Source organism: Leptotrichia massiliensis (assembly GCF_900104625.1).
Taxonomy (GTDB): Bacteria; Fusobacteriota; Fusobacteriia; order Fusobacteriales; family Leptotrichiaceae; genus Leptotrichia; species Leptotrichia massiliensis.
The window spans coordinates 230687-461372 of sequence record NZ_FNVZ01000005.1 but is presented as its reverse complement, the minus strand read 5'-3'; the positions used below and the strand labels follow the sequence as shown (position 1 = coordinate 461372).

196 protein-coding genes, 2 pseudogenes and 1 riboswitch (2 of these 199 cut by a window edge) are annotated in these 230686 nt (G+C 29.3%); of the genes and pseudogenes, 33 read left to right on the top strand and 165 right to left on the bottom strand.

Translation table 11 applies throughout. The features are described from left to right. Window positions 1-315: the end of a heavy metal translocating P-type ATPase gene (locus BQ5344_RS06070; protein WP_071124576.1), read on the top strand. 1902 nt of this gene lie to the left of the window's left edge; only the last 315 of its 2217 coding nucleotides appear in the window; its start codon lies off the left edge, out of view; its stop codon occupies window positions 313-315. Between the two features lie 320 nt (window positions 316-635). Here the strand turns inward: BQ5344_RS06070 and purD are convergent, their stop codons facing one another. From purD to BQ5344_RS05975, 20 genes are all read right to left on the bottom strand, one after another. Further along, window positions 636-1901: a phosphoribosylamine--glycine ligase gene (purD, locus tag BQ5344_RS06065; protein WP_071124575.1), complete on the bottom strand. Its 1266-nt coding sequence runs from the start codon at window positions 1899-1901 to the stop codon at window positions 636-638. 21 nt (window positions 1902-1922) lie between these two features. Then, a complete protein-coding gene (locus BQ5344_RS06060) occupies window positions 1923-2330 on the bottom strand; it encodes a hypothetical protein (protein WP_021769146.1) in 408 nt (135 codons plus the stop codon). A gap of 144 nt (window positions 2331-2474) precedes the next feature. Continuing rightward, window positions 2475-2990 carry an adenylate kinase gene (locus tag BQ5344_RS06055; RefSeq protein ID WP_071124574.1) on the bottom strand — a complete coding sequence of 172 codons (516 nt, stop codon included), beginning with the start codon at window positions 2988-2990 and terminating at the stop codon, window positions 2475-2477. Between the two features lie 8 nt (window positions 2991-2998). After that, a complete protein-coding gene (locus BQ5344_RS06050; protein ID WP_071124573.1) occupies window positions 2999-4117 on the bottom strand; it encodes a tetratricopeptide repeat protein in 1119 nt (372 codons plus the stop codon). A gap of 8 nt (window positions 4118-4125) precedes the next feature. Beyond that, window positions 4126-5235, bottom strand: coding sequence for a tetratricopeptide repeat protein (locus BQ5344_RS06045; RefSeq protein WP_071124572.1), 1110 nt, complete (start codon window positions 5233-5235; stop codon window positions 4126-4128). Window positions 5236-5257: 22 nt separating this feature from the next. Beyond that, the gene (locus BQ5344_RS06040; RefSeq protein WP_083378210.1) at window positions 5258-6418 is read right to left on the bottom strand and encodes a tetratricopeptide repeat protein; all 1161 of its coding nucleotides are present in this window, start codon (window positions 6416-6418) and stop codon (window positions 5258-5260) included. 96 nt (window positions 6419-6514) lie between these two features. Continuing rightward, the gene (locus BQ5344_RS06035; protein WP_071124570.1) at window positions 6515-6901 is read right to left on the bottom strand and encodes a hypothetical protein; all 387 of its coding nucleotides are present in this window, start codon (window positions 6899-6901) and stop codon (window positions 6515-6517) included. Between the two features lie 118 nt (window positions 6902-7019). Next, entirely contained in the window at window positions 7020-8195 is a 1176-nt protein-coding gene (locus tag BQ5344_RS06030) for a YARHG domain-containing protein (protein WP_071124569.1), read from the bottom strand. A gap of 249 nt (window positions 8196-8444) precedes the next feature. Continuing rightward, window positions 8445-9818, bottom strand: coding sequence for a cation:dicarboxylate symporter family transporter (locus tag BQ5344_RS06025; protein WP_071124568.1), 1374 nt, complete (start codon window positions 9816-9818; stop codon window positions 8445-8447). Window positions 9819-9970: 152 nt separating this feature from the next. Continuing rightward, entirely contained in the window at window positions 9971-11341 is a 1371-nt protein-coding gene (locus tag BQ5344_RS06020; protein WP_071124567.1) for a DKNYY domain-containing protein, read from the bottom strand. A 37-nt stretch (window positions 11342-11378) separates the two neighbouring features. Next, window positions 11379-12395 (bottom strand): DKNYY domain-containing protein, encoded by a 1017-nt coding sequence (locus tag BQ5344_RS06015; protein WP_071124566.1) that lies wholly within the window; start codon window positions 12393-12395, stop codon window positions 11379-11381. A gap of 328 nt (window positions 12396-12723) precedes the next feature. Further along, window positions 12724-13386, bottom strand: coding sequence for an HAD family hydrolase (locus tag BQ5344_RS06010; protein WP_071124565.1), 663 nt, complete (start codon window positions 13384-13386; stop codon window positions 12724-12726). Between the two features lie 113 nt (window positions 13387-13499). Then, entirely contained in the window at window positions 13500-13721 is a 222-nt protein-coding gene (locus tag BQ5344_RS06005) for a DUF896 domain-containing protein (RefSeq protein WP_071124564.1), read from the bottom strand. A 344-nt stretch (window positions 13722-14065) separates the two neighbouring features. Next, window positions 14066-14572, bottom strand: coding sequence for a hypothetical protein (locus tag BQ5344_RS06000; RefSeq protein ID WP_071124563.1), 507 nt, complete (start codon window positions 14570-14572; stop codon window positions 14066-14068). Window positions 14573-14649: 77 nt separating this feature from the next. Beyond that, the gene (locus tag BQ5344_RS05995; protein WP_071124562.1) at window positions 14650-16023 is read right to left on the bottom strand and encodes an FAD-dependent oxidoreductase; all 1374 of its coding nucleotides are present in this window, start codon (window positions 16021-16023) and stop codon (window positions 14650-14652) included. Between the two features lie 89 nt (window positions 16024-16112). Further along, window positions 16113-16247: a hypothetical protein gene (locus BQ5344_RS12510; RefSeq protein ID WP_268872969.1), complete on the bottom strand. Its 135-nt coding sequence runs from the start codon at window positions 16245-16247 to the stop codon at window positions 16113-16115. 22 nt (window positions 16248-16269) lie between these two features. Further along, on the bottom strand, window positions 16270-16698 hold the full coding sequence (locus BQ5344_RS12435; RefSeq protein ID WP_235846122.1) for a hypothetical protein: 429 nt from the start codon (window positions 16696-16698) through the stop codon (window positions 16270-16272). Further along, the gene (locus BQ5344_RS05985) at window positions 16652-17149 is read right to left on the bottom strand and encodes a hypothetical protein (protein ID WP_071124561.1); all 498 of its coding nucleotides are present in this window, start codon (window positions 17147-17149) and stop codon (window positions 16652-16654) included. The genes BQ5344_RS12435 and BQ5344_RS05985 overlap by 47 nt, the downstream gene beginning before the upstream one ends. Then, complete coding sequence (locus BQ5344_RS05980; protein WP_021769101.1) at window positions 17146-18159, bottom strand: tetratricopeptide repeat protein; 1014 nt, start codon at window positions 18157-18159, stop codon at window positions 17146-17148. The genes BQ5344_RS05985 and BQ5344_RS05980 overlap by 4 nt, the downstream gene beginning before the upstream one ends. A gap of 314 nt (window positions 18160-18473) precedes the next feature. Then, window positions 18474-19268, bottom strand: coding sequence for a TraX family protein (locus tag BQ5344_RS05975; protein ID WP_071124560.1), 795 nt, complete (start codon window positions 19266-19268; stop codon window positions 18474-18476). A gap of 147 nt (window positions 19269-19415) precedes the next feature. Between BQ5344_RS05975 and BQ5344_RS12430 the strand changes: the two genes are divergently transcribed. Together BQ5344_RS12430 and BQ5344_RS12425 are read left to right on the top strand one after the other, a co-directional pair. Then, entirely contained in the window at window positions 19416-20273 is an 858-nt protein-coding gene (locus BQ5344_RS12430) for an MATE family efflux transporter (protein WP_235846121.1), read from the top strand. A gap of 3 nt (window positions 20274-20276) precedes the next feature. After that, window positions 20277-20795: an MATE family efflux transporter gene (locus BQ5344_RS12425; RefSeq protein ID WP_328586188.1), complete on the top strand. Its 519-nt coding sequence runs from the start codon at window positions 20277-20279 to the stop codon at window positions 20793-20795. Between the two features lie 70 nt (window positions 20796-20865). On the opposite strand, the gene BQ5344_RS05965 is transcribed toward BQ5344_RS12425, so the two are convergent. The 11 genes from BQ5344_RS05965 to BQ5344_RS05915 form a co-directional block, all read right to left on the bottom strand. After that, the gene (locus tag BQ5344_RS05965) at window positions 20866-21384 is read right to left on the bottom strand and encodes a PTS sugar transporter subunit IIA (RefSeq protein WP_071124559.1); all 519 of its coding nucleotides are present in this window, start codon (window positions 21382-21384) and stop codon (window positions 20866-20868) included. A gap of 147 nt (window positions 21385-21531) precedes the next feature. Beyond that, a complete protein-coding gene (locus BQ5344_RS05960) occupies window positions 21532-22131 on the bottom strand; it encodes a tetratricopeptide repeat protein (protein ID WP_036070705.1) in 600 nt (199 codons plus the stop codon). A gap of 129 nt (window positions 22132-22260) precedes the next feature. After that, window positions 22261-22956: a ribonuclease PH gene (gene rph, locus BQ5344_RS05955; protein WP_036070702.1), complete on the bottom strand. Its 696-nt coding sequence runs from the start codon at window positions 22954-22956 to the stop codon at window positions 22261-22263. Between the two features lie 25 nt (window positions 22957-22981). Continuing rightward, the gene (glyA, locus tag BQ5344_RS05950; RefSeq protein ID WP_071124558.1) at window positions 22982-24226 is read right to left on the bottom strand and encodes a serine hydroxymethyltransferase; all 1245 of its coding nucleotides are present in this window, start codon (window positions 24224-24226) and stop codon (window positions 22982-22984) included. A 59-nt stretch (window positions 24227-24285) separates the two neighbouring features. Next, on the bottom strand, window positions 24286-25266 hold the full coding sequence (locus BQ5344_RS05945) for an MlaA family lipoprotein (protein WP_071124557.1): 981 nt from the start codon (window positions 25264-25266) through the stop codon (window positions 24286-24288). 2 nt (window positions 25267-25268) lie between these two features. Next, window positions 25269-26570, bottom strand: a complete 1302-nt coding sequence (locus BQ5344_RS05940) for an alpha/beta hydrolase (protein WP_071124556.1) — start codon at window positions 26568-26570, stop codon at window positions 25269-25271. 203 nt (window positions 26571-26773) lie between these two features. Then, window positions 26774-30403, bottom strand: coding sequence for a chromosome segregation protein SMC (gene smc, locus BQ5344_RS05935; protein WP_071124555.1), 3630 nt, complete (start codon window positions 30401-30403; stop codon window positions 26774-26776). 151 nt (window positions 30404-30554) lie between these two features. Further along, a complete protein-coding gene (locus tag BQ5344_RS05930; protein ID WP_071124554.1) occupies window positions 30555-31202 on the bottom strand; it encodes a hypothetical protein in 648 nt (215 codons plus the stop codon). A gap of 52 nt (window positions 31203-31254) precedes the next feature. Next, window positions 31255-32538, bottom strand: coding sequence for an exopolysaccharide biosynthesis polyprenyl glycosylphosphotransferase (locus tag BQ5344_RS05925; RefSeq protein WP_071124553.1), 1284 nt, complete (start codon window positions 32536-32538; stop codon window positions 31255-31257). A 135-nt stretch (window positions 32539-32673) separates the two neighbouring features. Continuing rightward, window positions 32674-34329: an AAA family ATPase gene (locus BQ5344_RS05920; protein ID WP_071124552.1), complete on the bottom strand. Its 1656-nt coding sequence runs from the start codon at window positions 34327-34329 to the stop codon at window positions 32674-32676. Continuing rightward, window positions 34310-35437: an acyltransferase gene (locus tag BQ5344_RS05915; RefSeq protein ID WP_071124551.1), complete on the bottom strand. Its 1128-nt coding sequence runs from the start codon at window positions 35435-35437 to the stop codon at window positions 34310-34312. Before BQ5344_RS05915 ends, BQ5344_RS05920 begins: the two co-directional genes overlap by 20 nt. Before the next feature lie 262 nt (window positions 35438-35699). Between BQ5344_RS05915 and BQ5344_RS05910 the strand changes: the two genes are divergently transcribed. From BQ5344_RS05910 to BQ5344_RS05900, 3 genes are all read left to right on the top strand, one after another. Beyond that, complete coding sequence (locus BQ5344_RS05910; protein ID WP_071124550.1) at window positions 35700-36494, top strand: class I SAM-dependent methyltransferase; 795 nt, start codon at window positions 35700-35702, stop codon at window positions 36492-36494. 71 nt (window positions 36495-36565) lie between these two features. Beyond that, entirely contained in the window at window positions 36566-38302 is a 1737-nt protein-coding gene (locus tag BQ5344_RS05905; protein WP_071124549.1) for an ABC transporter ATP-binding protein, read from the top strand. Between the two features lie 12 nt (window positions 38303-38314). Further along, entirely contained in the window at window positions 38315-40054 is a 1740-nt protein-coding gene (locus BQ5344_RS05900) for an ABC transporter ATP-binding protein (RefSeq protein WP_071124548.1), read from the top strand. Window positions 40055-40148: 94 nt separating this feature from the next. On the opposite strand, the gene BQ5344_RS05895 is transcribed toward BQ5344_RS05900, so the two are convergent. The 18 genes from BQ5344_RS05895 to clpB all read right to left on the bottom strand — a co-directional run bounded on the left by BQ5344_RS05895 (window position 40149) and on the right by clpB (window position 64907). Beyond that, entirely contained in the window at window positions 40149-40919 is a 771-nt protein-coding gene (locus BQ5344_RS05895; protein ID WP_021769084.1) for a competence/damage-inducible protein A, read from the bottom strand. Between the two features lie 108 nt (window positions 40920-41027). After that, window positions 41028-42722 carry an alpha,alpha-phosphotrehalase gene (gene treC, locus BQ5344_RS05890; RefSeq protein ID WP_071125492.1) on the bottom strand — a complete coding sequence of 565 codons (1695 nt, stop codon included), beginning with the start codon at window positions 42720-42722 and terminating at the stop codon, window positions 41028-41030. A 140-nt stretch (window positions 42723-42862) separates the two neighbouring features. Continuing rightward, window positions 42863-43690 carry a tRNA lysidine(34) synthetase gene (locus BQ5344_RS05885; protein ID WP_106394730.1) on the bottom strand — a complete coding sequence of 276 codons (828 nt, stop codon included), beginning with the start codon at window positions 43688-43690 and terminating at the stop codon, window positions 42863-42865. Window positions 43691-43786: 96 nt separating this feature from the next. Then, on the bottom strand, window positions 43787-44401 hold the full coding sequence (locus BQ5344_RS05880; protein WP_071124547.1) for a tetratricopeptide repeat protein: 615 nt from the start codon (window positions 44399-44401) through the stop codon (window positions 43787-43789). 415 nt (window positions 44402-44816) lie between these two features. Next, entirely contained in the window at window positions 44817-45548 is a 732-nt protein-coding gene (locus BQ5344_RS05875) for a tetratricopeptide repeat protein (RefSeq protein WP_071124546.1), read from the bottom strand. Between the two features lie 373 nt (window positions 45549-45921). After that, window positions 45922-46473, bottom strand: a complete 552-nt coding sequence (locus BQ5344_RS05870) for a chromate transporter (RefSeq protein WP_071124545.1) — start codon at window positions 46471-46473, stop codon at window positions 45922-45924. After that, window positions 46470-47009 (bottom strand): chromate transporter, encoded by a 540-nt coding sequence (locus BQ5344_RS05865; RefSeq protein ID WP_071124544.1) that lies wholly within the window; start codon window positions 47007-47009, stop codon window positions 46470-46472. The genes BQ5344_RS05870 and BQ5344_RS05865 overlap by 4 nt, the downstream gene beginning before the upstream one ends. 123 nt (window positions 47010-47132) lie before the next feature. Further along, a complete protein-coding gene (locus BQ5344_RS05860; protein WP_071124543.1) occupies window positions 47133-48485 on the bottom strand; it encodes a M18 family aminopeptidase in 1353 nt (450 codons plus the stop codon). A 350-nt stretch (window positions 48486-48835) separates the two neighbouring features. Beyond that, on the bottom strand, window positions 48836-50320 hold the full coding sequence (locus BQ5344_RS05855) for a mCpol domain-containing protein (RefSeq protein WP_071124542.1): 1485 nt from the start codon (window positions 50318-50320) through the stop codon (window positions 48836-48838). A gap of 29 nt (window positions 50321-50349) precedes the next feature. Continuing rightward, window positions 50350-51234, bottom strand: a complete 885-nt coding sequence (gene dapA, locus BQ5344_RS05850) for a 4-hydroxy-tetrahydrodipicolinate synthase (protein WP_006804399.1) — start codon at window positions 51232-51234, stop codon at window positions 50350-50352. A 203-nt stretch (window positions 51235-51437) separates the two neighbouring features. Further along, window positions 51438-52289: a diaminopimelate epimerase gene (gene dapF / locus BQ5344_RS05845; RefSeq protein WP_071124541.1), complete on the bottom strand. Its 852-nt coding sequence runs from the start codon at window positions 52287-52289 to the stop codon at window positions 51438-51440. Window positions 52290-52344: 55 nt separating this feature from the next. Continuing rightward, the gene (locus BQ5344_RS05840; RefSeq protein WP_071124540.1) at window positions 52345-53157 is read right to left on the bottom strand and encodes an SDR family NAD(P)-dependent oxidoreductase; all 813 of its coding nucleotides are present in this window, start codon (window positions 53155-53157) and stop codon (window positions 52345-52347) included. A 128-nt stretch (window positions 53158-53285) separates the two neighbouring features. After that, window positions 53286-54503 (bottom strand): aspartate kinase, encoded by a 1218-nt coding sequence (locus BQ5344_RS05835; protein ID WP_083378209.1) that lies wholly within the window; start codon window positions 54501-54503, stop codon window positions 53286-53288. Between the two features lie 25 nt (window positions 54504-54528). Next, window positions 54529-55839 carry a diaminopimelate decarboxylase gene (gene lysA, locus BQ5344_RS05830; RefSeq protein ID WP_071124538.1) on the bottom strand — a complete coding sequence of 437 codons (1311 nt, stop codon included), beginning with the start codon at window positions 55837-55839 and terminating at the stop codon, window positions 54529-54531. A 168-nt stretch (window positions 55840-56007) separates the two neighbouring features. Next, a riboswitch (Lysine riboswitch) is annotated at window positions 56008-56183 on the bottom strand. Window positions 56184-56490: 307 nt separating this feature from the next. Further along, on the bottom strand, window positions 56491-59637 hold the full coding sequence (locus BQ5344_RS05825; RefSeq protein WP_071124537.1) for a beta-galactosidase: 3147 nt from the start codon (window positions 59635-59637) through the stop codon (window positions 56491-56493). 76 nt (window positions 59638-59713) lie between these two features. Next, window positions 59714-61450, bottom strand: a complete 1737-nt coding sequence (locus tag BQ5344_RS05820) for a hypothetical protein (RefSeq protein ID WP_071124536.1) — start codon at window positions 61448-61450, stop codon at window positions 59714-59716. Between the two features lie 538 nt (window positions 61451-61988). After that, entirely contained in the window at window positions 61989-62156 is a 168-nt protein-coding gene (locus tag BQ5344_RS12085; RefSeq protein WP_021770140.1) for a hypothetical protein, read from the bottom strand. Between the two features lie 180 nt (window positions 62157-62336). Then, window positions 62337-64907 carry an ATP-dependent chaperone ClpB gene (gene clpB, locus BQ5344_RS05815; RefSeq protein WP_071124535.1) on the bottom strand — a complete coding sequence of 857 codons (2571 nt, stop codon included), beginning with the start codon at window positions 64905-64907 and terminating at the stop codon, window positions 62337-62339. 344 nt (window positions 64908-65251) lie between these two features. Here clpB and BQ5344_RS05810 point away from each other — a divergent pair, with 344 nt between their 5' ends. Next, window positions 65252-65488 carry a type II toxin-antitoxin system RelB/DinJ family antitoxin gene (locus BQ5344_RS05810; protein ID WP_071124534.1) on the top strand — a complete coding sequence of 79 codons (237 nt, stop codon included), beginning with the start codon at window positions 65252-65254 and terminating at the stop codon, window positions 65486-65488. After that, a pseudogene (locus BQ5344_RS05805) lies at window positions 65488-65595 on the top strand (type II toxin-antitoxin system YoeB family toxin); the annotation flags it as partial. The gene BQ5344_RS05810 and the pseudogene BQ5344_RS05805, both read left to right, overlap by 1 nt. 75 nt (window positions 65596-65670) lie before the next feature. Here the strand turns inward: BQ5344_RS05805 and BQ5344_RS05800 are convergent. The 29 genes from BQ5344_RS05800 to BQ5344_RS05660 form a co-directional block, all read right to left on the bottom strand. Continuing rightward, window positions 65671-66363 carry a hypothetical protein gene (locus BQ5344_RS05800; RefSeq protein WP_071124532.1) on the bottom strand — a complete coding sequence of 231 codons (693 nt, stop codon included), beginning with the start codon at window positions 66361-66363 and terminating at the stop codon, window positions 65671-65673. A 361-nt stretch (window positions 66364-66724) separates the two neighbouring features. Next, window positions 66725-73021, bottom strand: a complete 6297-nt coding sequence (locus BQ5344_RS05795; RefSeq protein ID WP_071124531.1) for an autotransporter-associated N-terminal domain-containing protein — start codon at window positions 73019-73021, stop codon at window positions 66725-66727. 968 nt (window positions 73022-73989) lie between these two features. After that, on the bottom strand, window positions 73990-80691 hold the full coding sequence (locus tag BQ5344_RS05790) for an autotransporter-associated N-terminal domain-containing protein (RefSeq protein WP_071124530.1): 6702 nt from the start codon (window positions 80689-80691) through the stop codon (window positions 73990-73992). Between the two features lie 610 nt (window positions 80692-81301). Then, window positions 81302-82087, bottom strand: a complete 786-nt coding sequence (locus tag BQ5344_RS05785; protein ID WP_006803559.1) for an ABC transporter ATP-binding protein — start codon at window positions 82085-82087, stop codon at window positions 81302-81304. Next, the gene (locus BQ5344_RS05780) at window positions 82087-83232 is read right to left on the bottom strand and encodes an ABC transporter permease (RefSeq protein WP_071124529.1); all 1146 of its coding nucleotides are present in this window, start codon (window positions 83230-83232) and stop codon (window positions 82087-82089) included. The genes BQ5344_RS05785 and BQ5344_RS05780 overlap by 1 nt, the downstream gene beginning before the upstream one ends. A gap of 50 nt (window positions 83233-83282) precedes the next feature. Continuing rightward, entirely contained in the window at window positions 83283-84260 is a 978-nt protein-coding gene (locus BQ5344_RS05775; RefSeq protein WP_071124528.1) for an ABC transporter substrate-binding protein, read from the bottom strand. Between the two features lie 45 nt (window positions 84261-84305). After that, entirely contained in the window at window positions 84306-85274 is a 969-nt protein-coding gene (locus tag BQ5344_RS05770; RefSeq protein ID WP_071124527.1) for an ABC transporter substrate-binding protein, read from the bottom strand. Window positions 85275-85886: 612 nt separating this feature from the next. Then, window positions 85887-86168: an HU family DNA-binding protein gene (locus BQ5344_RS05765; protein WP_021768153.1), complete on the bottom strand. Its 282-nt coding sequence runs from the start codon at window positions 86166-86168 to the stop codon at window positions 85887-85889. Between the two features lie 104 nt (window positions 86169-86272). Continuing rightward, window positions 86273-88969, bottom strand: coding sequence for a cation-translocating P-type ATPase (locus tag BQ5344_RS05760; RefSeq protein ID WP_071124526.1), 2697 nt, complete (start codon window positions 88967-88969; stop codon window positions 86273-86275). 295 nt (window positions 88970-89264) lie between these two features. Then, window positions 89265-89789, bottom strand: a complete 525-nt coding sequence (locus BQ5344_RS05755) for an OmpA family protein (RefSeq protein ID WP_071124525.1) — start codon at window positions 89787-89789, stop codon at window positions 89265-89267. After that, window positions 89762-89959 carry a hypothetical protein gene (locus tag BQ5344_RS05750; RefSeq protein ID WP_026748477.1) on the bottom strand — a complete coding sequence of 66 codons (198 nt, stop codon included), beginning with the start codon at window positions 89957-89959 and terminating at the stop codon, window positions 89762-89764. The genes BQ5344_RS05755 and BQ5344_RS05750 overlap by 28 nt, the downstream gene beginning before the upstream one ends. Before the next feature lie 61 nt (window positions 89960-90020). Next, window positions 90021-90482, bottom strand: a complete 462-nt coding sequence (locus tag BQ5344_RS05745; protein ID WP_232218392.1) for a hypothetical protein — start codon at window positions 90480-90482, stop codon at window positions 90021-90023. A gap of 108 nt (window positions 90483-90590) precedes the next feature. Further along, the gene (locus tag BQ5344_RS05740) at window positions 90591-90977 is read right to left on the bottom strand and encodes a hypothetical protein (RefSeq protein WP_021768158.1); all 387 of its coding nucleotides are present in this window, start codon (window positions 90975-90977) and stop codon (window positions 90591-90593) included. A 23-nt stretch (window positions 90978-91000) separates the two neighbouring features. Then, on the bottom strand, window positions 91001-91387 hold the full coding sequence (locus BQ5344_RS05735) for an adhesion protein FadA (RefSeq protein ID WP_021768159.1): 387 nt from the start codon (window positions 91385-91387) through the stop codon (window positions 91001-91003). Window positions 91388-91596: 209 nt separating this feature from the next. Beyond that, complete coding sequence (locus tag BQ5344_RS05730) at window positions 91597-92052, bottom strand: PTS sugar transporter subunit IIA (RefSeq protein ID WP_071125490.1); 456 nt, start codon at window positions 92050-92052, stop codon at window positions 91597-91599. A gap of 34 nt (window positions 92053-92086) precedes the next feature. Continuing rightward, a complete protein-coding gene (miaA, locus tag BQ5344_RS05725) occupies window positions 92087-93004 on the bottom strand; it encodes a tRNA (adenosine(37)-N6)-dimethylallyltransferase MiaA (RefSeq protein WP_071124524.1) in 918 nt (305 codons plus the stop codon). Window positions 93005-93083: 79 nt separating this feature from the next. Next, window positions 93084-94367, bottom strand: coding sequence for a GTPase ObgE (obgE, locus tag BQ5344_RS05720; protein ID WP_071124523.1), 1284 nt, complete (start codon window positions 94365-94367; stop codon window positions 93084-93086). 61 nt (window positions 94368-94428) lie between these two features. Then, window positions 94429-95115: a thermonuclease family protein gene (locus BQ5344_RS05715; RefSeq protein WP_071124522.1), complete on the bottom strand. Its 687-nt coding sequence runs from the start codon at window positions 95113-95115 to the stop codon at window positions 94429-94431. Window positions 95116-95134: 19 nt separating this feature from the next. Further along, on the bottom strand, window positions 95135-96286 hold the full coding sequence (locus BQ5344_RS05710) for a trans-sulfuration enzyme family protein (RefSeq protein ID WP_235846119.1): 1152 nt from the start codon (window positions 96284-96286) through the stop codon (window positions 95135-95137). Window positions 96287-96573: 287 nt separating this feature from the next. Further along, a complete protein-coding gene (locus BQ5344_RS05705) occupies window positions 96574-97143 on the bottom strand; it encodes a GNAT family N-acetyltransferase (RefSeq protein ID WP_071124521.1) in 570 nt (189 codons plus the stop codon). Window positions 97144-97285: 142 nt separating this feature from the next. Next, entirely contained in the window at window positions 97286-97957 is a 672-nt protein-coding gene (locus tag BQ5344_RS05700) for a uracil-DNA glycosylase (RefSeq protein WP_071124520.1), read from the bottom strand. A 55-nt stretch (window positions 97958-98012) separates the two neighbouring features. Next, window positions 98013-98849 carry an energy-coupling factor transporter transmembrane component T family protein gene (locus BQ5344_RS05695; RefSeq protein ID WP_071124519.1) on the bottom strand — a complete coding sequence of 279 codons (837 nt, stop codon included), beginning with the start codon at window positions 98847-98849 and terminating at the stop codon, window positions 98013-98015. Then, on the bottom strand, window positions 98850-100562 hold the full coding sequence (locus BQ5344_RS05690) for an ABC transporter ATP-binding protein (RefSeq protein WP_071124518.1): 1713 nt from the start codon (window positions 100560-100562) through the stop codon (window positions 98850-98852). It lies immediately after the preceding gene. A gap of 153 nt (window positions 100563-100715) precedes the next feature. Continuing rightward, on the bottom strand, window positions 100716-101258 hold the full coding sequence (locus BQ5344_RS05685; protein ID WP_071124517.1) for an ECF-type riboflavin transporter substrate-binding protein: 543 nt from the start codon (window positions 101256-101258) through the stop codon (window positions 100716-100718). A 110-nt stretch (window positions 101259-101368) separates the two neighbouring features. Then, on the bottom strand, window positions 101369-101854 hold the full coding sequence (locus BQ5344_RS05680; RefSeq protein ID WP_071124516.1) for a deoxycytidylate deaminase: 486 nt from the start codon (window positions 101852-101854) through the stop codon (window positions 101369-101371). Between the two features lie 3 nt (window positions 101855-101857). Continuing rightward, entirely contained in the window at window positions 101858-102370 is a 513-nt protein-coding gene (locus BQ5344_RS05675; RefSeq protein ID WP_071124515.1) for a hypothetical protein, read from the bottom strand. Window positions 102371-102379: 9 nt separating this feature from the next. After that, entirely contained in the window at window positions 102380-103684 is a 1305-nt protein-coding gene (locus BQ5344_RS05670) for an ATP-binding protein (protein ID WP_071124514.1), read from the bottom strand. Between the two features lie 95 nt (window positions 103685-103779). Further along, entirely contained in the window at window positions 103780-105120 is a 1341-nt protein-coding gene (gene xseA / locus BQ5344_RS05665) for an exodeoxyribonuclease VII large subunit (protein ID WP_071124513.1), read from the bottom strand. 256 nt (window positions 105121-105376) lie between these two features. Next, window positions 105377-106096 carry a helix-turn-helix transcriptional regulator gene (locus BQ5344_RS05660; protein ID WP_071124512.1) on the bottom strand — a complete coding sequence of 240 codons (720 nt, stop codon included), beginning with the start codon at window positions 106094-106096 and terminating at the stop codon, window positions 105377-105379. An 86-nt stretch (window positions 106097-106182) separates the two neighbouring features. Here BQ5344_RS05660 and BQ5344_RS05655 point away from each other — a divergent pair, with 86 nt between their 5' ends. After that, a complete protein-coding gene (locus BQ5344_RS05655; protein WP_021743981.1) occupies window positions 106183-106605 on the top strand; it encodes a pyridoxamine 5'-phosphate oxidase family protein in 423 nt (140 codons plus the stop codon). Window positions 106606-106731: 126 nt separating this feature from the next. On the opposite strand, the gene BQ5344_RS05650 is transcribed toward BQ5344_RS05655, so the two are convergent. The 24 genes from BQ5344_RS05650 to BQ5344_RS05525 form a co-directional block, all read right to left on the bottom strand. Continuing rightward, the gene (locus tag BQ5344_RS05650; protein ID WP_071124511.1) at window positions 106732-107241 is read right to left on the bottom strand and encodes a PD-(D/E)XK nuclease domain-containing protein; all 510 of its coding nucleotides are present in this window, start codon (window positions 107239-107241) and stop codon (window positions 106732-106734) included. A gap of 367 nt (window positions 107242-107608) precedes the next feature. Beyond that, entirely contained in the window at window positions 107609-108517 is a 909-nt protein-coding gene (locus BQ5344_RS05640) for a DUF1385 domain-containing protein (RefSeq protein WP_021768294.1), read from the bottom strand. A 60-nt stretch (window positions 108518-108577) separates the two neighbouring features. Then, window positions 108578-109651 (bottom strand): DNA integrity scanning diadenylate cyclase DisA, encoded by a 1074-nt coding sequence (disA, locus tag BQ5344_RS05635; RefSeq protein WP_021768293.1) that lies wholly within the window; start codon window positions 109649-109651, stop codon window positions 108578-108580. Window positions 109652-109685: 34 nt separating this feature from the next. Beyond that, window positions 109686-111050 carry a DNA repair protein RadA gene (radA, locus tag BQ5344_RS05630; protein ID WP_071124509.1) on the bottom strand — a complete coding sequence of 455 codons (1365 nt, stop codon included), beginning with the start codon at window positions 111048-111050 and terminating at the stop codon, window positions 109686-109688. Between the two features lie 118 nt (window positions 111051-111168). Continuing rightward, entirely contained in the window at window positions 111169-111672 is a 504-nt protein-coding gene (gene coaD / locus BQ5344_RS05625; RefSeq protein ID WP_071124508.1) for a pantetheine-phosphate adenylyltransferase, read from the bottom strand. A 15-nt stretch (window positions 111673-111687) separates the two neighbouring features. Continuing rightward, the gene (rnc, locus tag BQ5344_RS05620) at window positions 111688-112401 is read right to left on the bottom strand and encodes a ribonuclease III (RefSeq protein WP_071124507.1); all 714 of its coding nucleotides are present in this window, start codon (window positions 112399-112401) and stop codon (window positions 111688-111690) included. 97 nt (window positions 112402-112498) lie between these two features. After that, entirely contained in the window at window positions 112499-113731 is a 1233-nt protein-coding gene (gene fabF / locus BQ5344_RS05615; RefSeq protein ID WP_071124506.1) for a beta-ketoacyl-ACP synthase II, read from the bottom strand. Between the two features lie 633 nt (window positions 113732-114364). Beyond that, window positions 114365-114586: an acyl carrier protein gene (locus BQ5344_RS05610; protein ID WP_026748316.1), complete on the bottom strand. Its 222-nt coding sequence runs from the start codon at window positions 114584-114586 to the stop codon at window positions 114365-114367. A 95-nt stretch (window positions 114587-114681) separates the two neighbouring features. Then, a complete protein-coding gene (locus BQ5344_RS05605) occupies window positions 114682-118209 on the bottom strand; it encodes an SNF2-related protein (protein WP_071124505.1) in 3528 nt (1175 codons plus the stop codon). A 30-nt stretch (window positions 118210-118239) separates the two neighbouring features. Next, entirely contained in the window at window positions 118240-118794 is a 555-nt protein-coding gene (locus BQ5344_RS05600) for a GNAT family N-acetyltransferase (RefSeq protein WP_071124504.1), read from the bottom strand. An 81-nt stretch (window positions 118795-118875) separates the two neighbouring features. Beyond that, window positions 118876-120558: a signal peptidase I gene (gene lepB / locus BQ5344_RS05595; protein WP_071124503.1), complete on the bottom strand. Its 1683-nt coding sequence runs from the start codon at window positions 120556-120558 to the stop codon at window positions 118876-118878. A gap of 252 nt (window positions 120559-120810) precedes the next feature. Beyond that, complete coding sequence (gene rplS / locus BQ5344_RS05590; RefSeq protein ID WP_021768283.1) at window positions 120811-121161, bottom strand: 50S ribosomal protein L19; 351 nt, start codon at window positions 121159-121161, stop codon at window positions 120811-120813. A gap of 333 nt (window positions 121162-121494) precedes the next feature. Continuing rightward, window positions 121495-121848: an arsenate reductase family protein gene (locus BQ5344_RS05585; RefSeq protein WP_071124502.1), complete on the bottom strand. Its 354-nt coding sequence runs from the start codon at window positions 121846-121848 to the stop codon at window positions 121495-121497. A 75-nt stretch (window positions 121849-121923) separates the two neighbouring features. Continuing rightward, on the bottom strand, window positions 121924-123135 hold the full coding sequence (locus BQ5344_RS05580) for a Fic family protein (RefSeq protein WP_071124501.1): 1212 nt from the start codon (window positions 123133-123135) through the stop codon (window positions 121924-121926). A gap of 388 nt (window positions 123136-123523) precedes the next feature. Further along, on the bottom strand, window positions 123524-125170 hold the full coding sequence (gene sppA, locus BQ5344_RS05575) for a signal peptide peptidase SppA (protein WP_071124500.1): 1647 nt from the start codon (window positions 125168-125170) through the stop codon (window positions 123524-123526). Between the two features lie 700 nt (window positions 125171-125870). Further along, window positions 125871-127844, bottom strand: coding sequence for an excinuclease ABC subunit UvrB (gene uvrB, locus BQ5344_RS05565; RefSeq protein WP_071124498.1), 1974 nt, complete (start codon window positions 127842-127844; stop codon window positions 125871-125873). Between the two features lie 327 nt (window positions 127845-128171). Then, window positions 128172-129053 (bottom strand): GTPase Era, encoded by an 882-nt coding sequence (gene era / locus BQ5344_RS05560; protein WP_021768394.1) that lies wholly within the window; start codon window positions 129051-129053, stop codon window positions 128172-128174. Window positions 129054-129713: 660 nt separating this feature from the next. After that, window positions 129714-130049 carry a zinc ribbon domain-containing protein YjdM gene (locus tag BQ5344_RS05555; RefSeq protein WP_071124497.1) on the bottom strand — a complete coding sequence of 112 codons (336 nt, stop codon included), beginning with the start codon at window positions 130047-130049 and terminating at the stop codon, window positions 129714-129716. Window positions 130050-130189: 140 nt separating this feature from the next. Next, on the bottom strand, window positions 130190-131797 hold the full coding sequence (locus tag BQ5344_RS05550; protein ID WP_071124496.1) for a ComEC/Rec2 family competence protein: 1608 nt from the start codon (window positions 131795-131797) through the stop codon (window positions 130190-130192). Then, complete coding sequence (locus BQ5344_RS05545) at window positions 131798-132343, bottom strand: type II secretion system protein (protein WP_021768397.1); 546 nt, start codon at window positions 132341-132343, stop codon at window positions 131798-131800. Between the two features lie 153 nt (window positions 132344-132496). Continuing rightward, complete coding sequence (locus BQ5344_RS05540) at window positions 132497-132988, bottom strand: hypothetical protein (RefSeq protein ID WP_071124495.1); 492 nt, start codon at window positions 132986-132988, stop codon at window positions 132497-132499. A gap of 183 nt (window positions 132989-133171) precedes the next feature. Next, complete coding sequence (locus BQ5344_RS05535; protein WP_071124494.1) at window positions 133172-133795, bottom strand: DUF4125 family protein; 624 nt, start codon at window positions 133793-133795, stop codon at window positions 133172-133174. 67 nt (window positions 133796-133862) lie between these two features. Beyond that, window positions 133863-134816, bottom strand: a complete 954-nt coding sequence (locus BQ5344_RS05530) for a DUF4037 domain-containing protein (protein ID WP_071125488.1) — start codon at window positions 134814-134816, stop codon at window positions 133863-133865. 18 nt (window positions 134817-134834) lie between these two features. Further along, window positions 134835-135665, bottom strand: coding sequence for a tetratricopeptide repeat protein (locus tag BQ5344_RS05525; RefSeq protein ID WP_071124493.1), 831 nt, complete (start codon window positions 135663-135665; stop codon window positions 134835-134837). A gap of 261 nt (window positions 135666-135926) precedes the next feature. Between BQ5344_RS05525 and BQ5344_RS05520 the strand changes: the two genes are divergently transcribed. Further along, a complete protein-coding gene (locus BQ5344_RS05520) occupies window positions 135927-136847 on the top strand; it encodes a cation diffusion facilitator family transporter (protein ID WP_071124492.1) in 921 nt (306 codons plus the stop codon). Between the two features lie 109 nt (window positions 136848-136956). Here BQ5344_RS05520 and BQ5344_RS05515 read toward each other — a convergent pair whose 3' ends face one another. The 4 genes from BQ5344_RS05515 to BQ5344_RS05500 form a co-directional block, all read right to left on the bottom strand. After that, window positions 136957-137292, bottom strand: a complete 336-nt coding sequence (locus BQ5344_RS05515; RefSeq protein ID WP_036070413.1) for an MliC family protein — start codon at window positions 137290-137292, stop codon at window positions 136957-136959. 164 nt (window positions 137293-137456) lie between these two features. Then, entirely contained in the window at window positions 137457-138812 is a 1356-nt protein-coding gene (locus BQ5344_RS05510; protein WP_071124491.1) for an MATE family efflux transporter, read from the bottom strand. A 35-nt stretch (window positions 138813-138847) separates the two neighbouring features. Then, the gene (gene gmhA, locus BQ5344_RS05505) at window positions 138848-139432 is read right to left on the bottom strand and encodes a D-sedoheptulose 7-phosphate isomerase (RefSeq protein WP_071124490.1); all 585 of its coding nucleotides are present in this window, start codon (window positions 139430-139432) and stop codon (window positions 138848-138850) included. Between the two features lie 44 nt (window positions 139433-139476). Beyond that, window positions 139477-140370, bottom strand: coding sequence for a LysR family transcriptional regulator (locus tag BQ5344_RS05500; RefSeq protein WP_006804637.1), 894 nt, complete (start codon window positions 140368-140370; stop codon window positions 139477-139479). A gap of 365 nt (window positions 140371-140735) precedes the next feature. On the opposite strand from BQ5344_RS05500, the gene BQ5344_RS05495 reads away from it, so the two are divergent. The 3 genes from BQ5344_RS05495 to asnA all read left to right on the top strand — a co-directional run bounded on the left by BQ5344_RS05495 (window position 140736) and on the right by asnA (window position 143919). After that, window positions 140736-141518 carry a DUF4037 domain-containing protein gene (locus tag BQ5344_RS05495; protein WP_071124489.1) on the top strand — a complete coding sequence of 261 codons (783 nt, stop codon included), beginning with the start codon at window positions 140736-140738 and terminating at the stop codon, window positions 141516-141518. Between the two features lie 424 nt (window positions 141519-141942). Then, the gene (locus tag BQ5344_RS05490; protein WP_071124488.1) at window positions 141943-142692 is read left to right on the top strand and encodes a class I SAM-dependent methyltransferase; all 750 of its coding nucleotides are present in this window, start codon (window positions 141943-141945) and stop codon (window positions 142690-142692) included. 210 nt (window positions 142693-142902) lie between these two features. Then, a complete protein-coding gene (gene asnA / locus BQ5344_RS05485) occupies window positions 142903-143919 on the top strand; it encodes an aspartate--ammonia ligase (RefSeq protein WP_071124487.1) in 1017 nt (338 codons plus the stop codon). A gap of 139 nt (window positions 143920-144058) precedes the next feature. Here the strand turns inward: asnA and BQ5344_RS05480 are convergent, their stop codons facing one another. The 6 genes from BQ5344_RS05480 to BQ5344_RS05455 form a co-directional block, all read right to left on the bottom strand. Then, on the bottom strand, window positions 144059-144250 hold the full coding sequence (locus BQ5344_RS05480) for a lipoprotein (RefSeq protein WP_021768848.1): 192 nt from the start codon (window positions 144248-144250) through the stop codon (window positions 144059-144061). 130 nt (window positions 144251-144380) lie between these two features. After that, window positions 144381-145109 (bottom strand): gamma-glutamyl-gamma-aminobutyrate hydrolase family protein, encoded by a 729-nt coding sequence (locus BQ5344_RS05475; RefSeq protein WP_071124486.1) that lies wholly within the window; start codon window positions 145107-145109, stop codon window positions 144381-144383. A gap of 40 nt (window positions 145110-145149) precedes the next feature. After that, window positions 145150-146133, bottom strand: a complete 984-nt coding sequence (locus tag BQ5344_RS05470) for a dipeptidase (RefSeq protein WP_071124485.1) — start codon at window positions 146131-146133, stop codon at window positions 145150-145152. Window positions 146134-146184: 51 nt separating this feature from the next. After that, on the bottom strand, window positions 146185-147147 hold the full coding sequence (locus BQ5344_RS05465) for a S66 peptidase family protein (protein WP_071124484.1): 963 nt from the start codon (window positions 147145-147147) through the stop codon (window positions 146185-146187). A 56-nt stretch (window positions 147148-147203) separates the two neighbouring features. Next, complete coding sequence (locus tag BQ5344_RS05460) at window positions 147204-147704, bottom strand: NanQ anomerase/TabA/YiaL family protein (protein WP_071124483.1); 501 nt, start codon at window positions 147702-147704, stop codon at window positions 147204-147206. 99 nt (window positions 147705-147803) lie between these two features. Continuing rightward, complete coding sequence (locus tag BQ5344_RS05455; protein WP_071124482.1) at window positions 147804-148781, bottom strand: tRNA dihydrouridine synthase; 978 nt, start codon at window positions 148779-148781, stop codon at window positions 147804-147806. Window positions 148782-149123: 342 nt separating this feature from the next. Here BQ5344_RS05455 and BQ5344_RS12160 point away from each other — a divergent pair, with 342 nt between their 5' ends. The 9 genes from BQ5344_RS12160 (at window position 149124) to BQ5344_RS05415 (ending at window position 159371) form a co-directional block, all read left to right on the top strand. Continuing rightward, a complete protein-coding gene (locus tag BQ5344_RS12160) occupies window positions 149124-149264 on the top strand; it encodes a hypothetical protein (RefSeq protein ID WP_021768842.1) in 141 nt (46 codons plus the stop codon). A gap of 49 nt (window positions 149265-149313) precedes the next feature. After that, entirely contained in the window at window positions 149314-149562 is a 249-nt protein-coding gene (locus tag BQ5344_RS05450; protein WP_071124481.1) for a hypothetical protein, read from the top strand. A gap of 312 nt (window positions 149563-149874) precedes the next feature. Then, window positions 149875-150717 (top strand): DUF4431 domain-containing protein, encoded by an 843-nt coding sequence (locus BQ5344_RS05445; RefSeq protein WP_071124480.1) that lies wholly within the window; start codon window positions 149875-149877, stop codon window positions 150715-150717. Window positions 150718-150958: 241 nt separating this feature from the next. Next, complete coding sequence (locus BQ5344_RS05440; RefSeq protein WP_071124479.1) at window positions 150959-154186, top strand: autotransporter outer membrane beta-barrel domain-containing protein; 3228 nt, start codon at window positions 150959-150961, stop codon at window positions 154184-154186. 273 nt (window positions 154187-154459) lie between these two features. Then, on the top strand, window positions 154460-155959 hold the full coding sequence (locus BQ5344_RS05435; RefSeq protein ID WP_071124478.1) for a dynamin family protein: 1500 nt from the start codon (window positions 154460-154462) through the stop codon (window positions 155957-155959). Window positions 155960-155971: 12 nt separating this feature from the next. After that, window positions 155972-156724: a hypothetical protein gene (locus tag BQ5344_RS05430; RefSeq protein WP_071124477.1), complete on the top strand. Its 753-nt coding sequence runs from the start codon at window positions 155972-155974 to the stop codon at window positions 156722-156724. Between the two features lies 1 nt (window position 156725). After that, the gene (locus BQ5344_RS05425; protein WP_071124476.1) at window positions 156726-157004 is read left to right on the top strand and encodes a hypothetical protein; all 279 of its coding nucleotides are present in this window, start codon (window positions 156726-156728) and stop codon (window positions 157002-157004) included. 714 nt (window positions 157005-157718) lie between these two features. Continuing rightward, a complete protein-coding gene (locus BQ5344_RS05420) occupies window positions 157719-158366 on the top strand; it encodes a YiaD family glycine zipper/OmpA-like lipoprotein (protein ID WP_021768839.1) in 648 nt (215 codons plus the stop codon). Window positions 158367-158552: 186 nt separating this feature from the next. Next, the gene (locus BQ5344_RS05415) at window positions 158553-159371 is read left to right on the top strand and encodes an oligoendopeptidase (RefSeq protein WP_071124475.1); all 819 of its coding nucleotides are present in this window, start codon (window positions 158553-158555) and stop codon (window positions 159369-159371) included. A gap of 66 nt (window positions 159372-159437) precedes the next feature. Here BQ5344_RS05415 and proC read toward each other — a convergent pair whose 3' ends face one another. The 52 genes from proC to BQ5344_RS05160 form a co-directional block, all read right to left on the bottom strand. Next, the gene (proC, locus tag BQ5344_RS05410) at window positions 159438-160241 is read right to left on the bottom strand and encodes a pyrroline-5-carboxylate reductase (RefSeq protein WP_071124474.1); all 804 of its coding nucleotides are present in this window, start codon (window positions 160239-160241) and stop codon (window positions 159438-159440) included. Between the two features lie 71 nt (window positions 160242-160312). Beyond that, window positions 160313-160900, bottom strand: a complete 588-nt coding sequence (locus BQ5344_RS05405) for a cob(I)yrinic acid a,c-diamide adenosyltransferase (RefSeq protein ID WP_071124473.1) — start codon at window positions 160898-160900, stop codon at window positions 160313-160315. Between the two features lie 243 nt (window positions 160901-161143). Next, window positions 161144-161413, bottom strand: coding sequence for a hypothetical protein (locus BQ5344_RS05400; RefSeq protein WP_071124472.1), 270 nt, complete (start codon window positions 161411-161413; stop codon window positions 161144-161146). Between the two features lie 30 nt (window positions 161414-161443). Then, the gene (locus tag BQ5344_RS05395; protein ID WP_071124471.1) at window positions 161444-162721 is read right to left on the bottom strand and encodes a hypothetical protein; all 1278 of its coding nucleotides are present in this window, start codon (window positions 162719-162721) and stop codon (window positions 161444-161446) included. Window positions 162722-163054: 333 nt separating this feature from the next. Then, window positions 163055-163855 carry a M23 family metallopeptidase gene (locus tag BQ5344_RS05390; RefSeq protein WP_021769554.1) on the bottom strand — a complete coding sequence of 267 codons (801 nt, stop codon included), beginning with the start codon at window positions 163853-163855 and terminating at the stop codon, window positions 163055-163057. Then, window positions 163842-165029, bottom strand: a complete 1188-nt coding sequence (locus tag BQ5344_RS05385) for an efflux RND transporter periplasmic adaptor subunit (protein WP_235846118.1) — start codon at window positions 165027-165029, stop codon at window positions 163842-163844. Before BQ5344_RS05385 ends, BQ5344_RS05390 begins: the two co-directional genes overlap by 14 nt. Window positions 165030-165134: 105 nt before the next feature. After that, on the bottom strand, window positions 165135-167768 hold the full coding sequence (locus BQ5344_RS05380; RefSeq protein ID WP_071124470.1) for an acetate and sugar kinases/Hsc70/actin family protein: 2634 nt from the start codon (window positions 167766-167768) through the stop codon (window positions 165135-165137). A gap of 155 nt (window positions 167769-167923) precedes the next feature. Beyond that, window positions 167924-169252, bottom strand: coding sequence for a hypothetical protein (locus tag BQ5344_RS05375; protein ID WP_071124469.1), 1329 nt, complete (start codon window positions 169250-169252; stop codon window positions 167924-167926). A 22-nt stretch (window positions 169253-169274) separates the two neighbouring features. Continuing rightward, on the bottom strand, window positions 169275-170453 hold the full coding sequence (locus BQ5344_RS05370; protein ID WP_071124468.1) for a tetratricopeptide repeat protein: 1179 nt from the start codon (window positions 170451-170453) through the stop codon (window positions 169275-169277). Between the two features lie 89 nt (window positions 170454-170542). Then, a complete protein-coding gene (locus BQ5344_RS05365; RefSeq protein WP_071124467.1) occupies window positions 170543-171727 on the bottom strand; it encodes an SEL1-like repeat protein in 1185 nt (394 codons plus the stop codon). Window positions 171728-171746: 19 nt separating this feature from the next. Then, window positions 171747-173054, bottom strand: a complete 1308-nt coding sequence (locus tag BQ5344_RS05360; RefSeq protein ID WP_071124466.1) for a hypothetical protein — start codon at window positions 173052-173054, stop codon at window positions 171747-171749. 32 nt (window positions 173055-173086) lie between these two features. Next, window positions 173087-174181, bottom strand: a complete 1095-nt coding sequence (locus BQ5344_RS05355) for a tetratricopeptide repeat protein (protein WP_158663004.1) — start codon at window positions 174179-174181, stop codon at window positions 173087-173089. A gap of 107 nt (window positions 174182-174288) precedes the next feature. After that, the gene (locus tag BQ5344_RS05350) at window positions 174289-175482 is read right to left on the bottom strand and encodes a PAAR-like protein (protein ID WP_071124464.1); all 1194 of its coding nucleotides are present in this window, start codon (window positions 175480-175482) and stop codon (window positions 174289-174291) included. Between the two features lie 23 nt (window positions 175483-175505). Beyond that, on the bottom strand, window positions 175506-176345 hold the full coding sequence (locus tag BQ5344_RS05345; protein WP_071124463.1) for a hypothetical protein: 840 nt from the start codon (window positions 176343-176345) through the stop codon (window positions 175506-175508). A 21-nt stretch (window positions 176346-176366) separates the two neighbouring features. Next, window positions 176367-177263, bottom strand: a complete 897-nt coding sequence (locus BQ5344_RS12420; protein WP_235846117.1) for a phage baseplate assembly protein V — start codon at window positions 177261-177263, stop codon at window positions 176367-176369. A gap of 138 nt (window positions 177264-177401) precedes the next feature. Next, window positions 177402-178037 carry a hypothetical protein gene (locus BQ5344_RS12415; protein WP_235846116.1) on the bottom strand — a complete coding sequence of 212 codons (636 nt, stop codon included), beginning with the start codon at window positions 178035-178037 and terminating at the stop codon, window positions 177402-177404. A gap of 45 nt (window positions 178038-178082) precedes the next feature. Continuing rightward, window positions 178083-178946, bottom strand: coding sequence for a protein kinase domain-containing protein (locus BQ5344_RS05335; protein ID WP_071124462.1), 864 nt, complete (start codon window positions 178944-178946; stop codon window positions 178083-178085). 105 nt (window positions 178947-179051) lie between these two features. Then, the gene (locus tag BQ5344_RS05330) at window positions 179052-180236 is read right to left on the bottom strand and encodes a hypothetical protein (RefSeq protein ID WP_071124461.1); all 1185 of its coding nucleotides are present in this window, start codon (window positions 180234-180236) and stop codon (window positions 179052-179054) included. Between the two features lie 45 nt (window positions 180237-180281). Further along, window positions 180282-180992 carry a hypothetical protein gene (locus tag BQ5344_RS05325; protein ID WP_071124460.1) on the bottom strand — a complete coding sequence of 237 codons (711 nt, stop codon included), beginning with the start codon at window positions 180990-180992 and terminating at the stop codon, window positions 180282-180284. A 136-nt stretch (window positions 180993-181128) separates the two neighbouring features. Then, a complete protein-coding gene (locus BQ5344_RS05320) occupies window positions 181129-182391 on the bottom strand; it encodes a toxin-antitoxin system YwqK family antitoxin (RefSeq protein WP_071124459.1) in 1263 nt (420 codons plus the stop codon). A gap of 15 nt (window positions 182392-182406) precedes the next feature. Beyond that, complete coding sequence (locus BQ5344_RS05315; protein WP_021769566.1) at window positions 182407-182826, bottom strand: hypothetical protein; 420 nt, start codon at window positions 182824-182826, stop codon at window positions 182407-182409. A gap of 2 nt (window positions 182827-182828) precedes the next feature. After that, on the bottom strand, window positions 182829-183773 hold the full coding sequence (locus BQ5344_RS05310; RefSeq protein ID WP_021769567.1) for a hypothetical protein: 945 nt from the start codon (window positions 183771-183773) through the stop codon (window positions 182829-182831). A gap of 28 nt (window positions 183774-183801) precedes the next feature. After that, a complete protein-coding gene (locus BQ5344_RS05305) occupies window positions 183802-184800 on the bottom strand; it encodes a hypothetical protein (RefSeq protein ID WP_071124457.1) in 999 nt (332 codons plus the stop codon). 20 nt (window positions 184801-184820) lie between these two features. Then, window positions 184821-185009 carry a DUF4926 domain-containing protein gene (locus tag BQ5344_RS05300; RefSeq protein ID WP_021770036.1) on the bottom strand — a complete coding sequence of 63 codons (189 nt, stop codon included), beginning with the start codon at window positions 185007-185009 and terminating at the stop codon, window positions 184821-184823. A 188-nt stretch (window positions 185010-185197) separates the two neighbouring features. After that, entirely contained in the window at window positions 185198-185638 is a 441-nt protein-coding gene (locus BQ5344_RS05295; RefSeq protein WP_158663003.1) for a DUF5376 family protein, read from the bottom strand. Between the two features lie 417 nt (window positions 185639-186055). Further along, window positions 186056-187078, bottom strand: coding sequence for a hypothetical protein (locus BQ5344_RS05290; RefSeq protein WP_071124455.1), 1023 nt, complete (start codon window positions 187076-187078; stop codon window positions 186056-186058). A 1-nt stretch (window position 187079) separates the two neighbouring features. Further along, window positions 187080-189299 (bottom strand): polymorphic toxin-type HINT domain-containing protein, encoded by a 2220-nt coding sequence (locus BQ5344_RS05285; protein WP_021768959.1) that lies wholly within the window; start codon window positions 189297-189299, stop codon window positions 187080-187082. Window positions 189300-189316: 17 nt separating this feature from the next. After that, window positions 189317-189919 carry a toxin-antitoxin system YwqK family antitoxin gene (locus BQ5344_RS05280; protein WP_021768960.1) on the bottom strand — a complete coding sequence of 201 codons (603 nt, stop codon included), beginning with the start codon at window positions 189917-189919 and terminating at the stop codon, window positions 189317-189319. Between the two features lie 29 nt (window positions 189920-189948). Beyond that, window positions 189949-191679, bottom strand: a complete 1731-nt coding sequence (locus BQ5344_RS05275) for a phage baseplate assembly protein V (RefSeq protein ID WP_071124454.1) — start codon at window positions 191677-191679, stop codon at window positions 189949-189951. Between the two features lie 49 nt (window positions 191680-191728). Then, the gene (locus tag BQ5344_RS05270) at window positions 191729-192991 is read right to left on the bottom strand and encodes a hypothetical protein (protein WP_071124453.1); all 1263 of its coding nucleotides are present in this window, start codon (window positions 192989-192991) and stop codon (window positions 191729-191731) included. Window positions 192992-193000: 9 nt separating this feature from the next. Continuing rightward, window positions 193001-194245, bottom strand: coding sequence for a hypothetical protein (locus tag BQ5344_RS05265; RefSeq protein WP_071124452.1), 1245 nt, complete (start codon window positions 194243-194245; stop codon window positions 193001-193003). Window positions 194246-194319: 74 nt separating this feature from the next. Then, on the bottom strand, window positions 194320-194487 hold the full coding sequence (locus tag BQ5344_RS12155; RefSeq protein WP_158663002.1) for a hypothetical protein: 168 nt from the start codon (window positions 194485-194487) through the stop codon (window positions 194320-194322). Window positions 194488-194522: 35 nt separating this feature from the next. Further along, a complete protein-coding gene (locus tag BQ5344_RS05260; RefSeq protein ID WP_071124451.1) occupies window positions 194523-196907 on the bottom strand; it encodes a protein phosphatase 2C domain-containing protein in 2385 nt (794 codons plus the stop codon). Between the two features lie 150 nt (window positions 196908-197057). Next, window positions 197058-197594 (bottom strand): FHA domain-containing protein, encoded by a 537-nt coding sequence (locus BQ5344_RS05255; protein WP_071124450.1) that lies wholly within the window; start codon window positions 197592-197594, stop codon window positions 197058-197060. A gap of 19 nt (window positions 197595-197613) precedes the next feature. Further along, window positions 197614-198429, bottom strand: coding sequence for a hypothetical protein (locus BQ5344_RS05250; protein ID WP_071124449.1), 816 nt, complete (start codon window positions 198427-198429; stop codon window positions 197614-197616). A 14-nt stretch (window positions 198430-198443) separates the two neighbouring features. After that, window positions 198444-199583 (bottom strand): toxin-antitoxin system YwqK family antitoxin, encoded by a 1140-nt coding sequence (locus BQ5344_RS05245; protein WP_071124448.1) that lies wholly within the window; start codon window positions 199581-199583, stop codon window positions 198444-198446. A gap of 9 nt (window positions 199584-199592) precedes the next feature. Continuing rightward, a complete protein-coding gene (locus BQ5344_RS05240) occupies window positions 199593-200669 on the bottom strand; it encodes an SMI1/KNR4 family protein (protein ID WP_071124447.1) in 1077 nt (358 codons plus the stop codon). Window positions 200670-200689: 20 nt separating this feature from the next. After that, complete coding sequence (locus tag BQ5344_RS05235; protein ID WP_071124446.1) at window positions 200690-202636, bottom strand: polymorphic toxin-type HINT domain-containing protein; 1947 nt, start codon at window positions 202634-202636, stop codon at window positions 200690-200692. 8 nt (window positions 202637-202644) lie between these two features. Continuing rightward, the gene (locus tag BQ5344_RS05230; protein WP_158663001.1) at window positions 202645-204483 is read right to left on the bottom strand and encodes a hypothetical protein; all 1839 of its coding nucleotides are present in this window, start codon (window positions 204481-204483) and stop codon (window positions 202645-202647) included. A gap of 366 nt (window positions 204484-204849) precedes the next feature. After that, entirely contained in the window at window positions 204850-205971 is a 1122-nt protein-coding gene (locus tag BQ5344_RS05225) for a hypothetical protein (RefSeq protein WP_071124445.1), read from the bottom strand. 21 nt (window positions 205972-205992) lie between these two features. Further along, a complete protein-coding gene (locus BQ5344_RS05220) occupies window positions 205993-206949 on the bottom strand; it encodes a tetratricopeptide repeat protein (protein WP_071124444.1) in 957 nt (318 codons plus the stop codon). A gap of 13 nt (window positions 206950-206962) precedes the next feature. Next, a complete protein-coding gene (locus tag BQ5344_RS05215) occupies window positions 206963-208270 on the bottom strand; it encodes a PAAR-like protein (RefSeq protein ID WP_071124443.1) in 1308 nt (435 codons plus the stop codon). Between the two features lie 19 nt (window positions 208271-208289). Beyond that, window positions 208290-209954: a contractile injection system protein, VgrG/Pvc8 family gene (locus tag BQ5344_RS05210; RefSeq protein WP_071124442.1), complete on the bottom strand. Its 1665-nt coding sequence runs from the start codon at window positions 209952-209954 to the stop codon at window positions 208290-208292. A 27-nt stretch (window positions 209955-209981) separates the two neighbouring features. After that, entirely contained in the window at window positions 209982-210797 is an 816-nt protein-coding gene (locus BQ5344_RS05205; RefSeq protein WP_071124441.1) for an FHA domain-containing protein, read from the bottom strand. Between the two features lie 95 nt (window positions 210798-210892). Beyond that, on the bottom strand, window positions 210893-211357 hold the full coding sequence (locus BQ5344_RS05200) for a DnaJ domain-containing protein (protein ID WP_071124440.1): 465 nt from the start codon (window positions 211355-211357) through the stop codon (window positions 210893-210895). A 29-nt stretch (window positions 211358-211386) separates the two neighbouring features. After that, window positions 211387-211845 (bottom strand): hypothetical protein, encoded by a 459-nt coding sequence (locus BQ5344_RS12150; protein ID WP_158663000.1) that lies wholly within the window; start codon window positions 211843-211845, stop codon window positions 211387-211389. Between the two features lie 418 nt (window positions 211846-212263). Then, on the bottom strand, window positions 212264-212593 hold the full coding sequence (locus BQ5344_RS05190; protein ID WP_235846115.1) for a hypothetical protein: 330 nt from the start codon (window positions 212591-212593) through the stop codon (window positions 212264-212266). Window positions 212594-213021: 428 nt separating this feature from the next. Beyond that, a complete protein-coding gene (locus BQ5344_RS05185) occupies window positions 213022-213840 on the bottom strand; it encodes a hypothetical protein (protein ID WP_021769113.1) in 819 nt (272 codons plus the stop codon). Window positions 213841-214463: 623 nt separating this feature from the next. Continuing rightward, entirely contained in the window at window positions 214464-215357 is an 894-nt protein-coding gene (locus BQ5344_RS05175; RefSeq protein ID WP_071124437.1) for a hypothetical protein, read from the bottom strand. 38 nt (window positions 215358-215395) lie between these two features. Continuing rightward, window positions 215396-216178 carry a hypothetical protein gene (locus BQ5344_RS05170; RefSeq protein ID WP_071124436.1) on the bottom strand — a complete coding sequence of 261 codons (783 nt, stop codon included), beginning with the start codon at window positions 216176-216178 and terminating at the stop codon, window positions 215396-215398. Window positions 216179-216245: 67 nt separating this feature from the next. Then, window positions 216246-216683 carry a hypothetical protein gene (locus BQ5344_RS05165; protein ID WP_021768434.1) on the bottom strand — a complete coding sequence of 146 codons (438 nt, stop codon included), beginning with the start codon at window positions 216681-216683 and terminating at the stop codon, window positions 216246-216248. A 41-nt stretch (window positions 216684-216724) separates the two neighbouring features. Beyond that, the gene (locus BQ5344_RS05160) at window positions 216725-218890 is read right to left on the bottom strand and encodes a hypothetical protein (RefSeq protein WP_021768433.1); all 2166 of its coding nucleotides are present in this window, start codon (window positions 218888-218890) and stop codon (window positions 216725-216727) included. A gap of 373 nt (window positions 218891-219263) precedes the next feature. On the opposite strand from BQ5344_RS05160, the gene BQ5344_RS12410 reads away from it, so the two are divergent. The 11 genes and pseudogenes from BQ5344_RS12410 (at window position 219264) to BQ5344_RS05110 (ending at window position 230169) form a co-directional block, all read left to right on the top strand. Beyond that, window positions 219264-219569 carry a hypothetical protein gene (locus BQ5344_RS12410; RefSeq protein ID WP_235846114.1) on the top strand — a complete coding sequence of 102 codons (306 nt, stop codon included), beginning with the start codon at window positions 219264-219266 and terminating at the stop codon, window positions 219567-219569. 113 nt (window positions 219570-219682) lie between these two features. Continuing rightward, complete coding sequence (locus BQ5344_RS12405; RefSeq protein ID WP_328586187.1) at window positions 219683-220186, top strand: IS30 family transposase; 504 nt, start codon at window positions 219683-219685, stop codon at window positions 220184-220186. Window positions 220187-220320: 134 nt separating this feature from the next. Continuing rightward, window positions 220321-220530 carry a helix-turn-helix domain-containing protein gene (locus BQ5344_RS05150; RefSeq protein WP_021767556.1) on the top strand — a complete coding sequence of 70 codons (210 nt, stop codon included), beginning with the start codon at window positions 220321-220323 and terminating at the stop codon, window positions 220528-220530. 55 nt (window positions 220531-220585) lie between these two features. After that, the gene (locus tag BQ5344_RS05145; RefSeq protein WP_071124435.1) at window positions 220586-223135 is read left to right on the top strand and encodes a type I restriction-modification system subunit M; all 2550 of its coding nucleotides are present in this window, start codon (window positions 220586-220588) and stop codon (window positions 223133-223135) included. After that, on the top strand, window positions 223065-224282 hold the full coding sequence (locus BQ5344_RS05140) for a restriction endonuclease subunit S (RefSeq protein ID WP_083378205.1): 1218 nt from the start codon (window positions 223065-223067) through the stop codon (window positions 224280-224282). The genes BQ5344_RS05145 and BQ5344_RS05140 overlap by 71 nt, the downstream gene beginning before the upstream one ends. Window positions 224283-224296: 14 nt before the next feature. Beyond that, entirely contained in the window at window positions 224297-224950 is a 654-nt protein-coding gene (locus BQ5344_RS05135; RefSeq protein WP_071124433.1) for a DUF3990 domain-containing protein, read from the top strand. A 5-nt stretch (window positions 224951-224955) separates the two neighbouring features. Continuing rightward, window positions 224956-225375: a hypothetical protein gene (locus tag BQ5344_RS05130; protein ID WP_205407995.1), complete on the top strand. Its 420-nt coding sequence runs from the start codon at window positions 224956-224958 to the stop codon at window positions 225373-225375. Next, entirely contained in the window at window positions 225372-225845 is a 474-nt protein-coding gene (locus BQ5344_RS05125) for an NADAR family protein (protein WP_071124431.1), read from the top strand. Before BQ5344_RS05130 ends, BQ5344_RS05125 begins: the two co-directional genes overlap by 4 nt. A 21-nt stretch (window positions 225846-225866) precedes the next feature. Next, window positions 225867-226367, top strand: a pseudogene (locus tag BQ5344_RS05120) (restriction endonuclease subunit S); the annotation flags it as partial. A gap of 81 nt (window positions 226368-226448) precedes the next feature. Further along, on the top strand, window positions 226449-229595 hold the full coding sequence (locus tag BQ5344_RS05115; RefSeq protein WP_071124429.1) for a type I restriction endonuclease subunit R: 3147 nt from the start codon (window positions 226449-226451) through the stop codon (window positions 229593-229595). After that, the gene (locus BQ5344_RS05110) at window positions 229585-230169 is read left to right on the top strand and encodes a restriction endonuclease subunit S (RefSeq protein WP_071124428.1); all 585 of its coding nucleotides are present in this window, start codon (window positions 229585-229587) and stop codon (window positions 230167-230169) included. Before BQ5344_RS05115 ends, BQ5344_RS05110 begins: the two co-directional genes overlap by 11 nt. A 202-nt stretch (window positions 230170-230371) precedes the next feature. Here the strand turns inward: BQ5344_RS05110 and BQ5344_RS12030 are convergent, their stop codons facing one another. Further along, window positions 230372-230686, bottom strand: partial view of an IS91 family transposase gene (locus tag BQ5344_RS12030; protein WP_456319370.1) — the 3' portion only. It continues 750 nt past the right edge of the window; the window shows 315 of its 1065 coding nt (coding positions 751-1065); the start codon falls outside the window, past its right edge — the gene reads right to left on this strand; the stop codon is at window positions 230372-230374.

The following is a 230686-nucleotide window of genomic DNA, read 5'->3' as shown; positions in this document are numbered from 1 at the left end:
GTACTTGCCAGAGCTGACATTGGAATCGCAATGGGAGGTGTCGGAAGTGATGCCGCCATCGAAGCTGCAGATGTTGTAATAATGAACGATGAACCTTCAAAAATAGTAACCGCTATGAAAATAGCCAAAAAAACTAAAACAATTGTTTGGCAAAACATTACTTTAGCATTTGCTGTAAAATTAATTGTCCTAATTCTAGGGCTTTTTGGAGATGCAACAATGTGGGAAGCTGTATTTGCAGATGTTGGTGTTGCCTTGCTTGCTGTATTGAATGCAACTAGAGTTTTGAAATATAAAGTTGATGAAAATTATTAATTGTAAATATTTTTGAAAATAAATAATTTTTAAACAAAAAAGTACACTTTGAGGATAAATAAATAAATATCTTTAAGTGTACTTTTTATTTTATACTATTCCCATTTAAATAGCAAAGTCTAATAAATTTTGAATTACATATTTTAGCAAGGAATTAAAACTTCTAATTTCTAATGGAGTTTAATATTTAGATTATTTTGTTTAAAAAAAATATTGTTCAAAATAACCCAAAATATAAACTTAAGAGAATAATTTAATAAAGAACATAATTTTAATCTCTTATTTATAAGTATTAATTATAAATTTTTTTTTCATTTTTATTAAAATCTTCCACCAATATCTTTTCTAAAATACATTCCTTCAAAATTTATAGTTTTCAAAAGTTCATACGCCTTTTTTTGTGCTTCTTCCAATGTATTCCCAAGAGCCACAGCATTTAATACTCTTCCACCATTTGTCAACAGTTTTCCATTTTCAACTTTTGCTCCACAAATAAACACTTTGTTATCATCAGTTTCTTTAAAGTCAAGAACTCCTGTAATTTCATCGCCTTTTCTATAACTTTCTGGATAACCTCCAGCAGCGGCTACTACACAGCACGAATGTAACGGCTTCCAGTTAACTTTTATTTCCGATAATTTTTTTTCAAAAGATTTTTCTATTAATTCAAGTAAGTCATTTTCTAGAAGTGGCAATACCGCTTGAGTTTCCGGATCTCCCATTCTCATATTGTATTCAAGCAGGTAAACGCCTTTTTTCGTAATCATAAGTCCAAAGAAAATCACACCCGCAAAATCCATTTCTTCAGCCTGTATTCCCTTCAAAGTCGGCTGCATTATATCTGACTTAAATTTTTCAAAAATTTCATCCGTAACAAAAGGATTTGGACTGATAACTCCCATTCCTCCTGTATTTAATCCAGTTTCATCTTCCCAAATCTTTTTATGATCCTTTGCTGACAACAGCGGTACAATCACTTTACTGTCTGTAAATGATAAAATCGAAGCTTCTACTCCATCCAAAAATTCTTCAATTACAACTTGACTTCCAGCATTTCCAAATTTCTCATCAACCATTATATCTTCTACAGCCTTAATAGCTTCATTTAGATTTTGAGCAATAATAACACCTTTTCCAGCTGCAAGCCCACTAGCCTTTATAACCACAGGAAAATCTTTCCAGTTATTCAAAAATTCCTTAGCTTTTTCAGAATTATCGAAAATTTCATAAACTGCTGTCTTTATTCCATATTTTTTCATAAAATCCTTAGAATATGCCTTACTTCCCTCAAGAATCGCGGCCTTTTTATCAGGCCCAAATATTTTCAGTCCATTTTTGTGAAATTCATCCACAATTCCCTGAACAAGCAATTCCTCACTTCCCACAACTGTCAATTCAACATTATTATCTTTGGCAAACGAGATATACTCATCAATTGATCCTAAATTCACACTTTCAGCATTTGGTAACATTTCTACACAGGCATTTCCTGGAGCTATAAAAATCTTCTCCACCTTTTCATTTTGAGAAAGTTTCCAAGCAATCGCATGTTCTCTTCCACCAGCACCCACAATTAATATTTTCATCATTTCCTCCTGTATACTTATTTATATATATTTTTCTATATACTCTAAAAGTTCACTAGCAACTCTCAGTGGACCTTGAGGTGCAGTTTTTAATCCGTTATCTTTAAGATTTTCTAAAGATAAATTTTCATTATCTACATATTTTAATAATTTTAATCTTATAAATTCTTTTTTCATATTTTTATTTTTATCAAATTCACTTTTATTAAGCCAATATTTACTATCATCTACTTCAATATTAGAAGAAATAAAGATTTTCTCTATAATCGCTTTATACATTATTTTTTGTTGAGGTCTTGTACAATATAGATATACAGTATCACCTTCTTCATATTTTGATTTTTTTGTCCAATCTATAAATCCCTTATCGTTAAAAGCAGCAAAATAATCATACTTTGTAGAGTTTGCTGGTATTATCCAATATCTCATTTTCCCTCCTAAATATATTTTATCACATTTTCCTGTAATATTAAATGCAAAAAATTGAAAATTATTTTTAATAATCTATTTTTCTCCAATTATAAAGTTGTTGTTTATTTTTTATCAATTTTACTATAAATACATCTAAAATTTTTACAATTCAATATCAAATTGATACTCATCATCAATAAGCGTATAATCAATATTATGAATTTTACATAATTTTAACACTCTTTCATTATCTCTCAAAACACTTTCCAAGGTGCAATAGCTATCATCTATTCTACTTTCAACAACATTTGCATATTTTTTTATATCACCAAAATGTTTATTAATGTAATTTTTACTCATAACCAGACAAATACATTTTATATTCTCTAAATATTCTTTTTTAAAATCTTTTTTCCAGTCAAATGAAATATAACATCCCTCGACAATAAGATTCTGTTTATTTTCAATAGCCGTTTTTATCATTTCCAAAATAATTGGCCATAACAAATCTGTTAATTCATCATCACTGCTCATAGCCGTCAATTTAGTATATCCACTTCGGATAAGTCCCATTTTTAAATGATCAATAGACAAATACGGATACTTATATTTTTCAAGTAATTTTTGTGCCAGTTTTGTTTTTCCGGTATGAGAAGCTCCCATTATTAAAATTATCATTTTCCCTCCTAATCTAACTTCTGATGTCGTGGACAATCTATCAAAAAACAGTCATACAAAAATTTAGGATAAATTTTTACTTCTGGTTTATAATCTGTTTTCAATATTTTTTCATATTCTGCCTTCAAATTCTTTATTTGTCTTTTTATCTCCCTAATTTCTTCTTTTTTCTCAGATTTCGTATATTCTGTTAAAAATTCTCCATTTTTAATGCTCTCTATTTCTTCATCTTTAATCTTCAAAACTATTTTAAAATTTTCTTGCAATTTTTCTATTTCGTTTAACTGTTTTAAAGAATAAAAATAGAATCTCAGCCACCAAGCTGGAAATTGATAATCTTGAATTTTAAACTTTGAATAAATTTTTTCACTTTTCTCATAACTTCGTGCTAAATAATATAGCTCTGCAAACTCTTCCTCAAAAAAATCATCTTTATTAACCGTTTCTAACATTAATTCATCAATCTGAGCCTCAATATTTTCAAATTCCTTCAACTGAACTTTATTCGCAATGTAAATATATTTTACCTTAATAAAATCCTCTTTTCCAAATTCAAAATCTTTTTTTATTAATTCTTCCAAAATTATTTTCGCCTCTTCGTTTTTTCCATTAACCATCAGCAAATTCGCATATTCAAACTTATAAATCGGATTATTTTCTAATTCACAAGCTTTTTTATACATTTCTTCTGACTTATCGTATTTCCCAGCACCATAATAATCCGCCCCAAGTCCATAATAAGCCTTAGAATTATTTGAATTAAACACCACAGCCTTTCTCAAAGTTCTAATTGCTCTCTTACTACCATCTCTCTGATCATCATAATAATACCCTAAATTAGTATAAATCCGTGATTTTTCCTCATCAGTCAATCCATTTTCATATTTTTTTATAAATTCATTCAATAATTTATAAATATCCTCCCATTGATAAGTTAATTCATTATAAACTGCCGCTAATTGACAAACAACTTCCACATTTTTGGGATTTTCTTTCAATTTATTTTCCAAAAATGTTTTATACCCTTCATAAACAGAATCGTAATCACTATTATTTCTAATTTTTTCTTGAATATATTTTATCCATTCTTTTACCGTTTTTCTTTCTAAGTTTTTTTGTTTTTCCAATTTTCCTCCTAATCTAACTTCTGATGTCGTGGACAATCTATCAAAAAACAGTCATATAAAAATTTAGGATAAATTTTTACTTCTGGTTTATAATCTGTTTTCAATATTTTTTCATATTCTGCCTTCAAATTCTTTATTTGCCTTTTTATCTCCCTAATTTCTTCTTTTTTCTCAGATTTTGTCCATTCTCTTTTAAATTCTCCATTTTTAACATCTTCTATTTCTTCATTTTTAAATCTCAATGCTTTCTCAAAAGATTTTTCTAATTTATCAAATTTATCTAATCGCTTTAATGAATAAAAATAAATTGGTAGTTCCTCATATGGTACTTGGCAATCCTCTTGAGTGTCTATTTTTAAATAAATTCCTACAAGTTTTTTATAATTCTCAGATAAATAATACAGACTTTCTAAATCACTACCAAAAAAATAATCATTATCAATATTTTCTAACATTAATTCATCAATTTGAGCCTCAATATTTACAAATTCCTTCAACTGAACCTTATTCGCAATATAACCATATTTTATCTTAGCAAAATCCTCTTTTCCAAACTCAAAATCTTTTTTTATTAATTCTTCCAAAATTATTTTCGCCTCTTCGTATTTTCCATTAACCATCAACAAATTCGCATATTCAAACTTATAAATCGGATTATTTTCCAGCTCACAAGCTCTTTTATACATTTCTTCTGATTTATCATATTTCCCAGCACCATAATAATCCGCCCCAAGTCCATAATAAGCCTTAGAATTATTTGGATTAAACGCCACAGCCTTTCTCAAAGTTCTAATCGCTCTCTTACTGCCATCTCTCTGATCATCATAATAATACCCTAAATTAGTATAAATCCGTGATTTTTCCTCATCAGTCAATTCATTTTCATATTTTTTAATAAATTCATTCAATAATTTATAAATATCCTCCCATTGATAAGTTAATTCATTGTAAACTGCCGCTAATTGACACACTTTTTCTACATCTCTCGGATTTTCCAAAAGACATTTCTCTAAATAATCCATATATTCAATAAATGCATGCCTATAATTATCGTAACTATCATTTTTTTTGATTTCATCTTGAATATATCTTGCCCATTCTTTTTGTGTTTGTTTCATAATTTTATTCCTTTCATATTTTTCAATTCTCATCAATTATCAGATGCTGTGGACAATCCAGTAACCAACATTCATATTTCAAGTACATAAATATTTCCATCTTAGGCTTAAAATCTGTATTCAATATTTTTTCCAGCACTAAATTAATGTTTTTCAATTTCTGTTTTTCATCTTCTATCATTTCCAAAAGTTCTTCTTCCGTTGTATCTTTCCGATATTCTTCATCAGTCTTGATTTCTTTAATATTTTGAAAAATTTCTTTTTCAGCTTCTTTCAATATTTTGTCTATTTTCTCAAATTTATTCAATTGTTTCAAAGAATAAAGATACGGTGCCATATAATTTGCTTCTAAATTAAAATTAACATTCTCTGCATATTTACAATATTTTTCATAATTACCACATAAATAATATAAATCTTTTATTACATCTTCATCAAACGTGTGAAAACCTTCATACGTCAACCAATTCAAATATTTTTCATAATCTGTTTTCTCCAGCATTTCAAACTCTTTTATTTTTTTCAAAAGTTTTTCTATATTTTCAGTATCTTTATTTCCTAAATAAATTTCACAAAGAACTCTGTAAAAATGATATTTAATGCTGTTTGAGTCTTCCATTAATAAATCATCTAAAATTTTTTCAGCTTTTTTATATTCTTTATTTTGAATTAAAATCAGTGCATATCCATAACTATATTTCGCTTCATCACTCATTTTGCAGGCGATTTCTATATTTTCAAGAGATTTTTGATACATTTTAGCATGAAAACAAATAGCTGAAAGTCTGTAATAAATGTTTGCATTATTTGAATTAATTTTTATTGCTTTTTCAAGATAATCAATAGCCTCTTCTTCCATACATCCCATATCTTCACACAAATAAGCCAAATCAACATATATTCTAAACTTTTCATCTTCAGTTAAAATATCAAAATTCCTTTTCAAAAATGTTTCTAAAATTTCTATATCGTCGCATCTTCTACTCAAATAACAAACTCCCGCCAACTGACAAACGACCGAAACATCTTCAGGATTTTTCGTGGTTTCCTTTAACAAGTATTCCCTATAATTCTCAAGTGCAACATCATATTCTGTTCTGTCCTCATTTTCTAATTTTTCCCAAATTTCATAAATATATTTTTTCATACCTTCATTCAATTTAACTTCAATATCCAATTTCATCTCCCGATTTTTATTTTAAACTTATTATAACACTTTTTTAAAAAACAAAAAAGGTTACAATTTTACTTGTAACCTTATAACTTATTTTGATTTTAATTATTTATTAAAACATCCTTTTTCATATACTTGTGTATCTGCTTCTCTATGTGTTTCACTTCTATAACTTCTAACATTTTCAGCATCAATATATAAAGTACCGCTATTATCATCAGCAACTTGAATGCTAATTCCACATTTAAAAACTAAAACTCCATCTTTTTCTTGAAATTTTTTATATCTTTCATAAGGTAAATTTTTTATGACTAAAGTTGAACTACTCCAGTCACCATTTCCAATCCATCCGCTTCCATATATTATTGCATTACCATTTCTATAATCTAATGTTTCTATATAAAAGTCATCTCCTGGTTCCAATTTTTCAGAATAGGCTAAACTTATAGTATTTATTAACAATAGTAATGCAACAAATAAAATTTTTTTCATTTCCTATAATCTTCCTTTCATATTTCTTATTTTTTAAAAAATTTCTATTAAATTATATCAGAAAAAATAAATAAATCAAGTGTTATTACTTATTTTTTTAATTAAAATTTTTATAAAATTATCTTCTCCGACTATCCATAATCTTATCCACATTATTAATAACTTCATAGTCATCTTCTCTCAATTCCACATTTTTTCCAATTGGAATATACCACAGGAATTTTGAGAAATAATCTTTTAATTTTTTATCAGAAAAATCATATCCTGCTACTGCATAAGGATAATTTCTCATTATTTTCAAATCTTCATTGGTAAGTTCTTTTAATTCATCTGCTGTTAAATATCCCGCACTGTAAGCGGCTTTTGTTAAATCATCTCTGTATTTATAGCCTTTTTCCGTTTTTTCAGAGAAATAGTAATTACCATTTAGATAGGCTATTTCTGATAGACTAAATTCATCTTCAGGGCTAAAATTCTTTGTTTTAAAATGTAAATATCCTTTTTTCAATTTTGCATAAAGAACTTTATATTGCCCGTCTCTATCGTAATAATTTCTATATCCGTAATCAATATTCCCTTCTCCAGCTAATTTCCAGTCTACATATTTTCCATTCTTCATCTTTATTTCAGGTATTGCAATCAAAGCGCTTCCAGGCTCAACAATTACTTCAAAGTCATCCACTTTTTGATTTTTCCATTTTGAAATAGTAGACCAGACATAATTAAAGTCGTTATATCCGACACCGCCACTTCCATCGTAACGATAGCTATGCTCAATTACATTTTCTCCCTTCTTCAAGTTTGCTTTAAAATAATAAACATAGCTTCTTTTATAATAGTCGGCTTCCTCTTTTGCCTTTTCTTCGTCATATTCCTTAAAATATTTTTTCACTTCTTCAAGTTTTTTCACGTCCTTTGGAACAAAATCGGTTAGTCTGTAAGAAACTGTATTTACACTCTTCCCATTTACAACAGTTCTAAAATTTTTAAAATGATTAACTTCATCCCATTCCTCATTTCCACCTTCAGGCGTAATAAATCCAATGTATTTCTCCCCAGCCTCAGGACTGTCAAACACAAATTTTACAGTTACCGCCATTTCATTTACTGGTCCATACTCCCCCTTAACTTTTTCCAGCTTAAAATGAAGTTTCTCACTTTTTATCGCAATATTAGACACATTCATTGGAACAATATGCCCACCTTCCGAACCAAATTCCCAATCATTTGCCAGTAAATTTGTACAAAAAATAAACATTAAGCAAAATAATAAAAGTACTCTAATTTTTTTCATAGCAACCACTCCTATTTTCTATTTTTTTGTTTTTCATTATAAATTATACCTTGTATTAAATTTTAGTCAATATCTTTAATTTTTATTTTTAGAAAAATTAAAAGGATTAACTCCTGTTTTACACAGAAATGAATCCTTGTTAATCTATTAAATTACTTATCTAATTACAGATTTATTAATAACATAGACAAAGCAAAAATTTTAGGAGCAACTATAAATTTACTGCTTTAAAAATTTTTAAAAAATTTATTATGCTTCACTTATTCTTTCCCCTTTAAAAACTTCTTCATTAAAAGTTCCCATTTCTTTGTCTACAACAGTCGAAACTACCATTGCACCGTTTACATTTATTGCTGTACGTCCCATATCTATTATTGAGTCAATTGGCAGTACTAAAGCTACTGGAGCAAAAGGTAATCCCATTCCACCTAGTACGACTGTTGCTGCGATGTAGGCTGTTCCTGGTACTCCTGCCATACCGAACGACCCTAATGCAATCACTGTTATAAGGCTTATTAGAAATACTGGAGTAATTGCAATGCCGTTCATATTGGCAATCATTATTGCTATTACTGCTGGAAATACTCCTGCACAACCATTCATTCCTATTGTTGTCCCTAGTGTTGCCGTAAAGTTTGCTGTTGGTGAACTTACTCCTACTTCTTTTTCCAATGTTTCAATTGTTACAGGTAAAGTTCCCATGCTTGAAGTTGTTGTAAATGATAGAACTAACGGTGCTGTTACTTTCTTGTAATATCTTAGTGGATTTACACCGTGTATTGCAAGATTTAAAGATTGCATTACTACAACCAGTCCTAATGAAATAAACATTACAATCAGATATGTAACAAGATTTTTAAATACTTCAAGCCCATAAGAAGCTGTCAAATCAAACATCAATGCCGCAACTCCATACGGAATTATTTTTATTATTGTAATCGTAACGCTTGTCATTACTGAAAATAATGCTTCTGTTACGTCCTTCAAAGGTTTTATTTTTTCAGGATTTTTTAATCCAACTCGGTTTGTTGCAAATCCTAAAAACGCTGTAAATATCACTACTCCAATAACACTTGTTTCTGTCATAGCCTTAAAAATATTTGACGGTATAAACGAGACTACAACATCAACAAGACCTTTATATTCCCCTTTTCCAGCCCATGCTTCCATTCCTTCAGGCAATTTCATTCCAACTCCGAGCTTAAATGTCATTGCAATTACAATTCCAATAATCGCCGAAATAGCCACAGTCGCTGTATAATAAACTACTGATTTTATGGTCAGTTTTCTCAAATTCTCATTATTTTTAGAATTAATTATTGAATTGTAAACAGATAGCCCAACTAACGGAATAACTATCATTTTTAAAAGGCTCGTAAATCCTCTCCCTACTAACGAAGCTGCATTTGTTACATTCTTTATAACAACTTCATGCTCAGCCGCTCCCACTAATCCCAAAGTTGATTGAAATACAATTCCCACAACAAATCCTAATACTGTAGAAATTATTATCCTTGTAGAAAACTTAAATTTTTTCTTTAAATTCACATTTATATGAATCAATAAAAAGAACAGTAAAATCAAAATCACTACCCATATACTTGAAAACACTATCGCTGACATTTTTCCTCCTAATTTTATTTAAAATTTATTCTTAAAATTTTCATATACAAATATTATCATTAATTTATTTTTATGTCAAGATATTTTTGTAATTAAATCATTTTTATAACAAATTTTATAAATTAAAAGTTTAATTTTAAAAAAATTGAAGTTTATTTCACAATTCTACAATATTCATATTTATGATTTTTATCCTGTGCTGTAATTGAACTCTTTTTAGTTTCGTTGCTTTTTTCTAGTGAACTAAAAGCGTCAAAAATATTTTCCAAAGTATCTATAAATTCATCCATTGCTTCATCCTTGTCATTTCCTACCAGTTCAAAAGTTTTTACATCAGCACCTTTTAGCACTTTGTCATTACAATAAACATTATTTCTATCTTTATAATAATTTTTACTAAGTATTTTTACACTATCCTTATCTACGTTCAATTTTACAACCTTATTTTTCGTCAAATCAAAAGGATCTTCAATTAACAGCTTAAATACTCCATCCTTATTTTTAAAAAATATTGCATACGCAACATTAGCATTTTTACTCATATACAGTGTCTGAAATTCAATTGGGCTTATATTTTTTAATTTATATTCTTTATAAAAAACATTGCTTTTATCTTTTTCAAAGAAATTATCCACTATTTGAAAAGTTTTTGCTTCTGCTCCTTCAATTTTATTTTTTTCAAAATAAACATTATTTTTATCCTTTGAAAAACCATTACCTATTAATTGAAAAGTTTTTACATCTATATTCTTAAATTTTTCATTATTGTAGTAAATGTTATTTTTGTCTTTTGAATATCCCTCTCCAATATTCTCAAAGCTCTCTTTATCAACATTTTCCAACTTTGAAATATTATAGGAATCATCACTATCATAAAAAATTACTTCTGCATCTCTATAAATGCCATTCTTATCCTTTATATATCCATCACCAATATTTTCAAAACTTTCCCTGTCTATATTTCTCAATTTCATTTTTCCAGAATAAATCCAGTTTTTATCTCTTCCAAAGCCTCCACCTAAATCTTCAAAAGTCCTTTTATCCACGTTATCAACTTTTTCTGCATATATTCCTTCCATAACATAGATGTCATTTTTATTTCTAAAATAATACATTTTACCCTTAGAATTCTCATAAAAAGTAACTTTTTTCATATCTACCGGTTCGCCACTATTTTCATACCGTACAGTCTCCCCATATAAATAAATATAATTTTTGTCTTTTCCAGTATCTTCATCCAATATTTCAAAACTATTTATATCTGCCTCCAAAATATCATATTCCTTATAATAAATAGTATCCTTGTCTTTCGCAAAATTCTCATTCAGAATTTTAAAACTCTTTAAATCGGGACTTTTTGTTAAATATTTTTCACTTTTTTCATCATCTATCCGCTTTACAACCAAAGTTTTATGATAATCCTCATTATAATAAATTTTACCATTTTCAATAATGTATTCAGAAAATCCCGCATTTCCTATTAAAATTAACAAACCTAATATTCTTAAAACAGTGCTTCTCATAAAAATCCTCCTTTTTTCAAATCCATTATTCCTTTAATTATCTCACAGAATAACAATCATAATACCCGTGCTTGCTATCTTTCGCTGTTTCTACATCTGAATCATAAAATACTTTAAAACTCTTGACATCAGCTCCTTCCAAAATTTTTCCATCGCAAAAAATATTATTTTTATCTTTTGAATATAAATCGTTTATTAATGCAAAAGTCTTTGAATCCGCCTTTTCTATAACACTTAATTCGGATATTTCATTCAAAAAATACACCTTTTCGCTATCTTTCAGATAATAACTCACATCATAAACATTTCCCACAACTTCAAATCCATTAGATAAAATCTTTTCCAGCTTAATTCCCCTATAGTACACCCTATTCTTATCCGCAGAAAAGACAAAATCAATGATTTTAAAACTATTTTTATCCAGTCCCTTCAATTCATCCGCCTTCCCATTTGCAACATAATAAATTCCTGTTTTGTCTTTTACATATCTAAAATATTTTTTATTAATCACTTCAAATGTATTATAGTCAATATTTCTTAGTAAAATTAATTTCCCGTCAAATTCAGGAAAATTAATATTTCTTTCTAAAAAGTAAACATTTTTCCCATCTTTAATATAATATTCAGCTCCGTCTTCCTTATTCGCAATTATTTCCATCTTACTGTTTTTCAAATTATCGATTTTCCAATAAAAATAATAAAGGGCATTTCCTGACTTTACCAAATAATTATTTATTCTCTCAATCGGCTTGTCTTCTAATTTTCCAACTTTCTCCCCTTCAAAATAGACATTATTCTCATCTTTTCCGTACCAAGTCCCCTCAATCCATCCAAATGTTGTAATATCCGCACCTTTCACTATTTCGCCATTAAAATAAACTTTCCCCTTCTCCACTAAATATGGATTTTTAGGTTTTTCAATAACATTCTCACTTTCATTTTGCTTTTCAATATTATTTTCTATTCTTTTATTTTTATCACTATTTTCACCACAAGTCATTACAGTTATCAACAACAACATCAACAATATCACTCTTTTTAAAATTTTTTTCATAAATAAAAATCCTTTTCCAAATTTTTTTTATAACAATTCATAAAATAAAAAAATCAATTAATCTAAAAAATTATAGATATTATATTCAAATCCCTATATTATATTAAATTTTTTATGACCTATAGATTTCAAATTATGCATTGCTTAATAAATGTTTTTCATAATTTCATGAATTTTTTGATTTCAACTATTTATACTAATTCTATTATTTTAATGGGGAATAGTATTAATAAATTATACCACATTTTTTATTTTAAAAGACATCAAAATATAAATAAAAAAAACGTCTTAATACAAAATACTAAAACGATTTTTTCCTAAAAACTTTCTATTTACCTTTTATTCTTTCAATAATTTCCTGAACGCTAGACACCTTTACATCTTCATCAATTCCATCCTCACCTTTTACTTCACCAAATCCCCATTTACAGTAAACAATATCAATTCCAGCATTTTTAGCTGTATTTACATCCACAAGCATATCTCCAACAAATAATATTTTTTCTTTTGAAATATTTAAGTTTTGTGCCATTTTGTGAACATTATACGGATTCGGTTTATTTGGATATTCCTTTTCATTTGAACCAAATATTCCATCAAATTTCCATTTAGATAATTTTTTATCAACTGCAGATAAAGCTGTTTCATGATCCTTGTTTGTTACAATACCTTTTTTCACACCATTCTGTTCCAGAAAATCAAGCAATTCAGGTATTCCTTCATAAGGCTCAACACCATAGTCAAAGTAAATATCATAATATTTTCTTATAACTTTTTCCATTTTCTCATTCGTTACATCCTCATATTTCTCTTTTCCCAAAATATTCCGTGCAAGCCCTGAAACTCCACCACCAACAAATTTTACACATTCATTAGCAGAATATTGCTTTTTCCCAAGTTCTTCCATCGCTGAATTTACAGTCTTTGTAATAGATTTCGACGTATCCATAAGCGTCCCGTCCAAATCAAATATAACTAAATCGTATTTCATAAATTTCCACTCATTCCCTTCCTAATCCACTTTAAACAATTACCAAAATCTTATCAATCCAACTTTCAAGATTTTAAAAGATTAATCTCTAAATGCTATTATTACTGTTTTATTTAAGCTTCAGGCTCAATAATATTTCCGTCATCATCAATTGGATTCCCATCGTCATCCACTCTAACAACCTTAATGCTATCCAAATGTCCCCTCACACTTTCCTTAAATTTTTCAATATACATTTTTCTATATTTTTCACGCTCTTTCTTCTCTTCTTCCGTCAATTCCCTCTCACGTGCTAACCTCGAAAATTCATTTACTTTTTTAATAATATCTTCCATTTTTAAATTTTCCTTTCTAAAAATATTACTTTAATTTCTAATTTCCATCTTGATTTTATCTAAAATATGGCATAACATATTAAAGTAAAATTCGATTATGTTTAAGCCCTTAATGTTGGGGTTATTTTTTTTATCTTTTTTCTATTGCAGAAATTTCGTAATCCAAAAAGTATGTAACAATATTATTATACTGTATTGACTATAATTTATCAACACTTTTCAAAAAATATTTCTCCCCAATTTATATATTCTATAAATTCCTAAAACAAAAAATCACAGTTAATCTTAATAACCGTGATTTTCATTTAAAGAAATTTTTTATTTATTATTCTATCTATTATTTTTTAAAATGCCGAAGCAACATATCCTATAAATGCAATATATGATATAAAAATATTTGCAATATCTAATAAAGATAGTGTTAAATATCCACAATCTCGTAATTTATCTCTATCTTTTCTTAAAATTACAATTATAAAAATATACACAATTACCGTAATGAACGTAATAAGATATAATTTTAGCATATTTAGAAGAAATAATACAATTATTATATCAATTGTTATTATCGAAAATAAAATATAATTATGAATTTTTTTGTTTCTTTTATTTATCAAAAATATTAAAATAGCAACATAGTAAAAAACTGAATGAAATATTTGGCTAGGTACTAAAATAATTGCATTTCTCATCAAATTTATCCATCCTAAAAAATAAATTATTTCAGAAATTAAATCCATTTTCAAAAACCTTTTTACTTTTTTCTTTAAAAAAATTACTCTTATAATATTAAAAATAATCTTAAATAGATTATAAAATACTACTAATCCCATAATTATTAACTCGCCCATTTATTCTCCATTCTTTGTAGTATTTTTAATACTTCATAAAAATTCATAAATTTTAACTAAAATATTTTTTATTTTCTTTATTTCACACTTCCAAACAAATCATTCAAAGCCTCACTCATTGTAGGGTGAGTAAATATCATATCTTTTAGGAATGTATATTTTTGTTCAGCTTTCATGGCTGCTGCAACAATGTTTATCATTTCGTGGGAAGTGTTGCATAATAAAGTACATCCCAGTATTTTATCTGTTTTTGCATCTATAACTGCCTTAAGTAGTCCATCTGTTACACCTTCTATTTTTGCTTTTGGAATTGCCATTGCTTCAAGTCTTCCTGTTTTTACTTCGTATCCTTTGGCAATTGCTTCGCTTTCAGTCATTCCAACTCTTGATAAAGGTGGATTTATGAATACGCTGTATGGAATTACATTTCTGTCGTTTACCGTTCTGTTTCCTCCATTGTAAAGATTATCTCTTATTATTCTAAAGTCGTCAAGAGAAATATATGTAAATTGAAGTCCGCCTTTCACATCTCCCATTGCCCAAATGTTATCAGCTGTTGTTTTCAATGTTTCGTCAACTACAACCGCACCTTTTTCATCAGTTTTTACTCCTGCCGCTTCTAGATTAAGACTTTCTGTATTAGGTTTTCTTCCGATTGCCACAAGAATTGCATCTGATTCAATTTCGCTCTTGCTTGACCCTTGTGAAATTTGCACATACCCTTTTCCATTTTTATCAACAATTTTCTCAATTTTTGATTCTAGTAAAAATTTAATTCCTTTTGCCTCAAATATAGCCTTTGCCCTATCAGCAATTTCTTCATCTTCTCTAGGCATAAGTCTTTGTGCCAAATCAATCACTGTAACTTCTGATCCAAAATCAGCATACATCGAAGCAAATTCCAGCCCAATGTACCCTGCTCCCAAAATAGTCAATTTTTTAGGAAGTTCCTTCAGTTCCATAATTGAAGTGCTTGTATACACATGGTTACTTTCTTTAAGCCCTTTTATACCAGGAATTATTGTAGTCGAACCTGTATTTATAAATATTTTTTCTCCTTCAATCTGAACATTTTCCCCATTACTTTCAATATTAACAACATTTTTTGAAGCAAAACTTCCAAACCCATCATAAATATCAATATTTTCCTTTGTAGCCAGCATTTCATAATTTTTTCCACGTAATGCACCAATCAATGTATTTTTATTATTTATGCTTTCTTCATAAAATTTTTCCTTTTCCTCAATACTGCTTAATCCTTTATTTTTAAGAACTTTTGTACTGTCAACAAGTTTTTTTGTAGGAATACACCCAATATTTATACAAGTCCCTCCATACATCTTGTCCGATTTCTCAATCAAAGCCACATTTTGACCTTTCCCAGCTAAAAATCCTGCCAAAGTTTTTCCACCTTTTCCAAATCCAATTATTATTGCATCATATTTTTTCATTTTCTTCGTCCTTTCCATTCTATACAATTAGTTACATAATTGTATTCATTATAAAATTAGATTTCCTTGTCTTAAGAATACCACATTTTTTATAAAAAAACAAGAGTATTTGTGTTTACAAATTTTATTATTTTTTCAATCCCCTTAATAACTAAAATATCTAAAGTCTTCTCATCTTCCATAAACCCCACCATATAATCATTTGGAAATTCAGGAAATATCATCACAACTGTTCCAATTGAATTTTTAAAACTTTATCAGATAATTTCTTTTTACTTTTACTACATCGTATTCATCATCAAAAAATAGCAAATATCCCTCCCAAACTTCAACTTCTAAAAAAATTTTCTTCCTTTCCTTTAAATAAACTGTTTTTCCATCAGCCCAATATTTTTCCAGCTTATCCTCAATTTCTATTTCCACATACTCGTACAATCCATATTCATAATCCAAAATAACCGAATTCCCCTTAAATTTTAATACCGCTTCCCGTTCAATTTTTTTTTCAATTTTTTCATTTTCACTAACTATTTCTATTTTTTTCAGTTCTCCTGTTTCATAAGACAAATATATTTTTATCTCTCCGTTATTAAAAGAAAAAATCATATCTCGCTCGCTTACCACATTCTCACTTTTTCCAGTAAAATCTATCATTTTCAATTTCAAATTTTCCATAAATCAAAATTCCTTCTGCATAATTATTCCTATTTATTAAGATTACTATATTTTCACAAATTTTTACTCCAAAATAAATATTAAGCCTGTTATCAGTAAAATAACATCTGATAATATTTTTGGAAATATCAATCTCCAAAAAATCTAATTCTTTAACTTTTATACCATCTTCATTGTATTCTTCCCTTTTAAAATAAATCTCGCCTTCTATTATATTTTCAGGAACTTCTATTTTATGTGTAAATTTAGCCATTTTCAATATATTGAGAATTTCCAGCGAATTTATTCTCCCGTCTTCTCCTATTAATAAATAAAAACTGTATAATTTTTTTTCATACGAAACGCTTGAAAGTTCCGTTACCTTCCTATTTAAATTAATCTCTACATATTCATCAGAATTATTTTCAAATTTATCAATATTTTTTACAAATTCCAGTTTCTCTATTCTCATAAAACTCTCCATTTTTTATTTCTTTTATGATTTAATTTTTTCTGTTTTTCTATTTTTTCCAATTCTTCTAATTCTTCATTTATTTTCAAAGCTTGATTATATTTCCCTTGCTTTTCATATAATTTGGCTAAACTCGTTAATGCAAGTTCCTTATGTGCAAGTTCTTTTGCTTTTAAAAGACTATTTTCAGCCTTGCCGTAATCTCCTTTCATTTCATAAACTTCTGCTAACAGACGCAATAATCTTGCTCTTTTTTCTTCAATCCGTTTCACATTGTCTTCTGAATGTGAAAATAATTTTTCCGATTCTTTTAATAACCATTCTTCAGCTTTGTCATAATCTTTTTTCCACATATAAAGTTCCCCTAAAAGTCTTTCTGCATTCGGATATTTTTCATTAACAAGCTCCTTGTAGAGTTTTTCAGCTTCATCAAAGTAATCGTGCCTCTGATAATAAAAAGCCAAAGCATTTTTTACCTCAATATTTTTATTTAAATTTCTTTTAAATGCTTCCACCACTTCGCTATTAATTTCTTTCCTTTCTCCATATACCCACACTCTAAACAATGTATCTTCACTATAATCTCCCTGATCCATTGCCTTTATATAATATTTTCTTGCATTCATTTCATCTCTCTGATTAGCATAAATCTGTCCTGCAAATGCACTTGCTTCCTTCACTCCTCTGTCCGAGCCTTTTCTTGCCCATTTGAGTGCCTTTTCTTTTTCCCCTCTCGCACTATAGTTTCTTGCTAGATAATAATCTGCTATTGGAATATCCTTTTCCACACTTTTAAAATACACTACCCCAATTCGTAAATATTTTTTCTGAACTTCTAGTCCCTTTTGCAAAATTCTTTCCTTTTCTGCCATTGTCGGTTTTTTCTTCATTTCAGCAATTTCCGTTTTTGCCTTTTTTAAAGCTCCTTTTTCCTCCTCCGAGAAGGGGATATCCCCACTACAGCTCACTAAAAATAATACACTTATCAAAATTAAAATTATCTTTTTCATAACTTGCCCTTTCTATATTTTTTCAGTATTAACAAAATTTATATTTTAAATTTTATACAATAATATTATACCTCATTTTTGTTTATATTCCATTTTATACTATTTCCCATTTAAAGAGCAGAAATCAAAAAATTTATAAAATTAAAGTTATTTTTTTATAGGGTTATGCCTTTCACCATACAAAAAAGACTGAAAAAAATTCCAGCCTTTAATTAAATATTTCTATACCAATCTTTCGCCCTATTTTACTATTAGGAATTTCTATAAATTTATAATTAAATCCGTTTTTTGTTACAATACTTATATCATTTAGTTCAATAAATGATGTATTTCTTAAAAAAAATATAAATCATTACAATTAACAAAAGATGTAATGGATAAAAACTGTAAAACATATATTTTGTAATTTTATTATGAATACCTTGCTTTCCATTGTAGAGCCATATAAAAACTAATGAAAATATTGCAAATGATTGTGATGATACATTTATTTCATTTCCAAAACAGTTTAAAGTAACATTATATCCCCATATAAGAAAAATATTTATCCATGCTAATAAGATGACTTGAGCTATAAAATTCCACCATTTTTTACTTCTGAAAAAATAAAATACTAAAACCATCATAATTCCATATTCTCGGTAATCACTAACTATAAGGCGTGTAATAAACATAGCTAAAATACTTATAATAATTTTTCCAAAAATTTTTACTGTTACAGGTAAGTTATCTTTATTTTTAATTTTTTCAAACAAAACTAGCATATATAAAGCAATCCCAAAAGTCCACAAAACATTATTATATGGAAAAAATATCGATGGACTCCCAAATACAGAAGTACTTACCAAAAGATTAAAAGGTATTTCTGAAATAACAGCAAAAATAAAAATACGCTTTAAATATTTACTCCTATTCTTCGTTTTATAAAACCCCTCTACAAGCATAAAGGCAAAAATAGGAAAGGCAAGCCTGCCTAAAAGATTCATCCATATCTGATTCTGATTAACAAAAAATACATTCCACGAATGATCTAATATCATAAACGAAATAGCTAAAATATGTAGCGTAAAAGAATCTAATCCTTCTAAAAATATGTTTTTTTGTTTCATTTTAACTCCTTAGATAGTATAATTAAAATAATATCTAAATTTATTTTTTTAATTTCTAGACTCCTTTTATTTTAACATACAATTAATTTTCCCACAAGTAAAAATTATTTATAAAAAAATCATACTGATAAGAAAATTTACATTAAAATGTCTAGAAAATTTAAAATAGCGAAAAAACAAGCAAAAATAAATAATTATCCAAGAAAACTTTTTAATGGAAGAGTTATTAATACTTTACTTTTTTTGTCTATTCCAACATTGCTGGTCGGAATTATTCAAGCACTTATCCCACTCTCAGACAGTTTATTTCTAAACAGACTCACAAGTGTAGAAATTGCCAGTTCAGTTACATTTAGTCAGCCTGTACTAAATATTATGATTGCATTTTCGCAGGGGCTTGGCGTGGCTACACTTGTTATGATAGGTAGACTTTACGGTAAAGGAAGAATGTTAGCGGTAAAGGAAACGATGCTACAAATTTTTGTATTCAGTTTTTTTATTGGGCTTTTACTAATTCCTATATGTATGTTTACAGCTCTTTTAATTTCAAATAACACAACCTCTGAAATTCGTAACAATGTCTATATCTATATTTCCCTTTATTCACTGGTAATGCCTTTTGTATTTTTGGCTGCCATTTACAATTCTTCAAAAAATGCGATTGGACGTCCTGAGGTTACATTTGTTAGAATTTTTCTTTTATTAATTTTAAAAATTATTTTTAATTCAATTTTTTTATATGTTTTAAAAATGGGAATTGTGGGTGCAGTAATGGCATCACTTTTTTCTTACATAGTTGTTACAATCTGGATGTTTTACGATTTATTTTTAAAAAGTGGAGATATAAAACTTAATTTACGAAGTTACACAATAAAATTGCCAATTATAAAACGATTATTAAAAATCGGATTTCCTTCAATGTTAAATTACGCCTTCTTGTATCTTGGATTTTTTCTTATAAATAAGGAAATGGAAAAATTTGGAGCTGTTGCCTTAAATGCTTAGGGAATTGCTTCCAATATCAATGCAATCTGCTTTATTTTACCATCCTCAATAGGAACCACCGTTTCCTCAATGATTAGTATAAATATGGGAATTGGAAATGTAAAAAAATCTAAGGATGTGTTCAAGGTGGGCTGGATAACTGGCGTTACTATTTCAATTTTGACTATTGCCTTAATCCTGCCTATTTCATTACCACTCGTATTAACTTTTACAAAAGTTCCAAAAGTAATAGAAATTGCTGATAAAGCTCTCCATATTTATACTTATTCAGTAATTGGATTTAGTATTTTTATGATAGCACAAGGAGTTTTTATAGCACTTGGAAGAACAACAATTCCATTAGTTATGTCTGTTTTAAGAATTTGGCTATTAAGATATATTTTTATTTTATTAACACAAAAATATTTTGGACTTTATTCAATATTCTGGGGAAATTTATTTTCAAATACACTGGCTGGAATAATATTCTTTATTTTAGTAAAAGCTATCGATTGGAAAAAAGTAATAAAAATTGTAAAATAAAAAATCTCTAAAAAAGCAGAAATACTCTTGCTTAAATAGAGATTTTTTGAATAGAATTTATTTTATTAAATTATTTTTGAACATTTAGTACAACTGTTTCTCCAGCTGTTGCAGTTCCAGATTCAACTGGGTTTAATGAAGCATAATCTTCATAGTTTGAAATAATTACTGGTGTGATAATTGATTTTGCATTTGCTTTTAAGAAATCATAATCATATTTAATTAATGGATCTCCTACTTTTACTACTGCTCCTTCTTCAGCGATTCTTTCAAATCCTTTTCCTTCCAATTGAACTGTATCCATTCCGAAGTGAACAAAAATTTCGATTCCAGAAGGTGTTACAATACTGAAAGCATGATTAGTATCAAAGATTTTTTCTACTCTTCCAGAAGCTGGTGCTAACATTACTCCTGACGCAGTTGGTTCGATAGCAATTCCATCTCCTACCATTTTTTGTGCGAAAACTTCATCAGGTACTTCTGATAAAGGTAATAGGTTCCCTGAAATAGGTGCTTTTACTTTTCCGTCAAATTCCTGTTTAACATCATCTTCTTTTTTACCTTTTTTGAATAAATCAAATAATCCCATTCTAATTCCTCCAATTTATTTATTTTATATTTAATTATCTTATTTTTATGTTACCATATATAATGAAATTAGTCAAATCTTAATTTGACAATCCAATCAAAATTTTATTTTTTTATTTTACTAAATACTTTTTATATGCATTTATTTTTAATTAGACTTTTTCAAACTACTTCTTAGCACTTTTAAATTGCTTTTCGCATGCTCATCCCCAAGTGCCGCAGCCTTCAAAAACCATTTCTCAGATTCCTTAAAATTTCCTTCATTTCCAAAAATCATCCCTAAACGGTTCATTGCATTAACATCATCTTTCCAAGCCATTTGTAAATAAATATCTTTCAATTTTTCAGTTTGATTTGTTGTATTATAAAATATAAGTAAATTTTCCTTAGCTCCTTCACAATTTTTTTCAATTGCTTTTAGGTAATATTTCTCAGCTTCTTCATTTTTACCATTTTGTTCATATAAAATTGCTAAATTATTTAATGCATCATAATCTTCATTTTCAATTGCAATCAAATAATACTTTTCAGCATTCTCAAAATCATGTTGGCTAGCGTAAAGATACCCTAAGTTATTCGCACATTCATAATCTCCAGCTTCAATAGCCTTCAAAAACCACTTTTTCGCATTTTCATTATCATAATTATTTTGAAAAATAAGACCAATTTCATTTATAGCCTTCGTATCTCCAGCCTGTATTTTTTTCATATACTCGTCAAATAATTTTTCCATTCCACTTTTCTTCATATATTCTTTCACCATCCTTTCTAAATTTTATATTTTTTATTCAGATTTCTAAAATTTTTTAACATGTACTTTATTTAGGTTGATTACTATAATTAGTCTTTGTTTAAATATTTCAAATTTAATCTTAATTTATAAACTAAATAACTTATGAAAGGCATTTTTTGATAATTCAATAAACTTCAATAATTCCGCATGAGTAAAAGTTGCTTCTTCTCCTGTACCTTGTAGTTCAATAAATTCGCCTTTGTCGTTCATTACAATGTTCATATCTACATCAGCTCTTGAGTCTTCTTCATATTCTAAATCAAGTAAAAGTTCATTTCGAACTTTCCCAACACTTATTGCTGCAACTTTTGATTTTATTGGAATTTCTTTTAGTTTTCCTTCATCTATCAATTTTTCAATTGCCAGTTCCAAAGCGAGATAGGCTCCTGTAATTGAAGCTGTTCTTGTACCGCCGTCTGCCTGAATTACATCGCAGTCTATCATTATTGTTCTTTCTCCTAATTTTTCCAAGTCTATTGCAGCTCTTAGTGCTCTTCCAATTAAACGTTGGATTTCCATCGTTCTTCCAGAAAGTTTTCCTTTTGTTGATTCCCTTTGGACACGTGCATTTGTTGCTCTTGGAAGCATGCTGTATTCTGCCGTTATCCATCCTGATCCTGTTCCTTTAAGCCACCTTGGTATTTTTTCTTCAACTGTTGCATTACAAATAACTTTTGTGTTCCCAAATTCGATTAAAACTGAACCTTCTGGATGAATAATGTAATTTTTTGTTACTTTTACTTCTCTCATTTCATCATTTTTTCTATTATTTTTTCTCACATTTTCTCCTAATTTATTTTCCATTTTATTTATTTTTATAAAGTGGAAATTTTTCTGTTAACTTTAAAACTTGCTCTTTTACTTGAGTAATTTTTTCACTGTCATTTATATTTTCTAAAACAGTCAATATAAATTGTGCTACCTGTTTTGTTTCCTCTTCCTTAAATCCACGAGCTGTAATTGCAGGTGTTCCCAGTCTTATTCCACTTGTAACAAATGGTTTTTCAGGATCATTTGGAATAGCATTTTTATTACAAGTTATTCCAGCCTCTTCTAATTTTGCTTCGGCTAATTTTCCTGTAACTCCCATTGGACGTAAATCAACAAGCATTAAATGGTTGTCAGTACCGCCACTTACAATTCTAAGTCCACCTTTTACTAATTCTTCTGACAGAATTTTTGCATTTTTTGCCACTTGTTCCTGATATTTTTTGTATTCTGGGCTAAGTGCCTCTTTAAATGCAACTGCTTTTGCAGCAATTATATGAACCAATGGTCCTCCTTGTATTCCAGGGAATATTGTTTTATCAATTTTTTTTGCAATTTCTTCGTTATTTGTCAAAATTATTCCACCACGAGGTCCTCTTAAAGTTTTATGAGTTGTTGAAGTTACTACATCTGCATATTCTATTGGATTTGGATGAAGTCCAGCAGCTACGAGTCCAGCGATATGAGCCATATCTACCATCAAATACGCACCAATTTCATCAGCAATTTCTCTAAATTTTTTAAAATCAATTATTCTTGAATAAGCACTTGCTCCTGCAACTATCATTTTAGGTTTTTCTCTTAATGCAATTTCTCTGACTGCTTCATAATCAATCAGTTCTGTTTCAGGATTTAGACCATATTCCAATCCAATGTAATTTTTTCCTGAAAAATTGATTTTATAACCATGTGTCAAATGTCCACCTGCACTAAGGCTCATTCCCAAAATTTTATCTCCAGCTTCAAGCAGTGCAACATAAACTCCCATATTTGCTTGAGATCCCGAATGTGGCTGCACGTTTGCATATTTTGCCCCAAATATTTTTTTCAATCTTTCAATTGCAAGGCTTTCTACAACATCAGCATTTGCACATCCACCGTAATATCTCTTTTCAGGGTAACCTTCTGCATATTTATTTGTAAATACAGAACCTGCGGCCTCCATCACAGCCTTTGAAACAAAATTTTCAGAAGCAATCAGCTCAATTCCTTCCTCCTGTCTTTTTTCCTCTTCCACAATTGCATTGTACACTTCTAAATCCACATCTTTTATGTGACTCATATCAATTTCCTCCTATATTTTCACGAAAATAATTTTTTAGTAGAACAATTTTAAACTTTTTATTTCACAACTTGTATTTTTCTGTAATTATGATAAAGAGCTCTCACTAAATCATATTCAAACGGAGAATTCAAATCCCCATATCTCATACTAAGCATAGAACGTGCATTCAGTCCTGTTACAACTGGTCTTGTAAATCCATAAACTGTTTTATCAAAAACTCCCGTATCAAAAAACAGTTTTTCTTCAGCTACACCTCTTACTGCACCTTCTGTTACCGTGTCTATTCCTGTTCCAATTGCATCTCTTATATTACTTGGTCCAAACATTGGCAATACTAGATAAGAACCTGTTCCAACCCCATAATGTCCTAATGTGTCTCCCATTGTTTCAGGATCTCTTTTCATTCCCATATTTTTAGCAACATCCGCTACCCCTAGTATTCCTACTGTTGAATTTACAACAAATCTTCCAAGTGCATTTACTGCTTTTCCAGGTTTTAGCTGTAACAGTGAATTTACAAATGTTGGTATTTCACTAAAATTGTTATAGAAATTTGAAATTCCCTTTCTTATTGGTTTTGGAACAACTGCTGCATAAACACGTGAAGCTGGATAAAGTACTTTTCTATCAAGCTGTGTATTAAAAGCGTACATTCTCCGATTAAATGGCTCTAATGAGTCATTTATACCTGTTAACTGGAATACTTGACTTGAAGCAATGTAATCTTCATCCAATTCTTCCAAATTTGCCGCCAATATTCCATAACCATCTTGCTCAAAAGCAATGTATTTATTTTTATCAACTTTATTTTTTTTCGTTTTTATATTCGTTTGTGAAACCAAATCAATATTTTTATCAGGCGTTTCTGCTATTTTTCCATCAACGAATTCTACAAAAAGGTCATCATTTACTTCCTTTTCATTTTCTTCGATAAACATTATTGTATTTTCATTCTTAATTTCCAACATTTTAGAATGTCCAATTGTTGCAACAATCAAAATTGTTCCAAACATTAATAATTTATTTTTTTGTGCCATTTCTAATTTTCCTCCAATTTATCTACCATTAAATTTGCCACATCTTTATGCCATAAAACACCTGTATGTCCACCAAACGGTATCAGAACTTTATTTGAAAATGTATTTTCTATATAATCTAAATCCTGACTCGAATACAGTACATCATTTGTAGATGTTATAAATATAATATTTTTATTATTTCTATTTATAAAATCTTGACTATGTTTTAAATCAAATTCTTCTACAAATTCATTAAAATCAAGATTAGGATTTCTATTTTTCTTCAAATATGGATACAAAATTTCTTTTGCATATTCATCAAATGCAACAGACAAACCTTCTCTAAATTCTTTTGAAACAGAATCAAAACGTTTGTAAGATTTTTTATCTGAAAGTCTACCAGTTGCGTTTCTACCGCTGAACACTTCTCCAGCAAAAGTCATATTAGCTGAATAAAATCGAAATAATAGCCCTGTCAATACTTCAAAATCTTTTTCTCCAAGTCCTAATTTTCCTAATGAAGTAGTTAAGTTTGAAAATTCTATATCTTTTATTTTTATTGTGTCATCATACATAAGTCTGCTAAATATTGTATCCATATATTTTTCCAAACTTCTAGCATCGTAAATTCCATTTTTCACCAAAAAATTGTCTAAATTCTGTGTTGCAGTTAAAATACTAATTGGTGAATTTAATAATAATGATTTGTTAATTCCAATTCTTCTATTATTTTTTTCATCAAGTTCATGAAGTAAAAGTGACTGAAAACCACCTAAACTGTAACCGCCGATATAAGTTTTATCAATTTTCATTCCATCGCCTTTTTCTTTTGAAATAGCCTGACTTATCAAAGAATACATTTGTGTCGTTTCATCTTTTATATACCCTGCATATGTATTTTTACTTTGACTTACAATATAAGGCATTGTTGTTGGTGAGCTAAATGCAATTACATTGTATCCCTTGTCATAAAAAACATTTGCTAAATAAAGTGACATTCCACTGTTATAAAGTGAACCTGTTCCTGAAATTATAATCATAAGTGGTGCTTTTTTACCTTTTTGAGTCCATACACCATACTCATAATCCTTCCATTGTCTTAATATTTCAGGAATCTTTTTGGTTGTCGTAAATTTTCTAACTTTTGGACCCTTTGGGTTTTTAAATTTGTACTGCTGATCAGCAGGTGTTCCAAGAACTGTTGCCGCTATTGCACTATCTTTATATGGATAATCACTCGCTATCTGTGAAATATCTACATCAGCAAAACCTATAACTGATAACAAAAATATTGCTACTAAACCTAATAATTTTTTTAACATTTTCTCAATTATGTGAAAATCTTTTTACACATATCTCCTTTCAAGTTTTAATCGTACTTTATATAACTAAATTTCTTTAATATAAAAAAAATTAAATGTTTTTTAATTTGAAATTCAGCTTTAAAGTAATTTTTATATATTATAAATTTTACCTATATTCTATCAAAAATATCAAAAAATTTCCAGTAAAAAAGTTTATTAAATTACACGTCCACCGAAACAATTTTAGTTTCCCCAATTTCCTTATTCATCGTAACCCCATAAAGTCTATGAGAACCCTTCATTGTTTCCTTATTATGAGTAATTAATATAAACTGCGATTTGTCAATAAACTGATGCAGAAGCTCTACAATTTTTTTTGTATTTTTTTCATCCAGTGCCGCCTCAATTTCATCAAAGAAAGTAAATGGACTCGGCTTAAACATAAAGATTGCCATTATAAAGGATACTGCAAGCATTGATTTTTCCCCACCTGAAAGTAAAAGTAAAGTCTGTTCCGGCTTATTTTTATATTTTACACTAAGTTCCAAGCCAGTTGTAAGCAAGTTTTCAGGATCTGTCATTTTAATCAGCCCTTTTGCTCCATTTAAAATAGTTTCACACATATACTGAAAATTTTTATTTATTTGTTCATAAGCTATAAAAAATTTACTTGTAACTTCCTCTTCAATTTCCTGAATAAACCCAAGCAATGCTTCTCGGCTTTCGAGTAAATCTTTTTTCTGTGCGGCAATATTCTGATACCGCTCATTTTCATGCTCAAATTCTTCAATTGAGCCAAGATTCACTACTCCAATGTCAGTTCTGCTTCTCTCATTTACTGCCAGTTTTTTCTTTGTCGCCATCAGCTCATTCTCATCAGCAATTTCAAAATATTCCTCGTTTTCAAGAATTTCTTCATTTTCCAGTTCCTTAAATTCAGCCAGCTGAAACTCGAGCTCACTTTCGTTTCGTGTTATTTTTTCAATGATTTTTTCATAGTCATTTTTATGTTTTAACATATTTACTTCAATATCTTTGATTTCACTAATAAATTTTCGCTCTTTTTCTTCAATTTCATGAATATATTTTTCAATTTTTTGAATTTCGCCTAAAATATTCTTATTTAATTTCTCATTTTCAGAAATTTCATCTTTTTTATGAGAAATTTTTACAGATAATTCCTTTCCTAACATTTCCCTTTTCTTTTCAAATTCAGCCAGTTCTGCTTTCTCATTCAAAAGCTTCTTATAATCAGACTCAATTTCTGCAAAACGATTTTTATTATTATCTGTTCTAACTTTCAAAATTTCATAATCTCTGTCGGCAGCATTCAGTTTCTGAATAAATTCATCAATATTTTCAAAATTTTTCAAATCTTGATTCAAATTTTCAATTTTAAGATTATTTTCTTCAATATTTTTTTCGATTTTTTGAATTAACTCAAGATTTTCCTTTATTTTAGTTTCTTTTTCCAAAATAAATTTCTCATTTTCAGAAATTTCATAGTTCAAAGTATTAATTTCCCGCTGTTTTCGACTAAATTTAATATTAAAATCATCGTAGTTTTCATTAAACACCTGATATTCATTTTTAAAATTCTCAAATAATTTTTCTATTTCTGTCCTTTCTGACTCAACTTTTTCAGCTTCCAAAACAATTTTAGACAGTTTATTCTCAAGTTCACCAAAATTATTTCGATTTTTCTCAAGTTCACTTTCCAGATGTTTCAATTCCTTTTTTCTCTCGAAAATTTCATCCTTACCCCTAAACGAATGCCCTCCCGTCATTCTCCCGCGAGAAGTGATAATATCCCCTTCAAGCGTAACAATTCTGTCATTAAATCCTTTTTTCAAAAGCTGTGTTCCAACTTCCAGATTTTCCACAACAACTGAATTTCCATACACAAACTGAATAACTTTTTCTATATTTTTATTTACAAATTTTTTATCAATTTTCACAATATTCCTTGCAAAATCAATAATTCCATTTTTTCCTTTTGTGCTTGAAATTATATTTTGAATTTCCTCTTCTGACATTTTATTTTTAAAGTCGCTTTGCCACGAAACATCATCAATTGTAGGCAGGAAATCATTCATTTTAGAAACACGAATATTTTCAATCGGCAAAAATGAAGCTCTTCCCAGCTTTCTTTCCTTCAAGATTCCAATACACTTTTTCCCAATTTCACTGTCTTTTACGACAATATCCTGAAACATTCCACCAGATAAAGTTTGTACCGCTTCCTCAAATCCCACTGGAACATCAATCAAATTAACAAAAGCACCAATTACTCCATCAATTTTTTCATTCAGAATATGCTTTATGCTTCGATTAAAAGTTTCATTTTTCTCAATAGCATCTGAAATCGCCTTTTGTTTAACCTCAAAATTCTGAAGTTTGTAACTAATCTCATTTTTCTGTTTATTAATTCCAGAATATTCCTTTCTAAGTTCCTCTGTTTTTTCATTGAGTTTCTGAATTTTCAGCTCTTTTTCAAGTTTCTGCTTCTCATTTTCTGATTTTTGTATTTCAAAAGTCTGTTTTTCTTCATTTATTTTGTTAAACTCGGATTCTACAATATTTTTCTCAGCGATATGCCTTTTATTTTCAGTTTTCGCAGCCAAAACTCTTTTTTCCAAATCCTCATTTTCTCCAGCGACTTTTATTTTATCCACTTCAAAATTAGAGTTCTTTTGTGCCCGTTCTCTCAGTTCAAGTGTTATTTTATCACTTTTCTGCTTCAATTCTCCAACTTTTGCTTCCCACTCAGCCTTTTCCTTTTCTTTTTCAATCAAATCCTTTGTTATAAGCTCAAGCTCATTTCTAGACTTATTTAAAATCTCTTCTTTTTCAGCAATATCCTTTTCCAAAATATCTTTTCTCTTAGCTTTTTCATTGGCTTCCGTTTCCAAATTGGAATTTTGATTCACTAGCTTTGAATGCTCATCTTTTAAAGTTTCCAAATTTTTAAAGTTTTCGCTATTTTCATTTTTTTGACTTTCCAGATTTTTGTACAATTCTTCCCGAATTTCATTAGTTCTTTGGAGTTCCGCCTGTTTTTCTGAAAAATTCTTTTCACTTTTTTCTAATTCTTTCTGTATTTCCTGACTTTTTTCCTCATACTCATATTTTAGCGAACTTTTTTCATTGACATTGTATTCCAGTACCATAAACCTTTGAACATCAATCTTTTTTGTATATTCCTTAAACAGCCTGGCCTTAGCCTGTTCATCCTTCAAATAGTCAACTCGTAGCTTTAATTCCTTTTCTACATAATCAATTTTTTCAATTTCATTTTTCAAATCCTGCAACTTTTTCTCAGAATCTTCTTTTTCAGTTTTAGCCCTTTTGACTCCAGCCGCCTCTTCAATAATCTCCTTTAACTCCTTTGGAGAAGAGCCAATAATTCTCTCTACACGCCCTTGCCCAATTATCGAGTAAGCCTGCTTTCCAATCCCAGTATCCATAAATAGATTATGAATGTCTTTAAGCCTAGATTTCTTGTTATTTATTAGATACTCGTTTTCTCCAGTCTTAAAAATCCTTCGAGTAATCTTAACTTCTGAAAAATCTACATCCAGATATCTATCCCCGTTATCAATAATAAGACTGACTTCCGCCATAGACTTTGGCTTCTTATTCTTCCCGCCAGAAAAAATAATATCCGAACTCTCTTTCGCCCGTATGTTCTTATAACTCTGCTCTCCCAAAACCCACAAAATAGCATCCAGAATATTACTCTTTCCACTCCCGTTAGGCCCAACAATGGAAGTAATCCCATTATCAAACTCCACAACAGTCCTATTCGCAAATGATTTAAACCCTGTCAGCTCCAATGCTTTTAAGTACATCTTTTCTCTCCTAATTTTTTTAACAACTCTTTTTTATAATATAACTTTACTATGCTTTACTATCCCAATTTGTATTCTTCCCTAAAACTTTTTTCAAATCCTTCTACAATGATTTTTTACTCCAATATTCATATCGTTTCCTTTTAAAATTTTATTTTATATATCTGCAACTTTCCTTCAAACGTAATTTTTCATTTTCAGTTTCAATTATCATTTGGTAATAAAAAGGTTCGATACTTTGATAATTTACATCCATTTTCAAATCCCCTTCTAAATTCCAGTCTGAATCTTTAAAAAATTCCTTAAATAATTTTTTATTTAAATATTTTCCACGAAAATATCCTTCATTTGGACTATGATCTGATATAATTCCTGTACTCACTTCTTCTGTTGTTTTTAATTCCTCATATTTTATCACACTAGTCTGAAAATAAGGTTTAAAGTCTGTTATTTCTTTTCCTGTCTTGGAATCATAATACTTTTCATTTTTATATATAACTTCTTTTGTAATCTCATCTTTATTATTAATTGATTTAGAATATTGACCAGTCCATATATTTTCTCCTGTTTTTCTTAAATTCATTGATTCATAATATTCATCCTTCCCTTTGCTATACGCTTTGGAAAATTCATAATAATCACTACAAAAAGTATTTATCGTTTTATTTTTATCACTATACTGAGACACTATAAATTTTTTTGTTTTTTCAGAAGTTTTATAATCACGAAATAGTATCACATATAATAATACAAATAAAACCACTAAAATTGATAAAATTATTAAAATAAATTTTTTCATTTCTGTCCTCCATTAATAAATTTCATTACCTTCTCTCAAAAATCCAAAATTATTATCTCCCTTTTCCAAAAATTACAATCGTAACTGTCTTTAACAATATCTTCACATCAAACAAAATATCGTGATTTTTTATATAATACAAGTCATACTGCAATTTTCTGTAAGCATCTTCAATACTCGCTCCATACGGATACATAACTTGTGCCCAGCCAGTAAGCCCTGGTTTTACAGTATGTCTTAAATTGTAGTACATAATTTCCTTTTCCAGCTGTTTTATAAAAAATTCTCTTTCTGGACGTGGTCCTACAAAGCTCATTTCTCCACGCAGCACATTCCATAGTTGTGGCAATTCGTCAATTCTTGTAAGACGCATAAATTTTCCAAATTTTGTGACACGGTTGTCGTTTTTTGTAGCCCATTTTGGTCCATCTTTTTCAGCATCAGTTGTCATTGAACGAAATTTTACTATTTTAAATGGCTTATTTCCTTCCCCAATTCTTTCCTGTATAAAGAATATCGGTCCTTTTGATTCCAGTTTTATTATTATTGCAGCAACAATCATAATTGGAATTACACAAACTCCGATTAAAAGTGCGAAAATTATATCAAGAATACGTTTTGCCTTCAAATTAAAACTGTTGTAGTAAATTTCAAATCCTGTATTTTCCAAAAACCATTTTGGACTCAAGTTTGAAACTGGCAATTTATTTTCGTATATTTCATAAAATTCCAGATAGTTATAATACTGTATTCCTCCAAGTTTATACTGCAAAAGTTTATCTACAAGCTTTGTATCATATAAAAGATTGCTTGTAAAATCGACAATTATATCAACTTTTTTATTTTCACATAAATTCAATAATTTTTCTGTTAAAGTATCCATAGTCTTTTCTTCTTTTAAAAAGTCTGATAATTTATACTGACGATCTTTCTTTATGCTTTCGAGTAAATCCTGTGTATATCCATTTTGTCCAACAAAAACGATTTTTTGCTTTTCGGCTAGCCCAATCATTATAATATAACGATAAATAATTTGAAACATCGTAATCAGCCCAAACAGAATTATCGCCTCATTCAGAATGAAAATACGTAAAAATGTCGTAATCATAACAAGAATAAAGTTAATTCCAATAATAATCACAATATCCCGTAATTTATATCTTCCTGCCATATTGTAAATATTCGCCACATAATAAATTATCATTGAAAAAACAATCACAATAACATTTGTAAATCCAAGTCCCCGATTTACAAGTAATAGTCCTATAAAATACATTAAAATAGTCAATATCCCAAACAAATAGGAATAATTTTTTTTCATCCCGCTTACTGCCATTCTAAATTACACTTCCTTTTTTATTTTTCTTCTTTAAAATTAAATGTTCATAACTTATAATTCCATTTTTACAATATACATTCAGCAACTTAACACTATTGTTTTATTCTTGCTGAATAATAGTTAATTATAATTTTACTTCATTATTTCATATTTCATTTTAATTTTTTTTCTATAAAACGCGAGCCCAACGCAGACAATTCTGCCTGTTCCTCTATTTCTTAATTCCACATCGTACTCTTTCTCTTTTATCTGTTCAAACCCAGCTTTTGCATAATTTTCCAGCTCATCTTCATTATTTACAGCTTTAAATTCAAATATATACGCTGGATTTATTTTATTTTTAGGCTCTAAAACCAAATCTTCCCTTCCATAGCCACTTTCTCTTTCCGACAACCTAATGTAATCGTTTTCCAATATTATAAATATCCCAATTAAAAATATTTTGTAATACTTTTCATCTTTTTCCGTGTCAAAATAACTAAGTGAGGAAAGTATCTCGTCTTGAAGCCCTTTTGCAAACTCTTCTATTTTTCCATTTTTTAAATTCTCTACAATATTTGAAAACTGTGTATAATTTCCAACAAATCTATCTATAAAAATTTTTCTAAAAAAAGTCTGTATTTCTTTATTTGGAAGCCTTAATGGATAGAGTTCCCCCTTTTTCTCACCATCAGTTGTCAAATATCCGCTGTACAAAAACAATTCCCATATATCACTTGCATTAAATGCATATTCCATATATTCATTTATTGCCTTATAAACTATTTTCCCAACAAAAAGTTTTTCCAGGTCTTCTATTACTTTTTTATCTGCTTTTCCTAACAAATCATATATTGTCTTGTTTCCTGAAACGCCTATCCAATAGGGATGTAATTTTTTTTCATCCAAAAAGTTAATAATCGACCAAGGATTATAAATTTCAGTTTCTCCAAACTGATAACCGTCATACCACTCCCTTACATCTTCCATCTCATATTCCAGCCCATAATATTTCACAGCCTCAATAACTTCATTTTCGGTAAGTCCATAATACTCTGAATATTTTTCACTAAAGATATTATTTACTTTCAAATTATTTAATCCTGAAAAAATTCCTTCTTTTGCAATTCTCAATATTCCAGTCATAATTCCAAACTGTAAATATTCATTATCTTTCATTGCATCTCCATAAAACTTCTTAAAAAAAGAAATTGCCTGTTTATAGTATCCCTCCTGATAAGCCTGAATTATCGGCGTATCATATTCATCTATCAGCACAACAGCTTTTTTCCCATAATATTCATACAAATATTTTGTCAACGCTTTCAATGAGCCTTTCCAATTTGAATTTTCATTATTAAAACAAATATCGTTAAAATCCATCAAATCAAATTCATCCAATTTTTTTCTTATATACTTAAATTCTATATAAATATTTCTTATTAAATCTCTTATCTGACTCAGACATTTTTCCCAGCTAACTTCTTCCATATTCCTAAAACTTATATATATAACAGGATATTGCCCCTGCTCCTGCATCTGTTCACTTTCAGAAATATTTAATCCGTTAAATAATTTTCGGTTTTCTTCTTTATTTTCTATATCAAAAAAATATTTAATCATTGACATATTAAGGGTTTTTCCAAATCTTCTTGGACGTGTGAATAAGTTTACTTTTGCCCTGTAATGTAAAATATCCTCTATTAACTTTGTTTTATCAATATAATAATAATTATTTTCTACAATTTCCTTAAAATCAGACACCCCTATTGGCAATGGCTTTCTATTTCTAGTCTTTTTTTCTGCCATATTTCTCCCTCCTTTTATTTATTCCAGCTAAAAAATTATATACTCTATTTAATATTTTGCTTGTAAAAAACGATAGCAAAAATACTATTAAAAACGTAATAGTTATATATAAAAAATAATTCATTCTGGACTTTAATATTCTTTCGCAAAAAAATAAAAAAATCGGATGAATTAAATAAATATCATAAGTTTTCGTTGATACAGACTTTATAATTCCTTTTACTTTGCCTAAAACTTTTTCTCCATCAAAAATATTTACAATGAAATCATAAAGAAAAACTGTGGCTGTAAATACACTAACTGAGTGATAATCGTAAAAATAGTCAAAAAATTTTCCACTTGATTTTGTAAATATGTATGTTAAAAAGACCGTTAGTGACACTGCTATTAAAAAACCTGTATATTTTTTCCATTTTTTCATATTCAAAGGCTTTTCTGTAAGTAAATAGCCAATTAAGAAGTAACCGACATATTGCCCAGCTGGAGAATATATTTTTATATTTTTCTTAAAAATAACATTTAGAAATGGTACTAAAATCATAAATATTATCCACACAAAAACTAAATAATTAATACTTTTTCTATCAATTTTTTCTACAACTTTTCGTAAAAACGGGGTTATCAAATAAAGCGACAATATCATATAAATATACCACAAATGATAGTAAATTTTCCCTTGAAAAAAGTTTGAAAAAAAATTATTATAACTTTCTTTCTGGAAAAAAATCGAAATTATAGTCTTATAAGTTGATTTTCTAAAAAAAACTGAAAATAATTCATTATCTTTAACATCTTTAAAAATTATTGTAAATATAAAAAAAATAACAGAATATACAAAAAACTTAGGAAGAATTTTTGCAAATCTTTTTTTAAAAAATATTTTCACATCCTCATCTTTTCTCAACAGAAAAAAACCACTAACCATAACAAATATCGGCACACACATTCTGCTAAATGAATCTGTAATATTTGCCATCATCCATCTGTTTCCAGATATTTTACCATAATTATATAGCTCGCTTGCAACAATATGAATAAATAAAACCATACTAATCGCAATACATTTTAAAATATCAAAATTAAAGAATCTGTCTTTACTTTTAACCATTTATAAATCTCCAAATTTATCAATTTCCCTCAATAAAAATATAACTAATTTTACCATAATTCAGGCTATTTTTCAATCAATTTTCCTTTATATAAATAGGCTTACGATTATAATTATTGGTCTCAAATACCAAATTTATATGATTTTAACAGTTTAATAACTATTTTTATTTTTTAAATAAAACTTGCATTTTGAATAAATGCGGGTATAATTCTATTAGATAGTTTGATAATCAAAATTTTATAATAAGGAGGGGCGTGTTATGGGAATAAAACTTGACAATGTCTCTGAAACTATGCTTATTACTTTGTATATGCGGGCAACTGATGCTAAAAGCGAAAAACCTATCTTGAATGATAAAAAATCTGAAGAAATAATTTCACAGATAAACTATGATTTTTCAAAATTTAAACATGCATGGGCTTCGTATTATGGTGTGCTTTCACGTGCAAAAATGATGGATAATGAAGTGAAAAAATTTATGAAAAAATATCCAGATTGTGTAATTGTGTCGATTGGATGTGGACTAGATACAAGATTTTTACGAATAGATAATGGAAAAATAAGATGGTACAATCTTGACTTGCCAGAAGTTATTGAAAAACGAAAATTATTTTTTGAACCTAATGAACGAGTTACAGATATTGCAAAATCTGCATTTGATTCAACATGGACAAAAGATATTAAGCTGGAAGGGAAGAAATTACTTATTATTTCCGAAGGTGTATTAATGTATTTTGAAGAACAGAAGATTAAACAGTTTTTGGAGATACTAACTGATAATTTTGATTCTTTTGAAGCTCAGTTTGACTTGCTTTATAAAGGAACAGTTAAAATGAACCAAAAACATGATACCATAAAAAATATGAACGCAGATTTCAAATGGGGAGTAAAAGATGGAAGTGAAATTGTAAAATTGAATCCAAAATTAAAGCAAACTGGACTTATTAATTTCACAGATGAAATGAAACATCATCTTCCTGGCTGGAAAAAATTATTTGTTCCTCTGTTCTATATTGCTAATAATCGACTTGGAATTTATATTTATGAAAAATAAATTGATTCAATAATCTATTATTTTTTTGTTTAATAACGTATTTTCTTTGACAAGTGAATGGAGAGATTATTATGAAAGAATTGAAATATTTATTAAGTTTATCTGGTAAACATAAGATGAAGCTGATTTTTTCAGCAATATTCAGTATAATTGGTACAACATTGTCTGCTGTGCCTTATCTTCTTGTGTATCAGATTGTTCTTGAACTTTTTAAAACAAATATTGATTATTTGAAAATAAAGTTCTGTGTATTTATTGCGATATTTTTTATAATTGTAAAAATAATTATGCAAATTTTATCAGGTGTTTTTTCACATATTGCAGCTTTTTCGATTTTGTACAAAATTCGAATTGATTTGATTGAGCATTTGTCAAAGCTGAATATGGGGTTTTTTAAGAAAAATATGACTGGAAAACTGAAAAAGATTATTAATGAGGATATTGAAAAATTGGAACTCTTTATTGCACATCAGATTCCAGATTTATCATCGGCACTTGTAACTCCGATAATATTTTTAGGGATTATGATTTACTTTAACTGGAAATTGACACTTGTTTTATTTATTCCAATTATTTTGAGCATAATGGCACAGGGAAAAATGTTTCAAAGTTATGGAAGTAGTGTTGAACATTATTACACTCTTCTTGCAAACTTAAACGCTACTATTATGGAATACATAAATGCAATGAACGTTATGAAAGCATTTAATCTTACTGCTAAATCATTCAAGGATTATCGGGATATTACTCAGGAATATGCAGATTACTGGATTGAGCTTACAGAACTAAGTGTGCCGTTTTACTCGATTTTTCTCTGTCTAACTGATTCGGGCCTGCTTTTCATTATTCCAGTTGGTGGACTTATGCTGTTTCATAATCAAATTTCAGTATCTGTGTATATTTTATTTATTTTGATGAGTACAATTTTTTTAAGCTCATTAAAGGCATTATTTGACTTGGCACACCATCTTTCAGCATTAACTAAAGGGCTAGGGAAGATTATGGAAATTAATAGGGAACAGGAGCAAAAATCTGGAAGTGTAAATTTTCCTTCTAATTTTTCAGGTTTTATAAAATATGAAAATGTAAATTTTGCATATAAAAATAAAAATGTTATAAATGATTTTTCTTTGGAAATAAAGGCTGGAACTTCAACTGCACTTGTAGGGCCTTCTGGTTCAGGAAAAACAACGATAGGACTTCTGCTTGGAAGATTCTGGGATATAAATAGCGGGAAAATAACGATTGATGGAACTGATATTAAGGATTTTGCTTACACAGGATTGGCTGACAATGTTTCGTTTGTTTTTCAGGATACATTTATGCTTCACGATACTATTTTTGAGAATATAAGAATGGGAAAGGATTATTCGCTGGAAGAAGTGGAAAATGCTGCAAAAAAGGCACAAATTCACGATTTTATAATATCCTTACCTCAAAAATATGAAACTGTGATTGGAGAAGATGGGATTAAATTAAGTGGAGGAGAAAAACAGAGAATTTCGATAGCTCGTGCCATTTTAAAAAATGCCCCAATTATTGTGCTCGACGAAGTTACTTCTTACTCCGACATTGAAAATGAAGCCAAAATTCAGGAGGCTTTACGTACTTTACTAAAAGGGAAAACTGCCATTATCATTGCTCACAGGCTTTACACAATAAAAAATGCCGATAATATCGTTGTAATGAATAAAGAACGTATTATCGAGCAAGGTACTCACAAGGAGCTTCTGCAAAACAAGTCAGAATACTGGCATTTATGGAATTTATATAGCGATAATGATTTGATGGAAAACAAGGAAATTTAGGGGGTGCAGATAATGATTAACGATATTAGAAATATAAAAACTCTTGCTGGAAATAAATATAAAAATCTTAAAAATCCAATATTTTTTCTAACAATAGATGCCTTATTTTATATGATGAACTATGCAATGTTTTATTTTACAATTATTGATTTGATGAATAATAATTTTACGTTGAAAAAATTCATAATCTATACTTTTATTATGATTTTTGCAATTATTTGCAGATTTGTATTAAATCGTATCGGATATACCGGGATTCAAAGTGAGGGGGCTAAAATTATTCAGGATTTGAGAATCAGTATGGGTGATCATTTGAGAAATTTGAATCTAGGATACTTTAACAGTCACAACATTGGGAATATTATTAATATTATGACAAATGATTTACAAGATTTTGAGCAGGTTATAACTCACAGCACATCAGAAATTATAAAGTTATCTATACTAACAATTTATCTTCTGTTAATTATATTTGCAATTTCTCCCGTGCTTGCCATACTGCAACTAATAATTTCGCTGGCTGGATTAGTATTTGTCATTCTGGGAACGAAAAAAGGTGCAAAAATAGCTTTGAAAAAGAAGCATACTATGGATAATGTTGTTTCACGGATGGTGGAATATATTGCTGGAATGGAACTTTTTAAAGCATATAATCTGACTGGGGAACGATTTAAGAGGTTAAAGGGCAGCTTTAATGATTTGAAAAGGGAAAGTATAAATACTGAAATTGCTCTTGCCCCTTATGTTATGATTTTTCAACTTATTACGGATATTTCCTTTGCCTTACTTCTGCTTGTGTCTACACAACTTTTTATGGCTTCTTCCATTAATAAAGTAGAATTTTTTTCATACATAATTATTGGACTTTCACTTTCAAATGTGCTAAAAGCCTTTTCTACACAATATACTTTTATCCAATACTTGAAACTTGCCACAGATAAACTGATAAATGTGCATAATGAAAAGGAAATTTCCTATGAACTTGAAAAAGTTACTTTACCAAATTATGATATAAAATTCCAGAATGTAAATTTTTCTTATGAAAAAGACACTCCTGTTCTAAAAAACATTACTTTTGAAGCAAAACAGGGTACAAAAACTGCCCTAGTTGGCTCGTCAGGCTCTGGAAAAACAACTGTTACTAGTCTTATTGCAAGATTCTGGGACTGCCAGTCTGGCGAAATTACCATTGGTGGAATAAATATCCAAAAAATATATCCTGAAGAGCTGCTTACAAATATAAGCATGATTTTTCAAGATGTCTACTTGGTAAATGACACTTTTGAAAATAATATAAGGCTTGGAAAACCAAAGGCTACAAGGGAAGAAGTAATAAATGCGGCTAAAAATGCCAATTGCCACGATTTTATAATGGAAAGCGAAAATGGATACGACACTATAATTGGAGAAGGGGGCTCTACTTTATCTGGTGGAGAAAAACAGAGAATTTCAATCGCAAGAGCTTTATTAAAAGATACCCCAATTATCCTAGTCGATGAAGCCACAGCCTCACTTGATGTCGACAACGAACACGAAATAAGAAAATCACTAAGTATTCTTACAAAACACAAGACTGTAATTACAATCGCTCATAAACTCAACACAATAAAGGATTATGACAAAATTATAGTTATGTCCAACGGAATAATCGAAGAAATTGGAAATCATGAGCAGCTTATGGAAAATAAAAGGCGATATTACAAAATGTATACTGAAATGGAAAAGGCACAATCAGAATTTGAATTAATTTAATTAAAATTTCAATTCACTATATAAATTTAATTTAATATAAAAAACATACCCAGTCTCGAATTTTTTCAATCTAAAATCTGGGTATATTTTTATTTTATTCTTCCTTTATTTCCTCCGCCTGCGGATAAATCTTGATAATTTCATTCACAATCTTGTCAATTTCAGCAATCAAGTAATCAGTACTCCCTCTATCGCCTTTCATTGCAATTCTTACATGAACACAGCCTTCCTTTGCATAAGGTGCAACAGTCGGATTTGACATTTCAAAATAATCTTTTAGCCTATCGTCAATTTTTCCTTCCGGAACTCCTTTTATTTCAAGGGTTTTCATTAAAAGAATATCATTTGAATATTTCTTTAAAAGTGGCAAAACTTGATTATCTACCATCCAAGTCATTTCTCTTGGAGGTCCTGGTAATACTATTATTTTTTTATTATCTTTTTCATAAAAAAATCCTGGTGCAAGCCCAACTTCATTATCAAGCAATTCTGAGTTCTTTAAAATCGAAGCCTCTTTTCTCCCGCCAGAAGCCACTTCTCCAAAGCCCCTCTCATTATATTTTTTTACAATCAAGTCATAATATCGCTCTATCACTTCCAGCTCTTCCCCAAAATAATCAGCCACCACTTCTTTCGTAATATCATCAACCGTAGGCCCAAGTCCCCCAGTAGTAATTACCAAATCAACCCTTTTAAAAGCATTTTCCAGACACTCCATAAGTCGTCCGTAATTATCCCCAACCGTAGTTTGATAATACAAATCAATCCCAATATTTGTAAGTTTTGCTGAAATATACTGTGCATTTGTATTCACTATATCTCCAACTAATAATTCTGTTCCAACGCATATAATTTCTGTCTTCATTTTGATTTCCTTCTTTATTTTTTATTTAAAATACCGCCAAATAAGTTTAAAAAACGATAACCCTATTCAACGGTAAATTTTATTTTTTTTTATTGCTTTTGATTTTTATTATTTTTTAAAGATAATTGATTCATAAGGTTTTAGAATAATTTTCCCGTCTTTAATTTCAGGTTCTGCTTCGTAGTTTGACAATAGAACTTGAGCATTTTCCAGTCCTGTAACTCCGTTTCCTTTCAGTTCAAATTCTACTTCAGGTTCATAGAAATTACTGATTACAACTAATTCTCCATTTTCTCCAACACGTTTGTAGGCATAAACACTTTTATTTTCCAAATCAATGTCTTCATATCTTCCTGTTATCATTAATTCTTCATTTCTTCTTAAATCAATTAATTTTTTGTAATGATAGAATACTGAATTTTTATCTTTTAAAGCCACTTCAGCATTAACTGTCCTATAATTTTCAGGTACTCCGATCCACGGAGTTCCGGTTGTAAATCCTGCATTGTCAGAATCATTCCATTGAACAGGCGTTCTGGAATTATCTCTTGATTTCTGCATTAAAATTTCAATAGCTTCTTCTTCAGAACATCCTTTATTGAGTAAAATTTTGTAATTATTGGTTGATTCAACATCACGATATTTACTAATATCATCAAAATATGGATTTGTCATTCCAAATTCTTCTCCCTGATAAATATAAGGCGTCCCTTGCAGTCCATGAAGAACTGTGGCAAGCATTTTAGCCGACTCCCTATGATATTCCTTATCATTTCCAAATCTTGACAATGCCCTTGGCTGATCGTGGTTATTCCAGAAAGTCGCATTCCAGCCATTTCCTTCATACATTCCAATTTGCCATTTAGAGAATATCCTTTTTAACTCCACAAAATCAAATGGTGCTTTTGCCCATTTTTCTCCATTTGGATAATCTACTTTCAAATGATGAAATGAAAATGTCATTGATAATTCCTTTTCATCAGGATTTGAATATCTGATACAGTTATCAAGGCTTGTAGAAGACATTTCTCCAACCGTAATAAGTTCTCCTCCACCAAATGCCTCTCTATTCATCTCCTTCAAAAATTCATGAATTCTAGGCCCATCTGTATAAAATCTTCTTCCATCAGGTACGAATCTTGTATCACTTCCATCATCATTCGGAAATCTCTGATCCTTTGATATAAGGTTTATAACATCCAGTCTAAATCCATCTACACCTTTATTCAGCCAAAATTTTATCATTTCATACACTTTTTTTCTTACATTTTCATTTTCCCAGTTTAAATCAGCTTGCGTAACATCAAACAGATGTAAATAATATTGCCCTCTCTTTTTTGAATATTGCCAGGCATTTCCTCCAAATTTTGATTGCCAGTTTGTAGGCTCTTTTCCGTCAACTGCATCTTTCCATATGTAAAAATCCTTATATTCAGAGTCCCCTGCTTCAGACTTTTTAAACCATTCATTTTCAGTAGAAGAGTGATTTACAACAATATCCATAACTATTTTTAAATCTCTTTTATGTGCTTCTGTCAGCATTTCCTCAAAATCTGCCATTGTCCCGTAATTAGGATCAATGTCATAATAATCACTTATATCATATCCATTATCATTCTGTGGAGATTTATACATTGGAGTAATCCAGATTACTTCCACTCCAAGTTCCTTCAGATAATCAAGTTTCTCGATAATTCCCCTTATATCCCCTTCTCTGTTTCCAGTCGTATCATTAAAACTTTTTGGATAAATTTGATAAACTACTGATTTATGCCACCACTTTTGATTGAAATTTTTTTTCATAAAATTCACTCCTAAATTTTTATTTATTTTACAATTTCTTTTTAAATTATACTCCATTATTTCCATATATACAATCAAATTTTTAACTTTTCCTAAAAAAACTCATATATAAAAAGAGCAGTGAATAACTGCTCCTATTTTTATTCAACTTCCTTACCGCCTGTATATCCAAACACATAATCTAAATTTATATTTTTCATCGAATTAAACACACTTTGCTTAATTCCAGGATTTTTTTCCTCAAGTGCAGCAAGCAAGTCTTTTACTTCTTTACGTTTGCTCGAAGTCTTTCCAGCTTCGATTGTACATCCGCAATTCATCGCACGTATCCCATTTGTTTTCGTATAATCAATTATATCGGCTTCTTTTACGTAAATTAGCGGACGAATTAATTCCAGCTTCCCAGAAGTTGAAGGAACTTTTGGGGTCATTGTTTTCATTGTACCAGCATAAAACATATTTATCAAAGTAGTTTCAATAACATCATCAAAATGATGCCCAAGCGTCAATTTATTAAATCCAAGTTCTTCGACTTGCGTGTACAAAATTCCACGTCGCATTTTAGCACATAAAAAGCACGGATAGTCCTTTGCCTTTTCATTTGCAATTTCCCAAATATTCGTATTAATAATCTCACAGTCAATATTTAACTTATCCAAATTATTTTTAAAATTATCCAAATCAGAATTTCTGAAACCAGGATTTAAGCTAACTGCCTTAAATTCAAAATTTTTCCGTTTATCTTTCTTCAATTCCTGAAACAGTTTTACTAAAAGCAAACTATCCTTTCCGCCAGAAACTCCAATGGCTATTTTATCCCCATCCTGTATCATATCAAAATCATTAATTGCTTTCAAAAATTTTGCCCATATGCTCTTTTTATAGGTTGTCATTATACTTTTTTCAATTTCTTCCACATCCTTCATCGGACAATCTGGAAGAATAGCCTCACATACTAAATTTACCACTTTTTCTCTCCTTTAACATCATTTAAAAAATAATAGAAAGTTATCATACGACAACTTTCTAAAACTATATTTTATTTAAAAATATTCAGTTTAATTTTAAACAATTCCTAAATTTACTCCTGAAAAATTTACTTTTTTATCTTCATCTTCTGAATTTTTACATTTATTTTCGATGTAGTTTATTTTTTCAATAAGCCCTTCATCCCTTGAATCAATTCTAAAGGCCGCCCTGTATTCTTCAAGCGCCTTTTGGTGCCGTCCCATATGTTCATATTTTCTAGCAAAATCAATATGTGCAATATACATATCAAAATCAAAGAATATAGCAAGTTCATAACAGTCAACTGCTTCTGAGATTTTACCTTTTCTTGAATAAATATTTCCCAAAAGGAACAATATAAACGGTTCGTCTTCTGTGCTTACATCAAGTGCCTTATTAAAGTTTTCTTCAGCTTTGTCAAGTTCTTCATTTTCATAGTACAAATAACCTAAAAATGCTCTTGTTTCTATTTCTTCAGGCTTTAATTTTACCAATTTTTCATAAATATCAATTGCTTTATCATTTTCTTTTAGTGCGTGATAGATGGAAGCTAATGTTTTTAATACTTCCACATCATCAGGATTCTCTTTTATTTTTTCCAAATTTTCTTTAAGAAGCCGCTCGTTATTTTCATTGTATCTTATTTCTCTAAAAATTAATGTTTCTAACATTATTTCCTCCTGCTACTGTATTTACTTTATATTAAAATATCTGTAATATTCTTTTAATTAAAAGCATGCTTTAAAAGTAGCATCTCCTTTCTTATTACATTATTTCCCATTTTTATATAGAATTTACTGAATTTATAATTGTAAATATATTCTTTACTCAATATTCCTGTATTTTTATATTTAAACTAAGATTATAAAACTTAAAAAAATTAAATTAAATATAAAAATATATAAATTTCTTCAATATTAATTTCTTATATTCATTTTATCATAAATAACAATTTTAGTAAATAAGATTATTTATAAATTTTCTCTAATTTTAAGAAAAAGTCAATTCAAATATTAATAAAACTTGTATTTTTAGAGATAATAACTAGATTTTATTAAAATATAGCTGGTTATACGATAATTTATTTTATTTCAAGTTATTTAATTTCTTACTAGCTTCCTGACTTCCTGATTTTACAGCTTTTTCGTACCATTCCCTAGCTTCTTTTGTACTTTTTTCCACACCTTTTCCAGCGGCATATAAATCTCCTAGAGCTTCATACATTGGAGCTGTAACATGATCCATCCTGTTGTCTGTTTTTTTATAAAGTTCTACTGCTCTTGCGTAATCTCCTGCCTTTTCATGAATTTTTCCTAAGTTGTATCGTGACGTCAAGTCTCCGCTGCTATCCCCAATTTCATAGTAAAATGCGGCATCATCAAGGCTTTTTTTCACTCCAAGCCCTTTCTCAGACATTATTCCCAAGTATCTTGGTGCCTTCATATCTCCCCCATCTGTTGCCTTTGAAAATGAATCAAAAGCCTTTTTATAGTCTTTTTCTACACCAAGTCCATCCAAATAAAGAATTCCAATGTTAGTCATTGCACGGTAGCTTCCTTTTTCAGATGCTTTTTTGCTCCATTCTATAGATTTTTTATAATCCGCTTTTACTCCATTTCCGTGAAGATACATTTCTCCAAGTTCAGTTTGTGCCAATATATCTCCCTTTTCGGCTTTTTTTATCAATTCCTTGAGCTTATCATCCTGTCTATTTTCAATATTTGGCTTACTTTGAGAATTTTGTGATTTTTTATCTTTTTTACCACAGCTAAATATTAAAATTAATATTAATACTGCGATAGTATATTTTTTTTTCATAATTTTTCCTCTTTTCTTTTTATATTCTCGTATCCTATGATAAATTATTTTCTACAATTTCTTTGTTTAAATAGCAAAAGTCATAAAATTTATGAAATTAAATTCATTTTCTATTTATTTAGCAGCTATTAAAATATCCTTTAATTAAATTTAATTATATAATCTATCATTTTAAAAATTTTTATAATTTTATTTATAAATATTTATGACTATTAATAGTTTTTCTATTTTTTTATAAAACTTATTCTCAAATAACTTTTTCATACTATATCTCAATAACTATACAGTATTTACGTAGTTTTTATTTATTAGAAAATTTTATACCAAAATTTCTCAACTTGTTCATTCAAACTTTCTAAGAAAACAAATATATCTAATAAATCATTATTCCTGCAATTGCCGCAATTACTGTAAGCAATATTGGATTCATTTTCCATTTTAACACAAGTGCCACAGAAATAATGAATATTGCTACACTTTTCCAGTCTATAAAGTTCTTTTTATCAATCAGCATTATAGCTGCCGCCAGAATTAATCCGACAACAACGATTTTTAATCCTGCAAAAGCATTGTCCATATATTTATTGTATTGAAATTTTAAATAAAATTTACTAAAAATTGTCATTATAATAACTGAGGGAAGAATTAATCCCAATGTTGCGACTGTCCCCATTATAAATGCATCCCAAAATCCAGTCTTGTTTCCAATCAGATAACCGACATAAGTTGCGGCATTTAATGAAATTGGTCCTGGTGTTACCTGTGAAATTGCCACAATGTCCGTAAACTGCTGTACATTTACCCATTTATGCAAATCTACAACATCCGCCTGAATAAGTGGTAAAATTGCATATCCGCCACCAAAACTGAACAGCCCTATTTTAAAAAACACAAAAAATAACACTAATAGTATTGCCAAACTCATCTTTTTCCCCTCCAATTCATCCAGACATTTCCTAAAAAAGCACCTAAAATAATCATAACAATAGGTGGAAATTTAAGAAATGCGACCATTACTGCAACCAAAATCACAATCCATAACGTTTTTTTATTAATTTTAGCCGATTTTCCAATTGTATAGACACTCGCAGCAATCAATGCGACTACCATTGGTCTTATAGCCTTAAAAGCCTTTATAACATATATGTTATCCTGTATATTGCTAAATAATGAAGCTATTACAAGAATAATTATAAATGATGGCAATGTTGCTCCCAGAACTGTAGTTACAATCCCCAAAGTTCTTTTCATCTTGTATCCCACAAAAACTGAAACATTCACAGCCAATGCACCTGGTGAAGACTGGGCAAGTGCCAGAAGTTTTACAAACTCCTCTTCCTCAATCCACTTTTTCTTATTCACAATTTCATTCTGTATAAGCGGAACCATAGCATATCCACCACCAAGAGTAAATGTACCTATCTTAAAAAAAATCCAGAATAATTCCAAATACACTTTCATTTTACTACCTTTCTACTATTTCGTATTATTTTTCATTTTATCATAGATACTCTAAAAAAACAACAAACTTGCCATTAAAAAAAGATAGCCGATATACTGCTATCTCTTTAAAAATAATATTTTTTATCCTTTTGAAAAAAATTCCTTTGCTAATTCCTTCAAATAAAATACATCAAAAATTCCACATAATTCACGTACCGAATGCATCGCAAACATCGGAACTCCCAAATCTACTCCGTCTATATCAAGATGTGTTGAAGAAAGCGGACCGATTGTACTTCCTCCAAGTTCATTTGATTCATTTACAAAAGGCTGAATCCGTATATCCGTTCCTTTTATAAGCTGTCTAATTACAGCAATCGAATATCCATCGGATGTATATTTCTGTTTTGCGCTAATTTTTATTGAAATTCCTTCATTTATTTTTCCACGATTTGTAGGATCCGTTTTTTCCAAATGTGCAGGGTGTGCCGCATGTGCAGCATCAGCCGACAAAATAAACGAATTTTCAAGCATCTGCAAAAAATTACTTCGGTCAAGCCCTAACGATAAAGCAATTCTTTCCAGCGTATTCAAAAGATAATTGGAATCTGCTCCCTGTTTTGTAGCACTTCCTATCTCTTCGTTGTCAAATGCTACAAAAATGTTAATCTGGTCCTGACTAGCCTTCTCTTCCACAAGCCCAAGAAGACCTGTATAAACAGAAGCAAGGTTGTCAAGTTTTGGAGATGACATAAATTCTTCATTTGGACCTAAAAGACATCCTTTTTCTGTTGCATATAAATACAAATCAAAATCAATTATATTTTCTTTTTTTATCCCTGTCTTTTCCAAAATAATTCTTTCAAGATAGCCTTCCTTCTCAAAATTTTGATTAATAAGTGAAATTACAGGCAAAACATCATTCTGTTTATCAATTTTTACTCCATTATTTACTTCTCTATTCTGATGAATTGCAAGATTTGGTATTGTTAAAAGCGGTTCATCTATCTTAATTTTTACAGTTTTTGGAAAAAATGGATCTTCTCCTTTCACAATAACACGTCCAGCAATGGAAAGAGGTCTATCAAACCATGTACTCAAAATAGGTGCTCCATAAACTTCTGTATTTAATCTCACCATATTTTCTGTAACCATTTCAGGATTAGGTTTTATCCTAAAACAAGGAGAATCGGTATGTGCTCCAAAAATCTTAAACCCTTTTCTCACATCAAAATTTTCACCAATTGTAATTGCAATTATAGTAGAGCTGGATTTTTTCAAAAAATATTTTCCACCTTTTTTTAGTTCCCATTTTTCACGAGGCATAACCCTCTCAAAACCATTTTCTTCTAAAATATCTGAACAATTTTTCACAACATGATAAGCACTGGGACTTTCATCAATAAATTCAATAACTTCCCTTGCAAAACTTTTTACTTCCATTTCGATAAAATTTTTCTGTATCTCTTCTAACTCTTTTGTTGTGTGTATCATCTTTATTCATTCCTCTCAATTTCTAATTTCCATTATTAAAAAACATTTCCCTATTAACAATATTGTACCCCATAATTTCAGATAATCAAAAAAATTTTTATATTTTTTTAAACTTTTTGAAAAAAATAACCGCTGTCTTTTACAACAACGATTATTTAAAATCTAACTTTTATTAAAATCATTATTTTTCAAATTTCTACAAAATTTTTCAATACTAATATTTTTCCAATATCTTTTAAATTTTTTTTCCAAGCTATTTGTCTACAACTATCTAGCTATTCTGTAACATTTTATATCATATCAACATTTCTCACAAACATAACTCTGTCTTTATACTTCATATAAGTATGCTATTCTTTTCTAATTCTATATCCTTTAATTGAATTTTTTTCTAATTTTGCAATTTTCATTGAAAACAATGTTTCTTTTAAAGTGTCTCCATACCCTATTGAACATGTCATTCCAGTACCATCTCTATATAGTGAAAGCATCTTTTGTAAATCTTCTACTTTAAATTCTCCTTTAAATAAAATATCATCACCCTCAGCAAAAATAACTTTTCCATTATTCTTTTTAATATATGAAACAATATTTTCTTTTGCTTTTTTTATACTATTACTAAATTTTTTTATTTCATTTTCATTAACATTTCTATCAAATAATCTTTCTAATGCACTCCCAGTATTATCTCCATCTAAACCATAATATCTTATCTTAGAATCCTTAAATTCATCCAAAGTAACTATATCTTTTTCTTTTTCAGTTATATTTTTATTTATATTTTTAAGTTCAGTATAAATAATTTTAGAATAATATTCAACGAATACAAATAACATATGTAATGATAAAGAAGTCTTAAATTTTTCACTATTAGATATATTTAAAGCTTTATGAGTTGTACTATTTCGTAAATACAGCATAAATTCATTGAATTTCTCAAAAAAGTTATAATCAAATTCTTTTGAGCATTTCCCATGTATTGCTTTTTCTAAAAAGTGAATCTTCTGCCCTAATGTAAACGAATTTTTTAAATCATTAATTTTATAGCTTATTAAAAACCGATCAATTATATCTTCTAAACTTGATGCCATTGCTGTAGATGAGATTCGATACATAGAGTTATAATATGTTTCTTCTTTATCAATACCTTTTTGATCACCTTTTATTTTTAATCTAATTGCATTTAAAAGATTATTTTTAAAAAAAGACGGATTGCTAACTTCTTCAATTTCAAAATTTGAATATATGCCTGTTAATTTTTCAATTTGATCTTCATATCTTACAACTTCAGTTAAGTTCATATAGGCTATTTCATCAATTTTACGTCCAGGAATAATTTCTTTATAGCATTTCCTTAATATTTCTATTCCTAGAATTTTTCTTTTTTCTTTCATATCTAACTGCAATTTAGAAATATCTATGTGAAATGTCCTAGGCTGTCCCACAATATAGGCAGCTATTGCTAAAGTTGTTTTAAACTCAGACATTCCATTTGTTAAATCAATAATCAGTTTATCTAATTGAGAAAATTCAAAAATTTTTTTTATATATTTAAAAAAAGTTTCCATTGAAGTATCCTTATTTAAAATCTTATGAATAAAAAAATCTTCTTTTATTCCATGTCTTTCTATTTCATCAATCCATTCTCGTGTATTTCCATTTTCTTTATCATTATTTTTAACAAAAAGTTCATTAAAAGATTCAGGTGAATGAATTACATATATTTCACTAATACTTTCTCCATCAAATATTTCTTTCGATTTTTCATTAGCACCTAAAATAGAATTGCAAAATGTATACACATTAGTATTACCTAATATTAATAATTTACTCACAATACATTTCCTCCAAAAATAACAAAAAATTAAAAAATCCCTTTTTCTTTAAACACTTTTGTCAATTTCCCATAAGTATCAGCTTCAGCTGCCGTCAATGGCAATCTTACTATGTCATTGTCAAGTTTTCCAAGTATTTTCATAGCAGCCTTCACAGTTACAGGGTTTCCTTCCACGAACATGTTTCTGCTTACATCGTATAATTTTGTGTGCAGTTCAAACGCTTTGTCAAAGTTCTTGTTTAAGAATGAACTGATTAGATCGCTCATTTCTTGGGGCATTATGTTGGCAACTACAGAAACGACTCCTTTTGCGCCGATTGACAGCATTGGCAGGATTAGGTGATCTTCTCCTGAAAGAATTTCAATTTTATCTCCGCATAAATCCTGAATTCTTATCATTTGTTCAAGACTTCCTGTCGCTTCCTTTACAGCTACAATTTCAGGCAGTTCAGCCAGTTTTGCGATTGTTTCTGCTTCGATATTTGTTCCTGTTCTTCCAGGCACATTGTAAAGCATTATAGGAAATTTTGCTTCCTGTGCAATTGTTTTGTAGTGTTCATAAAGTCCTCTTTGACTTGGTTTATTGTAGTATGGGCAAGTGCTTAACGCTGCATCCGCTCCCAGTTCCTTTGCGTATTTTGTAAGTTCTATCGCTCTTGTTGTGTTATTCGATCCTGCTCCAGCGACTACTTGTATTCTTCCTTTCACTTCTTCCACAACTATTTTTATTACTTTTTCATGTTCTGCAAATGTCAGAGTTGGAGCTTCTCCAGTCGTTCCGCAAGGTACTATTCCAGATGTTCCATTTTCAATGTGATAATTTACCAATTCTCTTAATTTATCTTCATCCAATTCCGTTCCATTATTTTTAAATGGCGTAATTAAAGCCACGTATGAACCTTCAAATTTCATTTTATTCCTTCTTTCCTTAATTTAGTTTCCTAATTTTTTATTTTATTCCTATTTAAAATTTTAAATATAACTAAACTCTATCTAAAAAGTACAAATTATATTTTTTTAATAAATAAAAAGGCTTAATTTCATTGCTGAATAGTATTTACTTTTAAATTTATAATTAACTTAATTATTACACTGAAAATAATACAATATTCAAGTTATCTTTGATATTTATACAATCCTTCAGCTATTTTTTCACTAGGTCCTGTCATAAAAGCATCGTTTTCTCCACCTTCATACTCAATAACAAGCTGACCGCCTGGAACTTTTACATTCACTTTTTCATCAACAAATCCAAAAGTCTTTGCCAATACTGCTGAAGCAGTTACGCCTGTTCCACAAGCTAATGTCCGTCCTGCCCCACGTTCCCAAGTGATTACTTCCATATGTTTTCTATCATGCACTTTCACAAAGTTTACATTAACTTTTTTTGGAAACAAATCAGTATAATTTTCAATTTTTTTACCAAATTCATCAATATTGTAATCATTAAAATCATTTACAAATATTACAGAATGGTCAGTTCCCATAAAAATATATGAAATTTCAATTTCTGTTCCATCGATATTGATTTTTTCTCTTAAAAACTGCTCTTTTTCAGTATTTATCAATTCTTTTACATTAAAAACAGGTTTACCCATATTCACTCTTGCTGAAAAATCATCTTTTTCCTCATCATAATTTACTCTTATCATTAAGTCGCCAGGAACTGTTTTTACAACAAATTCATCCCCTTCAACTAAATGATTATTCGCAAGATAATGTGAAAAACATCTTATTCCATTTCCACACATTGGTGCTTGACTTCCATCTCCATTAAAGAAAAACATAAATGGCATGCTTGCCACATATTTTAAAATAATCAGACCATCTGCACCTATTCCGAAATGCCTGTCACAAACCTGACTAGCAAATTCCCCATATTCAGGTATCCCCTTTTCAATTAGTTCCCTTTCAGTAACAATAATAAAATCATTCCCCGCACCTTGATACTTTTCAAATTTTAACATTTCAAAACCTCCTTTAATTTTTAAAATATTCTCAACTTATACTAAAATTTTTTTATTAAGAATCTTTCTTTTTTTCCTGAATTTTTCTAGCTATTCTTACAACAAACTTTCTTGAAAAAAATCTAGTTCCAAAAACTGCAATTCTATTAAAAATTCCAGGAATTATAATTATTTTCCCCTTCTGAAATTTCTTATAGCCAATTTCAGCCACTTTTTTAGCTGACATAACTTTCATTCGTTCAAAAAGTGAACTTTCTTCCAAATTACTGCTTTTTTCAAATTCAGTAGCTGTTGGACCAGGACAAAGAGCACATATTTTTATATTTTTCGTACGAATATCATTTTTCATTTCTTCCCTAACCGCTTCAGTAAACGACTGCACAAAGGCCTTGCTCGCATAATACGTACTCATCAGAGGTCCTGGCATAAAAGCTGCGACTGAAGAAACATTTAATATCTCGCCTCTTCCATCTTTTATCATGTCAGCCAAAAACAGCCTTGTCAATTCTACAACTGCCTTTATATTCAAATTTATCATTGCATCATTTCTTTTCATCGTTTCTTCATCAAATTCAGAAAACCTTCCATAAATACCCGCTCCAGCATTATTCACAAGCGTATCAATTTTAAGATTGCTAGATTTTATCTGATTATAAAGCCTTTCAGCAGCATTTTCCTGTGACAAGTCATTTTCAATCACAGTTACTTTAATATTTTTAGAAATTTCCTCAAAAATTTCTTTTTGCAGCATTCCCAATTTATCCCTGTTTCGTGCCACAATAACCAAGTCATGTCCATTTTCTGCATAAATTTTAGCAAGTTCATATCCAATTCCACTGCTTGCACCTGTTATCAAAACTCTTTTCATAAAATTTCCTTTAAAAATACTTTATCTAGTTCACATTATAAAATTTATTTTTTTTAATAATCTTTGAATTGCTTAAAAAGATACTTTGATATAGTTTCATTACTATTCTTTTAACTCAGACTCTCCTTTTACAAATCAAATTCCTTAGCAAATAATTCAGCTACTCTTTTTCCCATAACTTCGTCTACAACTAACGAAATACTGATTTCAGAAGTAGAAACCTGATGGAAACTTATGTCGTTTTCTGAAAGGATTCTAAACATTTTGGCAGCAACTCCAATGTTGCTTATCAGTCCTATTCCTACTACAGAAACTTTTGTAATGTAAGGATTTATTATGAACGATGTTCTTGGAAATTCTGCTTCTATTTCTGCTCCAATTTTTTCAAGTGCCGCAATATCTGTTTTTGGACAAGTGAAGGCAAAGCTTCCGTGATGGCTTGTTACATCATTTTGACTTATTATATCAATGTTTATTCCGTTTGCTTCGGCTCTTTTGAAGATTTCATACACGTTTTGTGCATTTGTTGGAATTTCCTCCACGTTTACCATTACCATATTTTCATTGATTGATACCCCTGTTATTACTTTTTGCTCCATTTCCTTATTCTCCTTTGTTTTTTCTCTTGATGTTATAATCGTTCCGTTTTTTTCTCCAAGCGATTTTCCAACGTAAATTTCTACACCATATTTGCTTCCAAGCTCAACTGCTCTTGGCTCCATTACTCCAGCTCCTAAAAAAGCCAGCTCCATCATTTCATCATAAGAAACAACTGGCAATTTTTTGGCATCTTTATAAACTCTTGGATCAATTGAATAAATTCCGTCCACATCTGTGTAAATTTCACATTTCCCTCCAAGTGCAGCCGCTAGAGCAACAGCCGAAGTATCAGATCCTCCACGTCCCAAAGTTGTCACATCTCCAGCTTCATTTACTCCCTGAAATCCAGCCACAACTACAATTTTCCCTTTTGATAAATGTTCTTTTATCTCTTTTCCGTTAATGTCTTCGATTCTGTTTTTTGTATAATGTCCGCTTGTTTTTATTCCTGCCTGAGCCCCTGTAAGCGAGATAGCCTCGTATCCAAGCGTCTGTAAAGCGATGCTAAGCAATGCGATTGTCTGCTGCTCTCCAGTTGACATCAGCCTGTCCATTTCCCTCAAATCAGGTTTATCGGTAATTTCGTGAGCCAATTTTATTAAGGCATCTGTAGTTTTTCCCATCGCTGAAACCACGACAACCACATCGTTTCCAGAATCCTTCACACTTCCCAAATATTTTGCGATATTCATTATTTTCTCCGTTGTAGCAACCGAAGTTCCACCATATTTATGTACAATAATCACAATAAATTCACCTCTTTCTTATTTTTTATAAATCAAAAATTTCATCATTTCTAATTAAATCATCCAATGTTTCTCTCTTTACCGCAACTTTAGCTTTTCCATTCTTTACGAATACAACTGCTGGTCGCATCATTCTGTTATAGTTGCTTGACATTGTGTAACAATATGCCCCTGTTGTCGTTACTGCCACAATATCTCCAATTTCTGTTGCTTTTGGCAATTTTCCTTTTTCAATGATAATATCCCCTGATTCACACAGTTTTCCTGCCAAAGTTATTTCTCTTACATCTGTATCATTTAGCTTGCTTACAACTCCAGCTTCATATTCTGCCTGATATAATGCCGTTCTTATATTATCCGACATTCCTCCATCTATAAATACATACGTTTTTCCGCCGACTGTTTCCTTAATTCCTCCAACTTCGTACAAAGTAGTTCCAGCATTTCCGACAATACTTCTTCCTGGCTCAATGCAAAGTTCCTTAAATCCAATCTGATATTTAATTTCCATTGCTTCCGTGTATGTTATTATTTCACTAAGTACTTCCTCTATCGGTTTCGGATCATCTCCTTCCTTATAGTAAACTCCAAATCCTCCACCCATATTTACTGTGTGAACTACTATTCCCAATTCCTTTTTCAATTTATCTAAATATTTAAAAATCTCATCTAGAGCAAATATAAAGAACGCCGATTGGAAAATTTGTGAACCGATATGCGTATGAAATCCTTTAAATTCTATCCATTCGCTATCATTCAGCCTTTTAATTATATCAAATAAATTATCCTGAAACAATGAAATTCCAAATTTTGAAGTAAGCCCAGAAGTCTTTATATAATGATGCGTATGTGCCTCTATTCCTGGATCGATTCTCACAAGCACAGCCTGTTTCTTCCCTTTTTCACGGCAAATTCTCTCAATTTTATCAATTTCATCTTCATTATCAACAACAATCGTATCAATCCCAAATTCAACAGCCATTTTAATTTCACTTACTAATTTATTGTTTCCATGCAAATGAACTTTATTCATCGGAAATCCCGCTTTATGAGCAGTATAAAGTTCTCCGCCCGAAACAACATCCAAATCCAGTCCTTTTGATTCAACCAGTTTAATCATCCCCGTTGACAAAAACGCTTTCCCAGCATAAGCAATTCTTGTATTAAATCTCGTAGACTTAAATGCCTCTTTCATTTTATCTATCGTTGTTTCAATAAGCTCCTGATCCATAACATAAAGTGGCGTTTTAAATTCTTTTACGAGTTCAACGGTATCCACTCCTCCTATTGATAAATTGCCTTTTTCATTAACTTTCGACGTTCCAAATAATTTCATATTTCCACAGAAACTTTTTAAAAATAAAAAATTTCCTTCTCCTTTCAGTATTTTTGTTTTTCGGATAATAAAAAATGCCGATAACAAGCATCAGCATATAAAACATATATCTAAAAATTTTTATTATTTTTATTTAAAACTAAAAAACTTAAAAAATTTATATGAATTATATCTGACAGCTCCCCATTATCCTTTGATAATGACAGTCCTATGGATATTCTCCATAGCCCCAGCAATAAAGATAGTCAATCCTTACACTTCGGCAATTATTCCTTTCAACTTATTTCACAGAATCGACTTTTCTCCATAAATTTACTTTTAATAATTGCACCTCTATCACATAATATTTATTATTATAACTAATTTTTTCACATTTGTAAAGTTTTTTTCAAAATTTTGTATATGAATATATTGACAATTCAAATTTTATAAGGTCTGGTTATTATAGACAAGAGATAGAAGAAAAATAAAAAGCTATGACTATTTTACCCAAACACTAAATTTGTATAATTTTAGTAGTTCCATTTTAAATTGTTTCAAGTATATATAACAAAAGAAAACTGCTTCATAAAATCATTCTTATGAAACAGTTTATCTTTTTTTAAACAAATTTAAAATTATCTTTCTTTAGCTCGTATATCTGATATAAAATCAATTTTTACGATACAAACGTACGTAGTCAATCTCTGTAGTTTGAACTGGGAACGGAGAATGTTCAGAAGGTGGATTCAAACCTGGTTCCCATTCCACATAATCATTAAAAATGAAATGCCATTTATCGTTCTCAAATCCTTGTTTAATTAAGGCAGAAGGAATATTTAGCTTGCTAAAGTCTTCATCTGGCATAGTAGAAAGATAGTTACCGTATTGATCATATCTAGTATTGTCAACTACACTGATACGTTGAGCATCCTTAATACGATAATGAACTACTGGAATCAACCTTCCATCCATATAATAACGTACTTTTGTTCCATCAAACTCAATTGCCCAAACGTGCCATTCATGTGTTAGTGATGTAGTGTGTCCACCAACAATATTTTCCAGTCGATGTGTAAATCCACGCGGTGTCCACTCGTGATTAACTTGGCTGTAATAACAGCTAATATTAGTTGCAGGCCATGCATAACTAGGAGTGCTTGCAAACCATTCTAAAATTAATAGTGAACCGTAAGGGGCACTTCCACCTGGATTTTTACAAATAGGCGTATCTACATCATTGTGCTGTTTCTGCATCCAAAGAGCTGTACGCATTCCTTGCAGACGATTCCAGTTCATTCTGGCACGTACTTCTGCACGGAACGGCTTAGAAGCATCCACAAGCTTATTAGATTCTAGCCTACCACTCGAATATTGGGTAACCTTACCTGCAGGACAAACTCCTGTAGTCGCATTTGCATCAGTTAACGGGTCTCCTCTTCTATTAACACAATGACGACGTGTAGTAATTCTAACATGATCACCGTTTACAAGACTGATATTATTGTGTAAATAAGACAAGTGACTATTTAGATGATTAATAGCCTTTTTACTTTGCCAATCAGAAGGGAGATTTCTATCTTTAAATTCCCAACATTTTACACTCTTCCATTGTCCTGAAGCATCTGTGGCACTATCACATCCATTTGTTAATGGATTTGATCCAGGTAACGGCTGATTATTAATAAATCTTCGAATCACATCTACTGCCTTCTTTTCAGTACCATCTGACTTCCAAATCCCAAAATAATTTGCAGGGTCTGCAGCATCCAGTATATCAGGCCGTCCATTATTATCTGCGTCAATATTTGCATCAGGAATACCATCGCCATTTGTATCAATATTTACATCAAGCCACCCATCGCCATTACTATCTCTATCAACTACTCCTGAAGTAATATAAGGCTTTCTGTCTTTTGCTTGATATAGAATAAGAGGCCCAAATATATTTGATTTTTGATACCATCCTAAAATTTGGCTTATTACATTGGCTTGTTTTGTTTCATCGACTCCAGGATAAGCGGCATCTAGTCCTACTTCTGACGGCCATATTTTTTTATTTCCATCACCATTCTCTAACATTATCTGATATAATGTTTTTTCTCCGCCTCCAGGTTTTACAACATCACCTATCATATTTGCCCATCCATTATCCCGAAAAGCTCTAGCATAAATTCCATAAGGATGATGTGATACACCGTCAAAATATTCTTTTGCTCCAGCTCTGTACATTCTCTCTAAAAATTCCATAGGTCCAATATACCCTGTTGAATTATTACTCCCTCCTACTGTCATTCCACCAGCCATAACATTTACATCATTATGTGCATTATGTGCTGCTGTATAGGCTATTTTCAATAAATGAGTATAATGTTCAGGATTAGGTTTAGGATTTTGAATCGTGTCATGCCAAAATTCTGGATTTCCTGGTTCATTCCAAAATTCATAGTCAATTACTCCTTGCCGAGCATATCTATTTACTAATGCACTTACAAAATTTGAAAAATCATTATCATACTGCGGAAGCGGAGCAAATGATGCTACCCAAATTTTTCTTGCATTTAACGCATTTTTTTCAGCAGCTGAAAGTTTGTCTACTCCTGTTGCCCATTCGGGAGCACTACTTATTTGCATCAAAACTTTTAAGTTATATTTTTTTGCAAGAGCAATAGCATCATCTATGTCCTGCCAGTCATACCCTCCGTTTTTTGAAGATTGAATTCTATGCCACGAAGCTGTAATTCTTACCCACTGAAATCCTACCCTTGCTATTTTTGAATAAGAGTCTTCCGCTTCTTGAAGATTACTTCTCCAAAAAGGATTAACTGGCTGAATTCCAATTCCTTTTACATTATGTATTTTTGAATCATCTTTTTTGGGTTTTCCAATATCATTTTTTCCACTATTATTTGAACCATTGTTACCACCATTTTGAGCTTTCGGAGAGTCATCTTTTCCTTTACCACCATGATGTCCAATTCCTCCGACAATCGCTCCAACAGCAGGAATTCCTACTGCTCCCCCAATAATAGGTCCAATAGGAACTTTTCCACCTATATTACTTCCTAACGACCCAATATTCCCTTTTGGTTGTCCTATATTACCAATAATATTGTTGTTATTTTCTGTTTTCTCTGTACAGTTTAATATTACTGCATCATAATTTTCTAAATTATCCGAAAAGACTTTATTTCCATCAATAACTTTAACTACATTTGAACATTTTAATGTTATTTCAGTTGTAGTTACTCTTTCACTATTTATCGTTGTTTCGTTTTTCAAAAGATTTTCAGATGTACTTGAACATTTTAAAACTATATCTTTTGAACTGTTGCTTTCAGATAGTGGGTTTTCAGCTGTATTTACATTTTTTACTGGATTTGAACATTTTAACTGTATTCCTTTGACATCCCCAATTTTATCTGTTTGAAGTAATTCACTCGCATTAATTATTTTAACTATATTTGAACATTTTAATATTTTTTCATTAGAATTTCCAACTTTCTCTGTTTCACCTGCTGTTTTTTCACTCGGATTTAAACATTCCAATAATATATCTTTGGAATTAATTTTATTTGTTGTAACTATACTTTCATTTATATTTTCAGAATTCATACATTTTAAAAATATATTATTCCCATTATTTTCATTTATTCCAGTTACTTGTGTACTTTCTCCCGCCATATTTGAACATTTTAATAATATATCGTTATTCGATTTTATTTCGCTTACTGAAGAAGATACATTACCTATATTTTCAGCCATTATCAAAAAACTCATAAAAATTAAGATCAGTACAGCAATTATAAATCTTTTCATTTTCTATCACCTTTCCCAAATTAATGTTTCAACTTCATGTTGTAGTCAAATTTTTTCTTTTTAGAAAACCTATAATTTATAATCTGTTAAAACTTAAATTATTGATTATATCTATGGAATCTTCTTCAGATACAGTTTTAGTGTTTTCTTTTTTCATCTCATCTTCAAAGTATTTTTCCCTTTTTACAGTACCTTTTTTTAAAGTTGAATCAGTATTACTTTTTTCTTTCAAATTACCAGCTATATCTATCCTATCTTCTTCTGGTATATCGTTATAATTATTATGGTCTGCCACTCTAACTTCCTTTATTTCATTTTCCAAAGATTTCAGTTTTTTTGCAGAACTTCTTTTAAAAGTTAAAACTTCATTACTTTTGTTTTTCAAATTGCCGGCTATATTTATCCTGTCTTCTTCTGGTATATTATAGGTATATGCTGCTGTTTTAACTTCTTTTATTTTCGGTTTATTTTTTATACTTCCTATTCTATATCCTACTCTTATACCAAATGTATCAATTTTAACTTTAGTTTTTATAGGACTGACTGTATCTTTTGGCTGATATTTAAAATTTGACCTTTCGTAAAGGGCTTCTATAGAAACTGGTCCTAATTCTGTACCTAATCCTCCAGCGTAGTAAAGACCGCCACGAAGATCTTTCTTGTTAAAGTTTTCTTCCTTTATTTCACCATGTACATATCCTATTCGTCCAACAGCGTAAATAAGATTATCTCCTTTATTATTTACTAAGTTAATTTTTGTTGTAGCATAAGCGGGATATGTTCTTAAAACATGTTTTTGATTTTTATCATTAAAAAAAGCAGTAATATCATAAAATTTTTGTTCAACGCCTAGACCTAATTCAACAACTCCTTGATTATCAAATAAATATTCCAAGCCAACAACAGGCATTTTTTTTATATCAAAATCAGATTTTGCAGACTGCCATTTATTATTTTTCATTCCTGTTCCTAAAAATTGCTCTGGCTGAACATTATATCTGTTCTTAAAATTATATCCTGCATTTAATCTAAGTTCTCCGCCATTCCATTTTTTTTTCTGAATTTTATCCGTAGTATATTGCATATCTCCTGTTTTAGCAAAAATATCAGTTCTAAAAGGATCAAAAGGTACAGTTTCATTTTTTTTCTTTGGTAAATTTTTTGTATTTCCGATACTATATCCTATTCTTATACCAACAGTATTTATATTGTCTTTCGTCTTTTTAAAATTATTTAGAGTACTTATATTATTTCTATTTATATTACCTAAATTTACTTTGTCATATCGTAAATTTGATCTTTCATACAATGCTTCAATTGAAATGGGACCAACTTGAGTACCTAGACCACCAGCATAATAAAGACCACCACGAAAATTTTTATCGTTCAAATCTTCTTTGTTGTCTCTTCCAGCTTTAGCCTGAGCATACCCTGCTCTTCCGATAAGATACATCAGATCATTTCCTTTTTTAGAAGTTATTAAATTATATTTACTTGTTAAGTACATCGGTGTTATTTCATACATTTTCATTTCATTTTTATCTTTTAAAGATGAAGATTTTACAGAAAACTTATGTTCTGCACCAATTCCTAATTCAAACCTTCCCTGATTGTCAAACAGCCACTCTATTCCTGCAACGGGACCATTTTTAAATTTATAGTCATAAATAGTATTCGACAAACCTTTCTGATGTTTAGTTAAATCATTTTTATATGCCCTGTCAAAGTCCCAGCCCCCATTTATCTTTATTTCCTGAGCCATTGCAGTTGCTGCTGACAGCATCATTGTACTTAAAATATGTAATTTTTTCATAATTCTGTTCTCCCTTAATTTTGCAAATCTCTTTTTTATAATTTAATATCCGAACATTTAGAAAAAATTATAAAAAAATAAAAATTATTATGTTTTGACTAAAATATACCTTTCTTACTAAGTACATTTTACTAAATTTCTTAGAATTTTTCAATAAAAAAAATATCATTTTTAAGTTTTTTATATATTAACACTGTCGATTTTATTGATATTTGAACTTTTATAAGGTATTGTTATTACAGATAGTCCGTGAAAGAAAGAGGAAGGCGATTTATACTATGATTCCAGAAAATATTAAAAAAATTACCTTTTAAGGCTTTAAAGAAGAAAATTGAAAGAAATAGAAAAAATTAAAAATTATTAGAATAAAAAAGTGATACTGATAGATTTTATAAAAAAAATTTACAATATCACTTTTTATTTTTAAAATTATTATAATCTATAGTAAAATTTCTTTAAAACCGAACTAAAAAACTATAACTATTTTACTCAATCCCTAAATTTATATAATTAATTTTAAATAGGTTTGAATGTATAGCTAAATTCCAATAAAAATTTCCACTATATTTCTTATTTTCTGTAATACAGTCTGTTTTTTTGCCTCTCTTGCTCCCTTTCTACGTGAAGTTGGTGGCAGTATGCTGTCTAATTCTGCTCCGGCATTGGAGTGTCCCCAAAACTTTAGACTATTTTTTATTTCACTCATTTATCCACTTAAAATAATATTATTTTTGTAAATACATTATATTTATTTTATAAAAAATTGTCAAACAATATGTTTGTTTTTACATCTTTTCTGAAAAAAAAGAAGTACCATTTCTGATACTTCTCTATTTCCTAAAAACTCACTTCAAAAAATATTTTAAAGTTTTATTCAATTCCTAATTTATTTCTTCACATCGTAAATCAATTTTTCCCCATCGCTATCCAGCACAACTGTACTATTTTCAGGTACTTCGTTGCTCAAAATCATTTTTGATAAGTTAGTTTCTATATCTTTTTGAACAAAACGTTTTAGAGGTCTTGCTCCATAAGCTGGGTCATAAGCCTCATTTACAATATAATCTAGAGCTTTGTCTGTAAATTCAATTTTTATATATTGTTCTTTTAATTTATCATTTATTTCATCAAGGATAAGCGAGATAATATTTTTCACACTTTCTTTTCCTAATGCTTTAAATACGATAATATCGTCAATTCTGTTCAAGAATTCTGGCTTGAATCTATGTTTCATTTCATTTAATACAGCTTCTTTTGTTGGCTCGGAAACTTGCGGATCTTCCAATATAATTTCACTTCCGATATTTGAAGTCATAATGATAATTGTATTCTTAAAGTCTACAACTTTCCCTTTACCATCTGTAAGCCTTCCATCGTCAAGTAGCTGCAACAGAATATTAAATACATCTGGATGAGCCTTTTCAATTTCGTCAAACAGGATTACTGAATAAGGTTTTCTTCTCACAGCTTCTGTCAACTGACCACCTTCTTCATATCCTACATACCCTGGAGGCGCTCCGATTAATCTTGTGGTGCTAAATTTATCCATGTATTCACTCATGTCAATTCTAATAATATTGCTTTCATCGTCAAACAGGTTAAATGCAAGAGTTTTTGTCAAATAAGTCTTACCTACCCCTGTTGGTCCTAAGAAAATAAATGAACCAATTGGACGGTTTGGATCTTTTAATCCAGCACGTGAACGAATTATTGTGTCACTTATTGTTGTGATTGCTTCATCTTGTCCGATTACTCTTTTCATCATTTGTTCTGCAAGGTGTAAGATTTTTTCACGCTCTCCCTGTAACAATTTTGAAACTGGTATCCCAGTCCATTTTCCAACAATTTCTGCTATTTCTTCACTGTCAATTTCCTGTTTTAATAATTTATTTGTATCTGGATTTTGATTTTTGGCTTTTTCTTCTTCATCTGCCCTTTGTTTTTCCAGTGCTGGCAATTTACCGTATTGCAGTTCTGCCAGTTTGTTGTAGTCATTTTTTCTTTGCGCATCGGCAATTTGAAGTTTAACTTTTTCAATTTCTGTATTAATATTTTGTATTTTTTCAACTTCCTGCTTTTCACTTTCCCATTGTGCCTTAAACGCAGCCTTTTTCTCATTAAGTTCTGCCAATTCTTTTTCCAATGTAACAAGTCTATCCTTAGAAGCCTGATCTTTTTCCTTCTCAAGTGCCACTTTTTCAATTTCAAGCTGCATAACACGTCTTGTCACTTCGTCAAGCTCTGTCGGCATTGAATTAATTTCAGTCTTTACTTTTGCAGCTGCCTCATCAATCAAGTCTATCGCTTTATCTGGTAAAAATCTGTCATTTATATATCTGTCACTCATTGTAGCCGCAGTAACTATAGCATTATCCGTAATTCTGATTCCATGGAAAATTTCAAATTTTTCTTTCAATCCACGTAAAATTGAAATAGTATCTTCCACAGTCGGCTCATCTACCATTACAGGCTGAAATCTACGCTCAAGTGCCGCATCCTTTTCGATATATTTTCTATATTCATCAATCGTAGTAGCTCCAATAACCTTTATTTCCCCACGTGCAAGCATTGGCTTCAAAAGGTTTCCAGCATCCATAGATCCTTCTGTTTTTCCTGCTCCTACAATATTATGTACTTCATCAATGAAAAGTATTATTCTTCCTTCACTTTTTTCAATTTCTTCCAATACCGCTTTTAATCTTTCCTCAAATTCCCCACGATATTTCGCCCCTGCAATCAAGGCACCCATATCAAGTGAGAAAATTGTTTTATCCTTCAAGTTTTCAGGCACATCGCCCTTCAATATTCTTTGTGCAATCCCTTCTGCAATGGCTGTTTTCCCAACTCCAGGCTCTCCAATCAGAATCGGATTGTTTTTATTTCTTCTTGATAAAATCTGTATAGCCCGTCGTATTTCATTATCTCTTCCAATAATTGGATCAAGTTTACCTTTTCGAGCCAGTTCAACGAGATCTTTTCCAAATTTATCTAATGCTTCGTATGTACTTTCTGGATTATCTGTCATAATTTTTCTACCTCCTCTTACATTTTCAAGTACAGTTTCAAACTGTTTCTTGTTTATTCCGTAATCTTTCAAAAAACTGTTATTATCATAACTTGCCAAAAACAAATGTTCTGTACTAATATAGCTGTCTCCCATTTTCTTTGCAGTATCTCTTGCTCCAACGAGAACTCTATTTAATTCACTATTCGCTCTTGGCTCGCTATTTCCACCTTCAATCTTAGGAAAACTTTCTAGTTTGCTCTCAATCTTCCTAATCATATCAGTCGTATCAATTCCCATTTTCTTAAGCACGCTAGGAATCAATCCATCCATCTGCCCCACAAGTGCAAGCATTAAATGTTCCACCTTTATATCAGAATGTCTGTATCTAATCGCAAAGTTATTAGCCTCTGAAATAGCCTCAAAACTTTTTTGCGTAAAGTTCTGTTCCATATCCATCACCTTTTTCTTTTTAAATTTTTCTAATTAAAATTATTTTTATTTTATTAGCACTCTTCTTCTATGATTGCTAACAAATATAATATATCACTATTTAATATTTTTGTCAACATTTTTTTAAATTTTTTTTACATTTTACTCAAAAATTTAGTTATATATTCAGCAAAGGCTTTAATTAAAGTATTTGGAGCCTAAAAAATATTTTTAAAATTTATAATAATAAAAAATTATAGCTAAATTATTAGCTATCTGAACTTTTTCGTATAGCAAATTATATAAATTTGCTTTATAATTGTTACATAGTATACTATATTTGAAAAAGACGGTTTTATGCACAAATTAATTTACAAATTGATGATACCATCAAGAAAAATGCTGAACAGGCATACTCTGACATGGGATTTTCTTTATCAGCCACTATAAAAAAATTAGGTTCTGAAAGACGTATACCATTTGAAATAAGCGCAGATTCATTTTATAGCAAACAAAATATGGAACATCTAAATCAATCAATCCAAAATGTAAAAGAGGGAAAAACTACATTAAAAGAACACGAATTAATTGAGGTGGAATAGTGAAAAAAGTATGGTCTGATGAAGCATGGGAAGAATATCTCTATTGGCAAACTCAGGACCAAAAAATTATAAGAAAAATAAATAATTTAATTAAAGATATAGACAGGAAAATACTCCATATTTACGTAAAAAATTACAAATTTTGAATATGATTGCCACTTATTTACATTATTCTGATAAAATTATTTTGTATTCTTTTTATTTTTTGTTAAATATAATATTTGCAATATTAAACAAAGAATTAAACTCAATACCCAAAAAATTCTTTTCTTTTTTATTCTTTTTTCGATATTCTTTGCGTATTTTATATCTTTTTCACTCTTCAGCTTACCCTGTGTAAGTTCACATGCGTCTCTATACCAATTTGACAATTCTCTATCCGTCCCAAACTTATCTACAAAAAATCTAGGATTTTTTAAACTTAATTTTTTTAAATTAAATTTTCTCATTATTTCTTCTTTTGTCAAATGATATTTGGTCTCATTTGAAGTTACATAAAAATATCCTGAATGTTTATTTACATATTCTTCCACTACCAATCCATCTCCATTTGGTGGATTGCTAGCATAAGCTGGACTTTCTTTTATAATTTCATCAAAAGAGTAAACATATCCTATCCACACATCTCCTTTTTTCATCAATCCTTTCACATACGCTCTTCCTACATCATCCTGCTCTTCCCCGCCAAAATTAATATTAAATAATAAGTCATTTTTATCTTTAACAAGCGAATCAATTGTATTAAATATCAGCCTTCTATAAATTTTTTTATTGTGCAAAGACAAACTCATATTTTCAGTTATTGGAAATCTATAAAAATGCCAAATCGTAATCCACAATAAAATTATATTTATTCCTAAAAATACTTTTTTCATAATATCTTCTCCTAAAAAATATGTAATAATTTCTATTTATACTATTCCCCATTTAGATAGCAAATGTTTAATAAATATTTTTTATAATCCTATGTTTTTTCTTTTTATATAAGCAAGGAAAATCACGATATTCTATATTAAATTATAAGGATTATTATACAAAAAGGGCATGACGTCTGATCCCCTTACGTTAAAAAAAATATATAAATAAAATAAGAAAAAACATTTATTAATCATTTCAATAATTTATTCATAAATCTCTAAAAATCATAAAAACAAAATATACTTATTTTCTAAAAAAGAACAGCAAAACCTAAGTTCCGCTGCCCTCTCTTTCTTTATTCTGTCTTCTGTCTTTGTTCTAGTAAATAGCTCTAAATCCTATTCCTGCCCTTACGTTATTTCCTTTAGTGTCATATCCTCCATTTACTGTAACTCCGAATCTTGTGTTATCCACTCCAATATTTAAGTCAAACTTACCATTCCCTCGTCTATCCTCTTTTTCTCCTCTGATTCCAAACCAGTCTGCTGTCGTATATCTTACTCTTCCCTTATTGTTCACATCTCCAACTTTTCCTAGCTCATTTTCATACGCAGCTGTTACTCCTACTGTTAAGTTTGTTCTTACTGCAAGTGGCTGTACATATCTGAATTCCATTCCAACTTCAGGTTTAACTGAGAAATAGTCGTTTCCTTTTACTTCCAGTCTCATTTCCCCTCTATCTTCTTTGATGTCATTGAATTTACCATATTCCATCTTCAACGCTCCATATGGACGTAAATGTGTTCTTTCACTCATTCTAATGTCATATCCTAAATCTGTTTTAAGTGCTGCACCATAAGAATGATAGTCTGATTTAGCCTGGAACACTTCATCTACAACCAAGTATCTACGTTTCATTGCATTAATACCTACAAATGCATCTCCACCAATTGTCCATTGCAATGCTCCATTATGGTCTCCTTTTGGTGACATAGTTTTAAATACTCCTGCTTTAAGTATTGTCTGATCTTCTCTTGAGCTTCCAATATCCTTGAACTTAAATCTATTTGTTACTGCTCCTGCATACCATCCGCTTGAGTTACCCATCTTAATCTTTTCATCTTCATGAACATAAGCTACACCATAGGCATTGCTTGTATAGTTGATGATTCCTGCTGTATCAGTGTTGTATTCATCTCTCATACCAAACACTTTAATCTTGTTGTTTTGTTTAGATGGATTTCTCCAGTTGTGTTTTAAGTATTTAAACTCTTTGTCAAGTAAGTTTCCTGTAGCATTGATTCTTTGCTGTAAGTTTCCATACTGATGTCCCATCATTTCATCAAATGCTTGATACAACAATACTTCTTCGTTGTTTCCAATTCCATTCAGTTTTGTAAATATTAATCTTTCCCTAGTTCCTAAATCTTTTACTCCATATCTTTGCTCCAATCCATCTGCAAAGTTATATGTGTCTAAACTGTTTATTGGTGTTGCTTTTCTTCCAGCCCATTCTGTGTACGGCACTTTTGCCATGTATAGGCTTGTTATTGAACCATCATTTGGATCCAGTGTTGGAGTTGCAATCCATCCTATTGATCCTGAATACACATTCCATTTAATGTTTGGATTACTTAGCATTGCTGTTTTATACGGATTTATTATATTAGGGTCATTTACTAATATATATTTACTGTTTGTTGATTCAGCTGCCTCATTACCAATGATTAAATCTGCTTCACTTGTCAAGTTTTGCAGTCCATCTATTGATCTTGTGTAGTTAACTCCTGATGTATTTACATATAGACCAATACTTGAAGCTGATACTGATATTGGATTTCTTCCTGTCGTATTTACAACTGTCGGTATTTGTGGTACTCCATTTACAGTAATTGTCGCAGTAGGTGCTCCTGCAGGTGCATCAATTGCTACTCCTCCTATTCCTTTTCCTGTGTCAGGAACTGTAAATTCATATATCAGTTTACCATCTATCTCACTGTTATTTGTTTTAGAAACACCATTTACTGTTATAGTTCCGTAGTTTTCTACTATTCCTCCTTTTAAGTAGACTCCTACACCGTTCTTGGCATTTATATTAATTGATGCTCCAGGATTATTTATCAGTTTAGAATCTTTTCCTAGATATACTCCAACCGTATTCGTATAAGTTCCTGAACCTGTTGTAATATTTTTGTTATTTATTGCTGTCGCTCCATTGTCAGCATAAATACCTGTTGTGTTACTTTCGTTCAAGAAAATATCCCCATTATTTGTCGCAGTACTTCCTGCTCCACTTGCATACATTCCTATACTGTATTTACCATTTACATTAATTGTTCCCTTGTTCACAATGTTTCCTGTATCAATCGTATCATATCCTGCTCCCATACCTATTGAGTAAAGGCTGCTTGTAACATCAGATGGTCCTACAGTGATTGTTGCATTATTTGTTGCAGTTCCTCCTTTAATACTGTAAATTGCCACACTTCCTTTTCCACTCGACAAGTCAATATTTCCATTATTTGTTACTGTACCTGCTGAATAGATTCCATAGTTCTGTTCTCCAGTAGAAGTTATGTTTGTAAAGTTTGTTACTGTACCTGCTTTATCATTTGAATACATGTACACATTATTGTCTCCAAGTCCTACATTTGAAATACTTGAAGTTATTGTATTTCCAGTTCCAACGTTTACAAATCCAAATGAATTATTTCCAATGTTAAATGATGTACCACTATTTGTAACTGTTTGTCCACTTCCTACTGTATAAACTCCAACTGCCTCATCAGTTCCAGTTGTAATTGTTCCTCCTGTCAGATTAACATTTCCACTTTGAGAATAAATTCCAATTGCTGCATTTCCTATCTTCAAGTCACCTGAATTTTCTACAGCATGTCCATATATTCCAATTGTGTTGTTTCCAGACTCTATTTTACCTGTATTTTGTAATATTACAGTGTTATGATCCGTATAAAGTCCAACGTTAGGACTCGTAATTGATGCTGAATCTCCCAATGTAATTGTTCCACTGTTCTTAGCCGTGTATCCAGGCGTACCTGTTGCATACATTGCTGTATTTCTGTCACCTGTCATTGTGATTTTACCTGTATTTTCAAGAACTGTTCCTGGAGTAAGTGCTGCATCTGGTTTGTAAGATATTGCAACCGAATCATTTCCTGCTGATTCTATCTCTCCTGTATTTTTTATTGTTTGCGTATTAGATCCTTCAGAGTACAGTCCAGTTGAATTTGAACCTATCGTAATTTTACCTGCATTTTCAATTAGTGAGTCTTGAATTCCATAAATGGCAGTTGATTTGTCACCCATTGTCATAACACCTGTTGCTTTGTTATACAATTCTCCGTATTTAGCGTAAATTCCTGTAGATCCTGTACCACTTAAGTTAATTGTTCCTTCATTTGACAATGTAACTTTGTTTCTCGCATACAGTGTACTATCATTTTCTTGAGCCATTGCAACCTGATCAGCTTTTGTTCCTGTGATAGTCTTAGTATTCGCATTTGTTATTGATGAATTTGAAATTTCAAGCTGATTGTATGCATCGTTAGCATTATCTAGGTTTACATCCTGATTAATTGTCAATTTACTCAAATATAGCATAAATGTCTTATAGTCAGTTCCATTTATATTTGCTCCTGTAGCCTTTGAAACAGCATCTCCTGTTGTATCAGATAAATCCATTCCAACATTTTGAGCAATAAATAGTCTTGAACCTTTATTCATATTCAATGTTAAATTTCCTAAAGTTGTCTTTGTCCCATCTCCAAAGTTATTCTTTGCCCATCCTTGAATTTGAGATTTTCCAAAGTCTCCACCATTTCCTACATAGAAGAAGGCATTACCTCTTTCATTAGGAGTTGTCCCACCTTCAATAGTTGCTGTCATAGTTCCATCTATAGAAACCTTTCCAGACCCATCTTGCCCTAGATAGAACAGCAATGATTTCTGTCCTGTAGTTGCAGTTCCTGTACCTTTTAAAGTAATTTTACCTTTGTCAGCATCATAGTTTACTGCACCTTCAGATGCTTTTACATTATGATCTCCAACTTCAAGTTCAGCTCCTTCTCCAGAGTACAGCCCTATTGATTCTGCACCTTTTACATCAGCAACTACATTTACATTGTTGCTTCCGCTACTTACAAGTTTTGAATTCTTACCTACAACAATACCGTATGAACCTTGTTTTTTCTTATCTGTACCATCTAAGTATTCATAAACTCCAGCAGCAGCTGAACTTCCATTATTCACTGTTATAGTTCCAGTCGATGTAGCTGTTACAACAGCAGTATGTGTAGTTGTATTGTTCCCTATAACTAATCCTGAAACTCCGTCACCTTGAACAGTTGTAGCACCACCATAGTTCAAAGTTCCATCTTTAACCAATACACCTGTTGATTTGTTTCCTGTTGCAGTAACATTACTTGTTGAAGCAAGTGTTCCTGATGGATTATTTCCGCTATTTGTATTTTTTTCAAGATAAATTCCAACATTATTTGAAGCATCTGTAGTAGTACCTTTCAAGCTAACTGTTCCTTTATTGTCAAGGTTTCCACCACTAGTTGCTATCCCAATACCGTTAATAATTGTCTTGCTCGCAGTAGTTCCAATTGTTTTACTAGCATTATTTACAACATTCGCATCTGTTCCAATCATCCCTATTGATGAATCACCGTCTAAATTAATTGTTCCATTATTTATTGCTTCAGGTGTACCAGGCGAATCTGTTGCAAACGAACCTTTGTCCACTCTCATTGCAATATTTTGTGTATTTTTTGCACTGCTAACTGTAATCGTTCCATTTGCATCATTTGTTATATCATCAGCAGCACTTACAATTAAAACCATACCTGTGTTACCTTTACCACCAGATACATTTATTGCTCCATTATTCTTAACTTTTCCTGTATATGCTCTTATCGATCTTCCAGCAGTAAAATTTCGATTTTCTATAACTGCAATTCCTGATGATAACGAGTTTACTGGTTGATTTTTAGAATCTACTACATTTCCACTTACATTGATTGTCCCTTTATTTTCCATTGTACTGCTATTTGATACACGAGTAGACCATTTCATACCGTAACTTTCTTTTCCACCCATAGTTATAGTTCCACCTGTATCATTAAGAACCACAACATTAGGAGAATAAGTAGTACCATTATCGTAAGGAGCAAATATCTGAATTCCTATTGAATTTTCACCTTGAAAGTTTATTGTTCCAGTACCAGAATTGATTAAATTATAAATATCATATTGTTGTTCATCTTCACGAGTTAATATTAACCCTATTTTATATCCAGTATAACCATTAGAATCTCTTGTTACTGTTATTCCATTATTTCCTGTAAGAGTCTCACTCTTATTTATTGCAAGAACACCATTTAAAGCTGTTGAAGTTGTTTCGCCTGCATCTGTTATAGTTCCTGCATTTGTTAATCCTCTATTATCAGCAGTATTGTTATTACCACTTCCAAGATTATCTGTCTGTGCTTCAAATCCTACTGTTAACGGACCTTCCAGATTTATTGTTGCAGCATTTGTAAGAGTTGAGCCTGCTGATGCGTTATCCAATGTTGCTATTCTTGAACCTCCTACTAAGAAAATTTGCCTGTTATCACTAGATAATGAAGTATCACTTGTTACCGGATTTATAGAAGACATAGTTAAATTAGTATTTAATGTATAACTACTATCACTATCAAAATATGATTTTAATAAAATAGATGGATTCATAGTTCCTCTACGTGAATCACTCCAAGAATATCTTAGTGAAGGTTGTCCATCAACAAGTGCACTTGATATAGTTCCACCACTTACTGATCTAGCATAACCTTGATATGTGGCATTGTATGGTCCTCCATTTGTACCTATACTACCGCAACCTACCATATTATTACAATAAGCCCCTAACTGTATATTAAAAGTTGGTGGTGGCGGTAATTCTGGTAATGTTGGCACACTTATCACAGGTGTAGGCGGTGTAAAGCTAATTGCCTCTGGCAAAGTAGGAATAACAGCTGTTTTATCAGCTATTGTAATTGCTGATTTATTTATACTTCTTGGACGTATCCCAGCATTTACTTCAAATGGTATAATTGGCTCTCTTACTGGTTTGAAACTTGCTATACCGTATCCATCAGCTGAACCTGAAGCAAAGTTTGGTCTTCTATTTCTACTTAACAATCCATAATTTTCACTATCTGGTGAGATTGTTCTTTCATAAATATTTGAACTTCTTTCAAATACTCCTTCATATGGATATTTTAGTTTCTTATCTCCACGTCCTTTATATGTTCCATTCCAATTATTATTAAAATAGTTTATTCCATACTGCCAGCTACTCCAAGGTGCTTTGACTACGTGATCTCCTTGTTCCATTAATTGAATCAGTTCAAGATTTGTATTTTTTAATAATTTGTCATTTTCTTTTCGTGTCGCTTTAACTTGCTGATATAAATTTTTTATTGACGTAGAAATTGTTTGTCTTTGATTCTCAATATTTGCGTCTTTTGGAGCTGAGAATAGATTATTTGTTGCGAAAAGCATTCCTGTTATTAGGAATGTTATTAATAAACTTTCAGTATAATGTACATCCTTACATCTTTTTGCATAGGAACGTAAATCCTGCTTTATTTTTCTGATGTTATTTGTCATTTTAACACATCTCCTTGTAAGAAAATTTTTTGTGATAATTAAATTTTTACTCACAAATTATAAAATCTATTATTATATGAAATGGTATAAAACAAAAAAATATTTTAAAAATGAATAAAATTGTTTTAAGCTATAATGATTTTAAGATATATTCAAAAAATATTTATAACTTTGTAAAACAATTTTTGATATAAGTGATTTTTTAGTGATTATAAGTGATTTCTCTCTTAAAATATTTTATTTTGATTTAGACATTCTATTATTAAATTTATATTTTTAAAATTACCTAAATTGAACTTTTAAAAAATATACTGGACAATCAAACTAATTTAGAATCTAATATAAAATATTTTGTATACTTTTTATTTAATAAATAACATATTATTTATTATTAATATTTTTAAGTAAAATTGAACTTTAAAAATATGATTTTATAAATAATGAAATAAAAATTTTCAAAATAAATTTATCACACTCCCATTTTACCATAGAAATCAAAAAAGTCAATTACTTTTTCTCTAGCTTAACCTGTTTTTATTTTTTAATTTTATTGCTTTTTATTATATAGTTAAAATTTGATTTAATAAAAAACGAAAAATATCCTTTTAAAAATTTAAACTTTTTTATTACTAAGTATTTTATTAAATTTTTTTATATTAAAATCTATATTTTTGTGTATTTCATAATAATTTTCTTATATTAAATTTTTCAAAAATTTATGTTTTTTTTATTTGTATCAATACTTAAATTATAACTACTCTAAACTAAAAAAGATTTAAGTTTTAATACTATAATAAAAGAACTTCTATTACAAATAAAATTTTTTACAAAAAAGAACAGTGAAACTTAAAATCTCACTGCTCTTTATTTTTTATATTTTTACAAGGAATATTGTCCTACTAATTTTCATTTCTATAGATTTTTAAATAAAATCATTGACTTACAATAACTTTTATTAACAATTAAAATTAGTAAATAGCTCTGAATCCTATTCCTGCCCTTACATTATTTCCTTTAGTATCATATCCAGCATTTACAGTAACTCCAAATCTTGTGTTATCCACTCCGATATTTAAGTCAAACTTACCATTTCCACGTCTATCTTCTTTTTCTTTCTCTAAGTTATACCATCCAGCTGTTGTATATCCTACTCTTGCTTGATTTCTTTCTTGAAGTTTTCCGATTTCGTTTTCGTAAGCTGCTGTCAATCCTACTGATAAATTAGTTTTTACTGCTAATGGTTGAACAAATTTAAATTCCATTCCAACTTCAGGTTTTACTGAGAAATAGTCATTTCCTTTAACTTGCAATCTCATTTGTCCTGTTTTTTCTTTTATGTCATTAAATTTACCATATTCCATTTTTAATGCTCCATATGGACGTAAATGTGTTTTTTCACTCATTCTTATATCATAACCTAGCTCATTTTTAATAGCTGCTCCATAAGAATGGTAAGTTGATTTAGCCTCAAAAGTATCGTCAACTACCCAAAATCTACGTTTCATATTATTAACTCCTGCAAACACATCTCCTGAAACTGTCCATTGCAATGCACCATTATGATCTCCTTTTGGTGACATTGTCTTGAATACTCCAAGTTTAAGCATTGTTTGATCTTCTCTTGAATGTCCAATATCTTTAAATCTAAATCTATTTGTTACAGCTCCAGCATACCATCCACTTGAGTTACCCATTCGTATTTTTTCATCTTCATGAACATAAGCTACACCATAAGCGTTACTTTTATAATTAATAATTCCTGCTGTGTCAGTACTATATTCATCTCTTGCACCAAATACTTTAATTTTATTATTTTGTTTAGATGGGTTTCTCCACTCATCTCTCAAATATTTAAATTCTTTATCCAAAGTATTTCCAGTTGCATTAATTCTTTGTTGAAGATTTGCATATTGATGCCCTTTCATTTCATCCACAGCTTGTGTAAAGATATGAGTTTCACCTTTACCAATTCCATTAAGTTTATCAAAGATTAATCTTTCTCTTGATCCTAGTGGTTCAACACCGTATCTTTGTTCCAATCCATCAAGGAAATTATATGAATTTTCATCTTTTGCACTTGTGAAGAATGTATAAGGTATTTTTACCATATACAATGTTTCAATAGGTTTTGTTGCACCTTGTACAGGTTGTGCAAGCCAAGTTAATCCTGCTGAATTAATATTCAATGTTGTTCCTGTTGTAGTCAATGAAGATATAGCATCATTATATGGACTCAAGATATTTTGACCAATTTCAATTGCTTTTGCATTAGTATATTTAGCCGCTTCTGTACCAATAATAAGATTAATATTTTCAAGTCCAATTAAGTTATTTAATCCTTGAATAGGATTTGTATAGTTTACTCCTGAAGTATCAACATACATTCCAATTTCGGTTACTTGTGCATTTGAAGTTGTATTTGCATACAATGGCAGTGATAAATCAAGTGTTGTTGAACCTGCTGTTACATATGCAGGCGTTGGGTTTGCTATATTTGTATCCACTCCTGTAAGTGATACTTCTTTTCCATTAATTGTCAATCTTGGTGCTTTTGGAGGATTTTGGATAAGTAAACTTCCTTTTGGCGTTACTATATATTTCTGATCAGTTGAAGTTGCAGAATATACAGCCGCTTTTGTTCCATTTACTGTTCCTGTTTGATTAGCTAATGTCAATGGGTTAACTCCTGAAGCTGTTGGCTCATTTTTATTAGCTATTGCTGACATTGCATCTTGATATATTCCTATTCCTCCTGGTGAAGTAATTGAAATAGTTCCATAGTTCTTAATATATCCACCGTTTACTGTTGCAACTCCTTTAATTCCAGAAGCTGTTCCAGTAGATTTAATAGTTCCATAGTTTACCCCTTCTGCTCCTTGGTCAATATACATACCAGTTGCATTTTTACCAGAAATATCAATTGTACCATGATTGATAGCTTTTGAACCTGCTCCTACAGCGTACATACCTATTGAATTATCTTTACCTACATTAATTGTTCCTCTATTTTCAATAAGCCCTTCATTTGAAATCGCTCCAGTTGTTTCATTGTAGTATCCTGTTGCCATACCAATACCGTATTCTTTAGCAACTAAGTCAGTTCCACCAACTGTTATTGTTCCGTAGTTAATTGCACCTAATCCAGCCGAACTTCTTCCTGTTGAATAAATACCAACATTTCCATTTCCACCAGTTAAATCAATATTTCCATAATTTTCAGTTCTTCCAGCAGTATACAATCCATATGATTTTCCACCAGTAGTTGTAATATCAGTATTACTGTAAACATATCCGTTTTTATCATTTGAATAAGCATAAACTGAATCTGGTCCAAGTGAAGCTGTTAATTTATTTGTTGCTGTACCAAGCAATAAATCAGTTCCTGTTGTAGAATCTACAACATAACCAAATGCATTTGTTCCAACAGTCATATTAGTTCCTGTATTTGTAACTGTTGTTTTCAAAGGATTTGTAGCATCATCTGCAATAAATACTCCTACTGCTTGATTATCTCCTACATTAATTGTTCCACCTTGTAATACTACGTCTGAACTTGATGTTAATTTTTTATCAGATGAACCTGTTGCAAAGATACCTACTCCGTCTTCTCCAACATTGATTGTTCCGCCTGACATAGTTACACTATTTGAAACTCCATAAATACCGTAAGATTTCTTACCAATATTTAATGTTCCTGAAGTTTCTATTTCTGTATCAGCATCATTTGTAAACATACCTATTATTGGTGTAGCTCCTGTTGTATCAGCAAGTTCTAGTGTTCCTTTATTTACAAGAGCTGCACTTAATCTATCAGTTGTTAATCCTTGTGCTGCCACAATAGCAGGATCAATTGAACCATAAGTTCCATACATTGCAACTCCCTCTTGTCCACTTATTGTAATCTTACCTGCTGTATCATTTGTAAGTACTCCACCTTCAGTAATCATACCAATAGCATTCTTACCTGACATTGTAATTTCGCCTTTATTAGTAGCTTGAGTATAAGCATTTCCTATTTTAGCGTAATCCATATTCGTTCCAGTAGCATTTAAGCTATTATTCTTAGCATAAATTCCTAAAGAATTATCTCCATCAAGAGTAATTTTACCACTACTTGTAATATCTACAGTTCCTAATTTATTTACAGGTGAAGATGGACCAGTCGTTCCGAATTTTTCATACACAACATTACCTTTACTGTCTATTCTATACGAAAGTCCAAGAATACCAATACTATCTTTACCACCAACTTCAATAGTTCCGTTAGTTTTATTATCCACTTGTGTTCCATTTGTAGCATAAAGTCCTACTGCAAAATCATTTGGTGTTGTCTTTTCAACTTCAATTTTTCCGTCATTAGAGATAGTTCCGTAGTTTACATACGCACCTACTCCACCATTTCCACTATCTGTTCTGTCTACAGTAATTGTAGCACCATTTGCAACATTTACTCCAGTTGTAGCTCTACTTGTAGAGTTTCCGCTGGCACTTACATCAAATCCTACAGGTACTGTTAAACTTGTATTAATTGAAGATAATTCTGTAGTGTCAAGGTGAGCCTTTAATTGATGTCCAGAATCCACATTAATTATAGAGTTTTGTACTTGCAATCTTCTTGTAAATACTTCACTATCTGAACCTGTTGTTGTATCAGCTTTATCAATATCTCCTTTAATATTTATAGTAGCTCCATCAACTAAAGCATATTTATATTTTGTAATACCACTTGCAGCAGTTACAGTTACACCTGAACCAAGAACTTGATCTTTCAAACTTGGCGTACTATTAGTCGCATTTAATACCATTCCAGAACCTGAAGTATCTTTCAAATCAGCTATTATAACATCATCTGATAATACATTTACTGTTGCATTTGTTAAAGTTACCCAATTATTAAGCCCTGAAACATCTTTTACAAAACCAATAGATTTTCCACCTAATTCTAAAGTTCCATTTGTTAAATCAATTGTTCCTGTATTTCCTGATATATCTGGATTTCCTGTATAAAGAGCATAACCTTCTCCAGTATAAGATACTTTACCGTCTTCTAAATTTACATCAGCTCCTTTTATTGAAGCTACTGCTGTAGATCCATTTGTAACTTTAATAGTGTTATTTTTCGCTTTTATTTTAGTATTTGCATCTGATGCAAATAAACCAAATCCAGTATAATTTTTTGTTGGTTTGTATGTAGCAGTTGCTGAATCATATTCAGTTACATTTGCTCCAGTTATATCTACATTAGCTCCACTTCCAAAAGTATTTGCTGAACTACGACTAATATCAACTTCTGCCCCATTTACAGCATAAACAGCTCCTGTTGTTTGTCCAGTTTTTTCTGGATTTGAAGCATCGTATGCTACAATTGGATTTATAGTACTAATTTGACTTTTTACTTTCAATCCACCTTTATCTTCATGAGTTTTTACTTTAGTTCCATCAGCATAAATATATATTGCATCTGTTGTTGGAGTACTTCCAGTTTCTATACTTTTTGCTGACACAACATTTGATGATGTCCCTTGTGCGAATATAGCAGTATTTCCTACCCCTCCATTTAAAAGCATTTCACTTTCAGAATACACACTACCATTACCCTTAACAGCTATACCAGTATTTCTGATACCTTCATCCATTCGAACTCTACCAAGTCCTAAATTTACTATCGCATTACTATTAGTCGGATAAACTCCAACATTATTTGAACCATTTTCTAAGAATATATAATGCCCTTGCAAATCCATAGATGAAGCTGTATATATACCTGCTGATCCAGATTTTATTAATTTCTTTGTAGTCGGATCTTCTCCTTCATTTCCTGTATTAGTTAATTTTGCCGCAAAAACACCATTAAAGAAACTGTTTGTTACTGGAACATATAATCCCGCACTTTTATCTCCACTAATTTCTATTGGTTTTGCATGAGATTCCGCAGTTGCTCCATCTGTAATTACACCAGTTAATTTATTGTAAGTTTTTCCAGTATTCCCTGTTACATAAGTCATCGTACGTGTCGCAGTTCCTGGAAGAGCAGCACCTACTGTTTCTTGTTTTCCATCTGAAGTATCATCAGAGAAATTCAAATGAACTGCCGTTCCGTTATCAACTTTTAAATATATTCCTACTGATTCAGGTTTAGTTATTTTTATTGTTCCTTTATTTGTAAAACCTATGTATCTTTTTGCCATACTATTATTTATAAATAAAATTGCTGTTTTTTCAGTATTTGAAGTTATATTCCCAGTGCTCCCGTTATAATAATACTGATGTCCTTTCGTTGAATAAACATGGGGTGATACTACAAAAATTCCATGACCATCAGCATCAGTAGAATTTAATTCTATTTTACCTCTATTAATAATTACTCCGTTACTATTGTCTTCATGAATATAACTATTAGAAAAAGAAGCAGACGGACCTGTCATAGTAACTGTACCACTATTACCAAACACATTATATTCATCTAGTGTAGTTCCCTTACTATCAAAAATGTTTGTAGCAACAATATCATTAAAATCTGCAGTAAAGTCTGTCAATGTAGAAGTTGTTATTGCTGTTCTAACAGCAGCAGCATTTATTCCATGATGCACATCCTGATGAACTAATTCTTCCGTTTGAGTTGACGGAGTTTGACTAATATAATTAACAGTTGCATTATTTAGTATAAATGAGCTAGGAGCATTTCCATTTCCAGATGTTTGAAAAAAACCATTTTTGCTAGTTTCAGAACCAGTAATTTGATTTGTTACTGTTGTAGTTGTTCCTGGACCTTTACCACTTAACTCTGGTACTGAAGAAGCAATATTCATAGCAGAGGTATTCACTACTTTAAGACCATCTATTGTATAACTCCAAGTTGAATAATTAGTTTGAGTTCTAACTGCTCTAATTGTCCCATCTAAAACTGTCACACCTTCAAAGACACCATTATTATTCCCACCACTTCCATTGTTTACAGCTAATGTTTGTGCTCCACTTCCCTTTGATTCAGCATTAAGCACTAAATTTATAGTAATACTTGGATCTGGCGGTAGTACTGTTGGTGCTGTTGGTGCTTCTACAACTCTTGGCTCAAACGACGGTAAACTTGCAATCGCCACATTCTTTTGGATATTTGGATTAGTTTTTGTTATTGATTTTGGTGTGATTGAAGCACTTATAGGAATTGCTGCATTTGGCTCGTAGGCAAATCCTAATGTTGTTGTGTTGTTTGCACTTCCTTCACTTATTGGTTTTGCGATATATCTATTTAAAGTTTGATCTCTTTTATAAATGACATTACCAACTTTATTTCCTTTTCCTTTAAAACTTCCATGCCAGTCATTATAAAAATAATTCATACCATATTGCCAGCTGCTCCAAGGTGATTTTGTTACATGATCTCCTTGTTCCATTAACTGAGTCAATTCCAATGTTGTATCTTTGATTAATTTGTTATTTTCTTTTCTTGCTCTTTTAAAATCAGTTCGTATTTGATTTATAGACGTGTTTATTTGATTAACTTGATTTTTAATGTCTGTATTCTCATTTTCTGCAAATATATTATTTGATGCAAAAAGCATCCCTGTCATTAAAAATGTAATTAATGCAGAGTTTGTATATTTAAAATCTTTTGTTCTTTTTGCAAATGCACGTAGTTCTTGTGAAATTTTTCTAAGATTATTTTTCATTAACTCTTTTTCTCCTTTTCTTTATTAAAAAATATTTTATAATTTGTATTGTAAAAACATATTCAAAATTACTATTCATAAGAAATCATGAAAAGTTTTGATATTTATAATATTTAAGCATATATATTGAAAAAAATTTAAAAAAAGTGTGATTTTAGTGATTTTAAGTGAATTTCAGCTTTTAAAATATACTTTATTACAATTTTCCATTTTACTTAAATACTATATTTTAAGTTTTCAATACAAAAATTTGAAATATATTATTTCAAAAAAATAATTTATTGTAATATTTTAACAGATTTTCAAAAATTGTCAATACTTTTTTTATTAATTATTTTTAATTTTTTCGAATTTTTTTATTTTTTGTATTATTATGTTTTTTTCTTTTTATTTTCGTAGGATTACTCATTGTCGCAAAACCTTATCTTGCAGTAAAGGTTTATCCTGATAATCAAAATATTTGGCAAGATTGCTATGCAATAACCTATGAGATTTAGTATAAATAATGTTTTTTATACAAAACAATTATAAATAATAAAAAAAACATAATCCAAAAACTTTTGATTTTATCATCTATTTCCTTAGATTATGTTTTAATGCTATTCTATGTTTAAAATATATCTTTATCAGATAACTTTGCATCTTTTGTTTTAAACATTTCAAGCAGTTTTTCCACCGTCAGTTTTTTCTTTTCTTCACCTTTTATGTCAAAAATTACTTCTCCTGCATGAAGCATAATAAGCCTATTTCCATAAGTTATGGCATCTTGCATATTATGTGTTATCATAAGACTTGTTATATTATTTTTTTCAATAATTTCCTTTGTTTTTTCCAAAATTATTTCTGAAGTTTGAGGATCAAGCGCTGCTGTATGTTCATCTAATAATAAAATGTCTGGACGGTTCAAAGTTGCCATTATTAATGATAAACATTGTCTTTGTCCACCAGATAGCAGTCCTACCTGTGTAAACAATTGATTTTCCAGTCCAAGTCCTAGACTTGCCAATTGCTTTTTATAAAATTCAATATTTTTTACATCTAATCCAAAGGTAAAGTTAAAACGCTTTCCTTTATTTTTAGCCATTGACAAATTTTCTAGCACTGTCATTGATGGAGCTGTTCCCATTGTTGGGTTTTGATAAACTTGCGAAATCCATTTTGCTCTTTTATGCTGTTCTACATTTGTTATATCATTTCCGTTTAAAACAACATTCCCTCCATCTGGAATAATTTGCCCATTTAATACATTCAAAAGTGTAGACTTTCCAGCACCATTACTTCCAATAATTGTTATAAAATCTCCATCATTTATTGTAAAATTCAATCCTTTAAATACTTGTTTTTCTGTTCCCAGTTCAGAGAAGAAAGTTTTATGTAAATTTTTTAACTCTATCATTAATTTGCCTCTCCCTTCTCAATCAATTTTACTTTTTTCTTACCTTTTTTAGTTTTCTGAATTAATTCATTCCATAAGATTACTGCAAGAATTATCGCTGTTATAACTTTTACATCTGTTGGCTTGACTTCCAGTATCTTTATAACATTATCACTGAAATGAAGCCCTTCGTACATATTTCTTGTCCAGCTATTTGACATCAATGCTAGATTTATTATGAAATAATACATTAAAGATCCGATTGTAACAATGGAAATTTCATTTATTACTTGTGATTTTTTCAATACCCCAAGTCCTAGAATAATTGCCGCAAGCCCAATAACAATTGTTCCCACTCCAGACTGCAAATCCGCAACTTTAATATTTTGTGCAAATAATGCACCTGCTAATGCCACAACTCCATTTGCCAGCATTAACCCAAATATTTTCAATCTCTTTTCATTTACTCCAAGACTTACTACAAGCTGTTCATTATTTCCCAATGCTCTCAATGCAAATCCAAATTTTGATGTCAAGATATAATCAACAATCATTTTTATAACAAATGCAATAAGTATTGTAAGCATAAGTTTTACATCTTTTGTATTCGCAACGTAAATTATCAATCCAATTACAAAAGCTATATAAACAATAAGACTTCTGATCATATATTTATTTTCTTTTATTTTATAATCGTAAAGACCTTTTAAAATAAGTAAAATAACAAACATAATTATAAAAGGTATAAAATTCTTTTCATAAGAAATTATTTCATAAATACTTCTTTCTGGTGAGATAAACACATTAGGCATTCCAACAATTCTGGAATTTATACTGTAAAGTCCCGTCATTACCAAAATTCCTGAAAGCAATCCATTAATTTTTAAATAAACATGCAATGCTCCTGTAATATATCCTGCAATCATTCCGCACACTACTGCCAAAATAAGACCCATAATCGGACTTGTTATTCCAAAAAAACCATTTTTAGAAAGTGCAAATGCCGCAAATACAAATCCTCCTAATGGAAAAGTTCCATCTACTGACATATCAGGAAAATCCAGTATCTTATAAGTCAAATACACTCCCATAACCATTATCGAATATATAAACCCTGTTTTAAAAGCCTCTGGAAGACTTTGTAAAAATACTAATAATTCATTCATTTAACTTTTTTCTCTCTTTCTTTTCTGTTCTGTTTTCTCTGATTTGTTATTTATTTCCCTACAAATTCAGCTCCATTAAACATAGGATTTTTTATATCCAGTCCTAATGCCTGTGCTGTCTTCTGGTTTACGTACAGTTTCATTTGTTTTGAAGTTTCAAAAGGAATTTGAGAAACAGGTTTCCCTTTAAGAATTTCGATTGCCATTTCTCCAGTACGTTTTCCTAATACATAATAGTCCAGTCCCATTGTAAACAATGCTCCCAGTTCCACAGAAGAGTTTTCACTTGCAATTACAGGTTTTTTAGCTGCAATCGCTTCGGAAGCGACAAAGTTTGCCCCTGATACAACAAGATTATCTGTTGGCAAATACAATGCATCTGTTACTCCCAATAAATTTTTAGTAGCCTGTGCCAGTTCACCAAAATTGCTTATTCCCTGCAACACAACTTCTATATTTTTTTCCTTGGCAATTTTTTGAATTTCCTGAACTTGAACGGCCGAATTTTGTTCTGATGGATTATAGAGAACTCCAACTTTTTTTACATCAGGCTTTATTTTCAAAAGTAAATCCAATTGTACTGCAATATTTTCTACTTTATCACTTGTTCCTGTTACATTTGGATTCAAAAGTTTTGCACTTGCTGGATCTGTAACAGCTGAAAATAGCACTGGAGTATCTGAAATATTATTTACCAATGCCTGTGCAGATGGTGTTGCAATCCCAAATACCAGATCTTTTTTATCTGCCTTGTAATTTGAAGCTATCAAATTTGCATTTGTTACTTCCCCATTTGCATTTTTTTCATCAAAATCTGCATTTATACCAGCTTCCTTGAATGCATCCTCAAATCCTTTTTTTGCCAAATTAAGTGATGGATGTTCCATGAACTGTGTTACACCAATTTTATAAACTTGTTTATTATCAGCTGACTGTGAACCTTTATTTCCGCTGACAGTATTGCTTTCGTTGTTTCCACATGCCAATACCATTAATAAACTTATAACTACTAATAATATTTTTTTCATTTCTCTTCCTTTCCTATTATCTCGCTAAATCTTTTTATCAAAATTTTATTGAACAATCTGTGCTTTGGCTTTTACATCTTCAGGCAACGAAATTCCAAGCGTCTTAAGAGTATTTCCATTTACCACAATTTCATTTAAAGGCATTGTCTTAAACTGTATTTCAGCTGGTTTTTTACCATTTTTCAAAATTTCAATTGCCATTTTACCAGCTTCTTTTCCTATTTCATAATAACTTACACCTTGTGTAATCAAAGCTCCGCCTTTTACATGAGCCGCTTCCCCACCAAATACTATTTTTTTAGCTGCGGTTGCTTTATCTGTAATCAAGCTTACAACAGATGCCACAAGATTATCTGTTGGCAAATAAATTGCATCTGTTTCCCTAACTAGATTATCTACCGCCTGAGGTATTTCATTTGCTTGAACAATACTTTTTTCAACAATATTTATTCCTAGTTCCTTTGCCGCATTTTTCAAATCTTCCACTTGAACCTTTGAATTTTGTTCCGAAGAATTGTAAAGTACTCCAACTGTCTTTATTTTTGAATCTAATTTTAACAGTAATCCCAATTGCTGTTTTACATCCATTCTGTCACTTACACCCGTTACATTATCTTTCAAAATTCCAGCTGATTGCGGATCTGTAATTGCTGCAAATACAACAGGTATATCATTTGTAGCCTGTGCTGCCGGCTGAGCTGCATTTGTCGCAATTGCAAATATTAAATCTTCTTTTGAACTAACAAAGTTATTAGCAATCAAATTTGCATTAGCTGTTTCTCCATTTGCATTTTTCTCATCAAAATCAGCTTCAATTCCTGCTTCCTTAAAAGCAGCCTTAAATCCTTCCCTTGCACTGTCAAGTGCTGGATGTGATGCAATCTGTGTAATTCCAATTCTATACTTCTTAGAGCTTGTCCCAGCTCCACTGCTACCTTTATTCTCACTACCTGAATTTCCACAGCTTAAAACCATAAGTGTCAACGCACTAATTAAAATCAATAATTTTCTCATCAATTTTTCCTCTCTTTCCTACTATCCTACAAATTTTCTCAAAACATTCAAAATAATTTTTTTAAATCTATTTTAAAGTTTTGAGTTAATAAAATATTATCCTTTCAGCAAAATTAGATAATATTTTTTCCTACTATAAAATAATAACATTTTTTTCTCTTTAAAGCAATATTATTATTTCCTTTTAATAACTTTTTTGATTTATTTTTTCATTTTTAAATTAAATAAAATCTTCTTTAATTTTTATTTTATTTGATTAATAAATATTTTTTCTTGATTTTATTTTTTGTTTTAGTTAAATCAATTGTTTTAATTAAACTAAAAATGTCATGATTTTTTGGAAATAAAAATTTCTGTTTGAGCAAAGCGAGTTTAATTTTTATTTTCAAAAAATTCTTAGACAAGCCGGGATTGCAAAGGGGATGGCGACTGTTCCCCTTTGCTTTAAAACAAAGAAAAACTAAAAAATTATGAAAAACATTTTTTTATCATTAAAACTTAAAATTACAATAAATGTTTATCTAAATAATTAAAAATAAAACAAAAAAAACTATCTTGAAAAAATAAACAATCTTCAAGATAGCTTTAATTTATTAAAAATAGAATATTTTATTATTTAGCGTCAGCAACTTTATCAGCTAATTTTTTCCCAACTTTGAATTTTACAACTTTTTTAGCTTTTATTTTGATTGGTTTTCCAGTTGATGGATTTCTTCCTTCTCTAGCAGCTCTTTCTTTTACTTCAAAAGTTCCCCAACCTACAAATTGGATACTTTCACCTTTTACTAAGAATTCTTCTGCTGTTCCTAAAAAAGCATTTACTAACTCTTCAGCTCTTTTCTTAGTTTCTCCAGTTGCTTTTGCATAAGCATCTACAAATTCTTTTTTTGACATTATATCTCCTCCAAACTTTTTATTACATCATTTACTATATGTTACCACATTTTCAGTATTTGTCAAGACTTTATAAAAATTAAAAGTTAAGTTTATATGGATTTTTAATTGGCTTTTTTTCTTGAAATTAATTTTATAATTTCATTTACAGCAAACGGTATTAATGCAAATATTAGCACTACATCCCAATTTCCAAATGAAATGTTTGTTACTTTAAATATTTTTGCAATTGGTGCAAATGAAGTTAATCCTATTTGCAATGCAATTCCGATTATAATCGAATAAATTAAATATTTATTTTTGAAAATTCCAATTTCAAATATTGTTTTTTGGCTGTTTCTCATTGTCAACGAATAGAATAATTGTGATACCGTAAGCACGATAAATGCCATTGTTCTACCTTGTGTCAAGGCATGTTTTGCAGCTGCATCTCCAGCTTTTGCCATTGCTTCCAACTGCCCTAAGTTCCCAATCATTCCAGTTTCGTTAATTCCGATATAAAATGCAATTAATGTCAATAGACCAATTAATGTCCCACCAATTACTGCTCGCATTCCTGCACCTTCAGAAAAGAAACTTTCCTTAGGATTTCTTGGCTGACGTTTCATTACATCCTTATCCCCTGGATCAATTCCAAGTGCTAACGCTGGTAAAGTATCAGTAACTAAGTTTACCCATAATAATTGTGTTGCAACAAGTGGCAAATCCCAATTTAGCAATGTTGAAAGAAAAATACAGATTATTTCTCCCAAATTACATGAAAGCAAGAAAATTATCGTTTTTTTGATATTGTTATAAATGTTTCTTCCTTCTTCAATTGCATGAACAATTGTAGTAAAATTATCATCTGTTAAAATCATATCACTTGCACCTTTGGAAACATCAGTTCCTGTAATTCCCATAGCAACACCAATATCGGCAAATTTAAGCGACGGTGCATCATTTACTCCATCTCCTGTCATTGAAACGATATTACCTTTTTCCTTAAATGCTCTTACAATTTTTACCTTATGTTCAGGGGAAACTCTTGCAAAAACTTTATATTTACCAATATTTTTAGAAAATTCCTTATCTGAAATTTCATCAATCTCAGCACCAGTCAAACTTTGGCTTATATCTGTTGCAATTCCTAATTCTTTTGCAATAGCAACTGCCGTATTCTTGTGATCTCCTGTAATCATAATTGGAGTAATTCCAGCACTTTTTGCTTCCATTATTGAATCTTTAACTTCTGTTCTTGGCGGATCAATCATTCCAACAATTCCAACTACAACCAGTTCTTTTTCCATTTCTTCAGGAGCAATTACATCATCTACATCTTTAAAAGCTACTCCAAGCACACGAAGTGCATCATCAGACATTTCTGTTGCAACTTTTAATATTTTTTCTTTCATTTCCTCAGTCAATGCAACAATTTTTCCATCTACTAAAATTTTATCTGCTCTTACTAGAATATTGTCAATAGCACCTTTTGTATGAACTCTATACTTTCCACTTCCTTCTTCATTTAATGTTGACATTAATTTTCTGTCTGAATCAAATGGATTTTCACTAACTCTTTTATACTCTGCATTCAAAGTATTTTTTTCAAGATTAAACCTGTCTCCCAGTACAACCAGTGCCACTTCTGTCGGATCTCCGATATCCTGTCCGCTGTCAATTGAAGCGTCTGAACAAAGAACAAACGAACGGATTAACTCAGTTTCATCCTTATTTGCCACAAAATCTCTGCCTTCTGACGGTATATCTCTCAAATTATCAAGTGTATAAGTTTTTACAACTGTCATTTTATTTTGCGTCAGTGTCCCTGTTTTATCAGAACAGATTATATTTACTGCTCCCAATGTTTCAACTGCAGGCAATTTTCTTACAATCGCATTTTTCTTTGACATTTTATTTACACCCATTGCAAGCACAATTGCAACAATTGCAACAAGTCCTTCAGGAATCGCAGCAACTGCCAGACTTATTGAAGTCATAAACATTCCTAAAATAGGTCGTTTCTGAATAATTCCAACAACAAATATCACAGCACAGATTCCCATTGCAATATAACCAAGTATTTTTCCAAGTTCATCCAGCTTTATTTGAAGCGGAGTCAATGTACTTTCATCTTCATCAAGTATTTTAGCAATTTTACCAATTTCAGTTTCCATTCCAGTTCCAACTACGACACCTTCACCACGTCCATAAGTAGCCATAGTTGACATAAATGCCATATTTTCCTTATCTCCAACAGGAATTTTCTCATCTTTGGTAATAAAATCAGCATTTTTCTCACTTGGTACCGATTCTCCCGTAAGTGCCGACTCTTCAATTTGTAAATTAGCACTTTCTATAAGTCTTACATCAGCTGGAATAAATCTACCTGCATCAATTACCAAAATATCTCCTGGAACTAAATCTTCCGAATTAACCTCTATAACTTCTCCATTCCTACGAACTAGGCTCTTAGGAGTTGTCATTTGCTGTAGTGCCTCAAGCGCCTTTTCAGCCTTAGATTCCTGAACCACTCCAACTACCGCATTTATAAGTACTACTGCCATTATAATCAAAGCATCCGTCCAGCCATGTTTAATATCCACAATCAAGTTTATTACAGCCGCAGCAATTAATACATAAATTAACATATCCTGAAGCTGTGCAATAAATAGCTGTAATAATGTCTTTTTAGGTTTTCCTTTCAATTTATTTTGTCCATATTTTTGAAGCCTAGCATTAACCTCATCAGTTGTCAAACCAACTTTAGGATCAACATTCAGCTCCTTTAACACATCATTTTGTGATTTTGTAAACCACATAATTTTTACACCTCTTTCTCTAATTTTATACTATTCCCAATTAAAATAATATATTTACTATCATTTCTACTACGCAAGTGCCAATACTCCTTGTCACAAAATAAATAAAATATTATTTTTATTTTTAAATAGAGCTTAGTATTATTAGTTCAATTTTAAAAGTATTTTGGTATATTATACACTAAAATAAATTTTATTTCACTATAATTCTAAAATTTTTTACAAAAAAATTGTCTAATTGTTTCAATAAAGAAATAACTAGACAATTTATAAAATACTTCCCATTTAATATTTACTATTTTGTAGCTTTGAACTCAATTCTTCTGTTTTCAAATCTTCCTTGTTCAGTATCATTTGGAGCGATTGGTTCAGATTCTCCTCTTGATTCTACGCTTAAGACTCTTGCAGGATCTAATCCAAATTCTATCAATTTATCTCTAACTGCTACTGCCCTTCTCATACCTAAAGCCATATTATAAGCATCAGTACCTTTAGAATCTGTATGTCCTATAATTGTTAATCTTAAGTCATTTTGTTCAGCATAGTCTTTAACGTTTCTCAATAATTCAAAGTATTGTGGTTTTACTACTGATTTATCGAAGTCAAAGTTCAATCTTCCAGAATCAAATACAAATGTTTCTTCTTTTGGTGGTTCTGGTACTGGTTCTGGGATTGGTTCTGGAGCTGGCTCTTCTAACTCAAGAGCATTAATTCTAATTGTATTTTCTCTCATTTGAGTAGTTGTCAGCCTTCTTGCCATCAATGGTGAAGCAACTAACAACCCTAATGCAATTATTGTTGTTGTTGTTCGTCTAACCATGTTTCAGCCTCTCTTTCTAATGATCTATATTTTTGGCTACCTGGATTTGGTTTGTTTTCTTTTAAATAATCTTCAATATGATTCAATCTAGTTGTGTTGTAATCTACTAATTTTGCGTTTGTACAAGACAAAGCTCCTAATCCTACGAATAATAATGCTAACTTTTTCATATTTTTCATTTCCTTTCTAAACATCTAATTTATTTTTTATTTTCTCTCTTTGTTTTAACTCTTAGTTCATTCTATTTTGAATAGTATCTAATCTTTGTTCCATTTGATCTAACATTTCGTTTGTTTTATGAAATTTTTCAATATTACTGTTGATTTGATCTACTCTTTTTCTAATTCTCTGAATTTCTACATCCATCATTTTACTTTCAGACATATTTTTTCTTTGAGCTCTTAAGTTTCTTGTTTCTGCTCTTCTTTGAGCTGCTTCTTTAGCTTTTGCTGCTCTTGCTTCAGCTTGTGCTCTTGCTGCTTCTGCTTTTTGACGTGCATCTTGGCTAACACCTGAAGTTGTTTCAACTACTTCTTCAACTGGAACAACAACAACTTCTTCTTCCACAACACCTTTTGCTGCTTGTTTAGCTTGTTGTGCTTGTCTTTGTTTAGCTACTTTAACTAATCTTTGCACAGCGGCATCAGTATTTGTTGGAGCTGAAAATGATAATTGACTCATCGCTAACACCATTACAGCTACTAATCCTAATATTTTTTTCATCGATTTTCCTTTCCTGAATAATATTTTATATTAAAAATATTGTCTTTCAAAATAACTAAATTTTTGATTTTTTAATTCTTATTTAGTTGTTCTTCTAGATTTTTTTGGAGCATTTTTTACGCCATCTCTTCCAAGAACGCTATCAAATTCTCCTAATTCTTTTTCTTCTCTTTGTACACTTCTTACTACTCTTTCATAAAAGTCTACTCTATCTGCTGCTTTAGCTGCGTTGTATTCTAATTTTTCAATTGGAGATTTTCTTTTAACTACTTCTTTTTCTTCTACAACACCATCTTCATCAATTGTAACTAATTTTTCAGTTGTCATTTTTGGTTCTTTAGGTGCTTTTATACTTTTGTAGTAATCATCTCTAGCTTGCTTTAATATTTCTTGTGGAGAAGCTGCCATCATAGGCACAGATAATACTGCTACTATTCCACACAATAATAATTTTTTTGCTTTCATCTTTTAATTACCATTCCTTTCAATTAATTCATTACTGATAATAATGTATCCAATTCTGCAATTTTTTGTTCTTTTGCTGCAATTGATTTGTTTATATTTTTATAAAGAGTTTCGGAATTATTCAGTATTTTTTTATATTTGTCTCTGTGCCATCTAACTTCTGAATCCACTCTTAATTTTTCTAATAATTTTTCTCTATTAGCTTGTTTAGATTTTAAATCTTCAACTTCAGCTTCTAATTGTGCTTTTTGTTGTCTATAGCTTTCTTTTTGTGCTTCTTCTTTTTTCATTAATTCATTGAATTGACTTTCAATTGAATTTAAGCTGCTTTCTAATGTCTTTTTTTCAGCAGAGAAACCTATTGACGAAACCATCATTATTCCAACTAAAAAGAATATTGTCTTTTTCATTCGATTTTCCTCCTAATTATTTAATTTCATAACAATAAATGAATATGAAATCACTGTTAAATCACTTACCTATCATCACTTATTTAATATTATACCAAATTATATAAAAAAATACAATTAATTTTTCAAATAAAATACAAAAATATTTTTTTTTAATTTTAAAATATCAAATAAAATCAGTAAATATACATACTTTATTAATATTATTTTTAAATATTTTTTAATTTTTCAAAAATTTCTTCTATTGTATCTACATTTTCCATTTGCTCAATTAATTCTTCTTCATATGTTAGTTTTGAAATTTCAGCTAACAAATCTAAATGTTCTTTTTTTGTTTCTTCTGGAGCTGCAATCATAAAAATTAATTTTGAAGGTTCTCCATCCATACTTTCAAAATCCACACCTTTATTAGAGATTCCTAAGGCAAGGGAAAGTTTTTTTACAAACGGTGTTCTTGCATGCGGAATTGCTATTCCATCCTGCATTCCTGTAGGTGTCAATTTTTCTCTTTCATTTATTTCTTTTACAAATTCTTCCAGATCTTCTGAATCAAGCACTCCGCTTTCCACAAATAATTGTGCCATTTCCTTAATAATTTCCTTTTTAGTTTCTCCTGTCAAATGTAATTTTACTCTTTCCGGTGTCAAATATTCTAATATCTTCATGATTTTATACAGGACACAGCCTGTAATCTCCTTTCTAAAATTTTTTCCATTTTTCAAAAATGTCTTTTATTACTTTATCTTCAGTTAATTCTGACAAATTATAAGTAATATAGTTTTTTTCTTTTTTGAACCATGTCATTTGTCTTTTTGCATATCTTCGACTTTCCTTTTTTATTTCTTCAATGGCTTCCTCTAACGTTATTTTCACATCAAAATAGCAAAATAATTCCTTGTAGCCTATTGACGATATTTTGAAACAACTTTTGTTATATTTCGTATATATTTTGTGTGCTTCTTCAACAAGCCCCTTTGAAATCATAATGTCCACTCGCTTATTAATACGCTCATAAAGTTCTTTTCTATCCCGTGTAAGAAAGATTTTAAGAAATTCGTAGTTATTATTCTTGACATTTTGAACACGCAATTCGCTAAATTTTCCACCAGTCAAAAGACAAACTTCAATAGCCCTGACTAATCGTAATTTGTTGGATAAGTCAATCTCATCATAAGACTTTTTATCGAGCCTTTTTAAAATCTCATGTAATTCTTCTATATTCTTGTTTTCTAAATCAGCTCTAATTTTTTCATCTTTTGACGGCAACTGTGCAAATCCATCTGTAATTGATTTTATATAAAGTCCTGTTCCACCTGCAATAATAACATTTTTTTCAGTATTTTGACAATTTTCATTCAAAATAACATTTACAGCTCTTTCAAAATCTCCCACAGAATAATCTTCATCAGGATTTACAATGTCAATCATATAATGCGGTATTCTCTGCATTTCTTCATGAGCTATCTTTGCTGTTCCAATATTCAGTTCCTTATAAACTTGAGATGCATCTGCCGATATAATCACTGCATTTAATTGTTTTGCAAGTTTTATTGACAAATCTGTTTTCCCCACTCCCGTCGCACCTGCAATAACAATCCCTTTTAATTTTTTTTGCATTTTCTAATTTTTTATCCTCCCTCATTATAAGTAAACCACATTTTTCTTTCTTTGTAAATATTTTTATAAAAATTTATTACTAAATCACATATTCAAATTCATATCCAGCAATAATTATAATATCTCCTTCTTCAACCCCAGCCTTTTCAAGCTCTGTCTCCATTCCAAGACTTCTCATTTTCTGAAGGAAATTTATTATCCCCTCTTCTCCTATAAATACATATTTTCTCAGCACATCATCCACAATACGCCCATCAATTTCAAATACATTATCTGCTGTTTTCTTAATAATCCAGTCTTCTTTCTTGTTATTTTCCTGAATTAGTTCCTCAACCGAATAAACTTCTTCTAACTCTTCTCTAGGTATTTCTTGAATTAATTCCCACGCCTTTGATAAAACTGGCTTTAATCCATCATTTGCAATTACAGAAACTGGATACACGTATTCTGCTCCATTTTCCTTCACAAATTTTTCAAATTCATCGTATTTTTTATCTTCATAGAGCATATCAATTTTATTTGCTACTACAATCTGCCTCTTTTGAGATAACTTTTCGCTGTAATTTTTTAATTCGTGATTTATTTTTACAAAATCTTCTTTAGGGTCACGTCCATCAAGTCCTGAAATATCCACAATATGAATAATCAGCTTACATCTTTCAATATGCTTTAAAAATCTATCTCCAAGTCCCACTCCTTCGTGAGCTCCTTCAATAAGTCCTGGGACATCCGCCACCACAAAACTTTCCTCATCTCCCATTCTGACAACTCCCAATTTAGGCTTTAATGTTGTAAAATGGTAACTTGCAACTTTTGATTTGGCAGCTGACACTTTATTAATAAAACTTGATTTTCCTACGCTCGGATAGCCCACAAGAGCCACATCAGCAAGCAGTTTTAATTCCAGCTTTATTTTTAACTCTACACCTTCACGCCCACTTTCCGCTATTCTTGGAGCTTTTTTCACTGATGATTTGAAATGAATATTTCCACGTCCACCATCTCCACCTTTTAAAAATATTACTTTTTCATTTGGATTATCTAAATCAAGCAGCAGTTTATTAGTTTCAAAATCCCTAATCATTGTTCCAATTGGAACTTTTATAATCAAGTCTTCCCCTGATTTTCCAGTAGAACGTGCAGCAGACCCTTTTGTCCCGTCTTGTGCCTTAAATTTTTTACTGCTCTTAAAATCCACAAGAGTGTTAATATTTGGATCAGCGATAAAGACAATATCTCCGCCTTTTCCACCATCTCCACCATCAGGCCCTCCAAACTGGACAAATTTTTCACGTCTGAATGTAGCCGCTCCATCTCCTCCATTTCCAGAAATTACCGTAATTACACTTTCATCTATAAACATCTTATCATCCTTTTCTTTATTTCACTTCTTTTTATTCATTTAACAAAATTACTTAAACTCATTATTTATTTTTAGTTCTGCCCGTTGCTGCCGCCTTTTTCTCTCTTCTGTAATTCCACGGCTCTATATATCCTCTTTTCCCAAACAGTCCAAGTTTATTCTTTTTGGCATTTTCCTGGTAAGCCTGCATTCTAGTATCATTTTTATCATATTCCTGATACCACCATGCATTCCCAGCCTTTACCATTTCCTCATTTACATTTTTTCCATCAGCATAGACTACAGCAACTGTTCTGCCGTATCTATCCCTGTTTTTCTCTTCAATTTCAAGTGTCTTTCCACTTACCAGCTTTTCCAGCGCCTGCTTGCTTTCATTACCATAATCCTGCGTCTTTTCAGGAGCATCAATTCCAAACATCCTAATTTTTATAACTTCTCCAGTAAATTTCCCATTTTCCACTTTCTGAACATTCATAGTATCTCCATCGCTGACTTTTACAGCCTGATAACCTTTCAGAATAGTTGGATTTTGCACAACTTTAGCATTTGAAGAATTATTTTTTGTACTTTTTGCAGCTGTACTTTTTTTGGAATTGGTTGTTTTTGTTCTTTTTTTACTCGATTTTGAATTAACTCCATTGTATGCTAATCCAAATATTGCTAATAATACAGTAATTATCGCAGCAATTAATTTTTCATTTCCAACTTTTGAACTTCTTCCAGTTTTTCTTCTTCTTTTTGTTGCCATCTATTTTTTCCTTTATTCTTTATTTTTCCAATGCCTGTTTAAAATCTTCAATCAAATCATCAATATTCTCAAATCCAACTGCAATTCTTATCAATGAGTTCGTAAATCCTCTAGCCTCTTTTTCTTCATCAGGCATTTCGGCATGTGTAATCGTACTTGGATGAGTTACCAAAGTTTCTGCCCCACCGAGACTCGCTGCAAATAGTGCCACATTCAAACTTTCAAAAAACGTTTTTACTTTTGAATCGTCCTTTAAAGTAAATGAGAATACTGAACCTCCGCCTGTTGCCTGACTTTCATGAATTTTTTTGCCTTTATTCGTATCCAAAGTCGGATAGTAAATTTTATCAACTGCATTATGGCTTTGAAAAAATTCTATCAGTTTTTCGGTATTTGTTTGTGCCGCTTCCACTCTAAGTTTCAATGTTTTAAGACTTCTCATCAAAAGCCAGCTGTCAAATGGAGAAATTAAAGCTCCAGCCGCAACTTGTGAAAATTTAATTTTTTCCGCAAGCCCCTCATCATTTGTGATCGCAACTCCAGCCAGCAAATCATGATGTCCAGATAAAAATTTAGTTGCACTATGAATTACAATATCAATCCCAAAATCAAGCGGTTTTTGTAAATATGGAGTCATAAAAGTATTATCTGCAATTGTTATCAAGTTATGCTTTTTCGCAATTTCTACGACTCCTTTTATATCTGTAACATCAAGCAATGGATTTGACGGTGTTTCAATAAAAATAGCTTTTGTGTTTTCTTTAATTGCATTTCGAATATTATCCAAGTCCGTTGTATCAACAAAAGTATATTCCAATCCAAATTTTGAATAAATATCATGAACAATTCTATAAGTCCCACCATAAATATCCTGACTTAAAATAATATGATCTCCCGCTTCAAACATTGTAAATACAGACGTTGTAGTCGCCATTCCCGATGAAAATGCATACCCATATTTCCCATTTTCCAATGCAGCAAGTATTTCTTCCAGTTCGTTTCTCGTAGGAGCCGAAACTCTTGAATATTCAAATTCCTGCGTTACTCCAAATTCCGCAACAGGAAAAGTTGAAGCAAAATTAACATTTGTTCCCCATAATTCCTTCTTCTTTTCTTTTCTTATCCCATGTATCGTTTTTGTTTCAAATCTCATAACACTATCACACTCCATTTCTTTCTCTTTTTATTAAATGTGTTTAATAATCTTCTTAGATTAAGGTTTTTATATTTTAATTAATAATTTTTTCTTTATTTCTATATTTTCTCTTTTTTTAACGCAAGGGAAATCAATCGCCATTTCCCTTGCATCCCTGGCTCGTCTAAGCATTTTTTTGAAACAAAATTGAAACTCGCTACGTACAACTTCGCTCAAACAGTCAATTTTATTTCAAAAAAATCACGACATTTTAATTTAATTACAAACTGTTATTTTGATTAAAAATTATTAAAAATAAATTTTTACAACAACTTATGTGGTATTTTTATTATTTTCTCATAAGCAATTCTCTTTTCACCAACATCAGGCTCTCTATCCAAATAAATCACACCACAATAACTAAATCCGTTTTTTTCAAGAAACCTTTTCATAGGCTCATTATTTTCATGTGTATCTGCTTTTATACTGAGTATTTTATTTTTTATACACTCTTTTTCCGAAAATTCTAATATCTTTGTTGCAATTCCTTTATTCTTTATTTCAGAATTAACTGCCAGCCTGTGGATTACGATATAATCATCATCTGATATCCATTTCCCTTCAATCTTGGAATACGGTTCTTCCTTTTCAGGCGATAAAACAATTGTTCCTAAAATTTTTTTTAAATTTTCTGATTCTAATTCATTTCTATTTTTTTCAATATCTTCAAGAACATAACTAATTCCCAACTTTACATCATTTTCAATAACTTCCCTATTTGGATATCCATTTTGCCATTGATCTAAACCAAGTTTCCTTAGTTCAATTTTTGCTTTTTCGATGATTTCCAAAATTCTCTCCACATCATCAAAAGTTGATTTTCTAAAATTCACAAAAACTCCTCCCTTTCATAAAATTTAAATAATCATTTTAAAAAATTCTTTGGAATTTTGTTAATACAGTAACTTTCTATTTTTGGACAAGAGAACTTGACCTCTAGATAGCAATGTTAATCAAATTTTATAGTTTTTATTTTTACATTTGCCAGTCAATTTCCTCTTTCCCTAGTTCTTTCAAAATATCATTAGCTTTCTTAAAATGTCCACATCCAAAAAATCCACGGCTTGCAGATAATGGGCTTGGATGAACACTTTCTAGAATATAATGTTTATTTGTATCAATAAAGGCTTTCTTGCTTTTGGCATTATTTCCCCAAAGTATGAAAATTATTGGGTCTTCACGTCTATCTAAATATTTTATCACATTATCTGTAAAAATTTCCCATCCGATTTTTGAATGTGAGTTGGCATTTCCAGCAACTACAGTAAGTGCTGTATTTAAAAGCAGGACTCCCTGTTTTGCCCATTTTTCAAGAAATCCATTTTTACTCATTTTGTAGCCAAATTCATTTTCAATTTCTTTATAAATATTTTTTAGGGAAGGTGGCAAGGCAACTCCCTGCTTTACAGAAAATGCCAGTCCATGTGCCTGATTTTCGCCATGATACGGATCCTGTCCTAGAATTACAACTTTGCAGTCCTTATAACTAGTTAGCTTAAATGCAGAAAAAATCTCATTTTTATCAGGATAAATTGTTTTTGTCTTATATTCTTTCACTAAAAATTTTCTCAAATCCAAATAGTAATCTTTTTCAAATTCTTTTTCTTTTTTAAAAATTTCATCCCAGTCATTTCCGATATTAACCATTTTCCCATCATTCCTCTCATTAAAAATTCAAATCTTATTTCACAGTCAAATTTTTCTAATTCACAAAAGGATTATAGAATCTTCCACCATTTATTTTTATAAGTACAATTGAAATAATTACGAATATTGCTGTTACAACTATTGCTATAACATCTGGCATTTTCATTTTTCTTGCCTGATACCACGTTCGCTTTTTTCTTTTTCCAAATCCTCTTAAAATCATTGCATTGCTTATAATATCTATTTTTTCAATGCTTGAAAATATTAACGGCATTAATGTATAGGATATATTTTTTATTCTTGTTATTAATTTTACATTTTTGGAAATATCTATTCCTTTTGCCTGCTGTGCCTTGCTAATTGTAACAAAGTCCTCTTGCACAGTTGGAATATATCTTAGTGCAATCGAAACTGCATAAGAAAATTTGTACGGCACACCTATCCTGTTTAATGAAGACGCAAACTCGCTTGGATTTGTTGTAATTATAAACAGCAAAGCGACAGGAATAACCGAAAAATACTTTATAAATATATTAAACTCATAAAATAGCTGTTCCTTCGTTATCACATAATTTCCAAAAATTTTTAAAATATCATGCCTTGTTCCATAAATTTTTGTTCCTTCAAGAGGAGAGAATAAAAAAATCATAATTAAATTTAATACAAGAAAAATAGTAATTAGATAAAATACAATTTTTATTTCATTAAACTTTATTTTGGAAATTCTAAAAAGTACAAATCCTAAAAATGTCAAAGCTAAAAGAAGCCTCGTATCGTAAGTAAACATAATTGCAACAGTCCATAATATGAAACAAATTAGTTTTGTCGCTCCATTTAGTCTATGAATCACAGAATCTTTTTCGATATATTCCAGTAAAAATGTACCTGCCATCTAATCACCTGCCTTTTTCTGCTCTTTTTCATAATGCACAAATGTTCTTATAAGCTCTTCGGAATTTATCCCTGTCTTTTCTGCCACATAATGAAGTGAAGTTTCCTTCAAATTTGCCTGTTCCAACACATTCCTATCTACCAAAATTTGTGCTGGATTTCCTGATTTTATAATTTTACCTTCATTAAAAACGTATGCCTTGTCAGTATACTCTAACATTAAATGCATATCATGCGTTATAAATAAAATTGTAATCCCAAATTCATTCAGCTGTTTCAAAAATTCCATTATTTCCTTGTAATGAAATAAATCCTGCCCTGCTGTCGGTTCGTCCACTATTATCATCTCAGGCTGTAATACAAGGACAGACGCTATTGTAACCCTTTTTTTCTGTCCATAGCTAAGTGCTTTTATAGGCCATTTCCTAAATGGCTTTAATTTACATATTTCCAAAATTTCAATAACTCTTTTTTCTATTTCATCTTCTGAAACTCCTCTAGTTTTCAGTCCTAATGCAACTTCATCAAAAACTGTAACTTTTGAAATCATTGTATTTGGATTTTGCAGCACAAAACCTATTTTTTCAGCTCTTTTTGTTATATTTTCATCACTTATATCCAAATTTTTATAATAAATCTTGCCTTCATCCTGCTTTTCAAATCCTGCAATAACCTTTGACAGCGTAGATTTTCCAGCTCCATTTGAACCAACTATGCTTATCATTTCACCTTTTTTTACATCTATATCTATGTTTTTTAATATTTTTCTTTTCTTATTGTATGAAAATGAGATATTTTCAAGTTTTAATAATGTTTCTTCAGATTTTTCCCTTGCTTTCGGAGAATTATATTTTATCCAGTTTAAAATGCCGTCTTTTGGTTCAGAAAAGTCAATCTTTTCAATATTAGAAATACTGCTATATTTCTCAAGATTGGCATTACTGTATTTTAGCAAGGAAATATACAAAGGCTCTCTTATGTTCATACTGCTTAGCAAATTTCCAGTTAAAATATTATCTGGTCTATCGTCAGCAATAATTCTGCCTTCATTCACAACAATAATCCTGTCAATTCCCCTGTGCAGCACATCTTCAAGCCTATGCTCTATAATTATTGTAGTTAGTTTTTTATTATTATGAAGTTCGTCTATCAGTTCAATAGCGTATTTTCCACTCAAAGGATCAAGATTTGCAAGCGGTTCATCATATAGAACAATGTTGGTATCGTCCACCATTATTCCAGCAAGTGACACTTTCTGCTTCTGTCCCCCAGATAAATCATGTGGCTTCAAGTCAAGCAGTGTTTCAATTTTTACAAATTTTGCTATTTCCTTTACCTTCTCTTTCATAATCTGTGTCTTTACTTCATCATTTTCCAGAGCAAACGCTATATCTTCCGCAACAGTAAGCCCCACAAACTGTGCATCCGAATCCTGAAGAACAGTTCCCACGTATTTAGAATGTTCAAATACTTCTTTGCACTTTTTCCCATAAATCTCAAACTTTCCTGTTATTTCCCCCTTGTAAAAATAAGGAACAAGTCCATTTATACAATGTCCCAAAGTACTTTTCCCAGAGCCTGACGGCCCTATTATAACGACTTTCTCCCCTTCATAAATTTTCAAATTTATATTATGTAATGTAGGTTCCGACTGACTTTCGTACTTAAATGTAAAATTTTCAAAATTTACAGCAATTTTTCTATTTTCGTCCAAACTCTCCTCCTTTCGAGTTGAAAATATATTTTTATTTAAATCTATTCAGTAATCTAAATTGTAAACTTTTTATTTTATAAAGATTAAACAAAATACCCGCCTAATCTTCTCATAGCCATCTAAAACTATTTTGAAAAATGCGGGTTATTTGTATTATTCCTGTTTTAAGCTTCCTTTGCTTACTATTGTTTTTGAAAATGCAAATATTAAAATTGTACCTAAAATTGCTACAACTATCATATTTCCAAGTGCCGCTGTAACTCCTTGTGCAAATGCTTTTGCCTGCGGTTCCTTATATATTGCAATATCAATAATTGGAGCTAGAACTACCCAGCTTATCAAGCTTATAATTACTTCTCCCACTATAAATTTTACAATTTTTGCTCCATTAAAATTCTCGATTTTAACAATTTTTCCTAAAAATCCAGTTGCCAGTCCAAAAAATGCCGCTGCTGCAACCCAGCTGAACCATACATTTCCATATCCCGAAATATCATTAAGCGTATGCCCAATAAATCCAATTCCCAGACCAACTGCAGGACCATATATAAATGCCATCAACGCCACAAAAGCAAAAGTTACTTGTAATGTCGTATTAGGAATTGGTGTAGGAATTGCTACAAATCTTGATAATACAATATAAATCGCTGCACCGATTCCCATTGCTACCACTTTTTTAATTGTTGTTGCTTCCATTAGTCTCACCTCTTTTAAATTTTCAAAAGTTTAAATACATTATATACTAATATTACTTTTTTCTCAACTAAAAATAACAATACTTTTTAATAAATTTTATTAAATTATATTTAATCTTTAAACTGGATATTTATGGTTTCTTTCTCAATACCAAGATGTATGGTTTCTACCTGTGCATTTTCAAAAATCCTTTTTGAAGCCTTTGTAGAATCAAGCGACTTGTGCTTATCAGAAAAATATATTACCTTTTTTATTCCTGACTGTACGATTGCTTTTGCACACTCATTGCACGGAAAATGTGTCACATAAATAGTACAGTTCTTCAATGATTTTATACTGTTAAGGATAGCGTTCAGTTCAGCATGCACAACATAAGGATATTTCGTATCCAAAAACTCCCCGTCCTTATCCCAAGGCATACTGTCATCCGAACTTCCCATAGGAAACCCGTTATATCCAATTCCTATTATTTTTTTATCTTCATCAATAATACAAGCCCCAACCTGTGTAGACGGATCCTTACTTCTCATTCCTGACAAAAACGCTATTCCCATAAAATATTCATCCCATGATAAATAATTATCTCTTTTAGGCATTCTTCATACCCCACTTTCTAAAATATCCAATATTTTAAAAATATTACTTCCAATACTTACATTTTCAGGTTCTTCAATCCTTAAATATTTTTCAATTGATTCTTTCATTATAAATTTTTCAGCAATTTTAACTTTTTCCTTTTTATTTTTAGACTTATTATCAATTTTTAAAATCATTTCAATATTTTCATTATTTTTTATTAATTTATATTTATTTTTTTGAACAAATCTCTTTATATCAACTAAAAATGTTCTGTCTTTATCGTTATTTCTACATTTATCTAAGTCAATAACATAGATAATCTCGTAATCAGAATTTCTATTTTGATTTTTAAATTTATCTATTTTCTGATTAATTTGTTTATCTTTTTTATTATAATTATATTTCCCATCAAGAATAATCCATTCTAATTTAATTTCTTTTTTCAATTTTTCAGATTCCACATAATACTTGACAATTTTATCAACATATATTTTATCTGAATTTCCCTCAACCAAAAACAGCCACAGTTTCATAATTCCCCCTTAATTCTCCTCTTCAAACGTATTAAATATCTCAAAAAAATCATAATATTCAATATTATATGGCATATTGGGTAACATTCCCTCCAAATACTGCTTTCTTGGAGAATAATTTCCATTTTTTATCCAAGGCTTTATTTCCTGATATTCAGTCATAAAATCTATCGAATTTTTATATTTTTTTAAAGTATCTAAAATACTTGTATTATGAGCCGTAAACGTAAACTGTCCTTTCCCATTTTCAGCAAAAAACTCAATTAACCTATTCAAATATAAATCATGAATACTCATATCTATTTCATCAACAAATACAATTCCACCATTATTAATCGTATCCAAAACATCAAATAATCTAAACAGTGATTTCATTCCCATACTTTCATATTCAAAATTTATCTTATAATCCTTGTAGTTGAAAACATATTCAATTTCATAATAATTTTCATCAAAATCTTTCTTTTCAAACTCTATTTTATTTAGTTCAGGATTAAATAATTTTAAAAATCTTTCTTTTCTTTCTAGACTTTTATTCAAATTTTCAATTTCTTCTTTTGTTTTAGATAAGATATTTCTTTTTTCCCCTTCTCTATTTACATAGTCAAAATAGACTTTATCAAACCATTTTAAATCTTCAAAATTAACGAAAAGTTTTTTATTATGATTATCTTCTAAGTGAGTGAAAATATTAATTTTTAAATACAATATATATAAATATATAAATTCAAATTTTTCAGATTTTAATTCGTTTGTTTCATATTTTTCAACATTATCAATAACCAGTTTTATTATACTTTTTCTATCCAGTAAATTCATTGATAACTTTTCTATTTCATCTAAATTTTTAAAATAATTTGACTTCTCTTTGTTTATCTTTCCATTTTCTATAATTAATGTTTTTAATATCTCTTTTCTATCTAGCTTTTTTTTATTTATTATTTCTTTTGTAATAATAATTTTCCCATTTTCTATTTTCAAATTTATTGAATGTTCAAAAATATGTTTTTTATTTTTTTTATCAACAACTAAAAACTCAGCAGATAAATAACATTCTTTAAGTTTTTTATTTATTATTTCATTTAGCAAACTACTTTTTAAAATTAAATAATCACTATCTAATACAATATTTCTTAAAATTTCAATTCCTTTTATAACAGCAGTTTTCCCAATTCCGTTTCTTCCAAAAATTCCCTTAACATTATAATTTTCCCTGTTAAACTTCCGAATATCCTGCTTATAAAAACTAATTGCAATTTCTTTTTCAATATTTTTTATTCCATTTAATTTAAATTCTAAAAGATAAAAATCCATCTTAAACCTCTCCTTTTGCAAAATATACATTTTGTATATTTTAGTATAAAAAAGTAGAAAAATCAATACCTTTATCTGATACTTTTAATAATCAGTTACTTAACAACCACTTTCTTCTTAACATCCAAAAACTCTATCTCCAGCTTATCTTCCTTGCTAAGCTCAATCCCTCTCTTAACAATCTTCCCATTTTTTCGAGTTATTGTATAACCTTGTTTCAAAATATCACTTACTGAATATTTCGAAAGCTGTGCTTTTTTGTATTTCAGTTCCTTTTTTCGATTTTCAAAAAATTCCAGTATTATTTGGTTAAGTTCGGCTGATTTTTTCTTTAAATTTTCTTTTTCACTTAAAATTATTTTTTGTAAATCAATTCTGTCAAATCTCTGTTTTCGGTAATCCAGCTGTTCTCGTGATTTTTGTACAATTCTTCTAAGTTCTCTTGATAATTTCTGTTCTTTTTCCATTAATTCAAATTTCTTGTTATCCAGAATATTTGCAAAATTCTTTATATAATAATTATTTTTTCTGTATTCCAGCTCTTTTTTCATCATTGTAACTTTATTTAAAAGTAATTTACTCAAAAGATTCTTTTTACTTTCCAGTTCATCTGTCAATTTTTCTTTTTCAGGAATCAAGATTTCTGCTGCCTGAGTTGGTGTAGCCGCTCGTCTATCTGCAACCAAGTCTGAAAGCAAGTTGTCAATTTCGTGACCTACCGCTGAAATTACAGGAATCTCAGACTTATAAATGGCTTCTATCACAGCTTCCTCATTAAATGCCCACAAATCCTCAATGCTTCCTCCACCACGTCCAACAATAAGCGTATCTATTTCAAGGTACTTTTCTTCGTTCATTCTATTAAAAAACTCAATTCCTGCCGAAACTTCTCGTGCTGCACCTTCTCCTTGAACTTTTGCAGGATAAAGGTAAATATTCACATTTGGAAACCTTTTATGCGTTGTATTTATAATATCTCTAATTGCTGCTCCTGTATCAGCTGTTACAACACCAATATTTATAGGTAATTTGGGTAAATGTTTTTTTATTTTGTCAGAAAAATATCCCTTTTCAAAGTACAACTTTTTAAGCATTTCCATTTTTTCATAAAGCAGCCCAAGAGAATTACTTTTTTCAAGAAAATCTGCTACAATCTGATAACTTCCATTTGCTTCATAAAGCGTAACACTACCCCGAATTTTTACCAAATCCCCTTCCTTCAAGTCTTCAGGCACTCCTCTATACTTATAACGAAAAATAGCACATTTCACACTTGCACTTGCATCTTTTAATGTAAAATACAAATGTCCCGAACGATAATACGTAATATTAGAAAGCTCCCCTTCAATAAAAATGTTCTTAAAAGTATTTGTCCCCTCCAAAAACATTTTAACTTCTCTATTTATATCACTTACGGAAAATACTGTCTGTTCCATAATTTCACCCATTTCTTACATTTTTTGTTCTTTAATAATAACATATTTCATCTCTTTTCTCAACTGATGAAATTTTTTTACACAATTAATTTAAATAATTTCTAAAATTTTTATAATATATCCTAAAATCTATTTTAAATTAAACTACTAAAGTTATATAAATTTAAGATTTGAATAAAATAGTTATAACTTTTGAGTTTAATTTTAAAGCTGTTTTACTACATATAATTACAAAACTATGATACTTCACTTAAAACTATATTTCAAGCTCAAAATTTATCATATTATAATCATGAATTTTATACATATCTGAATTTAAATTAACAAACTTTTCAAAAGAAATTGATTCAAATTTATCTTCTTCCACCAAATGAATAATTTTATCACATTGAAAATTTTTAATTTCCCTATCCTCAAAATCATATCCTGAAACAAGCCATTGCCCATAAGCAGATGATATTTTGAAAAATTGAACAAAATAATATTTCTCTTTCTTTTCTTCTTTATACAAAATTTTACAAACTTTTTCTTCTATTGAATTTTCAAGAATTTTCTTTAAAAAAGGACTTTCCTTTTGATGCTTTGAAACTTCAAAATTTAATATTGTCTCCATTTTGTTAATTTCCTCCACTTGTCTCTGCGGAAGACAGTTTTTAAATTTTTCTTTCAATTTTTCAATATCTAAATGAAAAGGTGTTGTTTTGTATCCTTTTAACGTAAGCATAGTGAAGTATAACGCATATATTTCATTTACATTGAACAAGACAGGAGAGAGCAGTTTATTTTTTAAAATTTTATACCTTCCATTTCTCCCGCTAAAAGAATAAATTGGCATCCCAATTTCCTCAAGAGATTTTATGTCTCTTAAAGCCGTATTTTTGGAAATACTGTATTTTTTCATAATATCTTTTAAATTAAAAGTCTCTTTATTGTTAAGATACATCATCATATCATTAATCCGTTCTGATTTTTTCATTTTTCTCCTAATTTTTTATTTTAATAGTACCATATTTTGATACCATTTTGAAGTATAATTTAAAATATAAATTTAAGGAGGAAATTATGGATATAACAAATAACTTTTTAGAAATTATGGAAAAAACTACTGATATGGCAATAGCTTCTTCAGACTCAAGTAATCAGCCTAATGTAAGAATTGTAAGATTTTATTATAATTCAGATGAGAAAATTTTATATTTTTTAACACTAAAGAATAGTCAAAAAACAGTAGAATTTGAACAAAATAACAAAGTAGCTTTTACAACAATCCCTATAGATGGTCTAAAACACATTAAAGCTAAAGGAATTATAAGAAAAAGCCAAAAATCTGTTCAAGATTTAAAAAACAAATTTATAGAAAAAATACCAGAAGTAAAAAAGAATATTGATGAAGGAGAAAACTTTATGGAATTATATGAAGTATCTTTTACAAAAGCAACTGTTACTCTTGATGTTAAAAATACTAAGGAATTTGAGATTTTATAATCAATCATAAAATAAACTTAAAATCTATGATTATTTTTCAAATTTCTATTTTATTTAGTTTTCTAAAAACCGATTTGAATATAAGTTAAAAGGGTATCACTCAGCATACCCTTTTTTAATAATAAATTATTCTTCCTCTACTACAACCTCCACATCCTTTTTCCTAAATCCCATCCCAATTTTCACAATTTCTTTATAACCTTCATATTTTAACCCTTCAGAATAATTCCTGTCATTTATTTGCTTCAAAGCGCTTTTTGCAGTTCTTTTCAAATTTTTGCTATCTTTTGCTCTTGAATACTTAAATTCAAATATAAATGCTTTTTTAGTTTTATTTTTTGGCTTCAATACCAAATCAGGAATTCCATCTCCACTTTCTACATTTGATTTTACAAAATAATTTTCTGACATTATTGAGACTAGCCCAATTACAAACAGATGATAAGAATTTTCTTCCTTCAAGTCTTTAAAACTTATCGCATTTTTTAAAAGTTCCCTTATTTCCAATATGAATTTTTCATAATTTCCATTAATCAAATGCTCTCCAAGTCCATAAAATCTGTAATGTCCCCGATAAGTCCTATACAAAAATCTGATTCTGAAAAAATCAAACAGTTCCTCATTTGGAATTTTCAAGTCGTAAACGTTTCTTTCAAGCTTCTTTTCGATGCTTACACAATTGGAAGAAATTATTGCTACCTGTAAAGATACAGTCGATTTTATTTATTTTGAAAATTTAAATCTAAGAGGAAGATACAAAAAAATTATTTTAAATTTTATTTCAAAAAATTTTCCCGAGTATAATCAGCTATATCAGGATATCTATACAAAGAATAAAAAAGAATACTGGTATTTACTAATGGAAGATATAAATAGATTATGTAAAATTTATGATATAAAATATAAAACTTTCTTTTTTAATGATAATAAATCAAGTTAAATCTTAAAAAGTTAAAACACAAAAAAAGCACCCCCTTATAAGAGTGCAATATATTTTTATTTTTTATTCAAAAACTTCCGTCGCATTCGTAACTTCATTCCCTAACGCCACATTCAAAGCTACAATTGCCACTTCCAATTGGCTTTCATCAGGCTCGCTTGTAGTTATTTTTTGTAGCCACATTCCAGGAATTGCAATCATTTTGGCAAAAACATTATCCAGATGGTAGCTTGTCCAACGCTGTATTTCGTAAGAAAGTCCAGCAACAAATGGTACAAACAATATTCTTGTCACTAACTTATAAAGAAGCATCGTAAAATGTCCAGTTGGAACTTTAAAAAACAAGTCAACTGTTGAAAATACTAAAATACTAATAAACATTACAAGTAAAAGAAAGCTTGTACCGCATCTTGGATGAAATCTTGTACATTCTTTTGCATTTTTTGGTGTTAATTCCTTTTCCATTTCGTAATTCATAATACTTTTATGTTCTGCTCCATGATATTCAAAAACTCGCTGTATATCCTTCAAAAACGAAATTCCGTAAATATATCCCAAGAAAAGTATCAATTTTATAACAGCCTCAACAATATTGGCTTTTAAAACATTGTCTTTAAAGAAAAAGCCTCCAACAGCAGATGGTAGCCACATAAACACCGCTATTCCCAATAAAACCGATGTCATAACAGTAAACCCAACCTGTTTATCTGTCAATTTCTCCTCTTCCAGTCCAGCCTGATTTGACGCAAAAATAAGCTCCTTAGTCCCAACGACCATTGCATCATAAAGTGCTATAACTCCTCGCACAAAAGGTACTTTTAACCATTTATTATTTTTCTCGGTAAGCGTTATTTTTTTATAAACGATACTTCCATCCTGCTTACGAACAGCTGTTGCAATAGCTTTAGGTCCTCTCATCATAACCCCTTCTACAACAGCCTGACCTCCAACAGTCACTCTTTTATCTTCCATTTTTACCTACTTTCTTAATATCTTCTATTTTTATAAATTTTTCTCATTTTAATTAATATTTTATTCCCTGTCAATTACTGCTCTATTTTTTATACGTTTTAATGATTTATTAATATGCTCAGCCTTATATTTACTTACTCCTTTTATTTTAGCAATATCTGAGGCTGTTGACATCAAAATTGACTGAACATTTGAAAATTCCTTTACAAGAATCTCTCTGTCCTTTTTGCTTATTTTGGTTATATTGCTCAAAAGTCCATAACCACGTGGCTCTATCTTCTCATCAAGATTTATGATATTTGTGTCAAATCCAAGAAGGCACACGATTTTTTCATCATCCAGTAATTCCTCTTTTGTTAAGGATTTTACTCTTAAACCAATTTTTTCTGCTGTTTCCTCACTTATTTTATAATCCTTTATAAGAGCGTCAAAACTTTCGTTTTTATTTAACATTATTTCTTCATACTGAATCTTTATAAGCCGTCCTTCACTTCCTAGCTCCGCCATGTATTCAATTAATTCTTCCGACATTCTAAAAAGCAATCCATACATTCTTACACACTCTACAATATCATAAAGCGTTACCATATTGTCAAATTCCAAGATAGACAAATTAACATGATTTTTCTCAATCGCAAGGGAATATTTCTCAAGAGCCGTTATTGCCTGTGAAGATTTTGTCAACAAATCTCCAATTTCATTTAATAAATATCTAAACTTGCCATAATATACTGTTATTTTATTTCTTCTTTCAGAAACTGCAACAACTAAATTTCCTTTTTGCTGAGCAATTCTGTGTGCCGCCTGATGTCTTGTTCCGCTTTCATCTGTTTCTATAGAATAATTTGGCTGTAACTGGATATTTGCTCCATAAATTGTTTTTATATCCTCTGACAATATAATTCCACCATCCATTTTAGACAATTCATAAACTTTTTGTGGTGAGTATACTGTATTTAGCTCAAATCCACCACCCATTACATCTTTCAAATCATTAGGATTTCCCAATACAATTAATGCACCTAGCTTTGCTTCCTGAATTTTATCTACCGCTTCTCTCAAAGCTGTTCCTGGTGCTATCCTCTCAAATATGTGCTCCAATATTTTCTTCTTGTTCACTACCTTTTTTAACATTTTCTTATCCTTTCGCCTATTTTTCTCTGTTGGCTTATCTTATCCTCTCGACAAGTTCACTTATATTGCTTATATAGTTAAGCTTTATTTTTGTTTTTATTTTTTCTTTTTCAAAATCAGCCTGATGGCTCTTTGGTAAGTACACTCCCACAAATCCCAGTTTTTCCAGTTCATTTATCCTATTTTTGATAAATGAAACTTTTCTCACTTCGCCCCGTAATCCAAGCTCTCCAATAGCAGCTATTTTTTGACTTACGGGTATGCCTTTTATTGAAGATAAAAGCGAAAAAACTACAGCTAAATCAGAACTCCTGTCGTTCAAGTCAATTCCACCTGGAATGTTAATATAAATATCTTTAGAGTTCACATCCACCTTTAATGACCGAGATAAAACCGCACTCAATATTTCCACACGATTTTTATCATACCCCTCAACTGTTCTCCTAGGCATCCCAAAATTTGGTGTTCCCAGTAACGATTGTACTTCAAATAAAAATACACGGCTTCCTTCAAAAATTGGTACAATAATGCTCCCAACATTTTTCTCGTCTCTATCGCTTATAAAAAATTCAGATGGATTTTTCACTTCACTAATTCCGTTTTCCTTCATATCAAAAATCGAAATTTCATTTGTAGAACCGTAACGGTTTTTTATTGAACGGATAATTCTGTAATAGTTATTTTCTTCTCCTTCAATCTGCAGTACAGCATCAACCATATGCTCTAATAACTTTGGTCCTGCTAGTTTTCCATCTTTTGTAACGTGTCCTACAATATAAAACGCAATTTCATTCTTTTTAGCAATTTCAATGATTTTTAAAGTTGTTTCACGAATTTGTGTTACACTTCCAGGGATAGAATTTACATTTTCTGAATAAAGTGTCTGAATTGAGTCAATTACTACGACTTTAGGCTTATCTTTTAAAATTACACTTTCAATTTTTTCTATATTTGTATCATTCAAAATATACAAATTTTCACTTTGTACATTAACACGTTCTGCACGCTGTTTTATCTGTCGAGGCGATTCCTCTCCAGAAACATAAAATACATTCCCAATTTTTGCATACTCCTGTGACAACTGAAGCAAGAAAGTTGATTTCCCGATTCCAGGGCTTCCTGTAATAAGCACAACTTCTCCTTTTATAAGTCCGCCTCCTAAAACCCTATCAAATTCTTCAAATGGTGTTACCATCCGAAATTCCTTTTCAATTTCAATATCCGTTATCTTACTAATTGAAACATCCCCCGATTCTACATTTCTAAAAGTACTCTTTATATCAATCTCTTCTTCAAAAGTTCCCCATGAATCGCAGTTAGGACATTTTCCAAGCCATTTTAATGAACTATAACCACATTCTGAGCATATATATTTTGCCTTCGTTTTTTTTACAGCCATTTTAAGTCCCTCTTTTATCATTTCTTATTCATATTACCAAATTTTTTTAACAAAATTATGTTTTTTCCCTTTTTATTAACTGTGAATTTTAGTAATTTAGCAATACATTTAAAATTATTTAGTCTTTTTGTAATTCTTCAACTTTTTTAATTAAACACTTTTTAACATTTTCTGTAACAAAAAAACTCAAATCACCTTTATTTAATGCGACTTCCTTCACAAGACTTGAACTCAAGTACAGATATTCCCTTGAAGCTGTTAAAAACACTGTTTCAAATTCACTTTTTGAAAGTGTTTTATTTGTAAGCGTAAACTGTAACTCGTATTCATAATCTGATAAAGCACGAAGCCCTCTTATTAAAATATTTACGTTTTCTTCGTACATAAAATCAACTAACAATCCGTTAAAAATTTTTATTTCAGCATTAATGTCTTCTTTTTTCAAGATTTCTTCTATCATCTCAACTTTTTCTTCATCTGAAAACCAGGCTTTTGATTTTGTAGAATTTTTAAAAATTCCTATTATTAACTTATCAAATAAATGCGAAGAACGTTTTATAATATCAATATGTCCCTTCGTTATTGGATCAAAACTCCCTGGATATAACGCCACTTTTTTCATATTGTTCTCCTATTTTTACTGCTTTTGTTTTTTTAATTTTCTTAATGCCTCTTTTGCCGCATGTTTTTCAGCTTCCTTTTTACTTTTCCCAGTTCCTACTCCGTAAATTTTATCATTCCAGCTTACAGAAATTTCAAAAACTTTATCGTGGTCAGGGCCTTTTGTATTAAGCAGCTTATATTCTGGCATTTTTCTATATTTTCCTTGAACAAATTCCTGTAAAACCGTCTTATAATCACCAGTTCCTTCTATTTCTTCAAGTTTATTTATTTTTCCAAGCAGCAATTTCAATGCCACATTTTTCGCAGTATAATAATCTGAATCTTTAAAAATCGCACCAATCAAAGCCTCAAAGGCATCTCCTAAAATAGACCTTCTATTTCTACCGCCAGACATAATTTCGCCATTACTCAAATACAAATATTCTCCTAGTTCAATATCGCTTGCAATAGTAGAAAATACAGGTTCACTTATAATTTGGCTTTTTAATTTTGCAAGTTCACCTTCCGTCTTTTTTTCATAAAGTTCATAAATATATTCTGTTGTTATAAGATTTACAACTGCATCTCCTAGAAATTCCAGTTTTTCATTGTTAAATCTTCTATCTTTTTCCGTTTCATTAGAATACGATCTATGTGTCAACGCCTCTTCTAAATATTCCTCATTTTTAAATTCATATCCTATTTTCTGCATCAATTCCTTAGCATCCCTATTTGCACCCGTTTCCATGTTTTCACCTCCTTCATTTTTATTATTTATTTTTTACGCTTTAATTAAGGGGAAAATCAATGTTTATTCTCCCCTTAGTTATTTCAAAATATTTTTATTATTTATATTTTCTAAATGCTAGAACCGCATTATGTCCACCAAATCCTAGCGAGCTTGACATTCCTACTTCAATATCTCTTTCCACAGGCTTATTCGGTACATAATCCAAATCACATAATGGATCTGGATTCTCATAATTTATAGTTGGAGGCATAATTCCTTCTGAAATTGCGAGTGCCAAGAACGCCGCTTCAATTCCTCCTGCTCCACCTAATAAATGTCCAGTCGCACCTTTTGTAGAACTTACAGAAAGTTTATATGCATGTTCTCCAAATGCTGTTTTTATTGCCTGAGTTTCATTTTTATCATTAGCAGGTGTAGATGTTCCGTGCGCATTAATATATCCAACTTCTTCAGGTTTGATATTTCCTTGCTCTAAAGCCATTTTAAAAGCTCTTGCGGCACCTTCTCCACCGTCAGATGGTGCTGTCATGTGAAAAGCATCTCCTGTTTCCCCATATCCAACAACTTCTGCATAAATTTTTGCCCCACGTTTTTTAGCGTGTTCCAACTCTTCCAGCACTAGCACTCCAGCACCTTCCCCAAGTACAAATCCATCTCTATCAGCTGTAAATGGACGTGATGCAGTTTTTGGATCTGGATTAGTTGACAATGCTTTCAAGTTTGCAAATCCTGCTATTCCCGATGGAGTTACTGTTGCTTCTGTTCCTCCAGCTACCATTGCATCAGCCTTTCCTAACAAGATTGCCTGAAAAGCATCTCCAATTGAATTTGTTCCTGAAGCACAAGCTGTAACAACAGTCTTATTAGGTCCTTTTGCGCCTATATAAATTGAAGTATTTCCAGAAGCCATATTCAAAATTGCCGCTGGAATATAAAATGGAGATACCCTCTTAGGCCCTCTTGTAACAAGTTTTTCCACTTCCTGCTCAATTACATCCAGCCCACCTATTCCTGAACCAATAATTACTCCTATTCTATCCGCATTTTCTTCAGTAATTTCCAATTTTGCATCTTCCAATGCTTCTTTAGAAGCCGCAATCGCAAATTGTGAAAATCTGGCTATTTTTTTCAATTCTTTTTTTTCAATGTAATTTTCAGGCACAAAATCCTTCACTTCTGCCGCAATATGCACTGAATGCTCCGAAGTGTCAAACTGCGTAATCTTGTCAATTCCACATTCTCCAGCCAACAAATTTTTCCAAGCCTTATCTTTTCCAGTTCCTAATGGTGTTACCAGTCCTATTCCTGTAATAACTACTCTTCTCATTAATACACCTCTCATCTTTTATTTTTTTATTTTAAATATATTTAATTTATTGAGATAATATTTTAATTTTTCCCTTATATTATTTATTTTAAGCAGAGGTATCAAACGCCATACCTCTGCACTCCCGCTTTACGCAAACTTTCTTATAAAAGAAAAATAGAACTCGCTTTTGAACATAGATTATTTTTAATTTAAATAACTTTATCCAATTTAAAATTTACTACAAAAGCTCAAACAGCTATTTTTCTTCTAACAAAATTTTGCTTATTATTTGTTTTAGTTAAATTAACTGTTTTAATTAAACTAAAAATGTCGTGATTTTTTGGAAATAAAATCGACTGTTTGAGCGTAGTTTTACGTAGCGAGTTTCGATTTTGTTTTCAAAAAATGCTTAGACGAGCTGGGTTTGCAAAGGGGATAGCGACTGTTCCCCTTTGCTTAAAAAAAGAAAAAACATAAATATTATAAAAAAAGTATTTATTAATAGTAATCTTATTTTTATAAAAATTACAAACAACTACTTATTTATTTTATTATTTTAAATAATAACTTTTTTACAATAAGATTATTTTAACATTTTTTCATTTTTTTTTCAATAAAAAAGGGGGTAAAAACCCCCAAAAGTTTTATCTATTATTTAGATTCGATGTATTCAATTACATCTTTAACTGTTTTAATTTTTTGTGCATCTTCATCAGGAATTTCAATGTCAAATTCTTCTTCAAAAGCCATGATTAATTCAACTGTATCTAATGAATCAGCTCCTAAATCATCAACAAAAGACGCATCTTCTGTTACTTGATCCTCATCTACACCTAATTGATCTACTACTATTGATTTAATTTTATCTAGCATTATAATGCCACCTCCATATTTATTTTCTAAAATTATTATACCAAATGAATTTGAAAAATGCAACTAAAATTTATTAATAATTAAAATTTTCAACTTTAACTAAGCAATTCCATTAATTCCTTATCGCTCATCTCAAACAAGACTTTTTCCCCGTCTTTATTTTCTAACAGATTCTCACTTAACTTACGTTTACTTTCCTGTATTTTTATAATTTTTTCCTCAATTGTACCTTCTGTCACAAGTTTTATAACTTGCACGCTTTTTTTCTGTCCGATTCTATATGCCCTGTCACTAGCTTGATTTTCCACAGCAATATTCCACCACGGATCATAATGAATCACAACATCAGCTCCAACGAGGTTTAGTCCTGTTCCCCCTGCTTTTAACGAAATTAGAACCACTTGTCGCTCTCCAGCGTTAAATTTGTTACAAATATCAACTCTTTCTTTAGATTTCACACTTCCATCAATATAAAAATACTCAATTCCCATATTTTCAAGTTCTTTTTCAATTTCCTTTAAAGTTCCCACAAATTGTGAAAATATTAATAGTCTATGCCCATTTTCAATTATATCTGGCATTAAGTCACGCAATACTTCCAGTTTGGCTACCTCGCCTTTATAATCTTCTTTAAATAAAGTTGGAGAATTACATATTTGACGTAATTTTGTCAATATAGCCAGTATTTTCATACGATTGTTTTCATTTTCGTTAAATTTCTTCATTTCATTTTTAGCTTTCTTTATGTACGACATATATAACTGTTTTTGCTCATTGCTCAATGTTACAACCATATTTGATTCAATTTTATCTGGCAATTCTGTGAGCACTTCTTTTTTTGTTCTTCTTAATAAAAATGGAGCAATAATTTCACGTAAATTGTGTATTTTGGAAGAATTTGGATTTACAATTGCTTCTTTATAGGTTTTTTTAAATTTTGTCAAATTATCTAAATATCCCGGTATTACAAAATCAAAAATTGACCACAGTTCTAAAATATTGTTTTCTACTGGTGTTCCTGTCAATGCAAAATTCACTTTGCTATTGATTTTCATAACAGCTTTTTTTATTTGAGAAGTTGTTGTTTTTATATTTTGAGCCTCATCCAGCACTACTACATCAAAATCTCTGCTTTTGTATTCTTCAATATCATTTCTCAAAGCCTGATAAGTTGTTATCATAAATCCTCTTGATTTTTTGGATATAATTTCCTTTCTTTGGGCCGCCGTTCCTTCAATTAGAGTTGGACTTATCCCTGTAAACTTGATAATTTCTTCCTTCCAGTTATATAGCAGTGAACTCGGCACAATAATCAAAGCCGAAAAATCTCTGTTTTCTTGATAAATCTCATTTAACAGTGAAATTGTCTGTAAAGTCTTCCCAAGCCCCATATCATCAGCTAGAACTCCTCCAAATCCAATATCATACATATTTTTCAACCAATTAAAACCTAATTTCTGATACGGAAATAATTGTACATTTATGTTATGCGGCTCTATTTCCTGTCGATTTTTTATTTTATGGAACAAATTCTTAAATTCATCCATTTTTACAAGTTCTTCCTGAATATTTTTTGAAATTTGAGCAAGCTGTAAAGCTTTTATTTTAGAAATTTTATTTTCTCCAACTTTCAGATTAGAAATGGAATCTGTAATTCCAACCAGTTCTTCAATGCTTTTATTGGCAATTTTTACAAGTTCACCGCTTGAAAGCGTTATATATTTCTGTTCATTTTTAATTGCTTCCATCACAATTTCCACATCTTCAGTTTTTATCCCCTCAATGTCAAAGCTAACATTCAAAAAATTATTTTCCACCTTTTTTATTCCAACATGAACATCTATATTTCGTGCATTTTTTATTTTGTTATCCAGATGAATTTTTACCTTATCTGGATACTTTTTATTAATATATTCGGAAATCTTCCCCAGCCCTTCATAATTTACATTGTAACTGCCTTCCATCGACTCCAAATACATAAAAGAATAACTTTTCACAAGTTTTTTCAATTCCTCACATAATTGTGCATTTTTTCTGGGAATAAAATATTTCCCATTTTTTTCCAACGCACAAACAGTATTTGACAAGTTAATTTTTACAAGTTCCTTTTCATCAGTTTCTGTAACAAAAATGTCAATATTTCCATCCTCATCAGCATATTCGGCAACATTAATATTTTCATATCCCAAAACTGCCTTTAACTTATGATTTTCATCACTAGAAAGCTGATTAAACAGTTCCGTATCTAAAAAATCAAATTTTTCAAAAAATTTTATTTCATTTTTATCCATTTTAAAAACTTTCGTTGTGTCGTTTGAAAAAGTGTAAAATGGACTATTTTCAGAAATTCTTTCGATATTTCTCATTGTAATTTTTTCATTTTCCAATACAAATAACGGTTCATACGAATTCATTATCTGCTTTTGCTCTCCCAAAAGAACTAGGCTTTTTCCTTTTTCCATAGCTATAAGCAGTCTATTTAAGAGCATTTCATATACTTTTAGCCCTTTTTTATCCTTAATTCCGCTGTCAATTACGCTTTGAATTTCTTTACTGTATTCGTAAATTGCATGAATTATTTTTTTATTTATATCATTGAAAAAATAAGTTTTTGGATTATAAGTAATTTTAGAAGTTACTTCATATTCTCTGTCTTTTACAACCGCTTCGATAAATTTTAAAATATCTTTCACATAGTAAGTTTTCTTTAGCCCTGTTTTTAGTCTTAAAATATATCCCCGTGCATTATTTTCCTGATTATAGTCATATCCATATTTATAGTCACTGTAACTTCCCTCGTCAATTTCAACTTCAAGTCGCATTTCCTGCTGTTCTTCCGCTTCGATATTTTGATTTTCCAAATGTAAATTATAAATTTCATTGATTTTTGCAGAAACACTTTCAAGATTTTCCACTATTTCTTCATTATTTTTAGTTTTTTGTGTATTCTGGAAATCTATTTCGACTTTTATACTATTATCTTTTAAAGTATTTTCAGTATCCCCTTCAATAGTTTCAAATTTAACTTCCACACTTTTACTTTTTTTATCAAAATTCTTCAATTCTTCATTTTTAATATTTTCTATTCTTTCAGAGGTTTTATTTGATTTATCTAATTTTTTTATATTTATATTCTCGGCTTTTAATTTTTGGCTTTGTCGTAATTTATTTTTTTTATCATTTTCTAAATTTTGCTTAGCAACTTTTTCAGCTTTAGCTTTTTGCTCTTTTTCTTTAATTTTAACTAATTTTTTATTATCTTCCTCAAAGTCATCTTCAAACATCATTTCAATATCGTCAGTTCCAATAACTTTTGAAATTTTTTCTGAATGGTCCGCCATCATTCCCAATGTTACAACGTGTTTGCAGCAATTTTTCTTATTGTTCTTAAAAAACATGCAATCACAGTCTGCTTCAACAAATTCCCCTTTTTTCTGCTCCACCGTAATCGATGTCTTACAAAGGCTATTTTCCTTGTACTCACCTTCTACCGTCATAAAGTTCCCATCGGCAAAAAGTGCAGTTATATTCCCCAAACTTTTATTATAATATTCCTGTCCAATTACAAAAATACTTGGTGTTATCTGTTTTTTTAATTCTAATGAAATACTATTCTGTCCCATTTCTCTCCCTTACTTTTATTTATGCTCAAACTAAATGATTTTCATCATTATTATCGCATCCTCATTATTCCCATAATAATTTTTTCTTACAGAAATTTGTTCAAATCCAATTTTTTTATAAAGTTTTAGTGCTTTTATATTATTTTCATTAACTTCCAGCAAAAACTTATTTTCAGAAAAATGTATATTTTTAATTTTTGAATTTTTATTATTTTTAAGTAAATTTCTCATGCTTTCAGTTAATAATTTTTCACCAAAACATTGCCCCTGATATTCTTTTTTTATTGCAATTTCAAAAATATCTATGCTCTCTATTGTACCATAAAATGCGACATATCCCAACACATTTTTCTCAAATTTTTCATTTTTATCCAAATCTGTTTTTTCTTTTTGATTTTTTTCTAAAATTTTATTTTTATCTTCTTTTTTTAATTTCTCCACAAAAATATTTTCTTTCATATAATTAAATAAGCAGTATATCTCATACTGCTCACTTAACATCATTTCAGAAAAATATTTATCCCCAACTTTATTTTTAAAGTTTCCATTATGAATTTTAACCAATTCACTGACAATATTTTCCATTTTATTCTCCATTTTTTCTTTACCTTTATCAAACTCTTATTTATAATATTAAAAACGAACACATTTGTAAATACTCTCAAATTATAATAGCCCAATTCTAGTCAACGGCCACCATCTTACAAGTAATTCACCTTTAATTCTAGGTTCTGCCACAAGCCCAAAATATCTCGTATCTTTACTGTTTGAAGTGTTATCTCCCATAGCCATATAATAATTCTTATCAAGTGTTATAGTTTCACCATTCAACAGTCTCTTAAACAATTCATCATCATACTTAAAGTCCATAATTGGCATAACCATTTCATCTCTTCCTTCTACTTTTAAAGTAAATGTATAATATGTATTTGTCAATATATTTGTTGGGTTAGAATTAAATTCATCATCATTTCCGATTATATCTTTAAAATTCTTATCAGTTTTTATTAAATCCAAAAACTCTTTACCAGTCAGATTTTTAAATCCTTTTCCATCATAGTAGCTTTCCCAGTCTACTTGCCCAATTAAAGTATGATCTTTGTCTTTCATTTCTCCAAATATTTTGTCAATTGCAACAATTTTATCTAGTTTTACTTTATCTCCTTTTTTAGGAATATAAATTTTGTTGTTCATAAGAAGTCCTTCTGGCAAGTAGGCTTTTTGTGGTGTTACTTTGTCCAAAACTTCGGATTTTTTATCGTTTATCAATATAGCTCCACCAACAGTCTGAACTTTATATGAATTAAATTTATTCACTTCCTGATTATATTTTTTCAAATCTTCCCTATATTGTTGATTATCATCTGAAAAAACTGGATAACTTGGCTTATTATCAACATTGGCAATTTCAAATTCATTAATACTCATTTTACCTTTTTCAATTTGAAGCGTTGTTCCTGGTTCTCCGACTATTCTTTTTGTATACATCACTTTATCAGTCATCGGCTCTTTAAATGCAATTATTTGTCCAATTTTAGGATTTGAAAAATGATATTTCACCATATTTGTAAAAACTCTATCTTTCACTAAAATCGTAGGCTCCATTGAACCTGTCGGAATAACGTAATTACCAATATAAAACAATTGGATAACAGCCACTAGAATAACAGCAATCAAAGCATTATCAATTCTTGTTAAAGCTTTTCCAAATGTACTTCTTTTTCTTTCTTCCTTTGCAATTCTTTCATCTACTGAAAGATTGTCATTTGGAAATATCTTTTTAAATATTTCTTCTGTACTTTCTTGTTTTACTCTTGATTCTGTCAATATTTTTTCCAATTTCTTATTATCATGTGTGGCTTCTTTTAAAATCGAGTGTTCTGTAACTTTTTCCTTTGATAAATCTTTAAATAAATAAATAAGAATCAACGAAATTACAACATTTATTATCAAATAAATATAAAAATTTGTATCTAAAATATTAAACATCAATTTCCCTAAAAACAGCATAATTAAATTCAATAAAAAAATCCATTCATGCTGCATTCTAAGTACATAAAATACAACATTTAATCCAAAAACTCCATAAATTCCCCAAACCTTAATCCAAATATTTGGATCTTCAGTTTTATCTACAATTACAAAAAATATCGCCGATATAATCAATGCTACAACTGTTAACAAATTCCCAATCATAGCATTTTTTTGATTTTTCTCAAGTGAGACTTTTTGCAATATTTCATCCTCTTTCACTCTTATCCAATGGATAACCTGCTTTTCTTTAAAAAAGAAAAATAATAGAAATAGCGATGCAACAATATAAAATGCTCCCCATAATAACATATTCATAATTTTCCCTCTCCTAATTCGTAATTTTTAAATTTTAAAACTCTCTTTAAAACTGAAACAATAAAAATTATAACATTCAAGTTCACTTTTAAAGTAGGAATTACTGAATTATACATAATTAAACTTTATTTTTTTTTTAAATTTTTATTTGCCTAAAATATATTTAATACAGTAAGATTTATTTTTTTATTAAAATATTAAATTTTTAGTCTGTATAAAAAATAAAAAGCTAGCATTTTGCTAGCCTTGAAGCTACTTTCTAATTTCTTTAATTCTAGCAGCTTTTCCTGATAAGTTTCTCAAGTAGTATAATTTAGATCTTCTTACTTTACCAATTCTCTTAACTTCGATTTTTTCTACTAATGGAGAATTTAAAGGAATGATTCTTTCTACACCGATTCCTGAAGATACTTTTCTAACTGTGAAGTTTTTAGCAACACTTCCACCAGAAACTCTGATAACTACACCTTCAAAAACCTGTATTCTTTCTTTGTTTCCCTCTTTTACTTTGTAGTGAACTGCAACTGTATCCCCTGCTTTAAATTGAGGTACATCAGCCTTCAAGTAATTTTTTTCTACTAATTCGATTAATTTCTCTTTCAAGAAATTCACTCCCTTCTTTCTAAGACATTCTTTCTATCTATACCAATCTTATCAATTCAAAAACTTTTCTTGCTTATAAATCCTTTACAAAACTGGTAGCAACAATAAAAGCGGAATATCCTTTTATTCAATAACTTATTAAGTTTATCACATTTTCCATTAATTTTCAATACAATTATAAAATTTTTTTCAATTTTTTCAAAATTTTTAAAATCATATTCTTTTTTCCTAAAATACTTTTTTTAATCTAAATATTTCAAACTCAAAAATTATAATCTTTTTATCAAATATCTATATTAAATTATAAATTATAAATTTTAAGCAATTTTAAGTTTATTTCAATTTTTCAATCCACTCAGCTTCCTTAAATCCAACCAGCACAAAATCCTTCCCTACCAAAAGTGGTCTTTTCAATACCATTCCATTGCTTGCAAGTAATTCAAACTGTTCATCTTCTGACATCTCTGCCAATTTTTCCTTTAAGTTTAGCTCTTTGTAAACATTCCCGCTTGTATTAAAGAATCTTTTTAACGGCAATCCGCTTTCTTTATAATATTTCTTAATATCTTCCTTCGATGGTGTTTCTTCCACAATGTTCTTATATTCGTGATCAATCCCATTTTCCTCCAGCCATTTCACAGCCTTTTTACAAGTTGTGCATCTTGGGTAACAATATACTTTGTTCATTTTTTTATCTCCTCTTTCAATTTTAATTTTTAAAATCTAACCTTTATTAATTTAATCAATATTTACTGATTTTTTTTAGTCAATAACTTTCTGTAATTTATCACTTAAAACATGTGTTATTGGTTTTTTAGAAATTTTTGTCAAGTATTCTTTTTTTATTAATTGTTCTATATTATTTTTTAGTGTAGGTCTGCTCATATTTATTATTTTACATAATTCTTTATCTTCTAAATCAGAATTAGAAAAAATATAATTTTGAATATATACAAACATTATATTTTTCTCCAAATCGCTTAAATTAAGATTATTCAAATAATTTCTTGAAAAATTCAATTTTTCTATTTTATCTTCCAGCATTTTCATTATACTTTCTTGTCCTTTTTTTATTAGTTCCAACATGCCTATAAGAAAAAATGTTATTTCACCAAAATTTTTAGAATTTGAAGTATTCAGAAATAACTTTGAATATTTTTCCTTTTCAGAAAAAATTGCATAAGATAGTGACAATCCCGTAAATACATCTAATTTTCTTGCCAGGTACATTGAGAAAATCAGTCTTCCAAATCGTCCATTTCCATCATAAAACGGATGAATGTATTCAAAATAATAATGAGTAATGCAGGCTTTTAACAAGAAATTTATATCTTTTTTATTCATAAATATTATTAGATTTTGAATATGCTTCAGTATCAGTTCTTCATTTGAATCTCCCAAATGAACATTTTTCATGCTGGAATCTGTAACATAAACCAATCCTTTTCTAAATAATTTTCCATCTAATTGATTCTCTGGATTAATCATAATTTCTTCACTAAAAACTTCATCGTATATTTTTCGTATTTCTTCTGCTGAATTAATTTTTTCAATCTTATTTTCTGTTATTTGCTTATATTTTTTTATAATTCTTGAAAATCTATATTTTTTATTGGAATTCATGCTATCATACACATCTTTTTTTGTTGTATGAACTCCTTCAATCCCATTACTTTTTATTATTTCATTAACCATAATTTCTCTTATACAATAATTTAAAGCCACTTCAGGCAGTTCGTTAGATAAATTTAAAATATCTCTACTATTTTGAATTATTTCATCTTGCAACATTAATACATTTTTTATTGGCAAAAAAAATAATTCCACTTCCTCTGAAACTCTTTCTCCTCGTAAAATTGGCGAAATATATAAGGATATTTTATAAACACATGGATTTTCAAGTCTTTTATTCAATTCTTCTTCAATATTAGCTTTTTGATAGTATAATTTTGACAATTCCAAATAATTATTCATATAAAAAACTCCTATTTTCTAAATATTTATCATATTATACCTTATATTTCTAAAAAAATAAAGTTTTTTCAAGTTAATACTAAAATTATATTTCTATAATTGAAAATTTTACATTTTTTTCGTTTTTTAATCCATAAAGTTTAGCGTAATCAAAAATATAGTCTTTTTTAGATATTTTGGATAAATTTATAATAAAAATATAAAAAATATCTAGATTTCAAAAAATTCCTATTAAAAATTTGCATTTCTGATTCATTATACTTGTTTAATGATTCAATATACTTTATCTTTAACAAAGGAGTTTAATTCCAATAATATTTATTTCATTATATTTCAAAATTTATATAATCACTGAACAGTTTCATTTCTTTCCAAATTGAAAAACTTCCTACAGTTGAAAATCACTCTCATAATACAAAACTTGATTCATATTTCCTTGCAAAAATTCAACCTTTTCCCTAATTTCCTCAGATACAAACGGCATTTTTATATCTGACAGAGTTTCTTTTAAAGTTTGTGTTAACTCCACTATCTGCACTTTATATTTATCCAGTTTCAAATCATTTGCCATTGATTTTATACAATCTTCAAGAGTTCCAATTTCATCAACTAAATTGATATTTTTGGCTTCACTTCCAAGCCATACTCTTCCCTGTGCAATTTTTTCAAGTTCCTCATCATTCATTCCTCTGGCTACCATTACATGTTCCTTAAACTCGCCATAAACTTCATTCATATTATGGATTAATTTCTCTTTTGAATCTTCTCCTAGTTTTTCAAACGGATTCAGCATATCAAAGCCAGCACCTTTTCCAAATCCTTCCAAATTAACGTCTAACTTTTTCATTGTTCCTGCAACTTCAGGATACATCATAACAACACCGATTGAGCCTGTCAAAGTAAAGTTATTCGCAAATAATTTTTTCCCAGTTGTAGCAATGTAATAACCACCGCTTGCACAGACATCTCCCATTGAAACATATATTGGCACAGTCAATTTTTTTAATTTCTTATATATTTTTTCAGAAACTAAAGCACTCCCGCCAGGCGAATTTATTCTTAACACCAACCCTTTCAAATTCTTTATTTCTTTTAATTCCTCAAGTTTTTCACAAACATTATCATAGGTAATATTTTTGTTAGGATTTTTCACATCAATAACACCTTCAAGGTTCACTGCTGCAATCGTATCTTTTGCTTTTTCCTTTTTTTCTTTCAACATTCCTATGTAATCTTCAATCGAAACGGTGTCTTCCTTGTAATTTATCCCAATTTCATCATAATCAGCAACACCGTCAATCAATTTATATTCCAAAGCCTTTTTCGTTCCAGCAAAAATCAAATTTCCACTCAATATTTCATTTTCAATGTCAACTCCTCTTTTACTTTTTACCAGTTCCACAAAATCTTCAAAAACTTTATCCTTTATATTTTTAATTGATTCCTTTTTCTCTTCCGACATTTGGTTATGGCTATATTTTTCTCCAGCCACCTTGTAATCACCAATATGAAGCACATTCATCTTTATCCCAAACTTTTCTAGAAACGACTTCAAATAAAATTCCTTATGAAAATATCCTCTAAAAATAAGAGTTGACTGTCTTGTGTCAAACATATAAATCTTATCCGCAAGTAAAGCCTTTCTATATCGACTTTCCTCAAAAAGCGTTCCTATTGCCACTACTTCCTTATTTTTCCTAATCTTGTCAAAAATTTTAGAAATCTCTTCCAGCTGTGAAAGTGTCAAATTTAACTTATCTACATCAACAATCACTTTTTTTATATTCTTATCTTCTGAAAGATTATTTAACCCTTGCAATATTTGATAATACGATAATTTCTCTTTCCCCTTTAATGCTGGCATAGCCACATCTTCCTTCAATTTCTTGACATCAAATACAACAGTTTTTACCTTTTTTAAAGGCAATTTCTTCTTATTTTTTACTCTAAGAATCTTCTTCACAAGAATTAAATTTAAAATTACACATAAAATAAGCATTATTACTATTTCTAACAGCATTTTCAAAATAAACATCATCTCAACTCCCTTTTTTACTTTTAAACTATTTCACTAACAATCCCAATCCAAATACAATACAACATCCTATTAACAATAACAATTCTTTCATATTGAAAATTAATATCAAAAAAATATACACCAATATTAAACTCCCCAAAATATAAAATATATTTTTCATCCTAATTTCAAAATCATACATTACTCCAAGTACAAAAAATACTATTAATGGCAAAATTAAAGTTACTGAAAAAAATATTGGAAATTCAAAAAAACGAAATATAAATATCAATATTGAACTAGTACTATTGGTTTCTATTATCATATTTCTTGTATACAGAGCTATCGGATACAATACTAATTGTGAAATAAAAAACGGAAACAACGACATCCAATTTGGAAATTTTATTTTTTTGTTTTTATTCAATTTATTACTCCTATCAAAAATTTTATTTCATGGTACTATATTTAGATTAATAATTTTTTATTTATACTAATTCTAATTTAAATAATGAATCTAATATAAATTTTTCATTAAGGTATTCATTCCCATATAATTAAAATCTAAATTTAAAAGTTGACGGAGCTTTTATTTGTTCAACTACGACTGTCTGACGACTGAAAGGAGGAGTTTCGTAGTTGGGCGAATAAAAGTCGTAGTCTAGCCATAGGTGCAGGATTTGCGGCAATGAGCAATCCTGCAAAAATAAAGAAAAAATTACAGTTCAATTAACAACTTTTTCAATTCATTCATTTTATCCCTCAACTTAATAGCTTCTTCAAAATTAAGCTCTTCAGCCAATTTCTTAATTTGCTTATCGAGTTTCTTAATTTCTTTTTCCATGTCTTTTTCGCTCTTATACTGTTTAATTGCTTTGTTTGCTTCATTTTCTTTTTCAATTTCATAGTCTACGATTGACTCTGCGATTTCTCTTACGATTGATTTTGGATTAATGTTGTTTTCCAAGTTGTATTTTTCCTGAACTTCACGCCGTCTGTTTACTTCGTCAATGGCTTCCTGCATAGAGCCTGTTATTCTGTCGGCATATAGGATAACGTGTCCTTCTACGTTTCTTGCGGCACGTCCCATTGTCTGAATTAAAGATCTTCTGGAACGCAAATATCCTTCCTTGTCTGCTTCCAATATTGCCACTAATGAGACTTCTGGAATATCCAGCCCTTCCCGCAGCAAGTTTATTCCAACCAGAACATCAAATTCACCTTTTCTCAAGCCTCTTATTATCTCTGTTCTTTCTAGCGTGTCAATGTCAGAGTGCATATATTTTACTTTTATTCCGTATTCCAAATAGTAATCTGTCAGTTCTTCTGCCATTTTTTTTGTCAAAGTTGTAACTAAAATTCGTTCTTTTCTTGCTGTTCTTGTTTTTATTTCATCCATCAAGTCGTCAATTTGATTTTTTGTTTCACGAATGTCGATACTTGGCTCTACAATTCCTGTTGGACGGACAAGTTGCTCTACAACTTCACCATTTGAATGTTCCAGCTCGTAATCGCTTGGAGTGGCTGAAATATACACAGCTTGCGGAACTTTTTCAAAAAATTCCTCAAATTTCAACGGACGGTTATCATAAGCACTTGGAAGCCTGAATCCATTGTTAATTAAAGACTGCTTTCTTGCTCTATCTCCCTTATACATCCCATTTATCTGAGGAACTGAAATGTGCGACTCATCCAGAAATACAACTAAATCCTCTGGAAAATAGTCAATTAACGTATCAGGTGCTTCTCCTTCACTCTTTCCTGTCAAATATCTAGAATAGTTTTCCACACCTTTACAATAACCAATTTCCTCAATCATTTCCAAATCATACTTTGTCCTTTGCTCAATTCTCTGTGCTTCCAGCAGTTTTCCTTCTTTTTGGAAAAAATGCACTCTTTCTTCCATTTCCTTTTTTATTGACTCAAACATCACTTTTGTATCTTCATTTGTCAAATAGTGAGTCGCAGGCATTATTGTGATTCTTTTTATATTTCTAATTTTCTGTCCAGTAAGCGTATTAATCTCTGAAATGCTTTCCAAATCATCTCCAAAAAATTCAAAACGGTATCCTGTATCTTGATAAGATGGATGTAAATCAAGAATATCACCTTTCACACGGAATTTTCCACGCTCAAATGCAATGTCATTTCTCTCATATCTAAGTGAAATCAGCCTTTTTATAAGCTCATTTCTTTCAAACCCTGTTTCCACATCAATCGGAATCGATCTCTTTTTATATGCCTCTGGCGACCCCAATCCATAAATTGCCGAAACGGAAGCCACAATAATAACATCTCTTCTGTTCAAAAGTGCCGCTGTCGCCGCATGCCGTAATTTATCGATTTCATCATTAATTGAAGAGTCCTTTTCAATATACGTGTCAGTCTGCATAATATACGCTTCAGGCTGGTAATAATCGTAATAAGACACAAAATATTCAACAGCATTTTCAGGAAAAAACTGCTTGTATTCATTGTAAAGCTGTGCTGCAAGCGTCTTATTTGGTGCCATTATCAAAGCTGGACGATTTATTTTCTCAATAACATTCGCAACTGTAAATGTCTTTCCCGATCCCGTAACCCCAAGCAAAATCTGATCTGTAATCCCATCTTCCAAGTTTTCCACAATCTTTTTAATAGCCTGAGGCTGGTCTCCAGTAGGCTTAAATTTTGAATGTATCTTAAAATCCATCTCTATTTTTCTTCCTTTCAATACAAATCTTTTGGTTATTTATAAAAGTTTATAAACTTTCAAATAATACAATTTTTCATTTTTTATTTTTTTATTTTTTATTATTTTCTGACAAACCCCTGCTATAGTAATACTAACCCCCATTTAAATAACGAATTTATTACAATCTTTTCTAACAAAGGATAAAAAGCAATTTAGTTGAATGATTATGAATTAGCTATCAAACAACCTTATTATAAAAATTTATTCCTATTTTTAAATAGGGTTTAATATAAAGATTGTTATTATTCAATTTTTATAATTATTTAATATAACCTAAAAATAAAATTATTTCCCATAACCCATTTCATCAAGAAATTTCTTATTCTTTCTCCATTTTTTCTTAACTTTTACCCACAATTTTAAATTAACCTTCAAATCAATTAAATGCTCAATCTCACGTCTAGCCTCTATCCCAATTTTCTTAAGCATAGTTCCATCTTTTCCAATAATAATTCCTTTTTGGCTATCTCTTTCAACATAAATATTTATATCATATTTCCTAATCGCAGGCTTTGTTTCCACATTAATAATTTCCACAGCCACGCTATGTGGAATTTCATCTTTTGTATGATGTAAAATTTTCTCTCTGACTGTTTCCACAACGATTTTATTTACTGGCAAATCTGTATAGTAATCTTCTGGATAAAACCATACATCATTTGACAAATATTTCTCAGCAACTTCAAATATTTTATGAATCCCAATCGCATATTCCGCCGTAAGAGTTATTATCTCATCAAATTCTCCCAATTTTTCACGAATTTCCTTTTTCTTTTCCTCAATTTCCTCATCCGACATTTTATCAATTTTGTTAATAACAAGTACAATTGGTGTCTTTACACTTCTCACATTTTCATTAACAAACATATCCCCAGTTGAAATTTCCTGTGTCCCATCCAGCATAAACATTATCAAATCAACATTTTCTAGTGCTTCTAGTGCCACATTAGTCATGTGTTCCCCAAGCAAATGTTTAGGTTTGTGAATCCCTGGCGTATCCACAAATATAAACTGATCTTCATTAATATTTACAATTCCCTTTATCTGATCTCTAGTCGTCCCAGCCTTATCCGACACAATCGCAACTTTTTCTTTCACAAGCTTATTCATAAGCGTGGACTTCCCAACATTTGGACGCCCAACAATTGTTATAAATCCTGACTTCATTCTTTCTCCAATTCTATTTTTTTAATTTAATTATGATAATAAATTTATTTAACAATTTATGTTATAAATTCAATTCTTAAATGTTTAACTAAGTAATTTTTATCTAAATAACAGTTTTTTTGGATAAAATAATTTGTTGTTAATAAATATTTTTTCTATAATTTATATATATTTTTTTATACATAAAAGGGAGCAGACACCATCCTCTTTTATTTCGCAATATTAGTTATTTTAATTTCTTCAAATTACAATATTTTTAGATATAGGCAAAAGTGCTACGCACCAATCCCAGCTTGTCTAAGTATTTTTAATTTAATTATAACAATTATTTTGATTAGGAAATTATAATTATTCAAAATAATCTGTAAAAACTTTAATAAGCAAAATTTCGTTAGAAGAAAAATAGCTGTTTGAGCTTTTGGAACAATTTTAAGTTGTACAAAGTTGTTTGTATTAGAATAATATAAATTCAAAAGCGAGTTCTATTTTTCTTTTATAAGAAAGTTTTGCGTTAAGCGTGGGTGCAGGGAGATGGCGTCTGATCTCCCTGCTTAAATAAACATAAAATAAAAAAACTAAAATAATCTAAACTTATGAAAATTACTTTGTTGAATATTTAAAGAAAAAACTTATAAAGTAATTTATTAAAAAATCTATTTTTTATATTTTTTTAACAAATTCCGATTTCAGTTTCATTGCACCAAAACCATCTATTTTACAATCAATGTTATGAATCCCATCGTCAATTAATCTTATATTTTTAACTTTTGTCCCTCTCTTCAAGTCTGATGATGCACCTTTTACTTTCAAATCCTTAATAATTGTAACGCTGTCTCCATCCTGCAAAATATTTCCGTTTGAATCTTTTACAACATTTTCCTCACTGCTTTCTTCCCCATTTTCAGCCCATTCATAAAAGCATTCTGGGCAAACCAGCATATTTCCATCCTCATAAACATATACTGATCCGCATTTTGGACAATTTGGTAAACTCATATTCTATCTCTCCCTTTCAAATTTTATTATTTTTTTATCATATCATTATACCACGAAACAGGAACTTATAAAATATGTTTATTATCATAATTTTCATTTATACTGCTAATAACATTCTCAAATCTATTTCTATAATTATTTTATTGCTTAGTATTAAAAGAACTTGAATACATATCAATTTTTACAGTAAACAACGGCATTACAAAAAATGTTATAAAAAATAACATTCCATAATATGCAAAAACCGTCCACAACGGTACTTTTCCATTGATACTAATTTGTAAAAGTGGAATTTTGCTTCCAGCGTAAATGAATCCTTCAAAAGCCTTAAAAATAACTTCTGTAATAAAAACTACTATTCCATTAAATAAAGATAATTTAAAAATATTTAAAAGCACTGCAAAAAATAAACATTGTATAACAACAGTTCCAATCGGTATTCCCACAATGTTTAGTAAAAATGAAAATAATGGCAGTTTTTCAAAATAATACAAAAATAAAGGAATACTCGTAATTTGTATTGTTAAACTTAAAAATATCAAATCTACAGTATTTTTCAATACTTCGTTTTTTATTTTATCCAAAATCTTTTTTTCATAAAATTTCTTAAATTCAGGATTGACAAAAATTATTGCTATAACAGCTGCATATGAAAGTTGCATAGAAATATCAAAAAGTGAATATGGATTTAGCACAATTATAACAATAAATGACACCAAAAGAGATTTTTTACTGTCTTCCTGCTCAAATAAAATCCTTGCCAAAATCATCATTGCTCCCATAATATAGGCACGCAAAATTCCTGGCGAGAATCCAATTAATGCACAGTAAAAAGTAAGTGCCACAAGTGCCATCAAATACTTAAACCTGTACCCTAGCAACAGCCCGTCCAAAATTTTCACAATTCCAATAACAACAAGACTAATATGAGTTCCAGAAATTACAATCAAATGAGCCAGTCCTGTATATTTAAACTTATCCTTCATATCCTTAGAAACCTCTGCCTTTTCTCCCAAAACTGCAGCACGTGAAAAAGCATACAAATTTTCTTCTGTTATAAACAAATTATCAAAAATCTCCAAAATATATTTACGAACTTCATTTAATCGTGATTCTTTATATCCTAATACTTTCCCTTCAAGCTTAATATTGCCATTTTTATTTACAACTTTTCTAATTTTGTACCGCATAAGATAAAATCCATATTCAAGCCCCTTCTTATTTTCAATGCTCGCTTGACTTTTCAAATATTTGTTATTAACCTTCAAAACACTTCCACGATTTCCGTCAATTTTCACATAAAGAGTCTTTTCACCAGAAAGTTCCCCCTTAAAAGTAACAAAATTCAGATAAAACACAAACAAAAAAATTCCTACCAAAATTAAAATCCCAAATTGCCAAGTTCTTTTCACTTCTTCAATTCCTATTTCTATATTAAAAAACCTTACTAAATTTTGTTTCCTGCGTGAAAGTTCAGATTTTATATACTTTTTTCTAGCTTCTTTTTCTCTGAATTTCTGCATTTCCAAAATATATTTGTCAAATTCCTTATTTTCAAATTTAGTTACATTTTCTTGAGTTTCATTACTTCCGCTATTTTTATTTATTTTTGTATTCCCATAATTTTTAAAATTTTCTTTTCTATTCGTTTTTTTCACAATTTTACGAAATCTTATATTCTCAAAATCTCTTTTTTTACTGTTTTGTCTAGTTGCTGTATTATTCTCAACATTTCCCCCATTTTTCATTTAAATTTCCTCCTCCCACAAGTTAGCCTTTGAATAGTCATCCGAAAGATTAATTGGCTTTTTAGCCCTGTAAATACTTATAATCGGATATTTCGCCGCATTTATTGTGTTTGTAGAAATCCTGTAATAAATTTTTTCTCCCTTTTTATCCAGCAAATAAACGGAAAATCCTTTTTCAAAATTCCCTTCATTTGTGGTACGTCTTCTAAAATCAGCATTTTTATTAGAATTATTTGTCATATAAGATAAGCTGTTAGAAATCTCCATTTTATCGATAATATCCTTCTGCCCATTTTTCTCATCCAAAAAATAAGCTATCTTTTCAGATATTTTAAAATCCAGCACATATTCCTTCCTGTTGTGCTGTGCATACTGCTGAATTTTTCTAATAAACTGGCTGATATTTCTCTTTTGAATTGCAAACTCCTGATTCTGCCTCTGTTTCTGCAAATTCACAGAAACCACCGTAAACAAAACTGCCATAATTGAAATGTATAACAAAACCTCAATGAGTGTAAAACCATTGTTATTCCCCTTTATTCTCATTTTTCCCCCTTTTAAAAAATTATTTTTATATAAAATTTAATTTTTAATTAATATTATTATACATCATTTTTTGAAAAAATCAAATTATTTCTTTTTAAAATATATTTACAAAAAAATTCCTCATTCGATGAATAAGAAACTTTTTCCACAATTTTATATCTCATAACTATAATCAATATACAGATTGTTTCCTTCTACAATACAATTATTAAATACTAATTTACTATTTTTTTTAATTTCATATTTTTGTTTTATCTCAAAAAGTATTTGATTTTCAACTTCTACTATTTCTATCACTTCACAATTTTGATTTAAAATTCTGACAAAAATGGAAAACTGATAATCTTCATAAAAATGTTTTATTCCATTTATTTTTATTTCCGAATCTCTTGGAGAAACCTGATTAATTGAATCAAGATAACTTGTTGGCATATTTAAATTTTCCAATTCTGCTTTGTTTATCCAAAATAATTTTCCGCCATCTTCATCAAACAAAATATCTGGAATAAATTTTATCTTACAAATATAAGGAACAATCAATATTTTTTTATTATTCACACTTAAAAAACAAGGTTCCAATCCTTTTTCCACATCCACTTTTATTTCTGATTCTTCCAAAAACTCTTGTTTTAATCTGCTTTCCAAATCACTATCACTTTTTTCCAGCTTTCCTCCCAGCAGTTCATATTCGTTCCTTTCATTCTACCTCAATAAAAAATTCCCATTTACACTCACAATTCCTTTTACTGACACAGCTTTCATAAATTTCCCCTTTTCCTTAACTAAATAATTATTCTCCATTTTTTAAACAACTTTATGTTCCAAATTTTATAAACTTTTCTCTGCTTCATCAATCGTCTTATACCCTTTTTCCAGTACAATGTTTTCCAAATTATTTTCTGCCAAGTTTACATTATTTGTAACACAACTTTGGATATACTCGTAATATAATTTCAATGTTTTCACTGAATATGAAGACAACTCACCTTTTAAATAAGTTTCAATTGAAGTATGATTTGGTGTGTCAAATTCAGAATGAAGCGGTCGCCCTTTTGCTGTAACTTTTGGATACTTTTGTATTATTTCTTCTTCCCAATGCAAATAAATTTCTACTATTTTTTGTACCAGCTCTTCTTTTTTGGGCGAGATTTCAGGCAAATAATCCTTGATTATCTCGTATTCTTTTGGAACGCTGTATTTCATCATTCTGGCATATTTGTCCTGAACAATGTTTTCACCACGATGTTTTGCTAAAATCAAGTCTTCCAGATAACTTTCCAAAATTTCATCAGGCAATGTTTCCCATTGGCTTCTTCTCATAATCTCAAATTCCTGAGGATTATCCTGACATTCTGCTCTTCCTTCCGTATGATGCACATTTTGAAAAAATTCCCATTCCCTTTTTAAAATTTGTCTAATAAAACTTTCTTTTTTGCTAATTTCTCTTTCCATTTTCGATTCTCCTATTTTAAAATCCAATATTCTTTAATTTTGTTGATTGTTTTTTAAATTTTATATTTTAATCCATGGCAGGATTCCAGTTTCTTAATTTCTCATCTTCTATTTTATTTTGCACAAAAAGTCCATAATCCTGTAAAAAGTCACTTGTTAATTGTCTTGGAACAATATCTTGATTTTTCATTTCCGAAATTACATCGGCACTTATTTCTTCAATAATTTGAAATTTTCGATTAATCGCACCAGTTGGCAATTTTACCAGTTCTTCAGTTAGAAAATAAGTTTTTTCTCCCAAAATTTTCAAATTTTTTAAAGCTCTTGGCATCCATTTGTAAAAAAGTTTATATTTTTTATTTAATAAAAAAATCATATGTATCGCCTCATTTATAAACTCAGTTTCCGCAAGCCTTGCTGCCACAATTTCATTCCTTTTCATGCACCGTAAATAGTTATACTGCCCAGATTGTGCCATTTTCATACATCTTGTGGCAATTTTGTTAAGCCGTATATCTTCTGGAAAATATTTTTCTAAATCATTTCTAATTTTTGTAAATTGTCCTGAATTATCCATAAAAATTTCTCCATTAACCGCCGTTGCTAGCAATTCTTCTGGGATTAATCGCCAATCATACAAATTATCAGGTGCCTTTACATCTCCCAAAAACTTGAAAAACCAGTCTTCCATATTAAGGATACCACGCCGTCCATCTCCAAACTCGCTCACATTCAATGCTCTAAATCCCAAAAATTCCTTTGGCAATTCATTAAGCCTTTTTTGCAAATTTAGTCCATATTTTTCATAATCTTCTGAACTTAGCCAAATACAGCAGGACGGCCCAAAATCATGATCCTGTGAAATCTCATCATCAAACCCAAAACACTCCGAACCTTCCCCCGCAAGTCCAGCCGCCATTTTTTCAAAAACTTCTGGAAATTCACTTTTTATAACTGGAAGATAAACTTTTTCAAAATATTTTTTAGAAAGTTCCAGTCCTTTTATTTTATTTGAATCCATTTTTTCTCCTTCTTCCATCTAAACCATTTTTTCCTTCACAACTTCAATATTTTCCAAAATATTTTTGTAATTATTGCTTTCTTTACCAAACGTCTTTTCACAAATTTCAGCACTTTCCTCAAATAATTCTAATGCTTTCTCATATTCATTTTCTGCAAAATAAAAAGTTGCCATATTGTTAAGGACTGCTGCATACAAGTTATGAGTTTTTCCAACTTCCTTTTCGATTAGTTTCAGTGATTTTTGCAAGTATTCTTCTGCTTTTTCTTTATTTTTTACTTTCAAGTAAGGCTGTACAAGGTTACTTAGCGTAATTGCATACTGAATAGGATTTTCTCCAACTTTTTCCAATACTTCCAGACTTTTTTCCTGCAATTCAATCGCTTCCTCATATCTTTCAAGCTCCTGATAAAATAAAGCCAAATTATTGCACACGCTCGCATAAACATAGTCATTCTGCAAATTATTACTTTCATAAATTTTCATAGTATTAAGGTACATATCTTCAGTTTCATCATATTTTTTCATAAACCTGTAAACTTCAGCTAGGTTCAGGCTGCAAGTCGCATACGGAATACTATCTTTGCCATACTTTTTCTCAATAAAGCCTTGTGCCTTCAGCAAAGCATCTTTTGCCGTATCAAACTCTCCAACATATTTAAGAGTTCCCCCAACTTCATTCAAAATTTTAATATTTTCATCACTTTCCTCACCAAAAACATCTTCTGTAAGTTCTGCTAACTCCTTTAATACTTTAACCTCTTCCACAACATTCCCCTGTTGCATAAGTTCTTTTCTCAAGTTTGTCAATTCATTTATTCTAACTTTTTTTTCAAATATATTTGACATTTTGTATTTCTCCTTTATCTTAGAATTTATTGCTTAACTTTAGTATTACAAAAATATAATTTGAATACATTTCAATTTTAAATTTATTATTTATAACAAAAGTTTACCATACAAAATTACAATCTGCAACAGTATTAAAAATAATTTTAAGATTTCAAAATAGTTTTACTATAAAATAAAATTATGTTGTTGAAATGAAAAAACTCCTATTATATAATTAAAATAGATTAAATATTTTTAGAGGAAAGAAGGAAAGATAAAATGAATAAAGAAAAAATTGATTTTAAGTACCATCATATAAAGCATTATAAATATCAGGCACAATCAAAGAAAACTTTGATAACTTCAATTTTGCTGACGCTGTTTTTTGCTTTAGTTGAATTATTTGGCGGGATATTTAGTGGTTCGCTTGCACTTATTTCAGATTCATTTCACATGTTTTCAGATGTCGTTGCACTTTTATTCAGCATTATAGCAGTATTTTATTCATCCAAAAAGCCAAACAAGAATTTTACTTATGGATTTTTAAGAATTGAGATAATTTCTGCATTCATAAATGGACTGGCTCTTATGATAATTTCGGTTGGAATAGTTATTGAGGCTGTAAAACGGCTTTTCAATCCAGAACATGTTGATTTTTTTACAATGTTTACAATTGCAGTAATCGGACTTTTGGTTAATATAATACTTATGTTTGTACTTATGAGAAGTTTGAAAAAAGAAAATAATCTTAATGTAAAAAGTGCTTTGTGGCATTTTTTAGGTGATACATTAAATTCTGTTGGAGTAATAATTGCTGCGATTATTTTGAAATTAACTAATCTTGTTATTTTTGACATAATAATAAGTGTGATTATAAGCGTTGTTATTTTTACTGGCGGATTAAAAATTGCAAAAGAGGCGTTTTTTATTTTAATGGAAGCTGTTCCCAGCGATTTAGATATCGACGAAATTTATGCTAAAATTTTAACAATTGATAAAATAAAGGATATTCATGAATTCCATTTATGGAATATTTCTGAAGAAAATATAAGTATCTCATTTCATATTTTACTTGATGAGTACGATGGTGTAAATGATTACGAGATTGTAAATAATGTTGTAAAACTTCTAAAAAATGAATACGGAATAGAGCATGTGACAGTTCAAATTGAAAATCCTGAAATAAATCCACATCTTTAGTTCTTCTTTTAATATTGCCTGAAATTAAACTAAAAAAGAAAAAACATAGCCTTCAGACTTTCTTCTAATCTGTCAGCTATGTTTTTCAATTAATTAAGAATAAATTTTGTTATCTTCTTGTGCAAGATTTTTCAATGCCATTAGGTCCTCTATAAATAGCATCTTTTCCACCTTTGAAGAATTCTACATTTCCATTTTTAGAAACATATCTTGATCCACTACCTGATACTGCTACTTTAAGATTATAAACATTCCCTGCTTTAGTCACTACTCTAGCAGCATTTGTTGCTGGATAAGAAACTGTTATTCTTTCAGAACCGCAAGTATATGATTCTGAAGCTACCTTTCTTGCAGCGGGTCTTTTCTTAGCTGTTGCAGCAAAACTCATTCCTCCAATTAATGTCATTACAGACAATACCAACATAGATTTTTTCATTAATTTCATCTTCATCATTCCTTTTCTTTAAATTTTGTTTCAACAGTAATGTACCATATAAAACTGTTAAATTCCTTATAAAAAGCTATTTATTTAAAATGAAATCATAATAAAATTCCTTATATCCAAATCTTTTTAACCTGCAATTGTAAAACCTAGCTAGATATGTCTATTTATAGATGTTTTACATTTAATTCCGATTTATATTTTTCCAAAAATTTTTTAACATATCTCATTAAAAATAATGATCTTGCTAATGAAAAAACGATGAAAGATAACCATAATCCATGATTTTGATATGCTGGTAGCACTGTAAAATACAATATCAGGAAAATTACTAATGATTGTAGCATTGAATTTCTTATGTATGTTGTTTCTGTTGCTCCTGTAAAATTTCCATAAATTACTAATCCAAAACTTACAACTATTGGAAATATAACTATCCACATTTTATATTGGTTTGCAGTGTTTATAACTTCTGCATTCTTTGTGTAAAATAATAACAGTTTTTCGCCACCTAAAATAAATGCTGTACTCAAAAAGGCTGAGATTATAATGCAAAAATGAATTGATTTTCTCATTACCCATTTTAGTTTTTTAAAATCTTTCTCTCCCACTGCTATACCTGAAAATACGCTTGAAGCATTGGCAAAGCCGTCAAAAATGTATGACATCAGATACTGAACCTGAAATAATATGGAATTTGCAGCCAATATGATTTTTCCATTGTGTGCAGCTTTTTCCAAAAATAAATTTGTTGTTACTAAAAGACATACTGTTCTTAATACTAAATCCAAATTTACCGCTCCAACTTTTTTTACTTCAGCTTTGTCAAAAATTTCTTTTAAATTTATATTATGTAAAATTTCCTTTAATGAAAAAGTCTTTAAAATAATAAAAACTGATAAAAGAGTTGTTGTTATTTGAGAAATTAAAGTAGCAACCGCCACTCCTGCAACATCCATTTTCAGAACTTTTACAAAATATAAGTCTAGAGCAATATTTACAAAATTTGTCATAAGCTGCAAAATCAGGCATTTTTTTATTTCCTTACGTCCCATTATCCAGCCTAAAAATGTATAATTTAGGAGCACGAACGGTGCTCCCCATATCAAAATATTAAAATAGACTGCTATATATTTCGTAATTTCCTTGCCAGCATCAAAAAAATGTGTAAATCCCCATAAAATAGGTTTTTGAAACAAAACAAAGAAAATTCCCAATAAAACGGAAATTAACACTGGACGTACTAGAACTGTAATTTCTTCCCTTCTGTTGCTTTCTCCAAAAGCTTTTGCAGAATATCCCGATGTGCTGACACGTAAAAAACCAAAAAGCCAATAAATTGTATTAAAAATCGTTCCTCCAAGTGTTACTCCACCTATAAAGACTGGATTTGAAAGATTTCCTACAACTGCTGTGTCAACAGAATTTAGCAAAGGAACTGTCAGCGTTGACAATGTAAATCCAAATGCTAATTTCAGATATTCCCAGTTTCTAGTTTTTTCTATATTTACACTTTTTTTCATCTTCCTCCTTGAATTTACAAAAAGCATTGTTATTTCTAATAATTTTCAGGAAATAAAATTCTTTCTACACCTTCAATTATAATGTGTAAAATCATCATGTGAACTTCCTGAATCCTGTCTGATGTTTCTCCAGGAATTATGAATTCATAGTCACATACTCCCTTCAATTTTCCACCATCTTTTCCAAGTAATGCCACTGTTTTTAAATTTCTTTCTTTTGCTGATTTTACAGCTTCAATTATATTTTTAGAATTTCCCGAAGTTGAAATTCCAAAGAAAAAATCACCTTCTTGCCCAAACGCTTCCACGCCTTTTGCAAAAATAAAGTCAAATCCATAGTCGTTTCCAACGCATGTAATATGCGAAGAATCACTAATACTTATAGACGGCAATGCTTTTCTATCATTTCTAAATCTTCCTGTAAATTCTTCAGCAAAGTGCATTGCATCACAGTTACTTCCACCATTTCCTGCGATAAGCGATTTTTTACCATTTTTATACGCTTGTGCCAACTCCTGTGCAATTTTTTCTGTTTTTTCAATATTTTCCTCATTTTCCACAAAAGTCTTCATAGTTTCAAAAGCTGTTAAATAAGAATTTCTGATATCTTCTTTTAACATAATTTTCCTCCTAAAATTTATTTATAAATTATCTGTTTAAATTACTATTTATTTTTTACTGAAAATAACGCTGGTGTAATTTTGTAATCCTTCACAAATTTCACAAATTTGGAAATTCCAGGTTTTTCCCCATTTTCACGAATATAAGCAATTTGAAACTTATCTTCAGATTTTTCAAAGTTATGAATTACTTTTAATGTGCCTTTTTCGATTTCCTCATAAACGCTGTAATATGGCAGAACGGCAAAACCAAGACCACTTTTTATAAGGTTTTTCATCGTTTCGATACTTCCATTTATGACAATTCTGTTTTCAAAATTAAATCCTATTATTTTTTCAAATAAATCCAAGTATTTGCTTGTCAATACAGTATCCCGCTTTAACAGCTGCATTTCCTTTAATTCATTGTAATCTGATATTTTTTTCCCTGCCACAACGACAAAAGGATATTCCTCAGTTTCAATAACTTTTATTTCTTTATCTTCAATGAAATATTCCTCCATTAAAGCAATGTCAACTGTTCCTTCTTTCAGATGTTTTACAAGGGATTCACGATTTTTGATATACAAATCAAATTCAATTTCAGGATTATGTTTCTTAAATTCCACCATAATTCTTGGCAATACAGGCTCTCCAATATTATGAGTTGCCCCTATGCAAATTTTCCCTTTGCCATAATGCGAAATTTTTTCCATTTCCTTTTCCACTCGCAAAATCTTGTCAAAAACATCCTTTGACATCCGATAAAGCTCTTTTCCCGCAAAAGTCAATCTAAAATTTTTAGAATTTCTTTCAATAAGCTGGATTCCAAGTTTTGTTTCCAGTTTTTTTATTTGTATTGATACCGCAGATTGACTTATAAATAAATTTTTTGCAGCTTTCGTAAAACTCTTTTCCTTGCACGCCTCAAAGAAAATTTTTAAATGATGTACATCCACACTTATTTCTCTCCAATCATATATTCTTTGTACTATTATAACTCATACATATATTTTTGTCTAGTAAATAAAACATTGAAGAATGAAAGAATTCATTTAAAAATTACTTTGTTTAATGATTAGATTTTTTTGAAAATATTTTATTCAAAACTTTAAATACTTGTTTTAAAATGCATAAATATTATATTATTATTTATTTTGACAATCAAATTATTTTTGTTTTGTTGTAAATATCTTAAAGTAAAATAATAATTTCAAAATACGTTTTAATTATTTCTATCTATCAAAAAATTATAGAAAAATCTAATATTTAATGATAGAATACAAACATTAACATAATTAAATTTTTAAAACTAGGAGGAAAAATGGTAGAACAATTATTTAAAGAACTGTCTTTATTGGAAGAAGTTGAAGCAATTACATTAGGAGGCTCACGAGCGGGAGAAAATTATGATGAAAAATCAGATTACGATGTGTATCTTTATGTAAATTCCGCAATTAGTGAAGAAAAAAGAAAAAATATTCTACAAAAATTCTGCAGTTATATGGAAATTGGAAACAGCTTTTGGGAATACGAAGATAATTGTGTCCTAAATAACGGAATCGAAATAGATATTCTTTACCGAGACATGAAAGATTTTATGAAAGGTATCGAAAGGGTTGTTGCTGAATATCACCCAAGCAATTCTTACACAACTTGCATGTGGCACAATCTAATTACTTGCAAAATTTTATATGATAAAAACGGGACTCTTGAAAAATACAAAAACAAATATACCATAAATTACCCAAAACAGCTAAAAGAAAACATCATAAAAAGACAGCTGGAATTAATAGACTCTTCAATGCCAGCATACCCAAACCAAATAAAAAAAGCAATTTCAAGAAAAGATTTTGTCAGTATAAATCACAGAATAACAGAATTTCTAGCTTCATATTTTGACTTATTATTCGCAATAAACGAGATAACACACCCTGGTGAAAAACGTTTAATTCAACTTTGCAAAAAACAATGCAAAATCTTGCCTGAAAACTTTGAAGAAAATCTAAATTCTCTTTTTTCACATATGTATTCAGAAGAAAATCAATCTTTATTAATGAATGATATAGAAAATATTGTAAATAATATAAAAAAGATTTCTCACTAAATTTTTAAATAGTTTTTTTATTACAAACAGCCTAATATTTATTTGACAAACTAAAACAATTTCAATTTATATCTAAATTATTCAGTTAAATTAATAAAAGGGTAACTTTATTTTAGATTTTTCCTTTTTTTAAGCATAAAGAGTATCAGTTATCGTCCCTTTCACATCGTAATAACAGTTATTCCTATATGCTTTACATGTTTATGAGTTAAATGTTTAGGTGATAGTGTTATGCACTAATCCCAGCTCGTTTGATCATTTAATATTGTAATTTAGAATAAAAATAATATAATCATAATGTTTTAAAACAAAATTTAAAAATAATATCTATTTTTTTATTTATATAGTAATCATCTACTTAATTTAAAAAAAATTCACTATAAATATATTTAATTTATACAATAAAAAATTAAAGGAGAGCACTATGATAAGAACCGATGAGGAAAAATTTCTGAAAAAATTGAAAGAAAATATCAATATTGAAAGCTTAAAAGGAGAAGAAAAAATTTTTTCATATGTAAACAGGGATTATCTTTCAGGAGATAATAAAAAATATATGAATATGTATGATAAATTATCATTCTGGTATGATTTTGGTGAAAAATGGATAGGACTGCTCAGATATGGGAATACAATTTCTGAAATGAGAAAAAATCTTATGGAACATCTGGAATGGAAAAATTGTATTTCTGTTTTGTACGTTTCCATCGGTACTGGAAAGGATTTAAATTTTATTCCACAGAATGTTGATTTAAAATCTTTAGATTTTACAGGTATAGACATTTCCCGTGGTATGTTAAAAAAATGTCATTCAATTTGGAGAAAAAAAACAAATCTCACACTAGTAAATTGCTGTGCAGAAGATTTACCTTTTAAGGACAATGTTTTTGATATTGTTTTTCATGTAGGAGGAATTAATTTTTTTACTGATAAGGCTCTGGCTATAAAAGAAATGATTCGTGTATCAAAACCTGGTTCAAAAATAATGATAGCAGATGAAACCGCAGATTTTATCGGAACTCAATATAAGAAAAGTATTTTTACAAAAAATTACTACAGGAATACAGATTTTGATTTAAGTGAAATTCAGGAATGCATACCTGAAAGTGTAAAAGAAAAGAAGACAGACTTTTTATGGAATAACAGATTTTATTGTATTACATTCAGAAAATAGATAAAACAGTATTTTCATTCTCAACTTTAAGATAAGAGGTGTTGTTTTAGAAAAAATTGGCACAATTAATATTGCAATTTAAGTTAAAAAAATCTTTTATCTGAGTATTTATAAATATTCTTTTTAAGAAAAATAAAAAATTTGACAATAAATAAGAATTTTGATAACATTTACAGGTAGAATAAAAAAACTGTGAAAGAAGGAGAGTATATGTCAAGTATTATAATTCCAAAAAATTATAATCCAAAATACGGGATTATGGAAACAGAAATTGCTATAAAAGTGGCAAAAGACTGTTTTGAGAGAGAGCTTGCGAAAGCATTGGACTTAACAAGAATTTCTGCACCTATGTTCGTTAGAAAGTCAGCAGGAATTAACGATAACTTAAATGGCGTTGAACGTCCTGTGGCTTTTGAAATGCTGGAAATGCCAGACACAACATTGGAAATTGTGCATTCACTTGCAAAATGGAAAAGAATAGCACTGAAACAATATGGGGTAGAGGCTGGAAAAGGGATTTACACAGATATGAATGCCATTAGAAGAGATGAAGATCTGGATAATACACATTCAATTTATGTGGATCAGTGGGACTGGGAAAAAGTTATTTCAAAAGAAGACCGAAATTTGGACTTTCTAAAGGACACTGTAAAAAAAATATATCAAGTCTTTTTAAATGCAGAAAAAGAATTGACAGACAAATTCAATAAATTTGAAAAATTTTTACCAAAGGAAGTAACATTCATTACTTCACAAGAACTGGAAAATTTATATCCTGAATTGACTCCAAATGAAAGAGAAGACAAGTTTGCAAAAGAAAAAGGTGCAATTTTCATTATGCAAATTGGAAAAGTGCTAGAATCAGGAGAAAAACACGATGGACGTGCTCCAGACTATGATGATTGGGAATTAAACGGAGATTTGATTATGTGGAATCCAATTCTTGACAGCTCGTTAGAATTATCGTCAATGGGAATCCGTGTAGACAAAACAGCTCTGGAACGTCAATTGAAGGAACTGAACTTGGAAGAAAGAAAAACTTTTGATTTTCATAAAATGCTTTTAAATGATGAATTGCCATTGACAATAGGCGGAGGAATCGGTCAGTCAAGAATTTGCATGTTTTTATTACAAAAAGCTCACATTGGGGAAGTTCAGGCTTCAGTTTGGACTCCTGAAATCGTAAAAGAATGTAAAGAAAATGGAATTAATCTTTTATGGTACTAAAATAAAAAATCTGAAATGAAAAAAAGTGAATTACTAATTAATTTTAGTTTTTCACTTTTTTATTAAATATATTATGCTAATAATACTATTCCTCTGTCCTGCACATATATTTCTTAATAACATTCCTTTCAATATTTTTTTACATTCCATACGTTACGTCATTTCCATCTTTATCCTCACAACGAACATTTCCATATTGCTTATAACAGTGTATACCTCTTTCTCTTCGATACTCTGTAGCTTTTTGCCACTCTCTTGGATCAAACAATTCACATCCAGTCAAACTTAATCCCAGCAAAATTACTGTTAAAATTTTAATCAAGTTTTTCATACCTTTTTACACTTCCTTTAAAATATTTTAGTTATTAAAATTATACCAGATATTTTTAATAATATGCTTTTATTCTCGTTTTTTTTTTTGATTAGAATTCCATTATATAATTTTAATTTTAAAATATTTTCTATTTTCCACAACTTTCAATAAATTTATCAAAAATCTCTTGCATTTTCTCATTGCCACGAACTGCCATCATTTCAGGATGCCATTGTACTGCGTAAAAGAATTTATGATTTTTGTTTTGAAAAGCTTCTATTATACCATCATTCGCTTTTGCAATAGAAGTCAAATTATTTCCCAAATCTTTTATCATTTGATGATGATAAGAATTAATTCTTGTTTTTTCACCAAAAATTTCGAATAAAATATTGTCTTTTTCAATATTTATATCGTGTGTAGGCAAGTCAGGAAGCCACTTTTGCATATGATTGACAGTTGTGTCTATATATTTTACATCTTGATACAAACTTCCGCCAAAATAGATATTTGCAATTTGCAATCCACGGCAAATCCCAAAAATAGGCTTTCCAGTTTTCATAAACTCATCCAAAATTGTAAGTTCAAATTTATCCCGCTCTGGCGTAATGCTCCCAACTTCCTGCAGACAGTCCTCTCCATATAAAATCGGATCAGGATCTCCTCCTCCAGAAAGTAAAAGACCATCTAAATGCTGAATTTGTTCCCTTATAACTTCCATATTTTCTGTTATTGGTAAAATAAATGGTATTCCTCCAGCATTTATAACGGCTTTACTGTAATCCACAGAAACTATTGTCTTGTGATCATTTAGTCTGTTCGAATTTAATTCCAGCGAAGTAGTAATTCCTATAATTGGTTTTCTTTTATTGTTCATTTATTAAATTCCTTTCTTTTCTAACTTTTGCTATTATTTTTTATTTAAAATTTCTCACTCTTCCAAAAAAGTCAATAAAATTTTTATAAGTTACCATCTCAATCTCATTTTCGGAATATCCTCTTTTTTTTAATGCTTTCTTCACATTGCCTAACTCTGTAACATCGTGAAGACCAAGAAGTCCATCAGCTTCTTCTCCTTCTGGAGTATAATACTCTGCAAAGTCAAGTCCAAATCCAACTTTATCCAGTCCAATTTTTTCAGCTACATACTCTAAATGATTTAAAAGCATTTCCAAATTTTTCTCATTTTCATTCTGACTGACAAAATTATGGTAACTGTTCATTCCAACCATTCCCCCTCGTTCACCAATACACAAAATTTGATCGTCAGTTAAGTTTCTCATTGACGGACAAAGGCTTCTGGCATTAGAATGTGAAGCAAAAAAAGGCTTTTTAGAATGTTTGGCAATATCCCAGAATGTTTTATCATTGGCATGTGAAACATCAAGCAGGATTCCCAATTCATTGATTATTCTCACAGCATCAATTCCAAGTGAAGTCAATCCCCTGTTTTTATCTCCGCTCTGCCCTGTTGCAAAAGCGTTTGTTTCATTCCAAGTCATTCCAATATGTCTCACACCAAGCTGATTTAATAAATAAATATAATCAAGTTTATCTCCAATCCCTGGAAGCCCTTCTATCCCAAGCATAACTCCAAACTTTTTATCTTCTTTCTTAACATTTTCCCAATTTTCAAAAATTTTAAAATCAGATGGCTCTTTTATAACCTTTATCAAATCTCTTGCGTGATACAATTCCTCAGTCATTGCTCGCAAATCTGCAAAAAAATATTCTTCAGCATTCTCCACTTCATTCACATTCAAATAAATAACAAAAATTCCTCCAAAAAGCCCTCCTTTTAAGAATTTTTCTTTATATTTATTTCTAATAACATCTTTATTTCCCTTCTGATATTCCCAAAAATTATCTGTCCACACATCTGCATGCATATCAAAAAACATTGATTTTTTCCTTCTTTCTATGTAAATTTATTTATACTATTTTCTGTACTTCTATTTTTCAAAATAAATTTCATTTATATTTTCATTAATCTTCAAAGTACATTTTGCTCCCATCGGTATTGTTACCAAGTCAGGCTTTTCATGTCCACTTTCAAGTCCATAAATTACAGGCTTTTCATAATCCTTGAAAAAATCCTTTAAAAAGTCCATTAACTCATAATTTTCCCCATAAGTATTTTCACAGCCCGCAAAATTACCTAACAAAACCGCATTACAATCTTCAAATTTTCCAGCATATTTCAAATGTGTCATCATTCTGTCAATTCTGCTTATTTCTTCTTCGATTTCCTCAATAAAAAATATTTTTCCTTTTGTATCAATTTCATAATCTGTTCCTAAAGTTGTAACAATTATTGAAAGATTTCCACCAGTTAATTCGCCGTTTATTTTTTTATTTTCAAAATCCTTTTTATACAGAAGTGAAGTTTCTTTTTCTGTTCCAGTTTTTTCATCTATTGGATTTTCAAATAACCATTTTTCATCTTTTTTCTTATCCAAGGCATTAAAAAAAGATTTTTTTGTAAACTCATTAAAATCATTAAACATATTCGATTTTACCATAGGACCGTGAAAAACTCCCAAATTACACTTCTGATTAAAAGAAATACTCAAATTTGTAACATCGCTATAACCCACAAAAACTTTAGGATTTTTCTTTATCAATTCGTAGTCCAGCTTATCCAAAAGTTGCGAAGCACTAAATCCGCCCTTCACACAAAAAATTCCTTTAATTTCATCATCAGAAAAAGCCCTATGTAAATCCTTTACCCTAATTTCAGGCGTTCCCGCCATATATCCTCCAATATTCTCAAAAAGGCTCTCCCCTAATACTGGCTCAAAACCTAAGTTTTTCATAGTTTCCTTACATTTTTCAATATCTTCTGCAAAAATAGGTGAAGAAGTACATACTAAAAAAACTTTATCTCCTTGCTTCAATGGTTCTGGAAAATTCATCCTTAAACTCCTTTTTATTTTTTTCAACTTTATATCTTTATACTTAACTGTGTTTATTATTTATTGAACATTCTTATTTTGTCAATTTCAATTTTAAAAACAACCTTTGTAACGATTTTTCTTATACTTCCAGAATTATCAGTTTCAGAAATATTAAGTTCAGGCTTATGCACATCATTTGGAAAAAATACGAGTACATCTCCTGTTCTCATTACTAAATCAAATTCTTTTTCACCTTCCAAAATTACTAAATCCTTTTCCGAATCAAAGCTCTTAACTTCCATATTACGAATATTACTAATTGCAACTTTTTCAGTTCCATTAATCATGATTTGTACGTCCAAATATTTTTTGTGACTTTCCCAAATTTTCTCATTTTCTTGTTTTGTAAAATATTTTCCTACATTCATTTTAATATCATTATATCCTACATCATAACTTCCATGTACAAGTGATAAAATTTTATTTCCATTTCTTTTCGCATATTCAATACAAAATTGAATATCCTTTGCCAAACTTTTGTTTTGCACTTCATCATTCATATTTGTAAAAATCATTTTTTACACTCTCCTTTAAAAAATCACAGCTAATTCTTAACTGTGATTATACCCTTTTTTATTAAGAATTTCAATAAAAAAACTTATTTAAAACTTTATTTACAACATTTCAATCATTTTTATCTTTTTCATAATTTCTTTTTCCAAAATAATTTTATCAATTTTACTTTTTAAATTTTCATCATAAAAGTTTTCAATTAGAGTAATTTCAGTATTTCTATTCAAATTTTTATCCCAAAATTTTTGAAAATATGGATGTAAAAATTTATTTATTTCAAGCACAGCCTTCATTTCCCCTTTATTTTTGACGATATTTTGTAAATGTTCCAAAACAAGTGATTTTGTTTCATCAAAAGTTTGAATTGTGTTTATTTTACCAATATTCAGAAATTCCCTTGTTTGTGGAATTAGCCAAGGATTACCGATTATTCCTCGTGAAAGTATTATACCGTCAAGGTTGCAGGAAGCTATTTTTTGCTGTATTTCAGAAGGCTCAAATAAATCGCCGTTTCCAAAAAAATCTATATTTCTTGGCATTTTGCTTAGTTTTTCAACAATTTCCCAGTTGGCAGTTCCAGAATACATTTGCTTTTGAGTCCGTCCATGCACACAGATAAAATCAAGATTATGCTTATTTGCCAAATTCAAAAATATTTCAGGATTGTCAAAATCTTTATAGCCAACACGTATTTTTATCGAAATTTCAGCACCAATATTTTGCGTTTCCAAAAGAACCTGATCAACTAAGTCAGGGTTTTCAAGAAGTGCTGAACCTGCTCTGTTTTTTATAATCTTAGGCTGTGGACATCCCATATTTATATTAATTTTTTTAAATCCAAAATTTTTCAACTTTAAAATCCCTGAAATCAATTCATCCTTATCTCCACCAAAAATTTGTGTTCCAGTTCGCTGTTTATCATCACATTTTAAAAGTTCATTTATTGTAGTATCATCTTCACGATTTAATAAATTAGCATTTACCATTTCTGTGAACAAAAAATCTGGATCAAATTTTTCAAGTATCTTTCTAAAGGAATAATCTGTAGTACCAGCCATTGGGGCAGTATATATTTTCATTTTTTCTCCTACTTTTTTTATTTTATATTATACACTTAAACTCTTTAAAAATCAAACTAAAAACAGTTTTTTTATATAACAGGCTAAACTTAATAATTCTAGTACATTTTCAAATTTTAAGTAGATTTTATTATTCTCAATTAGATTTTGAAGAATTATAAAGTATTCATAAATAATTATTTTTTATATTCCAGATATAAAAACGGTTATTTTATTACTTTTTTTAAAAACGTAAAATATTTTTATAAAAAAATGTTGACATTTGAAAAATTATGTTGTATAATTATGTTGTAAAAAGAAATAAAGTTATTAGATGCATTATAACAGGAGGAAAAAATAGTTATGAAAGCAAAAATCAAATTATTTCTATTAGCTTTGGTTCTTATGTTGAGCTGTACAAGTTGTGCGACACTTTTAGGAGCAGCTTTTGGCGGAGTAGAAGGAGCTGTTACAGGAGCACTAATAGATAGCGGATATTATTAATATTGTTAAATCAAGAAAATTTAAAAAAATAAACAAGGAGTGATTTAAGATGAAAAAATTGATTTTAGGAATCTTTTTGGTATGTGGAGTATTAGGATTTTCAAGATATGTTGTACAATGCAGAGTTACAGATGTTAATTCTAGATATTCAAGATGTAGAAGTTTAGATTCAGGTAAATATTTCACATTTACAGATGGTATTTTTGATAGACTTGAAGAAGGTTATACTTATACAGTTGAATTTTATGGAAATGGTTATAACAATTTATATTTAGAAGATGCTGAATTCGTTGACTAAATAAAAAATTTATAAAATGATGTTATAGAAAACCCTTGTAAGAAATAAAATTAAAAAGCACTTGGAGAAATAACTTAAAAAACTACTCTCTGAGTGTTTTTTATTTTTGAACATTATAAAAGGATTTGTTAAAGAACTTTATTACTTCCTTTGAAATTAAGTAAAGCTAAAATTTGACATTTATAAAAATCATAGTATAATGAATATAATAGAAAAAATACTAATAATTTTATAAACTAAAAATTTTTTAACTATTTAACAACTTTAAGATTATTGATTTCAATAAAAATTTAATCATGAAAGGAGCAATGGATGAAAAAAATTTTATTATTACTAGCAATACTTCTATCTTTATTGTCATGTAAAAAAAAAGAAAATAACATTTCCTCATCTACCATCGAAAAGCCTATACAAAAGAAAGAAACAAGCGAAGAACAAATTAAAAAAATGGTTAATATCTGGAACGAAGCCTCAAGTAATGCTGACTTCGATACCTTAGAAAAAATTTTAGGTGATAAAATTGAATATTATCAGTCCTCTGTTACTAAAGCATACTATATTTCAGACCAAAAGAAATTTTTTGCAAACAATCCTGTTTATGGACAAAAAATAAAAGGAGATATTACTGTTACTCAGATTTCCAATAAGCAAGCAAAAGCTGAATTTGTAAAGGAAGTTACAACTAAAAAAGATACAAAAGAATACCCTTCCTATCTTGTTTTTGAAAATGTAAATGGTGAGTGGAAACTCATATTGGAAAGTGATTTGATTTCTGATAAAAATGTTGAAAATAAACAAAAACATGCTTCTGAAAATCCTAATAAATCTACATACAAATATGATGAGCCAGTTACAATTGTCGGAACTTTTGGAATTAAGGAATTTGAAACAGAAACGGGAATTCAAAAACCGTATGTTTTAAAATTAAGTTCACCAATTACAGTAGTCACAAATGGAGAGGACGAATTTAATGAAACAGAAACCAACCAAAGCATAATTCAAATGGCTCCCTCAGAAGAACACATAAACTATTTAAAATCACACAATGCTTACGGTAAACGTATTCAAGTTACAGGTTCATTTTACCATTCTCATACAGGACATCATTTTACACCTGTTTTAATTTCTGTTTCTGAAGTTAAAATTTTAAATTAATAAATAGAAAAATTAGCTGTTTTATTTAAAGTAAGACAGCTTTTTTATTTCCTACATTTAAGGAATTCGAATAATTTAACAACCTATTTCAAAAACAGAAATTCAATTACTTTAAAAAAATATATAATTTGGTATTGACTTTTCATAAAATATAAGCTACAATAAAAATGTAATATGAAACAGAATTTTATTTACTGTTTAATAATTTTGTTATATATATTCTTTAAAGGAGAGGATTATTATGAAAAAAAATAAAAAATTAATGTTACTTACAATTTCATTAATTGCTTTATTGAGTTGTACAAGTAATAATACAACGACTGGTATAGGGAAAAGAGGTATTGGTGGAAGCACTAGAACTGGCGGAAATAACGGGGGTATCGGAAACTCATCGGTTACCAATCCAAGTTCTCCAGCTAACCCAGCTGCTCCAAATCCTACAGCACCATCATTAAGTCCAAATGCAAGATTTCCAAAAATAAATCTTGGTGCAATTCCTAATTCAGAATTAGACATTTTTGCATATAACATTGCTGGAGAAAAACTGGACGCACCTAAAACTGCCAGTAGGAATCATTATGAAGTTAAAGACAGGGAAGTTGGATTTTACCTGAGCCGTTCAGCTACAAAACCGCTTACTATAGCTGTTCCAACAACAATGGATGTAAAAGCAGGTGGAGGAGCAATGGCATTTTTTGAAGGAAATAGCGTTTACAGCGGAAACACACACTTTTTTACAGATCCTCAGGAAGCCGTTAAGCATTATTTTACAAAACTTATAAATAATGCTGATAAATTGACATTCAATATGGAGCCTAATTCATATTTGTTCGTACTTAAAGGTGTTGAGGTAGAATTGTCTAAAACTGATGTTTCAAATCTTCTTGCCAAAATTCCTGCAAATCAAAGACCAACAATTAATGGTACTGGCTATAAATTAGTTAAATTTGATAATTCCAGACTTTTTGTAGACAAGGATGTAAACTTGGATGACCCTAACGACTTGTATAATAAAGTAGATGTTACAAATTCTACTTTCACTATTAATTCTGGTAAAACAATTACTGGAACAAAAGACAATCAAATTGGAATTAAAGGATTGTATGGATTTGAATATGAATTTGTTCCAAACGATATGAATTATAACCGTGGTACTATCGATATGAAAGGTAGCAACTCAATCGGAGCATACGGTACTGCATCAAACTTTGATAACCGTGGAAAAATTTCTGTTGGTAAAAACTCTGTTGCGATTTACTGGAGTGCAGAATCTGAATTTGACTATGGACTACTTGGACCTTCTGCTCCTATTCCGCACAATTCTGCAAGAAACGACGGAGATATTCTGCTCGGGGAAAATTCTACAGGAATGTATATGGACAAGCCTTACTTTGATAACAAAGGATTTATTACAAATTTAAGCAATGGAAAAATTGAAAGTACAGCACCTAATGTAATCGGAATGTGGTCAAATGTCCGTAACCAGAAAAAAGATCCTGCAGCTTCAGATACTCCACAAGACGTAATTGGAAGTGTTGGGGAAATTAATCTTTATGGAGATAAGTCAATCGGAATCTACGCTGGCGGAGATGGTGCCTATAATGTAGAAAATCAAAAATATTTTGGTTCTACTGGAAAAATCAGAATAGGTGATTCATCTGACAGAAACAACCCAAGCATGGGAATGTACAGCGATAATCCAAATGCAAAAATGATAAATAACGGAATTATAGAAATCGGTAAAGATTCAATCGGTATGGCAGGAATCAACGGAAACACTTTAGAAAACAAAGGAACTATCAGCATCACTGAAGATGGCGGTATCGGAATGTACTTGGCAAATGGTTCTAAAGGTACAAACAGGGGTACGATAACAACTGTTGGTACTCCAAAAGATGCAATTGGTGTAGTTGTAGGAAAAGATTCTGAATTCACAAATAATGGTAAAATCCACATTGAATCTGCTGGCGGTGCGGGAATTGTTGTTGCTGGCGGAATAATTAAGAATTATGGAGATATAGAAGTTAGTGGCGGTGCCGTAAGAGACCGTGTAGACAACACAAGAACTATTAAAGTTCTCTCAAACAAAACAAAACCAATCAACGGAGATTTGGGAGTTTACGTAGACACATTAGGAAAAACAAAACCAATTGAAGGTCTTTCAAACTTAGGATTACAAAGTGCAGATTTATTAATCGGTGCAGAAGCTACTGAAAAAACTAATGCTACTGAAGTAACTGTTGGAAATGATGTGCTTGATCCATTTAATAAATCTATTCAATCAAGCAATATTGCAAACTGGAATGTAAAGACAGGTTCTTTAGTATGGGAAGCTGATTCAGAAATAAAAAATAACAAAGTAGAAAAAGTTACTTTGAAAAAACAATCCTATGCAAAATTTGCAGATAGTGAAACAACTGCAGAAGTGGCTAACGGGCTGGATGAAAAATATACTGGAACTGCGGCAGATTCAAAAGATAAGCAAGTATTCAACTACTTAAATACATTGAGCGACAGGAAAGCATTAGCAAGAACTTACCGTGAAATTAATGGAAATCAATATATCAATGTTCAGCAGAGAATCGCACAGACTGATAATATTTTAGACAGCAAACTTTCTGCTTTACAAAAAGAAAATGCTGATAAATCTGGACATCATGTTTCTACTTTCTTTAACAGGGATAAACATGAGGCAAGAACGCCAGAATTAGCAGATTCAAACAGTTCAGCTTACGGAATTTCATACTTATTCAACAATGCTGATGCAAAACAGGGAATTTATGCTGGAACAGTTATTAATAACTTCAAATTTAAAGACAGTGGAAAATCAAAAGAAAATGTAACAATGTTTAAATTAGGTGCTTACAAGACATTTGACTTAAATAATCTTGAATGGACTTTAAGCGGAGATGGATTTGTTTCCAAAAACGATATGAAGAGAAGATTTGTAATCGGAAATAATGTTTATGAAAACAAAGCTAACTACAATGCTTACGGATTTGCAATTAAGAACGAATTAGGAAAAACTTTCCAAGTTGGAGAAAATGTTACAATTAAACCTTACGCTGGTCTAAAACTTGGTTATGGTAAATTTTCAAAAATTAAGGAAAAAGATGGAACTTTAAATATGGAAGTTAAAGGAAGCAATTACTATTCTGTAAAACCATCTGCAGGAGTTGAAGTTGGATATTCCGCTCCAATTACAGAAAATACTAAATTCAAGGCATCTTTAGGACTTGGTTATGAACATGAACTAGGAAAAGTTGAAAGCAAGGCAAACGAAGCTAAATTTACGAACACAAGCACTAAAATTAACTTAAAAGGTGCAAAATACGAAAGACGTGGAAACTTCAAGAGCGACGTAAAAGTAGGATTTGAAGCAGGAAACTTTAATTTCACAGTAAATGGTGGATATGATACGAAAGATAAAAATTCACACGTTGGTGTAGGACTTGGTGTTTCATTCTAATTTATTTTATATTTGATTTTAAAACAGGGACAGAGAAAAATTTGTTCCTGTTTTTTATGTGAAAATTTTTAAATTAGATTTGTCTTTTTTGGGTATTTTATACATTACTTACTTTAATTTCATTAAATATAGATATTTTTCTTATATATTTTTAAAACTCAATCATTTACAAAATATATTAATTATATATATATATATATATTGTATATGACTTTATGTAAATTATATGATATAATAAAAATCAAAGAAAATATAAGAGATCACTAAGAAAGGATGATAAAATTGGAATTAGAAAAATTTGTAAAAGATAATAGTGCTAAACTAATACAAATACATTGGAACGATATGCTTAATGATTATGCGAAAAATATTGTTTTATCAAAAACTGTGCTCAATAATTTGAGCAAGGAAGAATTTTTTAAAGAAGAAACTTCATTTTTTGAATCAATTAATAACAGAATAAACGATTATATCGAAAATATAAAAAATCCAAGTTATCAAATAGCGATTGTTGGAGCAATAAAGGCTGGAAAATCAACTTTAATAAATGCTCTTATTGGACATGAACTTGCAAGTACAAATGTAACTCCAGAAACTGCAACATTAACAAAATTTAAATATTCTGAAAAAAATTGTCTAAAAATAAAATTTTATACAAAAAATGATTGGGATAAAATTTGGAATAATGCTGTTGAAAAAAAAGCTACGACATTTATTGAGGAATATAACCAACTAAATGCTGATGAAGTTAAAAATTCATTACTTAATAAAAAAGATATATACGAAGAATTTGACAGTATTGAAGAAATGAAAAAAGAAATTTCACGTTGGACTTCTTCAAGGCATAAGGAACATTACTTTGTTAAAGAACTTGAAATTGGTATAAATGATTTAAAATTGCCACCTCAAATATGTTTAGTAGATACTCCTGGACTAAATGATGTTATAGATTACCGTTCAAAAATAACAAGAGACTACATTGATAATGCTAATGCTATAATTGTATGTGTAAATGCAAAAACATTACGAAATGAAGAATTTTTAACAATTACAAAAGTATTTTCAAAAGCAAGATACAAAAAAGATAAAGTTTATATTTTAGGGACTCAAATTGACATTATGAATTCTATTGAGGATTGGAAAGAACAAAGAGCCTTGTGGATTGATATTCTAAAAAAAGAAGAATGCTACGGAAATACATCAACAGCAATTAACCATTTGTTGGGAATAAGTTCTTTTGCATATTCAGAAGCATTAAAATTAAATGACACTTTTAACCGTGAGACTATTTTAAAATTAACAAATAAAAAATTAATAAATTTTGATGAAGCAGGCAAAATTATTGATTTGATAGCAGAAAATAAATATACAGAAGAAATGCTGGTAGAATTGAAAAAAAGAATTATCGACTTTTCACAAATTGAGAAAGTTAATAAAATTATACAAAATGAATTACTTCAAGATTTTAATAACTCAATGATTACAGACTTTGTTGAACAATATAAAATTTTAGTAGAAGAAATAAACAATTTTAGAAATAATTACAAAAATATTTTAACTGAGAAAAAAGACGACTTAGAAAGAACTTCTGAAGAACTGAATAAAAAAGTGGAAGAAGAAAGACGTAAAATTGAAGAACTTGAAAAAATAAATGCCAGCCTTGAACAAAAAATAAAAGAAACAACAGACAGTTTCAATTTAGACTTTGGGAAACTTGAAAATAATTTTAAAGAGTTAGAAAAAGGTATTAAGAAAATTAAAATAGATAAATAAGGAGGAGAAATTATGGGATTTTGGTCTGCAATTGGAGGAGCTCTCAAAGCGGTTGGAGGATTGTTGTTTGGCGGTACAGGTAGAGTAATAGGGTGGTTAGCTGAAAAAATATTTAATTTAGGTGATACCCCAAGTTATAATTCAAGCACAGCAACCGTTGATGAAACTAAAAAAGTAAATGAATTGTTGGAAAAATGTATACAAGGATATAGTAAAGAAGCAGAAGAATATGATAAATTAGCACAAAATATAATAAAAGCAAATTTTTACACAATAGAAGAAAAACTTTCTGAAATTAACAAAGCATCAGACAAACCAATAATAGATAATTTTGTATTTGAAAGTTTTAAAAGTAATACTAAAAATATAAATAAAAGCCTAAATAAAATATATTCAAAACAAATATCCAATACTTTTTCGTTAAATAATAATAAATTGCTAGATATTCTTAAACTTGACAAAGGGAATAAAAAAAATGACAAATTAAGAGACTTAGCAGTAGATACTGTTACAAAGGCAAATAATACATTGCTATGTGAATTATCTGATTTTACAAAAGAACAGCAAAATTTTATTTCTGGAAAACTTTCAGAATACATGACAAATAGAAAAAATACTTTGATGACTTCTAAGAATGAAACAGAGAAAATATTAGCAAGTTTAGAAAAAGATGACAATGAAAGAACACAGTTAAAAAATTATTATGGAAATTTGTTGAATGAAATAAATTTATTGGGAAAAATTTTAAATTTAGGTGGTGAATAAATTGAGAAGCAGAAAAGAACTAATGGGAGAATTTTTATTTTTTCCAAAAAATGAAGGCAAGAAAATAAATAAAAAATTAGATGATATTTTGAAAAATCAAAAAGACATAAAAAATGAAATAACTGAAATAAAACAAATATTGAAAAAATATTCAAAATTAGAAAAATCATATAATTCAGACATAAAAAAAATTTATAAAATTGTAAATCAATTACTTTTAAAAGATTTATTAAAAGAACACAAAAACTTACTGAACGATATAAAAAATGATAACTACTAATTTCAAAAAAGGTGTCTCATAAGTCAAAATAATTTTAATTAACATGAATATTATATATTTAGGAAAATCAAAAATAGTATCTTTGATTGATTCTATAAAAATAATAAAATATATAATCAATATAAATTTTGTACTTTATGAGACACCCTCTATTTTTAAAATTATTTATCTCTTTCTTTTATTAACAAATCTAATGTTATTCTATTTTCTTTGCCTTCGGATATTTTATTTTTTGTGTCAGTGTCTATTATTAACAAAGCTAATGCTAATAAATCTAGATATTTGCTAGTTTCAAATATTTTATCAGCACTTGTTATGTCTCCTACTCCAATTAATAATGCTCTACCATCTATACCGGATTTTATAACTTTAATAATTGACTGTCCTCTATAGGCTTTGCTAGCATAGGCTCAATTTCCTCAAAGGAGTTATGAATGTAGTCTATTCCCAATCTTATTACTTCATTAATTAAATACAAACTGTGTCAACTTCGCCGTGAATTTCTTCAAGAGAGAGCCTGTACCTGACTATGGAATCATTTTGGACACATATTGCAATTTATGTAATACTAAAAAGTTAAGAAAATTTCTATACATTGAAGCATATCAAACACATTTAAATACAACATTTTCAAAGTGAAAATAAACTTAAATAATAGAATAATATAGTACAATATATTGAAAATAAATATTTTCTTATTAAGGAGGAGTCAATATGAAAAAAGTATTAGCAATTATTCTGTTATCATTATTAACAGTAGTTTCTTGTACAACTGCTACTGATGGAACGAGAAAAGTTAGCAAAACTGGAATCGGTGCAGGAATTGGAGCGGCTGCGGGAGCTGTAATCGGACAGGCTATAGGAAAAGATACAAAAGGTACATTAATTGGTACAGCTGGAGGAGCTGCAGTTGGAGCAGCTATTGGAAATATTTTTGATAGACAAGAAAAAGAATTAAGAAATAAATTAAAAGGAACTGGAGTAGACGTAAAAAGAACTGGAGAAGGTGAAATTAAATTAACAGCACCTGAAAATATTACTTTTGATATAAACAGTTATGTAATTAAACCACAATTTAGAAATACACTAGATTCAGTAGCAACTGTATTAAAGACTTACCCTGATTCAACAATCGTAGTATCAGGACACACAGACACAACAGGAAATGATGCAATTAACAATCCACTTTCTGTAAATCGTGCAAATTCAGTAGAATCTTACCTTGAGTCACAAGGTATTTCAAGCTCAAGAATAACTTCACGTGGGTATGGAAGCAAACAACCAATCGCAAGTAATTCGACAGAAGCTGGAAGAGCTCAAAACAGAAGAGTAGAAATTGCTATAATCGCAAATCAACAATAATCTTTAAAAATTTTTAGGGGTTTTTTCAAATTAAATTTTGAATTAACTCCTTTTTTTACGAAGTTTTAAAATGATAGTTAGTCTTTTTGAGATTGAAAAAAATATATAAAAAAAATAACTTTATAGATGAGTCTAACTTCTTACTCTCGTTTTAAACTAAAATTACTATAAATTTAGGAGATTTTTATGAAAAAAAATATATTATTAAAATTTATGCTGTTAATCGCTATTTTACTAAGTTTCACATTAAACGCTGGAAATAAAGAAAGTTTTAACAATTTTGAAAAATTTTCATTTAGAATGTCAAATAACCCCGATTATATAAGCTATAGAATAATATCAGGAAATGGGGATAAATATCCTGTTCAGCTAAATGTAGGAAACTATCTGGCTTTTATGCCTTCAAGATATGCTGCAGTCAATGTTTATGAATTTTTATCTGATACTTTGAAAAAAGATTTTAAAATTATAAAAATAAATAAAAAGGGAAAAATAACGGATCAATCTAAAATTATAAAATATTCTGCAAATGATTTTTTTCTAAACTACAAAGATAATGTAAATTTTGAAAAAGCTGAACTAAAATCACTAGGAATGGTTTTTGCAGGAGTAAAAAATGTAGGAACAGGAGAATATAAAATAACTGCTTATGGGAACAAGGTAATTTCTGGAGGAATTGACAGTAAAGGACTAAATTGGTTAAACTTGGCATTTATTCCGACAAATTCGGCATTTTATATAAAAACTGCTGGCGATAAAAGTTTGGTGTGGAGCCCAAATCGTGATTATAACAGTATTCAATATACGTTTTCAGTTGAAAATGGAAAAGTAGTGGCTATGGATAAAAAAGGAAAACATTATTTAACTATTTATCAAAAGGTTAACTCTTTATTTGTTGACATGACAAAACATAATCTTGAATTCCGTGTAAATCCGGCTGAAAATCAGCTAGAATATTGGATAAATAATAAATTAAAATATGTGGAAAAATATCAGATTATGTAAAAGTAAATTCATTATTTAAATGGGTTTAGTCTTAGAATATTTATAAATATAGCAAAAGAGGGGATTTTACTCCCCTGCCATTTCTTTAGACTTTTCTGTACAAGCCTTAACGGCTTCCATTACAGTTCCTCTAAATTTACCATCTTCCAGCACTTTCAAAGCGGCAATTGTAGTTCCTCCTGGAGAAGTTACCTCATCTTTTAAAATTCCTGGATGTTTTTTTGTTTCAAGCATCATTTTAGCTGAGCCCAAAACTGTTTGAGCAATGATTTCGTAAGCCTTGTCTCTTGGCATCCCTTCCAATACCCCGCCATCCGCAAGAGCCTCCATAAATACGTAAACATACGCTGGTAAAGAGCCGCTAATTCCTGTATAGGCATGCATAAGTTTTTCCTCAATTTCAATACTTTTTCCAAAACTATTTAGTAATTTAAAAATCATACTTTTTTCATTTTCCTGAATGTTCTGATTAAAAGAAACTGCCGTCATTCCTTCCATCACTTGAGCAGGTGTGTTTGGCATAGTTCTAATAACTTTTTTATCAGTTCCAATAATATTTTCAATAAAATCAATGCTAATTCCAGCAGCAATTGATAAAACAATCGTTTTTTCTGACAAATCATCTTTTATTTTATCCAATACTTTAGGGATAATGTTTGGTTTTACAGAAAGAATTAGAATATCGCTTTCTTTTGCAAGTTCATTTTCATTTTCTCCTTTTTTTATTCGATACTCTTTTGATAATTCTTCAATTTTTTCCTTGTTTAAATCAAAAATGGCTATATTTTTATTTTCAAGAAAGTTTGAAGATGTAACGCCTTTCAATATAGAGCTTCCCATATTTCCTGCTCCAATAATTCCTAATTTCATTAAATTTTTCTCCTTATTATGATATTAAAAAAATTATTCTAGAAATTTTAAAATTCTAATTTAAATACACACTATTTGCTATTTCTAAAAATTTTTGCACTTCTTTTATAGATAGTTTCGTTATTTCCTAATTTTAGATTTGTAAGGCATGCTACTACAAAGAAATAGTCAGAAAGTCTATTGATATATTGAAGTCCAACTTTATTTATTCCTTCATTCGCTTCAATTACAGCAATCATTTTTCGTTCCAAGCTACGAGTACTTGTCCGCATAAGATGAAACATGCTTGACATTCTGCTTCCTCCAGGAATTACAAAACATTCTAATTTAGGCAATTGTGGAATATATTCATCCATTCTTTCCTCAAGCCATTTTACATCATCAATTGTTTGCTTGTACTCTCGTAATCCATCAGGAGTCGCAAGGTCACTTCCGCAGTCAAAAAGCTGCTGCTGTATATTTTCACATTCTTCACGTATCTTTCCGAGTACATCATTCAGCTTTTCATCTTCACGAATTTCAGCAATAATTACTCCTAGTAATGAACAAACTTCATCCATTGTTCCATATGCTTCTACTCTAACGTGAGTCTTGCTGACTCTTTGTCCTCCATAAAGTCTTGTAAAACCTTCATCACCATATTTTGTGTATATTTTCATAAATATCAACTTCCTTTATTTGTATAAATTTTTCTCTTTTCTCTTAATCAATTTCACTCAACAATAAATCCAATCTCAGCCAATATGCATTCTGATAACTACCAAAAACCTTCTGTATTAAAAACTCACTTTCTTTTATTTTCCAAACTTTTAGTTATTTTTAATAAATTCTCTAAAATTAAGATTACAAACTAACATAAGGATAATTTTTGCTTAATAAGCTAGTGATTAGAAATACGAGAATTATTTTTTTAGATCTTCTAATTTTTTCAATAAAAATATATCTAATATTTCTTGATAATTCTCTTCTGAATTATTTTTTATAATTAATTCTTTTTTAGATTTTTTATGAAAATCGTAAATTTTCGAAAATATTTTTTTTATTTCTTCTGGTTCTACCGTTTCATTATTAAAATCTATTTCAATAGTATTGTCTTCAGTATTATCACCATTTGAATAAATATCGTTTATTATGCTAAGATTTCTTTTTATTTGTTCTATTGTTATTTGCATTATTCATTCCTCCTTTTGTTATAAGATATCTTAAAAATTTAATATACTTTTTTGTAAAAAATTATATGTTAATATTCTTTCAAGTTCTATTTCATTACCATTATTGTTTTCAACATAAAATTTTCTTCTATTTGACTCATCTAAATATATCATTAACAATTCAAAAAAAATTCTATTTTTATTTCCTTTTTTCTGAGAAAATGTATACGAAAGTTTATCATAATCTTTAAGTGTTGGAGTTATTTTATAATTTAAAATTTCATAGTTTATTGGTGTAGAAATATCTAAATTTTTAAATAAATTATAGTCATAATGTCTCTCTGAGTTATATGTTGGAAAATATACTAAGTTAAAATTATTTTCATCATATAAACTAGATTGCGTAAATTCATTTATTCGAGTGGAAGGATAAAAAATTCCATAAAAATCATTAACTTTTAAAATTTGTGTAAATATTTGAGGAATAACATATTCTTCAAAAAAAATGCTTTTCCCTTCTTCTTCTTGTTTTTTATGTTGAACTCGTTTTTCAAATAAACAAAAAGATGATAATATTAATTTTAAAATTTTAATTTTTAAATTCTCCATTTTGTAAGAATTTATATAAGTTTTTTCTTCTGTCATGTTCATAAATTTATTTTTATCATTAAAAAATATTTTAAAAGGATTTGTAAAAGAATAAATGCTATTTTCTATTTCTGGCTCTACATTTTTAAAATGAAAATATGAAAATACAAATTTATCCTGATTATTCTCTATTTCTAATTCCTGACTAACTCCTTTTATTGAACAATTTAAGTACAATAGAGGATAACCACTTAAACTAAATCTTTGATTTTTTACTAAATATCTTTTATCATATGGTATATGAAACATATCATATCTATTATACGGTATCCCAAAATTTTCTCTTCCTCTAAAAAATAACATATTTCTTAAATTAAATACTTCCTCTTTATTTAAAATATTTTTATCCGTTAATAATTGATGTAAACTTTGCATAGCAACTAATGCTTTTCCAGAAATCCAATTTTTGTATACTTCTATTAATTTTTCAAAAAAATTATCTATTTCTTCAATTTCAATTTTTTTAAAATTTTCAATTATTATATTTATATATCTTATTTTCAAATGTTTTTCACATAATTTGTGGTTTTCAGACAAACACATTAAAAAATCATTAATAAATAGTTTCTTAAATATTATTAAAATATCTTCATATTTTTCTTCTTGAATTTGCGAGTATTTCTGCATCTTTTTTTGATTTCTATCGCTTAAAAAACAAAATATGCATCTTTTTTCTTCCATATTTTTCCTTTCATTAAATTTTTTATTTCTCCAATAATCCCACTACCTCAATATGCCCAGTTTGCGGGAACATTCCAAAGTCCTTCAAAAGCTTTATTTTAAAGGGTTTATAATTTAATTTGTTACCAATTTGTTACCATTATTCTTGTTTTATTTTAGCTAAAAACGTTCAATTTATTTTTCTTATAAAAAAATATTTATTATATTTTATATATATTGTATCATATTTTCAGTTATTTTATATATATTTTTTATAACATTATTTTTTTATTTTAAAAATCAAATTAAATACTTATTAAGTAAAATCTTGATAATTTCTTTTCATTTTTTTATTTACCTATATTCAAAATCCATCGGATTAACTGAGTTCCCATCTTTTAAAACTTCAAAATGAAGATGGGAACCTGTACTTACTCCCGTACTTCCTACCTCTCCTATTTTATCTCCCATTTTTACACTATTTCCTACAGCTGTATTTATTTTATTTAAATGAGCGTATCTCACAGTTAATCCATCTCTTCTTCTCACTTCAATGAAATTACCATATCCTCCATTCCTTCCAGCATAAGTTACTGTTCCATCTACTGACGACATTACGGCAGCTCCTGTTACCGCTTTAATATCAATTCCATTATGAATTTTTTCTTTATTTGATATAGGATGTACTCTTTTTCCATATTTACTTGTTATTTCAGTTGATAGTACAGGCCAGAAAAGTTCATTTGTATTTTCCGAAATATAATTATCGTTACTTTCATAATTTGGTGTAATTTCTTGTTTGGAAATATTTAATTTATTCACAGAATAATTTTTGTTGTTGTTATTTTTATTTGTTAATACCTTTGGGATATTTTGAAGGGTGTTGTAATTTTCTGTAGCTTCCATTTTTATATCTTCTTGTGCTTGTGAATTTGTATCCATTATTATTAATGTTTCTAAATTTTCATTTTGAGAAGAAATATTTGTTTTTACATTATTTTTTTCTTCTCTATTCTTTAAAATTTGCTCTATTTCCAAAATCTTTTTATCATCCTCATCTTCGTATTCATTTTGACTAATTTTTCCTATAAAGAATGCAAATAAAATTAAAACAATTGAATATCCTGCTATTTTTAAAACATTATTTTTTTTCATTTCTTTTCAACCTTATTATCTCAGCTTCATTTTTCTCTATATCTTTTTTCTTTTGTTCATTTTCTCTTTGTAATTTTTCAAGCTCTTTTTCCTTATTTATCTTTATTTGCTTATAGTCTATTCTTTTCACAATTACATTATTTTTTATTTTATCATTAGGATTTACTACTATTTCCATTCCCTCTTTTATATTTTCACCAGAAATTTCTATTTTCTCTCCATTATTCATACCAACCAGAACTTCTTTTTCAGTAACTTTATTATTTTTATCTATCAAATAAATATAATATTTATCAGTTTTTCCATTTTTAGATTTTCGTTTAACTACAGCATTTACTGGTACAGTTATTACGTTTTCCTTCTTCTGATGAATCAGCCTTATATTTACTTCCTGATTTAAACTTAAATCTTTAAAATCTGAAGTTAAAAATTCCAATGTTTTCAAATTTTCTATACCTATATTATTTATTTTATACAAAATGGCTTCATATGAATTATTATTGTTTATTACACTAATATTTGCTGTATTTCCTACATTAACATATTGTAGCTGATTTTCTCTTACAGGTTCACTGACAATCTTGACATCCTGTATTTTTGCTAAAACTACTACTGGAGTTAACGAATCAGCATATTGTCCTTTTAAAACATTTATTTTTACAATATAGCCATCAATTGGACTTATTATAGCTCTTCGCACTAATCCACTTTCATTGTTTAATTTTATCAATTCTCCTTCCAATGCTTTAATTTCTCCAGTAAGGTTGTTTATATCATTTGTAGTATCTGCTCCTTCACCATATTGATTTTTCAAAAATCTTAGTTGTGAATTTTTGACAGCTAGATTTTGTTTAAGCTCCTGCATTTTTGAATTTAAATCTCTTTCTTTATAATCACTGAATTTAACTAAAATATCCCCCTTTTTTATCCTAGCACCTTCCTTAAAAAAAACATCATCAACTTGCAACTGAACATCAAGTCCTATGGACACAAAATCTTTAGCTTCAACTTTACCTTTCATTTTCGTAAATATTTCTAAAGTTTCTCTTTTAGTAGTATCTACCATATACTTTTCATTTATTCTCGGAGTACACATTCCAACCATTAATAAAATTACAAAAATTAAAATACAAGGTAGTAACCAGATTATATTATCTTTTTTATTTATTATCAAAGTCTTCTCCTTTTTTATATTTAGTCATTATTTCAAATATAAATTTTTTGAATTTTACCCCCTCTTTTTAAACTTTGCTTATTTTCTATTTACAAAGTAATAATATTAATGTTCTCCATCAAAATATGAAATTTCATTAAGATTATCTTCATAAGGGAAATATTGTTTTTTCCCTAAATATAGCTGATCTCCATGTCTTTGCACTGGCACTACATAAAATCCCCAATTGTTCATATCAGTATATACGAAAAATCTTACTACATTGTTTTCAATTTCATCTGTTTCATATTGAGTAAATATTCCTTCATATTCACGTAATATATCTTCTGCATCTTCTTCTTTATATTCATTAACATTTTTATAAATTACTTCTTTTTTCAACTCATTTTCTGCATTATGTACATACAATTTCAATTCCATTGCTGAAATGGATTTATCTATATAGCTCATAAGTACGCTAGCCTTTCTTGAAGTTTCCAGCATTTCAACTTTTTCTCCATCATATCTTTCAGCATATACAGAATACGGTACTAACGGAACTTCATTTTCTATATTTACATCCATATGTCCAAATCTCTTATAATCCAAGTATTTTATCGCTCCGTCAAGACAATTTAACTTTAATTCGTAATCATCCCTGTGGCTAAGTTCCTTATACTCTATCATTTTTCCAGGCACAAATTCCTTTAGAACTTCCTGAAATGTACTTATTTTTGTAGATTGTCCACTTAACTTGATTAATGAATATTCAAATAGCATACCTTCCTTGTAATAGGTATTCAAGAATTTTCTAAGCATTGAATAAATATCTGATTTTAATATTTTTTCTATTTCCTTTATAGTAAAAATCTCATCAGGAAATTTATTTATCGTTTTAAATTTATCATTTTCCATTATATGAATATTCCAGGTTTTCAATTCCGTTATATGCAGATCCTTTTCTCTTTCCATAATTTTAGGAATATCAAATCTTGTTCTTAGCCTTCCATCGGATGTAAAAAATTCTTTTTTCATATTTTCGGCAGCTTCCCATAACATATAAAAGTTATTCTTTATTTTTCTATACGATTCACTCATTTTATTTTCAAATTTTGAATATTTTGTAGGAATTATTTTTTCACTTTTTTCATATTCCCTGTCTAAATTTTCAAATATTTTTTCTATTCCATATTCATCTATAACTTTATAAATCATATCATTATCATACGGGATTAAGTCATTAACTGATATTTCATTATTTTCTGAATATTTCTCTGCAAGTACCACTTTCAAATACTGCATTAATCGGTATGTTAAATTATTTCCCCCAAAATTTTCATCTCCATTTTCAAAACTTGTTTTTATATCAAGTTTATACGAAATTTTTCCATTGTCAATCACATATTTACAAGCCGCAAGATCTGTTGTTCCTCCTCCACAATCTATAATTAAAGCGCTGTATTCTTCCCCTTGTATATATCTTCCTTTTTTTATCTGATTTTCTATTGTATTGTATAGCACAGCTATCGCTTCATCCATAGCATTGTCTGTTATTATTTCATATTCATACCTCTTGCCAGTTACTTTTCCATCCTTATTTTTCACATCAATAGAAAATATTTCCTGAAACATATTCAAAAACTGCTCCTTCAGCCTTACCGGACTAGAAGCATGTATTTTTTTAAATTTACACTTGAACATATATTCGGCTCTTTTTACAATATATTTCAAATACGCTTTTATAATTTCTCTTCTCTTTATATACCTTATATTTCCAAATTCATCATTTATTTTCTCCACTTCATCATGATCATGCACCCATTTCTTTAATCCGTAAAAAAGAGAGCCGTTTACAATGTAATCATTCATTTCAAGTTTTTTAACTACATCATAGCCAAAAGAATACTTTATATTATTCTCATCACTGCAATCATCAACATAGGCTATCGTTGGTAATATTTCCCTGTATCTTCTTTCACCATCATTAAATTTTACATAGTTTATTTCGTTTATTTTTATATTTCCATTCAATATATCGTTTGTTGGCAAATCTCTTACATAATTGGTATCCAAGTATGCTCCTAGTGCAGTATTAGAAGTTCCAAAATCTATACATAAAACTGTACTTGTTTCTTCCAGTTCCCTTACTTCAAAATTTTCAATATCAACTTTATAATAATTTAATTTATATGGATATGTTGGCAAAGCATCATCTTCTTTTGTATTATAAAATTTATAGATATATTTCAAGTCATCTGACTTAAAAAATAAAAATGAAAATTTATTATTTCTTAACTTTTCTACCCTTAAAAACTCTGTCTTGCATGTCAAATAGTATTCATCATTTTTTTCAAGATCCTTCTCAAGATTAAATATTCCACAAACATAATTATTTGCATTTACCAAAAAAACATTTGCGTTCCCGATTTTGTCAGGAATAATTATTTTATAATTATCTTCCCTGGTCAAATTCAAATCCTTATACAAAATTATCTTGTGCGGTATCTTTATCTCATTTTCGTGATGAATCCTAACACTTAACTTGTCATCAAACAGAGCTTGAACCATAGGAAGCCCATTTTCATTATATTTATTAATACTGTAATCTGGCCTTGCCCCTCTAAATTTTAATAAAATATTTATCAGTTCCTCTCTAGTAGGATTCTCCAAATATACATCCACAAGTTTTTCCTCTACAGCAATCTGGTACATCTCTTTATACGACTTTCTTCTCAATTCGTCTTCATAAAATAATCTCATTTTTATTTTTTCCTTTCCTCATCAATTCAGTTTTTATAACAAAATTTTCCTCATTCTATCCTCAACCCCTTAATTTTAAATTAAAACTATATATCAAAAATTTCTTCAAAAACCTTTAAAAACCTCTTTTTTTTAAATCCTTAATTTTCTTATTTCTATTTATCTTCTCCTTTCATTCTTTTGAGAAAATATTTCTTTCTTAACTGCTGTGGTATAAGTTTCTTTTCTTCTTCTACTTCTTTTTCCTCAATCTTTTTCACAACCTCATCTTCAACTTCAATTCCCAGCATTTCTTCAAAAGCCTTTATAATCTCATATCCTCTGATTGTATTATCTTCTTCAAATTTCACACAATAATTGTCGTGTTCAACAGCCGACTTTATCACATTAAATGTTCTCAATTTTTCAGCCTCATCGAAAAGTTTTATTCTTTCTAAAAATTCTTCTTTTGGAAATATTATTTTATCATCTTTTCTTAAAAGAGGAAGTAGCCAGTCACGGATGCTGTCATAGGTTTGTTCTATTGTTTTTTTAGGCTTTTTTAATACAGTTTTTTTTGTTTCCACCAATTCTTTTTCATTTAGATTTTCAACTTTTGGAATTTCAATTTGAAGCATTTCATCTTTTTCAATAATTTCTTTAGCTTCATCTAATTTTTCTTCTGATTCTATATTCTCAGTTTCTTCTTTTATAAAAAATTCTCTGTCGTATAATTTGTCATCTATTTTAATTCTCTGTTCCGCCTTTATTTCCTTTATCTTAAAATTTTCCTTATCCAAAATGTAATATCCTGATAAATCCAGTTCAAAGTCCATCTTTTCAAACATTTCTTTTTTTAACAACTCCCGTACCTTTGAAACAATCACATTTCTGCTCATCCTGTTATCATAATAATCCATCCTGAAATTCAATTTTATAACATCCTTTTCTTCTTCATCCAGCTTAAATATCAGTTTAACAGGTATTTTTTCATCTATAGGTATTGACTGAATAATATATTCCACCTCAAATTCATTCTCATCGTTAATTTGTTTATCATAAATATCTAAAAATAAGAATGAAAGCGGAGTTTCTGTAAATAATAGCCTTCCAAAATAATCTGAATTAATTAATTTTTTATAATTAAAAATTGTAAGGTGAATCCTGCTGGCAAATTCGTTCCTATCCTTAAAATATTTAAATAAATTTTTATCTATATTTTCAACAATTAACTCCTTATTTAAAATTTGAGGATTATTTTTATCAGAAAAATCAATTATAAAAACATCGTTATCTTCTTTTATTTCTTTTAAAATTTGTAATTCAAAATTTGTGTTATAGTTTTCATCATTTTTAAAAAATTCTATCCCTATTATTTCATCAGTAATATTTTGAATATTTATTTTTTGACTTTTTAAAATACTTTCTTTTTTTATTGAATTTTTACATAATTTATATGTTAACAATATTTTAAGTTTACATTTTTCTATTTTTTCTAACTTCATAAGCACTTCTCCAATTATACTTTTATTTCCCCAGTTCTATAACTAATTGTTCACTCAATTGTTCTATACCTGGCTCAGAAAATATTTTATTATACCAGTAGTCAGCTAATTTTTTATCGCCTAATTCAGAAGCTAAACTTCTTGCTATCGACATTGCTATTGCTTTTTTATTATTAGCAGGAATAGAGTAATATTTTAATGCCTGTCTTAAATCTCCTGCATCTTCATAGATCTCACCCAAATAAAAATTAGAATCAACATCTCCCCCATCAATTGCCATTTGAATCCATTTTTTAGCTGTTTCCACATCTCTTTTTTTATCATAGTAATATGAGCCAATATCTCCTGCTGCTCTTACAATTCCTTTTTCATAAGCAATTTTATATTTTTCAACAGCTTTTTCATTTGATATACCTGCATACATTTTTGCTATTTCATAATAACCTTCATTATTAAGTTTTGCTGCTTCTAAAAATATTTTTTCAGCCTTTTCATAATCCTTTTTTTCAATAAATCTGTTTGCCTCCTCTATTAAATTAAAATATTGCTTTTCTTTTTCAGTCCCAAGCATGTATTCAATATTTTTTTTCATATAATACTCAACATGATAAATTTCTGTTTCTTCCAGTATTTGTTTTTGACATCTTTTTAGTTCTTCCCAATTTTTTTCTTTATAATACACTTTCGCAAGCAAATAAATTGCTTGGCCTTCTTTTTTATTAGCAGCCTGTCTTAAATATATTTTATATTTTTCCTTATCGTTTCTATTATAATAAAACATCGCTAACGCAAATACAGATAAACCTTTATTATTCTTTATAGCTCGTTTGTACCATTTTTCCGCCTCTTTAAAATTACCCGATTTTTCTTCCATTTCTCCTATAAGAGTTGCAGCCTCAAACACCTTGTACTTATATGCTTGTTCGTATGATTTTCGTGCTTTCTTTTTTTCATCCATATCACTATACAACATACCTAAATAATAGTATCCTGTTTTACTATATTTCAAACTCTCTTCCAATGTTTTTTCTGCTTGTGCATAATCTCCTTCTGTTTTATATTTTTCAGAGATTAAAAGTAATTCGTCAAACATTTCATTATTTGTATAATTAGAGTCTTTATTTTTAAAATAAATTAATGCTATTAACACTAGTATTAATAATATTCCTGATACAGCAATTATATATTTTTTATTCCTCATAATTAGTAACTCCTAAATATTTAATTTTTCAATATATTTCAAGTTTTTTTTCAAATTTATTTCAGCTATTTTAAGAAATTCTGGTTTTCTTATCTATTTATATTTTTTAAGATTTGAGATGTTAAATTTTCTATTCCTGGTTCTGTAAGTATCCTATTATACCAATATTTTCCTAGTTTTTCTTCTCCTAACTCAAAAGCAATTTCACCTGCGGAAAACATCGCAACTGCATTCTTATTATTTGCCGCTTTTGAATAATATTCATATGCTTTTTTTAAATCTCTTGCATTATCGTATAATTCGCCCATATGAAAATTTGAATTAACATCTCCTCCATCAATTGCTTTCTGTATCCATATTTTAGCTTTTTCTGTATCTTTGTTTATATAATAATATGATCCTATATTACTTGCTGCTTTTGCTACACCTTTTTCATAGGCAAGTTCATATTTTTTCATTGCTTCTTCTATTGAAATATGTCTATACATTTCTGCAATTTGATAATAGCCTTCTTTGTTTAATTTTGATGCTTCCAACAAAATTTCTTCTGCTTTTTTGTATTCTTCTTTATCAATATACTCATTAGCTTTTTCCACCAAATCAAAGTATTTATTGTCATTTTTATTACCAAGCATATATTCAATATTTTTTTTCATTTCATTTGAAACATCTTTTAATTGAACTTCTTCTAACAATTGTTTTTGGTATTTTTTTATTCCTTCCCTATTTTTTTCTTTATAATAAATTTTTGCAAGAAGATAAATTACCTCCCCGCTTTTTCGTTCCGCAGATTTTTCTAAATATTTTTTTGCGTTTTTCATATCATTCTGATTGTAATAAAAATTTCCTATAAGATAAAAAGAATACTCAAAATTACTTTTTATTCCTTCTTTATACCATTTCTCTGCTTCTTTAAAGTTTCCTTTTTCTTCTTCTATAAATCCTATCATGGAAGCCGCTTCAAAATTTTTTTTCTTATATGCCGCCATGTATGCTTCTTTTGCTTTTTCCTTATCATTAAAATAATTTGCATACAATGCTCCTAAATAGTAGTAACCTTTAACTTTATTATATTTTAAACTTTCTTTTGCAATTTTTTCTGCATTTTTATAATCTTCTGCTTCTATATGTTCATTAGCTTTTTCAATTAGTTCTTCAAATTTTTTATTGTCATTTTCTTTTTTTTCTAGTACCATTATATAAAGATATAGACATAATAATATTATAATAAAAAAAGTAACACAAAAACTTACATATTTTCTATTCATAATCATAGTTGATCTCCTTTTATTATTATTCAGAGCCTTTCATTCTTTTAAGAAAATATTTTTTTCTTAACTGCTGTGGTGTAAGTTTCTTTTCTTCTTCTGTTTCCTCCACATTTTCCACAACTTCCTCTTCAACAGCAATTCCCAGCATTTCCCCAAAAGACTTTATAACTTCATATCCCCTTATTGTCTTGCCCTTCTCAAATTTCACACAATAATTGTCGTGTTCAACAGCCGACTTTATCACATTAAAAGTTCTCAATTTTTCAGCCTCATCAAAAAGTTTCACTCTTTCTAAAAACTCTTCTTTTGGAAATATTATTTTGTCATCTTTTCTTAAAAGTGGAAGTAGCCAGTTGCGAATACTGTCGTAGGTTGCTTCTATTGGCTTTTTAGGTTTCTTGAATACAGTTTTTTCTATTTCTATCAATTCTTTTTCATTTAGATTTTCAACTTTTGAATTTTCAATTTGAGGAATTTCGTCTTTTTCAGCTTCATCTGATTTTTCCTCTGCTTCTACATTCTCAGGTTCTTCTTTTATAAAAAATTCTCTTTCGTATAATTTGTCATCTATCTTAATTCTCTGTTCCGCCTTTATTTCCTTTATCTTAAAATTTTCCTTATCCAAAATGTAATATCCTGTCAAATCCAACTCAAAATCCATCTTTTCAAACATTTCCTTTTTTAACAAATCTCGCACTTTTGAAACAAGCACATTTCTACTCATCCTGTTATCATAATAATCCATCCTGAAATCTAATTTTATATTATCCTTTTCATTTTCATCCAGCTTGAATATCAACTTAACAGGTATTTTTTCATCTATAGGTATTGACTGAATAATATATTCCACCTCAAACTCATTTTTATCGTTAATTTGTTTATCATAAATATCTAAAAATAAAAATGATAATGGAGTTTCAGTAAATAGTAAACTTTCAAAATCTTCAGAATTAATCAAATTCTTATAATTAAAAATTGTTAAATGGATTTGAGTGGCATATTCATTTCTATTTTTAAAATATTTAAACAGATTTTTATCTATATTTTCAATAATTAACTCCTTATTTAAAATTTGAGGATTATTCCATTTATTAAAATCAATAATATAAATATTATTATCTTCCTCTAATTCTTTAAATACTTGTAACTCTAACTTTGAAAATTTGTCATTAATATTTTTGGATTTTATAAACTTTATACCAATAATATTTTGATCAACTTCCTGAATTTTAATTTTTCCTTTTGCTTTTATATTTTGCAATTCTCCATTTATTTTATAGATATTTGGAACTAAACATTTAACTCTTTTGATTACTTCTATTTTTTTCATTATTTCACTTCCATACTATATAATGTAAAAATTTATTTTTTGGCATAATTTATCATATCATATTCCAAATAAATTAACCCTTTTTCAAATAATATTTTATTCTTTAATTTTTTTACTTCTTCTTCTTCTCCCAATTTTTCATAAATATGAACTAAGTTGTAAATTGATCTAGCATCTTTCAATACCATCCCTTTGTTATAAATTATTATTGCATTTTCTATATCGTTATCTTCTTCTTCATATATGGCACCCAAGTTAAAAATTGATTCTCTATCTTCTTTTTCAACTCCTATTTTATAAATTTCTTTTGCTTTTTCAATCTTTTCATTATCTTCTTCTATTCTTCCAATTATTGATAATGATTGAAAATTACCTAACTCGTATGATTTTTCTAATATTTTTTTTGCTAAATCTTTTTTTAGAATATAATAGTATAATTTCCCTAATTCATAATAACCATCTTTTTCATTAATTTTTATTGCATCTTTTAATTTATTTTCTGCAATATTATAGTTTCCAAGAAAAGCAAAATTATTTGCATCATTAATTTGGTTAAAAAATTTTTTATCTTTATCAGAACCTTTAATATATTTAATATTATTTATCATATCTTCATTTATATCTTCAACCAGAGTTTCATTAAAAAGTTTATTTTCCCATTTATCCATATTTTTTTTATCATTTTTTAAATATGAAATTATAAATAAATTATAAATTGCTTCACCATTTTTTTCAATATTTTCAACTTCTAATAATATTTTTTCAGCTTCATTAAAATTTTTTTCAGACATGTATATTTTAGCCAATTGTATATTGCAGGAATTTTCATTTTCTTCAACACCTTTTTGGTACCATTCTTTCGCTTTTTCCACATTTCCTTTTTCTCTATAAATATCTCCTAATGGTAAAGTTGACAGTATATAACCTTTTTTATAGCCTAATTCAAAAAATTTTATTGCTCTTTTTTCATCATTTAATTCTGAAAAATAAAATATTCCAAGTTGATAATATCCTTCTATATCATATTTTATTGATTTTTTTAATAAGTTTTCAGCTTTTTCATAATTTTTTTTTTCACTCATTTCATTTGCTTTTTTCAGTATTTGTTCATATTTTTCTCTATTCATAAAACCTCCTTTAAATAAAATATACTGAAATAAAAATAAAATTGTTAATATCCCTATTCCAAATACTATTATTTTATTATAAATTTTCATCAAAATTTCCTTTCCTCTTATTTTACTATTTCTATTATAGAAATGTCATTATTTAAATATTTAACGCTTTGTTCGTACTTTTCTTCAATGCTTTCTCCTAATTCTTCATACAATATCTTACGTATTTCTTTATCTTTTGATTTTATTTGTGTATACTCCTTATTAATATCTTTAAAAAATCCTTTTTTTATTTTATTATTTTCACTTTTTTCTAATTCTTTTTTTGTAGCTTTTTTTTGCCAATTCTTTTCTTTACGATTTGCATTCCCTCTCCTCTCTCTTCTAGACTTATTTGACATTGGATTTTCTTTAATTTTTAAATAATTATTGTTAAAAATTGTTAAAGGTGTGTTAATAAAACTAGAAACTTCATAAACTTTGCTAGAAATTCCAAAAATTGTTTCAATTCCTTCAGAGCTATATCCTACACTACTCAGAATTTCTTTTCCAACACTAATGTTTTTTCCTTTATACATTGAAATCCCTGCTGATAACGATGATTCAATTCCATTAATAATTTCAACTGAAGAAGTTCCAATTCCTATTATTCCTAAAAACCCTACATGAGGAGCTTTTATCATCTTTTTTGAAGCAGCAAATTTTCCAACAGATTCATAAGTTTCTTTTATACCATCCTGCAATTGTTGGGACCAAATACTTTTCATAATTGCTATATTTTGTTTTGCTGTTTTTTCTGTAATGTTTTGTCCATTAAAAATAATATCAATAGGCTTATTAGGATCTATTCCACAAAAAAGTTTACTTTCATTTGATAATGTTTTTTTTCCACTTTTTAAAATATTATTAAAAACATTTCCCCATTTTCCATTTTTTACATTGCATAAACTACAACTAATTAAACAATAACCCTCTTGTTCTATTCCATTTTTATCACAAATAATAAAATTATAACTATTATTATCATATTCTGTTGCTATTGGTTTTCCTAAAATTTGAGTTTTTCTATCAATAACTTTTAATTTTAAAAACAAATCCTTACTAATTAAATTTTTACATTTTAATAATGCACCATCACAAACATATGTTTTTAAAATTTCTTTATTAATTTTTGTTTCTACTATTGTTCCTAAATTTAACGGACTTATTTTATAAAATAAGTCTTGCATTTTTTTTATATTTTCGAGTCTATCTTTAATTTGTTGATAAGTTACTGCTATATCTGAGTTTTCATTAAGATATTCATTATACATCTAATCACCTCTTATTTCAAAATTTAAATTAAACATTTTAAAAACTCTCTTTTAAAATATATTATTCTATCTCGACTATTCTCACTTGTTAATCTATACTCATTTTCTTTTTCATATATTTTAATCATATTATCCACTTTTCTCGTAATCTTCACATCATCCAGCAACATCAATTTCCCATACTCAATCTTTAGATTCTCAAATTCCCTTCTGTATTCTGAATTTATAAATTTATGAAATCTTAAATTACTCATTTTATCATAGTTTAAATGTCCTTTTATTACATAAACACCTTTTTCTTGCTTTATTTGCAGTGATAAAGGAACAGACTTTGAGCCTATTCCATATATTGTCTTTTCCTTGTCAAAAATATTGCTCTTGAACACGCTGTAAAATTTATAGTTCTTTATAAATTCAAGAAAAACGTTCTCATCTGATACCAGTTTTTTATACTTCTCCATATCTGGATATTTCAATTTTAAATTTACATTCTCAATTTTTATTACCTCCTGCTGAACAATTTCTATTTTTTCCATAATTTCATCAATATTCAAAATTTCCAATAGTTCAAATTTCTGATTTACTAAAAAATATAATTCATCAAATATAAAGTTTTCTAATATCCGCTCCTTTAAATATTCTACATTATATTTATTTTCTTCTTCCTTTATCCGATAAACTAGATACTTTTCATCTTCCTCTGTAAATTCCTCTATTTTTTCCAAAATAAAATCACATTGCTCGTATTCTTCATACAGTTTATCATTTACCAATCTTTCAAAAATTTTGATATATCTAAACCTTTCCTTCTTCAAAAAATCCGTTATATTCTCTGGATTTCTTCTATATTTTTCATCTATCATAATTTATTTCCTTTTTCCCCTTTATCCATTTATCAATACTTTTCCACCACCAGCAACTTTTGATGTTCCTGATGAAGTTATTGTCGTGTCATTGTTAGAGGTTATCGTAGTATTTTGTGTTGATGTCTGGGTAATATTCTGTGCAAGTACGGATTTTACCCCTTCCACAGTTTCAGAATAATTTTTAGCACTGTTGCTTATGCTTCCTGCATTCTCTGAAATACTGTCTGCACTTTCCGATATACTGCTAGCAGTCTGTGAAATTGAACTTGCCGCGCTTGTTGACAAACTATTAGTCGCAAGCACCATATTAAAGTCCGAATCTCCCACATGATAATTTCTGTTAGCCACATCAGTAAACCTACCATTCCCGTCATTATTCAAAGCTCCTATTATAAAAGCCTTTGTTTCATTTCCGTTTGGAAAATAAAGTGCCACTCTGTCATTTACTTCTGGTGCTGGTGTAAATCCTGTATTTGTTTGGCTATACGGAGTTACATATGGAAAATAACTTTTCCCAGCATACTTATCCTCAAAAGATTGCCCATTTTCTCCCAAATCCATAAGCCCTTCTGTTAAATTTAATGTCATAACTGCAATATCTTTTGTCTTGACTTTTTCTTTTGTATTTTCATTCTGATTATTTTCAGTTTTCTCTATATATTTGTTAAGCGGTTTTACTCCAATTGCTCTTCCCTCAAGATTATCCGAACTTCCTTCGCTTCTTCCGTGTTTACTTTTACTTTCATCTGTTCTTGCAATATGAACTGTTCTTGCTTCTATTACTGCTCCTCTTATCTTTTCGTGCGGTATCGGATCTACAAAATAATCTGTCTGTTTTCCAAGTATGTATTCACATTTTAACATATTTCCTTCGTTATAAATTTTATTCTCAAGAACATAGTAATCGTTTTCCACTTCTTCTCCTGACACTCTGTTTCTAGTCTTTAATTTTATTGGTGTTGCTACTGGATAAACTTCTGTTCCTGTTATTTTAAAATATGTTCTCTCTTCTTTTGTTCTTTTCCCAAATTGAGAATACTTTAAGTTCGGTGTCTATGCTGGCATATTTTTAAAAAATCCTACAAATACCTTATCTGAGTATGCCATTACTGGCTGTCCTATATACGACGCTATTCTCTTTAAGTATTCCCAGTCTGTTTCGTTATACTGGATTGTCATTCTTGGTAATGCCTGCATATCTTCACCAACATTTACAATTTTTCCATCATTTGTACCGTAATTTCCATTTATTTCCTCTGCTATCGCTGAATAAGTTAATGTTGGATCTTGAAATGAACGGTATCTTGGTATTCTATCCAAAAGTACACTTTTTGAAATTGCTGTAATTTCTACTGTCAAGGCTCCTGCTGTCGTTTCGTTTATTTGAAGTTCTTTTATTACTCCATTCAGAAATATCTTTTCTGTTGAATTTCCAGTATTATCAGCAATATTGCTTCTCCCTAGTATTTTTATCTCCTTATCCCCTTTTCTGTCTATCAAGGCATCGTATAAACTTAACTGGCTTACTGAACCAATATACTTTATTTTACCAATCGTATGTTCCCCTATTCTTGAATCAATTTCAAGTTTCATATCTCTCCAAAGTATCTGATGTCCATCAATTTCTATTTTTATTCTTTCTGCTGAAAAAAATTCTACTGGATTTTGGTTATTTAAATTATTGTTCATTTTCAATCACTTCTTTCTCTTTAAAAATTTTTCTTCCATACATTTCTAAATGTCCTTAAAATCTAATTTTTCAAATTCCGATTTCATTTCAACAACATTGTTAAATCTATCCTTTATCTCTACTTCCATTCCCTTTTCAATAAATTTTCTTATATCCCCACTTATATCTTCATCAAAAATCAATTCAGGATTATAGAATCTTTTTAATACTTCATCTGGTTTCTTTTTAGTTATCATAAAATATAGTAATGCCGAAAGGCTATATATATCTGTTCTTTCATCATTTTCAGCTTTTAATGAGTACATTTCAAGGGGAGAGTATCCATCTGTTACTTTTATATATGTTCCATTTTTTTCTTCAAAATATATGCTTGATCCAAAATCTATTATTTTTATTTTATTTTTCTTATTGATTAATATATTTGAAGGCTTTACATCCCTATGAATTATTTTTTCATTATGAATTTTTATAAATATATCTAAAATATCAAAATATATTTTTTTTATATCTTTACCTTTCACATTTTCTTCATTAAGTATATACTGTTTTAATGTTGGAAAATTAAAATATTCCTCGACAATATAAACTGTTTTATTTTCCTCAAAATAATCAAACAATTCAATTATTCTGCCTTTAGAGTTTGAATCAAGCACATTATGCAAATGAGCCAATATTTCCGCTTCCCTGTCAAAACTTTCCTTTACTTCCTTTAATCTATCCTCATATTTTTTAGTAAAAACTTCCTGATTCGCTCCCCTAATAACTAGCTGTGAAGGGAAACATTCTTTTATAACATATCTTTTTTTCTTGTTAAATGTTAAATATACATTTGAAAAATCACTTTCTGCAATTACCTGTTTTACTTCATATTTATTTTTCAACTTATAATTTATTGGCAAATAATTCATAAAAACTCCTTTTTCTAATATTAAATTTCTATTTCATTAACAAGTTTATAATCAACTTTCTGCTCTTATTTTAAACTAAAATTGCTATACAATAAAATATTCTGATTAAATAATATTTCCGTTATTATCTCTTCCCAATTTTTTCCAATTCTGTCTAATTTCCTCATCAAGCGAATCATATGATTTTCTTGCTGTTCTAGATTTTGATTTTGGTTTTGGTTTTAAATTTATATTATTTTTCTCTCTTTTTGGCTGTTTTTTTACAGGATTAACAGATGTTCTCGCTTCTCTTTTTATTTCTGGAAGTTTCACTGCCTTACTTTGATTTTCCTGTTCCAATTTTTCAATTTCTTTTTCTTCTTCGTTTTGTGGCGGTAATACAGCTGTTTCTTCCACTTTTTCTTCTACAACTGGAGCAGGAATTTGTGGTTGAACATTTTCAGGTTTAACAGTTGTGTTTATTTTTGCCATATTTTCTGATTGTTGATTTTGAGATGGCTTCTGAACAATCACTTTTTCTTTTTTAGATTTTTCTATTCTACTGTTATAGATACTCTTCCCCACTGCTGTGACAAAAAATACTGCTATTAACATCGGAAGTATGTAATTAAGTGGATTTACTCTTTCCACAACAGTAGTTACTGTATATTCTTCCTCTTCTTCCTTTTCCAAATTTTCAATAAAAATAGACAAAAACGGTATCTCAATTTTTCTCTGTACCTCTATACTATTTACTTTCTGGCTCAATTCACTTTCAAAACTAAAACGGCTGCTATTTCTTATAAACATGTCCAGTATTTCATTTTCATTTACGATTTCCCAAAATTCGGCTGTCCCCGATAATATATAATCATATTTTTTTAAATCAAGGCTTACAATTGTATCTCCCTCAATTTCTTCAATCAGTTCATTATCACGGAAAATTTTTACTTTTGAATTTCCTATATTTCCAACTATCATTTTATTGTCTTCGGCAGCCACTATTGATGTTGAAAATTTACTGTAATAATCCATATTTCTCTTAATTTTGTTTTCAATTATCTCTTTATTTGCCACATTAAGAAGATGTGTCATATTATCTTCTGACAGGCTATTATTTGAAAAATATGCTTCAGCCACAGCCATTACTGCAATTTTTGCAACATTTTCCTTCTTTTCAGCATCTTCAGTTAATATCCAAAATCCTTTTTTCCCTTCTGGAATAAACGCAGAAAACGTATTTTCCTCCTGATCCGTATTGTGATGTTCCCTAAAAAAATATGTTGAATATTTAGTTTTTGTTATTTGCATAATATTTACCTTCCTTTACATTTTATCTATTAATCTTCTTTAAATTTAAAAAATTGATGATGATTCAATTGTCATTGTTTCTTCTATTCCTATTACTCCAAAATGATGTTCCCAGTAAACTTTTGTTCTTAATCCCATTGGTAAAAATAATTTTGAAAGCAATTTAAATTTTTTCCTGTTTTTTTCATTTTTTTGACTATTAATATAGATAACAAGTTTATCTTCTGAAACTTTATTATTATATATTATCGAATCAGGATATATTCTCTTTATAATTTCCTCAAAAGCGTACATCCCGTTTGAATGTTTATACATGTCATTTATTGTGTTAGCAATATTTATTTTTTCTATTCTGCCAAACTCTTTTATCAAATTCTTTATCTCGGCTCCATATTTTCCTTCTTCCAAATCCTTAACTATTTTACGGTTTATTATAATCTTTTTATTCATACCCTCATACAAATCAAGTTTTGCAAGTATATGCACCATCACATTAAAAACTATCTTTCTAACTTCCTCATAGTCCTTTTTTATATTTATATCAATAATATTTGACAAAATCTTATTAAATCTTAAAAACGGATTTATCTCTATCTCCATCTCTTCATCAAAATAATTTATATCTTTATCATTTATCTCCATATATGGCGAAATCTGCTTTGACAACACATATTTTATCTTATTTATATCTTCTCCCTTTTGAAACATTTCATAAATAACATTCCAAATATACTGATACTGCTTTTTATTCTCCATACATTCCATCTCCCTTGCTTCTTTCTAAAAATTTTCCTCTTATCTCTAATCTCTACAATAAACTTTTTCCAAATATTTTATAAATCTACTTTTCCCCATCTCTTCATTTCTTCTATTCATCTACACTTTCTTATTTCTATTTATCTTCTTTCATTCTTTTAAGAAAATATTTTTTTCTTAACTGTTGTGGCGTAAGTTTCTTTTCTTCTTCTGTCTTTGTTTTCTCATTTTCTTTCACATGTTCATCTTGAATAGATAATCCCATTGTATTACTAAATATTTTTAATGCCTCTTCTATTTCATATTTTCCTTTTGTTTCAAACGTTACCGTTTCAAGATAACTTTCCAAATACCATTTTATATACTCATACACCCTTTTTTTCAAATCAGCATCAAAATTCTCTATTCTTTCAATAAATTTTTTTAATGGAAATACATTTCCCTGCCCCAAAACTCCACTCCCAAAAAAACCTTCTTCACCTGTACTTAGCCAGTTTTGTATTTCAGTAAATTTCTTATCAGCTTCCAATTTATCAATTTGTTCTTGTGTCAATTCTGGTTTTGTTTCCTTAGACGGTACAGATGTTTTAGTATTTTGAGAATCTAATATTTTATTTTCTTGTTCTTCGGTTTCTTTTTCTGATAAGTTTTCTAAATTATTTCCATAATATCTAGTAATATCAGTATAAGCATCATATTTTTTTATAACTTCATCTTTAGAATAAGTTGTTATATATCTTAAATTCCCATTTTTATCATATGTTTTTACCTCATTTTCTAATAATCCCTCTTTATATTCTCCTTCCTCTTCTAACTCACCACTATCATAATATCTTAAATATTTCCCATGTTTTTTCCCATTATACATAAATCCTTCAAAAATTAAGTTCCTGTTCTCATCATAACCTTTTAAAATTTCTGTATTTCCATCCAAAAGTGGCTCTATCTCTCTTTCAACATTTCCATCTGGATAATAAAGTTTCCACGCACCTTTCATTTCTCCATTTATAAAATTACCCTCTTCTTTGATAACACCAGTTGGATAATACCATTTCCAATGCCCAGCTTTTTCATCATTTTCAAGAAAACCATCTATTTGCAATATTCCTGTTTCATAATAAATTTTGTATGTTCCATTTCTTTTACCATTTTCTGAGTAATATTCCTCTATTTTTTCTTGTCCATTTGGATAATATTGTGTATTTTTTTTATATCTTTTACCATCTTTCAATTGTCCTCTTACTTGAATTCTTTCTTCATATCCGTATATTTCAATATGTCCAGTAAAAGGTTCTCCATCCTTATAAAAAACATCTTCTCCATCTTCATTTTTTTTTACTACAAATATTTCTCTTATATCGTCTTCTGGATATATTTTCATTAATTTTATTATTTTCATAATTTCCTCCAACTTTTAATGAAATCTATCAAATAAATTTTTTAAATCTATTACAGGCGGTTCCCTTCTTTCTTTATCTATTTTATTGTAATAATCTTCAAGACCTTTTTCTACAACTTCTCTTTCAGTTTCAAAATTTTCCATATTTTCCAAACAATAAATTAACAAATAATGAAAAAATTCTTCATGTGCATAAAAAACCTTCATTACTTCATCTTTTATCTCGGTTACTATATACACTGCCTTTTCTAATATTTCCTCTTTCCAAATAATTTTTATTCTTATCTTTTTATTTGAAAAATATAACTCAGTTTCATCACATATTTTTGAAACAATATTAACAAAATTTTCTTTTTTCTCCACTGCCATTAAAAACAAATCATGTTTATTCATTCCTAAATTTTCATAAAAATCTTCTATTATCAATTTTTCCATAATTATTCTCCTAACTCTTCTTTAAATTTTTCAAACATTTCTTTTATTTCATTGTCATTATAAATTTTTTCATAAGCATTTACTATTATTTCCAGTTCCTTAATAAAATCTTGCTTTGATATTTCTTCCATATTTGCAGTTATTCTTTTATTTTTATAAATTTCAAATTTTTTCTTTTCAGAATCACTGTATTGGGAATAATAGAGATTTATATCGTTTTCTAAAAATTGGTTATAATATTCAATTTTTACATTGTTTTCAATAGTTACAGTGTAACTTTCCAAAATTTTATCAAATCCACTAAAATAACCATTTACTCTCATAAATGTTCTTTTTCCTTTAAAAAATTTCAATAACATATTTTTAGTTATTAAATATGAAAAAAAATTTTTCGCAATATTAACACTAAAATAACTTATACGCTTTTCAATTTGAATATCATAATTATACTCTATCAAAAACTTTCTTAACTTGTCCCTTTTCAAAATTTTTTCTATATTTAAATTCAATTTATATTTTTTATTATTATTTACTTCTTCAATATATTTTTGAAAAGAATTTTCTATTCTATTCAAAGTATCAGCAAAACAACAAATATTTTCCAAATAGTAACTAAACATATAATGAAACAGTTCTTCATAGCTGTAATAAACTCTTGTTTCCTGATCATCAAAATATTGAACAATATACAAATCTTTTTCATCTTCTTCCAGTTCATACCAATAATTCACTAATCCCATTCCCAAAAATTCATTGGAAAAAAATGGCTCCTCATTATTATCATTATAGGAATAATCTAGCAAATCAGCAAAACTTCCTATTTCATCAATCGTATAAACCAATAAGTCATACTTATTCTTATCTATTAAATCTGTTGTTCCTATTTCAGTGACTTTATTAAAAAGATTTTTTCTTACTTTTGATAACTTATTTTTAAATACATTCATTCTATTTCCCTTATTAATTTTTTTATAATTATTCTCCTAATTCTTCCTTAAATTTTTCAAACACACTTCTTATTTCATCATCGTTATAAATTTCTTCATAAGCATTTACTATTATTTCGAGTTCTTTAACAAAATCTTGCTTTGATACTACTTCTACATTCATTTTATCCCTTGTCCCTTTAAATCTTTCTTTTAAAAATTTATCAGTTTCATCTTTTGTAACAAAATTTTCTAAATATTTATTTGTCCTAGTATTTTCTTTATACGCTATTCCAGTTTTATCAATTACATTATAATAATTTCCTAACCTATTGTACTGCGTGTAATAGTCTATTGATACACTATTTCCATCTAATTCAATATTAAAACCTTTATCATAACCTCTATAACCAAAATAATATGTTGTTTCTATTTGAAACTCTCTTTTTCCTTCCAAAAATTTTCTTAATACATCTTTTCCCATTAAATAGGACATAAATTTTTTCAATATGTCTATATCCCAATAATTTATATATTCGTTATGATAATTTATAAATCCATATAGATATTTATTTTCTTCATTATTATAGTCCAATAAAAAATTTCTAAGTTTATCTCTTTTAAAAATTTTTTTTGTATTTAATTTTATACCATATTTTTTAGCATAGTCTCTATGTTTAGTATAATTTATAAATTCTTGTTCTATAGTCATTATCATATTAGCATAACAATGTATATTTTCCAGATAATAAGTTAAAAAATAATGTAAAAATTCCTCATATGTGTAATAAACTCTTATTTCTTTATCTTCACTTTCTATACCCCAACAAAATTGAGAAATATAAGTTTCTGTTTCATCATCATCACTCCAGCCACTATTTATTTTAAATCCTATATATTCATCACTGTCATATCCCATATTATCAAAATAAATTTCAATAAATATTGATGAAAAATCTCCTATTTCATTTATTGTGGTTACAAAAAGATCATATTTATTCATTTTAAATTCTTGATTGATATTTTTTCTTAATTTTTTTATGCTCATATTTTTTCCTATTATATTTTTTATTTTATTTTTTCAAGATTTTGTTCATTAACTATTAAAATTTCTAAAGTTTCCTCATTTTCAATAAATTCAACCATATAATCATTTGGAAATTCAGGAAATACCATTACTACTGCTCCTACTGTATTCTTTTTAACTTTTTCTGATAAATCAATTTTTGATTTTACTACATCGTATTCATTTAACATAAAAAACTCCTTTTATCATTTTTAGACAGGATTTAAAATTTTTTTAATTTTATTAAAGTTTATATAAAAATTCAAAATTTGTAATAATATTCCTGACCTTATAAATTAGATAAAATTTTATCATTTAAATAATTTTCAGACACACTTTATTATTCAATCTTATTTTTTAATATATCATAAAAAATGTTTTATATATTATCTAGATTTATAATTTCCTGATAATTCATATCGTAATTTTTTTCTAAAAAAATTATCCATTTTTTTATTGCATAAGATACTTTTTTTCTATCAATACGTACTTCATCATCACCTTCTTCATAAACTATATCCCTAATTATTACACTATCATTTTTTATCAATGCTTCATATGCTTCTGAACTAATATTATAGTTTTTTATGTTAATATTTTCCAATTTATCCAACATATCTTTTATCCAATTAACATCTAAAGAATCTATATAATCTCCTAAAAATACTTCATCTAATATATTTTCTTTATATATTATTTCTACAGATTTTTTTAACCCTAATTCTCTTGATTTTTTATTATCCATTTTAAAAGATTCACACACTTTATAGTATTTGTTGTCATTTTTTGAATATTCATATCTAAAAATTAATTTCATCATTAATCATTCCTTTCATTATTAAAATTTATTACTAGCGACTATTAGGATTTATCAGGTATGTTCTTGTTACTTCTTCCATTAAATAGGATATAAATTTCTTTAATATATTTATATCCCAATAATTTATATGTTTGTTAAGGTAATTTATAAATTATTGTTCTATAATCATTATTATATTTGTATAACAACTGTATTTTTCAGATAACTAAGTTAAAAATAATGTAAAAATTCCTAGACTGACATCTTTCCTTAATTTTTCTATGCTCAAATTTAATTTCTTTTCTTAGCTTTAAACTCCCACAACTTTCACATAATTTAAACCGAATTATTTTTGTAAAAAACTATATGTTTATATAATATTTTTTTTGGGAAATTTCTATTTTAAAATTTACTTTAACTTCATAAATTTCATAATTACTATCTTCTAAAAATTTCATTTTGACTTACTTCAATATTTTCTTCTAAATCTATTATTTTTATATATGGAATATCATCTTTATCTATCACAAATTCAATTGAATAGTCATCTGATATATATACATGACTTATTTTATCTTTTTCAAAATCTTGAAATTTTTCGTAAAAAATTTCTTCCCAATAACTTTTTATAAAAAACTCTGAATTAATGGATGACCATAAAAATACATTTTTTCCAGTTCCTATTCTATTTTCTTTTAATATTAAATATTGCGGGTTTTGTAAATTTTTATATTCAAATATTATTTTATATTTGTTATTTAATCTAAAGTATAGTTCATAATTTATAGCTTCTTCAAAAAAATTATTATTTATTATTTTCTTTGTTATTCCCATAAAAACTAACTCTTTTTTATATTTCAAAGTTAATTCGCTTTTCAAAATTTCATTCACTTCTAAATTCTTAAATTCCAATATATATTTTTTTTCAATATTTAATTGATTATCGGATTTCATAATCTTATTTTCTAACGGAACATAAATTTCCTCTTTGTTTTTTTCGTTAGAATTAATCATTGATATATTTTTGCTAATATCAAATTTTGTTAAAATTTCAAAGTAGCAGCTATCTATGAAGAATAAATTATGAATATAATTTTTATTTTTTATATACCATCCATCTAATTTAGAATCTATTACTTTATTTATCAATGAATTTTTTAAATCTTCATTTTCAAATTGTTCCACAAAATCAATTATTGCAGAATGTCCAGCTATATCTCCAAAATTTCTAATTCCAACTATATCTTCTGCTTGAATTTTGAAATTAATAACTTCTTCTAAATTTTTATCAAAACATTCCAATAAAATTTCATTATTATTTTCAAAAAAATCAATTTTCAAATTTATTACATTAATCCTATTTTTTTCAATTTTAAAATCTGTCGGAACTATCTTCTCGTCTGTTTCATATTCATCAAAACAGTAAATTCCTTCATTATTTTTTATGTACCTTGTTGACATATTATTCTCCTTCATATCTTATTTTTATGTGTCTTTTTACTATTTTTCCATTGACTTCTACCTCTCCAATTAAATCCAATGTAGGTTCATAATTACTTAAATGACTAGAAGTATTCCTCGCTGTTAATGTTACTGGTTTCTCGTTTACTATCGTTTTTCCTATTAAAATTTTTTTATCTTGATTACTTTTATTCAGTATTTCTTTTGGATTCATTTTAAAAAAGTCTTTTTCTGTTTGTGTATATGAACCCTTTTTGTGGAAATCACCCCAAGATCCTTTTTCTCCAAGTTCAGCATCGAAAAATTCAATAATTGAATCTTTTTCTAAATTTTTTAATTGTGTATTTTTAATTTCTGTATTCTGAGCAATATTATTTCTACTAATACAATCATCCAAATTATGGTTCAACAATCCTTCCCCACCTACATAATAATTCCTAGTCTCTTCCACACTAAAATTATAAACTTTCTGTTCTTTTTGGTACTTTATTATTTCTGTTTCTAGTATTTCTACTTCTTTTCCCTCAAAATCTGTTAATTTCATATTAGTATTTAAAAATCCTGCTAATATGTATTGTCCGTTTACATAAAATGGATGTTCTGGGGTTGTAAATATTATGTCTTTTTTTGTTTTTATTTTTACTAATAAATCAGTTGTATGTAGATATACTGCTTGCACACTTTTTAAAATATTTTCCTTTTTTATTTCATCATAGCCATATATTTTATCACCTACTTTTATTTCCTCAATTTTTTTAATTCCATTTTCTGTTAAAATAAAGGTTCCTTCCGCAAAACATCTTGTACCTTTACAGTATAAATCACAATTCATACTTTCTTCATATCTTGCTCTTGCATTCTTATACCTTGTTTCTATATCCAGTTCTGATGTTTTTCCATTTGACATTTTTCTTTTAGATTTATTTCCTGACATAACACGGTAGCTTTTCATCGCTCCATATGCTGCTAAAAATCCTACATAAGTTTCATACATACTTTTTATATTTTTTCCATCAATATATTCATCATCGTAGTTAAAACCCCTTATATACTGTTGTTTTATTGTATACTGCTGCATAGCATGTTCCGTACTCATATAGCTACCTACGATACTGTTTTTAAATTTTATTCCATTTTTTTCATATTCTTTAATTGTACTCTGATTTTCCCTTTTATTTAAAAAATTTCCAAAATCATCAACTACTAGAGTTACACTTCCATCTTTATTTTTTTTATAATCTACAATTTTAACATTTAAATCATCAAACCACTTATCACTTTTTTTGTTAAATTCTTTTATGTTTTTTGTCCATTCTATATTATTATGTGATTCTTGCTTTTTTTTAACTCTTTTTTCAGCCTCATTAGCCCAATCTTTCTTTGTTTTTTCAATAATTTCTTTACTTATTCCCCTTTTTTCACGATAATTACTAGAATCTGTATATATAACCCCTCTTACTGGAAAATTTTTATCTTTTGTTTCTCTTACCCGATATTCATTTCCTAATAATTCTACTTTTTGTATTGCTTTCCTTTCTGTAAAAAAGATTCCATTTTTATTAAATTCATTTACATCGGTTTGTAAATTTTTATTCAACTCAATCTTGTTAAAATCATTTTGCATTTGTCCCCTTGTTGTAATATCTAATGTTGGAAATTTCCCATTTGTAAATTTAAAATCTTCTACATTTATTGATTGATTATACTTTTTGGATAAATATTCACTCAACTTTTTTTTGATTTCTTCTTTAGTTCCTCCTTGCGAAGCTATTTTCATTAGTTCCTCAGAATCTTTTGCTATTGTTTCTGACGTTAAAAACTGACCTGAATGTATTACTCTTATAATTCCACCTTTTTGACATCGTGCAAAGGAATTTTTGGATAAACATTGATTTGCTCCACAAAACTTATCTTCTATATAATTTTCCCAATCGCCTTCAACAATTACTTCACATTTTGCATTATCATTATATATACAACTTTGAAACGGAGGTATATTTTCGAATGTTTCTTTGTCTTTTTTAGTTGCAACTAACTTATTTTTTATTTCATAATCATTTTGACTGGTTACTTGTAAATTAGTTTTTTCTCCAGGACAGCCATCACAAATTAACTCAGCCCCATCAACTACATATTCTATTTCAGAAATATCTGCTAAATCTAATTTTTTAGCTACATTCTCACTTAATATTAATACTTTATTTAAAAATAATCCGTTCATAATAAACCTCTTTTAGTTTAACTTTTTATTTCTCTGCCATTTACATACCTAGTTCTCATAATTTCCCTGCCAGCTTCATCAAAATATATCTCCTCTCCATTTTTTTCACTATCCCTAAGAAAACACTTATATAAAAGTATACCACTTTTTGAATATTTTTTATAATTTCCATAAAACATATTATTTCTTGTAGGACATTCACATTTTAATTCTCCACTTTCATAAAATTTTTTCCAAATACCATTCTGCTTATTTAAAACATATGAAGTTTCAACGTCTAAATTTCCATTCTTATAATACGACTTCCATGTACCTTCCATTTTGTCGTATCTCATTTCTCCAACTTCCATTAGTTCTCCGCTTTCATAAAATCCTTTATAATTTCCAGTCAATTCCCCAAATTTATATGTTTCAATTTTTTCAACATTCCCATTTTCATAAAAATATCTCCATTCTCCCGATTTTAATCCTTTTTCAATTTGTCCCGTCACTTTAACTTTATCACTATTATTAAATCGAATTTCTATTTTCCCTGTGTAATATTTTTCATTATTTAAAATATAATAATTTTTACCATTCATTATTTTTTTTGACAATTCTACTTTTTCATAATTTTTCATTACCTATTATTCTCCAATCCAATTTACTATTAATGTACTTTTACCTTCCCTCCTTTTATATCTGTTGTTCCTGCTCCAGCTCCTATTGAAACTTGTCCTCCTGTTGCTGACAATTTTGCACCTCCTTTAATATCAACACTACTATTTCCGTTAACATTGATATTATTCGGATCTATTGTTACTTTAGAACTTCCAACAACTGAATTTACAGATTTTGAACCGATAACATTTACGTTCGATGTTGTTGAGATAACCCCTACGTTACTTCTTCCTGCTACATTAATCGTTCCTGAAGATTCCATACTTATAACATTACCAGTACTCATAGTAAATTTTTCACTGTCTAAAGTAAAATCATACATCGGTTTCCCATTATTCGCTCCACCTTGACTATTCCCCAAAGTAAAATTCCTTTTATCAGGATTTGTAAACCTTCCATTCCCATCATTATTAACCGCACCCAGCACTATTGCATGTGTTTCATTCCCGTTTGGAAAATAAAGTGCCACTCTATCATTTACTTCTGGTGCTGGTGTAAATCCTGTATTTGTCTGGCTATATGGAGTTACATAAGGAAAATAACTCTTTCCAGCATATTTATCCTCAAAAGACTGCCCATTTTCTCCCAATTTTAGCAATCCTTCCGTTAAATTTAATGTCATTACAGCTATATCACTCGCTTTAACTCTTTCTTTTACATTTTCACTCTGATTTTCAGCTTTTTCTATATATTTATTAAGTGGTTTTGCTCCAATCGTTTTCCCCTCAAGATTATCTGAACTTCCTTCGCTTCTTCCGTGATTGCTTTTGCTTTCGTCTGTTCTTGCAATATGGACTGTTCTCGCTTCTATTACTGCTCCTTTTATCTTTTCATGCGGTATCGGATCTACAAAATAATCTGTCTGTTTTCCAAGTGTGTATTCGCATTTTAAGGTATTTCCTTCGTTGTATATTCTGCTTTCTATAACGTAATAATCGTTTTCAGTTTCTTCTCCGCCTGCCCTGTTTCTAGTTTTCAATTTTATCGGTGTTGAAACGGCATATACTTCTGTTCCTGTTATTTTATACATTGTTCTTTTATTTTTCTTGCTTTTTCCATATTGGGAATATGTTGTATTCGGTGTCTGCACAGCCTGATTTTTCAAAAATCCAACTAGGACTTTATCATAATAAGGAATTATTGGTTGTCCTGTATATGAAGCCAGCCTTTTTAGATATTCCCAGTCTGTTTCGTTATACTGGATTGTCATTCTTGGGACTTCTTTCATATCTTCCCCTACACTTATTATTTTTTCTCCATTTGCCCCATAATTTTTGTTAATTTCTTCAGCTATTGCTGAATAAGTTAGTGAAGGATCCTGAAATGAACGGTATCTTGGTATCCTGTCAAGAATAATACTTTTAGAAATACAGGTAATTTCCACTACCAAAGAGCCTGTCTTAATTTCAGAAAGTTTAATATCGTCAATTATTCCATTTAAAAATATTTTATCATTTGAAGTTCCGTTTTCATTTGAAATATTGCTTCTTCCAGAAATAATTATTTTAATATCCTCATCCTTGTCTATTGCGGCATCATAAATATTTATCTGCTGTAAAGAGGCGATATACTTTATTTTTCCAACAGTATGCTCCCCAATTCTTGAATCTATTTTTAAAGTCATATCCCTCCACAATATTTGCTGTCCGTCAATTTCTATTTTTATTCTTTCTGCCGAAAAAAATTCCACTGGTTTCTGATTTTGCAAGATACTGTTCATTTCATATCACTCCTTTTTTATTCTTAATTATTACTTATTCTCAAAAAATTTAAGAAAACTTTACTATAATTTCATATTCTGGAAAGAAAAAGTTTATTACAGAACAGAAATAGTCTATCTTATCCTGTTTAAAAGTCATATTTTCAGGAAAATCTATCGTAATAACAAGCTTATCCTTTGAAAATGTTTTTACGATTTCCCTTGATATTTCATCAACTATATATCCATATTTATTTTCAAAATAATCAAATTCTTTTAAATATCCATTTACTTCGACTCTTTTTAATTTTATTTCTCCTAAATATTCATAAGCATTTGCCAATCTATATATCTCCAGTTCACTTCTAATCCTATTTTTATATTTTTGTCTAATTCGGTTAAGCATATTTTTATTCATTTCATTTGATATTAATTCAAATTTCTGTTCATTGTACCTATTTTCACTACGAATATTTTTCACCGTTAAAGTTGACCAGTTTTCTATATTTTTTAGTTTTGAATTTATTTCCACTATTCCATTTGCTTTGAAAATTATATCTGTTATTACTCCTTTATTGTCCCTTGTATTTATAAAAGTTTGCCCTTCTTGCAGTATCGTTGTCTGATGTACATACATTCCCTCATCTTCCCTCAGCAGGTAAGTATTTGTCGTTATGTTATTTTCAAATACATTCCACATAAGGACATAATCCCTAAAATACTCATTTTCTATTTCAGGAAACTCATAATTTATCTCCCCAAGATTTATATTTTTCAATATCTTTTCATCAAGTTCTTTATTATCTTCCAATTTTAAGATTACATTGTAAAATTTCGTATTATATGGCATTATAAATGGCTTCCAACGAATTTTATTTGTTTCATACATTTCATAAAGTTCTTTTTCTTTTTTTACATATTTATCTGTATTTTTTAACCTTACCTTAAATTTATATTCCTCATTATTTATTTTTACTGTCGCAGAATATAGTTTATTTTCTATATTTTTCAAATTCTTATTGTCTGATGTTATTAAAATTTCTTCTAATATATACTCGTCTTTTCCCACATTTTCAAGTTCCAGAGAAACTGGACTCATTTCATCGTTATACTCCGCTATTTCATCTTTATGAATAGGAATCGTGTATACCGGATATTCCTTTTTGTTGTCAAAATACTTTTCCACAACTTTTTCCACATCACTCATATCCAAATTTATCTTTTCCATAAAATAATTATAAAATTCGTTTATTTCTTCCCTTAAATAAACCCTGTCCTTTTCATCCACAAGTTTTACCAATGATTTTTCCAGCAATTCTTCTATCTTTTCCATAATTTTCAATTAGAACTCAGTAAATATGCAGTCGCAATCTACTAGATATTCTTCCAAAACTCCTTTCATAAAGCTAATTATATCTGAACTGTATTTTGATTTTATATATTTCAATCTCAAATACAATCTTTTCCTTTTATTCTTCAACAAAAATTCATCTCTATTCTTAATCTGTAAATCATATGTTTCAATAATTCTGCTATTTTTATCAGCAAATCCCTCTATACTGTAATCATCAAATACTTCATATTGCTGTAATACATTATTCATTTCCGCTATGCTTCTTAATATTAAAACCATTTCAGTATTTTGATTATTTTGACTATTATATTTTTTTATATTTCCATACAGTCTAACTTTTTTTGCAAAGTTAAAATCAATATTTTTTATAAAATAAAGTTTTAATCTTTCATACTTTATATTGCTTGTTACTATCTTTATAAACTCCCCATCTCTGTATAAAAATTCAAAATTTCTTGTACTTTTCTCCACAAGCACATTCTCATCTCTTTCTTCCAATATATGTTCATAATAAATCTGTTCCTCCGATGGACGCACCAATATTTCAGGGTACTCAGTTTCTTCATTTATATTCCAGCACAATATTTTTTCTATCATACTTTTCCTTATTTCTTCAGGAAAATTCACTTTTATAGTTACTTTATCAAAATTCTCTATGTTATTTATACTCTCTGAAAAATCTTCTACTATTAGCGAAAATGCCTTATATGCAAAAGGACAATAAATATTTTCCCATTTTATATTATTTCTCTGTATAACTTCAGACATTTCTTTCAATTTTTTTATATACTTCTCCTCTTTAACTAACCTAAACCCAACCTTATATTTATTTCCAAATTCATCTGTTGCTTCCCCATCTATTTTTTCCTCATCAATTTTCTTCAACTTTTCATAAGGCATATCAAGAAATATAGTCTTATACACCCTTTCTTCTTCAGTATTCTCGTCGAACAGTATTTTTGAAACCTTCTTATTTAAATCACTCAAAAATATTGGAGAAATCTCCCTTTCAAAAAGCCTCACTTCCTCCCTGTCCAGCAACACAGTCCCAATTGTATAATCCACAACTTCCCCATTTAGTGAATCAGCAACTCTTTCAATGAGTGAACTCACTCTTTCATGCTGCTCCTGTAGTAATTCAAAACTTGCATGATTTATTGCCACCTTCTCTTCATCTGACATATTTTCTAATATCCGTGACTTCAGTAAATTCTCTAAACTTTTTTTATCCATTTTCTCTTCCTCTCGCTTCATTCTTAACAATTTATTTTTTAGACTTCTTTCATTTTTATTTTATTATTGATTTTTTATTTTTCTTCTTTAGGCAATCCCATTATTTCCCTGAACTTCTTCAACGCTTCCTCCAACTCATCTGTTTCCTCTGTATCAGAGTCTTTTATCCTTCCAACAAAACTGCTTACTGGAAATATATTTTTTTTAGTTTGTCGCAATGTATTATACAATCTATGAATCAAATAACTTTTATATTTTAAATACTATTAAAACTGTACTATTTCCAGAACTGCCACCATTTTTTCCCAGCCTTTGAAGTTGCTTTTTTCAATTTCTTTTCTACTCTTTTTTGAATTTCATTTGATTCATTAGTTAATTTCATATTATCTGCTGCCAGCTGATATTTTTTCTGGCTTTCTTGCCAATTTTTCTTCTTGTATTCATCGTCTCCCTGCTCTTCATATAAATATCCTTCTGTTCTAGTAATTTTTTGCCCTAAATATTCTATTTTGTTAGTCTGATCATCAAAATCTCCTGCTGATTTTAATTCTTCAAAGATTTTTTTAGATTCATTGTATTTTGCTATACTTTCTGTATATCTTTTTAAGGTAAACATCTGATCGGCCTGCATTTCTAAATTCGTAGCATTTTCTATACTTTGTGCAATTTTCTCTCTTCTTTGTTTTTCAAGTTCAATTTCCCGTTGTCTAGCCGCAATCTCTGCTTCTTTTGCCGCTATCGCCTGTTGTTCCTTAATTTTTTGTTGTTTTAATTCCTCTGCATTTCTTGTTTCTAATTCTTTCATCTCAGTTTCTTTTTGTTTTAATTCAGCGTCTTTCTTACTTTCAAACTTAATAAATTCCTGAGCTTGTGAAATAAATTTATTTACATTATTTACATTATTGCTATCTCCCAACCCTTGATAAATATTCTTAGCTTTTGTAAGCAATGTTATTGCTTCAGCGGGATTATTTGCAGTTATTTGATTTAAACCTTCTTGAACCATATTATTTGCTGTTTGAAGGCTTGACATCTGTCTTGCATTCAATTCATTTATCTTATTGTCTATTTCCTGTGCCTTAGCAGTATCTCCTAGACTTTGATACATTTGTCTTGCCTGATAATACGACTGTCTCGATTTATTCGTATCTGTTGGGGATAATAAGTCAGCCTGGTTTTCAGTCAGCATTGCCCCACTGTATTCAGTTTTTGCCTTGTCATCTATTTCAGCTATTTTTCTTTCAATGTTTGCAACATAGTCTGCACGTCCATTTACTAAATAAAGTTCTGAAGCAGTTTTATAATTTTCTTTTGCCAAATTATAGTTCCCAGCTGAAAAAGCTTGATTCCCAGCTGTTTCAATTGCCAAAGCCTCTTTTAACTTACTGGATGAATCTATTCTTGCATTTAACGTTGTTAGAACTTCATCTGTATTAAGTTCATCCTTTTTGTAAGTATTTTCTTCCAAAACATATTTTGCCTCTTGATATTTTCTTGATGCTTCGTCATAATTTCCTGAATTAAATAACTGATTTGCCTCATTTATGTCCTGAAACGCCTTTTGCAATTTTGAAGTCTGAGATATCTTAGTGTTTACAGCACTTATTCTTTTTTCAGCGTCAGCTCTTTTACCATTAGCTCCCGTAAAAAATCCTATTATTCCTCTGGATTTCGGTTTCAATTTTTCAAGTTCCGCTTTTTCCAGCTTAAAACTTTCTATCGCATTATTAAAATCTTTTTTGACAATATCATCATTTGCCTGTTCTTCGTATACTGCCGCTCTTTTTATAATATTATTTCTTTTACTTATATTCCAAAACGTCAAGGACAATATTATTACTAGAACTGCCAAAGATATTAATCCAACTTTTATCCAAAATTTCTTCTTATCCTTTTCAACGGGTTCAGACGGTGCTACTTTTTCCACATTTACTAGTGCAAAAGTATAGTTTTCCACACTTTCTCTTGTTGTTGCCATAACTTTATGTTCCAATGATCTTAATAAGCTATCTTTGTTTGGGTATCTTGAAATTTCAACTTCCATTTCCCTTTCATCAATATTTTCCCAAAATCCTATTGTTGTTAAGCATAGCATGTCATTTTCCTGAAGTGTTACAGGATTTTTTATAATATTTGGTTTTATCTTTCCAAAATCTCCTATTGCTTGAAGCAAATCATTTCTTTGTCTATGATACTTCATATCACTCATATCAAGTGCATTTTCATCTACAAGAAGCTGAGCTATTGTGTCATCTCTGCTTTGAGAAACCACATAACCTCCTCTCAAATGATAAAGCCTTGTATTTCCAACATTTCCATATAAGAATGAATTATAATTGCTTATTACAACTAAAAGGGAAGTGTGCATTAATGAATATTTTTCAGTTTCCTCCTGTTTTTCCTTCACTTTTAAGTTTGCATATTCCATTATTTCCTTAATTACTTCTGGATTAAAGCGTGGACGTAACATAAAATATTCTATTGCAGAACTTACTGCCAATTTTGCAGCCACATCAGCCCCAGCTTCCTCATCATATCCATCAGCCGCCACCCATATCGCATAATTATCCAGCTGGGTATATCCAAAATAATCATTATTTTTCCCCTTAGTCCCAGCTTCACTAAAAAATCTCGTTTCAAACTTTGCTTCTTCTTTTCTCATTAAGCTCTCCTACTAATATTATCTAAAAAAACAATATCAAAATTTCTCTGTATACAATAATTAATTTAAACTAATTTATTAAATACTCAGGTATACCCTTGAATTTCAATATTGTTCTTTATTACAAATCTATCTTATCTACATATATTTTTATTCTTCTTTTGCTTTCTCTTTTTCCCAATCAAAATTATCACCACATAATCCAATGAAAACAAATTTACTTTCACCTATTTCTAAAGTGTTAAAACTTCTTAATTCTCTAGTATTATAAACTGCATCATTTCCTACATAAATTAATCCATTTGAATCTCCTGGCGTAATGAAAAATTTCCTGTTCTTAGGATTATAACTTATCGAACAATGATTTTTTCTTGATATATTCATATCTCCTTCAATCCTAATATTCATACCTTCTCCACGTCCCAAAAAGTTTCTTTCTGACACTATCCTAAAGTCTTTTCCTTTTTCAGCTCCTGCAATACAAACTAACCATCCTACTACCGGATCTACTTTACTATCTTTTGCCCAGTATGCTGTAGTTCTGTCATCATCATCTAGTTCCTCAACTAAATTAACTTTTTTCTCCTTAATTTCAGGTTTCAATCCTTCCGATTTACAATACGGACAATTCTCCCCATATCTTGATACATCATACATGTGTCCATTTTTACATCTGTCTAAATTCATTTTTATCCTCCTAATATTTTTATATTTCTTTTAATTTAATTTCTTGAATATTATTAAATGTTCCCTTTATTCCGCCTACTATTCGCAAATTAGCCTGACTTATTCTGCCTGTTTTTAAATTTAATTCTATTATTCCACTACCCTCTAAAAATAAATTTTCTCTTTGATATTCTATTCCTAAAGTTTCAAATACTTCCATAGCCTTTATCTCAGGAACATTATATTCATCTAAACTTACATTTATTTCAATAAAATTACTATTTTGATTACTTTTAGCTTGTTTGTATTCTAAAATAATTGGCATATTAAAATCTAATATAAAATTTTCTTTTAATTTTTTTACTACTGCATTTTCCCTTAAATAATAACCTCCAAAAAATACATCGTATATTAAGGGCTGTGTTACAAATTCCAATAATCTACTGTACTCTTCAATTTTTAGAGTAATCTCATTTTTCATATTTGCTAGTAATTCAGATTCACTAACTACTTTTTCTGGAAACAACTTTTCTCTATTATCTTCCCATTTTTTCAAAATATGTTCTTTATTTGATACTTTTAATGCTTCTCCGTATTTATCTGTATGTATTTCTATTTCCTCAGTTAAAAAATATAGACTTAATGCTAATTTTTGAAGAGGTTTTAACTCATTTACTGCTACCCTTGTATCTATAATATCGATAAATATATTATACTCCATATCAGGCAATTCTTTAACACTTTGTTCAATTATATTTTTTATCTGCATCTTTTCTTCATCATCATATATTTTTATTTTTGAAGTTGATAAAATTTCATATTTTTTTTTATCAAAATTTCTTATTTTTCCTATCATATTCCCTCCATTCCTTAAAAATTTTCTTCACTTATTAATTCATCTTCATGAAACTTTTGCTTTAATATTAAATTTCCTAGTTCATCATAATATTCTGTAAATCCTTCCAGTTTATCATTTATATATCTTTCTATTACATCAATAGTTTTTCCATCATCATTATAAATTATAAAATCTCCATTCATTTTTCCATTTATATAATCTATTTTTTGATATTTTAAATCATTATCATAATCTGTGTAAATTATTTTTTCACCATCCAATTTCCCAGATTTATAATTTTCTATCTGAAACACTTTGCCTGTATTAAAATATGTTACACGCTCTCCTTCCAGTTTATTATTCCTATAAATTTCCTCCAGTTTTTTCTGACCATTTTCAAAATAATAATATGTTTTCCCCTCTTTTTTACCATTTTCCCATCTGGATTCATATTCTATATTCCCGTTTTTATAGTATCCAAATATTTCTCCATTTAATTCATTATTATAATAATTTTCTTCAATTTCTAATTTCCCATCTTCATAATATGATAACCATTTTCCTTCTTTTTTTCCATCTACAAAATTTCCTGTTATTTTTATATTACCATTTTTATAATAGAGAAAGTAATCTCCTACAGTCTTATCTTGTACCCTTTTATATTTTGCCTGTAATTCTCCAGTTTCATAATATGAAACAACTTCTCCATCTTCCATACCATCTTTAAAATTTGTAAGTAAGGAAATTGCATTATTTTCATATCTTAAAATATATTCCCCTTCTCTTTTATCCTCTTTATAACTACCTTCTGATTCAACAACTCCGTTTTCATAATACCAGTACCAATATCCTGTTTTTTTATTATCTAAAAATTGTCCTTTCAATATTAATTTTCCATCTTTAGAATATTCTTCCGCTCGTCCATTCAGCTTCCCTTTTTTATATTCATTAAACCCTCTTAATTCGCCATTTTCAAAATAATAAGCCCATTTGCCTTCTCTAAGTCCATCAATTATCGTACCTCGTATTGACAATTCATTTCCAGGCCCATAAGTTTCTATTTCTCCTGTAAACCTTTCACCATCTTTTGTTATAACCTCAACATCATCTATAATATCAATATTAAAATAGTCATAAAACTTATCATTTTCATCTAATCTTACTGTATTCATACTTAACTCCTAATCCTCCAAAGACTGCTCACCATAAAAATAACTCTCCTCTATTTCCTTTTCCCTTCTTTCTATTTCCTCCTCATCTATTTCTATCATATCTAGAAACTCATCATAGCTATCTGCCAAATGTATAAATCTTCTATTCCCTATTTCATCATGCGCGTAATATGTTATTTTGGGCTCTTTTAAAGTTGTGTTCAATTTTCCTCTGTAATCTAGACAGATATAATCTCCATTTCCACATAATTTTATTGGTATCAACTTCTTGGGATAAGGTTTATGTTCCTCTAAAAATATTTCATATGTTTCTTTCACATTCTTAAAATCTATATACATTCCTGTTTCTATAACGAATTTAGAAACTCTTTTATTAAATTTTGAAGGATAAAATTTTACTTCTTCTTTTCTAGCAGTATTCAATAATTCTTGATATTTTTCTGGAAACTTTATCTCATTTTCTTTTTGAAATTCATCTATCTCCTCTTGACTTATTAATTCTTTAAATATCCAAAATACAGTAGGTTTATTTATTTTTTTATCTATTATATACAAATACATCAGTATATCTTTTAAACTATTTCCAATCCTTTCTCCCATTACACTTTCTGAAAAAATTTCTGTTTTATAAATATCTCCTGTTGTTATCTTTTGTTCAAAAAATATACTAAATATTTCTGGATTTTCTTTGTTCATTGTAAAATCATAACAAATATATCCATTTTTTTCATATTTTATTTCTCTATTTTCAAGTTTTTCTGTTTTTAAAAGTTTATGAAAATACATTATTTCTATAAGTTTTTTATTTTTAAAATACCTTTCCGATATTTTTCTAAAATATTTGTTATTAAATAATATCATATCATCTTCATTTGAAAAGTTTAATACTTCTATATCAAAAATTTCATTATTAATTTTAAAAATAATGTTTTCTGAATTAGCATTGTTATATGCTTTAACATATTTTTTATCCTTTTCCGGAAATTTAAAATTTAATACTTCTTCAGCTTCTTTTATATCCTCATTACTTAATTTAAATATCCATTTTAATACCATTTTGTCTAAATTTTCTAATAGTTTTTCCATAACTTTCCTTTCTTTTAATTTTATTTTTTAAAAAAATTCCCTAAAAATTTCATCATAGAACCTGCACCCATATGCTTAGCTCGTTTATGTGCAGATTGTTCTACTAAAACTAATGATTTTTTTCCTAAATCATGATGCCAAGTATACACTATCCCATTTTCTGCAACTATTGTTGTATTGACCCGTTTAGCATTTTTTCCTAGTTTATCAATCAATTCTCCTGATTTTGTTCTCTTTAATTTTTTTAATAACATATCACTTGCTTCAGAAAAATGTTTATCATAATTATTTGTTAATTTATTGAACTTTATTGCACTGTCCTTTATTGCATTTTTTCCAAATCCTACTTTAAAGTACTCTACCTCGACTTTTATTCCATCAACTTCTACTTCCTCAATTGCTTTTTTGAATATTGCTCCCTTATGCTCTATCCATCCTTTAAATTTAGGATTTTTTTTCAATTTCTTTCTTAATTTATTTTCTACTTTTCTTGAATTCGGATACCCTTTCAATTTTACTTTTATATGTTTTTTCCCTAACTTTTTTGCTTCTTCTATAGCATTTTCTACTTGTTTGGCAATTGCAGGACAGTTTCCATTATGAACCAGTATATCTTCTTCTGTTATCAGATAGTTATGGTTATCCTCCACTTCCAAGTCATACATTATTTTCGGACTGGCATTTTCTAATAGTTCCTTTTCCTTCAGTTTTATTATTCCATACTTTTCTGAATAGAAACTTTCGCCTATCTCCAGTTCCTCAGCTTTTTTCCACTTGCCTTCAGTTGTCATAAAATTATGGCTTAGTGTGCTTTCTAGCTCTATTCCTTTTTCAAACCTTAATTTTACTGTTTCACCTCTTTCGTACACACGTTTCAGTTCCAGAACCTCTTTCAGTTCCTGCTCTCCTGTCAGTATGTTATACGAATATACCTTTTCTCCCCTCTTTACATCCTCTATTTTCCTGTATCCATTTTCTGTCTTGACTAATGTTTCTCCTGAAAAACACCCTACAAATCCAAATATGCTTTTTAGATTACACAACTGTTTCGTTAATTCTCCCCAGGTACTTTTCCCTTTCCTTATTATTTTCTGCCCAGCCTTCAATATATTATCTGCCAGTTCTCTTACTCCCTTATGAGCCACAAATTCAATAAGGTTTTTTCCGTTCCTTATCAGTCCCTTTCCTGCATTTTTCAACATTTTTCCTGTTGCTTTTACGCCATCTTTTATATCTAATGCCATTTGAGCTGGTTTTAAACTTTTTTTTACTGATTTTAAACCATCCGCTATTCCTTCAGCTCCTCTGCTTACGGCTTTTACCGCTCCACCAACTACTGGTATAAGTCCAATTGCTGAAAGACCCATTCCTAGCCAGTCACCTTTCCCAGCACAAGCTATAAAATCTCTTATATCCATTGCAAAATCTAATCCTGTAAACCCTAATGCTACTTCTGCAATTGTTCCCACTATTGTTACATCATCAGTAAATTCTCCTAATACAACCTGCTTCAAACTCTTTCCAAGATAATCTCCTGCCTTTTCAAGATTACTCTTGTTTTCAACAGTATTTGCTTTTGCTTCGCCATTACTTGTTACATGTCCATCTTCGAGTTTATTTTGCTGATGATCATAAAAGTTTATTTCTTCTGACGGTGAATACGGACATTTAAAGCAACTTTTCCCATTTAATGCATTGCTTTTCTTTATCCTTACATCAGGTGTAACTTTTTCCCAGTTTATCCTCTGTCCATTTGCTAGCTGACATTTTCCATGCAGTTTACATTTTCCAAAATTAGGAATGTTCTTACCTATTACGTTATCATCCTTTGTAAGTGGTACAATTCCCTGCATATAAACATTATTTGCATGGGTTGCTGTTACTGGCTGAAGAAATTCCCCTTGCTTACATCCACAGTAGGATTCTGAGGCGACGTATGCATCTTCAAATTTTGTTTCCTTTGACATTTTACCTCCTAATTCACATCCACTATTTTTCCTGCAACTGTCGTTTCATCGGAAGAAACAGCTCCTATACCAACGCTTGTAGTTTTTCCACTCAAAGAAGCCACTCCTTCTGTTGAACTTATACTTGCAGTCGATTTTCCATTTGCCAGTAATTCATTATTACTTTCTATTAACAATCTATTTTCAGCCTTTACATTAGTTTGGACAGATATTCCACCTTCCCCAAATCCAATATTAGTATTTTTTCCAACAACTTCAGCATCTCCTGGTGTTACTACTTTTGCATAAGTTTGTCCTCGTAATGTCGCTGCTGCACTTGTTGAAGTTACTCCAGCATCCTGAGTTGCTGTCATCTGTGCCGTACCATTTGAAGTCAAACTAATTAAATTTCCTACATTAACAATAAACTTCTCACTATCCAAAGTAAAATTATACATCGGTTTCCCTTCATTCGCAGGCGTTCCCCCTCTAGCTGCCTGACTTGGCCCTAATGTAAAATTCCTTTTATCAGGATTTGTAAATCTACCATTCCCATTATTATTAACTGCTCCCATTACCAACGCATGCGTTTCATTTTCACTTGGAAAATAAAGAGCCACTCTGTCGTTTACCTCTGGTGCTGGTGTAAATCCTGTATTACTTTGACTATATGGAGTTACATAAGGAAAATAACTCTTTCCAGCATATTTATCTTCAAAAGACTGCCCATTTTCTCCCAATTTTAGCAATCCTTCCGTTAAATCTAATGTCATTACAGCTATATCACTTGCTTTGACTCTTTCTTTTACGTTTGCATTTTGATTTTCAGCTTTTTCTATATACTTATTAAGTGGTTTTGCTCCAATTGTTCTTCCTTCAAGATTATCTGAACTTCCGTCAGCCCTTCCATGCTCACTCTTACTTTCATCTGTTCTTGCAATATGTACTGTTCTCGCTTCTATCACTGCTCCTCTTATCTTTTCGTGTGGTATTGGATCTACAAAGTAGTCTGTTTGTTTTCCTAGTTTGTACTCACATTTTAAGGTGTTCCCTTCGTTGTGTATTCTGCTTTCTATTACATAGTAGTCATTTTCTACTTCTTCGCCTGATACTCTGTTTCTGATTTTTAACTTTATTGGTGTTGAAACTGAATACACTTCTGTCCCCTCTACCCTGTAATACGTTCTTTCCTCTTCTGTTTCCTTTCCAAAATATGAATATGTCAAGTTGGGTGTCTGTGATGGCATATTCTTGAAAAATCCTACCAGAACTTTATTTGAATTTGCCATCAATGGCTGTCCTGTATACGATGCTATTCTCTTTAAGTATTCCCAGTCTGTTTCGTTATACTGGATTGTCATTCTTGGGATTTCTTTCATATCTTCCCCTACATTTACCAATGTTTCCCCATCATTATAATTTTTATTCACTTCCTGTGCTATATCTGTATATGTAAGTGTCGGATCCTGAAATGAACGGTATCTCGGTATTCTGTCAAGAAGTATGCTCTTTGAACTGCACACTAACTCAACTGCTAATGCTCCTGCCTTTGTTTCCTTTATCCTAAGTTTGCTTATTACTCCATTTAAGAATATTTTATCTGTAGCATTTCCTGCTTCATCCGATATGTTGCTTCTTCCTGTAACTACTATTGTTTTGTCGCCTTTTTTATCTATCAGGGCATCGTATAAGCTTAACTGGTTCGGTGATGCCGTGTATTTTATTTTTCCAATTGTATGTTCCCCTATCTTTGAATCTATTTCAAGATTCATATCCCTCCAAAGTATCTGTTGTCCATCTATTTCTATCTTTATTCTTTCTGCTGAAAAAAATTCCACTGGCTTTTGATTATTTAAAATATCGTTCATTTTTATCCTTTCTTACATAACTTATTTTTTAAATTCCATTTTCTTCATCTTTAATTTTCAACATTTTTTCAAAGGTTCTGATAACTTCATCTCCATGAATCGTTTCCTCATTTTCAAGTTTCATGCAATAACCATCTTTTTCAACAGCTATTTTTATAACATTAGCAATCCTTTGTTTTTCATAATCATCAAAAAGTTTTATTCTATTCAGAAGCTCCTCTTTAGGAAATATAATCGTATCTTTTTTCCTTATATTTTCAATTAACCAATCACGAATACTGTCATAACTTTCTTCTCTTGACTTTTTAGATTTTTTTGATTGTAAAATTGGCGTTTCTTTTTGAACTTCTTCTTTTAAATTTTCAGTTATTTTTCAATTTTCGCTTCTTTTACTTTTGTATTTAACCTTATTGCAAAAAAGAGTTCTTCAATAACTTTTAAAAGTTCTTCTGTTCCTATGTATATTTTTCTTGTATCAAATTCTAAAAAATCTATTTTATTCATTTCCACATATTCTTTCAAAGTTTTAAATATTTTTTCTCTTTCCGCAAACGCAATTTCATCAATAAAATTCACAAATTTTTCTTTTTTTATTACTTTTTTCTTTTTCAAAAGGTTTAAATATTCAAACAAGTCTGCTACTGCTTCTTCATATGTTTTACCTTCATCTTTTTCATTTTCATCAAAACCTTCTAACTCTAGTATTCTTTTTGTAACAGTAGTTATATTATAAAATTTTATTTCTTTATCTACTTCTATTTTTTCTACTGTATCAGTAGAGACATTATAAATATAATAACCTTTTATTGTAAAGTTAAAATCAAAAAATTCTGATTCAGAAATATTTAGTTCTTTTTTTAATTCAAATTTTATCTCTTCAAAGGAAACTTCTTCTTCATCAAGTTTTTCATCAAAAAAAATTTTTATTTTATTTCTATGAATTCCTTTTATTAAATAATTTATAATGGTTGGAACATTATATTCTGAAATAATTTCAGGACTTTTAGATTTTAAAATTTTTTCTTCTTTATCTAAAAATAAATTTATTTTGAAAATATAAGGATAAATACTTTCCTCATCTATTTCCTGTTCAAAATTTTCATATTCTAACCCTTTTTTCATATCATTTAATATTGAATTCATTTCTTCTATTTTATTTGGATATTTTATAAAAAAATTATAAGTCTCATCAATTAATTTTTTTAATAATTCTTTTTTATTAATTATTGTAATTACATTATTTTCGTATTCTAATTCAAGAGGTGAAAATAATTTTTTTACTTCATTAATAAAATATCTATAGAAATATATTGAGGAATATTTTATATTTTTTAAATCTGTCTTATCTATAATTGTATATCTTTTTACAGTATCTTTGAATTCATGCTCAATTAATTGAAATCTCGAATATCTATTTAGAAGTTTCTTTTTTTCTTGGTTATTTTCACAGTAAATTTCCATATTATAATTATACAAATTTTCTTTCATTATGTTATACCTTTCTAAAATCTAATACTTATCTTTTAATTCATTATACTTTTTTAATGCTTTTTGATTTCCTAATTCAGCAAATTTTTTATACCATTCTTTTGCTTCGTTATACATATCTCTATCTTCGTACATTAAGCCTATATTTAATACTGCATCTTCATCCCCATTTTCAGCTGCTTTTAAAAACATTTTTATTGCTAATTCATATCTTTTTTGAGAATCATATATAACACCTAAATCATTCATTGCTTCTATCGAACCTTTATCTGCAGATCTTTTATACCATTTTTCAGCTTCTTTCAAATTTCCCTTTTTAAAATAATGACTTGCCAAATTATTAAGAGTTCTTATATTTTCATCTTTTTCCAATGCTTTTTTATACCAAAATAACATTTTTTTTTCCTGATTATTTTCACTATAATATACTCCTAAATTATTCATTGCTTCCATAGAACCCTTTTCTGCTGCTTTTTTATACCATTCTAACATCTTGTCTTTTTGTCCCTCTAAGTCATAATAATTTCCCAAATTAGTCATTACTATAGCTGAATTTTTTCCATCTTTTTCTATTACTTTGGTATACCACTTTAGCATTTTTTCAGTATTTCCTCTTTTTTGATATAGTCCTCCTAAATTAAACATCGCCGTTTCATTTTCTTTTTCTGCCGCTTTTAATAAATATTTTTCATAATTTATTTCATCTTTATTATTATCATAATAATCTGCTAAATACAAAGTAGCTTCTGATGTATATTCCTCAAGATTCTCCCATACTTGTTTTGCTGTTTTTTCATCTCCATTCTGATACAGTTCTTTACTTTTTTCCAATAATATATTTATTTGTTCTTTTGTAGGATTTCTGTTTTTATTTATTTTTTTTACTTCATTTAGTAATACTCTTTTATCTTTTTCTTCTTTAGATACATTACATGAAAAAGTAAAAATTAATATTAAAATTAAAAATATCTTTTTCACTCTTACCTCCTCATTAATCTTGTGGATATTCCTGTTTTATAGAAATAAAAGGAACTTTTGAATATTCTTTTATATCTTCGTAATATCTTTCCTCTATAGATTGTAGATAAAATGAATCCGCTGCATAATTATGTGTTGAAATAATAGTATTAGAAACACCGAGTGTTCCTGAATGTATATAAGGTGTAACATTTTTTATATTTTTTTGAAGACTCCTATTAGTTTTTTCTAATACATTTATTTCTAATTTAGAAGTAAACTTCAATTCATCTTTTACTTTTATACTTTTTTTTGAATAAGTTCTTTTTTTTGATAAAGGATTATTTTTTATATTTTGTATAAATTCTTCATTTTTAGTAATTTCTGTTGCAATCTGATTTCCTTTACCTATATTATCGGCTAATTCTCCTACTTCTTCTGGAAGTTTATAAAGACTATGTGCTGTGTCTACAAAATCAATTGTATTTCCAACAACTTCTCCTGTATCTTCACCAATTGCTGACTTAATAGGATCTTTTAATATATCATAACCTGTAATTTCATTTACTATAGTTCTTGTTCCACCAAACATCCCCCATCCTTTATATTTAAGAAATTGAATTGTCCCTTCTAAAGTTAAGCCTGCAGCTGCTTCTTCATCTCCTGGTATTGGAGTAGCCAAAGTCCCTATAATAGCCAAAGCTCCTCCTCCTATTTTAATAGTCTTTCTAATGGTTGGAGAAAAAAACTTTTCAATACCGGAATTTGCTATATGGATATCTTGACCATTACTTACAAACTTTAATTTTGCTCCTGGACAATGTGTACATATAAGTTGTGATTGTTTTAAAAGAAGTTCATATCCATTTACTTCAGTTTTTGCCACTTTTTCCCAATACTTATTTGCTTCTTTTATATTACATTTTTCATGATCATAAGAACAATATATTCCGGGAGCTGGATTAAAATTATCAGGTTCTATATCTCTTGTTGTTGCTACAGGATCTTTTTTCATCAAAAAAACATGATGTTCTTCAGGAACTATTAATTCTATCATAGGAAGATCTTCTGGGGGAGTTGTTATTGTTTCTACTACATCTTCTGGAGCAAATATTTTTATTTCAGCTTTTGGACAGTATAATTTTGCTCCATCACAAACTATTGATTTAGCAATATTTTTGTCTACAGGAATTCTTTGTTTTTCCCTTCTTCTAATTTCTTCTCTTGTACTTTCCATCATTCTTTGAAAATCTTCATATTCTCTCTTTTTAGCACTTTCAGGACTTTCTATTATCTCAAAATTAATAACACATTGTTTTCCATTATCATAATAAAATCTCATTTTCATTCGCTCCTTCTATTTATCCATTTATCATTACATTTGCTCCACCATTAACCACCGAATAACCCGAAGAATTTATTTCTGTATCTCCATTTGATTGTATCATCGTATCTTCTTGACTTATTTGTAATATGCTATTTGCAGCTGTCATTTTTTTATCTTTTATTATTTCATTATAATTATTAGACATATTCATAATATCTTCAGCACACTCAGTTATCTTTTTAGCTTCTTCCGAAATATTACTCGCATTTTGTGATATTGAATTTGCAGCATTCGTTGACAAACTATCTTTCGACAACTGCATATTAAAATCAGATTTCCCCACATGATAATTTCTTATCTCAGGATTAGTAAACCTACCATTCCCATCATTATTTACCGCTCCCATCACCAACGCATGTGTCTCATTCTCACTCGGAAAATACAACGCCACTCTATCATTTGCTTCCGGTGCAGGCGTAAATCCAGTATTTGTCTGGCTATATGGCGTTACATATGGAAAATAGCTTTTTCCTGCGTATTTATCTGCTTCACTTTGCACTGCTCCTCCCAGTTTTCTCAACCCTTCTGTCAAGTCAACTGTCATAACCGCAATATCGCTTGCCTTCACTTCCTGACTTCTGTTATTATTTTTTCCCTGCTCCTCAGCAACATATATATTTACAGGCTTTATTCCCATAGTTCTTCCTTCAAGATTATCTGAACTTCCGTCAGCCCTTCCATGCTCACTCTTACTTTCATCTGTTCTTGCAATATGTACTGTTCTCGCTTCTATCACTGCTCCTCTTATCTTTTCGTGTGGTATTGGATCTACAAAGTAGTCTGTTTGTTTTCCTAGTTTGTACTCACATTTTAAGGTGTTCCCTTCGTTGTGTATTCTGCTTTCTATTACATAGTAGTCATTTTCTACTTCTTCGCCTGATACTCTGTTTCTGATTTTTAACTTTATTGGTGTTGAAACTGAATACACTTCTGTCCCCTCTACCCTGTAATACGTTCTTTCCTCTTCTGTTTCCTTTCCAAAATATGAATATGTCAAGTTGGGTGTCTGTGATGGCATATTCTTGAAAAATCCTACCAGAACTTTATTTGAATTTGCCATCAATGGCTGTCCTGTATACGATGCTATTCTCTTTAAGTATTCCCAGTCTGTTTCGTTATACTGGATTGTCATTCTTGGGATTTCTTTCATATCTTCCCCTACATTTACCAATGTTTCCCCATCATTATAATTTTTATTCACTTCCTGTGCTATATCTGTATATGTAAGTGTCGGATCCTGAAATGAACGGTATCTTGGTATTCTGTCAAGAAGTATGCTCTTTGAACTGCACACTAACTCAACTGCTAATGCTCCTGCCTTTGTTTCCTTTATCCTAAATTTACTTATCACTCCATTCAGGAATATCTTATCTGTAGCATTTCCTGCTTCATTCGATACGTTGCTCCTTCCTGTAACTACTATTGTCTTGTCGCCTTTTTTATCTATTAAGGCATCGTATAAGCTTAACTGGTTCGGTGATGCCACATATTTTATTTTTCCAATCGTATGTTCCCCTATCTTTGAATCTATTTCAAGATTCATATCTCTCCAAAGTATCTGCTGTCCATCTATTTCTATCTTTATTCTTTCAGCCGAAAAAAATTCCACTGGCTTTTGATTATTTAAATTATTCTCCATTTTTAACCTACTTCCTTAAACAAATCATTATTTTAACAATATTTTTGTTGTTGCTAAATATATTATATCTCCACTTTCAACTTTTACAGGCACATTTCTTTTTAATTTTATTTTTCTTCTGTCATCTTTCTTTTCTATTCCGCTTCCATTTTGTGAACCTAAATCTTCATAGTACCAAACTCCATTTACTCTGTTCAACATTCCATGAGCCCTGCTTACCAAATTTGAATATACTCCTTCACTCACGTCTATATCCACCTTGTTTCTAGGCGTTCTTTTCCCTATCAGCAATGAAGATGCTCTTCCAATCTTCCATACTTTAATATCATAGTCATCTGAATTTTTTAAAATTATATTTTCAATTTGATTCTTTTCAACCTCCTCTATTTCTTTTACTTTATCCAAAAATACATGATGCTCTCTTTCACGCTCATGCTTTATTTCCTTTATCTCATCATGCACTTCCACTTTTTCCTTAAATCTTTCTACTATAAGAAGATACAATGTTAGTGCTATAAATATAAAAATTGCAATATACAGACTTTTCACAGAATATCCAGCCATATGAATATACACAAAAGTAAAAAATAGTATAATCAAAATTATTATATTTTTTAAATTAAAAAAATTGTACTGCCTTTCCCCTCTGGCAGCCATCTGCCTTTTTTCATATTTTCTAATTCCCTTATCAACAGACATTGAAGTATTTTCTTTTTCTTTTTTTGAAGTTGAAGTCACACCTCTTCTTAAACTTTCAACTCGATACAAACTGCCTCTTCCAGAAAATACATTAAAAATTCTACTTCTAATTCTACTGAAAAAACTTTTTATTCTCCAAAGCATTTTATTATTTCCTTTCTTTCTAAAATTAAATCTAAATTCTAATTTTATTTTATAATTTATCTTATTTTAAAGTTTTTATTTACAATCTAATTATCTTATTTATCCTTTTTAGGCTTAAAAAAGTTTTCAAAACTTTGTTCCATACTTTTTTTATGTTCCCTCATTTTATCCTTATCAGAACTGCTCATATTATTCACATCAAAAGCACTTTCAAACATGTTCTTTATATCATTTGGATTTGCTGAAAAATTACGGAAAAATGCCTCAGCCCCCCTTTTAGCTGATTCATTGTTCTGCTCTGCCCTGCTTGATTTCTTCTCACCAAATCTTTGACTTCCAGCATTTCCCTTATTCTTCCTCTTCTCATCGTATTCTTTTCTTTTATTCTCATCTCCAAGTATTTCATACGCCTCGCTGATTGCCTTAAACATTTCTTCAGCCTTCTTATCATCAGGATTCCTGTCTGGATGATACTTCATAGCCAATTTTCTATATTTTGCCTTTATCTCTTTTGCATCAGCATCTTCTGAAACACCTAGTATTTTATAATAATCTGTCATAATAAAAACTCCACTCTCTTTTTAATTTATTAAAATTCATTACCTTTTAATATTTTTACATACATATTTAACAAAACAAAACCAAGACTTTCTGATACTTGTAAATTTTTACTTACATAAATTTGTTTTAATTCGTTATTTTTTAAATCATATATTTTTAATGCTTCATAATAACCATTTTTAATTGTAAAATATATTTTTACAAATTTTTTTTCTTTACTTTGTAATTTTACAAATTCTTTTATTCTATTTGCTAATAAATCCATACTTTCATTATCAATAGAATTTTTAATTTGAACATTAATAATTTCATCTAAATTTTTTAGACTTCCTTCATTTTCATAATAAGAACCATAAGGATTTATTGCATCTTTTTCTATTATTTCTACTTCATTAACCATTGGCATTTTTTCTATTATTTCACTTAATTCCTTATTATTTTTTGTATAAATAATATCTGTGCTATATACAATTTTTCTTGGTTCCATATAAAAATTTGTTAAAAAATATAAAAATAATTTCCCACAAAAAAAACTCAATATTAATAAAAATATTTTTCTAAAATCTTTTATTTTTATAAAAGGTTTTACGATAATTAGAAATTCGAATAAAGTTAATATTATCAAAATAATTAAAATATATGTATTAAATTTTTTATTCCAATCACTAAAACTTGAATAACTTACTAGAAAGCAAGTAAATCCAAATATAAAAACTACAAAATATTCATTGAATTTTTCTTTTCTAGTAAAAATTTTAATAAAAAATATAAAAGATAAAATTAAATTTATTAGTAACCAAAATCCTGTTAAAGTATTTGAATAACTATTGAAAAGCAATTGTATATTTCTAATTAACGTAATTATATACAATGTATTGTATATGTTTTTTTTCATTATTCTCACCCTATTTTAAATTTATTCCATCCTCATTAAATCCTGTTTGTTTTAACTTTAAAATAAAATACCCTTCTCCACCTCTAACACTGAAATCCTGATTAAAACTATCCACATACATTTTAGGAAAATATAATTCAAATATCTTTCCTCCTCCCAAATCTGTCTGCACCATTACATCCCTAGTTGATTTTTCATCTCCGTAAGTCATTGCCCACATTGACAGTTCTTTTACATTTTCTTTATTCTGATCATACAAATTACTTTCTCCGAAATTTCCAAGTCCTCCAAACATTCCTTTCAGGCTGTTTCCTATTCCATTTGTAAACGAATTTGTCATTGGCAGTGTTGAGCTTACTCCTAAAACTTGAGAAACAAGTTTGCTTTTGCTGTTGCGTCAGCATCTTCTGAAATACCTAGTATTTTATAATAATTTATCATAATAAAAATTCTCCCTTAGTTATTCTATTTAGTCATTTGTAAAAGTCTAAAATTTCTAATAATTACAATGCTTTTACAGTTCTAATTTTTACTATTTTTCTCCAGTATTTTTGCTATAAAATTTTAATATTTTAGATAAAAACACTGTATTTATTGAGTTTTTATATTATTACTTTTACAATCGCCTATTATTCTATTGCTAATTTATACTTAGCATCTTTTTATAAGCCATCTTGATATTTTACAGCTCAATAAATCAAAGCATTTTTCAAATTTTCCATTCTTTTTCATAAATTCTTTAAAATTAAATTTAACAAATTATATAATCTAATAAAAATATACTTCCCTATCAACAAAAAAAGTTAAAAATGGTTTAGCTAGCCCTTCTTTTTCAAATTTTTTAAATGCTGCCGTCTCAACTACAACCGTAAAGGGCTTATTTACATCACTACTCATTTTAAAAAAATATGTGTCGTTATTTCCCCAGTTATATTCATCAAATAAAACAAACATAACACGAAAAGATCTAAAAAATGGATTAATATCATACACATTGCCAAATAAATAATTCCCATCACCTATAGCATAAAAAAAATCTCTATTTTGAAAATCAAATGATCCATAAGTTAATCCTAAAAAACTCACTTCTTCATATTGATATAATTCTTTTATTTTTTTTATAGCTTGCTCTTTTTTTAGTGTTCTAAATTTTTCATGAATTTTTTCTTTAAAAAACTTTACCATCTTATCAGCTTTAATTTTTGAATCACCCATTAAAGAAAGATTATAACCATAAAATATTAAATAATCCATTTTTTCTGCAGCTGTTCCGAAATATCTTTTTGAAATATCAAAAAGAATTGTTCTTGTCCTAAAAAATTCTTCAAAATGAGTTGCCATTCCTCCCAATTCAAAATTTAACCTAGTTTTGGCACTTAAATAATAATCTAAACATATTCCAGAAACAGAACCACCCAATCTTAAAATATTTATTTTTTTTTTCAATTTTTCTATCTGTTCTTTACTATTATTATTTTTTTTCAATATTAATAAAGCATCATTTGAAATTTTTAAATCTTTAATTTGATCAAAACCTTTTCCACTTCTTTTTACAAATTTTTTTCCCATATCCGTTCTTTTTGCCATTTTACAACCTCATTCCTAAAAATATATAATTCTTATTTTTAATAAAATAAGTATTATTAGTAAAAGATAACTCTGTATATATTTTGTATTCTTTTTGCTAAAATTAAAAATTATTATTCCTACTATCCAACAATCTAATAAATATGGAGAATATATCATATCTAAAAAAACAATTGAATCAATCCAATTTTTATTATAAATTTTTTTTATATAAAATATATTTTGAAAAACAATCATAATTATCAAACTTATAAAAAAATATAATTTTAATAATATATTTCCTTTTATCTTGGCAGAGTAAACCATTCCTATTATAAAAAATATTGAAAATATAATTTTTACTTTATTAAAATTATTATAAAAATTTTCTAATTCAGTAAATAATCCTAATCCTGACTCTCTGAATAAATAAAAAATTATTGTCATCTGGAATAGCCATAATTCAATATCAAATTTTATTTTTTTTCTTCCATGTTTCAGTGACATAATAGTAGCTATTGCCATCAAATTTAATACTACACTAAAATATTCAATTTTAATTATTAATGATATGAAAAATCCCAAAATTACAAAAATTATTATTTTTTTCCCCATAGATTTCTCCTCTAATCGATAAATAGTAACTACTTTAATTTTATATTTTCCTCATTAAATCCAGTTTGTTTCAATTCTATAATAAAATGCCCTTCTCCCATTCTAGTGTTAAATTCTTGTTCAAAATTATAAACATACATTTTAGGAAAATACAATTCAAACGTCTTTCCTCCCCCTAAATCTGTCTGCACCATTACATCCCTAGTTGATTTTTCATCTCCGTAAGTCATCGCCCACAATGATAATTCTTTCACATTCTGCTTATTTTGATCATATAAATTGCTTTCTCCAAAATTTCCAAGTCCTCCAAACATTCCTTTCAAGCTATTTCCTATTCCATTTGTAAATGAATTTGTCATTGGAAGTGCTGAGCTTACTCCTAAAACTTGAGAAACAAGTTTGTTTTTACTACTTTCTTTTGTTTTTTTTGCGACTGATTCAGTAATTCCGCTTGATGATAAGAGGTTACTGCTTAATGAGGCTTCTGGAAGTTCTTCTCCTGCTTCATTATCTTTGTCAAATAAGTGTTTTACACTTTTATATTGGTTAAATAATGTTCCCATACCAAGTGTTCCCATTATTCCGCTAACTATCCCTTCACCTTCATCTTCAGGACTATTGTTTTCCGAAGCTGTGGGAAGTAGTCTTCCTACAATTCTTAATGTTACTTGGCTTTGAGAAGCACTCATCGTTTCACCATATATTGGGTTTGTGCTGTAAGATACTTCCAATATTTCATCACTTGAAAGAATTACTCCGCCTTGCTGTGTCAGTCCTCCCATTGCATTTGAAATTGAATTTTTATTTTCTCCGTTTGATACAAAGTTCATTGCAACACTTGGAACCGAAACGTTGCCTAAACCTCCGAACGGATTATTTGATGTATTGTTATTTCCTCCAGCTATACTTACTCTAAATTTCATAAATTTTCCTCCTGTTTATTTCTTTTATTTAAATTTTTTTATTCTACTATTATTTTTCTAGGTATTATTCGTTTTTTCTCAACTTTTTTTCTTTCTGTTCCTAAATTATCTAATATTGTCAATAAATGTCTAAACATTTGTTCATTTGTATAATTTTCATCTGTCAAATTAAGTTTTGCATTTATATATGAAGTTATGACATCTCGTTCTATAACATCCTGTTGTAGACAAGTTACATAGAAATTTATATCAAAAATATCAAGATTTTCTTTTTTTGAAACTTCCTTTCCCCATAGTTTTAATACATGTGGATGAAAAGTTCCCCATTTATGTGCTGAAGAGTATTTTGTATTTATAATTTCCATCAAATTAAAATCTCTTCTCAAATCTCTGAAATTTTGATAATCATTTCTCAATTCAGCCCCTTCTCTTGTAATAAACCTTGTTATCTCAATTTCATCTTCATTAATATTTTCGCCAAGTTCCAGCACAAAACGTCCTTCCCTTACATAATATTTTCTTTCTTCTATATCTGACACTAATTTAAGTTTTAATATATAACGTTCCTCTTGTTTTGGCATATTAAATATATAATCTTCCTTCATCCAAAAAAGTTCCCCATTACACTTCGCCATTCCTTTTGTAATTATCACTATTCTTTCACCATAATTCGGTATCAAATCAAATCCTTTTATTATCCCATTACTTTTATCAGAATACATCAAGCTCAATACTTCAAGCGGGTTATCCCTTAATAAATCTAAATCTTCCTTTTCCAGCACATTCCCTTTTTTAAAAACTGGATATTTATTTATAAACATTATTTTTGTAATTTCCTCCTATAAAAATAAAAGAGATAGACGGGATTGTCTACCTCCTTGTGTTACATTATGCTTCCTGAGCAGCATATCCACCTTCAATTGCAACTTCCTTAACTTTCTCTTTTTTCTGTTTGATTTTCAATGAGAATGTTCCAGTCCCTGCCTGATTTCCATAGGCCTCTTCGTAATCAACAACAAATGCATTTGTCATATCAATTTTTCTTACCATTTGTCCTGCGGATATTACCTCTAATGATACAGTTCTGTATGCATCGCTTGATTCAGCAGGTACTAATGACCATTGAGCAACCTTTCTTGTATCATCTTCAGCATCTCCATTTGCAGCTGCCAAAATTTTCCCTTTAATTTCAATGATAATTCCCAAATCAGTTGCTCTTGCGTTTGAATCATCAGGTGATTCTGAAAGAAATTTAACATCCAAGATGCTTTCCTTTTCTAATAAAATTTCTTCTCCTTGTCCTTTTACATTCAATCTAAATCCCATAAAAGTCCTCCTTTATATATAATTTTTGTTACTAAACATAATTAGTTTTTGTTAATTTCAACTTGTAAATTCTTAACATTTCCTGCAAATGTTATATTTAACTGACATATCCCATTTTCTTCATCAATTGTATGTGTAATGTCATCACCTTTTTGCATTATTCCATTTACAAATTTTAAGTCTTTTGTCCATATTGATTTTTGACTTTCTGGATTTGTACTAAAGAACATATTTAATTTATCTTCTTTAAAGTCAGTTGTAACAAATCTTAAAGTTCTTTCAATGAATGTTGTTGTTAAAGTTTTATACAATGATTCATAAGTTCCTTCTGGATTTCTTGCTAATGTTCTCGCCTTATAAACAACAATATTTTTTATTTTTTCCTTTTGCATATGTGCAGAATCAGATGAAAATATGAATCCATAATTAAACTGATTGATTCTATCTTTTATTGTATTTGTAAATCCTGAAATTTCTTTTGACATAGTAGTTCTTGCTTTATATGAATTATCTTCAGCTTCTATATCAAATCTCACTCCTGGATATACTGGTGATACATTTTTGAATCTATCTTTTAAGAAATTAGGACATTGACTGGCTGCTGTTATTCCCGCCGCAACATAAGAAGAATCAACATATACTCCCTCTATCCAAAATTTCAACAAATCTTCTTTGTCTTTTGATAATTCAGCACCAACTTCTTCTTGATACTTCATTTTAAAGTCTAGCACTACACCAGATTTGTCTTTTGGTATTATTGTAAAATTGGGAATTGAAGGTATTAGATATTCTGAATAAGGTTGATCCTCAAGAGTTTTAGTTTTTTCTATGTATTTATCAACACCCATAGTTGCCAAATTATCAAATGATGTTTCATAAGTTCCTTCAAAATTAAAAAATACTTGTATTTTATATTTACCTAAAACTGTCATCAGGTTTGTTAAACTTTCTATTGTATTCTTTTCAATTTTCTCTTCAGCCTTAGTTCCTTTAAATCTTTCTCTTACTTTCTTTTTACCTTTTTCCACATCTAAATCCACATTTGGATATATTCCAAACCAAATTGTATTGTCAAAATCATTTTTTGCATTGACTGTATTTAAGAATGCCTGCAATCTTTCTTTGTTTCCAGCTTTAACAATCATTTCAGGTTTTATATTTGTTATTAATAATGTTGGTTTCATTAGCGATACTTTAGTATCATACTGTTCAAAGAACATTTTTATACCTAACAATTTTTCTATCAGTGGTTTTGCAATTTTTACAAAATCTTCCTGAGCTGATTTATAAAAGGCTAAGTAATTATTATAATTTTCAACTTCCTGCACTGGATCAATTTCGACAATTCCTTTTGCTAAAGGAACAAATGTTCTTACAACTAAATCACTTATATATTGGTTCGGTTCTTCTGAAATACTTTCATAATCATCTCTAAATGCTTCAACTAATTCTGTCGTATGTTTTTCCTCTACTAAAGTTAATGCTCTTGATTCTTCCTGTTTGTATTCTATAACTTCAAGTTCTCCCTTATCTCCAACTTGAAGCATTCCCAATTTAATCTTTTCAGATTTTGCATTATTTTCATCATGTCCAATAAGAAGTCTTGTTTTTATATCTTCAATAGCTAGTGGAAGCATTCCTAAAACATTACTATAATTTTTTGAAGCCTCTTCAAACTTTTCATTAAGTTTATCTCCTAATTCCAATTTTTTAGGATTTTCATCATCAAGTTCCTCGTATTTATTATATACATATGCAATTTCTTTTCTTGTCTGTTTTATATCTTCAATTACTTTTTTTGGAGATATTAACTCTAAAATATTTTCAAATTTAAAGTCTACGTTTCTATTTCCTTGTGATTTTCTAGCTTCAATAAGAGTATTTAACATTTTGAAAAATGTATTACCATTATCAATTTTGATTTCAGTTATTAGTTCTTCTGGTATTCCTTCAGGCTTTTTCAAAATATACTTTATACTTTGAGTTTCCGCATTATAATAACTGTAAACTTTTGGCTCAAACTTTGCTAAAAATTCATCAAAACTGCTTACTAACAAATGCTTATTAATTTCAAGTATTCTTTCATCATCAAGTGAATCCATCTCTCGTGCATCATCAATCAAAGTTATTAAATCCATTTTTTCTGGATTAACTTCTTCAAATAGGATCGTTCTATTTGTCTGATTAATAAAATTTTTAGTTGTCATCTATCCTAATTCCTTTCATACATATTTTTTTACAAATACCAAACATATCTTTTGTAAATTATACTTATTTTTTATATTTTTGTCAAGAAAAACTAAATTCTATTCAATCTAAATAAATTACTATTCTAAAATATAAATTAAATTTAATAATTTTTTATACATTTGTCCTAATTTGTTATTAAAAGTTGTAAAATAAAGTGTCACTATATGGAAAAAAATAAGAACCATAAAAGTTTTCTATGGTATGATTAATTCACCACAAACAATCAAAGGAGAAAACAGATATGGTTCAGGAACAGTATACAACAAAAAGAAGAAAAGGGCAACACTTAAAATTAATAGAGAGAGGAAAAATAGAAGCACTTCTTAAAAAGTGAAAATAGCACAGGAACTGGGAATAAGTGTGAGAACCCTCCACAGAGAAATCAAAAGGGGCATGGTGGAGCTTCTGAATACAGATTTATCGACAAGGGAAGTATATTCTGCGGAATTTGCCCAGTCAAAGTATGACAAGGCACAGAAGGGGAAAGAAGGAGAACTTAAGATAGGGAAGAACCTCAAACTGGTAAAATATCTTGAAGATTCGATGAAACGGGGGGAAGAATTCCCCGTATGCCGCACTGGAGCAAGCAAAAAGGGAAGGACAGGAAGTAAACATAGGACTGAAGACACTGTATAACTATATACATAGCGGACTGTTCTGGAATATAGTGAGGATGACATGCCCTACAGGAAGAGGAGAAAGAAGAAGGTTGAGTTAAGGAAACGTATAAGGAAGCAGGGGGGAGGAGCATAGAGGAAAGAGATGAAAGGATAGGGGAACGTTTAGAGCATGGGCACTGGGAAGTGGATACAGTATTAGGTAAGAAGGGGACATTGGCATGTCTTCTTGTACTGACAGAACGAAAGACAAGGCTTCAGCTGATAAGGAAGCTGGAAAACAGGACAGCATTACATACAGAAGGAAGAATAAAGGAATTAATAGAGGAATATCCAGGTTCAATAAAGACACTTACGAGTGACAATGGGAGTGAATTTATGAAGGTTGATGAGATAGAAGGACTGGGAGTAGGATATTTTTATGCACACAGCTTCAGTTCGTGGGAACGAGGGAGCAACGAAAATAATAATAAGCTGATAAGAAGGTTTATACCAAAAGGGACAGATATAACAGATATAACGGAAGAAGAACTAAAGAGTATAGAGGAATGGATGAATAATTATCCGAGAAAACTTTTTAATGGAAAAAGCTCAAAAGAAATGTATGATATTGAACTGAAACAGTACATTTCATAATATTTCATAAAAAAGTGACATTTACTATTGCAATTTAGCTTTGCAACAGCCCCAAGGTAATTATATTGCCAAAACCATATTTAACTGCTATAATATAGGTGCTTACACTTTAACAGAGAAAGAGGGAGGGCAAAATGGCTGTTAGTTATAAAAAACTTTGGCATATTCTTCTTGATAGAGATATGAAGAAAAAGGAGTTGGAAGCTTTGGCAGGTCTTAGCCATTATGCAATGAGCAAGATGAGTAGAGATGAAAATGTAACAACTGAAGTTCTCGGTAAGGTTTGTGCTGCACTTGATTGCAAGATTGAGGATATCATTGATTTTCTTCCGGATGAAAAATAAGCCTGTTTGTTTAAAATAGGTTTTAGAAAAATTTAAGATATATGGAGGCTTTTACATGAATAAGCAACAGTTAGCCACAAAAATTTGGGAGTCTGCAAATAAAATGCGTTCCAAAATAGAGGCGAACGAATATAAGGACTATATTTTAGGCTTTATATTCTATAAATTCCTTTCTGAAAAGGAAGTAAAGTATTTAAAAAACAATGACTGGACAGATGAATATCTTCCAGAATTAAAAGAGGAAGATAAAGAGACGGTTACCAGCATACAGAAAAATTTAGGATACTTTATATCTTATGAAAATTTATTTTCAACTTGGCTTTCTAAAGGCAAAGATTTTAGCGTTCAGGATGTTCGTGATGCTCTGTCTGCATTTAGTCGTCTAATCAACCCTACTCACAAGAAAGTATTTGATGGTATTTTCGACACATTACAAACAGGACTTAGTAAATTAGGTGATAGTGCAGCTTCGCAGTCAAAATCCATCAGTGATCTTATCTATCTTATCAAAGATATTCCAATGGACGGTAAACAAGGATATGATGTGCTGGGATTTATTTATGAATATTTAATAGAAAAATTTGCAGCTAATGCAGGAAAAAAAGCCGGTGAGTTCTATACGCCTCACGAAGTATCCCTTCTTATGTCCGAAATTGTTGCTGAACATCTGAAAAACAGAGAGAAAATTGAGATTTTTGATCCTACAAGCGGTTCAGCCTCACTTCTTATTAACATAGGGAAGAGTGCATCCAAGTATATCGAAGGAAAAAATAAAATAAAATATTATGCTCAAGAGCTAAAACAAAATACTTATAACCTCACTCGTATGAATTTGGTTATGCGTGGCATTGAAGCAGACAATATTGTCACTCGAAATGGAGATACCTTGGAAGATGATTGGCCGTACTTTGATGAAAATGATCCTACCCAAACATATAATCCTCTTTATGTAGATGCGGTTGTATCAAATCCTCCTTATTCTCAAAGTTGGAATTCTTCAGATAAAGAAACAGATCCTCGTTATGCCGGATATGGACTTGCTCCAAAGGGAAAGGCGGATTATGCTTTCTTGCTTCATGACCTCTATCACATTAAACCGGACGGTATTATGAATATTGTTCTTCCACATGGTGTTTTATTCCGTGGTGGAGAGGAAGGTCAAATCCGTAAGAATTTAATTGAGAATAATAAAATTGATGCAATCATCGGACTTCCTGCAAATATCTTTTACGGCACAGGAATTCCGACAATTGTAATGGTTTTAAAGCAAAAAAGAGACAATACCGATGTGCTTATTATTGATGCCTCAAGAGGATTTGTAAAAGAAGGAAAGAATAACAAGTTAAGAGCATCTGATATTAAGAAAATCGTTGATGTTGTAAATTGTAGAGAAACAAAAGAAAAATTCTCACGAGTTGTCAGTCGTGATGAAATTAGAAGAAACGACTACAATCTTAATATTCCAAGATATGTTGATTCTTCCGAAAAGGCAGAGTCTTGGGATATTTATGCTTCCATGTTTGGAGGGCTGCCTATTTCAGAAATTAATGATTTGAACGAGTATTGGACAGCATTTCCAACTCTTAAAACGGCTCTTTTAGAAAAAACATCAGGAGAGTACTCAAGGATTGTTGTTACAGATATAAAAAAAGCAGTTAAGGAACATGAATGTGTACAGGCATTTGAACAAAGTTTCAAAAATGCTTTTGGAAATTTTGACGACTATTTGTATAACAAATTGATTGCGAAAATGGATACACTCAGTATTTCAAAGACAGAGGAAGTTTTATCCTTAGATATTTTTGCAAGATTAAAAGATATTCCTCTTGTAGATAAGTATGAAGCATATCAATTACTTGATGATGATTGGACTAAAATTGCCATAGACTTAGAAATTATTCAGACAGAAGGTTTTGAATCAACAAAAGTTGTTGACCCTAATATGGTAGTCAAAAAGAAAGGAAATTTAGAACAGGAAGTACAGGAGGGTTGGAAAGGACGCATTATTCCTTTTGACCTTGTACAAAATACACTACTTTTAGATGAAAAACAGGAGATACAGAAAAAAGAAAACAGGCTGTCTGAAATTACTTCCAAGTATGAAGAACTTTTTGATATGCTTACCGAAGAAGAAAAAGATGCAGACTATGTAAATGAGGATAGCTTTGTATTTGCAGAAGTTAAGAAAGCACTAAAAAATAAGGATATTGAAGTAGAAACAAAGGAAAAATTAAAAGAAGTAGAAGCATTAAACACAGAAGAAAAGGAATTAAAGTCGGAAGTTAAAAAAGAAAGTGCATTATTAGAAGAAAAAACAAAGGAAACTATAGAAAGTCTATCTGATGAACAGGTAAGGCAGCTACTTAAGGAAAAATGGATACATCCACTTATCAAGAATTTAATGCAGCTTCCTGACAGAATTGTTTCTGAATTGGTAGCAAAACTTGAAGCACTTGCAAAAAAATATGAAACTACATTTGCTGAAATTGAGAGTCAAATCGAAGAAACGGAAAAAGAACTCTCTTTAATGATTGATGAATTGGAAGCCGGTGAGTTCGATATGCGAGGTCTCTATGAGTTCAAAAAGCTTCTTGGAGGTGAATAAAATGGCAGAAAATACAAAAAAACCAGCCATTAGATTTGCCGGATTTACAGAAGCTTGGGAACAGCGTAAGTTGGGGGATGTTGTTGGAATATATGACGGTGTGCATCAAACTCCAAAATATCAAGACAATGGAATAATGTTTTTATCAGTAGAAAACATTGCAACTTTACAATCTTCAAAATATATTTCTGAAGATGATTTTAAGCGAGATTATAAAGTTTACCCACAAGAAAATGATATTTTAATGACAAGAATTGGTGATGTGGGAACAACAAATGTAATAGCTGATAATGCCTTAAAAGCATACTATGTCAGCCTTGCGTTATTAAAATATAAGAGTACAAATCCTTACTTTTTGAGTAATGCAATTCAATCTGATTATGTAAAGAAAGGATTGGCAAATAGAACCTTAAAAACAGCAATTCCGATGAAAATTAATAAAGATGAAATTGGAAAAGTTGATGTTATGTTGCCTACATCAGTTAAGGAACAAACCAAAATCGGCGAGTATTTCCGCAACATCAACAACCTTATCACCCTTCATCAGCGTGAGTATGAAAAATTGACCAGTGTAAAAAAATCTATGCTTGAAAAAATGTTTCCGAAAAATGGTTCAAATGTACCGGAAATTCGTTTTAAGGGTTTTACTGAAGCTTGGGAACAGTGTAAGCTATCGGAGCTAACAGAAAATATTGATACAGGTAAGAGCAAATTTGTTTCTAAGGATTCGGGAAATTATGAAATTCTCGGTTCGACATCTATTATTGGATTTGACGATCACTATGATTATGAAGGAGACTTTTTATTAACGGCAAGAGTTGGAGTAAATGCGGGCAATTTATATAGACATGCTGGTAAGGTTAAAATAAGTGATAATACTGTATTTATACAGGGTTCGCATATAGATTTCCTATACTACTTATTAGAGAAGTTTGATTTAAAAAGGCTTTCTTTTGGAACAGGACAGCCACTTGTGAAGGCGAGCGAATTAAGGGCATTAAGCCTAACGGTTCCAAGTGATGACCAAGAGAAAGAAGTGATAGGTGATTATTTTAAAAGACTCGACAACCTTATCACCCTTCATCAGCGTAAGCTGGAAAAATTGAAAAATATCAAGAAATCTATGCTTGAAAAGATGTTTATTTAGGAGGAAATGCGAAAATGGATAAGTTGATCTTATTTCATGGCACTCCTGACAAAATCGTAGTACCGACATACGGCAAGGGCGAAGAAAAGCATGACTACGGTCAAGGGTTTTACTTGACCGAAAGTATAGACCTTGCTAAAGAATGGGCAGTTTGTAGGCCGAATGAGAAAAACGGATGGGTTCATAAGTATCAGCTTGATACTGCCGGACTTAAAATCTTGGATTTTCAAGATAAAGGCGTTTTGGCTTGGCTGGCTGAACTGATGAAGCATAGGGATGCTGCCGACTCAAAGCGTTACCGTATGCTTGCAAAGAAGTTTATAGAAAAATACGGCGTAGACACTAAAGAATATGATGTTATCAGAGGATGGCGAGCAAATGCCTCTTATTTCTACATTGCAAAGGAATTTGTAAGAGACAATATTGATATGGATATTCTTGAAGAACTGCTTTCTTTTGGCGGTTTGGGTATTCAGTATTGTATTAAGTCCAAGCTTGCTTATTCTAAGCTGCATGAGTTAGATGATGGCTTAATGGCGGTTCAGTATGCTGAATTTAACGAAAAGTATAATCAGCGGGACATTACTGCAAGACAGAAAATGAGAGAACTTGTAGACTCAGATGCCAATAGTGTAACTAAGGTTTTCAGTACGCTTTTTAAGGAGTGATGATTATGAGAGCATATTCAAAAGATTATTTGAATGATGTGGTGGAAAATCAGGGAAAACTCTTTGACTTCGTTGCTCAAAATTTCTCCGATAAGAACACCGAAGATTTTATCAAGACATATATGCAAAGCAAAACAAGAAAAAGCATTGATGAAGCGAAAGCTTATGTAAATACCATGAGCGCTAAAGAGTTGTGGGACTACTTTACCGAAACAGAAAATTATGTTTTGAAATCCGGTAAGTCTATTGACGGGTTTATGCCTGATTGGATTGGTGAGTTCTATGCTTATTATCAGTGGTACTACAATATTCCAAGCTCAGAAGTACTGAAAAAAGTTCCGCTTGACTTTTTGAAAAAAGCATACTACGGTCTGCACGACTTGGAACTTGATTTAGCGGTGCGAAAGGTCGGAGAAGTGCGATGAGTGTTGTATGTTTTCACAATCCAAATGAAGAAAATGGTTATTTAAGTAATTGGTATCTATCGCCATTTACAGTAGAGAAGAAAAATTTTTCATCAATGGAACAATTCATGATGTATCAAAAAGCGATTTGCTTTGGCGATGAAGCAGTAGCTAAAAATATACTTTCCACTGATGATACCTCCCAAATCAAGGCACTTGGAAGACAAGTAAAAAATTATGATGAGCATATATGGAATGGCATTAGGCAAATTGTCGTTTATGAAGGACTTTTGGCAAAATTCTTACAGAATAAGGATTTAAAAGATAGACTTAAATCTACTGGAGAAGCTATATTAGCAGAATGTGCTGTAAAAGACCTAATTTGGGGTGTGGGATTATCAATGAAAGATCCTAACAGGCTTGATAAAACAAAATGGAAAGGGCAAAATTTGCTTGGATATACACTTATGATGGTGCGGGAATGTTTATAATTCAGTCTTACTTGGGAACAGCGTAAGTTGGATACTATTACTGATGTGAGAGATGGAACTCACGATTCACCACAATATGTAGAAGATGGACATCCATTCATTACATCCAAAAATGTTAAAGATGGATTTATCAATTATGAAGATATACAGTATGTTTCTGATAAAGATTATGAGGAAATAAACAAACGCTCTAAAGTTGATAAAAATGATATTCTAATGGGTATGATTGGAACTATCGGAAACATTGCTTTAGTGCGTGAAACACCTGATTTTACAATAAAAAATGTTGCTTTAATTAAGGATATCGGTGATGTGTTTTATCATTACTTATATCACTGTTTACAATCAAATAGTGTTGCACATCAGTTGGACGAAAATCTTGATGGTGGAACTCAAAAGTTTATAGCTTTAAATAAAATAAGAGAGCTTGTTATACCTGTTCCAAGTGAGTATGAGCAACACAAAATAGGCGATTATATGGAGTTACTCGACAACCTTATCACCCTTCATCAGCGTAAGTAAAAAAAAGAAATAATAAAAGAATTGCCTTTAAAAAGCAATTCGGTATGTAAAGACATATATTGAAAGTTAGGAGGAATTACAATGGTTTTTAATAAAGAGTCAGATTTTGAAGAGGCTTTAATTAAAATCTTATCCGAGAAGGGTTGGGAAAAAGAAGTCCTGAAAAACTACTCTGAAAAAGATTTGCTTAGGAATTGGGCAAATATTCTTTTTGAAAATAATAGAAACATTGATAGATTAAATGATTATCCTCTGACCGACAGCGAGATGCAACAAATATTAGAGCAGATTGAAGCACTCAGAACACCATTAAAATTAAACGGATTTATCAATGGTAAAAGTGTTTCTATCGTTAGAGATAACCCTGATGATAAGTTGCACTTCGGCAAAGAGGTTAGTCTTAAAATATATGATCGCCTTGAAATTGCAGCAGGTCAAAGTAGATACCAGATTGTACAACAACCGAAATTTCCTACCAAGTCAAAACTGCTCAATGATCGTCGTGGAGATTTGATGCTTCTTATAAACGGTATGCCTGTGATTCATATTGAACTAAAAAGAAGTGGTATACCGGTAAGTCAAGCTTATCATCAAATTGAAAAATACTCTCGAGAGGGTATTTTTACAGGACTATTTTCACTTGTCCAGATTTTTGTTGCAATGGAACCGAAAGAAGCAGTATATTTTGCAAATCCAGGTCCTGACGGCAAGTTCAATCAAGATTATTATTTTCATTGGGCTGACTTTAATAACGAGCCAATAAATGAATGGAATAAAGTAGCATCAACACTTCTTTCTATTCCTATGGCTCACCAGCTCATCGGATTTTATACAGTTGCCGATGATTCTGATGGTGTTCTCAAGGTAATGCGAAGTTATCAGTATTTTGCGGCAAGTGCTATTTCAGATAAGGTTGCTAAGGGAAAATGGGAAGGCAATAGTCAGCTCGGAGGCTATGTATGGCATACGACAGGATCAGGAAAGACAATGACGAGCTTCAAATCGGCACAGCTTATTGCCAGCTCAAAAGATGCAGATAAAGTAATTTTTTTAATGGATAGAATTGAACTTGGGACGCAATCTCTTAAAGAATATCGGGGATTTGCTGATGAAAATGAGGATGTTCAGGCGACAGAAAATACGAATGTACTTATAAGCAAACTTAAAAGCTATGATCCTGCTGATACATTGATTGTTACCTCTATTCAGAAAATGAGCAATATAAAAGATGAAGTAGGTGGACTAAATGCCAGAGATATTGAGATGATAGGCGATAAACGAATTGTGTTTATTGTTGATGAAGCTCATCGTTCAACATTTGGGGATATGCTCATTACAATTAAAAACACTTTTCCTAAGGCAATGTTTTTTGGCTTTACAGGAACACCTATTCAAGATGAGAATCAGAAAAAGAAAAATACCACGACAACGGTTTTTGGCAATGAGTTGCATAGGTACAGCATTGCGGATGGAATAAGAGATAAGAATGTGCTGGGATTTGATCCCTATAAAGTGTTAACCTTTAAAGATAAAGATGTTCGTAAAGTTGTAGCACTTGAAAAAGCCAAAGCAAAAACTGAAGAGGAAGCAATTTCTGATCCTACTAAAAGCAAAATATATTATAAGTATATGGATGCCAATCAAGTACCAATGGTGGGAAACTTTGATAATAAAGGAAATTACATTAAGGGTATAGAAGATTATATCCCTAATGTTCAGTATCAAACAGAAGAACATACTAAAACTGTTGTAAAGGATATAGCGGATAATTGGTTGACGCTGAGCAGAGGAAGTAAATTTCATGCTATATTTGCTACAAGCAGTATACCGGAAGCGATTAACTATTATCGTTTGATGAAAAGCGAGCTTTCACACCTTAAAATCACAGCACTATTTGATTCAAGCATTGATAATAATGGAGGTGTCCAGTTTAAAGAGGATGGGCTTGTAGAGATTATTGAGGATTATAACTCGCTTTACGGGCAGGATTTTACCATTCCTACCTTCCATAAAATGAAAAAGGATATTGCTTCCCGTTTAGCACATAAGAAACCTTATAAAAGAATTGAAAACGAACCCGAGAAACAAATTGATTTGCTGATTGTAGTTGATCAAATGCTTACAGGCTTTGACTCGAAATGGATTAATACTTTATATATGGATAAGATGTTGCGTTATGAGAATATCATTCAGGCATTTTCCCGCACAAATAGGCTGTTTGGACCGGATAAGCCATTTGGTACAATCAGATATTATCGAAGACCACATACAATGGAGAGCAATATAAACGCTGCCGTAAAGCTCTATTCAGGAGATAGACCACTCGGGTTATTTGCCCAACATCTTATAGAAAATCTAAAGGAAATGAATCGGCTTTTCAAAAATATTTTTGATATTTTCGAAGGTGCAGGAGTTTCAAATTTTGAAAGATTGCCGGCAGATATAGACGCTTGTAAAAAATTTGCAAAAGATTTCAAAGAGTTTAATGAATTTTTAGAAGCTGCAAAAATTCAGGGATTTAAATGGAATATATCTTCTTATCAAGACGACACAACGGCAGAAAACATTGATGTGGCAATTGATGAAAAGACTTACCTGATTTTAGTTCTTCGTTATAAAGAATTGACAGGAGGAGGTTCTACTCTCGGCGATGATGATGTACCGTATGATTTGGACGGATATATTACAGAAATCGACACCGGCTTGATTGATTCAGATTATATGAACTCCAGGTTTGATAAATATATTAAATTATTAAATGGAAATGGAGCAAGTATGGAGGATATTGAAAAGGCTGAGACTGAGCTCCATAAGACCTTTGCAATGCTAACACAAGAGGAACAGAAATACGCAAATATATTCCTGCACGACATTCAAAGGGGGGATGTTGAAATTACTTCAGGGAAAACGCTGTGGGATTATATCAATGAGTATTTATTAAAAGCGAAGAATGACCAAATTCACCGTGTTTCTGTCCATCTTGGAGTGGACGAAGATAAGCTAAGAGCTATTATGAGCTTAAAGCTTGTTGAAAGCAATTTAAACGAGTTCGGTAGATACGATGAATTGAAGCAGACTGTAGATAAGAAGAAGGCAAAAGATTATTTTGAAAAGATTGAAGGAATAAAAATAATACCGCCAAAAGTTATGATGAAGGCTGATATATTGCTTCGTGAATTTATTCTAAGTGGAGGATTTGACATCGAATCACCATTGAATGAAGTATAAGAAATTCATTACAAGAGCCAAGTTTTTATCTTGGCTTTTCTTTTCAATAACTTGGGAACTGCGTAAGTTGGGGGAGGTAGGAACAACCTATACAGGATTGTCAGAAAAAACGAAAGAAGATTTCGGACACGGTAATGGGAAATTTGTAACTTATATGAATATATTTTCTAATGCTGTCGGTTTTCTGGATATGACTGAAGCAGTTGAAATTGATGATAGTCAAAACAAAGTTCTTTTTGGAGATGTGCTATTTACCACATCATCAGAAACGCCTGAGGAAGTGGGGATGTCCTCTGTTTGGCTTGGAAACGTTGAAAATACTTACTTAAACAGCTTTTGCTTTGGATATAGACCAATGGTTGAGTTTAATCCTTATTATCTTGCTTATATGCTTCGTTCTTCCTCAATGAGAAAGAATATAACATTTTTGGCACAGGGCATTTCAAGATATAACATATCCAAAAACAAGATGATGGATATTGAAATGCCTATTCCAAATATAGAAGAACAGAAGCAGATTGGTTCATACTTCCGCAGTCTTGACAACCTTATCACCCTTCATCAGCGTAATTAAATTAGAGGCTACCTCTCCATTTCTTTCCCCATATATTTCTCGTAGTTTTTCCTGATTTGATATAGTTCGGTCATCTCAGATTTTGATGAAGGGGCTGTTGCAAATTAAATAGTTGAGCCCCAAAAGAAAAAAGATGCTAAAAAAACAATTTTTTGTAGTTTAGCATCTTTTTAATTTATAAGTAAACTAAATTTATTTGGCTCTATAATATATATGGGGGTGGAAAAAGATAATGATAGAATTCCCAGACAATCATCCTGATTTTACATTCAGGACAGAAAAAGGGATTCATTCCAAAAGTTATGTACATCTGTCTCTGATAAAATGAATATTTTGATACGACAATATTTTTCTTAAAAGGCTCCATAGCCTTTTTAAGTTTATCGGAAATATGTCTTGAATAGAAACCGTACCTGTTTACCATTTTAAAGTTTTTAGGAGGCAGGTGAATGAGAATCTGTGAGATAAATTTTTCAGCAGACATTGTAATGAAAGTTTTCTTTTTATTGTTAGCAAG

Coding starts and splice junctions, on each gene's coding strand:
- purD (WP_071124575.1), bottom strand. CDS start 1,901: ATGAAAATATTAATTGTGGGTGCTGGTGGAAGAGAACATGCGATTGCT.
- BQ5344_RS06060 (WP_021769146.1), bottom strand. CDS start 2,330: ATGAGATATTGGATAATACCAGCAAACTCTACAAAGTATGATTATTTT.
- BQ5344_RS06055 (WP_071124574.1), bottom strand. CDS start 2,990: ATGATAATTTTAATAATGGGAGCTTCTCATACCGGAAAAACAAAACTG.
- BQ5344_RS06045 (WP_071124572.1), bottom strand. CDS start 5,235: ATGAAACAAACACAAAAAGAATGGGCAAGATATATTCAAGATGAAATC.
- BQ5344_RS06040 (WP_083378210.1), bottom strand. CDS start 6,418: ATGAAATTGGATATTGAAGTTAAATTGAATGAAGGTATGAAAAAATAT.
- BQ5344_RS06035 (WP_071124570.1), bottom strand. CDS start 6,901: ATGAAAAAAATTTTATTTGTTGCATTACTATTGTTAATAAATACTATA.
- BQ5344_RS06030 (WP_071124569.1), bottom strand. CDS start 8,195: ATGAAAAAAATTAGAGTACTTTTATTATTTTGCTTAATGTTTATTTTT.
- BQ5344_RS06025 (WP_071124568.1), bottom strand. CDS start 9,818: ATGTCAGCGATAGTGTTTTCAAGTATATGGGTAGTGATTTTGATTTTA.
- BQ5344_RS06020 (WP_071124567.1), bottom strand. CDS start 11,341: ATGAGAAGCACTGTTTTAAGAATATTAGGTTTGTTAATTTTAATAGGA.
- BQ5344_RS06015 (WP_071124566.1), bottom strand. CDS start 12,395: ATGAAAAAAATTTTAAAAAGAGTGATATTGTTGATGTTGTTGTTGATA.
- BQ5344_RS06010 (WP_071124565.1), bottom strand. CDS start 13,386: ATGAAATACGATTTAGTTATATTTGATTTGGACGGGACGCTTATGGAT.
- BQ5344_RS06005 (WP_071124564.1), bottom strand. CDS start 13,721: ATGGAAGATATTATTAAAAAAGTAAATGAATTTTCGAGGTTAGCACGT.
- BQ5344_RS06000 (WP_071124563.1), bottom strand. CDS start 14,572: ATGGGCGAGTTAATAATTATGGGATTAGTAGTATTTTATAATCTATTT.
- BQ5344_RS05995 (WP_071124562.1), bottom strand. CDS start 16,023: ATGAAAAAATATGATGCAATAATAATTGGATTTGGAAAAGGTGGAAAA.
- BQ5344_RS12510 (WP_268872969.1), bottom strand. CDS start 16,247: ATGATATTTCCTGAATTTCCAAATGATTATATGGTGGGGTTTATGGAA.
- BQ5344_RS12435 (WP_235846122.1), bottom strand. CDS start 16,698: ATGGAAAATTTGAAATTGAAAATGATAGATTTTACTGGAAAAAGTGAG.
- BQ5344_RS05985 (WP_071124561.1), bottom strand. CDS start 17,149: ATGAGAATAGAGAAACTGGAATTTGTAAAAAATATTGATAAATTTGAA.
- BQ5344_RS05980 (WP_021769101.1), bottom strand. CDS start 18,159: ATGAAAAAGATAATTTTAATTTTGATAAGTGTATTATTTTTAGTGAGC.
- BQ5344_RS05975 (WP_071124560.1), bottom strand. CDS start 19,268: ATGAAACAAAAAAACATATTTTTAGAAGGATTAGATTCTTTTACGCTA.
- BQ5344_RS12430 (WP_235846121.1), top strand. CDS start 19,416: ATGTCTAGAAAATTTAAAATAGCGAAAAAACAAGCAAAAATAAATAAT.
- BQ5344_RS05965 (WP_071124559.1), bottom strand. CDS start 21,384: ATGGGATTATTTGATTTATTCAAAAAAGGTAAAAAAGAAGATGATGTT.
- BQ5344_RS05960 (WP_036070705.1), bottom strand. CDS start 22,131: ATGAAGAAAAGTGGAATGGAAAAATTATTTGACGAGTATATGAAAAAA.
- glyA (WP_071124558.1), bottom strand. CDS start 24,226: ATGAGTCACATAAAAGATGTGGATTTAGAAGTGTACAATGCAATTGTG.
- BQ5344_RS05945 (WP_071124557.1), bottom strand. CDS start 25,266: ATGGCACAAAAAAATAAATTATTAATGTTTGGAACAATTTTGATTGTT.
- BQ5344_RS05940 (WP_071124556.1), bottom strand. CDS start 26,570: ATGTTAAAAAAATTATTAGGTTTAGTAGCAATATTTTTGTTATCAGTT.
- smc (WP_071124555.1), bottom strand. CDS start 30,403: ATGTACTTAAAAGCATTGGAGCTGACAGGGTTTAAATCATTTGCGAAT.
- BQ5344_RS05930 (WP_071124554.1), bottom strand. CDS start 31,202: ATGAAAAAATTTATTTTAATAATTTTATCAATTTTAGTGGTTTTATTT.
- BQ5344_RS05925 (WP_071124553.1), bottom strand. CDS start 32,538: ATGGCAGTAAGCGGGATGAAAAAAAATTATTCCTATTTGTTTGGGATA.
- BQ5344_RS05920 (WP_071124552.1), bottom strand. CDS start 34,329: ATGGCAGAAAAAAAGACTAGAAATAGAAAGCCATTGCCAATAGGGGTG.
- BQ5344_RS05915 (WP_071124551.1), bottom strand. CDS start 35,437: ATGGTTAAAAGTAAAGACAGATTCTTTAATTTTGATATTTTAAAATGT.
- BQ5344_RS05910 (WP_071124550.1), top strand. CDS start 35,700: ATGGGAATAAAACTTGACAATGTCTCTGAAACTATGCTTATTACTTTG.
- BQ5344_RS05905 (WP_071124549.1), top strand. CDS start 36,566: ATGAAAGAATTGAAATATTTATTAAGTTTATCTGGTAAACATAAGATG.
- BQ5344_RS05900 (WP_071124548.1), top strand. CDS start 38,315: ATGATTAACGATATTAGAAATATAAAAACTCTTGCTGGAAATAAATAT.
- BQ5344_RS05895 (WP_021769084.1), bottom strand. CDS start 40,919: ATGAAGACAGAAATTATATGCGTTGGAACAGAATTATTAGTTGGAGAT.
- treC (WP_071125492.1), bottom strand. CDS start 42,722: ATGAAAAAAAATTTCAATCAAAAGTGGTGGCATAAATCAGTAGTTTAT.
- BQ5344_RS05880 (WP_071124547.1), bottom strand. CDS start 44,401: ATGTTAGAAACATTAATTTTTAGAGAAATAAGATACAATGAAAATAAC.
- BQ5344_RS05875 (WP_071124546.1), bottom strand. CDS start 45,548: ATGAAAAAAAAATATACTATCGCAGTATTAATATTAATTTTAATATTT.
- BQ5344_RS05870 (WP_071124545.1), bottom strand. CDS start 46,473: ATGAGTTTGGCAATACTATTAGTGTTATTTTTTGTGTTTTTTAAAATA.
- BQ5344_RS05865 (WP_071124544.1), bottom strand. CDS start 47,009: ATGAAAGTGTATTTGGAATTATTCTGGATTTTTTTTAAGATAGGTACA.
- BQ5344_RS05860 (WP_071124543.1), bottom strand. CDS start 48,485: ATGATACACACAACAAAAGAGTTAGAAGAGATACAGAAAAATTTTATC.
- dapA (WP_006804399.1), bottom strand. CDS start 51,234: ATGAAATTTGAAGGTTCATACGTGGCTTTAATTACGCCATTTAAAAAT.
- dapF (WP_071124541.1), bottom strand. CDS start 52,289: ATGTTAAAATTTGAAAAGTATCAAGGTGCGGGGAATGATTTTATTATT.
- BQ5344_RS05840 (WP_071124540.1), bottom strand. CDS start 53,157: ATGAAAAGAGTTTTGATAACAGGTGCAAGCAGTGGAATTGGATATGAA.
- lysA (WP_071124538.1), bottom strand. CDS start 55,839: ATGAAATTATTTGGAACGTCGAAAGTTAATGAAAAAGGCAATTTATCA.
- BQ5344_RS05825 (WP_071124537.1), bottom strand. CDS start 59,637: ATGAAAAGATTTATAATTGCTGTACTGATCTTAATTTTTATGAGTTTT.
- BQ5344_RS05820 (WP_071124536.1), bottom strand. CDS start 61,450: ATGAAAAAATTACATATTTTAAGTACAATGATGCTGTCAGCAGCAACT.
- BQ5344_RS12085 (WP_021770140.1), bottom strand. CDS start 62,156: ATGAGTGAAATAAAAAATAGTCTAAAGTTTTGGGGACACTCCAATGCC.
- clpB (WP_071124535.1), bottom strand. CDS start 64,907: ATGGAACAGAACTTTACGCAAAAAAGTTTTGAGGCTATTTCAGAGGCT.
- BQ5344_RS05800 (WP_071124532.1), bottom strand. CDS start 66,363: ATGAAAAAAGTATTTTTAGGAATAAATATAATTTTATTGTGGATTACG.
- BQ5344_RS05795 (WP_071124531.1), bottom strand. CDS start 73,021: ATGACAAATAACATCAGAAAAATAAAGCAGGATTTACGTTCCTATGCA.
- BQ5344_RS05790 (WP_071124530.1), bottom strand. CDS start 80,691: ATGAAAAATAATCTTAGAAAAATTTCACAAGAACTACGTGCATTTGCA.
- BQ5344_RS05785 (WP_006803559.1), bottom strand. CDS start 82,087: ATGATAGAGTTAAAAAATTTACATAAAACTTTCTTCTCTGAACTGGGA.
- BQ5344_RS05780 (WP_071124529.1), bottom strand. CDS start 83,232: ATGAATGAATTATTAGTATTTTTACAAAGTCTTCCAGAGGCTTTTAAA.
- BQ5344_RS05775 (WP_071124528.1), bottom strand. CDS start 84,260: ATGAAAAAAATATTATTAGTAGTTATAAGTTTATTAATGGTATTGGCA.
- BQ5344_RS05770 (WP_071124527.1), bottom strand. CDS start 85,274: ATGAGAAAATTATTGATTTTAATTAGTGCGTTGACACTTATGGTTTTA.
- BQ5344_RS05765 (WP_021768153.1), bottom strand. CDS start 86,168: ATGTCAAAAAAAGAATTTGTAGATGCTTATGCAAAAGCAACTGGAGAA.
- BQ5344_RS05760 (WP_071124526.1), bottom strand. CDS start 88,969: ATGTGGTTTACAAAATCACAAAATGATGTGTTAAAGGAGCTGAATGTT.
- BQ5344_RS05755 (WP_071124525.1), bottom strand. CDS start 89,789: ATGGTTAGACGAACAACAACAACAATAATTGCATTAGGGTTGTTAGTT.
- BQ5344_RS05750 (WP_026748477.1), bottom strand. CDS start 89,959: ATGAAAAAGTTAGCATTATTATTCGTAGGATTAGGAGCTTTGTCTTGT.
- BQ5344_RS05745 (WP_232218392.1), bottom strand. CDS start 90,482: ATGGTGTTAGCGATGAGTCAATTATCATTTTCAGCTCCAACAAATACT.
- BQ5344_RS05740 (WP_021768158.1), bottom strand. CDS start 90,977: ATGAAAGCAAAAAAATTATTATTGTGTGGAATAGTAGCAGTATTATCT.
- BQ5344_RS05735 (WP_021768159.1), bottom strand. CDS start 91,387: ATGAAAAAGACAATATTCTTTTTAGTTGGAATAATGATGGTTTCGTCA.
- BQ5344_RS05730 (WP_071125490.1), bottom strand. CDS start 92,052: ATGAAGATATTAGAATATTTGACACCGGAAAGAGTAAAATTACATTTG.
- miaA (WP_071124524.1), bottom strand. CDS start 93,004: ATGCAAAAAAAATTAAAAGGGATTGTTATTGCAGGTGCGACGGGAGTG.
- obgE (WP_071124523.1), bottom strand. CDS start 94,367: ATGTTTATAGATGAAAGTGTAATTACGGTAATTTCTGGAAATGGAGGA.
- BQ5344_RS05715 (WP_071124522.1), bottom strand. CDS start 95,115: ATGGCAACAAAAAGAAGAAGAAAAACTGGAAGAAGTTCAAAAGTTGGA.
- BQ5344_RS05710 (WP_235846119.1), bottom strand. CDS start 96,286: ATGGAGTGTGATAGTGTTATGAGATTTGAAACAAAAACGATACATGGG.
- BQ5344_RS05700 (WP_071124520.1), bottom strand. CDS start 97,957: ATGGTTAATATCGGAAATGACTGGGATGAAATTTTTAAAAAAGAAAAA.
- BQ5344_RS05695 (WP_071124519.1), bottom strand. CDS start 98,849: ATGGCAGGTACATTTTTACTGGAATATATCGAAAAAGATTCTGTGATT.
- BQ5344_RS05685 (WP_071124517.1), bottom strand. CDS start 101,258: ATGGAAGCAACAACAATTAAAAAAGTGGTAGCAATGGGAATCGGTGCA.
- BQ5344_RS05680 (WP_071124516.1), bottom strand. CDS start 101,854: ATGCCTAAAAGAGATAATTATTTATCATGGGATGAATATTTTATGGGA.
- BQ5344_RS05675 (WP_071124515.1), bottom strand. CDS start 102,370: ATGAAACTGTGGCTGTTTTTGGTTGAGGGAAATTCAGATAAAATATAT.
- BQ5344_RS05670 (WP_071124514.1), bottom strand. CDS start 103,684: ATGGATTTTTATCTTTTAGAATTTAAATTAAATGGAATAAAAAATATT.
- xseA (WP_071124513.1), bottom strand. CDS start 105,120: ATGGAACAGACAGTATTTTCCGTAAGTGATATAAATAGAGAAGTTAAA.
- BQ5344_RS05660 (WP_071124512.1), bottom strand. CDS start 106,096: ATGAAAAAATCAGAACGGATTAATGATATGATGATGTATCTTAACAAT.
- BQ5344_RS05655 (WP_021743981.1), top strand. CDS start 106,183: ATGGATATAACAAATAACTTTTTAGAAATTATGGAAAAAACTACTGAT.
- BQ5344_RS05640 (WP_021768294.1), bottom strand. CDS start 108,517: ATGGAAGATAAAAGAGTGACTGTTGGAGGTCAGGCTGTTGTAGAAGGG.
- disA (WP_021768293.1), bottom strand. CDS start 109,651: ATGTTAAAAAAGGTAGTGAACAAGAAGAAAATATTGGAGCACATATTT.
- radA (WP_071124509.1), bottom strand. CDS start 111,050: ATGGCTGTAAAAAAAACGAAGGCAAAATATATATGCTCAGAATGTGGT.
- coaD (WP_071124508.1), bottom strand. CDS start 111,672: ATGAAAAAAGTGGCGTTATATCCAGGGAGTTTTGATCCAATAACGAAG.
- rnc (WP_071124507.1), bottom strand. CDS start 112,401: ATGGAAACGGGTGCAAATAGGGATGCTAAGGAATTGATGCAGAAAATA.
- fabF (WP_071124506.1), bottom strand. CDS start 113,731: ATGAGAAGAGTAGTTATTACAGGAATAGGACTGGTAACACCATTAGGA.
- BQ5344_RS05610 (WP_026748316.1), bottom strand. CDS start 114,586: ATGCTAGATAAAATTAAATCAATAGTAGTAGATCAATTAGGTGTAGAT.
- BQ5344_RS05605 (WP_071124505.1), bottom strand. CDS start 118,209: ATGGGACAGAATAGTATTTCATTAGAATTAAAAAAACAGATAACACCA.
- BQ5344_RS05600 (WP_071124504.1), bottom strand. CDS start 118,794: ATGGAAAATATTGTCAGTGAATTGGTTAAAATTCATAATGGAAACTTT.
- lepB (WP_071124503.1), bottom strand. CDS start 120,558: ATGAATATGTTATTATGGGGAGCATTTTATATTGTTGCATCGCTATTT.
- BQ5344_RS05585 (WP_071124502.1), bottom strand. CDS start 121,848: ATGAACAAAGTATATTGTTACCCAAGATGCACAACTTGTAAAAAGGCT.
- BQ5344_RS05580 (WP_071124501.1), bottom strand. CDS start 123,135: ATGAATAATTATTTGGAATTGTCAAAATTATACTATCAAAAAGCTAAT.
- sppA (WP_071124500.1), bottom strand. CDS start 125,170: ATGTTTATTTTGAAAATGCTGTTAGAAATAGTAATAATGCTTATTTTA.
- uvrB (WP_071124498.1), bottom strand. CDS start 127,844: ATGGATTTTAAGATACATTCAAAATTTAAGCCTACTGGAGACCAGCCT.
- era (WP_021768394.1), bottom strand. CDS start 129,053: ATGAAGTCAGGATTTATAACAATTGTTGGGCGTCCAAATGTTGGGAAG.
- BQ5344_RS05555 (WP_071124497.1), bottom strand. CDS start 130,049: ATGAGTTTACCAAATTGTCCAAAATGCGGATCAGTATATGTTTATGAG.
- BQ5344_RS05550 (WP_071124496.1), bottom strand. CDS start 131,797: ATGAAAAATGGGGGAAATGTTGAGAATAATACAGCAACTAGACAAAAC.
- BQ5344_RS05545 (WP_021768397.1), bottom strand. CDS start 132,343: ATGAGAATAAAGGGGAATAACAATGGTTTTACACTCATTGAGGTTTTG.
- BQ5344_RS05535 (WP_071124494.1), bottom strand. CDS start 133,795: ATGGAAAGAGAAATTAGCAAAAAAGAAAGTTTTATTAGACAAATTTTA.
- BQ5344_RS05530 (WP_071125488.1), bottom strand. CDS start 134,816: ATGGATTCAAATAAAATAAAAGGACTGGAACTTTCTAAAAAATATTTT.
- BQ5344_RS05525 (WP_071124493.1), bottom strand. CDS start 135,665: ATGTCAAATATATTTGAAAAAAAAGTTAGAATAAATGAATTGACAAAC.
- BQ5344_RS05520 (WP_071124492.1), top strand. CDS start 135,927: ATGAATAAAGAAAAAATTGATTTTAAGTACCATCATATAAAGCATTAT.
- BQ5344_RS05515 (WP_036070413.1), bottom strand. CDS start 137,292: ATGAAATTAATGAAAAAATCTATGTTGGTATTGTCTGTAATGACATTA.
- BQ5344_RS05510 (WP_071124491.1), bottom strand. CDS start 138,812: ATGAAAAAAAGTGTAAATATAGAAAAAACTAGAAACTGGGAATATCTG.
- gmhA (WP_071124490.1), bottom strand. CDS start 139,432: ATGTTAAAAGAAGATATCAGAAATTCTTATTTAACAGCTTTTGAAACT.
- BQ5344_RS05495 (WP_071124489.1), top strand. CDS start 140,736: ATGGTAGAACAATTATTTAAAGAACTGTCTTTATTGGAAGAAGTTGAA.
- BQ5344_RS05490 (WP_071124488.1), top strand. CDS start 141,943: ATGATAAGAACCGATGAGGAAAAATTTCTGAAAAAATTGAAAGAAAAT.
- asnA (WP_071124487.1), top strand. CDS start 142,903: ATGTCAAGTATTATAATTCCAAAAAATTATAATCCAAAATACGGGATT.
- BQ5344_RS05480 (WP_021768848.1), bottom strand. CDS start 144,250: ATGAAAAACTTGATTAAAATTTTAACAGTAATTTTGCTGGGATTAAGT.
- BQ5344_RS05475 (WP_071124486.1), bottom strand. CDS start 145,109: ATGAACAATAAAAGAAAACCAATTATAGGAATTACTACTTCGCTGGAA.
- BQ5344_RS05470 (WP_071124485.1), bottom strand. CDS start 146,133: ATGTTTTTTGATATGCATGCAGATGTGTGGACAGATAATTTTTGGGAA.
- BQ5344_RS05465 (WP_071124484.1), bottom strand. CDS start 147,147: ATGAATTTTCCAGAACCATTGAAGCAAGGAGATAAAGTTTTTTTAGTA.
- BQ5344_RS05460 (WP_071124483.1), bottom strand. CDS start 147,704: ATGATTTTTACAAATATGAATGATGAAGTGCAAAACAAAAGTTTGGCA.
- BQ5344_RS05455 (WP_071124482.1), bottom strand. CDS start 148,781: ATGAAAATATATACTGCCCCAATGGCTGGTACTACAGATTATTCCTTT.
- BQ5344_RS12160 (WP_021768842.1), top strand. CDS start 149,124: ATGAAAGCAAAAATCAAATTATTTCTATTAGCTTTGGTTCTTATGTTG.
- BQ5344_RS05450 (WP_071124481.1), top strand. CDS start 149,314: ATGAAAAAATTGATTTTAGGAATCTTTTTGGTATGTGGAGTATTAGGA.
- BQ5344_RS05445 (WP_071124480.1), top strand. CDS start 149,875: ATGAAAAAAATTTTATTATTACTAGCAATACTTCTATCTTTATTGTCA.
- BQ5344_RS05440 (WP_071124479.1), top strand. CDS start 150,959: ATGAAAAAAAATAAAAAATTAATGTTACTTACAATTTCATTAATTGCT.
- BQ5344_RS05435 (WP_071124478.1), top strand. CDS start 154,460: ATGATAAAATTGGAATTAGAAAAATTTGTAAAAGATAATAGTGCTAAA.
- BQ5344_RS05430 (WP_071124477.1), top strand. CDS start 155,972: ATGGGATTTTGGTCTGCAATTGGAGGAGCTCTCAAAGCGGTTGGAGGA.
- BQ5344_RS05420 (WP_021768839.1), top strand. CDS start 157,719: ATGAAAAAAGTATTAGCAATTATTCTGTTATCATTATTAACAGTAGTT.
- BQ5344_RS05415 (WP_071124475.1), top strand. CDS start 158,553: ATGAAAAAAAATATATTATTAAAATTTATGCTGTTAATCGCTATTTTA.
- proC (WP_071124474.1), bottom strand. CDS start 160,241: ATGAAATTAGGAATTATTGGAGCAGGAAATATGGGAAGCTCTATATTG.
- BQ5344_RS05405 (WP_071124473.1), bottom strand. CDS start 160,900: ATGAAAATATACACAAAATATGGTGATGAAGGTTTTACAAGACTTTAT.
- BQ5344_RS05400 (WP_071124472.1), bottom strand. CDS start 161,413: ATGCAAATAACAATAGAACAAATAAAAAGAAATCTTAGCATAATAAAC.
- BQ5344_RS05395 (WP_071124471.1), bottom strand. CDS start 162,721: ATGGAAGAAAAAAGATGCATATTTTGTTTTTTAAGCGATAGAAATCAA.
- BQ5344_RS05390 (WP_021769554.1), bottom strand. CDS start 163,855: ATGAAAAAAAATAATGTTTTAAAAATAGCAGGATATTCAATTGTTTTA.
- BQ5344_RS05380 (WP_071124470.1), bottom strand. CDS start 167,768: ATGAGATTATTTTATGAAGACGAATTGAGAAGAAAGTCGTATAAAGAG.
- BQ5344_RS05375 (WP_071124469.1), bottom strand. CDS start 169,252: ATGAAGTTAGAAAAAATAGAAAAATGTAAACTTAAAATATTGTTAACA.
- BQ5344_RS05370 (WP_071124468.1), bottom strand. CDS start 170,453: ATGAGGAATAAAAAATATATAATTGCTGTATCAGGAATATTATTAATA.
- BQ5344_RS05365 (WP_071124467.1), bottom strand. CDS start 171,727: ATGATTATGAATAGAAAATATGTAAGTTTTTGTGTTACTTTTTTTATT.
- BQ5344_RS05360 (WP_071124466.1), bottom strand. CDS start 173,054: ATGAAAAAAATAGAAGTAATCAAAAGAGTTAAATGTTTAGTTCCAAAT.
- BQ5344_RS05355 (WP_158663004.1), bottom strand. CDS start 174,181: ATGAATAGAGAAAAATATGAACAAATACTGAAAAAAGCAAATGAAATG.
- BQ5344_RS05350 (WP_071124464.1), bottom strand. CDS start 175,482: ATGTATAATGAATATCTTAATGAAAACTCAGATATAGCAGTAACTTAT.
- BQ5344_RS05345 (WP_071124463.1), bottom strand. CDS start 176,345: ATGATAGATGAAAAATATAGAAGAAATCCAGAGAATATAACGGATTTT.
- BQ5344_RS12415 (WP_235846116.1), bottom strand. CDS start 178,037: ATGAACAATAATTTAAATAACCAAAATCCAGTAGAATTTTTTTCAGCA.
- BQ5344_RS05335 (WP_071124462.1), bottom strand. CDS start 178,946: ATGAATTATTTGCCAATAAATTATAAGTTGAAAAATAAATATGAAGTA.
- BQ5344_RS05330 (WP_071124461.1), bottom strand. CDS start 180,236: ATGCAAATAACAAAAACTAAATATTCAACATATTTTTTTAGGGAACAT.
- BQ5344_RS05325 (WP_071124460.1), bottom strand. CDS start 180,992: ATGGAGAATAAAAAGCAGTATCAGTATATTTGGAATGTTATTTATGAA.
- BQ5344_RS05320 (WP_071124459.1), bottom strand. CDS start 182,391: ATGAAAATAATAAAATTAATGAAAATATATCCAGAAGACGATATAAGA.
- BQ5344_RS05315 (WP_021769566.1), bottom strand. CDS start 182,826: ATGGAAAAATTGATAATAGAAGATTTTTATGAAAATTTAGGAATGAAT.
- BQ5344_RS05310 (WP_021769567.1), bottom strand. CDS start 183,773: ATGAATGTATTTAAAAATAAGTTATCAAAAGTAAGAAAAAATCTTTTT.
- BQ5344_RS05305 (WP_071124457.1), bottom strand. CDS start 184,800: ATGAGCATAAAAAAATTAAGAAAAAATATCAATCAAGAATTTAAAATG.
- BQ5344_RS05300 (WP_021770036.1), bottom strand. CDS start 185,009: ATGTTAAATGAATACGATGTAGTAAAATCAAAAATTGATTTATCAGAA.
- BQ5344_RS05295 (WP_158663003.1), bottom strand. CDS start 185,638: ATGATGAAATTAATTTTTAGATATGAATATTCAAAAAATGACAACAAA.
- BQ5344_RS05290 (WP_071124455.1), bottom strand. CDS start 187,078: ATGTCAACAAGGTACATAAAAAATAATGAAGGAATTTACTGTTTTGAT.
- BQ5344_RS05285 (WP_021768959.1), bottom strand. CDS start 189,299: ATGAACGGATTATTTTTAAATAAAGTATTAATATTAAGTGAGAATGTA.
- BQ5344_RS05280 (WP_021768960.1), bottom strand. CDS start 189,919: ATGAAAAATTATGAAAAAGTAGAATTGTCAAAAAAAATAATGAATGGT.
- BQ5344_RS05275 (WP_071124454.1), bottom strand. CDS start 191,679: ATGAACAGTATCTTGCAAAATCAGAAACCAGTGGAATTTTTTTCGGCA.
- BQ5344_RS05270 (WP_071124453.1), bottom strand. CDS start 192,991: ATGGAAAAGATAGAAGAATTGCTGGAAAAATCATTGGTAAAACTTGTG.
- BQ5344_RS05265 (WP_071124452.1), bottom strand. CDS start 194,245: ATGGATAAAAAAAGTTTAGAGAATTTACTGAAGTCACGGATATTAGAA.
- BQ5344_RS05260 (WP_071124451.1), bottom strand. CDS start 196,907: ATGAGAAAAGAAGAAGCAAAGTTTGAAACGAGATTTTTTAGTGAAGCT.
- BQ5344_RS05255 (WP_071124450.1), bottom strand. CDS start 197,594: ATGAATTTAGACAGATGTAAAAATGGACACATGTATGATGTATCAAGA.
- BQ5344_RS05250 (WP_071124449.1), bottom strand. CDS start 198,429: ATGATAGGAAAAATAAGAAATTTTGATAAAAAAAAATATGAAATTTTA.
- BQ5344_RS05245 (WP_071124448.1), bottom strand. CDS start 199,583: ATGAATACAGTAAGATTAGATGAAAATGATAAGTTTTATGACTATTTT.
- BQ5344_RS05240 (WP_071124447.1), bottom strand. CDS start 200,669: ATGGAAAAACTATTAGAAAATTTAGACAAAATGGTATTAAAATGGATA.
- BQ5344_RS05235 (WP_071124446.1), bottom strand. CDS start 202,636: ATGTCAAAGGAAACAAAATTTGAAGATGCATACGTCGCCTCAGAATCC.
- BQ5344_RS05230 (WP_158663001.1), bottom strand. CDS start 204,483: ATGAACGATATTTTAAATAATCAAAAGCCAGTGGAATTTTTTTCAGCA.
- BQ5344_RS05225 (WP_071124445.1), bottom strand. CDS start 205,971: ATGAAAGAAAATTTGTATAATTATAATATGGAAATTTACTGTGAAAAT.
- BQ5344_RS05215 (WP_071124443.1), bottom strand. CDS start 208,270: ATGAGATTTTATTATGATAATGGAAAACAATGTGTTATTAATTTTGAG.
- BQ5344_RS05210 (WP_071124442.1), bottom strand. CDS start 209,954: ATGGAGAATAATTTAAATAATCAAAAGCCAGTGGAATTTTTTTCGGCT.
- BQ5344_RS05205 (WP_071124441.1), bottom strand. CDS start 210,797: ATGCTTTGGAGAATAAAAAGTTTTTTCAGTAGAATTAGAAGTAGAATT.
- BQ5344_RS05200 (WP_071124440.1), bottom strand. CDS start 211,357: ATGACAGATTATTATAAAATACTAGGTGTTTCAGAAGATGCTGATGCA.
- BQ5344_RS12150 (WP_158663000.1), bottom strand. CDS start 211,845: ATGGAACCAAGAAAAATTGTATATAGCACAGATATTATTTATACAAAA.
- BQ5344_RS05190 (WP_235846115.1), bottom strand. CDS start 212,593: ATGACAAATTCGTTTACAAATGGAATAGGAAACAGCCTGAAAGGAATG.
- BQ5344_RS05185 (WP_021769113.1), bottom strand. CDS start 213,840: ATGGCAAAAAGAACGGATATGGGAAAAAAATTTGTAAAAAGAAGTGGA.
- BQ5344_RS05175 (WP_071124437.1), bottom strand. CDS start 215,357: ATGAAATTTAGAGTAAGTATAGCTGGAGGAAATAACAATACATCAAAT.
- BQ5344_RS05170 (WP_071124436.1), bottom strand. CDS start 216,178: ATGTTTATAAATAAATATCCAGTTTTTAAAAAAGGGAATGTGCTGGAA.
- BQ5344_RS05165 (WP_021768434.1), bottom strand. CDS start 216,683: ATGGGATTTAGATTGAATGTAAAAGGACAAGGAGAAGAAATTTTATTA.
- BQ5344_RS05160 (WP_021768433.1), bottom strand. CDS start 218,890: ATGACAACTAAAAATTTTATTAATCAGACAAATAGAACGATCCTATTT.
- BQ5344_RS05150 (WP_021767556.1), top strand. CDS start 220,321: ATGGCTGTTAGTTATAAAAAACTTTGGCATATTCTTCTTGATAGAGAT.
- BQ5344_RS05145 (WP_071124435.1), top strand. CDS start 220,586: ATGAATAAGCAACAGTTAGCCACAAAAATTTGGGAGTCTGCAAATAAA.
- BQ5344_RS05140 (WP_083378205.1), top strand. CDS start 223,065: ATGAATTGGAAGCCGGTGAGTTCGATATGCGAGGTCTCTATGAGTTCA.
- BQ5344_RS05135 (WP_071124433.1), top strand. CDS start 224,297: ATGGATAAGTTGATCTTATTTCATGGCACTCCTGACAAAATCGTAGTA.
- BQ5344_RS05130 (WP_205407995.1), top strand. CDS start 224,956: ATGAGAGCATATTCAAAAGATTATTTGAATGATGTGGTGGAAAATCAG.
- BQ5344_RS05125 (WP_071124431.1), top strand. CDS start 225,372: ATGAGTGTTGTATGTTTTCACAATCCAAATGAAGAAAATGGTTATTTA.
- BQ5344_RS05115 (WP_071124429.1), top strand. CDS start 226,449: ATGGTTTTTAATAAAGAGTCAGATTTTGAAGAGGCTTTAATTAAAATC.
- BQ5344_RS05110 (WP_071124428.1), top strand. CDS start 229,585: ATGAAGTATAAGAAATTCATTACAAGAGCCAAGTTTTTATCTTGGCTT.